The organism is Peribacillus simplex (assembly GCF_001578185.1).
In the GTDB taxonomy this organism is placed as follows: Bacteria; Bacillota; Bacilli; order Bacillales; family DSM-1321; genus Peribacillus; species Peribacillus simplex_A.
On the sequence record NZ_CP011008.1, the window covers coordinates 3,778,373 to 4,009,058 of the forward strand.

Here is a 230,686-nt window from a genome sequence, read left to right on the forward strand (position 1 = left end):
CCGATGCCGAAAACCTTGTTTCCGCCCTTTACGTACGAAGGTATTGAAAGGGTCAATATGGATGCCTTTAAACTAATCGGCATTGAACTTGGGTATCCACTTATCGTTAAGGAAGCATACGGTTCTTTTGGGGAACAAGTATATTTGATCCAAACAGAGGATGAGTTGTTTAAGGCGATCCGTAATCTTGGCCACAAGCCATTTATCATTCAGGAATTCGTCGAACATAGTAAAGGGCGGGATATTCGTGTGAATGTCGTCGGCAATCGAGTCATAGCAGCGATGCAACGCCATTCCGAGCACGACTTCCGAGCTAATATGACTGCTGGGGGCCAGGCTGCCCCCTATACACCCACCACGGAAGAAGCACAACTTGCCATCCGATGTGCGGAGATTCTAGGTGCCGACTTCGCCGGCGTCGATTTGCTGTTCGGTGAAGAGGGACCGCTTTTATGCGAAGTGAATTCTAACTCTCATTTACTGAATATTTATGAATGTACAGGCATCAACGTCGCTGATAGTATGTTCGATTATATCCTGAACAAATTAGGAAAAGGAAGTGCCTCTGATGAAAAAGCAAGCGGGTTGGTTGATTTATAACCGTGAGGATGCCATAAATAATAAGGGATACATAGATTGGATGCTTGGGGAAGCCAGTCAGCTTGACCTTGATTTACACTTTCTCCATCGGGAAGACCTTAGGATCGGCCACCGTTTCAACGAATTGTACGTGGAACATGAGATGAAGCCAATTTCATTGCCTGACTTTGCTATCGTCCGGACCATCGATCCTTTTTTTACTAGGCAACTGGAGCAACTGGGGATTGCCTGCTTTAACTCCTCAACCGTATCCGAAATCGCGAATGACAAAGCAAAGACGCATCAATATTTGTCCTCGATGGGGATACCAATGGCCGATACCGTTTACTGCAACGGAAGTCCGAATGCCGAGGATATGGAGCTCCCTTTCATCGCTAAAGAAACAGGTGGCCGCGGAGGGAAACAAGTTTATTTAATCGAGCATGCCGATGATTTGGCCGAACTGAATGACGGAAATTGGATTGTCCAAAAACCTGGTTTATTCGGCAGGGATATCCGTGTCTTTGTAGTTGGTAAAAAAGTGAAGGCAGCTGTCCTTAGGGAATCCGCTTCAAGTTTCAAGGCAAATTACACGCTAGGGGGATCGGCTTCGTTATATGAGCTGACCGCATCCGACTTAACCCTTGTAGAAAGAGTAATCGAGGCATTTGATTTTGGCCTGGTCGGAATCGATTTCATATTTGCCGAAGATGGCAGCCTCATGCTCAACGAAATCGAGGATGTCGTCGGCAGCCGGACATTAAGTGCACTAAGCGACATGAATATCGTACGGGATTACCTCATATTCATAAAAGAAAGAATATCCTCCCAACGGAACATTTGATTCTGGGAATGACATCAATTGCGTTAAATACAAAAGGATGAACCGGCATATAGCTGGTTCATCCTTTTGTTTTACAGTTGTTTCAGTTCGCTGATCCTGTGGATCACAGAGTCGCGTTTTTCGCTATAGTCTTTTTCTTTGGCACGTTCTTCTTCAATGACGCTTGCCGGCGCCTTTTTAACGAAGCCCTCGTTGCCTAATTTTTTCTGTACGCGTTCAACTTCTTTATTAAGTTTGTCGAGTTCTTTTTCAAGACGTTTCACTTCTTCGTCGATATTGATCAGTCCTGTAAGCGGAAGGATCAGTTCTACACCAGTAACGACAGCTGTCATTGCTTGAGCAGGTTCTTCGACCTCGATTCCGATCGTCAATTGTTCAGGATTACAGAAACGCTCGATATAGCTGCTGTTTTTCTGTAACGTTTCTAAGATGGACTCATCTTTAGCTTTTAAAATCAAATTGATTTTTTTGCTTAACGGTGTGTTCACCTCAGCACGGATGTTACGGACGGAGCGGATGATTTCAACAAGCAGCTTCATTTCCTCGGCTGCAGCTGTATCTGTCAATCCTTCATTCACTTCCGGCCATGCGGCAACAGTGATCGACTCACCTTGGTGAGGAAGGTTCTGCCAGATTTCTTCGGTAATGAATGGCATGAACGGGTGTAATAATCTCATCGTGTTATCCAGTACATAAGCCAAGATCGAGCGGGTCGTTATCTTCGCTGCTTCATTTTCGCCATATAACGGAAGCTTCGCCATTTCAATATACCAGTCACAGAAGTCATCCCAAATGAAGTTATAAAGCACACGGCCCACTTCACCGAACTCATAACGGTCCGCAAGTCTCGTCACGTTTGAAATCGTTTCATTCAAGCGCGTCAAAATCCATTTATCGGCTACAGACTTCTCACCGCTTAAATCGATTTCGTCATAAGTCATGCCATTCATGTTCATCAAAGCAAAACGGGATGCGTTCCAAATCTTATTCGAGAAGTTCCAAACCGCTTCCACTTTTTCCGTACTATAACGAAGGTCCTGCCCTGGTGAGCTGCCTGTAGATAAGAAGTAACGCAGGGAATCGGCACCGTATTGATCGATGACATCCATCGGATCTACACCATTGCCAAGCGATTTACTCATCTTGCGACCTTGCTCGTCACGAACCAGACCGTGGATCAGTACATTTTCAAATGGACGCTCACCTGTGAACTCAAGTGCTTGGAAAATCATCCGCGATACCCAGAAGAAAATGATATCATAGCCTGTTACAAGTGCTCCGTTTGGATAGTACCGTTTGAAATCGATACTGTCCTTATCAGGCCAGCCCATAGTCGAGAATGGCCATAATGCCGAGCTGAACCATGTATCCAGAACATCTGTATCCTGTTCCCAGTTTTCAGCATCCGCAGGTTCTTCGTGGCCAACATACACTTCACCTGTTTCTTTATGGTACCACGCTGGAATGCGGTGACCCCACCAAAGCTGACGGGAAATGCACCAGTCTCGGATATTTTCCATCCAGTGGAGGTACGTTTTTTCAAAACGATCTGGTACGAAATGAACCTTTTCCTCATCGGACCCTTTTTGAAGTTCAACGGATGCATCAGCCAGTGGCTGCATTTTTACGAACCATTGAGTCGAAAGATATGGTTCAACAACAGCACCGCTTCTCTCTGAATGGCCGACTGAGTGAAGGTGATCTTCGATTTTGAAGAGCACTCCTTCTTCCTGAAGGTCTTTGACGATTTGCTTACGGCATTCGAAGCGATCCATACCTTCGTACTTACCAGCCTTTTCATTCATCGAACCGTCTTCATGCATGACAAGGATGCGCTCCAAATTGTGACGGTTCCCAATTTCGAAGTCATTCGGGTCATGGGCCGGAGTAATTTTAACGGCGCCTGAACCGAATTCCATATCGACATAATCATCACCGACAATTGGGATTTCCCGGCCTGTAATTGGCAAGCGAACCAGTTTGCCGATCAGGTGTTTATAACGATCATCTTCAGGGTGTACAGCAACCGCAGTATCGCCTAGCATCGTTTCCGGACGTGTTGTGGCTATTTCAATTTCACCTGACCCGTCAACCAACGGATATTTCATATGGTAAAATGCACCCTGCACATCTTTATAAATAACCTCGATATCGGATAACGCCGTTTTCGTTGATGGATCCCAGTTGATGATGTATTCGCCCCGGTAAATCAAGTCCTTGTTATAAAGAGAGACGAAAACTTCGCGTACTGCTTTTGAAAGCCCCTCATCAAGAGTGAAGCGTTCACGGGTATAATCAAGCCCAAGACCCAACTTTGACCATTGTTCACGGATATGGCTCGCATATTCCTCTTTCCATTTCCATGTCTCTTCAACGAACTTTTCACGTCCAAGGTCATAACGGCTTACGCCTTCCGAGCGAAGCTTTTGTTCAACCTTTGCTTGAGTGGCGATACCGGCATGGTCCATGCCAGGCAACCATAATACATCATAGCCTTGCATCCTTTTCATGCGTGTCAATATATCTTGAAGTGCCGTGTCCCAAGCATGGCCAAGATGCAGCTTACCTGTTACATTAGGGGGCGGGATGACAATCGTATATGGTTCCTTTTTATCGTCACCCGTCGCTTCGAAAAACTTCCCATTAAGCCACCATTTATAGCGGCCTTTCTCTATCGTCTGCGGATCATATTTAGTTGGCATCGAAATTTGGTTCTCTTCCATATCATTTCCTCCTTTTTGGGCATAAAAAAAACTTCCATCATCACAAAAGGACGAAGGAAGTTGTTCGCGGTGCCACCTTTTTTCCGAAAAAATAAAAAAATCTCTTTCGGCTCTCAAATCGGATAACGGCTCTTCACCGGCCTTCGCTACTAATATCTTTCACGAAAACTGCTCGCGGACGACTTCGGATGCTGCTGCCTGGAAACCTCGCACCAATTGGTTTCCTCTCTGAAAAGTGCATTTCATCTTACTATTTCCGGTCTTTGCATTGAATTATATTCATATGTAAAATCATTGAATGCATATAGTATATAGTACAAAAAATATGGGGCTCCAGTCAATCATCTTTTCGCTTACTTTCCCAGGAAGCGTCTCATTTCACGCATTCACTCCCGCTGCCCGGCCATTTTCTTTATTTTATACTCCAGGAACAGTTAATGTGACGGCTTTTTCACCTTTCCCACTACCCACCCATATAATAAAAGAAGTCCTAAAAAGGAAGGTAATAATATGAAGCGAAGATATACTCCCTATACTTTACCGCCTTGGATGAAAAAATTCCGCGGTGTTTGCCAGCAGTTCATCATTCCCTTTATCGTATTCCAAGGATTACGTACGCTGATTTTCCCTACTTTCTTCGATATGCTCCTGTTAGTCGCCTTTATTTTCTTGGCCTTGTCTTTATATTTCGAATGGATTTAATTATTCCCTCACAGCAAAAAAATATACATGACTGGAGATGATCCAATCATGTATATTTAGCTTGGGGGTGATTGCTCTTCTTTGGCAGCCTCGGCAGCCGCCTTTTTCTTCTGTTCGATTTCTTCGATTTTCATCACCATATATTCTACATTCTTCAGGAGCCAAAATTGCCTCTGCAGTTGAGTAACATTATCAAGCTCTGAACGATGGCTCCTGCCATCGGAATAACCCTTCACTAATTCCAAAGCTGATCCAGGGAAAGCCATATAACTTTGCATGAGCAGCAATTCTTCTTCTTTCAACGGAAAATAACGAAAATAGTTATATAGCCAGTCGACGCAGTCATCGCATTGGACAGGATAGGTCCTGGCCGATTTAATGAGAAATGGCAGTAAATCGAAATGAGGCGGTGCCGTATTCGAATTTTCAAAATTGATGAAGTAGCCATACCCCCGTTCATCACTAACGAAATGCTTCAAGGAGACCTTTCCGTGCGTAATCACGGTTCGAACCTTTTCACTTTCCTTCGTTTTTTCATACCAGGTTTCAAACTTCTTGATCGAGTACTTCAGTGCCTGTGAAATATCAGTGAAGAATGAACAAACCGTCATTTCAAATGGAGACATATACCACTTCTTTTCGCAGCTGACAATATACTCATCCATAAAGTCCTTCTCGTTATTCCAGGCATCAAGCGTCCGCTCATAATGAGCTTCCCGTTCTTCTATATCAACCTGGATTTCCTTTACGGACAGCGTATGCATCCGAGCAAGCTCCCTGAACATTTGCTTATGCTTTTCATCACGCTCCCCGTCCCCTTCATTATTAAGCCAGGGCATCAGGTAATACAAACGTCCATTATGAAGAACGGCGTAACGCTGATCCATCGTTTGATAAATGGGAACGATCCGGTTATAGCCTCGATGGTACAGTTTTTGAACATTCCTGATAAAATCAATGCCTTTATGCGGTACAATGGATTTCAAGGCAAATGTACCTCGATCGCTGTATACTTTTTTCACCCGCCCGAAGTCCTCAATATATTGTACATACATGGCGTATTCCTTCAAGACGGTCTCCGTGTCACGATCCCGATTAATAGGCTGCTGATTCTCGTTTTCCCTCACGAGACTCACTCACTTTCTCTATAAACACTCAACAATCCGATTATTCGATTCCTCTAGCCACCAAAAGGTGTAATTAAATCCGGGCTGCTCTAAAAAACAGGAGCAGACCATATGCTCTGCTCTCTGTCCTGGTCAATTCTTATACGCAACCGCCTTCGGTATATAGATGACTTGCCCTTCATGGACGTTCTGGTTCGACTCCAACTCATTACTGAAAAGTATGGATTGAACCGTAACATCATAACGTTGAGCCAAGTCATCAAGCGTTTCCCCTTGCTGGACAATACAAACCTTCATCCTTACCAGCTCTTCTTCTTGTTTCCGACCGAATAAGTCCATGATGGAAAGCTGCTTTTCATCATGTTCAGCGGTTTCCTTATCATCACGTTCCACGGCTTGTTTCCTGCCTTTGAAATTTTTAACTTCCTTAGCTGGCGGCGCTGGTCTTTCCTTCTTTTTGAATAGATCGCTTATGGACGACGAATTTGCTTTCTCTTCATGTTCCATCTTCGCATGTTCATTAAGGATAGGACCCGCTGCAGCCTCAGCTTCTTCCTGCCGGATGACACCCTCGTTTTCGGAATTTGAAACAGGGCTATTCTCAACTGGGACACTTATATGATTGATTACATGATTTGGCTCTTCCACTGCTTCCTCTTCCATCAAAGTCTTTCTAGGAGTCTCGACTTTCTCCATGGTTTCCTGCCTGCTTACATTTCCCTCCTGCTTCTCCTCTTCCATGGATGACATAGGTACCTCTGCTGAATCAGGCTGATCACTTATAGAAAAATTCACTTCTTCCTGTCTGTGCACTTCCGTTTCCCACTCCCCCTCTTCAGGATATGGCGAAACGGGAATCTCAAAAACTGGGACACCATGCTGATCGCTTAAATAGATTGGTTCCTCTTCCTCTTCCTCGTTTGCTTCAGATACCCGTTTTGCCTCTGCAGAAAAAGGCGTGTATAACTCTTCCTCCTGCTCATCTCGGAAAACAGGCTGAAAATCTGGGATTGGCGGCACTGCAGCCGCATATGGAATATATGACTCGTTTTCACCGTCCGTTTCTTCTTGTTCCTCTGTTTCCCCAACTTCCTGCTCCGTATCGAACCGTTCTTCCACATATGAATCATTATAAATTCCGGTTATCAACAAATCCGCCTGCAATTTCAAACAGTTATGCTCAGGCATGGCATAATCAAAGCTTTGAATCGAGACATCGATCTCCTCTAATGAGGAAATTCGATTATTCGGAATTGTTATATCAACCGGAAAACGGTGTGTGAACTCAGTAAGTCCATCAGGATGCCTCTCGACCTTTTGAACGGCTTTTGGCAAAAAGGTCTGCGAAAACTCCTCTTCCTCACCATTTTGCGAGTCTTTGTATTCACCGCATAAATCTAACGAGCCTCGTATAAAAACATATTGATCACTTTCTTGAATCGTCACATTTGGATCCAGAGAAATGGAAAATAACTCAGCCACTTCCTGTCCCTTCTGGAACCAAACGGATTCCTCTAAAGAAAATCGTAAATACGATTCATTTTCTTGCGACAAGACAACTCCTCCTTTCAGCTTCAGGAAACGGTACCTATACCAATATCAATCTATGAAGAAAGGAAGCTGATTATTCCTTCATTTCATTTGCAGCCATCCAAACCTTATTTTTACTGAACCATGATAAGGAGTAGACTTTACTTTTTCAGGCTAAAATCCATTTCGATTGGATCAATCAGACTTAAACCATTTTAATTCGGCCCTCTTCCACTTACTCCTTGAATCAAAAAAACAGGCTACCTTTCTCCAAAATTTTTTGGAAAAATGGTAGCCTGTTAATAATTTTAATAGTGTCATGAAGCCTCATTTTTTTAATTTTGCAAAGGCCTGTTCTGCCGCTGTGATGGTCTTTTCGATATCTTCATCACTATGTGCAGTGGAAAGGAATAAACCTTCAAACTGGGACGGCGGCAAGTAGATGCCTTGATTCGCCATTTCCCTATAGTAAGAAGCAAAGAACTCTAAATCTGATGTTTTTGCTGTATCATAATTGGTTACTTCTTCATCCGTAAAGAATAGTCCAATCATGGAACCGGCACGGTTGAATGTATGGGGAACTCCGTACTTTTTCGCTGCTTCTCCAATGCCTTTTTCAAGCATATCACCTTTTCGGGTGAACTCTTCATAAGATTCTGGAGTCAATTGGCTCAGCGTTTCAAGACCAGCCGTCATGGCCAGAGGGTTACCTGACAATGTTCCTGCTTGATAGATTGTCCCGCTCGGAGCAATTCGTTCCATGAATTCGCGCTTCCCTCCGAAAGCTCCGACCGGTAAGCCACCGCCAATTACTTTCCCAAGGCAAGTCAGGTCCGGTACGATGCCAAAATAGCCTTGTGCACAGTTATAACCGACACGGAAACCTGTCATAACTTCGTCAAAGATCAATAGAGCCCCGTATTGGGTCGTCACTTCACGTAAGCCTTCGAGGAAACCTGGTTGCGGCGGAACTACGCCCATGTTCCCTGCAACAGGTTCTACGATGATACACGCGATGTCTTCGCCAAATTGTTCAAACGCATATTTGGTTGCTGCAAGATCATTATATGGTACGGTAATCGTATTTTTCGCAATGCCTTCCGGTACTCCCGGACTATCCGGCAAACCTAATGTGGCAACGCCGGAACCTGCTTTGATTAGCAATGAATCGCCATGTCCATGATATGAACCTTCGAATTTAAGGATTTTATCCCGACCTGTAAAGCCTCTCGCCAACCTTAGCGCACTCATCGTCGCCTCGGTTCCTGAAGACACCATCCGGATCATCTCAATCGAAGGCACCCGGTCAATGACCAACTTAGCCAGTTCATTCTCAATCAGCGTAGAGGTTCCAAAGCTTGTACCTGATTCCGCTACCTTTTTCAATGCTTCAACGACATGGTCATTCGTGTGACCCAGGATAAGCGGTCCCCATGAAAGAACATAGTCTATATATTCATTGCCATCGATATCATACATTTTTGAGCCTTTTCCACGCTCCATGAAAATGGGATCCATGTCCACGGATTTGAAGGCACGTACAGGGCTGTTCACGCCGCCTGGCATCAATTTTTTTGCTTCGGCAAACGCTTGTTTCGATTTTTCATATGACCGCATGATTCAATCCCCTTTTCCATTACAGGTTTTATTTGTTAATCATCTTTGATTATCTTCGTTTATCCAGCGTGCTACTTCTTTTGAGAAATACGTAATGATCAAGTCGGAACCTGCGCGTTTCAATCCTGTCAGCATTTCCATCACTATCGCTTTTTCATCAATCCAGCCATTTTGGGCAGCAGCTTTGACCATTGAATATTCACCGCTCACATTGTAGGAAACAACGGGAAGATTAAAGTTATTCTTAACGTCCCTGATAATGTCCATGTAGGAAAGGGCTGGTTTCACGATTAAGAAATCCGCACCTTCAGCAACATCGGATTCAGCTTCACGGAATGCTTCAAGGCGATTGGCAGGATCCATTTGGTAAGTTTTCCTGTCGCCAAATTGCGGCGCGCCATTCGCTGCATCACGGAATGGGCCGTAAAAAGCCGATGCATATTTCACTGCATAGGACATGATCGGAATATCTTCATAGCCAGCTTCATCCAGGCCTGCACGGATGGCCGCAACGAAACCGTCCATCATATTGGAAGGGGCAATGATATCGGCACCGGCCTCAGCCTGGCTGATCGCCGTTTTGGCAAGAAGGTCAAGAGAAGCGTCATTCAGGATCCTTTCCCCTTCAACGACCCCGCAATGGCCATGGCTTGTATACTCACAAAGACATGTATCAGCAATGACAATGACTTCAGGATATTGTTTTTTGATATAGCGGGTTGCCTCTTGCACAAGTCCGTTATGGTGAAATGCTCCTGTGCCTTGTTCGTCTTTATCATGAGCAAAAGGGACACCGAATAAAATGACTGACTTAATGCCCAGACTTACGACTTCATCCATTTCAGCCCCAAGGTTATCCATGGATAACTGATATATACCCGGCATCGAGTTGATTTCATTTTTTACATTTTCACCGTCAATGACGAAGATCGGATAGATCAAATCCTCTTTATGCAATTGTGTTTCACGGACTAAAGCCCTCATGCCAGCACTTGCACGCAAGCGACGGTGGCGATTGAATGGAATGTTTTTCATTTTGAAGTTCCTCCCTTATTATTTCTTTTTGCTTATGAAGCGTATTAAATCCGCAACCATGGCATCCGTCGTATAAACATCTGGACAAACATCGACGTTTAGCCCATTTTGTTCAGCCGTTTTAGCGGCAATCGGCCCGATGCATGCGATGATGATCCGGTCTATGTATGTATCCAAATCATGGCGTTCCATGATCTGTAAAAAATGATTGACCGTCGAAGAGCTCGTAAAGGTTATGATGTCGATTTCATGATTCGTTATAAGTTTCACGAGTCTTTTTTCACTGCTTCCGGGAAGCACGGTATGATAAATTATCACTTCATCACAGGATGCACCAGTTTCATTGATTGCCTCCGCAATAACCGCCCTCGCGAGATTCCCTTTTGCCAGCAATACACGCGACCCGGGGTCAAGCAGGGTAATGAACTCCGCAACAAACCCTTCGGCAACAAACTGAGCTGGAACGAAATCCGCCCTATATCCATGCCGTTTCAGGGCCGCTTCTGTTTTGGAGCCGATAACGGCTATTTTCGGAAGCATTAAAGGCTGTTCACCAATAAGTTTAAAGAAGAAATCCACTCCATTTTGACTGGTGAGAATTATCCAGTCATAGGTATGCAGCTCATCTAACCGCTCTTGAACAACTTCCATATGATCAGGAAGAGTGAACTCAAGCAATGGCACAAGAAGCGGCGTTCCGCCATTTTTATCGATCGAATCTTTTAAACCATCTGCCTGCCCTTTCCCTCTGGTGATTAATACCCGATAATCCTTAAGAGGTTGAAAGGGATTCATTACTGATCAAGCTCCTCTTTTACGCGATCAATCAATTCTTTACCGCCCATTTCACTTATCTGTTTGGCAGCATCATGCCCAACCGTCTCGGGATCAGCCCCCTCGACCATTTCTTTATAAATCACTTTTCCATCCGGAGAAGCGACCAAAGCCGTCAAGGAAACCAATCCATTATCTTTCTCTACCGCAAATCCGGCAATCGGCACCTGGCATCCGCCTTCCATTTTATCCAAAAAGGCACGTTCCGCTTCAACCGTTCTTTTCGTTTTTTCACAGGTTAATTTCTCAAGTTCAGCAAGCAGTTCTTTGTCGTCTTCGCGGCATTCAATGGAAAGTGCCCCTTGTCCAACTGCCGGAATGCAAATATCCTCATCTAAAAATTCCGATACGATGTCCTGCTCCCATCCCATTCTTGATAGTCCGGCGGCTGCTAAAATGATGGCATCATAATCTTCCGTGTTCAGCTTATTCAGACGGGTATCGATATTCCCGCGAATCCATTTAATTTCAAGATCCGGTCTTCTAGCCAAAATTTGCGCACCGCGGCGCAAACTGCTTGTACCTATAATGGAACCGGGCTTCAGTTCGGAAAGGGTTTCATGGTTCTTTGAAATCAAGGCATCCCGATGGTCCTCTCTTGGTGGTATGCAGCCGATCGTCAAGCCTGGAGGCAGCACTGCCGGCATATCTTTCATACTATGTACAGCCATATCTATTTCTTTATCCAGCATCGCTTGTTCGATTTCTTTAACGAATAAGCCTTTTCCGCCTACCTTGGAAAGCGTTACATCAAGGATTTGGTCACCCTTTGTGACAATTTCCTTCACCTCGAACTCGTATGGAACCCCAAGCTCTTTAAGTTGATCGATTACCCAGTTCGTTTGGGTGATCGCTAATTTACTACGTCTAGAACCAACAATTATTTTTCTCATAGTTTCCTCCTATGTATTCCAAAAGTGGAATGTTGAAAGGCTTCCGAAAAGGAAAAAGTTAATTAACACAATCATGAAAGATCCAATATTCAGAAAGGCTAGGGTCCTTCCATACATTTGTTTCCGAATTTTCAAGTATAAAAACACACTGTAAGCGATGAGCAAAATGAATGAACCGATGATCTTCATATCCAGCCAGGATACCCCAGGCACTTTTATATAAGCCCATTGAATCCCCAAGATAAGGGAGACAACTAATAATGGAACACCTATTACTGCGAGGACATAAGACATTTGTTCGAGCTTCGTTAAATCGCCGAGTCGAAGCAGCCGTTTCCCCCACTTCTTCCGTTTGAGTAAATCATATTGAATTAAGTAGAGAAGGGAAAAAACGAAAGAAAGCGTGAATGCCCCATAAGATAGGATGGCAAAAGTGATATGTATGAGCAATAGCTCTGAAACCAGACGCTGTGCAAGCACTTGAGATTCAATCTGAACAGGTGCAAAGGTATGGATGGCCATAACCATAAAACCTAATACGTTCGTAAAAAAGACCGTAAAATCGACTCTTAGCAATCGGTTAATGATTAAAGATAACGATATGAGGACCCATGCATAAAAATATAAGCCTTCAAAAATCGTCAATACCGGGAACCTTCCCGTTTTCAATACATACAGAAATAAAAAAATTGTTTGCAGTACCCAAACAATAGAAAGCAACCAGAAGGCGACCTTATTCGCCTTCTGGTTATTATTAAGGAAGTCAATAAAGTATAAAAGCATACTGATGGCATACAACAATACAGTGGCTTCATGCAATCTTGTCATTAGTAATTCCATATTTACCTCATTACTGGACAGGAACTGGATTCAATAGGGATGCCTTGGAGCTGTTCATTTCTTTTTCATCATCCGCTACCAGCTGGTCTTCAATCAAGTCCTCTAAATGAAAGATTTTCACGAAATTATTTAATTGCTCTTTTGCATTCGGCTCATCCGCAAGCTCTTTTGCATAAAGAATAGGATCTTTTAGCATTTGGTTGATGATGCTCTTCGTATGCTTGTTCAGAACCTTTTTGTCCCGTTCGCTTAAATGAGGAAGCTTTCTTTCGATGCTTTCCATCGTTTCCTGTTGTATGGATAGGGATTTTTCCCGTAAAGAAGAAATGACAGGAACCACACCAAGCAAATTAATCCATTGATTGAAGTCCACAATTTCAGATTCGATCATCAATTCTATTTTCTCGGCAGCTTTTTTGCGCTCTTCGATATTCGCTTGTACGATCCCTTCAAGATCGTCAATGTCATACAAGAAGATATTTTCAAGCTCCGCCAATGTTGGATCAAGGTCACGCGGCACTGCGATATCCACCATGAAAATAGGACGGCCTTTACGAAGCTTATTCACGTATGTCATCATTTCTTTTGTTACTAGAAGATCCTTTGAACCAGTGGAGGTAATCAGGATATCCGCTTCCACTAAAGCGCATTGCAGCTCTTGAAGCTGTTTCGCTGTACCATTGAATCTCTCCGCCAAGTCGACCGCTTTCTGAAAGGTGCGGTTAATGACTGTGATGCTGTCAGCGCCATTACTATGCAGATTCTGAATGGCTAACTCACCCATCTTACCGGCCCCAAGAATCAAGACGTTCTTGCCGTTCAGGCCTCCAAAGATTTTTTTTGCAAGCTCGACTGCCGCATAGCTGACAGAAACGGCATTCGTATTGATATCCGTTTCTGAATGAGCCTTTTTAGCTAATGTAATGGCTTGCTTGAAGAGATGGTTAAAAACGGTGCCGATCGTATCATCCTTCTGTCCTAACATATAGCTTGTACGCACTTGTCCCAAAATCTGGGTTTCCCCCAGTATCATGGAATTCAAGCCGCAGATAACTGAAAATAAATGCTCGACTGCCCCATCGCCTTCATAGATGAACAGGTATTTAGAAAATTCTTCTTTATCGATGTTAAACCACTCCGAAAGAAATTCCTTTATATAATACCGGCTCGTATGAAGCTGGTCACCGACCGCATATATTTCTGTTCTGTTGCATGTTGAAATAATAATGTTTTCCAAGATGCTTTTTTTATTTTTAAGAGCTTTCATTGCCTCGGCAAGTTCGGCTTCGTTAAACGATAGTTTTTCCCGAATTTCAACAGGGGCAGTTTTGTAATTAATACCAACCGCTAGAATATGCATCCTTTTGTTTTGCACCCCCAAAATTTTTCATGTAAATTTATTATACCATGTACTAAAATGGATACACGCAAATAATATGAACAGTTTATGAAAACGTATGCTACCATGAAAAGACGCAAAACGCCTGAATTGCTCCAAAAGGTGTCTAAGCGGGATTTGTAAGTTACATACATATTTCGACATTGTGTACAAAAGTACCATATCAAAAATGGCAAAGAACTTCAAGTAATCGAATTGACTAGGAGGATAAAATGAAAACGCAACGTATTTTCCCGGGAACCGTTTTAATCGGTTTCGGACTCTATTTTTTTCTTGAACATTCCCAAATGGAAATCTTTCCAGGCTTTTATAGCTGGCCCACTTTATTATGCATAGTCGGTGCCGCCTTCTTGGTTCAGGCCTATAGCGGTAATGAATATGAATCCATCCTGCCAGGAGTCATCCTACTGGGATTCGGGGCTCACTTCCATATTGTAGCAAACCTTGATATTTGGCCGGATAATATAGGTATCTTTATTTTAATCATCTCACTGGGATTTATTCTCCGGGCACGTAAAACAAATTCTGGAATGTTTCACGGGATGGTATTATTCATCATCTCGATCCTTTTCTTGTTCTATGATAAAATCACAACGTCTTTCGGGATTGTTGAAACAAATACGGCGGACATCGAAAGGTTTTGGCCATTTGCCTTGATGGCAATCGGCATCTACTTTTTGGTTCGAAAAAAGTAAAACTTCAGCCGAGTCGCATTTCATGCGAATTTCATAATGAAAAAGGGTATTCCAAATGCGGAATACCCTTTTCTTTTACATATATTTCTTAAGGACGCCCCAAGCTTGTTCCTTACCTTCGCCTGTTTCACCCGAGAAAAGAAGCAATTCATCTTCTCTTTCCATATTTAACGTTTGGCGTGTTATTTTCAAGTGCTTCTGCCATTTGCCTTTTGGAATTTTATCCGCTTTTGTTGCAATTACGATCCTGGGCAGGTCATAATGCTTCAGGAATTCATACATTGCGATATCATCCTTTGTAGGCGGATGACGCAAATCGACGATCAGAAGCGCAGCGCGGAGCTGATCACGGGAAGTGAAGTACGTTTCGATCATCCTTCCCCAAGCATCACGCTCCGTTTTTGAAACCTTTGCATAGCCATAACCCGGTACATCAACAAAATGGATTGCTTCATTTATGATGTAAAAATTCAAGGTCTGCGTTTTACCCGGTTTAGAGGATGTGCGCGCCAAGTTTTTTCGATTGATCATTTTGTTGATGAAACTGGATTTACCAACATTGGAACGGCCCGCCAAGGCAAATTCCGGTATTGGAGTATTGGGATATTGCTCAGGCTTTACAGCGCTGATGACAATATCTGAACTTGTCACTTTCATTCGTTCACACCTACCAATGCATGCTCAAGGACTTCATCGACGTGTGAAACTGGAACAAATGTTAATGCTTTACGGACACTTTCCGGGATATCATCAATATCCTTTTCGTTATTTTGCGGGATGATGATTTTCGTAAGTCCTGCGCGATGGGCCGCTAAAGATTTTTCTTTAAGCCCGCCGATCGGAAGAACCCGTCCGCGTAATGTAATTTCGCCTGTCATGCCTACCTCTTTTCTGATCGGCCTATTAGTAAGGGCCGATATTAACGCTGTTGCAATCGTGATGCCTGCAGAAGGACCATCTTTAGGGACGGCACCTTCGGGGACATGAATATGAATATCATATTTTTCATGGAAGTTCGTATCAATATGAAGTTTTTCAGTTTTCGAACGGACATAACTGAAAGCAGCCTGGGCTGACTCTTTCATTACATCGCCAAGCTTTCCTGTCAGGATAAGCTTGCCTTTACCCGGTGACAAGGAAACCTCGATTTGCAGCGTATCGCCACCAACCGATGTGTAAGCTAAACCATTAGCTACTCCTACTTGGTTTTCGACTTCCGCCTGTCCATAATGGAACATGGTTTTCCCTAAAAACTCCTCGACATTCTTTTCAGAAATGACGACCCGCTTTTTATCTCCGGACACGATGATTTTTGCAGTCTTACGACAAATGCTTGCAAGCTGTCGCTCCAGACTCCGAACACCGGCTTCCCGGGTATAATAACGGATGATTTTGGTAAGTGCTTCCTCACGGATTTGCAATTGTGTCTTCATTAAACCATGGTTTTCCAACTGTCTTGGCAGTAAGTGATCCTTGGCTATATGAAGTTTCTCTATCTCAGTATAACCTGCAATCGAAATGATTTCCATACGATCACGAAGCGGGCCTGGAATAGATCCCAAATTATTCGCAGTCGCTATGAACATGACTTTGGAAAGATTATACGTTTCTTCAATATAATGATCACTGAAATTATGATTTTGCTCCGGATCGAGCACCTCCAGCATCGCTGCAGATGGATCTCCCCTAAAGTCATTGGACATCTTATCCACTTCGTCCAGTAAAAAGACAGGATTGATCGTTCCAGCTTTTTTCATGCCTTGGATGATCCTTCCCGGCATCGCCCCTACATATGTGCGGCGATGTCCGCGGATTTCTGATTCATCACGCACCCCGCCTAAAGATATACGGACGAAATTCCTATTCAGGGATGAAGCAATCGATTTAGCCAGACTTGTTTTCCCGACGCCGGGTGGTCCAACTAAGCAAAGGATCGGTCCCTTCAATGAATTGGTCAATTGCTGGACGGCTAAATACTCAAGCACCCGTTCTTTCACCTTTTCCAATCCATGGTGGTCCCTGTTCAGGATCTTTTCAGCTTTGTGAATATTCAAGTCATCTTTAGTCGCTTTGGACCAAGGAAGCGAGATCAACCATTCGATATAATTACGGATGACAGAACTCTCGGCAGAGCTTGACGGAACTTTTTCATAACGGTCCAATTCCTTTAATGCCGTTTCTTTAATATGCTCAGGCATATCCGCTTCTTCTATCTTTTCGTTGAGGACCTCAATTTCCCCTGTTTTTCCTTCTTTATCGCCCAATTCCTTTTGGATCGCTTTCATTTGTTCACGTAGGTAATATTCTTTTTGGGTCCGTTCCATCGAACGCTTAACACGCTGGCCAATTTTTTTCTCGAGAAAAAGAACTTCTTTCTCGTTATTGATGATTTCGATCACCCGGCTTAAACGCTTTTTCATATCAATGGTCTCAAGCACTTCTTGCTTCTCCTTCAACTTCAAAGGCAAATGGGATGCGATTATATCCGCTAATCTCCCTGGCTCTTCAATATCGGAAGTGGACGAAAACGTTTCACCGGTTATTTTCTTGGACATTTTTATGTATTGTTCAAAATAATCCAGCAGGGTGCGCATTAATGCTTGATGTTCAGCATCCTTTTCATCACTGTCTTCATATATTTTAATCTTGGCACCATAATGTGTCTCATAATCGTAAAATTCAATGACCTCTGCCCGGTTCAATCCTTCCACTAACACCCGGATTGTACCATTCGGAAGCTTCAGCATCTGTTTTACCTTTGTTAAAGTTCCCATAGTAAATAAATCTTCTTCACCTGGTTCGTCCAACGAAACATCTTGTTGTGTCGTCAAAAATATAAGATGGTCTTCCACCATTGCTTTCTCAAGGGCTTGTACCGATTTATCTCGGCCTACATCTAAATGAAGTACCATTGTTGGATATACAAGCAGTCCTCTAAGCGGCAGGAGGGGGACGATGATTTCTTGATCAGTCATTTCCTGACACCTCCATCTAATTAGTATCGTCGTTGTAAACTATTTACCCATGTTCTCAACCTTTTAACAATTCTATCCTATTTATATAGAAGTGTCTATTCGTTTACCTTAACACGTTTCGACTGCTATTATTATCTCCAATATTAGATAAAAAAGCACGTCTTAACAGTGTTTATTTTTTTGAGGACCCCCATTATGGTCCTTAAAATGCCCCGGTTCTGTTTTAATCCGGGGCATTTCCTTTATACGCTTTCTTTTTTCGATAGGTCTAAGGATGTGAGAATTTGTTCCGACATCAGTTCCTTTTTCAGTGCCTGATCCAGCACTTCTTTCACATTCGAAACTGTAATGATTTCTATATCCTTGATCTCAGATAGCATCGGCTGCATGTTATCGGCAGGGATGATTACTTTCTTTGCCCCGGCAAGTTTTGCTGCCTTGATTTTCGGAATGACTCCGCCAATCGGTTTAACACCGCCATGAATGCTAATTTCTCCAGTCATCGCTAATGTGTGATCTACAGGGATTTTATAAATGGCCGAGTAAATGCCTGTTGCCATTGCAATTCCAGCAGAAGGACCATCTACAGGACTTCCGCCCGGAAAGTTGACATGGATATCGAATTGATCGGCAGGCACTCCCATCGATCGTAAAACCGTAATCACATTTTCAATCGAACCTTTTGCCATGCTTTTGCGGCGAATCGACTTGCCATTCCCACCGCCAATACTCTCTTCTTCGACAATGCCGGTAATATTAATCGAACCTTTTTCATCAGGGGCGGCCATGACCATGACCTCGATTTCCAGCAATGCCCCGCTGTTGGGACCGTAGACTGCAAGACCGTTGACAAGGCCTATTTTAGAATTTGATTCTATTTTCCTGTCCATTCTTTGGGTAAGTTGGCTGCTATGTGCCATCCAATCAATATCTTCTTCTCTGATAAAAGTCCTGTTTTCATTAATTGATATTCCTGCAAGAGTCTGAATCATGTTGACAGCTTCCCTGCCATTTCGGGCATAATCCGAAATCGACTGCAAGCCTTTTTCACTGATGGTAATTCCAACTTTATCGGAGGCATTCTTAGCCACAGTGATTATTTCTTCCCTGTCAAGTTCACGAAAAAACACTTCTATGCATCTCGAGCGTATCGCAGGTGCGATTTCATTTGGCGTTCTAGTTGTGGCCCCAATCAATCGAAAGTCAGCCGGAAGTCCATTTTTAAAAATATCATGGATGTGAGTGGGAATACTTTGATTTTCCTCTTGGTAATAGGCACTTTCCAGAAAGACCTTGCGATCCTCCAATACCTTCAACAGTTTATTCATCTGTATTGGATGAAGCTCCCCTATTTCATCAATGAACAGTACGCCTCCATGAGCATTGCTTACTGCACCTTGCTTTGGCTGCGGAATGCCAGCCTGTCCCATCGCCCCGGCCCCTTGATAGATTGGATCATGCACAGAACCGATCAGCGGATCGGCAATCCCCCGTTCATCGAACCTGGCGGTGGTGGCATCCAGTTCAACAAACACTGCCGAATTCTTAAAAGGGGACTTACCATTTTTCTTAGCCTCTTCCAAAACAAGTCTGGCCGCTGCTGTTTTCCCTACCCCTGGAGGACCATAAACTATCACATGCTGGGGATTTGGTCCACATAAAGCAGCCTTTAAAGATTTAATGCCATCTTCCTGACCGATGATTTCATTAAATGTGCTTGGTCTAACCTTCTCCGCCAATGGCTCTGTTAACGAAATCGATCTCATCTTCCGTAATTGGTCCATTTCCTTACGTGAATCACGGTCAATGGAAACTTTTTGTGTCCGCTGGCCTTTCAATAAGTTCAAAAAATACAATCCAATAATGATCCCAAAAAACAGCTGGATAAACAACGCCAATCCTGTCCAATTCATCGTATTCCCTCCTGCACTCTCCAAGTTTGTCATTTCTGTTAGTATCTCCTTTGGAAGGGCGAAATTATCCAAAAATTTCGTGTTGTAAATTTTGGGGTTTTCATCTCAAAGAACAGTATTTTCTCAATAAACATAAAAAAAGACAAAAGAAAAAAAGACTGCCAGGATGTACTGGCAGTCTTACTTTTCCTATAAATTAAGCAGATGTTTTCTTTCCTTGTCCTTTGATGGTTGTACCGTCTTTAAGGACGAGCTTTGGAGATTCATTTTTCGAAATCGTGCTGCCTGTGATTACACATTTTGCAACATCATCACGTGAAGGCAGATCGAACATCACTTCAAGAATGATGCCTTCAATGATCGAACGCAGACCACGTGCACCAGTTTTACGTTCAATTGCCTTTTTAGCAATTTCACTTAGCGCTTCCTGTTCGAATTCCAATTCAACATCGTCAAGCTCAAGCAATTTTTGATATTGCTTAACAAGGGCATTTTTCGGCTTTGTCAGGATTTCAATCAAAGCTGCTTCATCCAATTGCTCAAGAGTCGCAATTACCGGAAGACGCCCGATGAATTCCGGAATTAAACCGAAACGAAGCAAGTCTTCAGGAAGAACTTTTGAAAGCAACTCTTTTTCTGCAATATCATCCTTTTTCACGTCAGAGCCAAAACCAATGACTTTTTGACCAAGACGGCGTTTGATGATCGGTTCGATGCCATCAAATGCACCGCCACAGATGAACAAGATATTGGTCGTATCGATTTGGATGAATTCTTGATGTGGGTGTTTACGACCACCTTGAGGCGGTACGCTTGCAACCGTTCCTTCAAGAATTTTCAATAAAGCTTGTTGCACACCTTCACCGGACACGTCACGTGTAATGGAAGGATTCTCCGATTTACGGGCAACTTTATCGATTTCATCAATATAAATGATGCCTTTTTCCGCTTTTTCCACATCATAATCAGCTGCTTGGATCAATTTTAGAAGGATGTTTTCGACATCTTCCCCAACATATCCAGCTTCTGTCAATGAAGTCGCATCAGCAATTGCAAAAGGAACATTCAGTAATCGCGCCAATGTTTGCGCAAGAAGGGTTTTCCCGCTTCCAGTCGGTCCGATCAAGGCGATGTTACTTTTAGAAAGCTCAACATCGTCGACTTTGCTATTGGAATTGATACGTTTATAATGATTGTAAACAGCGACAGCCAAAGACTTCTTCGCCTGTTCTTGTCCAATCACATATTCGTCAAGAATTTCACGGATTTCCATAGGTTTAGGCACATCTCTGAATTCTACTTCTTCATCAGTCCCCAACTCTTCTTCGACGATCTCCGTACAAAGCTCGATACACTCGTCACAAATATATACACCTGGACCAGCAACCAGTTTACGGACTTGTTCTTGTGTTTTACCGCAAAAAGAACATTTTAACTGTCCTTTTTCATCATTAAATTTAAACATGTACGTTCACCCCTTCAAATACTCTTCCAACTCTATTACATAGCGGTACCCGATTGTAAAAAAAAACCGGGCACACACCTACTTAAGCATTCCAAAATCCCTAGCATGTTTTGCATTTTATCATGTTCTTGGAAGTTTAGTAACAAAAATGCTCACGCGTCCGAGTTGTAAATATGTACAATAATCAATCAATATGTATTTGCCCTTTACCAGTATGCCCAAAACTTTTGATTTTTAAAATCAGGATTTGCTGTATAAATATGTATATGCGGTATTAGAACTAATCTACACTGAAATTCAAAAAAAATCAATCAGGAACTTACCGATATTTGAAATTTCCACTAATTCTCAATATGTATAAAACAAGGCACGATTACTCGCGCCTTGTTTTTTAAGGAAATATTTAAATCTACTTATTTATAAAAATTATTTTGCGTCAACTGTTTTGCTGTTTTCTACCAAGAAGTCAATAGCTTTCTTAATTTTAAGATCGCCTTTGATTCCTTCTAAGTTTCCAAGAGCTTGTTTAATCGCATCAATTTCCATATTGTACATTGTAGCCATTTGTCCAAGCTCTGCTTCTACATCTTCGTCAGTCGCTTCAATTTTTTCAACTTCAGCGATTGCTTCAAGAGTCAGGCTCGTACGAACTTGTCCTTCAGCTTCTTCTTTCATTTGTGCTTTTAAAGCTTCTTCGTCTTGACCTGAGAATTGGTAGTAAAGTTCCAAATTAAGTCCTTGAGATTGAATGCGTTGAGAGAACTCATTCATCATGCGGTCCACTTCGTTTGAAATCATTGCTTCAGGAACGTCCATTTCTGCGCCTTCAACAGCTTTACCAATTACAGTGTTTTGTATGAAGTTTTCTTCTTCGTGTTTTTTGTCATGCTCTAATTTATGTTTTGTTTTTTCTTTAAGTTCAGCCAAAGTTTCAACTTCGTCGTCGACATCTTTCGCGAACTCATCATCCAACTCAGGAAGTTGTTTAGTTTTGATTTCGTGAATTTTCACTTTGAATACAGCTGGTTTACCTGCAAGTTCAGCAGCATGATATTCTTCAGGGAAAGTAACTTCGATGTCTTTTTCAGCGCCAGTTTCAAGACCAACAAGCTGCTCTTCAAATCCTGGAATGAAAGAGTTTGAACCGATTTCCAATGAATGGTTTTCTGAAGCTCCGCCTTCGAATGCTTCACCATCAACGAATCCTTCAAAGTCAAGAACGACTGTATCGCCGTCAGCAGCTTGTCCTTCTTCTTTAACAACAAGCTCAGCTTGCTTCTCTTGCAAAGTTTTCAATTCGTTTTCAACATCTTCGTCAGTTACTTCAGTATTGAATTTTTCAACTTCAACACCTTTGTAATCTCCCAATTTAACTTCAGGCTTAACTGTTACAGTTGCAGTGAAGATCAGGTTTTCGCCTTTTTCCATTTTCTCGATGTCGATTTCTGGACGATCTACAGGCTGGATTCCAGCTTCTTCGACAGCATTTGCATATGCATCTGGAAGAATGATATCAAGCGCATCTTGGTATAGTGATTCTACGCCGAATTTTTTTTCGAACATTTGACGTGGCATTTTACCTTTACGGAAGCCAGGTACATTTACTTGTTTCACTACTTTTTTGAAAGCTGCGTCTAAACCTTCGTTTACTTTTGCAGAGTCAACTTCAATTGTTAGTACGCCTTGATTACCTTCTTGTTTTTCCCATTTTACAGACATGTGTTTCCCTCCAAAAAATCTATATACTTCAATAATAAGCATTGGATGAATATGCTTTGCAAGTGTAACAAGTCATCCCTCAAATATCCCCAAAAAAAATATTGGGAAATCGTCAAAACCTGACGATTATACATTACAACCACTACATTATACCACAGGTTTAATCTGTTACAACAGCAATAGCTTAAATAATGGGATAAGAAATTTCCTCAATTTCTTTTAAATAGGATAGGATATCCGCAACGGTTTCTTCATCAGCCAGATAAAGGTCAGCCAAGTCACTCCCAAAAACTTCCCCAGTCATGTATTCTTCCGCTAAGGCATGATAGGCAGCTGCCCACGCCGCAAATCTTTCTGGTCCAGGTTCAAAGGGATACAATATAAAGGAATGACGGTCAATCAAACTATGGACCATTTCAAATAAGCTCGGATTTTCCTGACTGATTTCCTCTTCAGTCAGGCCGGTGACCTTCTTATAGAAGTCCGTCTCCTTCACACTTTTCAATTCCCTTGGTATGACCGACTTCGTTTGATTGAATTTCCTTAGTGTCACTTCCTCGTTGTATTCCTGGTCAATAAGAATGTTAAGGAGCATCGTTTTAAAGAAAGGGTGTCCCTCATCATTTTGTAGAAATTGTGCGATTTCCGGGATAAATGGTCGAATATTGATATTCGTTAGTTTTGAAATGACCATGAACATTTCATTATCCATTTTCCCTTCAAAAAGATCATTCTCCTGCAATTCCTCTGCAAGCTGCTGATTTTGCCTTTCCTTTTCTTCTTTTTTATCCTCAAGGGCCCTTTTACTGAACTGAAGCATCTTTTCGAAATGTTCCTCTTTATCAAAGGGAATTTGGCTCTCTTCAAATAGCAGCTCGATTGTCGTGACCATTTCCTGATGCTCGCCTAATTGCAGCAGTACCATCAAATAGATATTGATAAGTTGAAAATAGTCGCCTATGCCTTTATTCAGCATCTCTATACACAACTCTTTTGACTCCTCATAATACTCAAGTTCTACTAGTGAGACTACAAGCCCCATGCAAACTTCATCATTTTCGGGCTCATACTCCCTGGCTTGGCTGAAAAGCTGTGCAGCCGCTTTAAAGTTTCTGTTCCCAAGCTCGTCAAGCCCTTTTGCAATCAGCCTTTCACCGAGATTTGGAAAGGCGATAATCTTGGTTTCTCCGGCCTTCTTTTGGTTGTTCTCATTATCCATCCTATTTTCCGCCTCACCGTTCGCTTTTTGAAAAACAGTTTAGCATGTAATAGCAGGAAACACAAAATTATATGGACGGATGAACGCCATTCCGTCTTAACCAGGTTCCTCAAAAAAAAAACCGCATCCTTTCAAATGAAAGGATGACGGGAAAATGACATTCTTCAATTAAATGCTCGATACAGCCTTTTCTTGCGATTCATAGGCAGAAATCTTTTGATCATATTGCAGGGTTATCGAAATTTCATCCCAGCCCTTAATAAGCATTTCCTTCCAATATGGATGGATGTCAAAGCTTGTTTCAAACCCTTGGCCATCTTTCAATGTCTGATTGGGAAGGTCGATAGTCAACTCATAATCAGTTGCCGACACCCTCTCCATTAAATACTTTACTTCAGCCTGGGTTAAAGCGATGGGGACCATGCCATTTTTCATGCAATTACTTTTAAAGATATCAGCATAAGACGGTGCGATGATGATATCGAATCCATAGTCTTTCAATGACCACGGAGCATGCTCACGAGAAGAACCGCAGCCAAAATTTTCACCTGCTATTAAAATGGACGCGTTTTTATTATGGGGCTGATTCAATTCAAAATCAGGACTTTCTTTTCCATTCTCATCAAAACGCCAGTTATAGAATAAAAATTCTCCAAATCCGCTTCGCTCAATCCGTTTTAAAAATTGCTTTGGAATGATTTGGTCCGTATCCACGTTTTTACGGTCAAGTGCCGCCGCTCTTCCTTTGTAAATAGTAATGGGTTCCATTCTCTGCACCTCCGGTTAATTCTTATTCTTAATGGACCTGTTCAGTTCTTTCCGAATTCCTGATATCGACAAATTTCCCATGAATGGCCGCCGCGGCAGCCATTGCCGGACTAACTAGGTGTGTCCTTGCACCAGCTCCTTGCCTGCCTTCAAAGTTCCGATTACTGGTGGAGGCACAATGCTCTCCGGTTGGAACCACATCAGGGTTCATGCTCAAGCACATGCTGCAACCTGATTCACGCCATTCAAAGCCCGCAGATTTGAAGATCTCATCCAACCCTTCTTCTTCCGCTTGCCTTTTAACACTCTGTGAACCGGGAACGACCATCGCCCGAACTCCTTTTTGCACAGTCTGGCCATCGATCATTTCTGCGGCCTGCCGCAAGTCTTCAATGCGTGAGTTCGTACAAGATCCTATGAATACATGCTGAACGGGGATATCCGTGATTGGCATGCCTTCCTCAAGACCCATGTACTCAAGTGCCCGATTCAGCTCCTTAGAATCCATGATACCTTCCGCGAAGGTAGGTACTTTACCGTCCACTCCACTAGCCATTCCAGGATTTGTACCCCAGCTGACCATAGGTGAAATCAGGCTGCCATCAAGAATGATTTCTTGGTCATATACAGCATCCTCATCACTTGAAAGTGACTTCCACTCCTGAACACATTGCTCGTACTCTTCTCCTTTCGGCAAATATTTACGACCTTTCAAATATGAGAAAGTTGTTTCATCAGGAGCAACCAGCCCCGCCCTTGCCCCGCCTTCAATCGACATATTGCAAACCGTCATTCTCTCTTCCATCGACATATCCCGGAAAACTTCCCCACAATACTCAATGATGTGCCCAGTGCCGAAATCGACGCCAAATTTAGAAATCACAAATAAAATGACATCTTTCGCCATCACACCGTGTCCAAGTTTGCCATTAACCTCAAGCTTTAATGTTTTCGGTTTTGTTTGCCAAAGGGTTTGTGTGGCCAAAACATGCTCAACCTCACTCGTACCGATTCCAAACGCAATCGATCCAAACGCACCATGTGTGGAAGTATGACTGTCACCGCATACAATCGTCATCCCTGGCTGTGTAAGCCCTAATTCTGGCCCGATAACGTGAACGATCCCTTGTTCCGGGCTGTCCAAATCAGCCAAGCGGATACCGAACTCCTTACAGTTTTGGTCTAGTGCCTCTAATTGCTTTCTAGCAATATCATCCTCGATGAAATAGCGATTAACGGTTGGTACATTATGGTCCATTGTCGCAAAAGTACGGTCTGGTCTCCTGACTGTGCGTCCTTTTAATCTCAATCCTTCAAATGCTTGCGGAGATGTCACTTCATGAATATATTGAAGGTCTATATAAATCAAATCCGGTTTATTTTCCTCTTCATTTACAATATGACGATCCCATATTTTCTCTATTATCGACTTTCCCATCTTATCCCACCTCGATCAATCTTATATTTTTTTAAAAAACACGGCCTAATATTAGGCCGTGAAAGAAGTTTATGCGTAAGCTCCCATGATATTGGAAATGGCTTCCTGGTCTAAAAGATTGGCTTTTATTTCTGCAATCATCTCTGAAGTAGACGTAATAATTGGTTGGCCATTTGCGATATCGCCTGTTCTCAAACCATAATCAAGGACCGTTTCCACTGCCTGCTCAACGGCATGTGCCTCATCTTCCAAGCCAAAGGACAAACGCAGCATGGACGCCGCTGATAAAATGGTCCCAATTGGATTAGCTAAGTTTTTGCCCGCAATATCAGGAGCAGAGCCATGAATCGGTTCATATAAATTAGGCCCTTCCGTTGATATGGAGGCGGAAGGAAGCATTCCAAGCGAGCCAGTCAATACAGAGGCTTCATCACTTAAAATATCACCGAACATATTCTCCGTCACGATAATATCAAATTGTTTCGGGTTTTTAATCAGTTGCATGGCTGCATTATCCACAAGCATATGTTCAAGGATTACATCCGGATAGTCCTTGGCGATTTCTTCAGCCGTTTCACGCCACATCCTGCTGGATTCAAGAACATTCGCTTTATCCACGGATGTTACTTTTTTCTTGCGTTCCGATGCTAATTCAAAAGCAAGTTCAATGATGCGCTTCATTTCGCTTTTCTGATAGAAAAGGGTATCGACAACCGCTTCTTTCCCTTCTCTTTCAACGCGCTCACTTGGCTTACCGAAATACAGGCCGCCAGTTAGTTCCCTGACAATCACGAAATCAACATCTTCAATGAATTCCTTTTTAAGAGGAGAAGATTCCGACAAGCTGGAATAGTAGCTGATTGGACGGATGTTAGCATAAAGATTCAAATCTTTTCGGATTTTCAACAAACCACGTTCCGGTCTTAAGTGTGCAGGCTGGTCATCCCACTTAGGTCCTCCAACGGCACCCAATAATACCGCATCGCTGTTTTTACAAATCTCCACTGTTTCATCCGGCAAGGGGGAGCCTGTGTTATCGATGGCCCCGCCTCCAATCTCACCATATTGAAATTCAAAATCGTGTCCATATCTTTGGGCAACGGCTTCGAGGATTTCTACAGCGCCTCTTGTTACTTCTTTCCCGATGCCATCTCCTTGAAGCACCGCAATATTCCTTTTCATCGAAATCTCCCCTTCCTATTGTAATACTGCTTTTTCTTCCAGTTCCCTCATGATGATCACACGGTTCACAGCGTTCAAATACGCTTTGGCAGATGCCTCCAAGACGTCCTGATCAAGACCGCGGCCGCTCGTTTCCACACCGTTATAATCAATTTTCACAAAAACCTGAGCAAGGGCATCCATACCGCCACCCACCGATTGAATTCGATAGTCCAGCAAGTTGATTTCACTGCCCAAACATCTTTCAAGCGTGTTATAAAGGGCTTCAACACTCCCTGCCCCTGTAGCCGCTTCCTGAATCTCTTCATTATCGCCTTTTTTCAGTGTAACCGTCGCTGTGGCAACTTGATGTGTACCGTGGGAAATCTGGAAAGAAATCAGGTCATAGAAACTGATATCCGTCGCTTTCTCTTCAAGCACCAGTGCCACGATATCTTCATCAGTCATGGTCTTTTTATTATCGGCCAATTCCTTGAATTGAACGAATAATGAGTTCATTTCCTCATCCGTTACCGTAAAATTCAACTCTTGTAATCTTTCTTTAAAAGCATGCCGCCCTGAATGCTTCCCTAAAACAAGTGAATTGGACGAAACTCCGACGAGTTCAGGTGATATGATTTCGTATGTCGTTTTTTCTTTTAACATGCCATCCTGATGAATGCCAGATTCATGTGCATAAGCATTGGCGCCAATTATGGCTTTATTAGCAGGAACTTGCATTCCCGTAAGGCGGCTAACTAGGTCACTGGTCCTTTTAATTTCATTTAATACAAGGTCCGTTCCCGCTTGATAGAAATCTTTACGGATGTAGAGTGCCATAGCCACCTCTTCAAGTGCCACATTTCCAGCACGTTCACCAATGCCGTTGATTGTGCCTTCGACTTGTGTAGCCCCGCCTTCGATGGCAGCCAATGAATTGGCCGTTGCCATTCCAAGATCGTCATGGCAGTGTGCAGATAAGCTAACCTTATCAATAGAAGGAACATGTTCACGAAGGTATCTGAAAATGTTTCCGTATTCGATTGGAGCTGCATACCCTACAGTATCCGGGATATTAATGACCTTAGCACCAGCTTGAATGACCGCTTCAACGATTTCAGCCAAATAGTCAAGTTCCGTACGGCTTGCATCTTCTGCAGACCATTGCACGATCGGAAAACGCGCTGCTCCGTACTTAACCATTTCAACCGACTTTTCAATCACTTGCTGCTTCGACATTTTTAACTTATATTCACGATGAATGGGCGAAGTGGCGATGAACGTATGCAATCTCGGTTCCGCCCCGTCCCTTAATGAATCCCAGGCTGCATCAATATCTCCTTTTACAGCACGCGCCAGCCCCGTAACAGAGCTGTTTTTAATTTTGCGCGCGATTTCCTGTACGGAGTTGAAATCCCCTTTTGATGCTGCCGGAAAACCGGCTTCGATAATATCAACACCCAATCTTTCAAGCTGATAAGCAATTTCAAGCTTTTCGGTAAAATTCAAATTCACACCGGCTGATTGCTCCCCATCTCGAAGCGTAGTTTCAAATATATTAATTTTTCGCAACGGCTACCACTTCTTTCTCTTTTTGTTGAGGTTTTACGAATGGCATCATTTTTCTTAATTCACGGCCAACCACTTCGATTTGATGTTGGTTTTCACGATTATTAATAGCATTGAAGACTGGACGGTTCGCTTGGTTTTCCAAGATCCATCCTTTAGCGAACTCACCGTCTTGGATGTCTTTCAAGATCGCTTTCATGGCCTCTTTCGTAGTTTCCGTCACAACGCGTGGTCCAGAAACGAAATCTCCCCATTGAGCTGTGTCAGAAATGGAATAGCGCATGTTTTCCATTCCGCCCTCATACATAAGGTCGATGATTAATTTAAGTTCATGCAAACACTCGAAATATGCCACTTCCGGCTGGTATCCAGCTTCTGTCAAGGTTTCGAAACCAGCTTTCACAAGGGAAGTCAATCCGCCGCAAAGTACGGCCTGTTCTCCGAATAGATCCGTTTCCGTTTCTTCCTGGAAAGTAGTTTCCAAACCGCCAGCTCTTAAAGAACCGATTCCCCGAGCGTACGCAAGTGCCAATTCTCTTGCTTCACCCGTAACATTTTGATAGATGGCGAACAATGCCGGCACCCCTGCACCTTGTTCATATGTACGGCGAACAAGATGTCCCGGACCTTTTGGAGCGACTAATAATACATCCACATCTGCCGGAGGAACGATTTGATTGAAATGGACGTTGAATCCGTGTGCGAACATTAACGCTTGACCTGCGCGCAATACCGGTTTGATTTCTTCTTGGTATACTTTCGGCTGAGTTTCATCAGGTAAAAGGTTCATGATTACGTCTGCCTGTTCAGCGGCTTCTTTAACTGTGTAAACATTGAACCCGTCTTCCACCGCTTTATCGAAGGATTTACCTTTCCTGATTCCGATGATTACTTCTACACCACTGTCACGTAGGTTTTGTGCGTGTGCGTGTCCTTGTGAACCATATCCGATGACCGCTACCTTTTTATTGTTGAAAAAATTCTCGTTTGCTTCTGCGTTATAATATACTTTTGCCATAATAATTACATCTCCCTTTTCTTTTCATTATTGTTTTTGTTTTTTTATACAATTGTTGCGCTCTTGGCGTGTGCTATTTGCATTCCACGCGGGATGGCGGCTGTCCCTGTCCTTGCCAATTCCTTGATGCCATATGGCTTGATCAGTTCAATGAAAGCTTCGATTTTATCCGATTCCCCAGTGATTTGAACTGTCACGCTATCTTTACTGACATCAATTACTGATGCACGGAAGGGTTCGATGACTGAATAAATCTCAGCTCGGGTATGTGTTGTCACCAATATTTTGATGAGTGCAAGTTCCCTCGCCACAATGGATTGATTCGTAATATCATATACTTTCAATACTTCGATCTGCTTGTTCAATTGCTTGGTGATCTGTTCAACGACTGTTTCGTCATCAACATCGACCACGAAGGTCATCCTTGAAATGCCTTCCTGCTCGGATGGGCCGACAGCCATGCTTTCAATGTTATAATTTCTTTTCGTGAACAGATTCGTAATCCGATTCAGGACACCTGGCCGGTTGTTCACGGTGAGGCTTAGAATTCCTTTCATTGATTAAACTCCTTCCATTTCATCAAGCCCTTTTCCTTGTGCTACCATCGGAAAGACATTTTCTTTTTGCTTTACACGGAAATCGATTAATACCGGACCATCTGTCGCTAACGCTACATCCAGGCAGTTGCTGGCTTCTTCCTCCGTCGTCACCTTGTAACCCGGAATTCCATAAGCATCCGCTAATTTCACAAAGTCCGGATGCGATTGAAAAATACTGTGTGAGAAACGGTTATCATGAAAGAGTTCCTGCCACTGCCTTACCATCCCGAGTGCCCCGTTATTGACAATGATGATTTTGATCGGCAGATTCATTTCGGCAATGACCGATAGTTCTTGCAGGCACATCTGGAAACCGCCATCTCCCGATATGGAAAGCACCGTCGCTTTCGGATTCGCCAGTTGTGCTCCGAGTGCCGACGGTAAGCCAAAGCCCATCGTTCCGAGTCCACCGGAAGTGACCCATGAATTCGGTTTGTTAAACGGATAGTATTGCGCTGCCCACATTTGATGCTGTCCAACATCCGTCGTAACAATGGCCTCCCCTTTCGTTTTTTCATGAAGCATCTGGATGACCCGCTGTGGTTTCAGCACGCCTTCTTCATGTGTATAACGCAATGGGAACTCTTCATTCCATGCAGTCAGCTGTGTGGTCCATTTTTCAATTTCCGGCTTCTTGCCATTTTGTGCGATTAACTCCGTCAGTGCTTCCTTAGCACTTCCGACAACTGGAATTTTCGTCGGTACATTTTTACCGATTTCCGCTGGATCAATATCGATATGGGCCACCGTTGCATGCTGTGCGAACTTCGCTAGATTTCCAGTCAATCGATCATCGAACCTGGCACCGATATTGATTAATAGGTCACATTTCGATAACGCCATGTTTGCTGCAAAACAGCCATGCATACCACCCATTCCGATAAAGAGGGGGTGTTCCGCCGGAAAACCTCCAAGACCCAATAAAGTGTGGACGACAGGAATGCCTTGCTGCTCGACATAGTCCTTTAATAGGTGAGATGCCTTCGCATGCAGGACGCCTGCCCCTGCAAGAATGACCGGTCTTTTCGCTCCACTTACGGCTTCAACAAGCTTTCTGATCTGTAAGTAATTCGGCTTGGTCGTCGGCTGGTAACCAGGGAGATCCATTTCTGGCTCCTCAGCCGTATATGCACCTTCTAAAATGGCCATATCTTTAGGTATATCAATTAATACTGGGCCAGGCCTGCCGCTTGAAGCGATATAAAAAGCTTCTTTTATAATGCGCGGGAGGTCTTCCGGCTTTCTTACCTGGTAATTATGTTTTGTAATCGGTGTAGTGATCCCCAGTACATCCGCTTCCTGGAATGCATCTGAACCAATTACGCTGGTAGCGACCTGACCCGAAATAACCACAAGCGGCAATGAGTCGATCATTGCATCAGCCAAACCCGTGACAATGTTCGTCGCTCCTGGTCCGGATGTGACTATGACCACCCCCGGCTTGCCGGTTATCCTGGCGTATCCTTCCGCTGCATGGATCGCACCTTGTTCGTGTCTTGTCAAAATATGAAAAAGCTCTGAACTGTAAAGCTTGTCATAAATCGGCAATACGGAACCACCCGGATATCCAAAGATGACTTCAACATTTTCCTTTTTCAATGCATTCAGCAGAAATTCGGCACCACTATAATGTGTCTTTCCACTTTTCCGATCAGCAATCACTGATTTTTGTGTCATTTCGTTAATACCCCCTTCACTTTCCCATAAAATAATTTCCAAAGATTCAGAATTTTCAGCTTTTAAGGCATACAAAAAAGCCTTTTCACCCCAAATGTACTTGCACTCGGCAAGTTAAAGGGGTGAAAAGGCTTGATGAGCCACTCCACGGTACCACCCTTTTTCGCATGAAACTCCATGCGCACTTTGAATAGTCTACACTATTCTCTGTTTTGGTAACGGGTACTGGTACGCACCCGTTCAGCCCTACTAGTCTGACGTTCAAGCTGAAACTCCAAGGTGAGTTCATCTTTCGGGACAATACCGGCTCTCAGCTACCCGGCTCTCTGTGACTGCCTTTTAAAAAGACTACTTATCCTCTTCAATGCTTTTCGCATTATTCATATTTTTCGAAACGCTTATGTTTGATGTCTTGTATTTGTGATTATCTTACGTGTATTTCATGTAGTAGTCAACAGGTTTTTGAGAATTTTTTGATAATTCTAAATTGCGAGTTTTGCTGTATACGCTTACATACCTACCATTACCACATTCTATAAATAAGTTATTTCAATTATTAATTTTTAAAAATGTTAGATTTCCCAGTTAGAATTTTAAATTTATAAAAAACTTATTCATCAGAAACTCCAATTACGCATCCATGTATTTCCATTACCCATTCATATGCGGAATCAACCATTATTCCTTTCGGCTTCATTTCTAACTGTCAATCTCCTTTATGAAAAGGGGCGTTAACGCAACTCTTGATAAAAGACTTGGCCTAAACCTCTTTTGAAGATCTCTCGTAGATAAACCGCCCGACATCCCAAGATGCGGAAAATCCCGGAACGATTCAAAATCCCCCCAAACAAATACCAGGGATTTTGCTATGGCTGGTACTCTTGTCCACTTTTCTTCCTCTGTCCACAATGCCCGCTTGCCGTCATCACTAACAATGATAAAATCTACAGCAAGTCCATAGTTATGCAAGGATTGGCCCACTCTGGCATATGTCACGACCGGCTTTAATTTATTCGTTCTGCCTTATTCATAAAGAAACATCGGTAACCAGCCGTGATTTGAACAATTATCCCCGCTTCAAAAGCTAATTTCACCACTTCGAGTATCGTCTCGTTCACGACCGGGTTCATACCGCTTCCCATATTTTCCTTTGCGTGATTCAATAGGGTTTGTAATTTGATGGCCATCCTGGCACCTCCCCTATATTAAATGCGAACATAACTGCAGAAGGGAAGGCTTTACCATTATTTTATTGGGGGGTAAAGAGTATCAGAAAAATGAAAAAGGGCTGAACATAGGTGATATTAATCATCCCCTAAGTCAGCCCTCCGGGTCATTTAGCCAATACATCCTCGTATTCTGCATTTTTTTCAAACAGTTTTTGAACGAACGAACATACCGGAACAACTTTCAGATTTTCCTCCCTTGCGAATCCTATGATCTTTTCAACAAGGGCATTTCCTACCTTTTGCCCGCGAAGCTTGTCAGAAACAACGGTATGATCGACCGTGATCTCATCATCACCTGATTTAAAGAATGTAATTTCCGCTAGTTTCTCACCAGATTCTTCGACAAAAAAAGAACTTTCACCTTTTTTGATATCCACCATCTCGATGACCTCCTTTTAATTCCTTTTTATCATATCTCACAAAATGGAAATTAACCAAATATTTAAAGCTTACTCAAATTATTGCTATGTGAAGTTTACTTACAAATAAAAGAGGGATGATAAAAAATGATCCCAGGTAGATAAATGACATGACTTGGAAATCATGATTGATTTTCCAGCTAACTCCGAGACGATTTTCCGAAGATATATATTTCCCGTAAAGCCTAGAATTCACTGAAACTGAGGTGTTCGTACTGCATGAAATCTTTTAACAAGGTTTTTCTTACTCTTGCACAAACATAATGTAATTCAGAGTTTTTCAAGCTTCTGTTTTTTTATTGCAACTAATAAATGGAAGGAATCTTTCCATGATGGTGTTAGAATAAGTAAATAGCAGAAACTAAAAAACTCCCTATATAGGATAGGGCAGACAGACTGTAGACAAACTCTCGATGAAAATCGAGTTTGTCTACAGTTTTTTTTGAGGGTTTTAAAAATTCGAACGTTGATTAGAACGTAGGGCACTCGCTTTCCGCGGGCGGTCCGCCCTCGGCGCCTTTGCGCCTGTGGGGTCTCCCTTGGACGCGCTTTTCCCGCAGGAGTCTCGTACACCCGCTCCAATCAACTTTGTTTTAACAATTAGATATAACCGCTTTTGCCTACAGTCTTTTTTGTTTTAAAATTTTAAAGTACTCAACAACAAATAAAGAGGGATATCGTGAGTACAAATCTCCCAAACACATTTGTAAGACATGTTCATTTTTATCAATAGTGTACAGAAAGCAAAGACCATCAAAAAGTGGTGACGCGCCATATCTGGCAAGAAAATATGGAGGAAGCAGATCACCTGCGTCATCATCAAGATGTAAAACCTATCTATGCAAAACGCAAGGAAACGATTGAGCGTGTATTCGCAGATGCAAAAGAAAAGCATGGTATGCGTTGGACTGCTTTAAGGGGACTTAAAAAATTGTCGATGCAGGCGATGGGTTACTTTCGCTGCCATGAATGTAAAGAAGATGGCCAATTGGACATGGCAAGGTCCAAAAATGGTCTAACATAGCTCGTAGAGACCTAAGCTCTTAATCTTGAGCAGAATTCCAAGAAAATATCAAAAGGGATTCGGAATTAATACACTCCGAACCCCTTTTGTCGACCTAACTGACTGCCCTATTTAGGATAGGGCAGAGCGTTATACTTTTATGGACAGAAAATATAAAATAATGATCGATAACAATATGACCATAAAAACAGCGATGAGAATTACGTGCGCACTCGAGGGCCGAAACGTCCCTTCATTGATTTGCCGCTTCTTCTGCAGATAACCGAACGTCGCCAGCACCGTAATCACAAGGCCCAATGCACATGCGAACATCCCCAGTATGATACTGATCAAGTCTATTCGGGCATCCCGATGCACACCAATCGTAAAATGCAGGCTCGTCGTGAGAAAGCCAACCCCCACTATCGCAATCACCGTTCTTATCCACGCCAAAAAGGTGCGTTCATTAGCCAGATGCTGCTGAGCATATTTCAATTGGTTTTTCTCCATGTCATCACCTTAATTGAACATTTTTGAATCGATTCTTATGTAACTGATGTGAAAGACTCGTAACACATCTTAATCCGCCGCCTTCAGGACTCGGGCCTCTCATTATCAGTCATCTCTTAAGGAACGACATGGCCCTGAACATAGACCCGACAAACATTAGGCCAGCGCCGCCAAGCAATAAATATATACATTGTGTTTTATCAATAACATCCAAAGGATAAAGCAAGGCACCCAGTGCAATGATTGTCCCTATCCCCGTTATGGTCCATCCTATTTTTTTCATTCGCAACTCCTAAAAATGATGTATTTAGAGAAGGTCCTTCAAGGGTTCCCCCTAAGTTTTACAAACAGGACCCCTCACTAATAGCTTAAACCATTTAAAAACCAACAACAAGTGAGATATCATAATTATCTTCCCACGAAAAAAAGAGCCATAATGACTCCCTATTTTGAATATCCCATTTTCAGCTGTCCTTTTTATCCTTTTCCATGTATTCTTTTATCTTTCTATCTTCCCACTAAAGACGTAAAGCTCCCATGTGCAAAGATTGCTATGCCATGCACCAGAACTCCAATCCTCCACCCTCCAAATGGATAAAGGAACCCCCAATAACCAGGATCCGACAATAGGTGACACCGTTAAATGAATGAAAATGCCTTAAGGTTTTCCACCCTTTTTTTTGCTCTTAAATATCCATCTCCATTCTCCATCCCAGCACCACCTAATCGTAAACACTAAATATTACCATCAGCTATAATACGTAATTCATCTAATTTAAATTATGAGACGAGATGTGTTAACGCTAAATCGAGAACCAGGAATTCGGAGAGATAAGTCAGTTGGATTTCGCTTTATTGTATCCCCGTTCCTCATATGGCTGTATTTTTTCCATCCACACTTCTTCAAGTTTTTTCAATTCGCGTTTTGCATCGAAAAATCCTGTTTCTTTCGGCTTCAATACCTCCAGTATCTCAAAAGAAAAAGCTTCTTTCCCATATTGATTCCATTCACCTTGCAGCACTTTATTGGTGTTCGTTCCCATTTCCAATTCAAATTGTTTACCCTTCAACGTCTTTAAATTTCTGGTGCTGCCGATAAAGATTTTATTATTTACCGTATTTCTTATTTGGTATACACCCGCTTCAACCTTCGTTTCTTTATATAATTGCTTCAATTCTTTTTTACGATCCATCTTCCTTGCCTCCAGTCATCATTTTTTCAGCCAATACTGGCTTCCATCAGGCATCCTATCCAAGAATCCATATTCTATTAAATATCTTCTCAATAAAACATGATCATGATAAACGGCACCCAATATTTGATTGATTTCTTTTTCTTCGTATTTTCGCTCATTTTCAAAACGCTTCGTAATTTCCAGGAGAATGATTAGCCTTTGTTTTTCTTTTGGCGGGAAAGACTTTAATCCACCCTGACTGCCTTTAGGGAAATACTTTTTCAGCACAGTAATCTTTTCATCCTCGGTAACGTTATAACGATCATCGACCATCCTTGCTTTTTGATGAAGGGGGATGAACGCCGGCGCATATTCATCTTTATCTTTCAAAAGTTCCATCATGGCTAAAAACAACTTAGCCTGCCGCTCTTTCTCTTTCAACACAAAGCGATGGTTACGAATTGTGGAAGAACTTCCAATCCCCATTTCCTCCTGAACCTCAGCATCATTCTTCCCCTGGTAAAAAAGGCGAAGAAGGCGATTTTGGTGGTCCGTAAGACCTGTAAGTTTTTTATCCAGATCAATCAAGTATTCAAAAACGGAACGATGTGCACGCTCAATATGAATCCGCATATACCTCTCAGCTTCATAAAGAACCCCATCTTCCGGATATACTATTCCCTTTTCAATTGCAAGTCCGCACAGTAAACAAATATACTGGCTCCCTTCTTCGATATACCCTTGTTTAAGCTCATCTTGGGATGCGCTCCAAAACATTTCAGCGTCCTTCATAAAACCAAACACTTCCTCATAAAGTTTATAATATACTAAACATAATATTAATTTGTTTGAATTATGTCAATGTTTTTACGGTTTTTTTTATAATTGCACCAAAGGATATACGGATTATACCAGCATTCTTGAAAGTCGGAAGGGATTCATAAAACGAGGGTGGCAGGGTAGTGAACAAAATTTCAGGGAGCCGGGAGATGGACCTTTCACCATTCAATCAAGTTAATGATCCCCCTGGTACTATTCCGCTATAATGCAATTAATAATGGTGGAGCGTAAATGTCGAAATATAGCCTTCATCTATCTTATCTAAAGGCTGTTTTCACATACTTTGTTGCTATTTACCAGGTAGTGAGTTGTGGTTGATTCCCCCTCCAGATGCTCGCTTTCCTTGGTGCGGGCGGTGAGCCTCCTCGGCGTAAACGCCTGTGGGGTCTCAGGGGAGACCCCGCAGGCACAAAGGCGCCAAGGGCGGACCGCCCGCGGAAAGCGAGTGCCTTGAGGTAACGTTCAAATTGTACAAACCCAAAAAAACTGCAGACAAACTCAATTTTCATCGAGTTTGTCTGCAGTTTGAAGCATCCATGATTGGATCCTTTTTTCTATGGGGCATATGAAATTCGTAGTATAAGTCCTTTGTTAAAGCTTATTAAGTATTAGCTTGGCACAAACTTAAGTATTCCTTCCAGATAAACACCTTGTTCTTTTCGCGAGCATTCCCTCAACTTGATTCTTCCCTCTTTTTCTAGCTCCTTGGCTAATTGGACTACCTTAGTTCCATCTTCGGATATTTCGACTGAAAAGAAATTGCCCCGAGTGGAAGTTTGAATGAACTTGAATAATCTATCTTTATTCATTTAAACATCTCCTTATTCATAACAAGTTCGACATAAAAGATCATCCACCTGCGATAAATACGAAATAAAAAACTTCTTTTCTGCATACAACCAATATTAATTCAATGGATGCAAAAGGAAATGCATTCTTTCTACGTTCATTTCATATTCCCTCGTTAACTTAAAACAGCTCAGAAAAAGTAAAAAAGCCAAAACCTTTAGAAGGTTTTGGCTTTTTTCTGTTAGTGTCCCAGGAGAGATTCGAACTCCCGACCGACGCCTTAGAAGGGCGTTGCTCTATCCAGCTGAGCTACTGAGACGTATCGCTGTTTTTCTTCAGTTCAGTATAACGGTCACTTTTCGAACTTAGACCGTAATCGTGATTTTTATTATAACTTAGTATAATACTCATTGCAATACTAGTAATATTATATTTTGAGGTGGGTTAGAATTACGACTAACAAATACTCAAACCATTTGGCAAGCATTCCTACTTTAGAAACAACTTTCTCTATTGATACAATAAAAAAACATCCACTATTTAGATGGATGCCTTCTTACAATTATTTAGCTTGTTCTGTAGCAATTCTTTTAAAATATCAATAGCATTTTCTTCACTTGGGTCATTTGTTCCAAGTTCTCCTTGGAAAGCTTTAGACAAAATAGATTGTTCAAGAAGTTCTAACTTTGATGTTATCTTAACAAATCCACTGCACGGGACAAAAAAGGTGAAGAACGTGTCTCTCGTGATGACTTAACATTTGAGCCATCAAATAAACAGTTAAATTTCACCAACTACCATTTATTTCAAGAATGACGAACTTTGGCTTTTAAGAACTGTTGATACTTCACAAAAGTGTTTGTATACTGACTGACACATTCATCAAAGGACTGATGCTCAAAGAAGTTTAACTTAGCAACTAACTTATAAAGATCTGTGTTTCTTGAGCCTCTAATTAATTCCACTTCGCATCCTAATAACACTCTTAATTCTTCAAGGTGATTAGAAGCAATGGATCGAATTAAGTCTGTTCCCTCTTTTTTATAAGACTCAATAAATACGGAGGCTGTTCGGTCTTTCTTATAAACAAAAACAAACTTCCACGGAATGTTCAAAAACTGATGTCCGACAAAGTAATCTCTTTTGCCACCATAGCGAGCCGTATATTCCGTTTTCGTATTTACGAAGTTTGAAATTTCCTGCAAAAAGGTTGATACATCTTGATCTATGCTAATTTTTCGTTCTTTAGCTGCAGTCTTCTTATTAATATAATAGTCCTCAAGCTTATATGGTGGAATAATTTGATTTGTGTCTAAGATGATCTGATCCTCCAACTTATAAGGTTTAATCGTTACACATTTTATATCAATGCTATTCTCATACAACCATGTGCAAACGGAAAGAATTCTCTTATCAATATCTTTTCCAACTATGATAATCCGTTGGCTATTGTTAAGGATGCTGTTTAATTCCTCTTCGATCTCCACTTCTAAAAATTCCATCAGTTCATCCTTAGCATTAGTTACTGCAGAATTCACCTTTACATATTCTTCGTAAGTCTCCAGAATATCATTTGGACTTAGTCTTGCACAATATGAAGCATATTTCAGAGCTTGGAAGTCGACATTGCTACCCGTTGCGTCTCTTTTCACTTCAATGATCACTAAATTACCTTCTTTATCGATCGCTAGAAGGTCTAGCCGTTCATTCACTTCAAATTTATCGTATTCATGGGCAATTATCAGTAGGTCTTCACCTAATACATCTGGGCTTTTACGTATCCACTCTTCGATGTGTTGCCGCTCTTTCAAATCATTTTCGGTGAAAGTAGTTTCTTGGATTTCTTCTAATCTATTATTGACTGCATCTAATCTATACACTCCTGTTTTCCTCCTATTGCTTAGTTATCATTGATTGTATTATGTATCAATTAGATCACCAAATTCTCGATGTAGTAGAATTGCCTGAGACATACCCAATGATTCCATGACCTGCCCCGCTGTATCTCTTTTACTTTACTGCTTGTAATACTTCTCCCAGTCCTTCGCATGCTAAGGCTGGACGACTCTTTCTTCTTTGCTACTGCGCTGCCCTCGGCTTGTCTTTTCTTGATTTCATCTCTTTCCTTCACGACAAATGAAGTAAGCAATGATTACCGACAGTCAGTATTTCCTTAACCTTGGCTCTTTGCTTCTTGTTCATATTCTCTACGAATAAGTGTTCATTTCTTATTCCCGTCATCTCACGTTGCTTTGCAAGTACTTTACCTTCCTGTGTGCGCTCTATTATGAGATTCCTTTCCATCTTTGCAACAGCAAGCACAGTCTGCAGGAAGAACCGAGCAAGTTGGTCTAGCTTTGTCGCCACCATAGCCACATTAGGTGTAACTTTTGAAAAAATCCTTAATTGTTAAATGTTGTAAAATACGACCATGTGTTAACAATGAACTTTCATTAAAATTAAATATGCAGAAAAAAACAGTCATTAGTTAATGACTGTTTTTTCCTTTCTTCAACCCTGCATCAAATAATACTAATGCAATAGCATATTGTAATTCTGGTTTGATTGCTTACATTCATGCTATCTAACCATTTATAAATGGTATTGGCTGTAATATCGGCAACATATTGAACATTTGTTACGCTTTGAAAATGCTCTACATGAAGTACATAATCACTTATAGTACGGCTTCTATTACCACTCACCTTCATTTGCCTTGTAATAACGTCTAGAGCGTTTGAAATCAAGATGGAGTCACTTAGAATAGCAGGTTGTTCAGTCCTAGCTTTTGAAGCGGCAGAATTGGAAACGGGTAATTCCTCTAATAACCCTCTTACGTCTACTTTAACATCTAATAATCCTTTTCTTTTGGTCATACGAAAAAACCTCCTATATCGTTAGTAATGTAAGTCGATATACGGTGTAATTTCTTACATAACCGTTATACTGACCGTTTCACTAAACGATATAGAAGGTTGTCGTAGCGGGCTTTATAACCGCTTTGTTAGTGTCCCAGGAGAGATTCGAACTCCCGACCGACGCCTTAGAAGGGCGTTGCTCTATCCAGCTGAGCTACTGAGACGTTTATGATATAAGTTGCGGTAAAACTTATGTATTACCTTAACTGTTCCCTTAGGACACTTCTTATTATAGTAGGATATCAAAAGGAAGTCAACGGTTTTTCAAAAAAAAGTTTTTTTCTTTTTTTAAGAACCAGGAAGCGGGGAAAAACGCTTCCTGTTCATTATACATGAAGTCATTCCATTTGATAAGTATTTCTTAGATCCTCAACGATTTTTCCTTCAAGGTCATAATAGATGATTTCAAGTTGGTCATTTCCAATCTCCAAAATGGCATAGGTCTTCTCTTTTCGTCCCCGCGGCTGGCGTATGCTTCCCGGGTTGATGAAGAGCTTGCCGTCAATCAATTCGGTACCTGCAGCGTGGGAATGACCAAAACAAATAATATCCGCTTCAGCCTCTTCACTTTTATACGCTAAATTCATCAAGGTCATATTTATGTTATAGAGGTGTCCATGTGTTACGAAGAAACGCTTGCCTGAGATATTCTCCACAATATCATCCGGATATGCCGAATCATAGTCGCAATTCCCGCCAACGGCCAAAAACTCCGACATGTGAGGGTCATTTCTCTCCAACTCTGAATCACCGCAATGGATCATGGCGGCGACCTCTTGTTTATGACGGTCGGCAATCATGCTGATTTCATGAGTTAAGCCATGACTGTCACTCATTATTAGCACTTTCATCGTCACATTCCTTCTTCCCTTTTTAGAAATAGATCAAGTTTTTCATCTAGGGCCCTCAATGCGTTGGCACGGTGGCTGATTTGGTTTTTTTCCTCTTTTGTCAATTCAGCGTTTGTTTTGCCCTGTTCCTCTACAAAAAAGATGGGATCATAACCAAATCCATTCGTTCCTGAGGGCTGTTCCGTGATCAAGCCTTCCATCGTTCCCGATACCGTAATCGTTTCCTGGTTGGGCGACGCTAGTGCCAAGGCGCAATAGAACCTCGCCGTCCTAGCCTCTTTTGGCACGCCTTCCAGTTCGCGGAGGACTTTTTCCGTGTTTGCTTCATCACGCTTGGCCTCTCCAGCATAGCGCGCAGAATATACGCCTGGACGGCCCTCCAATGCATCTACAATCAATCCGGAATCATCAGCAATGACAAAGTGGCCTAGCTGATGGGCAATGGCCTCTGCCTTCAGGATCGCATTTTCTTCAAAGGTCGTGCCTGTTTCCTCCACATCCGGGGCATCCGGTACATCGAGAAGTGTTTTGACTTCATAACCTTTAGCGGAAAATAAGCTTTCGAACTCCTTGGCTTTCCCTTTATTTTTCGTTGCAATGATTACTGTCTTCATTTTTCATTTCACCCTTTTTCATTTTATCGGCACGGGAGCTCTTTTGGGGCTGAGAAAGAATTTGCTGTCATTCTTCATATGTAAAAGACGCTTCTTCTCCAGTGCCAACGGACGGATTCAGCGCTGCCTATCATGATCAACAACAGCCGCTGAATTTTCCAGATAAGTTAAGTCTAACACAACTCCCTCATCTGCAATAACCTGAAACTTATAAACTAACGTTTATAATTTTCACTATGTTCAAGATGGATATTAACTTTTATGTTATTTATTGAAGTCTTATCAAAGGAATTAATAATTTTATTATCCCACTTATTGACATGGTATCTGTATGCCTTTTCACTTATGTTAAAAAGGTCTGTATTGATTTTCCCCCCCGTCTCCAATGTCTTCAAAATATCTTGCTTGATTTTTATTTCTACCTTTTTTTCGATTTTTTCCATATCCAAGTTGTCCAGATTTTGTTTCAATATTCCATTTGCTTTAACTTCTAAATCATATAAGGGTTCCTTTTGTTGTTCCAATACTTTGATGTTTGTTTTGGGGTCCATGATTTCAACGCTTACCTTTTGTTTATTCAGGGAAAAAAACATGACTGTCGCCTTATTTTCAACCCATTTTAAACCGATCAAATCTTGTTTACTTACGAACCCTTTATATTGTTGTTTTGATAAAACATAGCCGCCATTCAACGTTGGTATCTTCTTTTCCTTCCCGCCCTCTGAGTAATGATGCTCATTTATTACTAAAGAGGGAATTAAAATGGAACCAACCGGTTGATAAAATTTCGAAACCAGTTCACTGAATTTTAACGGGGAAATGAAATAGTTTTCATTAATAACGGTCTCTGGCCTTTGAATGATCGTGAATAAGTTAGGAAGATTAAAGAAACTATCACTGTCAAACACCTTTTTAATATCCTCGTTTGTAACAAACAGCCATGAATTGTATCGCAATAAGGGCTCTTTCCCTACATATTCAATGAAATCCTTCATTTTCTTATTGATTACATCCTCACTTAAAATGAAGGAGTTAACATGCCCGATATAAAGTGGCAATGCTGCATTTTGTTCTAATTCAGTAAATGCTTCTTCGATACTTTCCCCTTTACCTTTCCCAATGACAACACCAGTTTTTTCTTGTAATGCTGTGGCCCCCTCTTGTTTTGCTATATCCGCAAAATTCAATGCTTGAAAGTATAAGATGAATTCACCCTCTTTATAATCGAACCCTAGAGCGGATCCATATGTTTGAGCTTGAATTTCCTTCATTCCCCAACAGCCTGTCGTCAATAAAAGTTGACAGCCAATTACCATGACTGCAATTAGCTTTCTCATTTGTCCGACTCCTTTTGCGGTTCATTATCACTGGATTGTAGAGCTTGATTCCGCTGCCTTAACATCCCATACGGAAGCTTGAATAAGACTTTTAACATGTCCGATTGATTTGGTTTGGAAAATGGATTCACAAAAGGCTGTCCGAAACTTTCCAAGGAAACCACAACAATCAAGATAAGAAATATTCCCATGAAGAATCCAAACAAGCCTAGGAATGCTGAACATGCAAATATGAATAACCTTATAAGAACGATATTCCCAGCGATATTCTGATTGATTATGGTATAGCTTGAGAGAACTGTAACAGCTATTACAACTAGCATGGAGGGTGAAGTGAGCCCTGCCCGAATCGCTGCATCCCCTATAATCAATCCACCCAATACAGAAACGGTCGGACCTACAGCTTTCGGCAGGCGCAGACCAGCTTCCTTAAATAGTTCGAACAATATGATCATCATGAATGCCTCCAAAGAAGCAGGTATGGGTAAGCCCTGTCTCGTGATTGAAATCGTCGCAAGAAGCGAAAAGGGAATTTGATCGAATTGATAGGAAACCAACGCTATAAAAAATCCCGGTAACGTAACCGTTACAAATAAGGCAACTACACGAATGATGCGAATAAAACTAATGTAAAAAAAGCTTGCATGTGCGTCATCAGCAGAATAAAGTAACTGATTAATACTGGTTGGTCCGATCAAGCCTGTGGGATTCCCGTCTACGAGGATGGCAAAGCGCCCTTGATTCAAGGATTCAACAACATAGTCCGGTCGACCGATATACTCCATTAAGGGGAAGATGGAAAATTGATTATCATATAAGAGTTCTTCAACTTGGTAACTGCTGACTATGATATCAGCCTTTAATGAATCCAATCGTTTTTTAATATCCAAAAGAATCGAGGGATTGATAATGTCATCAATATATAGCAGCAACATTTTAGTTTTACTTCTTTTCCCGATTGTATATTCTATACATTTAAGTGATGCCGTTTTTAACCTTTGGCGAATTAAAGACATGTTATCCGATATATTCTCAACAAATCCATCCCTAGGTCCCCGAATGGAAGATTCTATATTGGATTCTTCCGGACTGCGCTTAGGGGAATTGGCTAATGGGGTATGGTAAATTTCATTGGAATATTCATTAATAATGATCAGGTCTCCTGAAAAAAGAATGCTTTCTACACCCTCTTTTAAATCGGAGCCCTTTTTAAGCGTATTGATCTCCATGATATTGCTTAATTGATCAATTGTTAATTCGCCGTTTTCTTGAACCGCTTTAGATATTGTAGGCAGAATCACTTCATTGATGAATGGCATATCCACTAAGTTTGGCGCATATAAAAATCCCAACAAATAACGACCTTCATTATCAAAAGTTTTTGTTCTTAAAACAACATCAGAGGAATGTTCGAACCATTTTTGGATTTGGTCAATGTAAGAAGGAGTTCCATTCAATTTTCCCTTCTTCATAATGTTTCACCTTTTCCTTTCCCCTTTTTAAAAACAAGAAATAACAGTATAATTGCAGCACTTAAAAGAAATAGACTGCTTATTGGAAAGAAATATTTGTATATAAAATAAAAAAACGAAGTAGCATCCCAATGGATTAGCGTTCCAATAACAATTAATGAATATAGGGAAAGCAGTATCCACTTCTGATGTTTTGAATTTGAGATTAATTTATATCCTATAAATAAACATAAACTTATTCGAATCATGGCACCTGAAAGCCATTGGAAAATGGACAGGAAATCGAGTCGAGTAATATAATAGCCAAACCTTAATAACTTCCACTGTTCATAAGCTGGATTCCTCATTTTCACTGCTTCCACAGAACCAAATTCTGCAATCGCTCCCATGAGGGGTCCTAACGTAAGCATGATTAAAATTACACTAACTAATAAAAGCCACTTGCCTTTTAGCTTATCTTTCAGGTAAGGAGTCAAAAATAAAAAAACGATAATTTCTAAATATCCTGTACTCGTATACAAAATACCATTTAGAGTATTGCGATACCCGCTTTCAAATATCGGGAACAATAATTCGTAATTCTTATTACTCATATTCCCCATCCCCACAAATATCCCAAAAAAAGTGACGAACGGTAGAAACAGGAGAGCCAAAGTGCTTATGGTGCGTATTCCTTTATAAGTTGCAAAAATACAAATAAAAGTGAATAGGCTAACGACTACGATGTTTGGTATGTCATGAGTGTAATTAGCTTTTGCCCAAATCACTGTAAATTTGACGGTAATGAAGGCGTTAAATATAAAGTACAACCCCAATGCTATAGTGAAAATATAGGTAACAAAAGGGGTAGACCATTTTTTTAGAAAAGCGATTATATCTTCTTTATCTAGTTTTTTATAAATATAAAAAATAAATAGGGTCCAAACGATACAAGGAACAACACTTATTATGACACTTATCCATGCATCGCGTTGAGAGGCGGTCAAGATACTGGGAAGGAGCAGTACATGTACCATGAATCCTGTATTCATAATGATTAAAACATAGATGTGTACAGCCTGAATGACCTTTTGATCCATACTATCCTCCCATTGATTGCATCATTAAAAGTAATTTCCCCTTTTTAAAATTTATTTATGTAAAAACTTTCTCACGATACGAGAAATTGCCTGGCAGGGGTATTAGTTTTCACTCTCTAACAGCGTGGTCATTCAATGGCGGAGGCAAAAAAATAAGAGGCAGCTGCAAGCTGCCTCATTGTTTTATTTCTACATATATTTAAAAGCTACCTGTGTTGACTTTCTCTGGACGGACCACTGGTTCAGATAGTTTCTTACCTTCCTCATTAAGAATATCGGCGCTGCCCTGCACTTGTACTTCAACGCTTTCAATTCCTTTCTGTTCAGTTAAAGAAAGGACCAAGGCATCAAGGACTTCTTGTGACACCTTTTTCTCTTTAAAACTTCCAAGGATATTTTCATTGAAGTTGAGGCTGACCTTACCTTCTGCCACTTTAGGTTTGTCAAGTAAAGCTACATCACTCATGAACCCCGTTTGCAAGTTAGAACCCGAAGGACTCTTCGTTAACTCTTGGACGGCAGCTGTTACATTATCAGACACCGTTTCGCTGATCCGGCGTGTTACCGGAACATAATAGGAGTACTCCTCGTCACCGCCTACATAATAAACGGTCAGTGCTTTGGAATTCGAAATGTCGACCACGTCACTCGTATCGATATTGATTCCTGAAGATCTTGAGATATTCTCATCTATCGGTGTGCCATTGACCGGCATTTCGGAAATATCTTCCCCATTTATTCTCATTTGGATTTTATCGACCGAGTCGAATTGCGTCAGGGTCCATGTAATGGCTTGAAGGATTTTAAGTTCATCCTCTTTTTGATAGTTTTTGAACTCCGGCGAAAAGTCCGCTACAGCCACTCCATCTTTAATGTTTACGCTTATTTGGGTATCGGCAGGAATGACGGCCCTGAACCCATTCGGAAGTTTATCCGTGACTGGACCGTTATCGACAAGGTAATCAAGCGCCTGTTTGGCGACGGCTTCCGATTTAGGAAGTTCCAATGTCTGTGGAACCACATACCCACTTTTATCAATTAAATATAACTCTGTCTTCACTGTTTTCGATTCAACAGCACCAGCACCTTTTTCTCCATCTGTTGCAGGCTTTTCTTCATCATTCTTTTCTTTTAATGAAGATTCATCATCGACTAATGAAATATCCTTTGGTGGATCAATTTCCTTTTTCTCTTCACCGCCAAATAATCCGCATCCCGAAAGCCAAAAAGAAGATGCCAGAATGGTCACAGCCATTGTTACTTTTGATTTATTGGACATAAAATCACTCCTAGGACAGTTTGTACTCCTATTTATACGAGCCCTAAGGGAAAATAGACCAATTATTTTCCTCTCAGATAATCGAGTTGGGCAATTTCCCTGTACTGCTGCATGTTCGTAAGCCTTCAACGGGATTTCGGGCCTTCTGCCAGTGGATGAATCTGTTAATATGCCTTATTTCCCATAATCACCATATCCATTGTCCGCTTCCCCTTCTGTCTCTTCAATCCTACTTATGCTTCATTCCTTTCTGGCGTTATATCCATCAAGGTTTGTAGCTATATACAAAACGGTATGCTTTTTCATTTTTCCACTTCACGAAAAAAAGACTTCCAAATGGAAGCCTTATAGGTGATCAATTTTAATTGTTTCGATTGTATCGGTATGAATACCGAGCCAGCTCGATGCGATAGAACCAAACATATCTCTTGAACCGGTAGTATAAAAGCGATGAACCGGACGGAGCTTGCTTTTATTGATTAATTTATAATAATCCAAAATGACACTTGCCTCACGGGCCGTCTCTTCCCCAGAGGAAATGACTTGTACTTCATCCCCCATATAGGAAGAGATTACAGGCCCCAGCAGTGGATAATGGGTACAGCCAAGAATCAATGTGTCGATCTTCGTTTTCTTCAGCGGGTTCAAGGTTTGTGCCACGACCCTATTGACGATACCCCCTTGAAACTCCCCGCTTTCCACGATTGGGACAAATTTCGGGCATGCTAAACTATCTACTTTCACATCGGAATTGATGGAAGCAAGGGCGTCGTCATAAGCTTTGCTTTTTACCGTGCCTTCCGTACCAATAACGCCAATATGCAAGGAGTCAGAAACCTTCAATGCCGCCCTTGCCCCAGGGTGGATGACACCCAATACAGGAATCGGAAGTATTGCCCTGATTTCATCCAGTACAGCTGCAGTCGCCGTATTGCAAGCGATGATCAGCATTTTTATATCCTTCTTCATCAGGAACCTCGTCATTTGCCATGTGAAGGTTTGGACATCTTTTTTGGTCCTCGGCCCATAAGGGCATCTTGCTGTATCACCTAAGTAAATTATATTTTCATTTGGAAGCTGACGCATGACTTCTTTAGCTACTGTCAAGCCGCCTACCCCTGAATCAATGATGCCTATCGGTTGTTTCAAAAAACTCGCCTCATTTTTCTTTCATTTCTTGATGTAGTTTTGCAAGAATCCCTCGGAGGGACACGATGTCAGATTCGTTGAAATTGACTAACACGCCACTCAAGTACTTCTGCCGTTTATTAATCACTTCTTCGATAATCCGTTCCCCTTCGTCAAGAAGGTGAATACGAACCACACGCCGGTCCTTTTCATCTTTGACACGCTTAACAAGCTGATGTTTCTCCATGCGGTCAATCAGATCCGTCGTTGTGCTGAAGGCGAGAAACATCTTCGTGGACAATTCGCCAATCGTCATGTCGCCTGCTTCAAAAAGCCATTGCAAAGCCAGGAATTGAGGAATGGTAATTTTATAATCATTGAGAATTTCCCGTCCCCTTTGCTTAATCCATGACGATACATAGCGCAATTCCCTCTCAATATCGGCTACATAAGCAACCTGCTTCTCTTCATCCATACACACAGCTCCCCACTTCATGAAACTTATCATACTACCATTTTGGATGAAAGTGAAATGATTTTCAAGATTGATTGTCCGGAATCCATAATGAAACCCCCTTCATAAAAATAAGCAGCATCCAAAGAAGTCAAAACAACCAAATTGTTTTGGCCTTCCTTATATGCTGCCAACTAGACGGGAGAGAAAAATTTATAAGTCTTTATTAAGAGTCAACACATTAAAGCTTAAGTTCCCCCATACGAAGGAGTTCTATGACTGCCTGCGAACGTCCTTTGACTCCAAGCTTCTGCATCGCATTCGAAATATGGTTTCGAACTGTTTTTTCGCTAATAAACAATTCACCTGCGATTTCTTTTGTTGTTTTGTCTTGTACTAGTAACTCAAATACTTCTTTTTCTCTTTTGGTGAGTAGTGGCTTATGAGTGAATTCGTTCTCCTTCAAGTAATGTTACCCTCCTTGCCTTCACCAGCATAAAACCCGGAGTGGGTGTCTATTTAGTCAAGATATAGTATGTTGGCCGGGGCAAGGGAGTGACTCTTTTACTTGTCGAAATCGAAATATTTTTAGGTATGTTCAAGCTCTGTATGCAACAACGACCGCTTCATCTCTTCTGTCCAAGGTATCGGCTTTCCGGTGGCTTTGGAGACCTGGACAATCGTTCCCCTGCCCGTGAAACAAATTGAACCATCGTGTTTGCTTCCCATATAATGTATATCTACAGAAGATTTTCCGATATGGTCAGCTTTCACATGAATTGTCAATTGATCATTGAAAAACACCTGCTTCAGGTAATCACATTGTAGATCTGCAACAACCGGCATCTCATCACCATCAGCCGAGGTCCAATCCTTCATAAAGCCCATGCTCTGGAAATATTCAATCCGCGCTTCTTCAAAATAAGTAAAAGGAATCGTGTTATTCAAGTGCCTAAACATATCCGTTTCCGAAAAGCGAACCTTAATCTCATGTTTAAAGGAAAAATCATTGATCCACTCGGTTATATTATCGATATATGATATTCTGTTCAACTTGTGCACTCCCTTTCGAATATGAATGACTATTCACTCATTTTATAAGAAAACAACGATAATGAAAAGGGTTTTCTATTGAAAGCTGTTTATTTTGATTATTGCTCACGTCACTAATCATAACGAGTATCCTTTGCAGGAGGCCGATTTCAATGGGTGTGGCCGATTTCCTCCTCCAATTCCACAAATCCATTCACACTTTGATCTTAGCTTTTTTCAGAGCGCTTGCAAAGCTATCATCTTTTATAGATTTGGCTATCGGTCCCTATCGTTCAAGTATTGAATTCACCCAAATGTAAAAACAAAGAAAAAAAAGAACCCATATCAAAATAGATACAGGTTCTTTCATTTTCATTTTTAAACTTCGTCGCTTCCAAAGAAGTTACGGAATTGTTGAATGGCAGTATCACGGTTCAATGCTGCAATCGAAGTCGTTAATGGAATGCCTTTAGGGCAAGACTGCACACAGTTTTGTGAGTTACCGCAGTTTGCAAGTCCTCCATCGGACATGATTGTATTTAAACGTTCCGCTTTATTCATTGCACCAGTTGGATGTGCGTTGAATAAACGAACTTGTGATAATGGTTGTGGTCCCATGAAGTCTGAATTGCTGTTTACGTTCGGACAAGCTTCCAAACAAACACCGCAAGTCATGCATTTAGACAATTCATATGCCCATTGACGTTTCTTTTCTGGCATACGCGGTCCTGGTCCAAGATTGTACGTTCCATCGATTGGAATCCATGCTTTTACCTTTTTCAATGAGTCGAACATACGGCTGCGATCGACTTGAAGGTCACGAACAACAGGGAAGGTACGCATTGGAGCAAGACGAACCGGCTGTTCCAATTGATCGATAAGAGCTGTACATGATTGTCTTGGTTTACCATTGATAACCATTGAACAAGCACCACATACTTCTTCAAGACAGTTCATGTCCCATGCGATTGCTGTAGTGTGCTTGCCTTGTACAGTTACCGGATTACGACGAATTTCCATAAGAGCGGAAATTACATTCATATTCGGACGGTACGCTAATTCAAATTCCTCATCATAAGGAGCTGAATCCGGTGTATCTTGACGAGTGATTATAAAACGGACTGTTTTAGTCTCAGATTTAGTTTCAACCATTTTTTTGCTCCCCCTCTTTAATGTTTCGTAGTGTAATCACGTTTACGCGGTGCGATCAGTGATACATCAATATCTTCATAATGGAATTCAGGTGCTTGATCTAAGCCTTTGAATGTTGCCATTGTCGTTTTCATGAATTCATCATCATTACGTTCTGGGAAATCAGGTTTGTAATGTGCTCCGCGGCTTTCATCACGGTTTAACGCACCAATTGTGATTACACGAGCCAATTGCATCATGTTTTGCAGCTGTCTAGTGAATGCAGCTCCTTGGTTACTCCATTTTGCCGTGTCATTGATGTTAATTTTCTTGTAACGTTCCATCAACTCAAGAATCTTGTTATCCGTTTCTTTCAGCTTGTCATTGTAACGAACTACAGTAACATGCTGTGTCATCCACTCACCAAGTTCTTTGTGCAGGACGTAAGCATTTTCGTTACCATCAAGAGACATGACTTCATTCCATTTTTCCTGTTGTTGTTTTTCGTAGCCTTCAAACAATGAAGCAGGAATGGATTCTGAAGTTTTATCAAGGCCTTCAATATATTTAACGGCATTCGGTCCAGCGACTGAACCACCAAAAATTGCAGAAAGAAGTGAGTTCGCACCAAGACGGTTACCGCCATGTTGAGAGTAGTCACACTCACCTGCAGCGAATAAACCTTTAATGTTAGTCATTTGGTCATAATCCACCCAAAGTCCGCCCATAGAATAGTGAACGGCAGGGAAAATTTTCATTGGAACTTTACGAGGGTCTTCACCCATGAATTTCTCGTAGATTTCAATGATTCCGCCAAGTTTAATATCAAGTAATTTAGGATCTTTATGAGATAGATCCAAGTAAACCATGTTTTCTCCATTAATACCAAGCTTCATGTTCATACATACGTCGAAAATTTCACGAGTCGCGATATCACGAGGTACTAGATTACCGTAAGCAGGGTATTTTTCTTCAAGGAAATACCAAGGTTTTCCGTCTTTATATGTCCAGATACGTCCACCTTCACCACGAGCGGATTCACTCATTAGACGAAGTTTGTCATCTCCAGGGATTGCTGTTGGGTGAATTTGAATGAACTCACCATTTGCATAATTTACACCTTGTTGATAAACGATGGAGGCTGCTGAGCCTGTATTGATCATTGAGTTAGTCGATTTACCGAAAATGATTCCAGGGCCGCCGCTCGCCATGATGACTGCGTCGCCAGGGAATGATTTGATTTCCATTGAAGTCAGGTTTTGAGCTACGATACCTCGTGCCGTTTGATCATCATCGATAACGGCTCCAAGGAATTCCCAGCCTTCATATTTCGTTACAAGGCCTTCAACTTCATAACGGCGAACCTGCTCGTCCAATGCGTAAAGTAATTGTTGACCAGTCGTTGCACCAGCGAATGCTGTACGGCTATGTTGAGTACCACCGAAACGACGGAAATCAAGAAGACCTTCAGGAGTACGGTTGAACATAACGCCCATACGGTCAAACATATGGATGATTGACGGTGCTGCATCGCACATCGCTTTAACCGGCGGTTGGTTAGCCAAGAAGTCTCCGCCATAAACTGTATCGTCAAAGTGGATAAATGGAGAATCCCCTTCACCTTTTGTATTTACTGCCCCATTGATTCCGCCTTGGGCACAAACTGAGTGAGAGCGTTTAACAGGTACTAAAGAAAATAAATCAACCTGTTGTCCCAGCTCTGCTGCTTTGATCGTAGCCATTAACCCAGCTAGACCTCCACCTACGATAATAATTTTACCTTTACCCAATTCTGTCACTCCCTTATTTCCATTAGCAAAGCTATGTTTTTCCTAACACTTATAAATGAACTCCATCTTCTTATACGAAAGCGAAAATTGCACTTACTCCAACATAAGAAAGAAGAACGAAAATGATCAAAGTAACGTAAGTCATGATTTTTTGTGATTTAGGTGAAATTGTCAGACCCCAGCTCACTGCAAATGACCATAATCCATTTGAGAAGTGGAAAATTGTCGAAATGACCCCAACTAAATAAAATGCAACCATAAATGGATTAGAGAAAATCTCTGCCATCATGTCAAAGTCAACCTCTGTACCCATCGCTACTTGAATCCTAGTTGACCATACATGCCAAACAAGGAAAATCAACGTAATGATTCCGCTTAGACGTTGTAAAAAGAACATCCAATTTCGGAAAAACCCAAATCTACCTAAATTATTTTTAGCCGTGAACGCGATATAAATCCCGTAAACAGCATGATAAATCAAAGGTAAGAAAATGATGAAGATTTCCAGGAAATAACGAAACGGTATGCTTTCTAAGAAATGTGCTGCTGAATTAAATGATTCCGGTCCCTTTGTTGCCATATAGTTGGTAACTAAATGCTCCAACAAGAACAGCCCGATCGGAATAACTCCAAGTAGTGAATGAAGTCTACGATTCCCAAACTCACGATTTTTTGCCACTAAGTGCCCCCCCTTAATTTGTGAAAAATCATGCAAAGATAAACTGGTGGCTACCTTTTATCTCCGCGTGAAAATAAAGTATAGAGTCAGAAAACTCCCCTATACTTCCGTTTACAATTATGTGACATGTCCATTTTACTCCTGACTTCTATGTGCGTCAAGAAAACGGATACAAGAATTCTCTTTTTCAGAATAGATTTTATTGGATTAAATTGTCTATTTTTTATTCATCAAGAAGATATTTTGGAGAAATTACTAATTAAACTATTAATATCTCGGTATAATTTATCATTTTTTCCCAATTGTTATTTAAATAAATAAAAAACAGTATAATTTGCAAAAGAAAAACGTTTATAATAGATTAACAGAAAGAGGCGATAAACTATGAAAAAAAATATTGCTGCTGCGATAGAAGAAGAGATTCCAGCTGAGGAAATTCAAACTGAAGAATTCCAAGTTCCAGCTTTCGGATACGAATTAATCAGAGAAGTTCTATTGAACGATATTCTCGGAAAAGACTCTAATCAAATCCTCTATTGGGCAGGTAAACAGTTAGCACGCAAATTCCCATTAAATGGCGATCAAGAAGTTATTGAATTTTTCCAGAGCGCGGGATGGGGCACCCTGGAAATCATGAAGTATACGAAAAACCAGATGGAATTATCCCTGACGGGTGAAATAATCAGCCGCCGTATGGATTTACATCCTGACTGTCACTTCCAACTTGAAGCCGGTTTCCTTGCCGAGCAGTTTACACTGCAAAAAAAGTTCCTAAGCGAATCAACGGAAGAAATCAAACGCCGCGCAAAAAAAGTGATATTCACCATTCAATGGGATCCCAGAGATCAAATCTAATGAGCCCTTAAAACAGACTTACCCTTTTTACCGGAAGTCTGTTTTTTATTGGACTCCTTACTTTCAAGCTAGCACATTTGCATGCTGCCCAAGTTTAAATGCTTCATGAAGAGATTCGACCGCCTTCACCATTTCCTTTTCATTGACGACAGTCGAGACTTTAATTTCAGATGTGCTGACCATTTTCACTTGGATGCCTGTATTGGCCATCACTTCAAACATCTCGGCAGCCACTCCTGGATTGGAAACCATACCAGATCCGACGATGGACACCTTGGCCAATCCACCCTCCGTTTCGACTCGGTCGAATGACAATTGTTCCTTATTGTTTTCCAGTACGATCAAGGCCGCTTGCGTATCTTCACTTTTTGTGGAAAATGATAGATTGGTCGTATCCTCGGCTGTCATGCTTTGAATGATGATGTCCACATTAATCCGGTTTTTCGCAAGTGTCGTGAAAATTGTGGATAATGCACCAAGTGATTGGGGCAATCCATATATTGTGACCCTTGTAATACTGTCTTCAAAAGCAATGCCGCGTACAATTAAGTTTTCTTCCATAGTTGCTTCCTCCTCAATGATCGTTCCTGATTCTCTCTCCATGCTCGAACGGACTACAAGCGGAATTTGATAATTTTTTGCATATTCTACAGCCCTTGGATGAAGGACGCCCGCCCCTAGGTTGGCAAGTTCCAGCATCTCATCATAAGAAATGGATTGGAGCTTACGCGCGGCTTTTATGTAGCGTGGATCCGTAGTGAAAACACCCGTTACATCCGTATAAATATCGCATCTATCCGCATTCAGCGCTGCAGCGATGGCAACTGCCGTCGTATCGGAACCGCCTCGTCCTAAGGTCGTGATTTCCCCATTTGCATCGTTCCCCTGGAAACCGGCAACGACCACAATTTTCTTCTCCTGGAGCTGAGCTTGAATCCTCGTGGCATCGATGTTTAAAATCCGGGCATTCCCATGAACGGATTCCGTTTGCATGCCAGCCTGCCAGCCAGTGTACGAAATGGCTTCATGTCCCTCTTCAATCAATGCCATCGTTAACAGGGATATCGTGACCTGTTCCCCCGTAGTCAATAGCATATCCATTTCCCTCTTGCTCGGTGTTCCGGAAATATCCCGGGCCATGGAAACCAATTGATCCGTAGTTTTCCCCATAGCTGAAACAACGACGACTACCTCATTTCCATTCTTCACTTCCTCGATTACCCGATTGGCAACATTTTTTATTTTTTCTACGCTTCCGACGGATGTCCCGCCGAACTTTTGAACGATTAATGCCATCCTAATGCACCCTCTCTACCTTTTTAGGCAATAAAAAAAGCAATGAGAAATATCTCATTGCTGTGATCACATATCCAATACTGTAAACACAGTGAGATAGCTCTCCAGGGTATAAACCCTGACAATCCGCCATTTATTAAATGTCAGACCAGAAAAACAAGGTATGAGTCTTGTCTTCCTTCGGCGTCATCCCCTTTCAAAACCTTTCATGGAAGCTCATACTTCTCCAGGTTTTTACTCTTGAATTCCGCACCTCTATCAGCACTTTTAAGTTGTCTAGTTAAAAATTCCTTCTTATCATAGCATAGAGAATTGCCTGCAGCAAGATTATTCTTGTAATTTTCTAACGATTCCCTCTGCTACCCCTTTTGGCATGCCAGCTTCCATGATTTCCTCGGCCGTGGCCTCTTTGATTTTCTTCAATGACCCAAAATGCCTTAATAATTGCTTCCTCCGCTTTTCCCCGACTCCCGGAATATCATCAAGCTGGGAGTGAACCGCGTTTTTCCCGCGTAGCTGGCGATGAAACGTAATCGCGAACCGATGCACTTCATCCTGAATTCTTTGCAATAGATAAAATTCCTGGCTCCGTGAATCAAGAGGTACGAGTTCAAGCGGATTTCCAATCATTAATTGTGAAGTCCTATGCTTTTCATCCTTAATGAGACCTGAAAGTGGTATATCAAGGCCTAATTCATTCTCCAAAATATCCCTTACAGCTTCCACATGTCCCTTTCCTCCATCAATGATGATTAAGTCCGGAAGCGGCAGCCCTTCTTTCAATACTCGTGAATACCTTCTTCTGACCACTTCACGCATCGATTCATAATCATCAGGTCCATGGACCGTTTTGATCTTATATTTACGGTACTCCCTTTTTTCCGGTTTCCCATCAATGAACACGACTAATGCGGAAACAGGGTCACTTCCCTGGATATTCGAGTTGTCGAAAGCTTCAATTCGATGCGGGGTGTAGATCCCTAATTGGTTCCCGAGGTTTTCCACCGCATTGATCGTTCTTTCTTCATCCCGTTCAATCAATGAAAATTTTTCCTGAAGGGCGATGGAGGCATTTTCATTCGCCAATTTAAGCATGTCTTTTTTCGATCCCCGTTTCGGGTGAATCGTTTTGACACCTAGCAGACCTTCGGCCATTTCTGCATCCACTGACTCAGGCAGCAGGATTTCCTTTGGTTTAAAGTGGTTGGTAATCTCGTAAAACTGACCGAGGAATGTAAGAAGTTCCTGTTCCGGTTCATCATAGACAGGAAAAAGTGAAACATCCCTTTCGATCAATTTACCCTGTCGGACAAAAAATACCTGAACGCACATCCAGCCTTTATCATAGGCAAACCCAAATACATCCCTGTCGATGAAATCGGTCGTCATCATTTTCTGCTTCTCCATCGTAATATCGATGTGGGCAATTTTGTCACGATACTCCTTGGCCCTCTCGAAATCGAGCTCCTCTGATGCCTCTAGCATTTTTTCAGTCAGTTCTTTTTTTATCTCAGTATGTCCGCCATTTAAAAACCGGTTGATATCATCCACCATTTTTTTATATTCCTGTTCCTCAACATCATATACACATGGGGCCAGACACTGGCCAAGGTGATAATAAAGACACACGCGATCCGGTAAGGTATTGCATTTTCTAAGGGGATAGATGCGATCGAGCAATTTTTTCGTTTCGTTGGCTGCAAAAGCATTCGGATATGGACCGAAATATTTCCCTTTATCTTTTTTGACTTTACGCGTAATAATTAGCCGTGGATGCCGTTCCGCCGTCAGCTTGATGAAAGGATACGTCTTATCATCCTTAAGCATGACATTATATTTTGGATCATGTTTTTTGATTAAGTTCAACTCTAAAATGAGAGCCTCGATATTGGAAGAGGTTACGATGTATTCGAAATCCTCAATCTCACTCACCAGCCGCAATGTTTTTCCATCATGAGATCCCGTGAAATAAGAACGGACACGATTTTTCAACACTTTCGCTTTGCCTACATATATGATTGTTCCCTGACGATCTTTCATTAAATAACAACCAGGTTGATCGGGAAGAAGGGCAAGTTTATTCTTTATTTGTTGGTTCATGCATTCAGCCTCCTGTTCTCCCATTTTACAATTATTATATATCAAGATAGCGAAAAAAGCTTCAAGTCCGTAGACTTGAAGCTTTTTTTAGCTATCTTGCTATTACGCGTGTTTTGCAATAAGTTCAGCAAGTGCTTCTTTAGGTTGGAAACCAACCACTTTATCCACCACTTCACCGTCTTTAAGGACGATTAGTGTCGGGATGCTCATCACACCGAATTTCCCAGCTGTTTCTTGGTTTTCATCTACATCCACTTTTACGATTTTCGCTGTATCGCCAATTTCAGTATCAAGCTCTTGAAGAACAGGAGCGATCATTTTACAAGGTCCGCACCATGGAGCCCAAAAATCGACAAGAACTACACCTTCGTTAGTATCTGTAGTGAAAGTTTGGTCAGTTGCATTTACAATAGCCATATATATTTCCTCCTCAAATTTACTCAAATAACTAAAGACAGTATACCATCGTTGCTAGAATCGACGCCAATATTTTGCTTCAGTGGTAGGATGTCCAAAAAAAGAGTAAATATGCAGGCTCAAGCCTTGCCGAATAACACCAAAAAATGAAGGGGCCAGACATGTATCGGCTTTTGCCAAATGTCTTGCCCCTTCATTTTTTTCTATTAAGCGTTAACTTTTAGTTTTTTGAATTCTTCAGTCAGTAATGGAACGACTTCGAAAAGGTCCCCGACAATTCCATAATCAGCTATATTGAATATATTGGCTTCCGGGTCTTTGTTGATGGCAACGATAACCTTGGAGTTGGACATCCCAGCTAAATGCTGGATCGCTCCAGAAATCCCGCAGGCGATATAAAGATCAGGTGTAACGACCTTACCCGTTTGCCCGATTTGCAAAGAGTAATCGCAATAGTCCGCATCACATGCACCGCGGGAAGCACCTACCGCTCCGCCAAGAACTTGTGCCAGTTCTTTTAATGGTTCAAAACCATCTTCACTTTTCACGCCACGGCCGCCTGCGATGATTACTTTTGCTTCTGAAAGGTCGACCCCTTCACTAGCTTTTCTAACAACATCTTTTATGATTGTGCGTAAATCCTTAATATCCACACTTAATGTAGTTACCTCACCAGAGCGTGACTCATCTTTCGCTAATGGTTCAATATTGTTCGGACGGATTGTCGCGAATATCACGCCATCTGTAACAATTTTCCTTTCAAATGCTTTACCAGAATATATCGGGCGGGTGAAAACGATATTTCCGCCTTCTTCTTCAATGGATGTAACATCGGAGATCAATCCTGATTCAAGTTTTCCAGCCAATTTAGGTGCAAGGTCCTTTCCTAAGGCCGTATGCCCAAAGAAAATCCCTTCTGGCTTTTCCTGCTCGATGACTGCAAGCAAGCCTTGAGCATAACCATCTGAAGTATATTGTTTCAATTGATCATTTTCTACAGCAATAACCCGGTCTGCACCATACTGGATCAATTCATCACCGAAACTTTTAACACTGTCACCAACTAAAACACCTACGATTTCCCCGCCATCTGCAGCAAGTTTAGCCGCACCGATAGCTTCAAATGATACATTTCTTAGTGAACCGTCGCGAACTTCGCCCAATACAAGAAACTTTCTAGCCATTTATAAAAACCTCCTGTGCTCTATTTTATCTATTTGTCGTGTGTTGTTGTTTTGAAAAGGACCGTTTCGATTAAATCACTTTTGCTTCGCTGCGTAATAATTGAACAAGTTCCCTAACTTGTTCACCGATTTCGCCGTTCAATACTTTACCAGCTTCTTTTTTAGCAGGAAGATAGATTTCAATCGTTTTTGTTTTTGCTTCAACATCTTCTTCTTCCAAATCCAGGTCATCCAATTCCAATTCTTCAAGCGGCTTCTTCTTCGCTTTCATGATTCCTGGCAAAGAAGGATAACGTGGCTCATTTAGACCTTGCTGAGCTGTCACTAACAATGGAAGGGACGCTTCGATCGTTTCAGAGTCCCCTTCAACATCACGGATAACGCTTACATTTCCATTTGCGATATCAAGCTTAGTGATTGTTGTAATATAAGGAATTTCCAATATCTCTGCAACACGCGGCCCCACTTGACCGGAACCGCCATCGATTGCAACGTTCCCCGCAATGATTAAATCGGCATTTTTACCTTTTAAGTATTCGCCTATAATTTTGGCAGTCGTGAATTGGTCGCCATTTTCTATGTCGTCTTCTATATTTATCAATACGGCTTTGTCAGCCCCCATTGCAAGCGCTGTGCGTAATTGCTTTTCAGCCTCTTCGGTGCCAACAGAAATAACCGTTACTTCGCCGCCCTGTGCATCACGCACTTGAATTGCTTCTTCAACAGCATACTCATCGTATGGATTAATGATGAATTCTGCTCCATCCTCATTAATTTTCCCATTGGATAGTGTAATTTTTTCTTCTGTATCAAATGTTCTTTTCAGCAGCACATAAATGTTCAAGATAATACCTCCCGAATGATTTGAGTTTTGAAGATTATGAATTTTATTGACATATATTATTGTATTCTTCAGGTTTCACCAAAATCCTGCATAATATTTAAAAATAGTTATCTATCAGACGGGAAACATCATTTCCCTTTGAATGCCGCTTCCCTTTTTTCAATAAAAGCGCCAATTCCTTCTTGTGCATCAGCCGTATCGAAAGCTTGGCCAAAGAGGACTGCCTCCCTCTCCACACCTTTATAGTAGGAATCATGCTTGGAAAAATTTAATAATTCTATAGCCGCCTTTAAAGCGAGTGGGCTCTTCCTGGCAATTTTATTGGCTAGTTCCTTCGCTTTTGGAATCAGTTCTTCATCCGTGAAGGACTGATTTGCCAATCCGCATTGCACAGCTTGGATACCTGTAATCGGCTCACTTGTAAACAGCATTTCCGCGGCCTTTGCCATACCGACATATCGAGGAAGGCGTTGAGTGCCGGCAAACCCGGGGATTAAGCCCAACTGCAGCTCAGGCAAACCTAGTTTTGCCCTTTCGGTTACCAAACGGATGTGACAGGACATAGCAAGCTCCAATCCTCCGCCAAGCGCCGCTCCATGAATGGCTGCAATGACCGGTTTTGGAAAAGATTCAATTTTCTCAAATGCAGCTTGACCATTCTTCGTCAGTTCCTCGAAAGCTTTACCATTTTTCACTTCAGTAAACTCTTTAATGTCTGCTCCTGCAGAGAAAAACCTTCCTTCACCATGAAGAACGACAACCCGTACGGATTCGTCCTGCTCCATTTGATCGAAGGCCTGTGAAAGCTCCCCGATGATTGCCGATGAAAGAGCATTTGCGGGTGCATGATCAATCGTTATAAATGCCACATGATTTTCGACAGAAAGCTTAAGGTATTCCATATCTATCCCTCCAGGCATGTAGTCAAACTTTTTTGATAATTCAATATGTATCACTTCCCGATAAAGCTGGAAGCAGAATTAACCGATTCTTTCGAGGATGGCTAGCCACCCTCTATTTAAATCGTTAACTTTTCAAGCCACAGCCGCCAATTAGAAGGCGGTGAACGTCTGTTGCAAGGTCTGGGAGCGAATACTTTTGCTCATTCATGACCCAAGTCGTCACTGTTTCGTCGATCGTTCCAAAAATCATCTGCCTTGCAAGTAAATTATTTAAATCAGGCAGAAATTCGCCGTTCTCTTTTCCTTCTATAATGATCTGATCGATTAAATGTAAATACCCTCTTAACACATCATTAATTCTTAGGCGTAATTCTTTATTAGACTGTCTTAATTCCAACTGAGTGACAATTGCTAAATTCACGTCTTCTGAAAGGTTTTGAAAATGTTTTTGGATGAGCACTTGCAGTTTTTCCGAAGCTGTGGTCTTTCCTTTTAGTTCTTCTTCGATCTGTTCCACAAAATAGCCCATCTTTTCATGGAATAATGATATTAGGATATCTTCTTTATTTTTAAAATAAAGATAAATGGTGCCATCCGCTACGCCTGCCTGCTTGGCGATTTTGGATACTTGGGCTTGATAGTAACCGTTTTGGGCAATGACGATAACGGCCGCATCAATAATTTGATTATACTTTGGTCTGTTGCGTTTCACTGGATGTCCCCTTTCAGAAAATGAATGAATCATCATTCATATTTCTATCATAAAATGACGACCCTTTACTGTCAAGGAAAAACTTCTAAGAGTCCTGACATTCCACATGCTCATTGTACAGCCCCCACCCATAGGTTGTCCAGCCGTTCTGAAAACACGGAGCTTCATTCCGCTGCTCCGTCTAAAGGTGGATGCTTGTTTAAGCTTCTTTTCTATCCTCGGATATTTTTTTCTTCTCTTCTTCGATAAGGACTCTTCTCAAAATCTTTCCTATCGTCGTTTTAGGAAGTTCTTCCCTGAATTCATAGCTGCGCGGCACCTTATAGGAAGCCAGGTTCTTTCTTGCAAAATCATTCAGTTCTTCTTCAGTGGCCTTGGCATTTTTTTTCAGTACGACATAGGCTTTGACGGTCTCACCGCGATATGGGTCAGGAATACCTGCCACGACTACCTCCTGTATGGCCTCATGCTCGTATAAAACCTCTTCCACTTCACGTGGATATATATTGAAGCCGCCTGCAATGATTGTATCTTTTTTCCTCTCGACTACATAAAAGAACCCCTGCTCATCCATGTAACCCAGATCGCCCGTTAGCAGCCAGCCATTTTTAAAAGTGCTTTCCGTTTCATCCGGGCGGTTCCAGTAACCTTGCATTACCTGTGGTCCTTTTATGGCAATCTCACCAATTTCATTCGGAGGAAGCTCTTCACCGGTTTCCAGGGATAGAATCACCGAGTCGGTATCTGGCCATGGCAATCCAATGCTTCCTTTTACACGCGGCTGATCCCAGATGAAATTAGCATGGGTCACCGGGGAGGTTTCAGACAGTCCAAAACCTTCAACAAGCTTCCCGCCGGTAATTTTCTCAAACTGCTCTTGGACCTCTAATGGCAATGGTGCAGAACCGCTTATACAGGCATTGATAGAAGAAAGGTCATATTTAGCGATATCCGGATGGTTCAATAGGCCAATATACATCGTTGGCGCTCCTGGAAACATGGTCGGTTTCTGTTTTTGGATGGTTTTAAGCGTTGCTTCAACGTCAAACTTTGGCATGATGATCATGGTGTTCCCCTCCATGACTGAAAGAACCAAGACTGTCGTCATACCGTACACATGGAAGAATGGCAGAATCGCAAGGACCCTTTCCTCACCGCGCTTATTTTTATAAAGCCAGGCATTGCACATTTTCGTATTTGACAGCAAGTTCTTATGGGTAAGCATGACACCTTTAGGAAAGCCTGTTGTCCCCCCTGTATATTGCAAAAGGGCAAGGTCATTATTCACATCGATACGCTCGGTGACATCTTCGGGGATCTTTCGTTTCATGATTTCGGAAAATAAATGATGATTGCCCGAATGCTCCACATTGATGACGATTCCGTATTGCTTTTTTTGAATAAAAGGATAGATAAGATTTTTCGGGAAAGGCAAATATTCTTTGATAGCGGTTACAATTATATCTTCTATATCCGTTCTTGAAGCGACGGCAGCGACACGGGGAAATAAAATATCCATCGCTAAAATTATTTTCGCTCCGGAATCTTTCATTTGATACTCTAGTTCACGTTCGGTATAGGTTGGATTCGTTTGAACCACGACTCCGCCGGCCATCAATATTCCAAAAAAACTTATGACACCCTGAGGGCAATTAGGAAGCATGACGGCAACGCGATCTCCTTTTTGAAGACCGATACTTCTTAAATAGGCTGCGAACTTTAACGCAGATTCATACACTTCTTGGAAAGTTAATTCTTTTCCCTGGAAATGAATCGATACTTTATCAGGGAATTCTTCGGCTGATTCCTTCAAAAAAGAATAAAGAGGTTTATCTTCGTACGACAAAACAGCTGGTATCTGTTCCGGATAAATAGCTTGCCATGGCTTATTGCTCATTTGCCCCCTCCTTCTGAATATTCCCAATACTCTTTATCATTATAATACAACCGGGATTTTCTTACAATTGCTGAAATTCAGAAAAGTAAGCATAAAAGCTGTTTATGAGTGGTGGAGCAGTCATTATGACTTGTACCTGCCAAGAGGGAATATTTGATAAAACACTAAAGATGAGAAACAAAAAAAGGAGTGTTTTACTCCTTAGTTTTAATTCTATACCAATATTTATATTTTTCTTCAAATCCCAATTTTCCGTACAAGCAAGAAGCAGGCGCATTCGTTTCTATGACCTGAAGATAGGCATTTTTTGCCCCATTTTCTTTACCCCAATGCAATAGATTACGAATGATTTTTGCACCATAGCCTTGGTTTCGAAAGTTTTCATGGGTAATGATATTGTACAGGCCTATGTATTTGTCTTCCAAAACACCCATTCCACTTGCTGACACGGTTCCACTCTCATCAGTCAACAACATAAAGCATGTTTTTGGAATGATATTCCCTAACATCTTTTTTAGGATGGTTTGATCATGATCATTAACATTACTTAGCAGGCAGAAATGGTGAAACCAGTCATCGTGTAAATGCTCATACTTGATGACATTGGTTTCATTAGGTGATCCTGTTTCTACCAAATTTAATACCTGGACACTTGTTTTACCTTCAAGGACATACCCGGACTCTTCCAGTACACTATCCAAGATGATAGGCTTAGCCTGTGGAGTGATTTTGTACACGGCCATATCATTTCTTGCAAAATATAATTGTTCACAATTCAATATTTTCTTTTTCACATTTTCATTCGATAAATAGATGGGATTAATAGAATTCGCCCGTTTCGTATATCCATCCGCAAATCGGATAACCCAGCCATCATAGATTTGCGTTTGCAGGGCCGGTAAAGCGTTCATCGATAGTTCTTCAATCTTTTGCATCAATTTGGAGCGATTCATGTTCTTCCTCCTCTTCCGAAAAGTCTATTTGACCATTATCATTATACACGCCCCCCTTTTTTTAATAGAATTCAAATAAAAGAAGCGGCACAATGGCCGCTTCAATTGAAGAATATCATATAAATGATTCCTAACAGGAAAAAGATTCCGCAACAAACAATTAAGACTTTTGCAAGCTTCTCCACAGTTTTCTCCCTCTCATGAAGGGCATTAAGAAATTCCGGCGCCGATGACAAAAGATAATGCGATTGAAATGATCATCGATAGGAATCCAACTGCCCGATTATCTTTTTGTATCTCTTCATCTATTTTAAACCGAGGAGTCATAAATTCAAAAATGAAATAACCGATCAACAGAAGGACAAATCCGTATACGCCCCAGCCAATCATGGTAAGAAGCGAATTCTGATGGAGGATGGACTGTTGGAATACATAGGCGATCCCAAATATTTTACCGCCAGTTGCCATCGCGACAGAAAGGTTTCCCTGTTTGATTTCCTCCCAGTTCTTGTACTTTGTGACAAGTTCAAAAATGGCTAAAAAAACAATCATGCAAAGAATAACGACACTGTATCGAGCAGCTATATATACATATTCATTTTCCCACATGTTCTCCATGGTCCAACTCCCGAATGGTAACTAGCCACCCGGCTTTTGCAGTAGCCGGAATGGCCACTTTCCTTTATTTAAATTCCACCACCGTAACACCTGTTCCGCCTTCACCGGCTTCACCGAAGCGAATCCTTTTGACGGAGCGGTGATTTTTCAAGTATTCCTGAACACCGGACCGGAGAGCCCCCGTTCCTTTACCATGAATGATGGAGACACTCGAATAACCAGCCAAAAGAGCATCATCAACGTACTTTTCCACTCTTGATATTGCATTTTCAAAGCGTTCGCCACGCAGGTCGAGTTCCACGCTAACGTGATAATCCCGTCCCTTTATCGTGGTAAGCGGTTTTATTTCTTTTACTTTCGTTGCCTTGATGAATTCTAGGTCAGACTCCTTCACCTTCATCTTCATGATGCCGATCTGAACCTGCCATTCATTACTTGAGACCTTCTCGATTAAGTGACCTTTTTGACCAAAGCTTACGACCTTCACTTCATCTCCAGGCTTCAAGCTTTTATCCAGCGGCCTCGCCGCTTTATTTGATGTTTTTTTCAATTTTGGCGTCGCGTTTTCAAGCCGTTTTTTTGCATCGATCAGTTCATGCTCTTTAACATCGGCATGCTTTTCCAGACGGAGTTTACGCAAATCGGCAATAATCGCTTCCGCTTCTTTTTGGGCATTTTCAACGATTGCCGCTGCCTCTTTTGCAGCCTTTTCGACCATGGCATCCCGTTCTTCATGATATTCACCAATTTGCTTTTGAAGGTCTTTATGAAGAACTTCAGCCTGTTTCAGGTGATCCGCTGCTTCCCGTTCCTCTTCTTCAGCCTTCTTGCGGCTGTCTTCAAGGGAGGCTATCATATTCTCAACTTTATTCGTATCCTCACCAATATGGCTGCGGGCGCTGCTTATCACGCTTTCTTCCAAACCAAGGCGCTTGGAAATTTCAAATGCATTACTCCGTCCCGGTACACCGATCAAAAGTTTATAGGTAGGACTTAAGGTTTCCACATTAAATTCTACGCTTGCATTAATGACGCCTTCCCGATCATATCCGTACGCTTTTAATTCTGGGTAATGTGTCGTTGCAATCACACGTGCTCCGCGCTTATACACTTCATCCAAAATGGAAATGGCTAAAGCGGCACCTTCCTGAGGGTCGGTTCCCGCACCAAGCTCATCGAATAAAACAAGGCTGTCATAATCGACATTCTTTAGGATATCGACAATATTGACCATATGCGAAGAGAATGTACTTAAGCTTTGTTCAATCGACTGTTCGTCGCCAATATCGGCATAAACAGAGGAAAACACAGCCGTTTCGGAACCATCCAGCGCAGGGATTTGCAGACCGGACTGGGCCATTAAGGTACAGAGGCCAATTGTTTTCAGTGTAACCGTTTTACCTCCTGTATTGGGTCCAGTGATGACGATTGTCGTAAATTCATCACCAAGGAAAATGTCATTTGCCACGACAACATCACTCGGAATGAGCGGATGTTTCGCTTTGAATAATTTCACGCGTCCCTCATTATTCAGAATCGGTTTGGATCCTTTTATCGCTTTTGCATACTTTGCCTTGGCGACAAGGAAATCAATTTGTGCAAGCACTTTGACATTATGAAGCAATTCTGGGGTGAACGCACCGACTTTTTCCGATAATTCGACCAATATCCGTTCTATTTCCTGTGTTTCCTTCACTCGGGTTTCCTGCAGGACATTATTCAGTTGAACGATAGCTTGCGGTTCAATGAACAGCGTCTGCCCAGATGAGGATTGATCATGAATGATCCCTCCATACACACTGCGGTATTCCTGTTTTACCGGGATCACAAAACGGTCATTCCTGATGGTGATGATGGCATCCGATAACATTTTTGATGCGTTGGAAGAACGGATCATGCTTTCTAGTTTTTCCCTGACACGGCTTTCGTTCGTCCGAATCTGGTTCCTTAGGGTACGAAGCTTATCGCTGGCAGAATCCATCACTTCGCCATGTTCACTTACTGCATACGTAATTTCCTGTTGCAAATCAATCAATGGATGAAGGGAATCGATATATTCCGCTAAAAGCGGAACATCAATTTCCTGCTCTGCGAGTTCATCGAAGAAACGGCTGAGGATCCTGCCGGCACGAATCGTACTTGCAAGTTCCATCAATTCCATCGGCGAGAGCATCCCGCCAATCTGTGCCCTTTTTGCATGTGGACGGATATCAAAAATCCCGCCCAACGGCAAGTTACCTTTCAGCCGGACGATCTTGGCTGACTCATCTGTTTCTTCCTGCCATCTCGACACCTCTTCAAAATCAGTGGAAGGCATCAATTGCTGTGCCTTCTCTTTTCCTATGGAAGAGGATGCGTGTGAGATTAATTGTTCTTTTATTTTATGAAATTCCAATGTCTTTAAAGCTTTATTATGCATGGAGTTAAAGCTCCTCCTTATTTATGGGCAAATAGTTAATCATTTCTCTTTAAAAACGCTAATAATCCATCCTTATCCCTTGCATTAAGGACCGTTGATTCTTTAATCCAGCCCTTTTTCGCCGCCGAGACTCCAACAGGCATATGTTCAAGCATATCGATGCTGTGGGCATCGGTATTGATTACGATCGGAACGCCTGCTTCCTGTGCCTTGCGGAGATGGGGTGGCGCCAAATCCAATCGGTTCGGATTCGCATTCAATTCCAATGCGGTATTCGTCTCGCGTGCCAGTTCGATCAGCATCTCCATATCAACATCATATCCGGTGCGTCTGCCGATAATCCTTCCCGTTGGGTGGGCGATGATATCGACATGCGGATTATTCAGAGCCGTTTTTAAGCGCTCCATGATCGTTTCCCTAGGCTGTGAAAAGCTTGAGTGAATCGATGCGATCACCAAATCCAGCTCCGCAAGCAGTTCATCGTCATAATCAAGTGTCCCATCAGGGAGTATATCCATTTCAATCCCTGAAAGAACGGTAAAGTCATCATATTTTTCATTCAGTTCATGGATGATTCGTTTTTGTTCACGTAAACGCTCCACGGTCAAGCCATTCGCCACTTTCAAATATTGCGAATGATCGGTGATGGCCATATAGCGATAACCTTTTGCACGGCATGCTTCAATCATTTCTTCAATCGTATGAGCCCCATCACTCCATGTGGTATGCATGTGCAGGTCACCTTGTATGGCCTCTATAGATATGAGAGGTTCCTTAGCATCATATTGCTCCACTTCCGTTCCGTCTTCACGCAGCTCTGGGGGAATGAATGGAAGGCCAAAATGATTATAAAATTGTTCTTCCGTTTCAAACGTCAATACATCACCGGTTTCAACCACCTCCACACCATATTCGCTGATTTTCTCTCCGCGATCTTTAGCCAGCTGGCGCATCCGCACATTGTGATCTTTCGAACCGGTAAAATGATGGAGTGTCGTGATGAATTCCTTATCCTTCACAATTCGGAAATCGACAGAAATATCATATTCATAATCAAGCACGACCGATACTTTTGTATCACCGGCTGCAATCACTTGTTTTATGCCCGTTAAAGCAAGCAGTTGATTCTTGACTTCATCGGGATGATCTGTCGAGATGATGAAATCGAGGTCCTTGATCGTTTCCCTCATACGCCGGATGCTGCCGGCTCTGGATGATCGTATGATGCCTTCCATGTTCGCTAGGGCCGTTTCAATAACATCCGCAATCGGCCTCATGAAGGCAAGGGGCAGCCGTTCAGGCCTTGAACCTGCCTCGGCAATTGCAGACAGGATCTTCTCTTCCGTTTTTTTGCCGAAACCGGCAAGCGCCGCGACCCTGCCCTCTTCACAGGCGATTTTAAGGTCATTCACATCATTGACATGCAGCTCTTTATGAAGTTTGGCAATTTTCTTCCCACCCAAACCCTGAAGCTGCAAGAGCGGAATCAACCCTTTCGGCACCTGCTCCTGCAGCTCTTCAAGTACGGTCGATTTCCCCTCATTTATATACTCTTCGATGACAGATGCCGTTCCTTTCCCGATTCCATTTAAAGCGGTAAAGTCTTCGATAGCCGTAAGGCTCCGATCATCCGTTTCCAAGGCGCCTGCTGCCTTTCGGAAAGCTGAAACCTTGAACGGGTTCTCTCCTTTTAATTCCATATATATTGCGATTTTTTCTAATAATTTAATGATATCTTTTTTATTAATTGTCATTTAATTCACCGCCGAAAAAATTAGTAGGGTGTCCCATGTTTACTTTCTTAAAGATACCTTTCTTGGAGGTAAAGTACAAGCAGTCCGATTCTTAACTTTCGAACCAAATTGGAGGGAGATAACATTCAAATACATAAAAAGGGGCCTCCCCCGTTCAAAGTATAGGAATCTAGGACTTTGAGAAAGGGAGGCAGGCCCTCGTATATTGACATTAAGATTGTTTTAATTCATTAAACCAAAGGTCTTTCACTTGCTCGGACAGGAACGGCGTGTGTTTCACGATCGTTTCTGCCAGAAAAGATTCCGTTAATGGTTTCTGGATGGAATCCATTGGCAGCATGGCAGCTATATATAATATAATAAACATGATAAGATAGACTTCGAGAAAACCCAATATCCCTCCACCCCAGCGATTCAGCTGTTTTAAAATCGGAAGATGGGTAATGAAATTGAGCATAGATCCTATCATTTGCCAAAGAATCTTGGCAGCAAAGAAAATGATCGCAAAGGCAATCGCATTGTAATAAGCCGTTTCAAGCCCGACTGTATCGAAAAACATATTAAGGGTCGAGGAATCACTCATCGTTGGAAACGGGATCCACAATTTCAAATTGGGAGCAAGATCTCCGTAAAATACATATGCGACGATGAAGGCTACTATAAACCCTGTCATATGAACCATTTGTAAAATGAAGCCACGCTTTAAACCGATTAATAAACCGATTAAAAGAATGGCCAGAATTGCTAAATCAAGCATGTACTCAGTCCTTCTCTCTCTTTAATTCCAGTTGAAGCTGGTCTAGTTCATCTTTTAATTTAATATATTCGTGGATGGTATTCACGGCCGTTAGTACCGCTAGCTTGCTTGTATCCAAATATGGATTTTTCATCCTGATCTCTCTCATTTTTTCGTCAACCATCGAAGCGACCAGGCGCATATGACTTGCGCTTTCTGTACCGACGATTGTGTATGGTTGACCGTATATATCAACTGTTGTTTTATTTCGTTTATCGTCTGACAAAATGATGCCCCCAATCTAAACAATCCTAATTCTATCATATCATGAAGTTTTTCGTCACGAAAGATAGTACAGCGTCATTTCTCGCATAAAAACTGCAATAATTTGTCAGATGAAAACGACTCTAGGATGAAAATTACCTGAAAAATAAAATGATGTTAGGAGTTTACCCATTATGTCCCATGTTGTTTTACTTATCAGCCCTGAACAAATAAAGGTGATGAAGTCCCATTATTCTTCATCCTTAGCCGCCAAACTGCCGCCAGGGAGCATCTTTTCCGCCAAACCGCCGTTATGTACGGTGACCGCCTATAAATCCGGCAAAGTACTCTTTCAAGGTAAGAATGCCGAAATAGAAGCGGTAAAATGGCAACAAGGTACCACCGCTGCGGCTCCAAAGAAAAAAACGGCATCATCCTCATCAGTCAACGTCCATCGATATTCACCACCTGCAAATATCGGAACCATGTCAGTGATTGGTTCCGATGAAGTAGGAACAGGAGATTATTTCGGTCCCATCACCGTTGTAGCCGTATATGCAAAAAAGGAGCAACTCGCCCTATTGAAGGAACTTGGTGTCCAGGATTCCAAAAACCTGAAAGATCCACAGATTATCGAAATTGCCAAACAGATTAAGGATGTGGTGCCATTCAGTCTGCTCACATGCGACAACCCGAAATATAATACGCTGCAGGCAAAGGGAATGTCACAAGGAAAAATGAAGGCCCTCCTCCATAACCAAGCAATCAAGCATCTCATGCAAAAAATGCACCCGGAACAGGCGGAAGCGGTCCTTATTGATCAATTCGCTCAACCAGATGTATTTTTCAATTACCTAAAAGGCCAAGAACTATTTCAAGCTAATGCCACCTATTTATGCACAAAAGCGGAAGGCATACACCTAGGAGTGGCAGCCGCTTCCATCCTGGCCCGATATGCATTCGTCAAACGCTTTGATTTGCTGAGTGAAAAAGCCGGATTCAAAATCCCTAAAGGTGCCGGCTTTGCAGTCGATGAAGCAGCTGCAAGATTGATTCATGAAAAAGGAATCGATTCATTGAACGAATTCACGAAAATCCACTTCGCCAATACAGAAAAAGCGAAGCGATTATATCAACAAAAATATCATAAATAAGGGAACAGCCGCTTTTTTTATTGATGAAAAACACGTTTTACTCGTAAATTCACATGTCTTACTCGTGAATTTACACCATTTACTCGTGAGTTCACACGCTTTACTCGTGAATTTACACCATTTACTCGTGATTCACACGCTTTACTCGTGAGTTCACACGCTTTACTCGTGAATTCGCATGCTTTACTCGTGAATTTACACCATTTACTCGTGAGTTCACACGCTTTACTCGTGAATTCACACCATTTACTCGTGAATTCACACGCTTTACTCGTGAATTTACACCATTTACTCGTGAGTTCACACGCTTTACTCGTGAGTTCATAAAAAGACAGCTTCCCAAGATTCAGGGAGCTGTCTTTTTGGTTTTATCCTCTAAGTTCTGCGCCAGCTTTTTCTTTAACGGCTTCAAGCACTTTTTCATGTGCTTTTGTAATATCTTCGTCCGTTAGCGTCCGTTCCGGGTCGAAGTATTTCAGTGAGTAGGCAATGGATTTCTTGCCTTCCTCCATTCTTTCACCTTCGTATAAGTCGAAGATGCTTACTTCTTTCAGCAGTTTGCCACCGGCTTCTTCAATAATATTCTGAATGTCCCCGGCTTTCGTAGCTTGATCCACAACGAGCGCGATATCGCGTGTAGTTGATGGATAGCGCGGAATGGTTTGGTATGCAATCGGCGCGACTTCGGCTTCGGCCAATGCTTTTAAGGAAAGTTCGAAAATGTATGTTTCTTTAATATCCAAGTCTTTTTGGACAGTTGGGTGCACTTGGCCGATAAAGCCAATCACATCACCATTCAACAGTACTTCTGCTGTCCGTCCTGGATGCATGTCGTTAATTTCCGCTTGGCGATAACTGATTTGATCAGCTAATCCCAGTGTATCGAATAATGCTTCGATCACGCCTTTGGCTACAAAGAAATCCACTGGTTTTTTTTCACCTTGCCATAGATGCGATTCCCATAGGCCAGTGATGGCTCCTGCAATATGTTCTTTTTCTTCAGGCAGTTCTTGTTCGTCCTGCTTAAAGAATACCGAACCGATTTCATACAGTGCCAGTGAATCAATTTGGCGGGCATTGTTATATTTCACGACTTCCAGCAATTGAGGTACGATGCTCAAACGCAATTGGCTTCGTTCTTCACTCATCGGCATTGCTAAACGAATGGATTCTCTTGCTTCCAATGCGAATTGGGACGCTTTTTCCTGGCTTGTAAGTGAATAGGTCACCGCTTGATAAAGGCCTGCGCCTTCAAGGGTACGACGTGCTTTCCGCCGTTTAATTTGATAGTCAGTCAATTGGCCTGGAGTAGCAGAACCGATCGGCAGCGTAGCTGGAATGTTATCATATCCGTATAAACGTGCAGCCTCTTCAACTAAATCAGCTTCAATTGTAATATCGCCACGGCGCGTAGGGACAGTGATTGTGAACGTTTCATTGTCAAGTTCCACGCCGAATTGCAGGCGTTTGAAGATCGACTCCACTTCAGTTACGCTCATGCTTGTTCCAAGAAGTGTGTTGATTTTTTCCAGTGTGATGCTAATGACCGCTGGTTCCATTGTCAATTCGTCAACTTCAGCCGTTCCTTGTAAGACTGTTCCGCCAGCATATTGTGCAATCAACTGTGCGGCACGTTCTCCAGCTTCACGAACACGGGCCGGATCGACGCCTTTTTCAAAACGGGCACTTGCTTCACTGCGCAAGCCGTGGTCTTTTGAAGCTTTACGAACTACTGTACCTGCAAAATATGCACTTTCAATAATGATGTTCGTTGTATCATTTTTCACTTCGGAATCCGCTCCGCCCATCACACCAGCAATCGCAACAGGCTCGCTGCCATTTGTGATCACTAAATGGTCAGGCGTCAAAGTCCGTTCCGCTTCATCCAATGTTACGATTTTTTCAGCATCCTTCGCTCTGCGGATGACGATTTCCTTTGAACCAAAGCGGTCATAATCAAAGGCATGTAGCGGTTGACCATATTCAAGTAAAATGTAGTTCGTGATATCGACCACATTATTATGAGGTCGGATACCTGCAGACATTAACCGAGTCTGCATCCAAAGTGGTGAGGGTCCGACCTTAACATCTTTGATGATTTTAGCAATGTATATCGGGTTATCTTCTTTCGCTTCCACTTTGACACTGATATTATCAGATGCTTTTTCAGCTGCCTCTTCTTTCTCGACAACCGGCCATTTCACTTCCCGGCCTAGGATGGCACCCACTTCGTATGCAACACCAAGCATACTCAATGCGTCAGAACGATTTGGAGTCAGCCCAAGTTCCAGCACTTCATCACTTAAACCAAGTTCTTCCAATGCATCTTTCCCTACTTCCACATCATTAGGGAAGACGAAGATACCTGTTGCATAGTCCTTTGACACAAGCTTGGATTCGAAGCCCAATTCTTGAAGCGAGCAAATCATCCCGTGCGATTCTTCTCCGCGAAGTTTCGCTTTTTTGATTTTGAAATTACCTGGAAGGACTGCGCCAACGGTAGCGACTGCGACTTTTTGGCCTTTATCGACATTCGGTGCTCCACAGATGATCTGGACGGGGTTTTCGGCACCGATATCAACTTGGCATTTATTCAATTTATCCGCATTTGGATGCTGTTCACGTTCAATGACATGCCCGATGACGACTCCTTTAAGCCCTTCACTCTTTTTTTCTACCCCTTCAACCTCAATGCCGCTTTTCGTGATTTTGTCAGCTAGTTCCGTCGCATTGATGCCTGAAAGGTCAACATAATCTTGTAACCATTTATATGACACAAACATGGTAGGTCCTCCTTTTTAAAATAAAAATTTATGCTTCGTGATGGTTGAATTGTTTTAAGAATCGGACATCATTCGTATAGAAGTGACGAATATCATCCACACCGTATTTCAACATGGCAATCCGTTCCACGCCAATTCCAAATGCGAATCCCGAGTATTTCTTGGAATCGAAGCCAGCCATTTCAAGGACGTTCGGATGAACGATCCCGCCGCCAAGCACTTCGATCCAGCCTGTTTGTTTACAAACGCTGCAGCCTTTACCACCACAGATTTTACAAGAAATATCCACTTCGACAGAAGGCTCCGTAAATGGGAAGAAACTTGGACGAAGTCGGATTTCACGGTCTTGCCCAAATACTTTTTTCGCAAATACATCAAGCGTCCCTTTCAGGTCGCTCATGCTGATGTTCTCATCGATGACCAAGCCCTCAATTTGCTGGAATTGATGGGAGTGTGTCGCATCATCGTTATCACGGCGATATACTTTTCCTGGGCAGATGATTTTAACAGGACCTTGACCTTTATGTTTTTCCATCGTTCTAGCTTGAACAGGTGAAGTGTGCGTACGCATCAGGATTTCATCCGTGATATAGAATGAGTCCTGCATATCACGTGCCGGATGGCTTTTTGGCAAGTTAAGTGCCTCGAAGTTGTAGTAGTCGCTTTCAACTTCGGGACCTTCTGCAACGGTATAACCCATTCCGATGAATAAGTCTTCGATTTCTTCCACGACACGTGTTAATGGGTGAAGATTCCCCTTGTTAACCGGACGTCCTGGGAGTGTGACGTCAATCGTTTCAGTTGCCAGCTTTGCATTGATTGCCGCAGTTTCAAGTGCTTTTTGTTTCTCCTCGATCTTTGTTGCAATCGCTTCCCGAACATCATTGGCTAGTGCCCCAATCTTCGGACGTTCTTCGGCTGATAATTTACCCATGCCGCGCAATACCTCAGTGATTGGCCCTTTTTTCCCTAAATAAGCAACACGGACTTCATTCAGTTCTTTTAATTCGGAAGCGGCGGCAACTTTTTGCAACGCTTCTTCCTGCAGTTCTAGTAAACGTTCCTGCATCATGTCTTCCTCCTTTATTTTCCTGTTGTAAAAATGAACACAAAAAAAACCCAATCCCTAAAGGGACGAGGTCTATGTATCGCGGTACCACCCTTATTAGTGCACGAACAAATAAACTTCTGCACTCACTTCATTAAAAATAACGGCTCTTCACCGGAACATTTTTCGGACAATATGTCTTCCCAATGCCAACTCGAAAGGTGAATTCCCTTAAGGTGCCATAAAAATGCTTTCAGTCAAGGCATTTTTTCCCTGGATATGGATAACTTAAGCTACTACTCTTTGTCATCGTTGTTTCAATATAAAATTCTGTTTTATTATATTATAATTCCACGGCCGTTTCAAATCGATTTTCGTAAATGGTACATTAAAATCCCTGCAGCGATCCCCACATTCAGTGATTCGCTTTTTCCGTAGATGGGGATATAAAGGTTTTTAGTCGTTTTCTTTAGTAATTCCTTAGACACTCCTTGACCTTCATTGCCGACCAGCAGGGCAAAACGAGAAGACTTTTCCACTTCGTCAAATGGGGATGCGCCTTCCAATGCCGTGCCATAAACAGGTGTGCCGATTTGCTTCAGCTCATCGATGATCTCTGAAAGGTTCCCTTTAATGACAGGCATATGGAATAGGCTCCCTTGCGTCGAACGGACCACTTTGGGATTATACAAGTCGGCACATCCTTCGCCAAGAATGACCGCATCGATTCCTGCCGCATCCGCTGTCCTGATCATCGTTCCAATATTCCCCGGATCTTGTACGGCATCGATCAACAATAGTTTATCCGGATTAATGGACGTCATGTTCGTTAATTTCTGTTCACAAACCGCTGCAATTCCCTGTGGGGCTTCGGTATCGCAAATCGCTTTCATAATATCACTTTTCACATAAATGACTTCTGTTCCTTCCAGCTTAAAATGGCCAGGCATTTCAGTTTCTTCATTTACGATCACTTCCAGGACGATTTCTTCTTTTAAGGCTTCTTCAACTAGGTGAAAACCCTCGACTAAATATTTGCCTGTTTTATCGCGTTCTTTTTTCGTCAATAGCTTTTTCCATTGCTTCACTTGCGGGTTTTTTATGGATTCAATATATTTCAAGGGTAAACGCTCCTTTAACTTCACACTGATTTTCCTATTATAACGCAATTCACATACATATTGCATGCCAGTTTGTGAAATGCTATTAATGTCAGTCATTATGTGTTAGAGGAGGAATAATTGTGAATTTAAACCTACGTAATGCGATCATCCAAAATGTATCTGGAAATTCGCAAGATCAGCTAGAAGACACGATTGTCGATGCCATACAGAATGGCGAGGAAAAAATGCTTCCTGGATTGGGAGTACTATTCGAGGTCATCTGGCAAAATTCATCTGAACAGGAAAAACAGGAAATGATCACTGCCCTTGAAGCAGGATTAAAAAAATAACAGCCTTCAAAGGCTGTTATTTTTTGATTTCGCTTTGCCGGCTTTCAGTTCTTCGATGGAGACTTCCTCATCAAGCAGCAAGATGAACTTTTTTCCGTTCACTTCTTCAAGCATCGTTTTTGTCTCAGCAAAAGAGTAGCCGTATTTCGTGAAAAAGCTGCGTAAATCTCCAGATCCTTCATCTGTGAAGTAGTGGAAGATTCTCAAAAAAAAAGTGTCCTCCTTATCCTGATTGGCGATGATCAGTATATCCGTATGTTCATTTCCAAGCTGCACATCGTTTTTTATATCAGCTGCTACTGTCATTTGGTTGCCAGTCACGCCTTTAGCTTTTAAGTCCTGAATTGCAGCAAGTAATTCCGGATTAGAGTCAAAAACACCATATACGTTTTTTTCCATGTTTCTCCCCCTCCTTGTTACTCTACTTAAAATAAAATTCCTATGTCATTATACCTTGCGGCTTTATCAATAAACAAGCAAATAGTCCATTGGGGATTCCTAACTAATGAACGAGGAAACCCCTTGCCTAAAGGGTTTTTTCGCAATCCTAAAAAAATTAAGCCTTGTGCAGGCTGTAGACAATTTGAACGCTGCCTCCAGGCACTCGCTTTTCCCGCAGGAGTCTCACACACCCGTTCCAATCAACTTTGTTTTGAAATTTAGATAGATCCCCTTTTGTCTACAAACTGAAATAACAGCCTTGCGCAGGCTGTTATTTCGGGTCTTACAGATTATCTGTGTTAATTCGATTTTTGATGTATTCATCCATCAAGCCTTTCTCCTGCTGCCCGGTCCGATCCAGTGCTCCTTGAGCATCCAAAGCTTTTTTAGCGTCCCCATTGGGGTTGCTTGCTAATTTCCCTAAATGGTCCGCCTGCTTTTGCTCCTTATATTTTCCGATGGAGTTCCCACTGATTTCCCATTCTTGGGCTTGCTTCGTATCCAGCTCTTCCTTTTCAAAGATGTTAGTAGAATTTCCGTGGAGTTCCTCGTTTCTTCCTGGCTGTGCTTCTACTTCCCTTGTTTGATATGCATTCGCTGTTGTTTCAGGAAAAAGGTTCGGGTCCGGATTGTTCACCACCCCTGTTTTAAGCGGATTCACTTCAGATAATCCGTCGGCATCCTTCATGCCTTTGGAAGTTTCGCCATCTCGTTGTGATACGGTTTTCGATTCATCTAAAAGAATCAGGAATTTCCCGGCCTCCACTTCATTTATATAATCGGTGGCTTCACTATCGGAAAGCCCTAAGTCACCTAATCGGTTCCTTATATCTTCTGAACCCACGTTCAGGAAAAAGTGCTTCATCTTATCAATGAAGGAATCCTCATTAGAGTTCGTAACGACATCAACATCCGGACCCGGCTTTTCATTGAAAAAATCCAAATCTTCTTTCTTATCAGCCATTACAGTTATTTCACTTTCATGAACCCCTTTTTCCTGGAGGGATTGTATAGCCTGGATTACTTCTTTTTCCGTATTAAAAACACCATATAATGTTTTTTCCATGCATCTTCCTCCTCTGATCATTCCGATATTCCTTCTTATGTGTATTTATACCCTGATGGGCGTCATTTAAACAAAAAATGGCTCATTCAAAGGTTTGCCTCCCCTAAGTTCGAACCTTTAGCCAGGCTTTAAAATCAAAAAGAAACCTGCAGTTTAAAAACTGCAGGCCCTTTACTTAACTCTTAGAAGCGGTCGATTTTTCGTTCAGTTGCCTTTTTTTCATTTACGACCGATTCATCTGTACTATCAAGCTGGATATCTTCCTTTTTAAGGGTATCCTGAACTTGTTCCGTTTCTTGTACGGCATGTTTCTTGATGACGATTTCATCTGTGACAACCGGTTTTTTCGAAACTTCCAATTTTTCTTCAACAACGGGGATACGTAATGTTTCCCCATCTCCAATGCTTCCAGTTTCCTGATTCGCTTCACGTCCTGAAACTGATCTATGCTCGACTGTCAATTCTTCGTGTTCAACAGGGACATTAATCGTTTTATGCTGTTCATTGACTTCTTTATTAATGACCACTTCGCCTGTCTGAACTCTTTCTTTGTCAATGTTCAGCTGTTCTTCCCTGAGTCGAAGCGTCCTTTCATCTTCAGGCAATTCACGGCCTTGCCCGTTCACTCCATATACATCTTCTTTATTTAATGCATCGGCTTTTTCGGTACCGTTGTAAAGAGGGTTGGCAGAGTTTGTATCCAGCCTTGTACGGGCAGTGTCCGTTGTTCCAGTCGTGAATTTATCCCTTGCCGTTCCAAGGCGGCCTTCACTTTCATCGACAAGAACCAGGACTTTTCCGTTTTCTACATCAAAGACATGTTCAGCAGCTTCACTATTCGAAAGACCTGCGTTCGCCAATCTTGTTGAAAGGTCTGCCGTATCTTCCGGCATGAAGAAGCGTGCCACCTTGTCCATAAATGATTCGTCGTTAGGAACATTCGTCATTGTATGAACATCAGTTTCGCGTTGATGGTTCGTAAAATCCAATGTTTCTGCCTTGTCTGCGACGACCGTAATATCGTCACCTTCAAACCCCTTGGCCTTTAGTATATTGATTGCTTGGATCACTTCTGCATTTGATTCATATACTCCATATACTGTTTTATTCATTTAATATTCCTCCTTAGGTTTTGTTGACTGGTTTAGTGGATGCTATATATAAACTCTACCCCCCATATACCTAAGTAAACGAGAAATCAATATTTCATTTATGTTATATCATTTACATTTTGTTCTCAGCATAGAACATTTTTTCAAATAAAATCCAGGTTTTACAAAGGTTTCCCCATTTTTTAAAATGTAATGTTTAACCAAATTCTGCTATGTCACTATTTTCATATACCACTTTGAAAGCTTTATAGATCAGCTGCCTCCATAAGCAGGTCCACAATATGGACCGCTTTCGTACATGCCCCCAAATTTTCCCTCTCGATCCCCAATTGCATTTGTAACAGACAGCCAGGGTTTGCCGTGACAACAATATCGGCTTTTGTCGATTTAGCGTGCACCATTTTAGAGTCGAGAATATTCATGGACATCTCTGATTCAACAATATTATAAATCCCTGCCGAGCCGCAGCAGCGATCCGCATCCTTCATTTCCCTGAAATCGATTCCTTCTATCGATTGAAGGAGAATTCGCGGAGCCAAAGAGGTATTCATCACATTCCTTAAGTGACAGGAATCCTGAAAAGTTACTGATTGATCTGGCAGTTTCAGTCGAACTTTTTCCTGAAAACGCAAATCAACAAGGATCTCGCTGATATCTTTCAGCTTATTTTTAAATGCCATTGCCCGGTCATGCCATTCGGGTTCATCTTGGAGCAAGTGATCATAATCTATGAGAAAAGCTCCACAGCCGCCGGCATTCGTAATAATATAATCCACTTCGTCCGTTTCAAAAGCTTCAATATTACGCTTGGCCAGTTGCTTTGCCCCCTCTTTTTCACCACTGTGCCCATGAAGCGCCCCGCAACAGGCCTGTGATTTCGGAATCACGATTTCACATCCAGCCAGCTGAAGAAGCTTTAGTGTGGCCTTGTTCGTTTCCAAAAACATTGTATCCATCAAACAGCCGGAAAAGAAAGCCACCTTTTTGAGTGCAGTTCCGATTGCAGGCAGCTCAGTTGGCCTATTTTTCATCGCTGATTTTTTCGGGACTTTTGGCAGCACTTTTTCCATGGTAGCCAAATTATCTGGAAGCATGTTCAGGACCCCCATTTTACGAGCCAGGTATTGCAGGCCTGATCTCTGATAGAAGCCAAGCAATCCCGTCATGGCTTGCATTCGCTCCTGATGCGGGAATAATCCACTAAAAACGGCTTTACGAATCGTTTTTACAGGGAGACTGTGTTTTTTATTCTGATGGATGATATCCCTTGCTTCTTCAAGAAGATGTCCATATTTCACTCCAGATGGACAGACAGGCTCACAAGCCCTGCAGCCGAGGCAAAGACTCAAAGAACGCTCTACATCCCTATCCGGCCCAATCACACCATCCGCAACCGCTTTCATAATTGCAATCCTGCCCCTTGGTGAATGGGATTCCTTCAACCCCGATTCAATGTATGTCGGACAATGGGGTAAGCAAAAGCCGCAGCGCATGCAATTCAACAATTCATCTTCATCCATTTTTTCCGCGAATTGAATGGCAATGGTCTCCCTTTCCTGAGCCGTCGTCATGAAGATACCACCACCCTTTTCCTGCTTTCCTTGGCAAATACTTTACCGGGATTCATGATGTTATTGGGATCGAAAGCTTGTTTAATCGCTCTCATGGCGGCAATCCCTTCTTTCTTCAGCTTCCATTCAAGATAAGGTGCCTTCATCGCTCCCACACCATGTTCACCGGTGATCGTCCCGCCAAGGTCGATAGCCACGGCAAAAATGTCGGCAAAAGCTTGCTCCACTCTCTCCATTTCATCATGATCACGAGCGTCGGTAATGCACGTTGGATGCAGGTTCCCATCCCCAGCATGACCGAAAGTGCAAATGTTCACGTTATGCTTGCTGGCAATTTCATTAATCGCTCTAACCATTTTGGCAATTTCCGACCGGGGAACGGTAGCATCTTCCAATATGGTCGTCGGCTTGAGGCGTGCCAGTGCAGAAAGGGCTGTCCGTCTTGCGGTCTTCAAGGCAACAGCGTCAGATTCCGTTTCGGCAATTTCCACGGAAACCGCCTTTTCCTCTAGACAAATATCGGCCATCCTTTTCATATCACGTTCCACCACTTCAGGAGGACCATCCTGTTCAATCAGCAGGACGGCTTCCACATTGGTGGGCAAACCGATTTTCGCGAAGTCTTCAACCACGATCAAAGTCGGCCGATCAAGAAATTCCAATGTAACAGGAATGATTTTATTGGAAATGATCTTGGCCACTGACTGAGCTGCAGCATCCAGGTCTTGATATAAGGCAAGCATGGTCTTTGTCATTTCCGGGATTGGGATCAGCTTTAAGATCGCCTCCGTAACGATGCCCAAGGTCCCCTCTGAGCCGACAAAAAGCTTCGTTAAATCATATCCAGCTACATCTTTGGCAAGCTTGCCCCCTGTTCGAATGATGTCCCCATTCGGAAGGACCACTTCAAGCCCGATGACATAATCACGGGTGACTCCATACTTTAACCCTCGCAGTCCACCAGAGTTCTCATTAATATTGCCGCCAATCGTGGAGATTTTCATCGAGCTTGGATCGGGCGGATAAAACAAGCCCCTCTCTTCAACTGCAGAAATCAAGTCCAATGTGATGAGCCCAGGTTGTACGGTTGCCGTTAGGTTTTCTCCATCTATTTCAAGTAATGAATTCATCCGATTGAACAATAGGACAAGCCCCCCCTCTGTCGGGCAGGTGCCTCCGCTCAAATTCGTCCCAGATCCGCGTGGGATGATTGGAACACTGTATTCGTTGCAAACCTTGACGATGGCTGCGACTTCAGCTGTGCAGCCCGGTTTAATGACAGCATCCGGCATCGCTTGAAACCCTGGCGTTGCATCATATGAATAGACAAGGCATTCCACTTTCGAGTCATCGTAATTTTCCTGGCCAACGATGGCAAGAAGTAGATGCTTAACCTGCTTTGTTAACATGTATATCCCCCTCATAAATAAAATGGAATTCAATATTTTTATATGATTTAAGTATAAGAAAAAAAACATTCAACCTTCTATGTATGAACATATAGAGTTTACAGATTTACATAGAATTAATTTGGATGTTTATCCAATACTCTTAAGGATAGATACATAATGACTAAATCGGCTAGCTTCCTAGGATTGAGTTGGGTCAAATCCTTTATGCGTTTGAGCCTGTAATGGAGGGTATTGATATGGATATGTAGGGCTGCAGCGGTTTCTTTCAAAGATAGATCACATGCAAAATACATGGAAAGGGTTTTAAGCAGCTCCTCATTAGGAAGCAAATCCTGTATCGTCCGGGATAAATATTCCTGTCTTGTTTCAGTCGTAACTTCATCAAGCAGGATCTCAAGCTTCAAGTCCTCGTCAAATATAATTCCCGATGAAGGAAACGCAATTTTCAAGGAACGTTCCGCTTTAAAAAATGCTTGCCTGAATGCGGATCCCGGTGTACGCGAACTAACCCCTGCACACACTTTATAACCCGAACTCTCTTCCAGTTTTCTTTGCAGTTTACTTAATTTCTTTAATTGTTGGATTTTTGAACCGATAAAATCGGCTATTGAAAGAATGACGAATTGATTCCTCCCCCAACGGACAACGATGTCCTTGGGATGCTGCTGACCTATGTATATCTGTAGCGTTTTCCACACATGGGGTTCGATGATTTTTTCAGTCTTAAATTCACCTATGGTGATGATTCGGTCTGCATGAACATCGACCCCAAGCAACTTAGCCTTCTGAAGGAATGGCTCATTGAACAGCTGCAGCTGATGCCATTCAAATACAAAGAATTCCATCAGCCGTGATTGGGATTCTACTTGTTCGATGTGATAGCTTTCCTGAATGAACATCTCCGTCATCTTTTTTAAAAGTTCTGCATAGGGGGAAACATGTTTGGGGTCTCCCGTAATTCCAATTACACAAACGGCTTCCTGGTTGAAGAAAATGGGTAGATTTATTCCTGCTTTCACTCCTTTCCAACTTCGTTCATCCTGTTTATTGATGATCAATTTTTCACGATTGTTGAAAGCGTGGATGGCTCCTTCATGGTAAGATCCAATACGGCTGCTATCGGTGCTTGCGATAATCGTGCCAGCATGATCAATAATGATGATTTCCTCATCAATCAGCTTCCGGACCTCATGAACCAATTTTTCTGCCACAGCTGCCAATTGCATTAGATTTCCTCCTTTTTTTGAATGAGCTTGGAAAATATTTCGAGGCTCCCAAAAGGGAGCCTCATACTTATGGAATCATCCAGGAAAGGACGCCATTTTGCAAGAAGGTGATCACACAAATAAGCAGTAATAAGAATAAACTATGCTTGAGCGTGAATCTCAATAATTCAGATTCCCTGCCCGCCAATCCAACGGCAGCACAAGCAATCGCTATCGATTGGGGTGAAATCATCTTTCCGGTGACCCCTCCGGATGAGTTTGCCGCAAGCGCCAGGACCGGTTCCATCCCCACTTTAAGAGCGGTGACTTTCTGAAGACTGCCAAATAAGAGATTGGCTGATGTATCCGACCCGGTAATGAACACACCCAGCCAGCCTAGAACCGGGGCAAAGAACGGAAACAAATCCCCCGATTTTGCCAGGGTCATCCCTAGTGTAGTCGACATGCCTGAAGCATTCGTTACGTAGGCAAAAGCCACAACGGAAGAAATCATCAAAATCGGTTTCGCCAACTCATTCATCGCTTCGGCAAAGGTGCTCGAAAAATCTTTTGCTGACATTTGTGCTATGAACTTCGTAACGATGGCAGCCAGCAAAATGGCGGTCCCGGCTGCTCCAAGCAGTTCTATTTTATAAAAAGCGGCGATTGGCAGTCCATTGTTTCCTATTATTTCATTATGCAGACCTGGCACTTCGATTTGGAAGGTTAATAGTTTTCCGATTTCATTGATTCCGCCAAGCAACACATTGGTGCCTTCATAATGCCCTGAGAGCGCCGGCTTAATTGGGTTCATCCCCCAAATCGTGATGAAAGCCGTTAACAGAAGGAACGGTGACCAAGCATGGAATATCTGCCATTTCGTGTACTTTGTTTCCGCTTCGGCTGTGTCGTCCAATTGTTCGACAGCTGCTGCCGTTTCCTCGGATGCAAAGCGAAAGATCGTTTTAGGTTTCCAGAATTTAAGGAAGATCGCTAATGCAAATAGTGACACTAACGCAGAAAGGATGTCCGGTAATTCAGGCCCAAGGAAATTTGAACTTAAGTATTGGGTGATGGCAAAGGAAAATCCAGAAACCAAAATGGCTGGCAAGACTTCGAGCGACCTTTTCCACCCTGTCATTATCAAAATGAGATAAAGCGGGATGAAAGCCGAAAGGAATGGCAATTGACGGCCGACCATTTTTGAAATTTCCATGGCAGCTATGCCAGTTGGGCCTTCCATGGCGATGATCGGTATGCCAACCGCCCCGAACGCTACCGGAGCGGTGTTCGCAATTAAACAAAGCCCGGCTGCATATAGCGGGTTAAAACCGAGACCAACCAAAAGCGCGGCTGAAATGGCGACAGGTGCTCCAAATCCTGCGGCACCTTCCAAAAAGGCCCCGAAAGAAAATGCCACCAATAAAGCCTGAAGGCGGCGGTCTTCGGTAAGCGAAAGCACCGAAGAGCGAATAATATTGAATTGTCCGCTTCTAACAGTCATTTTGTACAAAAATACTGAAGTGATGATTATCCATCCGATTGGGAGCAGCCCATATACCGCTCCTTGTGAAGCAGACATCACTGCTTTTCCTGCAGGCATTCCATATATCAATACTGCCACTGCAAGAGCTAAAAGCAACGTCGTTATACCAGCAAAGTAGCCTTTCATCCGTTTGATGGTAAGTGCCCAGAAAAAGTAAAGAATTGGGATGAGTGCGGCAATAGATGATAAAACTAAATTATCGGTGATCGGCGTAAAGTTTTGTGTCCATGTCATTCATTTCGACTCCATTCTCTATAGATTTTTTAAAATTTTCAGAAATCAACCGCGAGTTGAAACCCCTTACATATGCGAATATTCAAAGTCATCTGATGACTTGATGAGTATTCATTAAAATTAAATGATTAAAAATATAAAATCAAGATTTTTTTTATTTTTTGCTAATTTTTAACCTTCTGGAAGTGTGCAAGATCATTTGTGTTATATAATATTAACCAGAGAAACTCATAGAAAATAGAGGTGCTACTACTTGGTGTATAAAAAAATAAAGCCGAAAAAAATTTATGAAGAAGTCAGCGATGAACTTTATGAAATGATTCGGTCTGGTAATCTGAAACCAGGTGAACAATTGGATTCCATTCAGCAGCTTGCGGAAAATTTCCAAGTCGGGCGTCCGGCCATCCGTGAAGCATTAAGTGCATTAAATTCAATGGGACTCATTGAAATAAAACAAGGTGAAGGGACATTCGTTAAAACCTTCGACCCTACCATCATGAACCATCCCTTGTCTGCTGCCCTTTTGATGGATCAAGATAATATCAAGCATTTGCTGGAAGTTAGAAAAATCCTTGAGTCTGGGACAGCAGAAGTGGCAGCGAAGAAAAGATCGGAAGAAGACCTTATCGAACTCAAGGAAAGGCTTTTTGATATGGAACAGGTATCCGACGATGAAGAACTTAGTGATAAAGCGGATATTGCCTTCCATGTTGCAGTGGCAAACGCTTCACAAAATGAGCTGCTGATTACATTGATGAACCACGTTTCAGAATTAATGACGGAAAAGATGCGTGATATCCGTCGGGTTGCGCTTTATTCCGAAGAGATGACACTTAAGCAGCTTTATCAGCAGCATGCGCGGGTCTATGATGCAATCGTGGCTCAAGATGAAGCTGGAGCCCGCAATGCCATGCTGTTTCACCTTCAAAGCGTCGAGGAATCACTGAACCGGGTCATCCAAAAAAAACAGCAAAAGAATAGTTAATCTTCTTAAAAATTTCAAAAATACTCTATACAAACAAAGATAAAATTGATATATTACTTTGAAAATGATTACTACATTTAAATATTGGAAATTGGTTTATTCTCTTAACCATTTCCTTTTTCTATTTTTCAGTCATCAGATGACCTGTCAACCTATTCGAAAAAGGAGGAGTTCAGATTGAAAGTTACTCTCTTTGCAACATGTTTAGTTGATTTGTTTCAATCCAATGTCGGTAAGGCAACAGTGGAGCTACTCGAGAGATTAGGCTGTGAGATCGATTTTCCGGAATCCCAGATATGCTGTGGACAGCCGGCATATAATAGCGGGTATACGAAGGATTCGAAGGAAGCTATGAAGAAGATGATTAAAACGTTTGCCGATGCTGAATATATCGTAACCCCTTCCGGTTCCTGTGCAGCGATGTTCAAAGAGTATCCAGTCCTTTTCAAAGGCGAGGCCGAATGGGAAAAGAAAGCAGCCTCATTAGCGGATAAAACATATGAATTGACCCAATTCATCGTGGATGTCTTAAAAGTGACCGATGTCGGGGCGACCCTTAAGGGAAAGGCCACTTATCATACTTCATGCCATATGACACGGCTGCTTAAGGTTAAGGAGGCACCTTTCATTTTGTTAAGCCATGTTAAGGGACTGGAAATGACACCTCTGCCAGATGCTCAAAATTGCTGCGGATTCGGGGGAACCTTTTCAGTTAAGATGGGTGACATTTCCGGGCAAATGGTGGAGGAAAAAGTCTGCAATATTGAAGATACCGGGGCAGATATTTTAATAGGCGGGGATGCAGGATGTTTGATGAATATCGGTGGACGGATCCAAAGGAAGGGGCAACCGGTGAAAGTGCTCCATATTGCGGAAGTCCTGAATAGTATTTAAAGAAAGCGAGGAGGGAAAGACGATGGCTTTGAAAACCAGCTCTGCCAAGTTTAAAGACCGGGTGGATGAAGGAATACATAATGATTTTATGCGTTTGGCCGTTTCGAGTGCCCAAGAACGATTACACGGACGGCGGCTGACGGCCGTTGATGAATTGGGAAGCTGGGAGGATTGGCGTTCCCTTGGGGAAGAAATCCGGCAGCATGTGCTCAGCAACCTTGATTTCTATTTGCACCAGCTTGCAGAAAACGTTTCGAAAAGGGGCGGTCATGTCTTCTTCGCTGAAACGGCTGAGGAAGCAAGCGGGTACATCAAAGATGTCATTGTAAAGAAGAATGCCAAAAAAGTCGTGAAATCCAAATCGATGGTCACGGAAGAGATCAATTTGAATGCAACTTTGGAAGCAGTTGGCCTCGATGTCGTTGAAACGGACCTTGGTGAATACATTTTACAAGTGGATGATCATGATCCCCCTTCCCATATCGTGGCACCTGCTCTCCATAAAAATAAAGAACAGATAAGAGATGTTTTCAAAGAGAAGCTTGCGTATACGCAAACTGAAAAACCGGAAGAGCTAACCGCCCATGTCCGGGGCATTCTCCGGAAAGATTTCTTAAACGCCGATGTGGGAATTACCGGCTGCAACTTTGCGATTGCGGAAACGGGCTCGATCGGTTTGGTGACGAATGAAGGAAACGCCGATTTGGTCACTGCCCTTCCAAAAACGCAAATCACCGTGATGGGAATGGAACGGCTTGTGCCTACATTCGATGAATTCGAAGTCCTTGTCAGTTTATTGACAAGAAGCGCTGTCGGTCAAAGATTGACCAGTTACATCACCGCACTTACCGGTCCGCGTGATGAAGGCGATGTAGACGGACCTGAGGAATTCCACCTTGTGATCGTAGATAATGGACGTTCCTCCATTTTAGGAACTGAATTTCAATCCGTTCTTCAATGCATTCGCTGTGCTGCCTGTATAAATGTATGCCCGGTCTATCGCCAGGTTGGCGGCCATTCATATGGTTCAATATATCCTGGACCAATCGGTGCTGTGCTTTCACCCTTACTCGGAGGGTATGATGATTTCAAGGAGCTGCCGTATGCCTCAACTCTTTGTGCTGCCTGTACTGATGCCTGCCCGGTAAAGATCCCTCTTCACGATTTACTGAGGAAGCATCGTGAAGTCATCGTTGAAAAGGAAAAAATGGCGCCATTTACAGAAAAGATGGCCATGAAGGCTTTCGGAATCGGTGCGGCCTCGCCTATGCTTTATAAGTTCGGTTCCAAAATGGCCCCATCAGCGATGTCTCCTTTTAAAACTGGGGATATCATCTCAAAAGGACCGGGACCACTCAAAACTTGGACAGAAAGCCGCGAGTTCCCTGCTCCAGGGAAAGAGAGCTTTCGGGACTGGTTCAAAAATCGGGAAACAGGAGGGAAACCATCATGAATGGAACCATCCACAATGAAGGGACATTTTTAAACAATATAGCCAAAAACCTGGGAAGGGTTCCTATTACGGAAGGCATTTCCGTTCCCGTATGGAAACATGCCCCCCAAAAAGAAGTTTTGAAACATGCGACACCAAATGATCTTGTCGCGGAATTGGAGGAGCAATGTAAACGGGTACATACTCAGTTTCACCTTACCGACTCCAAGCAAGTGCTGCACTGTTTAAAACAGGTGATCGAGGAACTTGGAAATGGCCCCTTGATCATCCCTAAGGACGATCGATTTTCTGCCTATAAGTTAGAGGGTATCTTAAAGGAAAAAGATGTCCATGTATGGGATCACCAAGCAGGGAAAGAAAATATCGAGAAAGCCGAGAGTGCTAACATTGGAATCACATTCAGTGAAATGACACTAGCTGAATCAGCGACCGTCGTCTTGTTCAGCGACAAGTACCACGGCCGTTCCATCAGCTTCCTTCCTTCCTGCCATGTTTCCATCATTCCAAAAAGCACTATCGTTCCGCGAATGACCCAGGCTGCGGCGGCCATTCGTTCGAAAGTAACCCGGGGCGAAATCGTTCCTTCCTGCATTAATTTCATAACAGGACCGAGCAATTCCGCCGATATCGAAATGGATCTTGTCGTCGGCGTCCATGGGCCAATCAAAGCGGTCTATATAATCGTCGAAGATAAATAGAAATGAGGAAAAAATGGAGAGGACCTAATTAGGCCCTCTCCATTTTCATATTTCACTATCTTACTCGTAAATGATCCGATCTACCGCTTCACGGTCCAGGCGTTTGATCACTTCGACAATGAGCTTAACGGCATTCTCATAATCATCCCTGTGAAGCATTGCTGCGTGTGAATGAATGTAGCGTGTGGCAATCGTGATCGCCAGAGCAGGTACTCCATTTGCCGTCAAATGGATGGAGCCGGCATCCGTCCCACCACCTGGAATCGATTCATATTGATAAGGAATATTCATTTCATCAGCCGTGTCGGTGACGAAATCGCGTAATCCCTTATGTGCCACCATCGATGAATCATAGATGACGATTTGCGGGCCTTCCCCCATCTTACTCATCGCTTCTTTTTCGGATACCCCCGGTGTATCACCAGCTATGCCGACATCGACGGCAAAACCGATATCCGGCTGAATTTTGAATGTGGATGTTTTAGAACCACGCAGGCCGACCTCTTCTTGCACCGCTCCAATTCCATAAACTACATTAGGATGGTCGCTATCTTTCAGCTGTTTAAGCACATCAATGGCAATTGCACAGCCAATTCGATTGTCCCAGGCTTTGGCAAGCAGCATCTTTTCATTATTCATGACCGTGAATTCAAAATATGGCACAACCATATCCCCTGGCTTCACACCCCATTCGCTAACTTCTTCTTTGCTTGCTGCACCAATATCAATAAACATATCCTTAATATCAATCGGCTTTTTCCTCGCCTCCGCTGACAGGATATGTGGCGGCTTGGAACCGATAATTCCAGTTACATCACCTTTACTTGTAACGATCGTCACGCGTTGGGCCAGCATGACCTGTGACCACCAGCCTCCTACCGGCTGAAAACGCAAAAATCCTTTATCATCAATTTGGGTAATCATGAAACCGACTTCGTCCATATGCCCCGTAACGACGATTTTCGGACCTTTTGCATCTCCCGTTTTCTTCGCAATCAAACTTCCCAGGCCATCTGTCGATATTTCATCAGCAAATGGTGTTATGTATTCGGTCATCACTTTTCTTACTTCACTTTCATTTCCTGCAATGCCCTTAGCATCCGTTAAATCCCGCAGCATTCTTAACGTTTCATCTAATTGAACCATGCTTTTACCTCCCTATTAATTACATTATAAGAATAATTATACAGAAAATCGATTGCATTAACAATCAGTAGCCTTGCTTTTGCCGTTCATAGTTCACTTCATTTTTACTTACATATGCTTTTTCCACATCCACTGCCGAAAATCCAAGCAACTCCCCTAAATGCAAATACTCAGCAAAAACCTTTTGGAAAGATGACTCTGTCAATTGCGTGCGAAATTCACTGATGTAGCCGTAAATGGCAGTAAATTGAGCTGTCAAATCCCTATGCTGCACCTTGAGGGAAGATGGGACTTCCGGCACGAATCCCCGTTCGATCCCGAGTGACAAAATGAAATGAATGCCATCCACATATTCAGCTAAAATCGTTTCTTTATCAGAGGGGCCTTTTAGACTCCAGAATTTAAAACATCTCGTTTCATTAGCCAGCTCGCCAAGCTCCACTAAAAGGGCAAGTATCTTACGTTCCACCAAGTCTTCAGCACCCAAATCATGCTTGGATTGTATATGCTCATCTAAAGCCGCCTGCATGTCCAATAATTTACCTATGTTCATTATCATCACTACTTTCTATCGTCTTCCTTTAAATTATATCAAATAAATGAAACTTATTAAAAACCCATACGTAAATGAAGGGAATCACTCTGTTTAGGGAGGTAGCTCCATGGTATTGATCATGCGGTTCATTATTTTGGCTCTCATCATCTTCTTAATATATACAGTCATCAAATACCTATTTAATCCGAAAAGAAAATTAGAGCTGGCACATGAACAGAAAAAATTCTTTTTGCTCGATGATACAGCCAATATACGAAAGAATTTTTTACTGACATACAACGGGGTGATGTTTGAAGGGGAAAAGTATTTAGGTACGACGGAACGCTCCTTTGAAGTCATCTCCATCTTCATATGGCCGAAAAAAGTGGCAGGCCTGAAAGGCTTGAAGCGAAATGACTTTTTAAAAATCGAGGCAGCCATAAAAAAACAATATCCGGATGCCGTCATTGATTGGAAAAGCCCGGTTAAGGAATTTTTGGAATAGTGAAAAATACCGCGCGTTATGAAGAGCCTTGAGAAACGAACTCAAGGCTCCATATTAATCATGTGAACGGAAAAATTCCTTCCATGGTACGACCGTCTGCTTCTCCCTCAATAAATATAGCAATAAGGTCAATGATAATAAAATAATGACGATCAGAGTCGGACTGAAATCTGCAATATAGTGGCCAAAAACCGTGTATACGAAGGCTACGGGGATATTAGTCATGAAGGATAGATAAAAATAGTTTTTCAATCCTTTATTGGATTCCAATAAGCAAAGCGACAAAAGATAAAAATGTATGAATGGTATTAGTCTCAGTACTGCAATTTGCCGGCTGTTTAGCTTTCGGTTTCCAAACAGCTTATTCTTAAGGCGCAGCAGCTTATCCTTTGTTTTCGGAAATTTGCCGATCACGAAATAAAAGGCCATACTGGACAACGTCAAACCGATTACGGAATATATGGTTCCTAAAGCTGCCCCGAATAAAACTCCGCCGGACATGCAAACTACAATGACGGGAATGAATAAAAATTGCCTTAATAGATGAAAAGTGATAAATATCAACGGTGCAAACACGCTGCCAGATTGAACGTAGCTCATCACAAGTGTCAGTTTATCATTCATGCTCTCCCTCCAGCTACTCTTTGCTGCTTCTACAAGCATATACATCATACGGGCTACATATTACCATTGTATGAATATCTTAATCAATAAGCCTATTTGAATAATCATCAATATCGGCAGGCCCCACTTGAAAGCGGCATGCTTCGTCTTATGGCGGAAATGCTTCATCCCCAGAAATGACCCTGTTCCTCCACCTATAACCGCCCAAAACCAAAGTGTCTTTTCGCTGATCCGGTATTCCCGATTACGCGCTTTCCTTTTGTCTACTCCCATTATGGCAAAACCGATGATGTTCGTGATGATCACATAAGCTACAATGAACCATGCTACTTGCATCCTCATCTCCTCCTTTAACTATGTAAAAAGCCACCCTCTTGAAAAGAGAGTGGCTGATATCAGTGAGACTTATTTGTCTAATTGTTGTTTAGCAGCAGTTGCTAATTGAGCAAAAGCTTGTTCGTCAGCAACAGCAAGATCTGCAAGCATTTTGCGGTTCACTTCGATACCAGCAAGCTTTAGACCATGCATTAAACGGCTGTAAGAAAGACCGTTGATGCGTGCTGCAGCGTTGATACGAGTGATCCAAAGTTTGCGGAAATCACGTTTTTTCTGACGACGGTCACGGAAAGCATAGTTTCCTGACTTCATTACTTGTTGGTTAGCTACTTTGAAAAGAATATGTTTCGCGCCATAGTAACCTTTAGCTAATTTTATTACCTTTTTACGACGTTTGCGAGTAACAGTACCGCCTTTTACACGTGGCATGTTATTTCCCTCCTATTTAACTCGATAAATCGAACTTATTTAATATTGTCTAGCATATGACGAATACGTTTGAAGTCACCTTTGCTTACAAGGCTAGCTTTGCGAAGCTTACGCTTTTGCTTAGTAGATTTGTTAGCAAATAAATGGCTTGTGTAAGCGTTAGAACGCTTAAGTTTGCCGGATCCAGTCTTTTTGAAACGTTTAGCAGATCCGCGGTGAGTTTTCATTTTAGGCATAAGGTATTCCTCCTCATTACAAATTACTTTACAATTACTTTTCAGCTTTTGGTGCTAAGATAATGAACATGCTGCGTCCGTCCATTTTTGGATGTTGCTCGATTGTAGCCACTTCTTTACATGCTTCAGAAAAACGAACGAGTACACGTTGACCAATTTCCTTATGTGTAATGGCACGTCCTTTGAATCGGATAGAAGCTTTTACCTTATCGCCTTTTTCAAGGAATTTAATACCGTTGCGAAGCTTCGTATTGAAATCATGTTCTTCAATCGTCGGGCTCAAACGAACCTCTTTAAGACTGATGACCTTTTGATTTTTACGTGCTTCCTTGTCTTTCTTTTGCTGCTCGAAGCGGTGTTTTCCGTAGTCCATGATCCGGGCTACCGGAGGCTTTGCATTTGCAGCAACTAAAACTAGATCAAGATTTACACGAGCGGCAATTTCCAATGCTTCGAATTTCGTTTTAATTCCAAGTTGTTCTCCGTTTTGGTCAATAAGACGAACTTCACGGGCTCGGATGCCCTCGTTTACCATCGCGTCTTTACTAATAGTTAGCCACCTCCAAAGATATTGGCGAATACGAATATTTGAATCAATTCGGTCACGCTCACAACTCGCTTACAGGATTTAATCATAATAAAAAAGTGTGGATGCATGCTGCACCCACACTGATAGACTCATTCAGAAAGATCCAAATAATCAAATCATGACCTGTTAACTGCATTGCTTGCGTCAACCAGGTGAGAAGCGGGTGCTTCTTCTTTTCCTCAAACACGTATTCAATTCACTTTAGAAATATATCATAAACACTGATGACTTGTCAAATGCTATTTTATACGTTTTTCACAACAAAATTAATATTATCAGACATTCTGTTATTTGACAATACGTTTTTTAAAGTAATTTAGACAAATAGTATTCGTCATGATAGCTTTCATCGAAAAATAATGAGTCCCGTTTCGTTCCTTCTAGTTCAAAACCCATCTTTTTATAAAGGGAAAGTGCCGGTTCATTGTTGGCAATAACGGTCAATTCAAGGCGCCGGATTTCATATTCAAGTGCTTGCTCCTCCATTTGTTGAAACAGCTTCGTACCGACTCCTTTTCCTCTCTCTTGTTCGGAGATGCCGATAACAATTATGGCAGAATGCTTTGTTCTGCTAAGATTATTGCCCAATAAGATGAGATACCCTATCAAGTCGTCGCCGCTTGCTGCAACGAGGAAAACGGAGCGGGGGTTATTTTCAATTTGCTCGATTTGCCTCTCCAATTTACTCTCCGTTGCTTTTCTTTCCCCCGGGTTGTACAACATGAACCCGGAATCTTCAACATGATTGATCAGAGCTGCCAATTTCCCTGCATCTTGCCCCGTAGCCTTTCGAATTTCCATCTCTTCCACTCCCTCTTTTTTTACTGGCCATACGGATAGAACCATCAAATGTTAAGAGTTTTCTTTCGCCTTTTTCCTTTTCTCAATGGTGTCCCAAGAATATAGAGCTATCCAAAAAATCAGGACCGGGACAATCGCATATTGCCGATAACCATCCAATAACAATAAGATGATGATGGCAAGGAATGTTGGCCCAAATAGATAAGAAAATTTCTTTTTCATGCTGACCCTCCTTCTGGACATTCACATGATGGTTTCATTTTATCATGCCTTAATTAAAAAGAGGGACACAACGATATGTGCCCCCCCTTTTGCTGTTAACGGCTTACTTCCGCTTTAATCGCTGCAACAAAATCTTCAAAAGCGATTGTTTCCGATTTTTGTTCACCGTATTTTCGTACATTCACACTGCCTTCTTTGGCTTCATTATCTCCAACAACCAGCATGTACGGGATTTTTTGCATTTGTGCTTCACGGATTTTATAACCGATTTTCTCGTCACGTGTATCCAGATCGACGCGAATGCCTTGCGCTTTAAGTTTTTCCTGCACTTCTTTCGCATAATCCAGGTGCACTTCAGGTGAGACCGGAATCACTTGTGCTTGGATAGGTGCCAGCCAAGTCGGGAATGCTCCCTTGTATTCTTCGATCAAGTAAGCGACGAAACGTTCCATTGTGGAAACGACCCCGCGGTGGATTACAACCGGACGGTGCTGCTTGCCGTCTTCACCGACATAATTAAGATCAAAACGTTCAGGGAGCAAGAAGTCAAGCTGAACAGTGGAAAGCGTTTCATCTTTCCCTAAGGCAGTCCGAACCTGGACATCAAGCTTAGGACCGTAGAATGCCGCTTCACCTTCCGCTTCGAAATAATCAAGACCAAGTTCATCCATAGCACCTTTTAACATGCTTTGTGCTTTTTCCCACATGGAATCGTCATCGAAATATTTTTCAGTATCCTGCGGATCGCGATATGACAGACGGAATGAATAATCCTTGATATCGAAATCTTTATATACTTCCTGAACCAGGTTCACAACACGCTTGAACTCTTCTTTGATTTGATCTGGACGGACGAATATGTGCGCATCATTCAATGTCATCCCACGTACACGCTGAAGGCCGGAAAGGGCACCTGACATTTCATAGCGGTGCATCAAGCCAAGCTCGGCAATCCGGATTGGCAGTTCGCGGTAGCTGTGGATACTGTTTTTATATACCATCATGTGGTGCGGACAGTTCATCGGACGCAGGACAAGCTGTTCGTTTTCCATTTCCATGACAGGGAACATGCCGTCCTGGTAATGATCCCAGTGTCCAGAAGTTTTATAAAGGTCCACGCTTCCCATTACAGGTGTGTAGACATGGTCGTAACCAAGGCGTTCTTCCTTATCAACGATATACCTTTCGATTGTCCGGCGGATGGTTGCGCCTTTTGGCAACCACATCGGCAATCCTTGCCCCACCTTTTGTGAGCTCATGAACAAGTTCAATTCTTTGCCGATTTTACGGTGGTCACGTTCCTTCGCTTCTTCGAGGAAACGCAGGTGTTCGGCTAAATCTTCTTTTTTATAGAAAGCCGTTCCGTAAATGCGCTGAAGCATTTTGTTTTTGCTATCGCCTCTCCAGTATGCACCAGCGATGCTCAATAGCTTGAATTCTTTGATTTTTCCAGTTGATGGAACGTGAATTCCACGGCAAAGGTCAAAGAATTCCCCTTGCTCATAGAGCGTTACTTGCTGATCGGCTGGAATCGCATCGATCAACTCCAGTTTATACTCGTCGCCTATTTCTTTAAAACGGGAAATGGCCTCATCACGACTCACTTCGATGCGGGAAATTTCCAAGTTTTCGTTGACGATTTTCTTCATTTCTTTTTCAATCAATGGCAGGTCTTCAGGAGTCAATGATTCCTCCAGATCCATATCGTAGTAAAAACCGCCCTCAATGACTGGCCCTACACCGAATTTGGCGTTTTTGTACAAACGTTTGATCGCTTGTGCCATCAAGTGTGCTGTACTGTGACGCAATATTTCAAGTGCATCCGCTGCGTCCTGTGTTACGATTTCGATTGTGCCGTCTTGTTCAATCGGGCGTTTCAAATCATATAATTCACCATTGAATTTTCCAGCAATGGATTTTTTCCTTAAACCAGGACTGATGGATGCAGCGATTTCTTCAGTTGTTGTGCCTTTAGCAAACTCCTTGACAGCTCCGTCAGGAAAAGATATTTTCAGTAATTCAGACATTCCGTTTCACTCCTTCTTATTGTTCAAACAAATTAAGGGTTTTTGATTCCATTACAACACAAAAAGCCCGCCCCTGTATAAAACAGGGACGAGCTTAGTAATAAATATCATTAACCCGCGGTTCCACCCTCGTTCCATCTTGCTTTTCACGGCAAAACGGCACTTGTAACTTGGTAACGGCAGCTTCCCGTCAGCTCATATTCGCAAAATGCCTGCTTTCCGAGCCGAAGTTTAAAGGTGGTAAGTGTTCCATGCGAATAGGAAGCTTACAGCCTGTTGGCTCCCCTCTCTGATAATCGGCGACTAGAATACCCTTGTCCTCATCATAACTTTTAGTTTTTTAATAGTATGTAGGAAATTATAATTTGTTATACAGTGAAAATCAAGGTTAATTTTCTTTTTACGAAGAAAGATTATTCAAATGCATTTGAAAAGGACGAAAGCGGCAGGACGGTCGCCCGTTCTTCGAAAATCCTTGAAATGGTCTGAATCAGCCCTTCTTCCTTGTCATCGGTATATATGCATAAGTTTTCGGGAGCAATCGATAAAAGCGGGGCAAGTATCACCGTATCAAGAAAAAGTGAACTTTTTGCAAGAAGCCTCCTGTCGATCATACTATTGATTTTTGGACGGTCGAGTTTGCTGAATTTCTGATCATAGAAATGAAAACCATCCCGGTTGACCAAGTGAAGCTTTCTTAATTTCGACTCCTGCCCATGAAGGCAATCACGGAGAGTGGCAATGAAATTTTGATAGTCCTGTTCCAGCTTGTATTCATCAATCGCCTTGACGACATACTTTTCCAAAGTTTGCTGAAATGATTTTAAACGGAAGGTCGTAAAAGAATCGAATGAAAAAGATACCTTTCCAGCCAAGATGCTTTGAAGTCCTTCCTCAATCAATCGTTTCTCCGTACTGAATGCCTCCTCTTGATTCCTGGCTCTTTCCACCTCGATGATTGATGATGCAATTTCAATGATGGCTTCAATTTCTTCCCGTTCCCTATAAAAAAATTTACCGACTATTATTTGCTCCAGAACAGGAAGCGTCTTTTCTTCCAATAAAAAAGAATGAAATGCATCGCGAAGCAGAATTAGCCATTTATCACCTGAAGACTCCGTCATATCCACATGCATGCCTTGTTGCGGAAGAAATCGAATGTATGCTTGAAATTCTGCCCCCAGTGGATGGACAGAAACGAAATCCAGTAATTTCAATGCCTCTGAATCGTTTTGAAACGAAATTTGCACTACGACATCCCCCCTTCCCCCTTGCTTCTTTTTTCATGTATATGGGGATGGGGACGTGTTTAGAAGTGGGATGGACCTTGTAAGAAGAAAAAAGTGACCTCCATTAAGAGACCACTTTTCTTCATCTTCTCCGATTCACGCCATCAAGCTTGACCGGCTCCGCTAAATATTGAATTCTTTCCAGTACCCTGGCCGCCTTCACTTCTTCCTTTTCACCACGCTGTGAAAAGGTCAGGTGATTCTCCAGGCCATTCATGTCAAAATTCGAAGTGAAAAACGTCGGAAGGTTTTCCAGCATTCTAAATTGCAAAATCGGGCCAAAAACCTCATCGCGTCCCCAGCTTGTCATGGACTCCGCTCCAATATCATCCAGCATGAGGATCGGTGCCGTTTTCACCATCTCAATTTTTTCATTGACCGTATTGTCACCTATCGAACCCTTAAGTTCCCTCAAGTAGTCAGGTACATAGACAATAAGGGAGGAAATTTGCCTTTCTGCAAGTTCATTGGCAATCGCACCTAATAAATACGTTTTCCCAACACCGAATTTACCATATATATATAAGCCTTTTTGCCTTTTGCCTGGTTCATACTCCATAATGAACGACATCGCTTTACTTAAAACACCTAAGCGTTTGTTTTGATCATCCGTTTGAGTGAAGTCGTCAATGGTCGCCTTTAAAATATCCTTCGGCACGTAAAGGCTGCGGATCAATTTTTCACGTTTCCGCTTTTCATCCTCTGCCAATTTCCGCGGGCAGATTTCATAATGCAGATTCAGGGCCTTCCCTTGAACGACCAATTTGGGATAATACCCCTGCATCATATTGATGCAGCCGTCCAAGCTTGGACATTTATCGCACTTATTGCTTTGTGAAGTGAACTCATAAAGCTTCCCCAAGTTTTTTTCGATCATGTCTTCCGTGACCGTCGAACTGTTGGCATTCAAAAATAACCGCACCTGTTCATCTTCAAAAATCTCTTGTTTCAGCTTTTCATAACGCTGTTGAAATTGGTTTGTATTGGCCAATTTATTCAGGGATCTATTAATCTTTTCCATCGTTCATTTCACCTCCTGCTTTCCACTGCTTCCATTTTTCCTGAAGCTCACGTTTCTGGGCATTCAATTCGGGCTGATCCGCATTCTGCTCTTGCTGTGCTTCTTCTTTTTTCTCAAGCCACTCCGGAACCACTTCTTCCCGTATCGTCTTTTTCCGGCCGCCCTTCGCAGCATTCCTGCTCCCTTGAGCCCAGTCCTGATATTTCCGGTGTTCATTTTTAGCTAGTTCCATCGCCTCGATGACGGTGGAGACCTTCAGCCGTGCCCAATGGCCTGCCAATTTTTCCACATAGCCCTTCGTGAACTTCATATCCGTTTTGAGCATGACATATTCAATCAAGACATTGACGACACCAGGATTCAGCTTTTGGTTGATCATCACGCCCTCCACCACTTTCAAATCACCGCTTGATGGCTCTGCGCCGCCGGACAATTGCATCAGCCGCTCCCGTGGGGATATCGTCTCCAAATGCCGGATTAGCTCTTGTTCCTGTGTTTTCGGTTCTTCTTTTTGTGTCCGTTCACGAATCGGCTGCACTCGATTGACCAGGGAAGGCATGTCTGCCTGCCGTTCAATCTGATACCAGTCCCTTGCCGCCTTCCTGAGCATTTCCTCATCGATCTCATCATCCAATGAAACGGCATCCATTACTAGTTTTTGCATTTCAAGCGGATCAATGCCATATAAAAAAGCAAGTTTGGCAATCGTACTTTTAATTTTCGGAGTAAAGGCCTTTTTCGGTACGATCGAAGATTTCATCCCGGCTAATAAAAGTTCAAAATCGAATAAGTTGTCAAACCCCGAAGGCTCGACGCCATCCGTCCGGTCGATATATTGCTGATCAGGAATGGGGTTCCATTCGTTTTTTGCTTCATCCGTTACATATAAAGAGTCCAAATGATCTGATGAGAATACCTCCGCAAAAGATTTAGTCACACCTTCATATTGATCCGTTAAGATATGATCATCACAAAAGAATCTCTTTAACCGGTTGAATTGTGCTTTACCGATCTTTTTGTATAAATAGATATTCAGCATTCCATCCGTGAAGAACTGTTGAGGGGAAAGCGGCGGATTTATCTCATAGATAAATTCCTTTGTCTCATTTTTCGATTTCTTATATACATTCAACAAACCGATTCCCTCAAGTAAAAGTCGGGCTTCGTAAATATCACCTAACTTAAGGCCGATTGTATTCATTAATTGATAATGTGAGGAGGTTTCCGACCATAGCCTGTTTTCCTCCAACTCACTCCATAACGTCATATATAGGCTAATACAGATAGGTCCAATAAGAGGTTGATAAAGTCGGGTAAGTATTTTCCGATCATAATCATGAAGCAGCCCCGCAGATGAGACCAAATATGAATCAGCTGGGAGCAATTCTTGCCAATGCATTGACATCTCCATTCAAACCTTTCAAAAGATGTAGTGAAAAAAGAGCCAAAGTAAATCTTCAGCTCTACTTTCTTTCTTTATTTATTAAATCTTTCAATTCATCGATAAAGACATTGATATCTTTAAATTGTCGATAGACGGATGCGAATCTAACATAGGCAACCTCATCGACTTCTGCCAGCTTGTCCATCACCATTTCGCCGACACTGTCGCTTTTCACTTCCGATATGCCCTGGTTGCGTAGTTCTTTTTCTACATAACTGGTAATTTGCTCTAGTTCTTTCAAGGGAACCGGACGTTTTTCGCAAGCCCTGATTAAGCCACGCAGGATTTTATCACGACTGAACTCTTCCCGTGTACCGCCTTTTTTCACTACAATGAGCGGTGTTTCCTCCACCTTTTCAAATGTCGTGAATCGAAAACCACATGCCTCACATTCACGGCGTCGTCGAATCGATTTACTTTCATCGACTGGCCTGGAATCGAGCACTCTTGTTCCGTTATATTGACATGATGGGCATTTCATCATTATCAGCTCCGTATTTTATGTAGGACTCCCCTATCTAAATGTTCCCCAAGGAATTACTTTTCTATCTTAATCTTATATTAAAAGGAACGGCCAGTACAAGTAAAAAGTGTAACTTCCAGCAGCAGGCACTTTTTATCACGCACTAGAAGCACCATTATCAAAGTCTTTGTGCTCTGGGATACTTACCCTTATAAATTGAAGCAAGATCGGATTCATTGCATTAAAAAAGAGATGCACCCATGGCATCTCTGTGTATACGTGTTTTTTATAGGGCACTTATATTGGCTTTTTTCATTTGTACAGGACCTAATCCACGTGGTAATTCTATGTTCTCGCGTGTTTGCGCATTCAAAGCTTCTGCAATGTAATCTGCCGCAATATTCGGATCCAAGTTACCGCATGTATAGACATCAATGCTGGCATAGCCGTGTTCAGGAAAACTGTGAATCGTTAAGTGTGATTCAGAAATGATGACAACCCCACTAACTCCTTGTGGAGCAAACTTGTGAAAGGCAACTTCTCGTACCTCTGCACCTGATTTTAAAGCAGCATCAACAAAAATCTTTTCAATCAAATCGATATTGTTCAGTTTCTCAAAGTCACAACCCCAAAGTTCAGAAATGACATGTCTACCCATAGTTTCCATAGTGTAAGCAGTTTCCATATTAAGCTTCCCCCTTACCATGATTAAAAAATAAGTCTGATAACTACCACGGGGGAAAGTTAGTCCAAAGAGGTCCTAACCCTTTAAGTAGCCATCATGCAAACCGCTTTTGAAGAAGTTCACGATTCATAGTATATATGGTTTAAATTTTTTTTGCAACTCCAAATTGAATTTTTGGATAGATAAACTTTTTATGTAATAAAGATATGGGGGAGGTCCCAATGTGGGGCAAATTCTGTTTTCGTGTGTTTATTCAGCGCCATAAGGCAGCCAGGAATTGATGATCAATGAATTAAAAATAGTCTGCTAAAAAAATTTAGCAGATAGACAAACTCGATAATAATTGAGTTTGTCTACTGTTTTTTATGTTTTTAATATTCGGCCGTTTATTGGAACGTGGGGCACTCGCTTTCCGCGGGCGGTCCGCCATTGCGCCTGTGGGGTCTCCCTTTGACGCGCTTTTCCCGAAAGGAGCCTCGAACACCCGCTCCAATCAACTTTGTTTTAAGATAGAATCCTTTTACCTATAGTCTATTTAGGCAGAGAACAAGGGGATTAAGGACAGTTCAACTAATCCTGAAGAGTAGCTACTATGTGAAAGATGAACGAACAAAACAAGTTTGCCTATTCGTTACATGCAGCATCAAACCTCAATGCATTTGTGTTGGGGACGATACGCATGATCGTCATATCTTAGAGCCTCTGGTTGAACCAATGATTCCAGAAAGTTGGAAAACAGGAGAGTTTCCGCAGATGCAAAGGAAAAGCATGGTATGCGCTGGGTCACTATTCTCTCTAACTGCTTCAAATCCAATAAAAAATCAAAAAGGTTTCGGAATGTGACCATTCCGAAACCTTTTTGTCTACAAACTGGGCCCGCTAAAAAATTTAGCAGGCACGATTTTTTCATTATTTTACTGATAATTCAACTTTGGAAGTTTTTTTCAACTCGGATGCAACTAATTTTACAAGGTCCACTACCCGGTTGGAGTAACCCCACTCATTATCATACCAAGCCAGGACTTTAACTTTCCTGTCACCAATCATCATCGTTGTCAAACCATCGATGATGGCAGAGTGAGGATTAGTTTTGAAATCACTGGAAACCAAAGGTTCCATCGTGAATTCCATGATTCCTTTAAGTTCATTTTCTGAAGCGTCGATGAACGCTTGATTCACTTCATCAATCGTGACATCACAGTTTAAATCCACAACAAGGTCGACTAGGGACACGTTAGGTGTAGGTACGCGTATCGCCATTCCGTGAAGCTTGCCTTTTAATTGAGGCAACACCAATGAGATCGCTTTTGCAGCTCCTGTCGTCGTAGGAATGATGCTTTCCGCAGCGGCACGAGCACGTCTTAAGTCTTTGTGCGGGTTATCGATATTATTTTGATCATTTGTATAAGAATGTATCGTTGTCATTAAACCATTATTAATGCCGAATTTTTCATCAAGCACTTTTGCAACCGGTCCAAGACAGTTAGTTGTACAAGATGCATTGGATATGACATAATGCTTGTCAATTTCCAGAACTTCCTGATTGACGCCCATGACAATGGTAACGTCTTCATTTTTACCTGGTGCTGATAAAATAACCCTTTTTGCCCCTGCTTCTAAATGAAGAGCCGCTTTAGAACGATCATTGAATTTTCCAGTAGCTTCAATTACAATATCTATGTTCATCTCTTTCCAAGGCAATAGCTTTGGATCGCGGTTATTTATCAATTGTACTCGGCGGCCATTCACTACAAGTGAATCATCTTCCGCTATAATGATACCGTCGAATTTACCATGTATCGTATCATACTTTAGTAAGTGTGCTAAAGTTTCAGCAGGATAGCTTGCATTAATGGCAACAATGTCCAAACTCTCATCTAATATGGCCTTTCGGAAAACCATTCTTCCAATTCTCCCAAATCCGTTAATTGCTATTCTTGAATTCATTGTTCGGACCCTCCTGAAAATATTAATGTTATACTTATTACCTCTCACATGTAATTAGTATAACATAATTCAATGGAATTGTGCTAATAAAAATGCGGATTGTTTTATTTTTTCAACACAAAAGGAAGAAACCCGAAGATTTCTTCCTTTTATCACAACTATATGACATGCCATTCGCTAAGCAGGGCCTTCACCTGTTTCTTCGTTTCCTTAATGTCCCCATTATTATCGATGACGGCATCCGCTAAAGCCTTTTTATCAGCCAAGGGCATCTGAGAATGGATCCTGGCAAGCGCATCCTTCTCCGATAGACCATTCCTGTTCATTAAACGTTCCAATTGAACTTGTTCATCGACATATATCAAAAGCGTCTTTTCCACCATGAATGTCAGCTTACTTTCAAATAAGAGCGGAATATCCATGAATACCGTTTCTTCCCCTGCAGCGAGTGCCTCTTCCGTTTTGAGGCGCATCCAATTCCTGACGGCAGGGTGAACGATGCCATTCAATAGCAATCTCTTTTCCTGATCATGGAATATTATCGACCCAAGCTTTACGCGATCTATATTCCCATCCGCCAATAAGATATCTTCTCCAAACGCCTCCACAACTTGATGATAGGCGTCTTCACCTGGCTCAACGACAGCACGGGAAGCCAGATCTGCATCTACAATCGTGAATCCGAGTTCCTGTAAATAGAGGCTGACACTGCTTTTCCCGCTGGCGATGCCTCCAGTGATTCCGATGATTTGTCCCATATGCTCCCCCTTTTAAACCATGTATCATAACTTGAATAAGCCGATTATAATTAATAGTACACCTGGAAGAAAGGTTAAATGCTGGACAACTTTATTATTCGAAAGCAATTTCCCGCTTTGCAGTCCGCTCCAAATGAAAATTGAACTCATAACAGCGATGCATACTGCGAGGATAATCGGTGAAATTCCGATCATGGCTGCTCCGACTCCAGCCCCGAACGCATCCAGTGAAAGTGCAAACCCCAAAACAAGTGCTTCAACACCCGTAATCGTACCTGATTTATCAAAATCGGCATTCAATGGTTTTTGTAAAATATTAATGGCTACCCCAAGTGATTTAATTTCAAAATTAAAGATGATCTTTTCATGATATCTATCATCTTTCAAATCTTTGTCAGGCCTAAAGTATTGATATACCATCCAGGCACCAAGAAAGATGAGGATGATGCCCCCGGTTTTTTCAGCCGCCCCGATAGATATGAGCTGACTGATGAATTGACCGATGACCATCGCTATGCCTAAACTCAAAGCAGAACAAAATGAAATGACCGCTATTGACTTTAAGGGGATTTTCATCTTCCGCATACCGAAAGTCAAACCTACGCCAAATCCGTCAATACTAACTGCAAAAGCAAGAAAAATAATTTGTAGCCACATCGGAATATTACTCCTTCCCTTCTCGTTGCTACCCTAGTATATGGTAGGAGCCCATCCGATGTGTTTTAAAAAACATTAGTTAAATAAGCGGCTGGCACAACGGGCAAATATGTGTGCCGCGTCCTGCAACAACCAGCTTTTCAAGTGGCGTGCCGCATGTTTTGCATTCCTCGCCCTTTCGTCCATAGACATTCAGTTCCAACTGAAACATGCCGATTTGCCCTTGAGAGTTGAGGTATGAACGAATCGTACTCCCACCCTTTTCCACCGCTTCACCCAATGTTGCAATGATTTCCGCATGCAACTTTTTGATTTCCTGCAAGGATAGTGAAGAAGCTATTCTCTCCGGATGGATACCGGAACGGAATAATGACTCGTCCACATATATATTCCCAATTCCAACGACAACCGTTTGATCAAGGAGAACCGGCTTGATTTTCCTGTTGGTTTTGGCCAATTTCGCCCTTAGCCCCTCGACAGTAAAATCTTCAGATAACGGTTCAGGCCCTAAATGCAGCAGCGGCAACCGCTCAAACTCTTCTCCTTTGGCAAATAGGTGCATCGTTCCGAATTTCCGGACATCCCTGTACCGAAGCTCACTGCCATCCGTGAAAGTGAAGATCACATGTGTATGCTTATCGTATGGCTCTTCTTTTGGATGCACCCCGTATTTCCCCTCCATCCTTAAATGTGAAACCATCGAATAATCATCCAAGGTGAAAATGAGGAACTTGCCCCGACGGCCTATACTCTGAATCGTTTGCCCTCTTAAAGCATCCTGAAACTGTTCGACAGGCTCAGGCGCTTTAATGATCTTTGGCCAGAAGACGGACACTTCCTTGATCTCTTTTCCAAGTACGAGCTGCTCTAACGTTCTTTTGACTGTTTCCACTTCTGGAAGTTCTGGCATTACAATCACCTATCTTTTATTATTTGGCATCAAACCATGTTGGCCCGAAAGCATAATCCACTTTAAGGGGCACGTTCAATTCAATGGCATTTTCCATTTCCTCCGGAACGATCACCTTAAGGATTTCGAGTTCCTCGGGAGGAGTTTCAAAAATCAATTCATCATGCACCTGAAGAAGCATTCTCGTTTTCAGCCCTTCACTTTTCAGGCGCTTATTCATATTTATCATCGCAAGCTTGATGATATCCGCGGCACTGCCTTGAATCGGTGTGTTCATCGCTGTCCGTTCGGCAAAGCTCCTGATGTTGAAATTCCTGCTTGTAATCTCAGGTATATAGCGCCTTCTTTGCAGCAAAGTCGTGCTATACCCTTTTTGACGTGCCTCATGTATACTTTCTTCCATATATTCCTGAACACCAGGAAAGCTCCTTAAATACTTCTCGATGAACTCTCCAGCTTCTTTTCTCGTGATGCCAAGACTTTGCGATAGCCCGTAGTCACTTATACCATAAACGATTCCGAAGTTGACGGCTTTTGCTTGGCGCCTCATGTTCGACGTGACTTCCTCCGCCTTTACATGGAACACATCCATCGCTGTCCTTGTATGGATGTCCATCCCGGCTTGGAATGCTTCCACCAATCCGCTGTCATTGGCGATATGCGCCAGCACGCGTAACTCGATTTGCGAATAATCCGCAGCAAAAATGATCCAATCCTTTTCGGAAGGAATGAAGGCCTGCCTGATTTTCCTGCCTTCTTCCAGTCTGATAGGGATGTTCTGCAGGTTGGGATCTGTAGAACTTAATCGGCCGGTTTGGGTCAATGCTTGGTTGAACCGGGTGTGCACCTTGTCCGTTTTAGCATTGACCACTTTGAGCAAACCTTCAATATATGTGGATTGCAACTTACCAAGCTGGCGATACAGTAATATTTCCTTAACGATATCATGCTGGCTCTCCAGTTTTTCCAGCACATCGGCTGAAGTGGAATAACCTGTTTTGGTTTTCTTCATGACCGGAAGCTCTAACTTTTCAAAAAGGATGGCCCCAAGCTGTTTAGGTGAATTGATATTGAAAGCCTCTCCAGCCAAATCAAAAATTCGTGCTTCAATGGTTCTTAAGCGAATGGCTAATTCCTGCCCCATGTTTTTCAGCCGGCCTATATCCACCTTGATGCCCTGCCATTCCATATTAGCCAGGATGATCGACAAAGGCAGCTCCAGTTCCGTTAACAGATGATATTGCTCGAACTCTTCCAGTTTATTGATCATCGGTTCTTTAAGAGAAAGGATTGCCTTCGATTTTCTGGCGATATGCTCGCTCAATTCAGCTTGCCCAGGAATCTTGCGTTTTGCACCTTTTCCATAAAAAACATCATCTGTCTCAAGACGGATTGTACCTTGTGTTTTCGTGATTTCGGCCACTTCATCCACTGACTCTGCCGGATCTAGGATATAGGATGCCAAAAACACATCAAAATCGATGCCTTTTATTTCGACGCCTCTATGACGGAGTGCAACAACCGTACGCTTCGCATCGAAAACCGTTTTCTTTTTTGTTTCATCCTCTGCCCAAGTTTTAAATGCCGCGGAACTCAGAGCATCATCTCCATGGAAGTAAAAATGACCTTGTTCATTACTGATGGCTATCCCTATAATATCTGCACGATGATAATTATCTTCTAAAGTTTCAACATATAAAGCACTTTCATCTGCAAACATTCCTTCTGTCATTTCACCCGTGTGAACCTCTATCTTTTCCTGTTCAAGCGGTACACTTTCCGTTACATCCAATTTATCGAGCAAAGTCGAGAAGCCTAGCTCTTTATAGAATGAGATGACTCGTTCCTGATCCATGCCGCTGTACTCAGTCTCGTTTACAGAAACTTCAAGCGGCGCTTCCCTCGTTATTGTAGCCAGCTCTTTACTTAATAGAGCCAGGTCTTTATGTTCCTCTATTTTCTCTTTCAATTTTTGTCCGCTTACCTCATCAATCGACTGCAGGAGGTTTTCCACCGTTTCAAATTGATGCAATAACTTAAGGGCGGTTTTTTCACCAACACCCGGTATGCCGGGAATATTGTCGGAGGCATCTCCCATCAGCCCTTTTAAATCAATGATCTGAAAGGGGGAAAGACCGTATTTTTCATGTATATGCTTTGGAGTGTATTCCTCAATTTCAGTAATCCCCTTTTTCGTAATGGAAACCGTCGTACTAGGGGAGGATAATTGTGTTAAATCCTTATCACCGGAAATGACCTTCACCTCAAAACCATCTTTTTCAGCTTGTAAAGACAGCGTCCCGATAATATCATCGGCTTCATAGTTCTCCAGTTCATACCTTTTTATTTGAAAACAATCAAGCAGCTCACGAATGAAAGGAAATTGCTCAGATAATTCAGGCGGCGTTTTTTGGCGTCCTCCTTTATATTCTTTGAATGACGCGTGTCTGAATGTCGTTTTACCCGCATCGAATGCAACAAGTATGTGCGTTGGTTTTTCTTCTTCAAGAATGCGGTTGAGCATCATGGTGAATCCGTAAACGGAATTCGTATGTACCCCTTTATCATTATTCAAGAGCGGAAGTGCAAAAAACGCACGGTATGCAATGCTATTTCCATCTATGAGTACTAACTTTTTATCCAATTCCGTCTTCCTCCAGTCATACAGGTTTATGCAGTTTTAGCTTCTATTTAAAAACGCAAAAAGCCGTTCATTTTCTTTCTCTATTCTACCATGAGTAGAAGCGGAAAGAAAAATGACGGCAACGGCGATTATTTAGTATTTCCCATTAACAAGCTGGCATATGGGGAATCCGACGGCAGAACGATGACCGTTTGATCTCCAATCGTTTTTTTGTAGGAGTCAAGAGTCCGGTATAGTTTATAGAATTCGGGATCTTTGGAAAACGACTTATTATAGATTATCGCTGCTTCCCCTTCTCCTTCAGCCCTGATAACTTCTGCATCAGCTTCTGCAGTCGAGAGCAATTCTTTCACTTTACGATCAGTATCCGCAATGATACGATTTTTCTTCGCATCACCTTTGGATAGGTACTCTTGCGCTTTCGATTCCCGCTCTGAAATCATCCTCTTGAAGACGGATGCTTCATTTTCGGCTGGCAGGTCAGTCCGCTTTATCCGGACATCCGTCAGGCTGATGCCATAACTGTCCTTTTGCAGCAGTTCGTTGACTTTTTCTGTTATGCGGTCGTTTAAACTTCCCCTGGATGACTTCTCATCATTGATGATTTCATCATAATTCAGCTGGCCAAGCTCTGAACGAACTGCCGAATAGATGAACTCTTCCATTTTCGTTTCGGCATTCTGTAGCGTCCTTGCATTTGTAATCAATTTCTTCGGATCTTCTATTCTCCATACTGCATAGTTGTCGATCAGCATCCGCTTTTTATCTTTCGTATTGATTTCCGCCTCGGATACATCAGAACTCATCTGATACTTCGGCAAGGTCATGACGCTCTGGATGAATGGCACTTTTACCTTCAAACCCGGGGTTTTATCAATTCTTACCACTTCACCGAATTGACGGACGACTTTATATTCGCCCTCTTTGACGATATATACATTGGTGAAGATGATTAGCAGCAACGCGAATAAAATAATGAGGAAAATGCCAATTTTCACGTAGCCTCTCCAATGAAAATCACCTTTTTTCAACTCAGAGAAATCTATTATTTTTCCACTCATTGTTTAGCGCCCCCTTCCCCCGCCGCTTTTTCTTCCGTTGCATTCCCTTTTTCCGTTTCTCCTTCTGGAGCAATGGATTCATCAGGTGCAGGCGTTTTTTTCGTTTCCTCTTTTTCAAGCGAGCGAAGCGGCAAGTACTTCATTGTGTTTCCATCATCATTCATGATATAAAGCTCCGCATTCGGCAATACTTCTTCAAGGGTCTCAATAACAAGACGGTCCTTCGTAATCCCCTTATTGCCCTTATACTCACTTAGTAATTTTTCAAAGACCGCTACATCCCCACGGGCAGCTTCCGTACGGGCAGCTTTATCCCCATTGGCCTGTGATATGATGGCGTCTTTTTCCCCTTCCGCTTCATTCATCCGTTTATTTTCATATTTATCCGCTTCGTTTATTTTCGTATTGGCCGTTTCCCTGGCATCCGTTACATTGGTAAATGCCTTCCGGACTTCTTCATTCGGTAACTCCACATCCTGGAGTTTAACCGCAGATATCGAAATTCCGACATCATATTTTTCCATTAGCTGTGACAGCAATCCCCATACATCTGCTTCAATTTGCGCTTTACCGGATGTAAGTGCATCATCTATTTTCGTGCTGCCGATAATGCTCCGTAAGGCAGCTGAAGTCGTATCATATAATATTTTCTCTGGATCATCTGCATTGTATAGATATTTTGGAGGGTCTGTGATTTTCCACTGAACCACTAGGTCGGCTAGCACAATATTTTCATCACCCGTAATCATCTTGGTCTCACTCGGGTAATCCTTCACCTCTCCATCCTCTTCCTTATATCCAAACTTAAGGCTGAATGTTTCTTTCGATAATTTTTCAACCGATTGAATCGGCCAAGGCAGCTTAAAGTGAAGTCCTGGTTCTGTTATCGTCTGCTCCACCTTACCAAACGTCATTATGACAGCTTGATCGGATTCATCAACCGTGTACCAGGTCGATATCGCAACTACACCCAAAATTAAAATTAGAAAGACAAGTCCTATGATCGTATATATCCTTTTTAAGCTAACGATATGTATCACCCCTTCTTTGCCGTTATATCTTATTTACGCAAGAAAGGGCCTAAAGTTTCATGAAAATCAAATATTTTCCTAAGAAAATAGGATAGAGGAATGGTTCCCGGGGAATAAGACAAAATTAAAAGACAGAGACTATGGGTCTCTGTCAATGTTTAACTCCTTGGATGAGGGGTTGTACAAACATTGTACCCCTGCATTATGAAGTCCGTTTTAAGAAATTGTAAAGGACATGTAAATTCACGAAACCCGCTACATCTTTCCTTTTAAGCTTTTATTTAAAGTGACTGTAAAAGTCGTCCCAGTTCCAGGTGTGCTTTCCACGTTGATTTTACCTTTATGGACTTCTATTATATGCTTGACGATTGCCAGTCCAATGCCAGTTCCTCCTGAATCGCGGCTCCTTGCCTTATCGATCCGGTAAAACCGTTCAAAGATCCTCGGCAGTTCTTTTTCTTCGATGCCGATCCCGCTATCTTGAACTGCAATATCAACCGTCTGTTCATTCTCCATGATATTCACGGTGACCCTCCCGCCATTTGGGGTATAGGTCAATGCGTTCGTTATCAAATTAATGAAAACCTGTTTGATCCTATCAGATTCCCCTTCAATGAAAACAGGTTCCTGTGATGCTTTAATTTCAAGCGATACTTCTTTTTCCTTCAGCTTCCCAATAAGCATCTCTTGTATTTCACCAAGGACTTTCGTAATATCCACGACACCTGCGTTCAAAACGAATTCCTGCTGCTCCATTTTTGATAAATTCAGAAGCTCCTGAATGAGCTCTTGCAGCCGATCACTTTCTTTCAAGATAATCGTTAAAAAGTGCTTTAAGGTCTTTTCATCTTTTAAAGCCCCATCTAACAATGTTTCTGAAAACCCTTTAATAGAAGTGATCGGGGTTCTCAATTCATGGGACACATTAGCCACGAAATCCTTCCGCATTTGCTCGAGCCTTTTCAATTCGGTGATATCATGGAAAATGAGGAGGATCCCCTTCCATTCATCATGATTCCCGATAATGGGAGCCCCGTAAATCTCAAAATGCTTACGTTCTATTGCAAGTGGTATCCTCACCTGGCGTTTTATCGTTTTTTCCGTCCGAAAGATCTCTTCGATTATGGCAATCACTTCCTGATCTTTAATGACCGAGTAATATTCCTGAAACAAAAAAGTAGCGGAGTTTACATGGAAGCTTTTCTTGAATTCCCGGTTGATTAAGGTGGTATACCCTTTACTGTCTATGAGCAAGACACCACTGCCGATATTTTCAACAAGTACTTCCAAACGATCCTGATTCATTTCCCTCGCTATTTCAGTTTCCTGAAGATTCCTCGCCAATATGTTCAAGGAAGTTGTCAGCATTCCGGTTTCATCAGTTTGCCTCCCGAATGTCCGAGTTCCATAATTCCCTTTTGCCAGTTCGATGGCTGCCATCGTGGCCTCCTCGATCGGACGGATATAATATGAAGTGATTTTACTCGCGAGCATGAGAATGATGATCAAGGCAACCCCTAAACAAATAATCAATATTTGCCACATTTGTTTATTCACTTGATCGATGGCCTCTATTTCATTGCTATGGACGACAAAACCTTCAATCTCGCCATCCTTTTCGACCGTCTTCCAATAAAAATGAAGGTCCGACTCCCCTTCCACCACCTCAAACCCTTCCCCATACTTAAGCCCTTTTTCCAAAGTTATTTTGCGAAGGACCTTGGCATGGCTTTTAAGTATTTCATTTGAAGATGTCGAATCGTATAATATTTCCCCACTTGTAGAGAGAATCGTTAAGTTCGAATCTAAAAGGGGTGTCAGTTTTGCCGTCTTCCCTTCTTCCAAAAAGGACGCGATCCCCCCATGCTCTTGAATATATGTAGAAATGAAGAATGTTTCGTTCTGTATGCGCTCATTGAACGTTGTAATATAATAACTTTTGAACAAATGCCCCAATAAAAAGCCCACGGCCATCAGGACGACCATCACCAGCGTGATGAGGGTATATAAGAGCTTTTTACGATAGGTCGTCATTCTTTTTTAGGCTCCTCAAGCTTATACCCCAAGCCCCTTATCGTTTTGATATATAGAGGTTTTTTTGTATCCTTCTCTATTTTTTCGCGAAGATGGCTAATATGCACATCGACGATTCGGGAATCTCCCGCGAAATCATAATTCCATACCGCACTGAGCAGTTGGTCCCTAGTCAATACTCGTCCTTTATTCTTCGCCAAGTATAAAAGTAATTCAAATTCTTTTGGAGTTAATTCTAATTGCTGTTCATCAAAGAATGCTTCGTATCGATCCGGGAATACTTTCAATTCCCCTAATTTCAAGAGACCATCTTCCTGATCATTACCTGACTCACTGCCGTTCGATTGAAACTGAGATCTCCTTAATATGGCTTTAATCCGTGCTACTACCTCCCGCGGACTAAATGGTTTGGTTAAATAATCATCCGCTCCAAGTTCAAGTCCCAGAACTTTGTCAAATTCATCGTCCTTAGCAGTCAGCATCAAGATCGGTATATTGATTTTTTGCTGGCGAAGCTGTTTACATACTTCAAGCCCATCCATTTTAGGCAGCATCAAATCCAATACCACTAAATCGGGGCGTATGTCCACAGCAGCCTGTAGCCCTTGTTCTCCATCCAAAGCCGTGATCACCGAATAGCCTGCTTGTTCTAAATTGTACTGAAGTAAGGTAACTATTGATTGTTCATCATCCACTACGAGAATTTTCTTTGACATTAGATCCCCCTGAATTATGTATTACCCCATAGACCAAATTCTCAGTCTACTCATCCAATTCCATTATAAAGAATATTATATGAAATTTACACATAAAAAAAACGTATTGAAAGTTATTCCTACCTTAAGCAGGGGCTTATCGTCCCCCGGATTTGTTCCAAAGCGGATAAAAAGACTGCCCGGAGATGGAAGATGGCCTCGGCCTTCCCTTCCAATATTCCGGGCAGTCTGATCAAGAGATTGTTTTCACCATCTCTTATTGAAGAACTTGCATTACCGCTTTAACTGATTCAACTGATTTTGAAAGTGCCGCTTTTTCGCCTTCAGTCAATTCAAGCTCGATGATTTGTTCAATGCCGTTTGCACCCAGTACAGTTGGCACACCAAGGTAGATTCCTTCGAATCCGTATTCGCCTTCAAGATAAGCGATGGATGGAAGAACGCGACGTTGGTCTTTAAGGATTGCTTCAGCCATTTCCACAAGGGATGCAGCCGGTGCATAATATGCGCTTCCGTTTCCAAGAAGGTTTACGATTTCTCCGCCGCCTGTACGAGTACGAGCCACGATTGCTTCTAAACGATCTTGGGGGATCAATGTCTCCAAAGGAATTCCGCCAGCATAAGAGTAACGGACTAGAGGGACCATATCGTCACCGTGTCCGCCAAGCACGAAACCAGTTACATCTTTAACGGATAAGTTTAATTCTTGGGCTACGAAAGTGCGGAAACGAGCTGTATCAAGAACACCCGATTGTCCGATAACGCGTTCTTTAGGGAAACCTGATTCTTTGTAAACAGTGTAAGTCATTGCATCTACAGGGTTAGTCAAAACGATGATTGTTGTATTAGGGGAATATTTAACCACTTCTTTAGTTACTGATTTCATAACTTTTTGGTTAGTTTGAACTAAGTCGTCACGGCTCATGCCGGGCTTACGGGCAATTCCAGCAGTGATGATCACTACGTCGGAATCAGCTGTTTCTGAATAGTTGGATGTACCGATGATGTTAGCGTCGAAACCAAGAACAGGTCCTGCTTCCGCCATATCAAGAGCTTTACCTTTTGTAGGGTTTTCAGCTTGCGGAATATCAACTAAAACGATATCACCAAGTTCTTTTTGAGCTGCTAGGAATGCTGCTGTAGCACCAGTGAAACCGGCACCTACCACTGTGATTTTTTTACGCTTAGACATGTTAATTCCTCCTTAAAATATGTGAATATTTTGGAATACTTTTAACATTTTCATGCACATATATATATAAAGCTCCCTGGAAAAGAAGCCCATTAAGGTACTTTTCCAGAAAGCATTTATAAATTATTTAAGGTTTTTGATAAGCTCGTCAGCGAACTCAGAACATTTAACTTCTGTTGCGCCTTCCATTAGGCGGGCAAAATCGTATGTAACGACTTTAGAAGCAATTGTTTGTTCCACTGATTTTGTGATGCTGTCTGCAGCTTCGTTCCATCCAAGGTGTTCAAGTAAAAGAACGCCTGAAAGAAGTACTGAAGATGGGTTAACTTTATCAAGACCAGCATATTTAGGAGCCGTTCCGTGAGTTGCTTCGAAAATGGCATGTCCAGTTTCGTAGTTGATGTTTGCTCCTGGAGCGATACCGATTCCGCCAACTTGTGCAGCTAATGCATCAGAAATGTAATCTCCGTTCAAGTTCATTGTTGCAACAACATCAAACTCTTTAGGACGAGTCAGGATTTGTTGTAAGAAGATATCAGCAATGGAATCTTTAACGATGATTTTGCCTTCAGCTTCAGCAGCAGATTGTGCTTTGTTAGCAGCTTCAGTGCCTTCAGCATCTTTAATTTTGTCATATTGGTTCCATGTGAACACTTTATCGGCGAATTCTTGTTCTGCAACTTCATAACCCCAAGTTTTAAATGCGCCTTCCGTGAATTTCATGATGTTACCTTTATGAACAAGCGTTAATGATTTACGGCCTTCTTTGATCGCATAGTTAAGTGCAGAGCGAACAAGACGTTTTGTTCCTTCTTCAGAAATCGGTTTAATTCCGATACCTGAAGTTTCAGGGAAACGAATGTTTTTAACACCGAATTCATTTTGTAGGAATTCGATTAATTTCTTAGCTTCGTCAGAACCTTTTGCATATTCGATACCAGCATAGATGTCTTCAGTGTTTTCACGGAAGATGACCATGTCAGTGTCTTCCGGACGTTTAACTGGTGAAGGCACACCATCAAAGTAACGTACTGGACGAAGACATACGAATAAGTCCAATACTTGACGCAATGCAACGTTCAATGAGCGGATACCGCCACCGATTGGAGTTGTAAGAGGTCCTTTAATAGCGATTAGATATTCGTTAATGACATCAAGAGTTTCTTGTGGAAGCCATTCGCCTGTTTGGTCAAATGCTTTTTGTCCAGCTAAAACTTCTTTCCATTCGATTTTCTTTTCGCCGTTGTAAGCTTTTTCAACTGCTGCGTCTAAAACGCGAGAAGCTGCTGCCCAGATATCAGGACCGATTCCGTCTCCCTCAATATAAGGAACGATTGGATTGTTTGGTACGTTAAGAGCACCGTTAGTAACTGTGATTTTTTGGCTTTGTGTCATGTCTCTTACCTCCGATTCAAATTCAAAGGTTAGATGGCCGGCCATTAAACGAGGCAGGACCACTAACCCTTTTTACTCACATCTATTAATTTACTACAAAATCGATGAAATAAAAAATAATTTTTGAAAAACTTTTAATTAGCGTTCTTCAATCGGTACATATTTTTGCATACCTGGTCCAACATACTCTGCACGCGGACGGATCAGGCGGTTGTTTGAATATTGCTCAAGGATATGAGCGATCCAGCCTGAAGCACGGCTTACTGCAAAGATTGGTGTAAATAGGTCATGCTCGATACCTAAACTATGGTATACGGAAGCAGAATAGAAATCTACGTTTGGCGGAAGATTTTTTTGACCAGTTACGATTTCATTAATTTTAATGGACATATCATAATATTGCGGTTGTCCAGTAAGTTCAGTAAGTTTTTGGGACATTTCTTTAAGGTGTTTAGCACGTGGATCACCTTTACGGTACACACGGTGGCCAAAGCCCATGATTTTTTCTTTATTGGCTAATTTTTCGTTGATATATGGCTCAACGTTATCAACTGAACCAATTTCAGTAAGCATTTTCATGACTTGTTCGTTAGCTCCGCCGTGTAGTGGGCCTTTTAAAGCGCCGATGGCAGAAGTTACGCCAGAATAGATATCGGATAATGTAGCCACACAAACGCGTGCAGTGAATGTAGAAGCGTTCAATTCATGGTCAGCATGAAGGACCAATGCTTTGTTGAATGCCTCTTCCTCGATTGCCGTTGGTTCATTACCGCTTAACATATATAAGAAGTTAGCAGCAAAGCTTAAATCTGTACGTGGTGCAACCGCTTCTTTTCCTTGACGGATACGAGCGAAAGTTGTTACCAATGTAGGGATTTTTGCTTGGATGCGGATTGCTTTACGATAGTTAGCGTCTTCATTCATTACATCCGCTTCTTCATCATAAAGACCAAGAAGAGATACAGCTGTGCGAAGAGCTCCCATTGGATGTACTTTATCAATTGGGTATGTTTTGAAATGATTAACCACTTCTGCCGGAATTGCAGCATTTTCAGCAAGTTGTTTAGTTAATTCCTTTAGTTGGCTTTTGTTTGGAAGAGCTCCGTGCCATAAAAGATAGATTACTTCCTCGAATGTTGCATTTACAGCCAAATCGTCGATGTCATAACCTGAATACGTTAATGTGTCATCGATAATGGAGCTTACTGATGAAGTTGTTGCTACCACACCTTCAAGACCTTTTGTTGCTGTCATACTAAATCTCTCCTTTTCCTATATATTCCCCTATACCCTTGCTCATTGCGTATAAATATAGCGCTTCCAAGGAAATTAGCTATTCTGAATACAACCATCTATTTTTTAGCAGAAGACATACATCTTGTATTGAAGCGTTCACGGAATATGCCCCCAACAATAATAAAATGTACGATAATCTTTTATTCGAAATTCTAAAAATAATGCTTGTAGCTATTCCTAGTGAGCGCTTGCTCAATAACTACATCTTTTTTTAAGGTTCCTCAAAAATATCAATGATATTCTGAATCCCATTTTTAATAAAACAGAGCAGTTACATGATTATTATAAACAATAAACACTTTTTTGGGAATGAAAAGCACTTAAAATGTGAAAAAATTATTATTTCATTAGAAAAATTAGCAACATATTCACCTGCTTTTTTTTATGCAATCCAACACGTTTTTTTGAAAATTTGTCACAAAGCAGAAGAAATGAAACATTAGATAGAAAATTCCCATTCCCAATGTTGACGAGCTCTTTTATCCTCCGCCACTCGCTTCATTTAAAAAAATTAAAGATCTGCATGCATAAATAAGCAATTCCTGCCCCGATTAACGGACCGACAGCTACACCTTTGAATAATGCGACAGCAAGAATCGTCCCAAAAACAAGAGCCGTAGTAATATGCGGATCATGTGACAGGAGTGTAATCCCATTTTTCGCTATGAGTGCAACCGCTATTCCGGATCCAAGCGCAATCCAGGCATAAGGGGATTTAATGGCGTCCCCAAGTTCCTTGAAACCAATCGCCCCATTCGCTATTGGGATGAGTACGGAAATCGTGATGATAGTAACGCCCAAGTTGATTCCTTTCGCTTCTAAATATGGAAACACTTTAGCGTCAAGGCCAATCAGTTTCATGCTTAAAAGAAAACCCGCAGCCATGATCAGTGACATATTTTTCCCAAACCAACCGATTGCTGCAAGTAAAATTAAAAATACGATAGGACCGTTGATCATTCTCCCTTCACCTTCTTTCTTCTTTTTTGTTATTTTAACATAACAAACTCTACTCTTTCTTTAGAGGAGACCAATTTATGGAGCTATGTATTTTAACGGGAAAAAGTTAAGCAGAATGACGAAAGAATCTTTCCTTTCTTTTCCATCATCGTTACAATTATAATACATACTTTATGATAGAAGGAGGATATGTCTTGAATCCAGTATATATATATCGTTTCATTCGTTCTTTACTGGTCGTCGGAGGAATAATTTTAGGTGGAATTGCCTTGTTTTATTTATCTAAGTATACATATCCATTCATTATTGCCATGATAATCGCTTTCTTGATGAACCCCCTGGTCACTTTTTTCGAAAAGAAAGGAAGACTGCCAAGGGGATTGGCTGTATTCATTTCCCTTTTGCTCATTTTCCTTTTATTTGCGGGTCTAATCACCTTACTGGTCACCGAGATCATTTCAGGGACAAATTACCTTGCCGGAGTCATACCACAACACATTGAAACGATCGTGGACTTTATAGAAACATACATCACTTCAACCGTCATCCCTTTATATAATCAAATAGCTGCCATGTTCAATAATTTGGATATCGAACAGCAAGACACAGTCCTCAAGAATATCCAAAATATCGGTGAATCCATCACTACCGGAGTAAGCGGCTTCATTCAAGCGTTCTTGAAGAACATTCCCACAATTATCGGATGGTTTCCAACTACGGCAACAGCACTCCTTTTTACCCTACTGGGCACTTTCTTCATCAGTAAAGATTGGGATACCTTTGGCCTTGTGACAGGAAAAGTGTTGCCTGATAAGATTTTTTCGGGTGCCAAGCGTTTATTCAGGGACTTAAAACGGGCTTTATTTGGTTTTATCCGTGCACAATTCACTCTTGTTTCATTGACGACTGTCACGATTTTAATCGGCTTTCTCATCTTAAGGGTGAATTATTCAATTACCATTGCCCTGATATGCGGACTGGTCGATATCATTCCCTATTTAGGGACAGGGACGATTTTCATTCCTTGGATCATCTTTGAATTCATTGCCGGAAATACAAGTCTTGCAATCGGTTTGTCCGTCCTGTACATAATCGTTGTTGTCCAGCGCCAGTTAATAGAGCCAAAAGTTCTTTCTTCCAGTATTGGTTTGGATCCGCTCGCCACTCTCATCGCCTTGTTCATCGGCTTCAAATTGATCGGTTTCCTTGGGCTGATTGCAGGACCTGTCGTACTTGTCATATTCAATACACTTCAGCGTGCCAATGTCTTTAAGGCCATATGGTCTTTCATCATCGGGCAAGATACAAAGAGAACCACATAAAGTAATCCAGCTTATCTTTATATCTTATAGCATTCTCCCATTCCATATAAAAGTCCGCCTCGGGTACGAGGCGGATTTTTGGTTTCAAGCCTTTATTTTGACGTCTCGAATTGTTCTGTTTCAGTAGAACCTGCAAGTGCTGTTGTGGATGATGTTCCACCAGAAACGACTTGTGCCACTTCATCAAAATAACCAGTTCCTACTTCACGTTGATGGCGTGTTGCTGTATAGCCGTCGGGTTCACTGGCGAACTCTGCTTGTTGAAGTTCTGAGTATGCAGCCATACCGCGGTCTTTATAACCAAGAGCAAGATTGAACATGCTATGATTCAATGAGTGGAAGCCAGCAAGGGTAACGAATTGGAACTTATAACCCAATTTACCCAATTCAACTTGGTAGCTGGCAATTTCTTCATCACTTAATTTAGCTTTCCAGTTAAATGATGGGGAGCAATTGTAAGCAAGGAGCTTACCCGGGAACTCTGCATGGATCGCTTCGGCAAAGCGGCGAGCATCCGCTAGATTAGGTTCAGAAGTCTCACACCAGATAAGGTCGGCATACGGTGCATAAGCAAGGCCGCGTGCAATTGCTTGATCAAGACCCGCGTTGGTCCGGTAGAACCCTTCCGGAGTCCTTTCGCCAGTGATGAAAGGTGCATCGACCGGATCGATATCATCGGTGATCAAGTCTGCAGCATCAGCATCCGTACGGGCAATTAAGATAGTCGGTGTCCCCATTACGTCGGCTGCCAATCGGGCGGAAACCAAATTACGTACTGCCGTTTGGGTTGGCAGAAGAACTTTACCGCCTAGGTGACCACATTTTTTCTCTGAAGAAAGCTGGTCTTCAAAGTGAACGCCTGCCGCTCCAGCTTCGATCATGCCTTTCATTAATTCGAAGACGTTAAGGGAACCGCCAAAGCCGGCTTCAGCATCCGCTACGATCGGAGCGAACCAATCGATATCCTCTTTTCCTTCAGCAAAGCTGATTTGGTCTGCACGCTGAAGTGTCTGATTAATGCGTTTAACCACTTGCGGCACGGAGTTGGCTGGATATAAACTTTGGTCAGGGTACATTTGCCCTGCGATGTTAGCATCTGCCGCAACTTGCCAGCCGCTTAGGTAGATTGCTTTTAAACCAGCTTTCACCTGTTGCATTGCTTGGTTACCAGTCAATGCTCCTAATGCATTGATGAAATCCTCTGTATTTAATAGATTCCATAGTTTCTCAGAACCACGGCGTGCCAGTGTTTGTTCAATATCGATGGAACCTCTTAATTTAATAACTTCGTCCGCCGTATAAGGACGTTTAATCCCAGTCCACCGTGAGTCATTTTCCCAGTTTTGTTGTAATTGTTGCGCTCTTTCATTCATCATTATAGTTTCCTCCTAATTTATATTTAATATTTTTAATATTAAGATAATTGTTCATATGCCGGATTGGTTAAGAAATCTGCAAAGTCATCCGCTTCAATCAATTCTTCGAATAGTTTAGTAGACTCTTCAAACTTTCCTGACTTGAAAGCTTCTTCCCCTACTTCCGATTTAATGACCTCCACTTCTTCCTCTTTAATCTGATGGAATAATTCTTCGGTTATTTTCCTGCCATCTTCGAGGATGCCTTTTCGATGCCGGATCCATTGCCAGACTTGTGCTCTTGAAATTTCAGCCGTTGCTGCATCTTCCATTAAGTTATTAATGGGCGCCGCCCCCCTGCCGCTTAACCAAGAGGCAATATATTGGATGCCGACGTTAATGTTCGTCCTTAATCCTGCCTCTGTGATCGTTCCTTCGGGCACAGCCAGCAACTCTTGCGCTGTTACAAGGACATCTTCTCGTTTTCGGAAAATTTGATTCGGCTTTGGAACAAGCAGGTCAAAAACCTCTTTTGCGATGCTTACCATACCTGGATGGGCAACCCATGTTCCATCATGGCCGTCTCTTGCTTCGCGTTCTTTATCTGCCCGGACTTTCGCAAAAGCCTCATCATTCTTAATCGGGTCATTTTTAACTGGAATTTGCGCTGCCATCCCGCCAATTGCCGGAGCATTACGAGTGTGGCATGTTTTGATTGCCAATAAGGAATACGCTCTCATGTTCGGAACGGTCATCGTCACCTGCAGCCGGTCAGGAAAAATAACATCATCCGAGTGACGGAATTTTTTCAGGAAACTGAAGATATAATCCCAGCGGCCGCAGTTCAGGCCTGCAGAATGTTCTTTAAGCTCGTACAGAATTTCATCCATTTCGAATGCGGCAAGTATCGTTTCAATCAAGACCGTTGCCTTAATGGTTCCTTGCGGTATTCTTAAATCGTTCTGTGCATATACGAATATTTCATTCCATAATCTTGCTTCTAGGTGGCTTTCCATTTTTGGTAAGTAGAAGTATGGACCGCTTTGTTTTTCGACCAATGCTTTTGCGTTGTGGTAAAAGTACAGTCCAAAGTCAAAAATGCTGGCTGATATTGGCTGTCCATCCAAAAGGACATGTTTTTCCTCCAAATGCCAGCCGCGTGGCCTTACCTTTAGGACAGCCCTTTTTTCATTCAATTCATACACTTTGCCATTTGGATTTTTAAATGAAATGGTTCCGCGGATTGCATCACGCAAATTCAATTGACCATCCACGCAATTCTCCCAAGTGGGTGAGTTGGCGTCTTCAAAATCAGCCATGAATACATTGGCACCTGAGTTCATTGCATTAATGATCATCTTACGATCAACTGGTCCAGTTATTTCAACCCTTCGGTCCTGCAAGTCATTCGGGAGTGGCGCAATCGTCCAATCACTTTCACGAATATGCTTCGTTTCTTCAAGGAAATCAGGCAACTTGCCTTGATTCAGCTCTTCCTGTACGCTTTTGCGCCGTTTCAGAAGTTCCTTCCTTCTTTCACTGAAATGCCGCTCAATTCTTTCGATGAATTGAAGAGCCTCCGTTGTAAGTATTTGTTCATATCCTGGCTTAATGTTGCCCGTAATTTGTAAGCCTTTTGCTTCCGTAATCATGTTGCCTCTCCACATCCTTTCCAACTCTTTTATGTTATAATACAGTTGTTTTATTTCCTGTTTGTATTATATAACACACTGTATAAATTTGTCACCAGTTTTTTCTAAAAAGTTTCCAAAAAAAGAATTTCCCACATAAAAAATCCTGATTTATCCATGTTTTCACGGGATAATAGTTAAAAAATTCTGTTATTATACACTGCTTCACTTTCTTCTGAATTCTTCATTTAATGGTGAAACAGGCAAAACGGATTACATTAAATCTCCCTATGTTTTGTCCAATTTTAGTGAAATGCCATAAAGGCTGCCAATGAAAAAAACCCTTGGTTACTTTTGAAGACTTCTTTTTTCCAGACCAAAAAGGCTGCCTAAAAGCTTGAGCTTTCAGGCAGCCTTATATTATTTTTATTTATGCCGAATGATGGTGACTTTCCCTTTATTCATCCTGTTCATGATAAACCGGATAACAATCGGTTTGAGGAGATTCCGGGTTGGCGGAAATACAAGGAGCAATCCCATGATATCCGAAATGAGCCCAGGGGACAGCAACAGTGCTGCTCCAATAAAGATACAGATTCCATCAATGATTTCATTTCCTGGCATCATTCCGTAACGAATCTGTTCCTGTGCCCTTTTCCATGTTTCCATCCCTTGCCGTTTAGCCAAATAGGCTCCGATCAAACCAGTGGCTACAATCAGAAACAGCGTTGGCCAAAAACCAATCAAATTGCCTGACAGCAATAGGACAATGATTTCAATGACCGGCATCGCAATGATAAACAATAAAAAATATTTCATCTACATTCCTCCTGCACAGCCCATTTCTGGTGCGGTACATCCATCTTACCTCATTGGCACGGAATCAGCCAAAATTTCGTTTTACAAAACGTTGGCATGTCCATCATAAATGACTCCACGACCTGCATCGACCGTTATTCTTTGCCCATCCGTGAAAACTTTGGTCGCGTTTTCCGCCCCAACGATGACCGGAATGCCCAATGTAACCCCTACAACAGCTGCATGGCTTGTCAAACCGCCTTCTTCCGTTATCAATGCTGCACACTTTTCAATCGCTGGCATCATATCGCGATCAGAACCAATTGTAACAAGTACAGAGCCTTCCGTCACTTTTTCCAAAGCTTCCTTGGCATTCTTAGCTACAACCACTTCACCTTTTGCTGATTTCCTGCCGATTCCTTGAGCCTTCAAAAGAACCTCCCCTAACACATGAATTTTCATCAAGTTAGTCGTACCTGTTTCACCAACTGGCACACCGGCTGTTATGACGACTAAATCCCCATGGGACACTAAGCCGGAATGCAAGCTTTCATCAATAGCAGTTTGGAGCATCTCATCAGTAGTCGTCGCTTCAGGACCGATCTGCGGGTAGACTCCCCAAGCCAGTGCAAGCCGTCTTGAAACATGATCATTGGAGGTAACGGCAATGATCGGTGCTTTAGGGCGGTATTTAGAAATCATCCTTGCCGTATGGCCACTTTCGGTAGGGGTGATGATTGCTCCGGCATTAAGATTAAGCGCCGTGTGGGCAACGGACTGACCAATTGCATCCGTGACATTATGACGGTTCACTTTGCTTCTGACGGATAATATATCCCGATAATCAAGGGCAGTTTCAGCACGTGAAGCAATGTTATGCATCGTTTGAACAGCCTCGACAGGGTAGGTTCCAGCAGCCGTTTCACCAGAAAGCATGATGGCATCCGTTCCATCAAATATGGCATTGGCTACGTCACTTGCTTCTGCACGGGTCGGCCTTGGGTTACGCTGCATCGAATCGAGCATTTGTGTAGCCGTTATGACCGGTTTCCCGGCATTGTTACATTTTTTGATCATTTGTTTTTGGACTAATGGCACTTCTTCTGCAGGAATTTCCACTCCCAGGTCGCCACGGGCTACCATCAAACCATCTGAAACTTCCAAGATTTCATCAAGCCGGTCTACACCCTCTTGATTTTCAATTTTAGGGATGATTTGAATATGCTCCGCTCCATTCTGCTGCAATAATTCACGCACTTCAAGTACATCAGAAGCCCTGCGTACAAATGAGGCAGCAACAAAGTCGATACCTTGTTCGATTCCAAAAAGGATATCCTGTTCATCTTTCTCCGTTATGCCAGGCAGGTTAACCGAAACACCTGGAACATTCACGCCTTTTTTGTTCTTAAGTGTACCGCTATTCAATATTTTGGTACTGATTTCTTTTCTTACCTCATCTATTTTCAACACTTCAAGACCGATCAATCCATCATCCAAAAGGATTTTAGATCCTGGGTGGACATCATGCAGAAGCCCTTCATAGGTAATGGAGAATTTTTCAGGTGTTCCCAGGACTTCATTCATGGAAATAATGACATCATTGCCGGCTACCAGCTCTATGGAGTCATTCTCCATATTATTTGTCCGTATTTCAGGTCCTTTTGTATCCAGCAGGATAGCAACCTGTTTACCCGCTTTTTCACCCGCTTCCCTGATATTGCGGATTCTAGCGGCATGTTCTTCATGATTTCCATGTGAAAAGTTAAGCCGAGCTACATTCATCCCCGCTTCTATTAATTGAACCAGCTTTTCTATACTTTCACTTGCGGGGCCAATCGTACAAACAATCTTGGTTTTTCGCATGTGTCATCCTCCTTTAAGGAAAAATCGCCGCCTGCCCACCTTTTAAATGACAGGGGGCGTAGTGTTATAAGTCTCTTCTTTCAAATACCTGCAATTATTATCATTGATCAATACTGATTTAAATGGATAACTCAGAGGATAAATCATACATTTTCTTGTCAATTGTATGCGGTTTAGCAAGGGCTTCGATGATATCATAATCAACTAGCCGATTTTGTTCTATTCCAACAGCCCTGCCCCCTTTGCCTTCAAGAAGCAATTCAACAGCTTTGGCTCCAAGCCGGCTTGCCAATACACGGTCATTTGCCGAAGGAGATCCTCCGCGCTGGACATGGCCGAGAACCGTTACACGGGTTTCAAATCCTGCTTTCGCCTCAATTTTCCTCGAAATATCAACGGCACTTCCAACACCTTCAGCTACAATGATGATACTATGCTTTTTCCCACGGTCATGTCCGCGGTTCAGCTTCCCAATCAGATCTTCCATATCATATTCGCATTCAGGACAAAGGATCGTTTCCGCTCCGCCAGCCAGGCCGGCCCAAAGCGCGATATCGCCGGCATTTCTTCCCATTACTTCGACCACATAGGTCCTTTCATGAGAAGTTGCCGTATCCCGAATCTTATCGATTGCGTCGATTACTGTATTCAGGGCTGTATCGAAACCAATCGTAAAGTCAGTACCCGGTATGTCATTATCAATCGTTCCAGGAACTCCGATACAAGGGAAGCCCCTTTCAGTCAAAGCTTTCGCTCCACGGTAAGAACCATCGCCACCTATTATGACAATGCCCTCGATGCCAAGTTTATTCAGTTGTTCAATCGCTTTCAGCTGGCCTTCCTCTGTCTTAAATTCCGGACAGCGAGCCGTATGTAACATTGTGCCGCCTCGATGAATGATATCCCCGACCGACCCAAGCTCAAGTTTCCTTATATTCCCATTTATAAGGCCCTGATATCCATAATAAATCCCGAAGACCTCCATTTCATGAAAAATTGCTTTACGGACAACCGCCCGGACTGCCGCATTCATGCCTGGAGAATCTCCTCCACTAGTCAATACACCAATTCTTTTCATAAATGTCACCTCTCTACAGCACTAATCAATTTTAAGCTCATTATATCATTGTACCCTTTTTCAAGCTTCAATAAGCAATATCTGTTACACTTATGCTCACCTGATGTAATAAGCCTAACCGATTCTCTACAGAAATTGAAGTAAAATGATGTAAAAGTTTACATACTATACACAAACCATATTCTTTACAGGTTTCGGTAATGAATACATATATACACCATTAAAGGCTGAAAAAACGTGTTGCCCTTGGCAGCACGTTTTTCCTTTTTGCAAAATGTATTATGAATGCTGTTCAACTTCCTTAGGTTTCCCCTCAGATTGTTTTTCAAATTCATATTCACCGATTTTCTTGAATTTCATGTAACGCTGGTTAATAAGGTCATCACTATTCAATGGCAGAAGTTCATTGAATGAACGCTTCAGGATTTCCTTGATGGCTTCTGCCTGTAAATTTGCATCCCGGTGGGCGCCGCCTCTCACTTCAGGAATGATCTCATCGATGACTCCTAAACGGTTTAAGTCGGGAGCAGTGATTTGCATCGATTCAGCAGCCCTCTTAGCCTGAGAAGCATCCTTCCACAGCAATGCCGCAGCCCCTTCAGGAGAAATTACCGAATATGTTGAATTCTCAAGCATGAAAATTCGGTCTCCAACACCAAGTGCCAATGCACCGCCGCTTCCACCTTCACCAATGACAATGCTGATGACCGGCACCTTAAGCCCTGCCATTTCAAAAAGGTTTTTCGCAATGGCTTCACTTTGTCCGCGCTCTTCAGCAGCTTTGCCCGGGAAAGCTCCCTTCGTATCAATGAAACAAATAATCGGACGATTGAATTTTTCCGCCTGTTTCATCAGACGCAAAGCTTTTCGATAGCCTTCCGGATGGGGCATGCCAAAGTTACGGCGGATGTTTTCCTTCGTATCCTTACCTCTTTGATGTCCAATGACAGTCACGGCAAGTCCATCAAACTCTGCGATTCCAGCCACAATCGCTTCATCATCCCCATAATAACGATCTCCATGAAACTCTATGAAGTCATTGAATAATCTCGGAATGTAATCAAGCGTCGTCGGACGGGCTGGATGACGGGCAATCTGAACGCGATCCCACGGTTTTAAATGGTTATAAATATCCACTTCCAGCTTCTCTAGACGCTTTTCCAACGTTTCGATTTCTACTGTAAGGTCTACGTCAGCATCCTTCGTAATCGCCTTTAGCTCTTTAATCTTATTTCTCAGGTCCGTAACGGGACGCTCGAACTCTAATTCGTAAATCATAACCATTCACCACCCGGGGCATGAATTTTAAGGATCGTCGTCAACGTTTCTTTCATTTCCGTACGTTTGACAACCGCATCCAATTGGCCGTGCTTCATTAAGAATTCAGATGTTTGGAAGTCTTCTGGAAGCTCTTCATGAATCGTCTGTTCAATGATTCTTCGTCCCGCAAAACCAATAAGTGCTCCAGGTTCGGCTAGATTAATATCACCAAGTGACGCGAAACTTGCCGAAACCCCACCTGTGGTAGGATGGGTCATCATTGATATGATCAGCCCGCCTTCATTGCTGAACATCTTGAGTGCAGCACTCGTCTTTGCCATCTGCATCAAGCTTAAAACACCCTCCTGCATCCGAGCGCCGCCTGATGCCGTAAAAATGATAAACGGAATCTTCAATTCACCTGCACGTTCAATGGCACGGGTGATTTTTTCACCAACAACGGAGCCCATGCTTCCCATCCGGAAATTGGAATCCATGATGGCTGTTGATACTTGGTACCCATTGATGCTCCCTACTCCTGTAACAACGGCCTCATTAATCTTGGCCTTCTTTTTGTCCTTTTCCAATTTATCCAAGTAATCCGGAAATCCAAGTGGGTTAACTGAAATCATTTCTTTATCAAATTCATTAAAACTGCCGGCGTCGAATAAACATTCGATACGCTCATGGGAAGACATCGAATGATGGAACCCGCAATGCAGACAGACTTTATTGTTTTTCACTAATTCTTTTGTATACATGATTTTTTTACAGCCGGGGCATTTTGTCATAATTCCTTCTGGTACATCTTGTTTCTCCCGATCTAAAGGAACCGTTGCATATTTCTTCTTAGACTTCGCAAATAGCTCTTTAAGCAAGCTTAATCCTCCCTTTACCACCAATTATCTATTATTTGATACTTGGTACAAACTATATCAGAAATTAAAGTAGTATCGTGTAAAAAGGTGTCACTCGTCCTTCGACATATTTCTAATTCTAATAAGATACGTTTCGATGGCTTTTTCTTCATCCCGTTCGAGTAAATATGTAAGAAGTGCCAGATAATCTTCTTTTTTCACATTACCCTGTACCATCTCTGATGTTCTAGCATAGCTGTTGACAATGCGCCAAATTCGTTCCATCAATCGATTGCGATTCAATATGGCAATTCTTAAGAAGAAATCATCATCATGAAACTCATCCGTCTTGACCCAGACCATTAATCGTTTGATATCCTCAGCTGTAGCGAAAAAGGCGACAATCCGTAAACAGTCAATTTCAATCAGCCTTTTCGTCTCAGCCAAATCTTCTTGTACTTTTTTATCTTGCAAAAAAAAGGTTCCCAGAAGCTCGACTAGCTTATGCTCCTGGAAATCCCTGATAAACGTTCCTTCACCACGCCTTGTTTCTATTAATCCTAATAGCTCTAAGGCACGCAATGCTTCCCGTACAGAGGAACGACCAACATTAAAACGATCCGATAACTCCCGTTCTGATGGGATTTTATCTCCCGGCAGGAGGCTTTCCGCTTCAATCATGCTACGTAGGCTCTCAACGACATCGAGATAAATTTTGGATGAAGAAGTCCGACCTGCCAAATTAATTATTCCTCACTTTTTCCAATGATCGCTAATTTCCTTGTTTTTTCTTTAATTTCCTCGGGATCCATATTAATTCTAGCCACTCCCGTTTCCATCGCTGCCTTGGCAACAGCAGCCGCAACGGCAGGAGCTACCCTCCCATCAAAAGGAGCAGGGATAACGTAGTCTTCGTTCAACTCATGTTCCTCAATTAAACCGGCAATGGCCTCTACAGCAGCAACCTTCATTTTTTCATTGATATGAGTCGCACGTACATCCAATGCCCCACGGAAAATTCCCGGGAATGCAAGGACATTATTGACCTGATTCGGGAAATCCGAACGGCCCGTTCCAACAACCTTGGCACCCGCTGCTTTCGCATCCTCCGGCATGATTTCCGGATTTGGATTAGCCATCGCGAAAATGATCGCATCCTTATTCATTAAAGAAACCATTTCTTTGGTTAACGCACCTGCGGCAGAAACGCCTACAAATACATCAGCGTCTTGAATGACCGCTTCCAAAGGTCCTGAAATCTTATTACGATTGGTCACTTTCGCCACTTGTTCTTTTATATCATTCATGCCTGACGAACGGCCCTCATAAATGGCACCCTTCGTGTCACACATAATAATGTCACGAACTCCGTAGCTATAAAGCAATTTAATGATAGCAATACCCGCAGCCCCGGCCCCATTCGCTACCACTTTAATTTCTGAGATTGATTTATTCACAAGTCGTAAGGCATTTACAAGACCTGCAACAGTTACAATGGCCGTACCGTGCTGATCATCATGAAAAACAGGGATATTCATTTCTTTCTTAAGTCGTTCTTCAATTTCAAAACAATTTGGTGCGGCAATGTCCTCTAAGTTAACTCCTCCGAATGTCGGTTCGAGTAATTTAACTGTCTCTACAATTTTATCCACATCCGTCGTTTTTAAACAGATTGGAAAAGAGTCCACTCCAGCGAAACTTTTAAATAAAACGGCCTTTCCTTCCATAACCGGCAAAGCAGCTTCAGGGCCGATGTTTCCAAGTCCCAACACAGCCGTTCCATCAGAAATAACAGCAACAGTGTTCCCTTTCATTGTATAATCATAAACGGTTTCTGGCTTATCGTATATTTCTTTACATGGTTCTGCGACACCAGGAGAATAAGCAAGACTTAAATCTTCTGCATTCCTAACCGGTACTTTTGAAACTGTTTCTAATTTCCCTTGATTCATGCGATGCATATGTAAAGCTTCTTCTCTCAATGACATATTTTCACTCCTAAAACATATTGGGTAACCCATATCTTATATGCTGAAATCTAGTGGTCAGACCACAGCGGCCTGTTTTCAATATAACATAACTGCTTAAGTTGTAAAACAGTTATTCTCGCTTATAAACCACATTACCTTTTCCGACTAAACCAAATAATGCCTGCATCAGACTATCTGTAGGATTGACCCAATCCCAATAAGATAGCTGTACATAGCGGTTTTCCCTCTCGTAAAAAAGCATGACCTTTGTTTCGCCGCTATGCTGCATTAAAATTTTTTTTATTTTTTGCAGTGTGTCCTTCGTTTGCTTGCCAGCCTCAATTTTCAGGAAAACCGTTCCGTTTTGTTCCTCTTTCATCCTTTTCACTTTTTCAAGCGGATATACGTTCCTGATCAGTAGCTGGGTTTTTCCATCCCGTTCTTCCAATGTCCCCTGCAGCATAACGAGTTGTCCATGATTCAAGTCGGCAGAGTGGTTTTTATATACATTGGGAAAAACGACCGCCTCAATGTCCCCCTCTTCATCACTGACGCTCAAAAAGGCCATAACATCGCCCTTTTTTGTCCTTATGGTTTTAACCGACGTAATATATGCGCCAAGTAAGACTTTTGATTCCTTTTTATTGGTAGCCTCGTCTATGGTCAAACAGCCGAAGTACTGAAATAGTTCCCTGTAGCTGGTCACGGGATGATTCGATAGATAAAGCCCCAATGCGCTTTTCTCCAATGAGAGTTTGTGCTCGATCGGAATGGGCTCGACCCGGTTGTATTTCGGTTTGAGTGAAAACTCGCCATCCGAAAACATATCGAATAGATCATCATCTGGATTTACCAATTCCGTATGGCTGATCGCTATGTCCAAACTCGCCAATAATGTTGCCCGGTCTTCACCGAATTCATCAAAAGCCCCTGAATGCACAAGCGCCTCCAACACTTTTCGATTTACGATTTTCCCCGAAACGCGCAAACAGAAATCGAATAAATCAGCGAACGTCTTTTGTCGTCTTGCAGCAAAGATTTCTTTTAAAACCGTACCGCCTATTCCTTTTATGGCTCCAAGACTATAGCGGATCCCTTCCTTTTCCGGTAAAAACGGGTATCCGCTCCGGTTAATCGAAGGAGGCAGAACCGTCATCCCTTTCTTTTTTGCCTCACGGATATATTGGGCAATCTTTTCATCATTCCCCACTACCGATGTCATGAGTGCTGCCATGAAATATTCCGGATGGTGGGTTTTCAAGTACCCCAGCTGATAAGCAATGACACTATAAGCAACCGCATGGCTACGGTTGAATCCGTAATTAGCGAAGCGGACGATCAAGGAATAAATCTCATCTGCCGTTTTTTCGGAATATCCTTGTTTCAAAGAGCCGCTCACAAAATGCTGCCGCTCCTGATCCAGCACATCCTTTTTCTTCTTCGAAACGGCACGACGGAGCAGGTCAGCTTCCCCAAGTGAAAATCCGGCGAGGCGAGAGGCAATTTGCATGATCTGTTCTTGATAAACAATGACTCCGTATGTAGGCTCAAGGATATCCTTCAAATCCTGGTGCAGGTACTCAATGGGAGCCAGTCCATGTTTTCGCTCGATGAACAGCGGTATGTTTTCCATGGGACCTGGACGATAGAGGGCATTGACCGCGACAATATCCTCGAATCGGTTCGGTTTCAGCTTGATCAAAACCTTTCGGATGCCATCCGATTCAAATTGAAACACTCCAGTTGTTTCACCTCTCCCTAAAAGGGCTAACGTCTCGGGGTCATCCATCGGGATATGCGACAGGTCCAGTTTTTTCCCCGTTCCCTTGTGGATGTTCTTTAAAATATTTTCGATGAGCGTTAAATTGCGAAGCCCAAGAAAATCCATTTTAAGAAGTCCCAGTTCTTCAAGAAGGTCCATTGGATATTGAGTAAGATGGATGCCGTCATGCCCTCCCTGAATCGGGATATGCTCGGTCAGTGCCTGGTCGCTGATGACGACGCCTGCCGCATGTGTCGAAGCATGGCGAGGCAGCCCTTCAAGCAATAACGCCGTTTGAAAAAGTTTTTGATTCATCTCACTCTCATTAACGAATTCCCTCAGCCTTTTCGATTCCTTGAAAGCTTCAGGAAGCGTGATGCCCAGACGGCCTGGAATCATTTTCGATACCGCTTCCTGTTCCTTTGAATTCAAGCCGAAAACACGTCCTGTGTCCCTTAAAGCAGCCTTGGCAGCTAATGTTCCGAATGTAATGATTTGTGCTACATGAAGTTCCCCATATTTCTTCGCGACATAGGCAATCACTTCTTCACGGCGGTTATCCGGAAAATCAATATCGATATCCGGCATCGAGACACGTTCAGGATTCAGGAAACGCTCGAACAGCAAGGAATGTTCGATTGGATCGACATCCGTTATCGACAGCACATAAGCGACCATCGATCCGGCGGCCGATCCCCTTCCAGGACCAGTCAGGATTTGGTGATCCTTAGCGAATTTCATGAAATCCCAAACGATTAAAAAGTAATCACTGAAATTCATATTGGTAATTATATCCAATTCATATCGAAGGCGTTCTTCATATTGAATGGATGGCTCAGGCAATCTTTTCCGCAACCCTTGGAAACAGACAACTTCGAGCATTTCCTCGGCTGTGACTCCATCTTCAGTGGGGTACTTAGGCAGCAGTGAACGATGAAACGGAATTTCAAGATTGCATTGCGCGGCAATATGTAGTGAATTTTCGAGTGCATCCGGCCTGTCATGGAATAGTTCTGCCATCTGAGCCCTGCTTTTCAAATAAAATTGATTGGATTCAAGAACCGTATGCGTCTCATCCGACAGCTTGTCACCATTTCCAATTGCCAGAAGGACTTCCTGAGCGAGTGCATCGCTTTCGTTCAAAAAATAAACCGGATTCGTCGCAACGATCTTTATCCCTAATTCTCTCGCCAACTGACTTAAGGCTTCGATACCTTTCTCTTCGTCCGCAATCGAAAGTCTCTGTATGGATACAAAAAAGTTATCATGACCAAAAATTTGCAGAAATCGACCTGCAGCCTGTTTGGCTCCTTCAGTATTTTCTTCTCTTAATAGCGTTTCTATGTGCCCCTCTGCACCCGGTGTTATTGCTATCAAGCCCCCGGAGTAGGCTTTAAGCCAGTTCATTGGAATGCCTGACGGGGATTTCGTTTTTATGGCACTGCTTATTTTAAGCAGGTTTTGATAGCCTTGCAGATTTTTTGCCAATAAAAGAAGGCCATGTGCCGATTCCTGTTCATCGAGGACATCTGCAAGTAGGCCGACAATCGGCTTTATTCCCTGTTTCTTACATTCTTTATAAAAATAGACCGAACCGTACATAACATTTCGATCGGTTAAGGCAAGACTTGTACAGCCATCCGCTTTCGCTTTGGCCACAAGATCAGTGATCTTCACCGTACTTGTCAGCAGGCTGTATCCGCTCTGAATATGGAGATGAGTATACACGTTTTTTCTCCCACCTTTGTAAGGCATGTTTCTTTTCATTATAGTGTTTATTTCAAAAAAAGAAAATATGTTCTCATTACCAATCCAATTTATCACCCTGATTTTCGCCGACTATCATAATACCTCAGCACTTCCCATATAAATAGAATAGAAGAATATCAAGCAAAAAAAGGATGATGATATATGAATGAAGCCTTTTTTCCGGCCTTTATCAACAGCTTTTTCATATCGCTTGGCGTATTGCTTGGAGGCTCGTTAATCGGGGGCCTCGCCGCTTTTTTTACTGGACAAGCTCCGATGACGACTGTGTTCCGGCTATCGGACAGCCTGCGTATATGGGCGATTGTCGCTGCCATCGGGGGTACTTTTGATATGGTCTATAATTTCGAACGCGGCATTTTCCACGGAGAAACGAAGGATATAGTCAAGCAGATCCTCTTGATTCTATCTGCACTTGGGGGAGCACAGACAGGAGCACTAATCATCAACTGGTTCACTCAGGAGCATATATCATCATGAGGATTCCTCCCTATCACCGGGCACCAACCTGGCAGCGTTTTTTTGCCGGGGCCGCACTTGGCGGATTGATCAGCTGGGTGATTTTCTTTTATATGTATGGGGTCCAGCAAGAAACACAGATACGGATCATTCATGACCAAAGAGAAAAAGTCAAGGATTTGAACGAAAAAATTGGGATCTGGGAGCAGGATTATAAAAAATTGAATCAGCAAAACGAAGAAATCTTAACGATTCAAGAGGTCGAAGTGACGATTACGAATGGAAAAACATACAGTCTTGATCAGCTGAGTGTCGCGGAGGCGGAGGATGTGATAGAGGACGACCTTTCCTCCCTTCTCGCCAAAGATGTCGTCAGTGTATATAATGGAAAGATGCTCTTGAAAAAATCAATCGAAAATAAAATCGTGACCATCAATAAAAAGCGTTATGACCTTGAAGTCGTGGAAATCATGTTTTATACGAAAATGAACATTGAAATCAAAGTAAAGAGGAGCTCTTGATAAAACCGCTTTCCGACAAAGTCCTTATTATATCCGCAAAGCTAAAAGACCAAATCACTTTGATTTGGTCTTCATGTCATTTCAATCCAAAAATCGTTTTCTAATTCGCTTTATTCAACTCTTCCAAATCGGCAAGGATATTATCCACTTCATCCCAAGAGTGGATCGAAGCCCCTGCTGCAAACGGATGGCCTCCGCCGTTATATTTACGGGCAATCGTATTGATGATTGGACCTTTGGAACGGAAACGGACTCGGATTTCTTTATCCTCTTCAATGAAAAAGACCCATGTCTTAACATTTTTAATCGAACCTAGCGAGGAAACGAGCTGAGAGGCCTCCGATGCCGAAGCATGGAATGTTTCAAGTATATCCTTTGTGATGATCATTTTCCCCGTGCCATATGGAAGGATCTCAAAATGCTGCAGAACATAGCCATTCAACCTGACAATGCTTTCATTGACATCATACATCTCCTGATATAATTGCGGACGGGAGAACGAATAGTGAATCAATTCACTGGCATAGGCAAATGTCTTTTCAGTCGTGCTTTGGAATAGGAAACGACCTGTATCGCCAACGATGCCTGCATATAGAAGGCGTGCCGCTTCATCACTCATCTTCAAGCCTTTTTCTTTACCGAATTGGTAGAATTCATAAATCATTTCACTTGCAGAACTTGCTGATGTATCGACCCAGCGCATATCCCCATATGGATCTTCATTAGGATGATGGTCAATCTTAATCAGTTTATCCCCCGTCATATACCTTGAATCACAAATCCGGTCGGTATTGGCGGTATCACAAACGATGACCAAAGCACCTTGATATGTTTCATCAGAAATAACATCGAGCCTTCTTAAATAATTCAGTGACGGTTCTTCTTTCCCAACCGTATAAATCCGCTTTTCAGGGAAAGATGCCTTCAGGATTTCCGCCAATCCCCCCTGTGAACCATAAGCATCCGGATCTGGACGGACATGGCGATGGAGAATGATAGTATCATAACGCTTTATATCTGCTAAAATTTCAGCCTTCATATTGATCTCCCCTCAAACTATGTATTATCGAACCTAATAAAGATTTTATATATTTCATTTAATCAAAAAATTGGGGAAATAGGAAGTGTCATCTTGGTTTACTGTGGCATTCTCTTTCATTTCCCGCTACAATAAAAAGGTACATATGTTAAATTGGGGGAATTTTAAACGATGCCTATTCTTGTAACCTTGATCGTTCTTTCACTAGGGGTCTATTTGTTTTATAAGATCAAATCGGTCCGAACCAAAATGCCGATGGAAAAAAAGTGGATTTCAGGGAAGTCTTCCATTGCCCTTGGTGCGTTTGTCGCACTATTCGGAATCAATCAGCTTTTTCTATTCCACTCAACCACCACTTATATCATTTCTGCCGTTTTCATTTCCGTTGGCCTATTCAGCGTTTGGGGAGGCTATAAAATGTATAGATTTTACCTGCCGCATGCAATTGAAGAAGCCGTAAATCAAAAAGGATAATCGAATATCGATTATCCTTTTTGATTTATTTATCATGATCGATCAAGCAATTGGCAGGTTAACATCGCCTTACCGACAAGTTTGCCTTGGTTAAACACCTCGACATCCACTTTTCCGAATTTACGTCCTACATCAAGGACACGCGGATGGATTTCAAGCGTGCTGTCGATCTGAACTGGCTTGATGAAATAAATCGTCATATTTTCCACGACCAAGTCACCGCGCTTATAGCTTCGAAGTGCCCGGTTTGCTGAATCCGTAACCAATGTCGTGAACACACCGCTTGAAATGGTCCCAAGATAATTGGTCATCTGCGGAGTGACGCCATAGTTATACACTTCCTCACCCTTGCCGCGATTCGAAGTCATCACAAGCTGACTTGTGATCGTATCGTCGATCGTTTCGCCCACCTGTGGCTGCCTTTGACTCATTTGCAGTGCCTTCAGTACATCCTGCCTGCTCACGATTCCCTTCAGGATATGACTGTCATTCACGACCGGGATCAACTCGATGCCTTCCCAAACCATCATATGTGCAGAAGATGCTACACTCATTTTATCGCCTACGGTCATCGGGTTTTTCGTCATCACCTTATCAATGAGCGTCAACTCTTCCTGACCCATGATATCTTTTGATGTGACCATTCCTTGAACCTTCATATTGTAATCGACAACAGGGAAACGGCTATGCCCTGATTCCTGATTCAGTTCATGCCAAGTCTGAACCCGGTCACCAACCGTTAAAAAGGTCGTTTCCTGTACGGGCGTCAAAATATCCTCCACCAGCAATATTTCCTTTTTGATCAATTGGTCATAGATTGCCCGATTGATCATCGTTGCAACGGTAAAGGTATCGTAACTTGTAGAAATGACTGGCATCTCCAATTCATCGGCCAACCTTTTAACGGGCTCTTCCGTATCGAATCCCCCGGTGATCAGCACCGCTGCACCCGCATTTAACGCGTGCTCATGGGCCTGGGTACGGTTCCCGACGATCAGCAGATTTCCTGCACCTGTATATCTCATCATGGCATCCAGCTTCATCGCCCCGATGACGAATTTATTTAATGTCTTATGAAGTCCCGTTTTTCCACCCAGAACTTGTCCGTCCACAATATTAACTACCTCGGCAAAAGTGAGCTTTTCAATATTCTCTTTTTTCTTTTTCTCGATACGGATCGTGCCTACCCGCTCAATCGAGCTCACGTAGCCCTGGTTCTCCGCCTCTTTAATTGCCCGATATGCGGTACCTTCACTAACATTCAATGCTTTCGCAATTTGACGGACGGAAATCTTTTCACCAACAGGGAGCCCATCGATATGTTTTAATATTTGTTCATGCTTTGTAGCCAAGCGCTTCACCCTTTTCACGGTATTCCTATTCTCCATTATAAGGTCAAAGAGCCTAGTTTATCAAACAACTACTAGTATTGGCGCAACCTTTTGTATTCCAGCTGGCGTTTTACCTTTTGTTTTTTAGGAGAATATAGTATTCCCGTCAAGTTCCCCGCTACCGCCAACAAGGCAAACAACAACCAGGATGCGGCAAACAGGCTCTCCAAACCGCCCCTTTCCAACGACAAGCGCGGCACGGCATAATACAGCATCACACCGCATAAAAGCAAACATAGAAATAACCTCTGTTTCATCCAATCCCCCCTTTTTACCATCTATTCATTTTATGCCTGTGAAAGGAAAAAAGACTTGGCTGAATTAACGAGATTTACTTTACGACACCTCTATAAAAATCCAGATTCGTAAAAGGCAATGCTACAAGGATTTCCTTTCATTTCAATCCTCCATCCGCTCCTGATACTTCCCGAACGACCCAAACAAAAACGGGAGGCCATGTGGCTCCCGCTCCTTTTATAATTCAATTTCATCCCCGGCTTCCATGATCAGTCCATTCCCCTCTTCAAGCAGGTCAATGAATTTGTTAGGATCCTGTTTGATGACAGGGAAAGTATTGTAATGAATCGGCACGACCTGTTTGGCTTGAAGGAATTTCGCTGCAAGTGCAGCATCTTCCGGCCCCATGGTGTAATTGTCGCCGATTGGCAAAAATGCCAAGTCAATCGGATGTCGTTCCCCGATCAGTTTCATATCGGAAAATACCGCTGTATCCCCTGCATGATAGATCGTTTTCCCTTCTATCGTAAGCAATACGCCAGCAGGCATTCCTAAATAAATGATTTGCCCATCTCCGTTATTGAATCCCGTTCCATGGAAAGCAGGCGTCAGTTTCACTTTTCCAAATTCGAATTCGAAAGCTCCGCCGATGCTCATCCCGTGAGTCCTAACCCCTTGAGCACCAAGATAGTCGGCAATTTCTGCAATGCCAATGACAAGTGCGTCATGCCTTTTGGCCAATTCGACCGTGTCACCAACGTGGTCATTATGACCATGTGTCAAGATGATCACATCCGGTTTCACATCTTCTACCTTCAAATCGGTCAATTCATTTCCATTGATGAACGGATCGAATAAAATCGTTTGACCATTCGTTTCTACTTTTACAACTGCATGTCCATGAAAAGATACTTTCATTTCTGATTCTCCCTTCCCATACCACTAATTTTTAAATAGCCTTATTAGGCCTTACCCATTTACTATACTTTTAAATATTGCTAAGGTAATTATATCTTATAAATGGAGGTATCGTCATGAATGAACGTTTGACAGAACTACAAAATTGGCTTCAGGCCAATGAGGTTGAAGCCGCATTACTTACATCCACAGAAAGCATCTTCTATTTAAGCGGGTTCTTTAGTGATCCTCATGAAAGACTGCTTGCACTTGCCATTTTTGCAAATGCCGACCCATTCCTGGTCTGCCCGCAGATGGAAGTTCCGGATGCTAAACATGCTGGATGGAATGGGGATATCATTGGTTATACCGACATTGAAAATCCATGGGAAAAAGTTAAGCAAGCAGTGGTGAATCGCGGGTTAACCATAAAGAAAATGGCCATTGAAAAAGAGCATATGAATGTAGAGCGTTATGAAAAGGTCCAACATCACTTCGGAGCACCAAAGCTCGTTTCAGCAGAAGAAAAACTCCAAAGGATGCGAATGATCAAGTCGGAAGAGGAAATGGTCAAAATCCGTGAAGCATGCCGCCTTGCCGACTTTGCGATCGAAGTGGGTGTCAGCGAAATTCGTGAAGGTAAAACGGAAATGGAAATCCTTGCAGCGATAGAATTCGAACTGAAAAAGGCCGGAGTAAGCCAAATGTCATTCTCCACAATGGTCCTGACTGGTAAAAATGGCGCTTCCCCACATGGCACACCTGGGAATACGAAGGTTCAGCGTGGCGATCTTGTCCTCTTTGACCTGGGGGTCGTTCATGAAGGGTACTGCTCTGACATCACTAGAACGGTTGCTTACGGAGATATCAATGATAAACAGGCAGAGATATATGAAGCGGTACTTAATGCACAAGAAGCTGCCGTTACAGCCAGTAAACCGGGTGTATCCTGTTCCGAGATTGACCTGATTGCCAGAAACATCATCAGGAATAAAGGATACGGTGAATTCTTCCCGCACAGGCTCGGCCACGGACTTGGGATCAGCGTCCATGAATACCCATCCTTGACCGAAACGAATACCCTTGAACTTCAATCCGGAATGGTTTATACCATCGAACCGGGTATATATGTTCCAAATGTTGCAGGCGTCAGGATTGAAGATGATCTATTAATCACCGATACCGGCTGTGAGGTTTTGACCAAATATCCGAAGAGCCTGCAAATCATAAAATGATATGCATTGACCGTTTAATGTAACGAAACCCGGATACCCCCGTCCTCATTTAAGGCGGGGGTAACTATTAATCGAATTTCATTTCAACTAATCGGTCCGCAGTTCAAACTTAACAGCTTGTTCATCGCCGTCAAACCAAATGACAAGCCGTTCACTATCTATACTTATTATTCCTCTCTCTCGGCACCAAGGTAATAAACAACACTATCTTCCTCTTTGAAATATTCCGTTTCTGTTGGAGAACCTAAAAGCGTAATCACTTCTTCTTTTGTCTTTCCTATCAATTCATGATCATTCAGTAAGTCATCAACCAGATATACTCTTCCTTCATCATCATTTAACCATCTTTCGGTGGTGAACCTTGATTCATATTCATTTACCCCTAAAATGACCACACAATAAAGCAGCAGAAGAAAGGCCAAGGCTTGAAATGAAATAGATCAACGCATACAAAAGTACGTATAAATATAATGCATAGTTTAATATTCTTGAAACACTCAAAGAAAAAACTCCCCTCTCACGCCCAGCCTTACCATAAATAAAATAATCAAGTAAATAAAAGACATAAGGGGTTTGGTTAAAGCAAAGCTTCTTATTCGGAATAACAGGTTCAACTTTTCTAGAACCCATATTGTTTCATGTTGCGATTTCTTGGGCACTGGCTAAAACATTCGCTAATTTGTTACAATTGAAATAAGACAATCAGGTAAATAATAGTATAATAGGGATGAAATAGAAGGAGGAGATTCACTTGAATAGTATAGATTATAAAAATATTCTAGTAGCAGTGGACGGTTCGGAAGAAGCAGAGTGGGCTTTAAAAAAGGCTATCTATTTAGCAAAACTCAGTGATGCGACCCTATGTCTTGCACATATTGTTGACACAAGGAATTTCCCTACTATCGAAGCATATGATATGACTATCCGTGAACACTCTGAAACCTTTGCCAATGAGCTATTGGAAAAGTATAAAATGGAAGCCATTGCATCCGGGATTGCAAAAGTCCAAACAGAAGTGGCATATGGTTCTCCTAAAGTTCAAATTCCAAGGGATATTGCCAAAAAACATTCAATCGATTTAATTGTGTGCGGTGCAACTGGCCTTAATGCCGTCGAACGTTTCCTGATCGGCAGCGTGTCGGAAGGTATCGTTCGCCATTCAAACTGTGATGTAATTGTCGTCCGTACGAATAGTGATAAAAGATGATCATAAAAAAGCTCGTTCGCCAAATTGGTGAACGAGCTTTTTCACTGTTATTCACTTACCAGTTTTTCGGCTTTTTCAATCGCCAGCAACACTTGGGCAAAACCTGTACCGCCCGCACTGTTACGGCGTTTAACGGCTTCGTAAGGATTTAATGCATCGTAAATATCATGTCCAAACAAATCGGAGGCTTCCTGGAATTGTTCAATGCTTAGGTCTACTAAATAGCAGCCATTCTGGACACAGAACAATACAAGTTTCCCGACCACCTCGTGTGCCTTACGGAAAGGCATTCCCTTTGAAGCTAGGTAATCAGCTAATTCCGTCGCATTCGAGAAGTCATTTCTTGTTGCTTTTTCCATGACGTCCGTTTTCACTTTCATTGTTGAAATCATGCCAGCAAATATTTTAAGTGAACCAACAATGGTCTTGACCGTATCGAAAACGCCTTCTTTATCTTCTTGCATATCTTTATTATAAGCAAGCGGCAATCCTTTCAATACAGTCAATAACCCCGTTAAATTCCCATAAACCCTTCCTGTTTTACCACGAATCAATTCTGCCATATCAGGGTTTTTCTTTTGCGGCATAATGCTGCTTCCCGTTGAAAACGCATCATCCAATTCAACGAATTGGAACTCCTGGCTTGACCATAGAATGATTTCTTCGCTGAAACGGGATAAATGCATCATCATCGTCGCACTGTTGCTCATGAATTCAATAGCAAAGTCACGATCACTTACCGCATCAAGGCTGTTTTCATAAATCCCCTCAAACCCCAATAGTTCGGCACTGAGGGCACGGTCAATCGGGAAAGTCGTCCCAGCTAGCGCCCCAGCACCCAATGGAGAAACATTAATTCTTTTGAAGCTCTCGGTGAAACGCTGCTTATCACGCTCAAGCATCCAAAAATAAGCCATTAAATGGTGGGCAAATGAAATGGGCTGTGCCCGCTGTAAATGTGTATAACCTGGAATTAGTGTTTCCACATTTTTTTTGGCCTGTCCCAAAATCGCTTTTTGCAGATCATTGATGAGTTCCAGGATCACTTTTGTTTGGTTCCGCATATACAGATGAAGATCTGTTGCAACTTGGTCATTACGGCTTCTGCCTGTATGAAGCTTTCCGCCCACTGGACCAATTTCGCTTATTAGCATACTTTCCAGGTTAAGATGGATATCCTCCATCTCAACCTTAAAAGTCAATTCACCCTTTTCAGCTTTTTCCTGTAAACTTTTCAGTCCTTCAATGATCTGGTCCGCATCTTCTTCAGGTAAAATGCTGCATTGCTTTAACATGGTTACATGGGCTAAGCTGCCTTGAATATCTTCAAGGACAAGTTCCTGGTCAAAGGAGATGGAAGCTCCAAACTCATCTACCCATTCTTCGGCAGACTTGGTGAATCTCCCTCCCCAAAGCTTGCTGCTCACACTGTCACCTTCTTGTTATTGACCATGCTGTTCACTTTCGTTGGAAGTCCCCATAACTTAATGAACCCAACTGCTGCATCATGATCGAATTCGTCCGCTTTTGTATAAGTAGCCAGTTTTTCGTCATATAGAGAGTACTCGGATTTTCTTCCTTCAACAATCGCATGTCCTTTGAAAAGCTTCACACGGACTGTACCCGTTACATTTACTTGTGTTTCTTTAAGGAAAGCGGCCAATGCTTTTTGAAGCGGAGAGAACCAAAGGCCTTCATAAATCAATTCAGTCATTTTCTTCTCGATTACTGGTTTGAAGTGAGCCAATTCTTTTACAAGCGTGATATCTTCAAGCTCTTTATGTGCAGCAATTAATGTCATAGCACCTGGAGCTTCATATACTTCACGGGATTTGATTCCTACTAATCTATTTTCTACGTGATCGATACGTCCAACCCCGTGTTTACCGGCAATCTGATTCAATTCAACAATCAAGTCAGCCAATTTATAGTTTTTGTCATTCAATGTAACCGGTACACCTTGTTCAAAACCAATTTCAATGATGTCAGCAGTATCTGGCGTATTTTCAAGGCTTGTTGTCAGATCATAAGCCTCTTCTGGTGGAGCTGCCCATGGGTCTTCCAGGATTCCGCATTCGTTACTTCTTCCCCAAAGGTTTTGGTCGATCGAGAATGGACTTGCCAAGCCGATTGGAACAGGAATGCCATTTTTAGCTGCATATTCAATCTCCTCTTCACGAGACCATTTCCAATCACGAACAGGTGCAAGAACTTCTAAATCAGGATTCAATGCCGAGATGGATACTTCGAAACGCACTTGGTCATTTCCTTTTCCCGTACAACCGTGCGCAACGGCTACAGCGTTTTCCGCTTCAGCCACTTCCACTAATTTCTTAGCGATCAGCGGGCGTGATAGAGCTGAAACCAATGGATATTTCCCTTCATATAAAGTATGTGCCTGAAGAGCCGTTAATGCGAATTCATCAGCGAATTCGTCTTTCGCATCAATCACATATGAACTGACCGCACCAACAGTGATTGCTTTTTCTTTAATGAAGTCCAAATCTTTCCCTTCACCGACATCCAAGCAGCATGCTACAACTTCGTACCCTTGATCTTGTAACCATTTAATTGCAACGGAAGTATCCAAACCTCCGGAATATGCTAAAACAACTTTTTGATTTTTTCCCATTTTAATCGTCCCTTTCGTGTGAATAAAAATTCACTCAATGTTATTTTTATTCAATCTATGATTAGTACTTTATCATCTTTATAAACGGAATACAAGGGGTATTTTAAAGATTTAGCTAAATAATCCGTTAATAATTTGAGGGAATTCATACATTGGATGCTTTCGAAAGAATATAGTAAACTAAGAGTATGAAAAATCGAAAAGTGGTGGGAATATGAGAGAACTATTTACCTATGATGAACGGCTTGGCATCCCCATTCCTGATTTGAATCTGGAGTGGGATGAATATACAAAAGGCGAGCAGCAGCAAATACTCGTACAATGGGAGAATATCCGAGGGAGCATACCGGACCGCATCAAGGAACTGGAATCCACCATTAACCGAAAGCAGTTTCAGCTCTCCGATGAAAGTAATTTCACCAAATCATGCCAGCTCAATTCCGAAATTGCGGAACTTGCTTCCATCATCAATGATTTATGGCTTTGGTATCGCACCAATCAAGGCGTGAGTGAAAAGATGCATAATTAAGGCCTATTCCATGCAAAAAAAGCCACAGTTTAAAACTGTGGCTTTTTTTGCATCCCTCTTATAAATCCTTCCGAAGCTCACCAACGACATGTCCCAATTCCGGGAGAATCAATTTATTCATCGCAAGCCGAACCGCCCCCGTTGAACCCGGGGTGGAAAAAACCGCTTTGTTGTTCACGACCCCAGCAATCGCCCTCGATAGTATGGCTGCAGAACCGATATCCTCTTGAAAGCTGAGCATTCGGAAAATCTCGCCAAAACCCGGAATTTCCCTTGTCATCAATTCTTGAACCGCCTCGATCGTTACATCCCTATTGGCGATGCCCGTGCCACCGTTTGTTAATATGACATCCACCTTGCTGCTTTGGCTGCCAACTGTGACCGCAGCTTGAATCGCTTCCCTTTCATCCTTTACAATTTCATATTCCGTCACTTCATGCCCATTCGATTTCAATAATTCCACCATCAGTGCCCCGCTTTTATCCGTTTCTTCATTACGCGTATCACTAACGGTTATCACCATGCAGCGAATTTCCTCCGTGAAGCCTTCTTTATGATCCCTGACACTCATTCTTCTTCAGCCTTCTTCTTCTGTAAATACCGATATTGATAGAACTTCTGCGCAAATTCACTGACATTCCGGGTCATTTGATAATTGGCCCCAGCCCCGATGGCCATGCTGATGAATGGAATGCCCCGAACCAATTTTTTTCGAAAGACAGTTATGGATATGGCTTTCAACAGCTGCTTCAACGGCTGTTCCATCCAGGTCGGATTTGTAAGTTCTTCGATTCCTAAATAAAAATAGTCATCATCCGCGTTCTGGACTTCCCGGATCAATTCTTCCCAGGCCATCCCTTGAAGTCTCTTTGGCATCGCTCCTGCATTGAATACCTTAAGGGCCATCATCATTTCAAAAGGCGTATTCACCTCAACACCATAAGACATCGCAATCAGCTGTACGATCCTGACATTGATGACCGTCATGGCCGGAATATCACTCCCTAACAGGAGCAGGCTACCAGATCCGCTTACACCGCCTTGTGCAAATGAATACAACCGATGCTTTGCGATATGCTGGTTGGCTATGTAATTCAACTGATCGATCGATAAGTGATTCAAGTCATCCAGCGTTTCGATATCTTCCTTAAACAAGCGCGCAGATGCTAAAATCCGCTCTCTTGCATCTATTTGGATTTGTGAGCTCTGAACCATGGCATGCAAATGAAAAAGCCAAGTATCAAGCTTTTCAAAAAACTGTTGTTGGACGTTATCTGGAAGCAGCTCAAAACCCTGCTCTAACCATTTATCATACAATGCTGACAAATCTTTTCGCTCATATTGATAAAGATTTTCCTGCCATTCACTAATTTCATTCCAAATTTTAATTTCCCGATTCGTGAATTCCATGCATCAAGCCTCCTATGTACAGAATTGGTGGATTCTCCCTTAAGTATACCATAGAGGATGGCTTTTCAAGAAAGATGATGAGGGGCAAGAAGGTGCGATTGAGGGTGAAACCATTTGAATCAATGCTTTCATGGAAAAGATCCCTTACCAATAGATAAGGGATCTTTATAAAAAATCATGAAGTCATGTTTTCGCTAAAAGCCAATCTCATGGTATCCCTGACAATCATGATTTCTTCATTAGTGGGAATGACCATCACTTTCACGGGGGAATAAGGTGTATTGATGAAGGCTTCCTTACCCGAGGTACGGTTGAGATCCTTATCCCAATATACCCCCATGAATTCAAGTCCCTCCAAGATTCGCCCCCTAATGGCTTGACTGTTTTCACCGATGCCCGCTGTAAAAATGATGCCGTCCACACCCCCCATTTTAGCCGAATAGGAACCTATGTACTTGTGAATCCGATCTGCAAAAACTTCAAGTGCGAGTACAGCACGATCATTGCCTTTATCCGCTTCCACTTGTATATCGCGCAGGTCGCTGGAAAACCCGGAAAGGGCTAGAATGCCGCTTTTCTTATTCAGGACATCCAGCACTTCATCAGCCGTTTTTCCCGTCTTCTCCATGATATATGGAATCAGCGCAGGGTCGATGTTGCCTGAACGCGTCCCCATTGTAACACCGGCCAATGGTGTAAATCCCATTGATGTATCAATCGATTTACCGCCCTTTATGGCCGTAATGCTTGCACCATTCCCTAAATGGCAGGATAACAAGCGAAGCTGTTCGATTGGGCGGCCAATCATTGCTGCAGCCCGCTGCGACACATATTTATGTGAAGTACCATGAAACCCATATTTCCTTATTCCATAGTTTTCATAATATTCAAAGGGTAAGCTGTACAAATATGAATCTGCAGCCATCGTTTGATGAAAGGCAGTATCGAATACGGCAACAGCAGGAACATCAAGTATTTGCCTGAAGGCTTTGATTCCCGTGATATTGGCGGGATTATGAAGGGGTGCCAACTCGGAAAGCTTTTCGATTTCCTCTATTACTTCCACCGTAATCAAGACGGAGTCACTGAACACCTCACCACCATGCACAACCCGATGCCCTACGCCATCTATCTCTTCAAAGGATTCAATGATGCGATGGTAAATCAGCTTTTTCAATAAAAGCCCTACTGCCACTTCATAGTTGGGTATATGCACCGTTTCAGATACCTTTTTGCCTTCGACGCTCAAAGTGAATGTGGAATTTTTCAAGCCAATCCTTTCTACAAGACCCTTTGTAATTACGTTTTCACTTGGCATCTCAAAAAGTTGAAACTTCAATGAAGAGCTGCCAGCATTAATAGCCATGATTTTTGACATCCATCCTGCTCCTTTACTCTAAGCTAGTTCTTCCAATGATCATCTCAACGAAACATGCAGTGTATTGTACAATTTTATCATGGCGAGCGGATACAACCAAATAAAAACCAAAAATTAGGAATAAAAAAAATGAAAGCCAATGCCTGTGGCATCAGCTTTCATTGACTACTTTTCCTCTTTAAACCAATCATCCATCTGCTGCATGACAGAGCTTGTCGCTTCGAAATCCGATAACTTCGGAAGTTGTACGAGCAGTGCCTTCTTCGGAGCTTCGATACCCTCTTTTTTCTTTTGAAGGATCAGGATGCTTTTCGCAGCCGCTTCACTCTTAAACATGGAAAGCGGCAGTTGCACCATCCCTTGGATATGTGTATGCTTCTTCAGGAAATCATTGAGTTTCGGCGCTTCCTCCGAGACGAACAGGTTATTAGGGACAATGAAGAAAAGGTGTCCGCCATCCTTCACATGTTTAACACTTTGCTCAATAAACAAATGGTGTGCATATGAATGTCCATTATCGGCCTTCAATTCATATTCAGCTGCACGCACATCATTCGGATAATAACCAATCGGCAAATCACTGACCACAACATCGGAAGGATCGATGAAAAGTGGCTCCAAGCTGTCCTGGTTGAAAAATTGCAGCGGATGTTCTTGCAGGTTGGCACCTGCATAAGCAAGCCTGATCAAGGTTTCATCAATCTCGACACCATATGATGCGATACTTTTATCAGTAAGTTGATTCAAGATCGCAAATAGTAAATTCCCCGTTCCGACAGCTGGATCCAGCATGACCAATTCTTTTTGATCCTTGGTGAATTTACCGACTAAATAGCTGACGAACATGCCGACTGCATCCGGGGTCATATGATGATTCGGTTGGACGCTCTCCTGCATGCCTTTTAAAATAGCAAGCTGGTACGCTTTACGAATTGCTTCCTTCTCATATTTCTCTGGTGAAAAATCTCCATAATGCTTAACTAACCTTTTCTTCGATACTTCACTGATTTCCTCCTGCAGGACTTTCCCCTGGAAGAAGTTCTCACCCGTTTCACCTAGGGCATCCAGATACGTACATGATAATTCACTTTGCAATATTTGGGCTGTTTCATCAAATTCATAAAATAATTGTTCAACTGGGGTAGACTTCACTTATTAATTCCTCCTGTTTGCTTCTGTCCTTATTTTATAGGTAAGAAGAAAGAGATACAAGTCGTACGTCCTGCTTAACATTCTTCGTTTGTTTAACGTACTGTTTTCCTATTTGAAAGTCCGTATATTTAGAATCGAGCCACTCTTTTTTAAAAGTTTTTAAAAATTGGTAAGTAAATGGTAAATATGTTCATTTCGAGTGTAGATGACTAGGGGGAAGTGTTATTTGGATGATGCTAAAAAAGATTCTAAATTGGGGATTTTTTGTTTTCATTTTCCTGTACGGGATATTAACTGTTCTTTGGATTATCTTTGTGATTTCACTTGGTTGGTTAGAATTTAATAACCAATGAACTATATTCTCCTTTTAAACATTAAAACAAAAAAACCGGACACATTGCGTCCGGTTTCTAAGAATTCGCATCTTATTTTGCTGCTTTAGCCGCTTCGATTGCACCCTCGTAATTTGGATGGTTGGTACCTTCACTAACATATTCTACATATGTGATTTCATCATTGCTGTTTACAACGAACACCGAGCGTGCCAATAGTCGAAGTTCTTGCATGACGACACCATAGGCTTCACCGAATGAAAGGTCACGGTGATCGGAAAGAACTTGAACATTGTCCAGGCCACTAGCAGCACACCAGCGTTTTTGCGCGAAAGGAAGATCGTTACTGATCGTCAGAACTTTTACATTATCCAATTTTGCCGCTTCTTCATTGAATTTACGTGTCTGTGCATCACATACACCTGTATCGACAGATGGAACTACACTGATGATGCGGACAGAACCTTTGGAGTCGCTCAATGTAACCGGTGATAAGTCATTAGCCAATACCGTAAAATCAGGTGCTTTGTCCCCAACTTTTAGTTCTGATCCCACTAAAGTGACCGGGTTGTTTTTAAATGTAACTGAAGCCATTAAAAATTCCTCCTCTTTCTGCTATATGTACAAGCATAATAATATTTGTTTTACCGGAATTTTGCAATTAATTGAATTAGGAAAAGTGAATTGGCGGTTCACATGTGTGGAAAATCAAGCATTAAAGTGGTGTAAGCATATTACAGCAAAAAGAAAACTCGGCGGATGCCGAGTCGCAGTTAGAAATCTAAATCCTGTTTAGGTTCTTGGTACCTCTTTACGTTTGTTTGACTGCTACTGCTGCCTTGCCTTTGATTACTACTTTCTTTTTTGGATAGCATGGACTGAATCTTATCGACGACTTGAGGAGCTAAATCCATCATTTTTTCGAGAAGATGCGTACCTTCATCAAGATGAATCATTTTCACCCCGTGGGAACCGACAATCAAAAAGGCAATTGGTGTTATGGAAACCCCACCGCCGCTACCGCCGCCAAAAGGCTGCTTGGAATCACCTTGATGTGCTTGATGGTTTCCATCCATTACAAATTCGCTGCCACCGGCTGCAAAACCAAAACCAACTTTGGATACGGTTAAAATGACACTTCCATCCGGAGTCTCCACCGGATCACCGATGATCGTGTTCACATCGACCATTTCTTTCAGATTTTCCATCGCTTCTTTCATTAAACCTTGAATCGGATGATCTGACATTTAAATTCCTCCACTCTAGAACGATTGTTTATTGGAATCACCTGATAGCTTCGCTAATTTCCTGGACCTGAAATGCGGTTTTCCGCCTTTCCAATAACGAAGCAGTTTTATTCCAGTCACCATAGCCTGCCCGATTCTAAATTGTAATATGCAGGAAATCGACGTATTGGCCTGCCATCTTTGAAAGTCAGGTGTAATGGAATATGCGGGCATGATCCGGAAGTTGAAATAGGTTGTCAGCAAACCGATGATTGAGCCTTTAAGCGCCCAGCATGCACCTGTTAAAACACCGGTATGTGCAGCGTTTTTAGTACCGACAATACTATGCCAGCTGAATTTTTTAACTTGGATTTTCCCTGTGAACTGACGGACGACCCTATGAAATCCGACCATATGCTGAAGCAACTCCTTCATGTCAGCGAATCCGTCACGCAAATCTTCGGGTGTGATTTTTTTCTTTTCTTCCTTTTCGGTTTTTCCGTTCATTTCTTGCTCTTCCTTTACTACTATAGCTGCCGAGTCATCATCCTTTTTAATGACCGGGACTTTGAATGTATAGTGAATAAGTCCATACCAAGCTGATAATTTAATATGTATTTTGTCATTCGTTTGGACACGTTTGTAGTCAATGTATACTCTTACTTTTGTGAAAATAATAATAAGCAGCACCAAAATGAGGATACCTATAATCAGCAAAACCCACATCATGCACCCACACCCCTTCAGCCTATCATTATCGGCAAATGCAAAAAAAAATAAACCTGCAAAAGCGAAAAACACGCTCTTACAGATTCATGAATGAAAAATATCATCTTCTGATCAAAACAACACCCGTGTCTGCAAAGACATCATGCAAAGCCTGTTTCTTCGGTAATAAGCCTGCCAGGAGATAGCCAATCCAAGTAACTTTTGAAATATATCGGCCAATCAGCTCCCTGAACAATATCGTACCCCAAGAAATGGTTTTTGTCTCTTCCCTCAATGTAACGACTTTCAGTCCAAAAATCATCTTACCAAGGGTTTGGTTCAAGAATTTGGTCATCAAAACAAAGTATAAGAAGAATACGATCCCTGTTAGTAAGCCTTCTGCGGAAAACCAAAGATCATCTGTCCCTTCATAAAACTTGAAGATGGGATGAATCAAAATCCGATTCAAACTTCCGATAACCAACAAATCAGCTAAATAGGCCCAAAATCTCATCCAAAATCCAGCAAAATGCACTCTCTTGACTCCGCCATCCTCCACGGCCTGCTTGGCTGGCGTAAATTCCTGCTGAACGGCAACCTCTTGATCTGCCAGTACATTGGATGCAGCGATTTGTTCATTGTTTTCATTTCGTTCCGTCATCCTTCAGCCCCCCTATTCCGCATACAAATACATTAAGCGTGGAGAATTTGAAGAGGAAAGGATTTTTGTCAAGACGGCCGTTTCCACATCATTCCCCAACATTTTTTGCGCTCCCATACTGAATAATGAACCGAAGCCTGCCTCATCGGTATAGCGGATAACTTGAGCATCTTTTTTACCGATATCAGTTTTCATCGCGGCAATTACATCATCCAAATGGCCGAAATCATCTATTAAATGGTTTTCTTTAGCCTGACGCCCATCATAAATGCGGCCATCAGCAATTTTGCGTACTTCATTCTCTGTCATACCTCGTCCATCGGCAATGACTTTTACAAATTGATCATAAGAATTATTAATCATATTTTGCAGTATTTCACGTTCTTCTCCAGTCATTTCCCGAGTTGGGCTCATAATATCTTTGTGTGGTCCGCTTTTGATGGTTTCGAACTCAACGCCATACTTCTTGGCCAGCTTCTCGTAATTATACCCATGCATGATGACACCTAGTGAACCCGTCATCGTTTCTGGGCTGGCGTAAATCTTATCGGCTGGCGCAGAAATATAATATCCGCCGGAAGCCGCCATTGATCCCATTGAAACATAGACAGGTTTTTTCACTTTTTTAATATCAAGGATCTTATCATAGATCTCAGCACTTTCTACGACACCGCCGCCAGGAGAATTCACCCTTAGTATGATTCCTTTAATATCATCATTTTCCTCTGCCATCTTCAGCTTATCCATGAAGGCACGGTGATTATATGTTGCTGAACTTAGTAATGAAGCGTCTCCTGTATCTTGAATCGTTCCCTCTACATCGAATACTGCAATAACATTAGAAAAATCATCGCCTTCTATGACTTCCTCGTTAAATGCACTTTCAGAAGCAAATAATTCATCAATGATATTTTCCGTATCCGCTGTAAATAGAGTTGTAGCCGTCCCTACAGCAATAGAGACAAAAAATAAAACGGCTGCAATTCCAAGTGCCGCCCAACGTTTTCCATTCATCTGTTTTCCCCCTTAAATATATGTATCCTTCTTATCATACGAACTTCATACATTAATGTTTCATTCCATGATAAACTAGACATATAAAATTGTAGCAAATAATCCTCTAATTGGAAATGCATCGGTGCATTTTGCACGATCTGCATTTACCTGAACAGGAAAAGGAAAGCCCTTTCATCACCAATCATACTAGGGGGGAACATGATGAACACTCGCAGGAATATTTATTTTTTCCATGCACCTAATGCAGAAATACTTAACAAGATCGAATACTTATCGGACTTAGCGAAACAGCATTCATATGAAGTCATCCAAGATTTCACAAAGGCCAACATCATCGTAAGCATAGGTGATGACGGCACATTCCTGCAGGCAGCCCGTAAAACCGGGTTCAGGGATGATTGTTTATATGCAGGCATTTCCACCACAGGTAACTTGAATATGTATTGCGATTTCCACTTGGAAGACACGGATAAAATGATCGATGCCATGACAAGAGAGCAAATCGAGGTGCGTAAATATCCAACAATCGATATCCAGTTGGACGATCAGCCCTCCTTTTATGCCCTCAATGAACTCAGTATCCGGACTTCCATAACCAAAACGTTCATCATGGATATTTTCATTGATCAACTCCATTTTGAAACTTTTCGCGGCGACGGAATCATCATTGCGACCCCGACCGGAAGCACCGCCTATAATAAATCGGTAAACGGGGCCGTTGTGGATCCGCTTCTCCCTTGTTTTCAAGTGAGCGAGCTCGCATCCATCAATAATAATTCCTATCGGACCCTAGGTTCTTCATTCATCCTAAGCGGCGATAGGACGTTGACCGTCCACCTTGAACAAAACGGGCCAAGCTACCCGATCATCGGAATGGACAATGAAGCATTAAGCATCAATCATGTTGAAAAGGTCAAGGTCCGGTTAAGCGGTAAAGTCATCAAGACCGTTAAGCTTAAGGATAATTCCTTTTGGGAAAAGGTGAAAAGGACCTTTCTTTGAACTAACTAATAAAGGTACCGGATATGTCCGGTACCTTTTATATATGGTAAAAATCTTTCGTATTTTGATGAAGGATTTCATAGACATCCTCAATTGGCAATCCTTTAATCGAAGCAATTTGACGAACACTTTCATGCATCATGCCCGGGTGCGTCCATTTCCCTTTGAAAACCCCTTCAAACGGCCATGGGCCATCCGTTTCAATCATCATCAGCTTAAGTGGGTATGCAAAAACCAATTCCTGTATTTCCCTCTCATAACAAACATCAGGTGTAATCGAAATTCGGTACCCCTTTTCGGCCATTCTTTCGACTGTCCTGATATCACCTTTAAACCAATGAAAGTGTGCCTTTGTGATTTGATGCTTATCCAAAAGGTCGCAAACGATGGGGGCATCGCCATAGACGGCATGAAGGATAACCGGCTTTTCAACCTCTTTAGCAAAAGCAAGCAACCTTTCCAGTATCTCTACATAACCTGACGTATCCATATTGGGATTTTCCTGCCTTAAGTAATACGGGAGTCCGATCTCACCTACAGCAACCATATTATGACGATGTTCCCGCATCCAATACAATAATTCGTTCACTTCCTCTTTACTCGGGAGGGGCTGCTCGGGATGAAAGCCGAAGGCAGGCTTAATTCGTGAATCTTTGAGTGAAAGCTGGTCATTGTTTATGGAAGAGGTTAAATTCATGGAAACTGTCACCAATGATTCCAAATGCACCTTTTCCATATCAGAGAGAATCTGCTTCTGTTCACTTTCATCATACCTATCCAAATGGATATGGCTGTCGATGATCTTCATTTTCAATTTCCTCCTGACTTAAGAAAGGGTTGGCTTTAGTGCGGCATATAATTCTCTCTTCAAATTTAAAAATTCATCACTTAGAAATTGTTCCTCACTTCTTGGCCTTGGAAATGGAACTTTCACTTCTTTGATGACAGCAGCCGGTTTTGCTGATAACACATAAATTCTATCTGAAAGGAAAACCGCTTCATCTATGCTGTGGGTAACAAAAAGCACAGATCTCCGATTTTGTTCCCAAACAGACAAAAGCCATTTTTGCATTTCCAATCTTGTTAGTTCATCCAGAGCAGAAAAGGGTTCGTCCAGGCACATCAAGTCCTGTTGACTTAAAATGCTTCGAATGAAAGCGGCCCTTTGCTTCATGCCCCCAGATAATTCATGCGGATATGCCTTCACATACTCTTCTAATCCAGCTTTCAACAAAAGGGCTTTTGCCATTTCTTTGTCTCTTATCCCAGCAAGCTCACTTCCAAGCAAAACATTATCCAACACCGTTCTCCAAGGTAAAAGGGATGGCTGCTGCGGCATATAGCTTATATGGCCCTTAAAGCCATTTATCTTTTTACCATCCAACGAAATGATGCCCTGATCCGGCTTCAAAATACCGCCTATCAAGTGGAACAACGTACTTTTACCGCTGCCAGATGGTCCTAGGATTGTGACAAATTCCCCATCATCTACATGGAAATTCATATTCTCTAAAATATTCTGTTTACCATCGAAAGAAAAGGAGACATCTTTAATTTCCAGCATCATCCCTTTCACCCTCCTTTCTCTTCCATGAAACTAAATATTTCTCCAGGAATGTGATGATTCCAAAAAAGAGAAGGCTCATTCCCATAATGATGAAAATGGCAACAAACACCCGATCTGTCCGAAACGCGGAGGAAGCGAGCGTCATATAAACACCAATCCCGGATTTAGCCCCAAGCCATTCCGAAATAACCGCACCCATTATACTATAGGTGGCCGAAATTTTTAGGCCTGAGAAAATGAACGGGATCGAGTGGGGAAGTTCCAGCTTCCAAAATAACTGGTTTTTCCCCGCTCCCATCATCTTGAAATAATGCTTAAGTTCGTAAGGTGTCTGGCGAAAACCGTCCAATGAAGCGACCGCAACCGGAAAAAAACATACCAGTGAAATCACAATTAACTTAGGAAGCATGCCAAAGCCAAACCAGATCACTAAAAGCGGTGCCAAAACTATGATTGGTATATTTTGCGAGAGTATGAGCAGAGGATAAACCGCGTCCTTCACACCTGGAAATAGGTGTAAGATTGCAGCAATTAATAACCCGATACAGCTTCCAATAAGAAAACCCGATAACGCAAGCTCAGTTGTTGATATAAGGTGTCCAAAAAGATTACGGGACGACTCAATTCCTTCAATGAAAATGGCTGATGGAGCGGGAAGCAGCCATTTTTCAACCTTTAATAAGACTGTCATTGACTCCCATACTATCAGCAAACATAATAAAAGAAAGAAGGGTGCCCCCTTCTTCCAAATTCCCCTTTTGATCATGCCCGATATTTCTCCGTTAACGTATCCATCGTAATCCCGCTTGGCTGATATAGTATCTTCACTTGGGAAATGACATTCGGCGAGCCTAATTCAATCATTCTTACATTCATTTTTTCTATCACGGCAAAAAGCTCGGATAGCTCACCCTCCATTGTTGTTTCTAGCGGGTGAACCTCATACTTGACACCTGATTCATCAATGATCTTGATTGCTTCATCGACCATGGGGATGACATTTTCCCCTTTAGGAATGATTTGTATACTAATTAATGAAGTGGCCATTGTATTTCCTCCTATTTTGGTAAAAATTCATTGGTAAATGCCTTTTCAGGATTGAAATCACCTTCAAGAAGCTTATTTTCCTTCATCCAATCACTATAATTCTTCCAGATTTCAAGCTTTTGTTCACCCCAACGCGGAGCATCATCCTGATACTTATCTGCAAGCCACTCCTGGCTTTTCTTCACTAGTTTTGGATCTAGATCAGGTGCAGACTTAATTAATATGTCCGCTGCTGCATCAGGATTCTTAATTGCAAACTGGTACCCTTTCGAAGCTGCATGAACGAATGCTTTAACAGTCTCAGGATCCTCTTTAATCATCTTTTCATTTGTTGTCAAAACAGGCGTATAGTAATCAAGCTTATCAGAGTATTCGGTTAAGTAAACCATATTAAGCTTTTCATTCCGCAACTCAGCCTCGATACCTGTCCACCCATAATAAATCCAGGCGAAATCTATATCCCTTTTAACCGAAGTGAAAAAATCTGTGTCCCCTGTATTCACTATATCCACTTTATTTACATCGGCATTTTCTTTTTTCATAAGTGAATCAATAATGGCCTTTTCAACTGGAGACCCCCAGCCACCATACGTTTTCCCTTCAAAATCCTTGGGAGTTTTAATGTTTTTTGCCGCAGGTGAAGCGAATCCAGAGGTATTATGCTGGATGACAGCAGCTAGCGAAACAATCGGAACGCCTTGCACGCGGGCCTGCGTAATGCCCTCCTGGTAGCTCACGCCAAATTCAGATTTCCCTGAAGCCACAAGTTTATCAGCTCCAGCTTCGCCTGGCATGATAATTTCCACATCCAGACCTTGTTCTTTGAAATACCCTTTTTCCTTAGCTACATACAATCCTGTATGGTTTGTATTCGGTGTCCAATCAAGCACGACCGATACCTTTTTTAATTCTTTATTGCCTTCTTTTTTAGATGATTCTTCTTTTTCATTAGTTCCGCCTGCCCCACATCCAGCCAAAAGGAACAACGAAGTTAACAGTGGTAAGAATTTATTCAAACTATTATCCTCCTACACATCATATAAGATCCATATGCCGAAACCATAATGAGGCGCCAGGGTCCATTCCAATACCGGTAAAAAAACAAAAAACGCCCGAAGATGAATTCGGACGTTTAACATACAAAACAGAAAGTCAGTAATAATATGTTCCCTCCGCTGGCATCATCCAGATCAGGTTCAAAGAGTCAGCATCTAAAGGACGCAATCTCAGCCAGCAGTACTGGCCCCCCTACATTTCTCGCACATATGAACTTTTCTCTCCCATTATATCAATTCATGGAGAAAAAGGAATACTAATTTGCTTCTTCTCATTAATTGGAAAGGTTTCCCTTGCGTAAAGGATATCTAGCAAAACATCATGCCATTCCAATCCTTCTCGCTTACGTGCCTGACACGTTCAAAGAGTCATTTCCTTGCAGGTATTCATATAATGAGCATAACCTGTGGACATTTTTTGTGTACTGGTTTTATAAGCCCTTAATTTCAAAAGCAAAAGGTGGATATGATCATGATAAAGATTAATCACAAATTATTAGATGTCAGTCACATCCAACCAGGTATAGCATCTGCTAAATCGCTTGTAATTCTCCAATTGCTAGCGGAAGATTCTAACATTTTTGAATATCGGAGCTTTGGATACCTTAATTTCGATATACAACTGAGGCACCGAGTCATCGAGGCAGCTTTTGCGTTGGATAAAAGTGATGCAGAATTTTCCACACTTGAGGAATCGGCATCCAATAAACAATATTGGCGCCTTTCAAAGGATGGCACCTTTACCCTTCAGCCAGGGATTGCCCCTCATGTTGCACTCCTGGACATTTTCTTGAATGGAACGCTTTACGCTTTCGAATGCGGTACAGCGATAGTCGTCACTTTTTTAAAGGCCATTTTGGATTTAATCGGCCCTAGGAATTTCGACTATCTTTTTTCAAGCTTATTTCTATATGACTGGCGCCCTCCGAAGAATATGGCTCTTCATGTTCATCAAGGAACGGATTATTTACCAGGGGATTGCCTTTACTTCAAAAACCCCGATCACGATGAGGAAACACCTGAATGGCAAGGTGAGAATGCAATATTATTAGGAGAAGACCTCTTTTATGGCCACGGGATCGGGATTACCAATGCAGAGGGTATCATCGATGAACTAAATAGCAATAGAAAGCCGAATGCCGCCATCTCAGCATTCCTAACAAAGCATATCATTAGCTTGGATAGTTCCTACTATAGACAATTCCAACCAACTATCTCCCGTGCAAAGCCCGTTCACGGTCTTGTTACCCTATCTGATTTGATTGTTTCTGAAATAGGTCCGAAGATTTACCTTTCATGACTCAAGCAATTCTCCTGCCGTAAAACCGGTTTCTTTAAATATCGGCAATTAAAAAATGCTTGGGGATGGAACCACCAAGCATTTTTTCTTATTCACGCACCGATGTTCCCTTTGCCTTTAAACCTCCGTGCACTTGCCTGACCCCATTTCGTAATGGATAGTGTATAAACAGCCAAGGCTGACCATATGAACAAAAAGGCTAAAAGATGCGCTTTTGTAAAACTTTCGTGATAGACGAATACCCCGATCAATAAGGATAAGGTCGGAGCGATATACTGAAAAATCCCAAGCATCGATAACGGGATCTTCTCCGCCCCCTTTGCAAAATATAAAAGAGGCAAGGCCGTGACAATCCCACCGCCCACCAACAGCAAGCTTGTGCTTCCTGCTGTAAAGAATTGCATTTCTGATTGGTTCATCAAGTATATCAGGTAACCCAGGGCAAGAGGCGTTACCATCATCGTTTCGAGCGTCAGCCCGATCGCCGATTCGGCTTTGATCATTTTTTTTGCCAGGCCGTATAATCCAAAGGTCATGGCCAAAACAAGAGAGACCCACGGGATCGTACCGAAATGAATGCCTAGGATCAAGACCCCGATTCCTGCAAGCAGGAACGACATGATCTGTGCCCCGCTCAATTTTTCTTTTAAAACTATCACTCCCAATAGTACACTGACTAGCGGATTGATATAATATCCAAGGCTCGTGTCAAGGATCCGTCCTGAGTTAACGGCCCAGATGAACACTCCCCAATTAGCTGTAACGAGCAGTGAGGCCGTTAGTAACGCCGCAAAGAGTTTGGGATTTCCCAATATGTTTTTGACATAATCAAGAAACGCTTGTCGTTTTTTCATGAACATCAATAAAACCAGCATGAAGACGAAAGACCATAATACCCTCTGAGCCAAGATTTCTGTAGCTCCGACTCCCTGAAGGAACTTCCAGTAAATTGGCACGACTCCCCACATCATATAAGAAAGGGCTGCATAGATCGCCCCTTCTTTTTGTTCATCCACTTTCATAACCTGCCTTCTTTCCATTAATTCCTTTATCGAATTCTAACTATTTTGCGTATCCATTTCTTTTTTTGCAACTGTTATTTTTTATCATACATGATTCTGTCATCGATGACCGTCATGACCGCCTCAACTTTCAGGAGATCATCCGGCGCAACAGCAAAGACATCCAGATTAAACACGGTAAAATCTGCATCGTACCCTTTGATGATCTGACCGCGGCGTTTTTCCTGGCCGATTGCTGCAGCACTCCCTTTTGTATAAAGTGCGAAGGCATCATGAACGGAGAGCCTTTCATCCAAGCCATATACGGTACTGTCCTCACTGTTGATTTTCGTCCTTGTGACAGCAGCATGGATGCCCAAAATTGGATTTAATGGCTCTATAGGCGCATCTGACCCTCCCGCACAAATGATGCCCATATTCAAATAGGTTTTCCAGGCATAGGAGGAATCCAATAGATTGGCTGGAACCTTTTCTTCCACCCACGGAAAATCAGACGTGACGAAACCTGGTTGGATATCAAATATGACCTCCAGTTTTGCCGCCCGCTCCAGCAGCTCCGGCCGGACGATCTGCGCATGGATGAGCCGGTCCCTCTGTCCCTCCTTTGGGGGGATGGCTTCAATTGCATTCACGACATATTCAAAAGCGAGATCGCCAATGGCATGGACAGCAATCGGCATTCCGGCATCCCTTGCTTTTTTCACCCATTCCTGAAGCTCATGCTCAGTAAATATCGCGACACCGTTCGTATCCCTTTGATCTGCATAGGGTTCGCTTAACAGGGCTGTGCGTCCGCCTAAGGAGCCGTCGGTAAATATCTTCATGCTATCGAACTTGATATATCGCGTACCTTCTTGATAGCTGCCGCCTGCTTTCAGCATTTCTTCTAACGCTTCGTGATGGACGAGTAAATTGGCGCGAAAGGCCATTTCCCTGTCCTCGATTACCGATTTAAACGCCTGATATGTCGGAAGGAAGCCATTATAGTAATGGAGGTCTTCAGTATGTCCGCCAGTCAAACCTAGCTTATATGCGTCTTCTATGGCCTCTATGAGTGCGTTTTCGATATACTCTTGGTCAATGCCAGGAAGGCTGTCTAAAATCAGGTTCTGCGCCTGGTTTTCTTTAAATAAACCATTTAACCGTCCTTCTGGATAGCGGCAGATCACCCCGCCTGACGGTTCTTTTATACCTTCTTTAATACCCGCTTCCAAAAGGGCGCAGGAATTGACCACCAAGGCATGGCGGCAGATCCTTTTCAATACGATGGGATGTTCTGTCGATATCGCGTCAAGCTCATCCCGTAAAATCAATTCAGGACTGGGCCATTCATTTTCATTCCACCCTTCGGCAACAATCCACTTTCCAGCAGGGGTCTTTGAGCACTTTTCCTTCAAGGCATCCATGATGGACTCCCTGCTATCCATCAAAGAGAGGTCTAGACGAAGCAGTCTTTCACCATGCCCGACCAAATGAAGGTGACTATCCACTAACCCTGGCAGCATCGTTTGTCCTTTTAAGTCGATTTCCCTGGAAATATTGCCGGCATATTTACGTTCTAAATAGTCAATGCTGCCGGTATCAACAATTACCCCCTTTTCAGTGAAGAGTGCCTCCACTTGATCTTTTTCTTTAATCATCGTATAAATCGCCCCATTGAACCATAACGTTCCCATCCCGCTCTACACTCCTTATTAAATGATTCTTTCCCTTCAGATATGCAGTAAGTGTACCATCTCAATTCACGGATTCCCATATTTATGATTATGCAAGCCTCTGTTAATAAAAAAAACGTCAGCCGGGGGCTGACGGAAATACTTTCGTTAATTATTAAGTAGTGCTTCTTCCCTTTTCCGTAAATCCACCCGTTTGATTTTACCCGATGTCGTTTTGGGAAGCTCATCTAAAAATTCGATTTTCCTTGGATATTTATATGGAGCAGTCAATTCTTTTACGTGCGATTGAAGCGTTTTGATCAAATCTTGGCTGTCCGGATCGATATCATCCATCAAGACGACATACGCCTTGACCACATTTCCCCTTATTTCATCAGGACTTGCTATAACGGCACACTCTTTCACATATGGATGCTTAACGAGTGCATCTTCCACTTCAAAAGGTCCAATGGTATATCCCGAACTGATGATGATATCATCAGTTCGACCCTCAAACCAGAAATAACCATCTTCATCCATTTTCGCCTGATCGCCGGTGATATAATAGTCCCCACGGAATTGCTTCGATGTCCGCTCGGGATCTTTAAAATATTCTTTAAAGAGAGCAGGTGTATCGATATGTACGGCAATATCCCCCACTATACCAGGAGAACAGGGTTTACCGGAATCATCAATGATTTCCACATGGTTGCCGGGAGTCGGTTTGCCCATGGAGCCCAATTTAATATCCATGCCTTTTGTTACACCTACCAAAAGGGTATTTTCGGTTTGTCCATATCCATCGCGCACTTCAATATGGAAATGGTTTTTAAAGACCTCGAACACTTTTTGATTTAAAGGCTCTCCCGCTGATACTGCACTATGAAGATGGGATAAATCATAGTCATCAAGGTTATCCACCTTTGCCATCAACCGATACTCGGTTGGTGTGCAGCATAACGCATTCACTTTGTATCCCTGAAGCAGCTGAAGATATTTTTTCGCCTCGAACTTCCCATGATAGGCAAGACCTGTTGCACCCGTTCCCAATACAGCCAGGAAAGGACTCCAGATCCACTTTTGCCACCCTGGGCCTGCCGTTGCCCAAACCACATCCCCTTCGCTGATGCCCAGCCAGTTTGCAGCAGACGTTTTTAAATGGGCATAAGCCCATCCATGTGTATGGACAACCCCTTTTGGATTACCTGTCGTTCCGGAAGTATACGATAAGAACGCCATATCCTCACTCTTCGTGTCGGCCATTGGCAGCTGATCGGATTCATCATCGGCAAGCTCATTCAAATCCAGCCAATTTTCCATTCGTTTTCCGATTGAAAACTTCAGAAGGCTTTCTGCTCCCTCTATTTCATTCAATTCATGAGTATATTCATGAAAACTGACGATTCCTTTAACATCACCGTGGTTGACTCGATACTGCAAGTCCTTGGCACGAAGCATTTCAGAACAAGGGATGACAATCATGCCAATTTTCAATGCGGCTAAATACACTTGATAGGCTTCTACCAAACGAGGGATTATAATAAGGACCGTATCACCTTTACCAAGCCCTTTTTTCTTGAAGGCATTTCCAATTTTATTTGCACTCTTTAATAAATTCTCATATGTAAGTTGTTTTTTGTCTCCGGTTTCGTTCTCCCAGAGGACGGCAACTTTTTCTGGATCTTTTGCAAAACGTTCCATTTCACTCACTAAGTTGTAATGTTCCGGAGCCAATAAGTCTTCACGCTTCATATTCTTCCCCTCCAATTATGAACTCTTAGTACCTACTCATTATACAAGATACTTCTCTAATATTTCTATTTATTTTTACAAATAATAAAGAGAGCGGGTGTTAGAACCCGCTCTCTGTAGCCATATTTATTAAATTATCTGTTGAATCCTCCGCCTAATTGTTGTTCAGCCATTTGAACAAGGCGTTTTGTGATTTCTCCACCAACTGAACCGTTAGCGCGAGATGTTGTGTCGGCACCAAGTTGTACGCCGAATTCTGTAGCGATTTCATATTTCATTTGTTGTAGAGCTTGTTCCACTCCAGGTACCAATAATTCGTTTGAGCTGTTGTTGTTTGCCATGAGTTTTTCACCTCCTTGTGATTATAGAGTGTGTTAAAACACATGGCTTCATTCGCACAATATCATTGGTAATTACAGGATATTAAAACAAGTCTTCCATCGCTTCTTCCCTATCGAATGTCTGACCCGGTTTAACCGTCAATATTTCTGTTTCGGAGACCGCTTTTTCAATCAATGATTCAAAGTCAACGAAGCTCTCATAGTAATTGACTTTTTCACGTTTCGGTTTCGTTTTTGGGCTTGCCGGCGTAAAGACCGTACAACAATCTTCGTACGGCAGATTGGATATTTCAAAAGTATCAAGCTCTCTTGCGATTTTGATGATTTCCGTTTTATCCATCGTAATCAGCGGACGCAGGATCGGTGTATTCGTCACCTCATTGATGGCAAACATGCTGCTCATCGTCTGGCTTGCAACCTGTCCAAGGCTTTCACCGGTGATCAGTGCCATGGCTTCTTCCTTTTCACGGATTTGATCGGCGACCCGCATCATTAAACGTCGAGTTGTTGTCATTGAGTAGTTTTCCGGGATCTGTTTTTGAATCAATAATTGAATTTCAGTAAATGGAACGATATGCACTTTCATGCTTCCACTTATTTCAGCAAGCTTGCCTGCCAGATCAATGACCTTTTGACGTGAACGCTCACTTGTGAAAGGCGGGCTGTAAAAATGAATCGCTTCTACGTCCAATCCGCGTTTCATCGAAAGGAATCCTGCAACAGGGCTATCAATCCCGCCTGAAAGCATCAGCATTGCCTTTCCGCTTGAACCGAATGGAAGACCGCCTGCCCCCTGGATGATTTCACCCGTCAAATAAACGGCTTCGCGTCTCACTTCTACCAGCAGGTTCAAATCAGGGTTCTTTACATCCACTTTTAAATTTTCTGTATTCCGAAGCAAATGCCCGCCGAGTGCCCTGTTAATTTCATCGGTATTATATGGGAAATCCTTATCTGCGCGTTTTGTCGTGATTTTGAATGTATTTACCTCCTCAAGAGTATGATTAAGGTAATACAACGCTGCCGTTTTCATCACTTCTAAGTCGCGTTCTATTTTTATCGCAGGGCTTAAAGACTGGATCCCAAAAATGCCTTTCAATCGGTCAATGACAGGCTTATGGTCCACACCGTTCAGGAGAACGTACATCCGCTCCCTGTTGGCTGTTAGCACTACTCCTTCAATATCCTTTAAACTCCAGCGGATATGCGCCTTCATTTTGTCTACAAAGCCTTTACGGTTTCTTTTTTTCGTGGAGATTTCTCCATAACGGATAATTATATGATCAAATTTCATTTTGCAACCCTCATTATTTTTTCTAAATTAGCGACTATTTTCTGTATCGCCGCCAGAACTTGCTTCGCTTCTTCCATCTCATTGCCATAGGTAGTACTGATTCGGATCACACTTTCGGAACGGGCTTGGTTATGGAACATCGCATCCACCGTTTTGCTTACCGTCCTTTTTTTCGAAGAACAGGCACTAGTCGTCGAAACATATATCCCTTCCGATTCAAGCGCATGCAGCAATACCTCTGATTTGAGTCCCGGTACGGAAAAATTCACAATATGGGGTGCACCTTTTTCAGGACTGTTAATCAACACCCCGTCCAGTTCCTTCAAACCTTTATATAAATAATTTTTGATTTGCTGCAGCTTATCATGACACAGCAATTGATTGCTCATACTAATACGAAAAGCCTTCGAAAGGGCGACGATTCCCGCAACATTTTCGGTGCCGCTCCTGATTTTCGTTTCTTGATTGCCACCGTGGAAAAGCGGATCGACCCGAACGCCTTCACGAACATAAAGGATGCCCGTCCCCTTCAAGCCGTGCACCTTGTGTCCGGAAATTGTACATAAATCCACATTTGCATCACGTATTGATAAAGAAACTTTGCCTGCCCCCTGCACATTATCGACATGAAAGAGCACGTGTGGGTATTGCTTTAACAATTTTCCCATTTCAGCAATCGGCTGGATAGAGCCAACTTCATTATTAACATGCATGACGGATACTAAAATGGTATCTTCCCTCAATGCATGCTTAAGATCGTTTAAATCAATTTGCCCAAATTCGTTAACGGGAAGATATGTGATCTCATAACCCATTTTCGTCAATGCTTGGCATGCGTCTTCTACAGAAGGATGTTCGATTGCCGTCGTGATTATGTGTTTTCCCCGATTTCTCTGAGAGAGGGCGGCTCCTTTAATGGCAAGATTATTCCCTTCCGTCCCCCCGGAAGTGAAATATATTTCCGAGCTCTTCACCTTTAATAAATCAGCGATTTGCTTTCTTGCAGCAGAAAGTAATTTTTCGGATTGCACCCCAAGTCCATGCAGCGAAGAGGGGTTTCCAAAATAGTCCGAAGAAACCTTCATGAATGATTCGATTACTTCAGGATATGGTTTTGTTGTTGCACTATTGTCAAAATAAATCATGGGTTCACCTTCCATGTTTTTGTATCTATGTTGGTCACTCTTCTAAATGCCGTTTCAAGTGTAGCTGTTGCGACTTCTAATATTAACATAATTGGATTTGAAAGAGAATGTAAAACACAGCCCTATCGATCCCATTTTTCAATTTCGGCAGAAAACTAATTCAGGATCCGATAAAAGAAAAAACCCGCCATGGCGGGTTTTCAGGAAAGAACTTCTTCTATGTTCGTTCCAATTTTTCGCAAACTGCCTGGGTCGACCTTTTCAATGGCCGTGGCTGCCGTTTCCAATGCAGCTTGATATTCATAGCTTCGGAATTTGGCTTCCGCTTCCCTGAGACTATCGGCAACTGTATCGTGACTGCTGCGATAACGGTTTCCGAATTGAATCACTTTTTCGGCCAAATACATATGTTCAATCAATTCATCAGCTTTTTCGTGGACCGCACTCACCTGTTGGACAGCTTTTTCCAAATAAATATAAACAGCGGCCATGTCAAGCGGCTTTTCTTCAAGTTTACCCTGAACGTCATCCATGCTTTCTTTGGCATCCTGAAGCACCGCTTTATACTCTTCAGGAAGACCTGGAATATTGCTTTTTGCAATTAAACGGCCAGTATCGACCATTTTGCGTTTTAATTCGGCCAGTGAATCCCTGGCATCCATTTCATCTTTTCGTAAAGCCTGTAATTTAATGGTGAATTCTTTTTGATTTTCCTGTAATTCTTTCAGCTGTACTGCCAGCCCCTGCATCTCTTCGCTGATAAGCGAGCTTGCCATCACATTATCCTCCATCTTCAAGACGAGCAATTGATGGCGTTTCGAAATCTGGGCAATCTGCTTTTCCATCTTCCGTTGTGCATCTAGCTCATTTTCCGTTAGATGATACGTGTGTTGAACATGTATGGTTTCAACTTTAAGTTTATCGTTCTCATATTCAAGGTCACTTATCGTTTTCCTGAGGACTTCATCATTTTTCAAGACATACTGTTTTGAAAGCACTTCTTTCTCCAAAAGGTCATAAAGCACCTCAATGCTTTCGCGCATATCTTTAATGCCTTTATCCACAGCTTCCGTTTCGGCATTTTCCAATTGTGCTTTATAAAGATTCAGTTCTTCCTCAAGCCTTGATATTTCCTGCTCGAATTGGATATGACTCAACAGATAACCCTGTCCCGACATCTCCTCATAGCCATCCTTCAATTCATGAAGCTGGGAGCGCAGCTCGGATTGACTATCAACCAATAATTTTGGGAGCAACTCCATTTTAACGGCCAAGATCGCCAATTTCTCCTTAATGGAAAGAACGAGCTCCCTCGCATTCAAATAATTCCCGTTCACAGTCTCTTCTTCATACCTCTGAAGGATCTGCAATACTTCATCCAAGGAATTTTCCAGCTTATCAGCCGCTTTCCCGTAATTATGCCTGTGTGCAAGCAAGGATTTCTTCAATTGACGGTAGGATTCTTTAATATCCTCAATTTCCAATCGGTTCTTTTCCTCACTGCCTACGAGTTCATTCAATTCGTATAGGATCTTTTTGATCATTTCCTCGATTTCATTCAGCTTGACTGTAATTTTGCGCTGTACCTCTTTTGACCGGCTGAAACGGTATTTATCGATGGACTCCTCTGCATCGAATAAAAGCTCTTCGACTTCGGGCATATGGTCCGTAATGATAGCGTCCCATTCAATGCGCCAGTTTTCGAACATTTCCTCTGTTTCACCTGTCATGTTCAATTGTTTGACTTTAGAAAGCTCTTCTAGCACGGGGCGGTGCATGATGCTCGTTTTCCAGGATTCCAGTCGATCGATCTCTTTAAAATATCTCTTTTTGAAAAAATAACCCCAAATGATGAAAATCAAAATTAATACAATTACCCCAAGTATGTACTCCATGGTAAGCCCCCTGTTCTAGTCCCTACAGTCTTGCTCGTTTATATATCAATTTTAAAAATGTTAAATTTAATGCTTTTATGATACCATGTTAGCAATAATTTTTGATGAGAAAAATGATTTTTTTGTAGAAAATTGCTACAAATACCTGTTTTTTGGGAGGGAAGGACTATGAAAGCTGACGGTCATGTACATACTCCGTTTTGCCCTCACGGCTCTACGGATAAATTCGATGAATATATTACGCGGGGAATCGAGCTAGGATTAAAGGAAATCACATTTACGGAACATGCTCCATTGCCACGAGATTTTCAAGATCCTACGCCTGAAAAAGACAGCGGCATGGACGCTGCCCTGCTCCTGGATTACTTTCAGGAGCTCCGCGTACTGAAAGAACGCTATAAAGACAAAATCCTGATCAAAAGAGGTCTAGAGGTTGACTTCATAGAGGGTTATGAAAAAGAAACAAAAGAATTCCTCGACGAAATCGGAGAATTCCTTGATGACAGTATACTTTCCGTCCACTTCATCAAGCATCAAAGCAATTGGCATTGCATCGATTTCAGTGAAAATGGGTTTGGTGAGATTGCCAATGAACTAGGTTCAGTCGAATCGGTGTATGCCAAATATTACGATACTCTGGAAAAATCGATAAAAGCTGATTTAGGCATTTATAAACCTAAGCGGATCGGGCATATTACGCTTGTCCATAAATTCCAGCATCGATATCCGCCAGCATTAAGTTTTGACGAGCGCGTTTACAAGGTGCTGGATTTGATCAAGGAACAAAAGTATGAACTTGATTATAATGGAGCCGGCCTTGTAAAGCCGCTATGCGGTGAGCCTTATCCTCCAGAAAGGTTTGCAAAGCGTGCTTTCGATCTCGGCATTCCGCTTATTTATGGTTCAGATGCCCATCAGGCTAAAGATTTGGGTCAGGGCCATCAGGCGCTGATTGCAGAGTTTAATGGGTAACTCATGTATACACTTCAGGCCGGCCCGCTAACAGTGGCTGTAGGTCTTCGGCAATGAAAAGGGTATCTTGCAGAAAACGTCCGACTTCATTGGCATAAATATTCGTGTAATAGGCTTCCTGCGGGAACACATGAAGCACATCCATCGCATAATGGGTATGAAGGACAGGAGCCGTTAGCAGGCCCTTCAACTGGAGCATATACATGGGAATGGAGACCTGCTGGAAACTCCTGCTCTTAATCCCTTGTTCCAAAACATATTGAAAATAAGACTTTTCCTTTGTAAAATAGGTCGAATGAATTTCCCGGTTTAAATTGGAATCTAGTGAAGATTCCCCATATATGAACCGTGCAGCCAGGAAGTTTTCCCTCTGGAAATCGAGAATATCCATCACTAGATTCATCAAGCAATGCTGGGGGCCTTTAAGGTCCAGCAGTGTCATGTTCGTATCAAGGACCAGGATATACTCTTCTAAATAGGAAGTGAAACAGAATTCCAGCAATCCCTGCTTATTCTTAAAATAGTAGGCAATATTTGCAGCGTTCACTTTCGCTTTGTTCGCAATATCCCGTATGGATGTGGCATGATAGCCTTTTAAATGAAATAAATGCAGTGCAGCTTCCACAATGGCTTGTTTCGTTGGCGTCTGGCGATTCATTTAGGCAATCCCTCGCTTTCTTTGAGACAAGTCTTATGGACTATTTCTGCACGGAAGAGCCTGAATCCTTTAGTAAGTTCTCGACAATTTCCCAACAATAAAGCAACATATTAGAAAGTGCTGTAATAATATGCGGAAGACAGGTGAACGCTTTTGTTTAATGTCGAAATGTATCAAGGAAAAAAAGAAAAAAACTATGAACTTGTCCAGAAACAACTTTTTGCCTTAATCGAGGATGAAACGAACTGGATAGCCAATTTAAGCAATGCGGCAGCTCTGCTTAATCAGTTTCTTGATGAGATTAACTGGGTCGGCTTTTATTTATTCGAAGAAGGCCAATTAATACTGGGACCCTTCCAGGGACTTCCAGCCTGTGTTCGCATCCCAATGGGTAAAGGCGTATGCGGGACATCAGCGGCAACTGAAAAAACCCTGCGCATCGAGGATGTCCATCAATTCCCTGGACATATCGCCTGCGACGCAGCATCGCGATCTGAAATTGTCATACCGCTCATGAAGGATGGCAAATTGTTCGGGGTCCTCGATATCGACAGCCCGGTCACGGACCGATTTGACGAAATCGATCAGCAGGGACTGGAGAAGTTCGCAGAAATCCTTTCCAAGCAATTATAAAGTTAAAGGGAGCGGCAATCCTGCCTGCTCCCCTCTCCATTACAGGATCCCATGTACTTGCATCCGGTCCTTCCCTTAATTCCTCCCAATATAAAACGCCTGGCCCTTAACCTCTATCACACTATTCGATTGACCTTCTGCCCAATGGGAAACACCGATAACTGCCTATTTTTTAGTTATTTATACGATTCGCAAAAAACGATGCAAAAGAACTAGGTGGGAACGATACCTATAAGGGCTCCCAAGGAATGCCGGGAAACCAACCATGAAACATACAAAAATAGTGTTATTTAAATGTATTGTCTCTTCCCGCTGCGATTCTCTTCCCTTATTTAATCGCAACTATCCTTGACTCATTGAGCAGAATATTATACAATACTCCTTGTGTAAAATATTGCAGCCTATGTGACAGCCTTTATGTTCTCATTTTGTTCCTCAATACAGAGGTGTATCTCGTAACTCTCTGCTGCTAGGGCGAAGGTACATGAAAACAAAATGGTCATGATCGTACATTCACACGGTTTTTATTTTACCAAAATAAAAACATTTAAAGGAGGAGTCATCCTATGGCTCGTTATACTGGCCCAAGCTGGAAACTATCCCGTCGTTTAGGAATTTCCCTAACAGGTACTGGTAAAGAATTAGAAAAACGCCCTTATGCTCCAGGACAACATGGTCCTAACCAACGCAGAAAAATTTCTGAATACGGAATGCAACTGCAAGAGAAACAAAAACTTCGTCACATGTACGGAATCACTGAACGTCAATTCCGTTCAATGTTCGACCGCGCTGGCAAACTTAAAGGTGTACATGGTGAAAACTTCATGGTTCTTCTTGAATCACGTCTTGACAACCTAGTTTACCGTCTTGGTTTAGCTCGTACACGTCGTCAAGCACGTCAACTTGTTAACCACGGTCACATCACTGTAGACGGAAGCCGCGTAGACATCCCATCTTACAAAGTGACTCTTGGACAAACAATCTCAGTTCGTGAAAAATCACGCAACTTCTCAATCATCAAAGAATCAGTTGAAGCAACTAACTTCGTACCTGATTTCCTTACTTTCGATGCTGAGAAATTAGAAGGTACTTTCACTCGTTTACCAGAACGTTCTGAATTGCCTGCTGAAATTAACGAAGCTCTTATCGTTGAGTTCTACTCTCGTTAATAACTTCAAAACCCCCATCCTTGGATGGGGGTTTTTTTGGCACTAAACACTTCAAAATAAAGCCCGGCTGTAATTCAGCCGGGCCTTGAACAATCATTTTACTAATGTATATTTCTTCTTACCGCGTCGAACGAGGATGAACTCCCCTTCAATCTTGGCAGCTTCCGTCACTACATATTGCAGATCAGTCACTTTCTCCCCATTTATGGAGATTGCCCCATTCTGAATATCTTCACGGGCTTGACGCTTTGAAGGCGAAATTTTCGCTTCAACGATTAAATCGACCAAGCCGATATCTTCCTTGCTTTCACGTTCGAAGCTAGGGACATCTTTAAAGCCCAATTTGATTTCCGCTGCACTTAAATTCTTCACCTCACCGCTGAATAGGGCGGCAGAGATTTTGATTGCTTGATCAAGAGCTTCCTGACCATGAATCAAACGGGTCATTTCTTCCCCTAAGGCTTTTTGCGCTTTACGCAAATGCGGTTCGGACTGTACGGACTGCTCTAACTCTTCAATTACTTCACGTGATAGGAATGTGAAGAATTTCAAGTATTTCACGACATCAGCATCCGCTGTATTGATCCAGAATTGGTAAAATTCATACGGAGTCGTCTTTTCCGGGTCAAGCCAAATCGCCCCGCCTTCCGTTTTACCGAATTTGGTTCCGTCCGCTTTCGTCACAAGCGGAATCGTCATGCCGAACGCTTTCGCTTCCTCGTCATGCGATTTACGAATCATTTCAAGACCGGTCGTAATATTGCCCCACTGATCACTTCCGCCAATTTGCAACTTACAGTCATGATTATCGTATAAATGGCTAAAGTCGATCCCTTGTAAAATTGTATACGCGAATTCCGTAAAAGAAATCCCTGTTTCCAAACGGGAAGCAACCGTGTCTTTTGCCAACATGTAGTTAATGCCGATGTATTTCCCGTAATCACGCAAGAACGTAACCATGTCGATTTTACCTATCCAGTCATAGTTATTGACCATGACAGCACCATTTTCACCGTCGAATTCAAAGATGTGGGATAGCTGTCCTTTAAGGCAGTCGGCATTATAGAGGACTTTTTCCAGCGTTTGCAGCTGGCGTTCCTCTTTTTTACCGCTTGGATCACCGATAAGTCCAGTCGCTCCTCCTACAAGCACAAGGGGACGATGACCGTGCTGCTGGAAACGGCGCATTGTCAAGAATGGCAGCAGATGTCCGATGTGCATACTATCCGCGGTTGGATCTACACCACAGTATAAAGAAATTTTCTCTTTTTCTAAAAGGTCCTTAAAACCCTCTTCATCCGTTTGTTGATAAATAATCCCTCTCCACTCGAGTTCCTTTAGCAATTCCATTTTACAATTCCTCCTTCAATCCGAAAAAATCCCGCAAAAAGCATACAAAAACGCCCCTTCATATAATATGAAGGGACGAATAAATTCGCGGTACCACCCAACTTGAGGACATAATGCGCCCTCCGCTCGAGACGAATAACGGTCGTCAACCGTTTCCTGCTACTAATCATTTCACAGTAAATGCTCCAGGAAGTAATTCATCTCACCATGTGTACCGATTTCCACTGACCACCGGCTCTCTAAAACAGGGATAGTTTGACTACTGGGTCCTATCATCGCGCTTTTTTAATAAATTTTATTATTAATAAATTTTTATCATACATAAGATTCATTGTCAACATCACCCTTACAGATTCTAGAAAAATATGAAAGTTCGCCTTTCCTTTCCGTGTTATATGCTATAATATATGTGATTTCAGGGGGTATGATACGATGAATAATAATCAAAAAGATAGATTTCAAACAGCATGGAAACAGATAACCCGTTTTTTAAAAAATGAAAAAACACAAAAAAATGCAAGGGTTACATACCAAGTCATTTGGAACCTAACGTTGATCCTCATTATTGTTGGGGTTCTAGGATTCTCATTCGCAGGCGGCGTTGGAGCTGGCTATTTCGCTGCCCTCGTCAAAGATGAGCCGGTACGCTCAAAGGAAGATTTAAAAAAAGACATCTACAATTACGAAGAGACCTCTGAGGTATACTTTGCTGATGACGTATACTTGGGCAAGCTTAAGAGTGACCTTGAGCGTGAAGAAGTGTCCATCGATAAAGTATCGGAGTATCTTAAAAATGCAGTCATCGCTACAGAAGATGAGTATTTTTATGAACATGACGGGGTTGTCCCGAAAGCTATCCTGCGTGCCATTTACCAGGAATTTACGAATGCATCCGTCCAATCGGGAGGAAGCACTTTAACACAGCAGCTCATTAAAAACCAAATCCTGACCAACGAAGTATCATTTGATCGGAAAGCAAAAGAAATCCTGCTTGCACTCCGGGTCGAAAAGTTCTTTGAAAAAGAAGAGATTTTGGAAACCTACTTAAATGTCTCCACTCTGGGGCGAAATTCTTCCGGTCGGAACATCGCTGGTGTAGAGTCCGCCGCTGAAGGTATTTTCGGCGTGGAGGCCAAAGATCTGACACTGCCCCAATCTGCCTTTATTGCTGGATTGCCGCAAAGTCCTTTCGGTTATACACCGTATACCCAGCAAGGAAAACTGAAAGAAAATCAAGAACCCGGCATCAACCGGATGAAAACCGTTTTAAAACGGATGTATAGTAATGGATACATAACAAAAGAAGAGTATGATAAAGCAAGCGCATACGACATAACCAAAGACTTTATCGGTAAAAAGGCGTTGCCATCGGAGAAATATCCTTGGCTCACCCAGGAAATTGAAAAACGCTCCATCGAAATCCTTTCTGTCAGTCTGGCAAAAGAAGATGGATATGAAGAGAAAGATTTAAAGGATAAAGATTTAAAAGAACAATATGTAGCACTTGCCGATCGCAAGCTGCGTCAAAACGGCTATCAGATCTATACGACGGTCAATAAAAAGATATATGATAAAATGCAGGAAGTTACGAAAAACTATCCGAATTTCGGATACGATAAAGCGGGCGAGCCCGTTGAAGCCGGGGCTATTCTAATCGAAAATAAAACAGGAAAAATCATCAGTTTCGTAGGTGGCCGTGATTTCAAGCGGAAACAGACGAACCATGCAACCGCATCACATCGATCAAACGGATCAACGATGAAGCCTTTGCTCATATATGGTCCAGGCATCGAGCTGGGCAAAATCTCACCTGGCAGCGTATCGGCCAACGTGCCCATTTCCATTCCGGCAGGCAGCCAAGCGTGGAGCCCAGGAAACTATGGCGGCGGCAGCTATACGGGAGTATCGACTGCCCGCGAGGCCTTAAAGAATTCCTATAATATTCCGGCAGCGCTCTTTTACAAGAAAATAATCAACCTGAGCCCCGCTTCCTATTTAGAGAAAATGGGATTCTCCACCGTGACGAAAGGGGATTACTCCCATCTGTCCATGTCATTAGGTGCCATGGACAAAGGTGTAACCGTTGAAGAAAACGTCAACGCGTTTGGCACATTTGCCAATTCAGGGGAATTCATCGATGCTTATATGATCGATAAAATCGTTTCGAAAGATGGCAAGGTCATCTATCAGCATAAAGTGAAACCAGTGGATGTTTTCTCACCACAAGCCGCTTACCTGACGCTTGATATGATGCGCGATGTCGTAAACAGCGGGACGGCCGCTTCGGTCAGGAACCGACTTGCTTTCTCAAGCGATTGGGCAGGTAAGACCGGAACTTCCCAAAACTACTGGGACGCATGGTTCGTCGCCACCAACCCTAATGTATCATTCGGTACATGGCTGGGTTATGATACACCGAAATCCTTGCAAGGGACCTACAATGGTCTTGAATATAATAAACGGAATATATATTATTGGGCAGATCTGATCAATGCCGCATATAAAGTCGACCCGAAACTCGTCGATCCCGATAAGCGGTTTGAAATGCCTGGCGGAATTGTCAGCCGTTCCTTCTGTGCCGTTTCAGGACTGCTCCCTTCAAGTGCATGCCAAAAGGCAGGGCTTGTAAAATCAGATTTATTCATCGCCAAATATGCTCCATCCAAGGCGGATGATAGTTTCATAGATGGACAATATGTATCAGTCGGCAGTAAACGCTACGCAGCCCTTCCGCAAACACCTGGCGAATTCACGAGCGGCGGGTTCATGCTCAATCCAGATTCGTTCGCAGATATCGGATTGCAATATGTGATTGACCCGGGATCCGTTATTCCCGGAGGCGAAAAATCAGGAAATGTCGTCGGGGCGAAAGCGAAATTGAATGATAATGGCAAAGTACCCGATCCCCTATCCATAACGATCAGTAACGATAAGATTACATGGGGCCTGCATCATGAAGGAGATGTCGTCGGTTATCGTGTCTATAAAGACGGCAAAAAAGTGGCGAGCATCAATGCTGGTGAGAGTCTTGTTTACAAAGTCGGCTCAGGCGGTTCCTATTATGTAACGGCCGTAGACATAGTCGGTAAAGAATCAGCCCCTTCTCAGCGTGTTGAAAGCGGCGCTAAAAAGACAGGTTCAAAAGAAGATTCGACTAAAAATAAAGATGATCGCGGAAATGATAAAATAACTCAAGAAGTTAAAAAACCAGACTCAAAAGAAGAGAACGGTAAACCAGATAAAGAAAAAGAAAAAGACACAAATAAAGATATAGATAAAGATATAGATAAAGAGCAAAATCAAGACAAAGATCAAGACAAAGGGAATATAGACAAAGAAGATACAGAGACCGACAAAGATAAAGATACAGTCAATGATAAAGATAAAGATACAGTCAATGATAAAGATAAAGACACAGATAAAGCTGAAGAAGAGGAAGAATGACACTCTTTTTGAAGTGAAACAGGCTGTCGGGGATTTCCCGACAGCCTGTTTCATTATAATCTCCCACACTGATTCGACTAATGTTCCCGAACTCAAAAAAAAGGCATCCATGCAATTGACCATGGATGCCTTTTAATTTTCATCTAAAATCAGGATGCCCAGCGTTTCAATCCTCCATCGATGATAAATCACCAGTTGGGAGATCCAGTTCCCAAGCTTTCAAGACACGGCGCATGATTTTCCCGCTTCTTGTTTTAGGAAGTTTATCCCTGAATTCAATTTCACGCGGCGCCGCATGTGCTGCGAGACCATTCTTTACGAATTGGCGAATTTCTTCAATCAGCTCATCGTTTGCATCGTATCCGTCACGGAGGGCTATAAATGCTTTGATAATTTCCCCCCGAACTGGATCGGGCTTACCGATGACCCCCGCTTCAGCTACGGCTGGGTGCTCGACCAACTTGCTTTCCACTTCGAAAGGTCCGACTCTTTCCCCTGCTGTCATGATGACATCATCAACCCGGCCTTGGAACCAGAAATAACCATCTTCATCCATATAAGCGGAATCACCGGAAACATACCAATCACCTGGCATAAAGTAAGATTCATATTTTGATTCATTATTCCAGACAGTCTTCATCATCGAAGGCCATCCTTTCTTGATGGCCAGGTTCCCCATTCTGTGCGGTGGAAGCTCGATGCCTTGATCATCCACTATTGCCGCTTTCACACCAGGAATCGGTTTACCCATCGAACCCGGTTTGATTTCCAGGCAAGGATAATTGCATATGACCTGAGCCCCGGTCTCCGTCATCCACCATGTATCATGGATACGGTGATTGAATACCTTCATTCCCCAGCGCACCACTTCCGGGTTCAACGGTTCACCGACACTTAAAACATGGCGGAGAGAACCCAAATCGAACCGTTTAACGATTTCATCACCTGCACCCATCAGCATCCTAAAGGCTGTCGGAGCACTATACCATACCGTGACACCAAAGTCTTCCAAGGTTTTATACCAGGATTCTGGCTTGAATCGCCCACCTACAATGACATTGGAGGTTCCTGTCAGCCACGGTCCAAAGATACCGTAAGACGTCCCTGTCACCCATCCAGGATCCGCTGTGCACCAATACACGTCCTCTTCCTGCAAATCAAGGACCCACCTTGCCGTTTGATAATGCTGGATCATCGCATTATGAACGTGAAGCACCCCTTTTGGCTTCCCTGTGGAACCTGAGGTATAGTGAAGAATCAGGCCGTCATTCCGATCTACCCATTCGATTTCGAATTTTTTGTCCGATTCTTTTAACTTTTTATTGAAGTGATGATACTTTCCTTCTTCTTTTATATTTTCCCCCACTAGGAAAATATGTTTTAAATGGGGTAATTCATCTACTGGGACGCGCGGCAAAAGCTCAGGGGTCGTCACTATCACACTTGCCTCACTATCTTCAAGGCGATCCCTTACCGCGCCTTCCATGAAGGCTTCGAACAACGGCCCTACGACCGCCCCCGTTTTAATCGCACCCAACAATGCAAAATAAAGCTCCGGGGAGCGTGGCATGAAGATGAAAACGCGATCGCCTTTTTCCACATTGGCAATGTTCCTGAACACATTGGCCGCTTGGTTCGTATAATCTTTCATTTCCTTGAAAGTATACTTTTCATTTCTTTTATCGTCTTTGTAATAAAGGGCTACTTTGTTCTTTTTATATGTTTCAACATGGCGGTCAATGGCTTCATATGCAAGATTCACTTTACCTGTTTCAGACCAGGAAAATTCCTTTTCCGTCTCGGACCAGTCAAATTTCTTGTATTTTTCATCGTAATTCTTTAAATTAAAATTACCTTCCACTACTGGCAACGCTTTCACATTCATATGGCAAACTCCCCCTCTATTCGGCTCTATATTTTCATTATAGTATAAAAACGCAATTATCTCAATTTTTAAAATATTCAACACTTCCATATTAGGGAAAATCTTTCTTGATGAATTTTGAAAATCTTATAGTTATTATGAGTTCATATCGATAGCGGATATATGGGAAGCACTGTAACAAAAGATTCATATAAACCTTGAACTTTCTGCATTATGCCACTTTTTTTATGTATAATTTATGTAAGCTTTCCATTCGGCCAGTTTTAAAAGCAATGCTCCTTATGCTTGAATGCGAGAGTTATAAGATTACTATTTTACAAGGGTGGTGAAAGAATGGAATATAATAAGACCTTTTATACTAAGGAACTGCAGACATTAAGCGGGACGCTCATCATCGAGGGGCCGTTAAACGGGGAAAAAATGTCCGCTTATGAGTTTCACGAAGACTTGGTCGCCTTCCGCCCGCCTGCTTTGCAGCATAAAGCTTTAATAGAGATTGCTGACTTGCCTGAAGGCAGGATCTTTATCGCCCGTGAAAAGGAAACCATCGTTGGTTATGTAACTTATTTATATCCCGATCCCTTGGAACGCTGGTCGGAAATCAAGATGGAGGACCTGATAGAGCTTGGTGCAATCGAGGTCATCCCTAAATACCGGGGTGCCTCCGTCGGGAAGAACTTAATCAGCCTTTCCATGGAAGACGATTCGGTCGAAGACTTCATCATCATCACCACTGAATACTATTGGCATTGGGACTTGAAAGGGACAGGGCTGAATATTTGGGACTATCGCAAGGTCATGGAAAAAATGATGAGTGCCGGCGACTTGGTCTACTTTGCTACGGATGATCCTGAAATCAGTTCCCACCCGGCCAACTGCCTGATGGCCCGCATTGGCAAAAGAGTGCCGCCGGAATCCATCCAGAAATTCGACCAATTGCGTTTTATGAATCGGTTCATGTATTAAAGAGGCGTATAAGAGGAGGAAGGAATATGATTGTTGAAAAAATAATGAATGAGGATATTATCACTCTTACTCCAACGGATACAATCCATAGCGCTGTCTTAATCATTAAGGAGAAACGAATTCGCCATATACCCATTGTCGATGACAGCTTTCAACTTGTCGGATTAGTCAGCGACCGTGATATACGGGATGCTGCCCCTTCTATATTCCGCACCGCAGAAAACGAAAATGATTTACAAAAAGCATTATCAACCATCATGAGAACGGATATAATCACAGGGCACCCGCTAGATTTCGTCGAAGAAATCGGGGCTGTTTTTTGCGATAACAATATCAGCTGCCTTCCAATCGTAAAAGAAAGGAAGTTAGTAGGCATCATAACCGGTTCTGATTTGCTTCATTCATACGTTGAGTTGACCGGAGTCAACCAGCCCGGTTCCCAAATCGAAATCAAAATCCCTGATAAGGCAGGTACCCTTCATGATATTGCCCGCATTTTCAAAAGGCGCAATTCCAATATCCTGAGCACTCTTGTTTATCCTGAAAAAGATGGGACCGATTATAAGATTCTTGTAATTCGAGTGCAGACGATGAATCCATTTATGGTGGTGGAGGATTTGAAGAAAGAGGGCTATACCGTTTTATGGCCTAGTCTACCGGGGATTTCCCATGAATGATACATCCCTTTTTGTCTATTCGGATGAACTCCTTACCTATAAATTCAACGATGAACATCCGTTCAATCAAAAACGGCTTAAACTCACGCTGGATTTGTTAAAAAAACACCATGCCATCAGTGATGATCAAATTATCAAGCCAAGAATGGCTACAGATGAAGAATTGGAATTGATCCATGATCAGCATTATGTAAACGCTGTCAGATTAGCAGGGCAGGGTAAGCTCCCCCCTGAAAAGGCCATGAATTACGGGCTTGGAACAGAAGATACCCCAATCTTCCCCAGGATGCATGAAGCAAGCGCCTTGCTTGTAGGCGGTACATTAACTGCGGTTGATGCCGTCATGACCGGCCAGTCCCTGCATGCACTTAATCTTGGAGGGGGCCTGCATCACGGTTTCCGAGGGAAAGCCTCGGGCTTCTGCATTTATAACGATAGTTCGGTCGCGATTAAATACCTGCAAAAAAAATATGGGGCACGTGTCTTATATGTCGATACTGATGCACATCATGGCGACGGAGTCCAATGGTCATTTTATGATGATCCGGATGTATGCACCCTATCCATTCATGAAACGGGACGCTACTTATTTCCCGGCACAGGCAATATTAACGAACGGGGTCAAGGAACAGGATACGGCTATTCATTCAACATCCCGGTTGATGCATTCACGGAAGATGGCTCCTGGCTCGAATGCTATACAGTTTCCTTTAAGGAGGTCATTGAATTCTTCAAACCGGATGTCATTTTAACGCAAAACGGAGCGGATTCCCATTATTACGATCCGCTCACCCATTTATCGGCCACCATGAAGATTTATAGAGAAATACCAAAGTTAGCCCACGAAATGGCTCATAAGTATTGCGAAGGACGGTGGATTGCAGTAGGGGGCGGGGGATATGATATATGGCGCGTCGTCCCGAGGGCTTGGTCGAGGGTCTGGCTTGAAATGACGGATAATGATATATCAGGTCCCTTATCAAAAGAATGGCTTGAATGCTGGCAGCCTGAGTCCCCAGTTTCGCTACCGAAAGAATGGGATGATATGGAGGATATATACGAACCCATTCCGAGGAAGCCTGAAATTACCGAGAAAAATGCCCTGACACTTGAAAAGGTTCTATATCCCATTCGGTCTTCCAAGCAAACATCGGCAAGCAAGGACCACAGTAAACCAAAAGATCGTTGAAAAACGATCTTTTTTTTAAGAAACAAAAGAGAGTGCCCCCAGGACACTCTCCAAACCAGCTTATTTCGTTGATTGACGATTTTCAATCCGATGTGGCAGGATCACTTTTTCATGACCTTCCTCCACTTCTTCTTTATTCATCAACTTTGTCAGAAGCCTCATCGCAACGGCACCAATATCATATAAAGGTTGAACGATCGTCGTGATTTGCGGTCGCACCATCAATGTCAATCTCGTATTGTCGAAGCTGATCACTTCAAAGTCTTCCGGTACATTATACCCTTTGTCCTGTGCCGCATGGACAATTCCAAGCGCCATTTCATCAGCACTGGCGATGAATGCCGTCGGTTTCTCTTCAGCTTCCAGTGACTTTTCAAAAGATTCGATTCCTGAATCATATGTATAATCGCCTTCAACAATATAGCTTTCATCGAAAGTAAGCCCAGCTTCTTTCAACCCTCGTTTATAACCAGTCAATTTCTTTTCATCAATCAGCGCGGAAGGATTTCCGCTTACAAAAGCGATATGCTTGTGGCCTTTTTTAGCAAAGAAGGTCACTGCGTCGAATGCCGCCGCCTCATAATCAATATTAACCGATGGAACTTGTCCGCTTTCATCCACCGAACCTGCCAGAACGATTGGAACGGGTGAATTCTTAAACTCTTTGACATGCTCATCAGAAATGTTACCGCCCATGAATACGATACCATCCACTTGTTTTCCAAGCATCGTATTCAACAAATGGAATTCCTTATCTATATTCTCATCGGAACTGCTTAGAATGATATTGTATTTATACATGGTGGCTATATCTTCTATGCCTCGTGCCAATTCGGCAAAAAAGATGCTCGAGATATCCGGAATTATGACCCCGACTGTTGTTGTTTTCTTGCTGGCAAGACCCCTTGCCACTGCATTGGGACGGTACCCCAACTTCTCGATCACATCCGAAACTTTCTTCCTTGTTGCAGGCTTTACATTCGGATTCCCGTTAACTACACGGGAAACGGTGGCCATGGAAACATTCGCCTCACGCGCCACATCATAAATGGTTATATTATTCATTCATCCATTCCTCCATTTCTTTCATTTTCCCCATAAAAGACCCGAATTATTTCGGGAAAAATTCTTTTATGCGTTTTCCTCTATAAGGAAGATTATTTTAGGAACGATCTGCCTAACAAAAAATGCAGTCCTACTCTCTTCTCAGTCAAAGATTCAATACCCTTTTCAAGTATAAAATTCACATAGATATCACTTTATGTATGACTCAATCTTCCGAACAGTTCTCATTCTTGTTATTTATCATACGATAGTCGAATCTTTCCTGCAATCCAATAGTGCCTATTTCGATGCTTTTTCTGCAAAAACAAGTATTTTACCATTAAAAATAGCCCTTGCCAAGGAGGTAAGGGCCGTAAGTAGATATTTTAAAGACTTTCCAGCTTATACAGTTACCCAATTCAAACGTTTAATTTCATCGTAGAATTCATCAAATTGTTTGAAGTCCATTTGCTGTGCAGAATCCGATAAAGCAACAGATGGGTCTGGATGCACTTCTGCCATTACACCGTCAGCACCGATTGCAAGCGCCGCTTTAGCCGTCGGAAGCAAGAGGTCGCGACGTCCAGTGGAATGCGTCACATCAACCATGACCGGTAAATGGGTTTCTTGTTTTAAGATCGGTACGGCAGAGATATCAAGTGTGTTTCTTGTTGCTTTTTCGTAAGTGCGGATACCGCGTTCACAAAGGATTATGTTGCCATTGCCCTGCGACATGATATATTCCGCTGCATGAATGAACTCTTCAATCGTTGCAGCCAGTCCGCGTTTTAAAAGAACTGGTTTATTTACGGCACCAGCCGCTTTTAGCAAGTCGAAGTTTTGCATGTTGCGTGCACCGATTTGGATGACATCAATATGATCGATCGCCGCTTCGATATCGTTAGCGCTCACGATTTCACTGATGACGGCCAAGCCGTATTCGTCAGCAACACGTTTAAGTATTTGTAAGCCCTCCAAACCAAGTCCTTGGAAGTCGTATGGGGATGTACGTGGCTTAAATGCACCTCCGCGCATCAATTTCAAACCTTTAGCTTTAATGACTTCCGCCACCGCAGCAGTTTGTTCATAAGATTCAACGGCACATGGTCCGAAAACGAAGCTCGGGATTCCATTACCGACCAATTCACCCTTAATGTCGATGATAGTGTCTTCAGCCTTTTGTTTTCTAGATACAAGAAGCGTTTTCTTCTGATCGTCTTTTTGAAGCTCCAAGCCCAATTTGAAGATTTCTTTGAAAATATGTTTAATCGAACCAAGATCAAGCGGTCCTTGATGATTAGCTTCGATAAGATCCAGCATTGTTCTTTCACGGACCGGATCGTAACGGTTTACACCTTGTTTTTCTTTAACGCGACCAATTTCCTGTACAAGTTCAGCACGTTGATTAATAAGATGTAATAACTGAAGGTTCACATCATCCAGTTGATTACGAAGTCCATCAAGCTCTTTGTTGCTCATTACAAATCCATCCCTTCGTTTTTTAAAATAGAAATCGGTTCAGCGGATTCAAACTAAAAAAATCCCATCCGGACCCTCGAACATCCACCCCGATTGTTTTATCAATGAAAATTTTAGAATATTTCATGTATGATAAAATCAATTATAAATGAAGTGTCCATAAATGTCACTAACTTTTTCTTTAATAATTAAACGCTTTTAAGCATTAAAGTTATAAATACTTAAAACTAGGTGCCGCTCATGCCAGAAAAACGATTACACAGAATATTGAAACACGATCCGTTGTAGGAATTATATTGGAAATAGAACAGGAAAGCTATCATTTAATTGATCATTTTTCACAAGAACATAGAAAAGTTTAAATCTTCTGCCACTTGTCCGAAGCCGGGAAATATTTATAGAGTCTTTACGGAAGGGCCTCCCTAGAAAAGGTTTCCCCAGGATTAACATCCTTAGGCCCGCCAATCAATGGAATAATAAAAGGCCGGATTCCCTACCTAAGGGATCCGGCCTTTATCAATCATTCATTAATGGCTTTGCTTAATGAATCATATGTAATCCGCCAATGAGATTCATTCCAGGCCGGTTTTCCACTTTTAAAAAGGATGGCCTGAGGTGATTGATGTTTGATATCAAATGTTTCTGCCACATAATTGGATAGTGGACGAGCTTCCTGAACGGCTAAATAGGCCGTTTTAAGTTGTTCGTTCTCTAAGATGTACTTTTCATATTGTTCATATGCTTCAGCACTGACCGGGCATGTTACGCTATGCTTGAAAAGTAGGAAAGTATCCTCTTTTAAAAGCTGATTGAATTGTTCTTCTGTTTCAATTTTGGTAATCTTCATAATGCATCTCCTTTCCTTGTACATATAAATTTTACCATCAAAAAGGCGGTGAAGCCACCGAAGCGCTTCACCGCCTTATTCTACGTAACTTTATGTCACTTCATCCCTTTTAAAAGAATGGAGGGTCAAGAATTTATTTCGTTAGTTTATTCTCTGTTTCATCAAATGCCTTTTTCGCTTCATCAAGTTTTAATTTTGCCGTATTCTTGTTTCCGCTTGTAGGATCGGCAGGATCAGTTTCCGGGTTGCTGCCGTTAGCAAAATTCGTTTCTACAGATACGATAGGGGAATCGGAAGTTCCCGTCACATCTATATCCTTATTGCTCGAATTTGTCGTATCATCAGCAGAGTCGCCGTTTTCTTTTCCCGTTTTTAGTCTTTTCACTTTATTAACGATATTTGAAGATTTATTTGAAACGATTTCCGTTACGGAGCTTGTTTTTTCTTTTGCAGTATCAGCAAGAACCGTACCTTTTTCCATCGCCGTTTGTCTTAATCTCTCCGTTTTCTCTGAAATGTTTTTAGCTTGTTCATTGAAATCGTTCCTTAGTTCCTTGCCTGTTTTGGGAGCCATGAACAAAGCAGTGGCCGCTCCGATCATCCCGCCGATCAAGGCGCCAATCATAAAGTCCTTAGAATTGATCGAGTCGCGTTCGTCCTCATATGATTTCTGATAGTCCTTTGTCTGAAATTCTTTTTGAGTCATAATACATTCCCCTTTCAATTTTCAGTTCATTTTTTATATAACTAGATTTATGATCTAGAACGTAAAAACCTTTTTTTAGGCAGGTTATCGGTTTCCAGTGCTTCCCTTTCTAATTCCGCACTTTCAGTTGGGGTTGGGGCAGCCTGTTTGCTTCTAGTCTTCCATTTATCCCTAATCTCTAAAGCTACATTACTCCATTGTACAATCTGTGAGATTCGTTCTTGATTATTATCAATCTCAGCCTGCACTTTATGGGAAACCTTTTGGATGGAAGAATTAAAGCTTGAGATGGATGTACCTACATCCTTCACAGCATCCACCACCGTGTTCAGGTTTTCTGACTTTTGCTGCAAATCTTCAGCCAACGTATTCGTTTTATGTAATAGCTGGGTAGTTTCGAGCGTTATGCCCTGCATTTGGCTCTCTAGTCCTGTCAGCGTCCGGGCCACACTGTCCAGGGTTGTTTGAAGCGATGTCAGTACCTTTGTCAGGAAAATAACAAGGACCAAAAAGGCTATCGCTGCAACAGCAGCACTTACGTATAAAATAATCTCCATTGGAACACCTCCGAAAAAATCGACTTATTTAGTAGCTGTTAGATATTAATTACCCCTTCCCTATTATTATAAACGTATTTATTTTTTCAATATACCCCATCAAACCCTAATCTGGAAATATTGTTGCCTGCATCCAGTTCCTCCATGAAATTCATGGGGTGACACTTATGGCTGGAAATCGGGTATGATAGAAAGATAAGTCGAATTTAAACAATGGAGGTATTTTTATGAAAGATCCCAGAATTGAAACATTGGCTAAAAATTTAATCAATTATTCCGTGAAGCTTCAAAAAGGTGAAAGAATCTTGATCGAAAACTTTGGATTGCAGCGTGAACTTGTTAACGCCCTTGTGAATGAAGCCTATGCAGCTGGTGGTTACCCATTCGTCCTTTTAAAGGATCACCAAGTCGATCGTGCCTTGTTGATGGGTGCCAAAGAAGAACAGTACAAGATGATGGGTGAGTTTGAAGCAAACGTAATGAACCAGATGGATGCCTATATCGGGCTTCGTGCCGGGGATAATATCAATGAACAATCCGATGTCCCTCCAGAGAAGATGGCGATTCATGGACAGACAGTCGGTAAAGTACATAGAAATATCCGCGTGCCAAAAACAAAATGGGTCGTACTTCGCTACCCGACAAATTCCATGGCCCAATTAGCCAAAATGAGCACTGAAGCATTTGAAGACTTTTATTTCGAAGTCTGCAACCTCGACTATGGCAAAATGAGCGCAGCAATGGACAGTCTTGTCGAATTGATGGATAAAACGGATAAGGTCCGCTTAACCGGGCCCGGAACGGATCTAACCTTCTCCATCAAAGACATTAAAGCCATCAAATGTGCAGGTGAGCTGAACATTCCTGACGGTGAAGTATATACGGCTCCTGTTAAAGATTCCATCAATGGAGTGATTTCGTATAATACTCCGTCCCCTTATCAGGGCTTTACTTTTGAAAACGTGAAGTTAACATTCAAGGATGGAAAAATCGTTGAAGCGGCTGCGAATGATACGGATCGCATCAACAAAATTTTTGATACTGATGAAGGCGCACGATATGTCGGTGAATTTGCAATTGGTGTAAATCCTTATATTCTACACCCGATGCAGGATATCCTCTTTGATGAAAAAATTGATGGAAGTTTTCATTTCACTCCCGGACAATGCTATGATGATGCCTTTAACGGAAACCATTCAGACATTCACTGGGACCTGGTCAACATTCAACGCCCAGAATACGGCGGAGGGGAAATCCATTTTGATGACGTCTTGATACGTAAGGACGGGCGCTTCGTTTTACCTGAACTGGAAAATTTAAATCCAGAAAATTTAAAATAACAAAAATTCCAATAAAAAAACGACCGACCCGTGCTAACGGATCGGTCGTTTTTTTATTTTACCTGCAGTGAATGCTCGTAGGCTGCTTGGAACTTCTGAATGTCCCCCGCACCCATGAATAACACGACACTGTTTTCATGATTTTGCAATATTGCAGTTGTGTTCTCCGTTATCAGCTCGGCACCTGGAATTTTATCTTGAAGGTCCTCAATCGACAACTTCCCTTGATGTTCACGGGCAGATCCAAAAATTTCACATAAGTATACTTTGTCGGCCAAATTCAAGCTGTCGGCGAATTCATCCAGGAATGCCTGCGTTCTCGAGAAAGTATGCGGTTGGAATACCGCAACAACCTCACGCTCTGGATATTTCTGACGCGCCGAGTCCACAGTTGCAGAGATCTCGGTCGGATGGTGTGCATAATCATCAATGATGATCTGGCTTCCGATTTCCTTTTCGGAGAACCTGCGTTTAACTCCGCCAAAAGTCCGCAATTGGGCTTTCACAGCTTCTTTATCCAAGTTTTCATATTTACAAAGTGCAATGACACCAAGTGCGTTCAACACATTATGCTTTCCAAAGGTAGGAATAGTGAATGTATCATAGTAATTGTTCCTTACGTGCACATCAAAAGTGGTGCCATCCGGAGTGACGGAAACATTTTTCGCTTGGAAATCATTTCCTTCTGCAAATCCGTAAAAAATAACTGGTACTTTAGCCTGAATATGTGGTAAATGCTCATCATCCCCGCACGCAAAAATGCCTTTGTTGACTTGAAGGGCCATCGTTTGGAAAGCCTCGAACACGTCTTCGACATTGGCGTAATAATCAGGATGGTCAAAATCGATATTCGTCATGATTGCATAATCCGGATAATATGAAAGGAAATGACGGCGATATTCACATGCTTCGAATACGAAGTAATCAGAATTCACGATTCCTTTACCCGTTCCATCCCCAATCAAAAAGGATGTCGGTTTAGGCCCGCCCATTACATGGGCCAGTAAGCCGGTCGTCGATGTTTTACCATGCGCTCCCGTAACCGCCACGCTGATAAAGTTTTTCATGAAATCACCTAGGAAACGGTGATAACGGATGATCGGCAAACCAAGTTCCTTTGCCTTCATGATTTCCGGATGACTATCCGGAAACGCATTTCCTGCAATGATGGTCATTCCAGGTTGAATATTTTCCTCGTTAAAAGGAAGGATTTTAATCCCGGCTTTTTCTAATGCCAATTGTGTAAAAAATTCTTTTTCGTAGTCGGAACCCTGCACTTCAATATTCATATCATGCAGTATTTGTGCAAGAGCACTCATACCCGACCCTTTAATTCCCACAAAATGGTAAGCAGTCATAAAGCGAACCTCCACCAATCGTCTACCTGTATGACAGTATATGACGTCATCTTTTATTTGTTTTTTCATTACGAGACTTGTTAGAAACGCAATTTCTTCATAGTTTTTCATGCTTATATTTTCAATCTTTCATCAACAAAAAACTATTATATCACTTTTTTATTCATTCATCCATGTCAGGGAGGTTCCAATTTATAAAATCATTGGCTTTTGCCTCAATTAACGTGATAATAACAAGGTTTTCACCCTTTTACATTATATACAATTTCCTTTTAATAGGTTCTCTTAATTAACATGTAAAAATTCCAGTTCTTCTTCCGTAATCAAAACATCCCTGGGCCTTGAGCCCCTGGATTCAGAAACGACTCCTTGCTGCTCCATCATTTCTATTAAACGCGCTGCACGGTTGTAACCGACACGGAAGCGCCTTTGGACACTCGATGCAGATGCAGCCTGTTGGCTCACGACAAATTCACATGCCTCGAAAAATAGTTCATCCGCTTCTTCCGTGACCTGGGCCCTGTTCAACAAGTCTTCCTGTTCAAACAGATATTTAGGCTGCTGCTCCAGTTTGACATGGTTGACAACTTGATCGATTTCTTCATCACTTACAAAAGTCCCTTGCAGGCGAACCGTTTTTGAAGAGCCGTTTTCAGCAAATAACATATCGCCTCTTCCCAACAGTTTTTCCGCACCTCCGCTATCGATGATCGTACGGGAGTCGACTTGTGAAGAAACCGAAAAAGCGATCCTTGTCGGGATATTTGCCTTGATCAATCCAGTTATGACATCGACAGACGGTCTCTGAGTGGCTACAATCAAATGAATGCCACAGGCCCGGGCCTTTTGAGCAATCCGGCAAATCGCTTCCTCTACATCAGCCGGGGACATCATCATTAGATCCGCAAGCTCATCGATGATCACTAGGATATAAGGCAGCTTGCTTGAAAATTGACCGGCTTTTTCCGCTTGGTCATTAAAGCGGGTGATATCACGTACACCTGCATGTACAAACAATTCATAACGCCGTTCCATTTCCTCTACCGCCCATTTAAGCGCGGCCGTAGCCGCTTTTACATCGGTTATGACTGGACTGACCAAATGCGGGATTCGATTATATGGGGCAAGTTCGACCATTTTGGGATCGATCAACAGCAATTTCAACTCCTGCGGCGTCGCTTTATACAGCAAGCTTACCAGCATGGTGTTGATACAGACACTTTTCCCCGATCCCGTTTGCCCGGCTATCAATCCATGCGGCATCTTCCTCAAATCCGTGATTATCGGCTGACCGGATATATCTAGTCCCAAAGCCACAGCAAGCGGTGATTCATGCTCTTGAAACTCATTACTTTCCAAAACCTCCCGCAAAAATACCGGCTTGCTTTTCCTGTTCGGAATCTCGATCCCAATTGTATGTTTACCCGGTATAGGCGCTTCCATCCGCATATCCTGAGCGGCAAGGCTTAATTTGATGTCATCCATCAGGTTCGTCACTTTATTCACCTTCACACCGGGTTCCGGATGCACCTCGAATCGGGTTACTGCCGGTCCTTGAGTGACATTGACGACCTTAGCACGGACATTGAAGTTTTTCAAGGTCTCATCAAGTAATAAAGTCTGTTCTTCGAGCCACTCATCATCATGCACAGCATAAGTGGGAGGTGTCAGCAACTCGATATTCGGAAACACATAATATGGATTATCATCGGCTTCAACGGAACCAAACACTTCCGGGGTATCGCTCTGCCAACCTTCTGCTGAAGCCCCTGTATTATCAGCTTCTTGATTCCCATTTTCAGAAATGTGATGTTCCTGTTCAAATGCAGGCTTAAAGACAGGAGTCGAACCGATATTGGATTCAGCTGTTTTGTCAGGCACTGCGACCGTTACGTTGCCATATTCAGTATCCACTAAGGTTGAGGGTCCTTGAATGACCGGAGTCTCCTCCTTCGACATAACTTTGCCATCCTCCGGTTCCCGTTCAGGAATGGAGGATGGTTTCGCTTGTCCTGCCTCCGTTTCATCAGCATTGATCAGAGATCGCTTATCAGGTGAAACGATTACCCTTTCGGCATTAGGGCTTTTTTTTTCCGGCAGCATTTTATTCATGAACTCATTTTTTTCCCGGTCTTGCTTAAGCATCATCACATTAAATGGGATATGTTTTTTCGGACGATTAGGCTGTTCCGGTTTTGCCTCTGATGGATCACTTTCTGGATGGATCCCTTGACTTACAGGTGGTTGAGTCGATTGTACCGGGACCGATATAGCTTCAGCCGGCTTGTCCATGATGGATACAGCGACTTCGCGTCCAAAATCAATTGGGTCCTGTTCATAAGACTCTTTTTCTTCCGCATGCTCATCTATAACAGGCTCACTTACTGCTTCTTCAGGTCGTGCCTCAATGGACTTCTTACGAAAGAAAGCGGGTATCTCCGCCCCTTCCCTTTTTTTTTCCGCTTGCTCTTGTACAAGAACAGATGGTTTTATCGTCAATTCCTCAAAGGCTTTTGGGGTTTCAGGGATGGATCTTGGAATCTCAATATCGGGTTCTTCTTTATTAAGGACGGGCAATTTGCTTTCTAATTCATATTCGACAATTCCTTCAGAAGGGATTATCTTTTTTTCCGGACGACGGAACCCATAAATGGGTGAAGGGATTTCCGTTGGGCGGAATGGAGTATTTGAAGGGACTATTTTCGAGTTTTCCTCCCGATCTAAGCTTCTCCGTTTTGTTTCGGGATCCCTAACAGGCCTTCTCGTTTCTTTGGTCACATTCCCCTGCTCTGGTTCGTGATTTTCCCTGTTTCTTTCCCTAGGCTTTCTTTTTTTCTGCTCCCGGTCAGGAATGAGCGGAAACTTGAACTGTCCTTTGGGATATTGAAACAGGATTTTCGTATCCGGATCTGGAGTCTGTGACATTTTTTCCACTGTTTGATTGTAAACTTTTATTTCTTCTTTCTTTGACTTCGGTAGCTTCGAAAAATCCATATTTCTTAATGTCTCTTCATCAAGCGGTTCATCTATAATAATTTCTTCGATTTCAATAATTTCCTCTGCTTGGAACCATTTTTTCATCTTATTTAGCCATTTCAAACGTATCACTCTTTCTACATCTGTAGTTATGTAACTAATTCTACCAGTTATTTTTAAAATATCGAGAAAATTTAAGCTAAATTGGGATTTGTATCTGCTTTTTTATCGTATTCTTTACAAAAACTCTACCTATTCCGCAGAACTCCTATCCTATTAAACCCCTTGTGGAATGAGTTTAAACCTATCCATTGTGAAATACCCTCAGCCTCTAGTCTACTATTAAAATAAAACACCGCTGTTAAATCACCTTTACAATGAGATTAAGTTTACATGCAAACCGGGTGGAGACTGGTCAAATCATTGCATCATCCTTCACGGAACCTCCGGTGGCATCCAAACTGCCGAAGCCTATAAAACACCGTTCGTTAATACTGAACCGTGTTTTGTGGGTTCCAACGTTTTTTTGCAAAAAAAGACCAATGGTACTATTCCCATTCATAAAAGCTGCTTACAACCTGCGCCACTGATTTGGAAGCGATCAAAGGGCATCTTCATCAATATCGAATTTAGGATGGTGATTGAATTATGCCTTCTCCATCCCTTTCAGTTTACAGCCGATGTAAAAGAAGCAGCCTGGAATCTTTTCTGCATAATACGAAAAATCTTCTGAACCTGAGAAAATCGGAAATTCCTAACCTTCTTAAGATCTTTGTCATTCATGCTTTCCAGGCTATTTTTCACGAAACCAGTCAGTTCAGGGTCCTTGTTGGAAAATGCTTCACTTTCTTTTAGTTCAACTCTATTAAACTTGTATATACTTCTCCATAAAAAACAGGACCGCTGCCAAGCTGGAGTTTTCCATGCTGACACGGTCCTTATGTTTTGCAAGATATTATAGTTCACGCTTTTTGTTTTTACCCAAAATGAAGATGGGCTCCAGCTCATTTTCTTCATAAAGGAAAGATAGAGCCGTTATCGGTACATGACCGCTGGCAAAGAAGCTCATGGCCATTTGCGCAAGAATATCATAACCCGTATCATTCTTCACATCGGCAATGATGATGACATCCTGATGCGGAATGGCCACGGCCATGGTTCCCTCGACCTTATCCTTCATTTCCCGGAGCCAGGATTCATTTAGGATTCTGCTGGCATCATATCCGTCATTCGTGTTCAAAAAATAAAATGCATTACCTGCAACGATATCCGACTTCATTTCAGTTGAGAGGGAACGGGCATTGAAAAGGGCAATTTCACGGATCCTGTCACCCTGCCAATTTTCCCGTTGAAGCATCTTTTCATCTATAAGGCGGTAGGTCTTCCCTAAATCAAGGGCATAGAAAATCCGGGTTTCAGCCGTATGATCATCGAATAAAAATGGATTTCCGTCTTCCGATTCCATAGGAAAGGAGGTTGAGCGGATGACTGGGAAAATGGATTTCTCCTTGCCTTCCATGCTGTGATCTTCCCCCATTACATTCAGGGCCTCTTCCACATAATAGGTAATTTCATCGATGGCTTTTTCCTGTACGTTTTCATAGTTAGCAAGTACAGGAGGCAACTCGATGGTGATCCCCTTCCCGGTCTTCACATTTTCCACACGTAACGTATCTTGCTTGCTATCGAATTTGAAAGTGCGATTAACATCTTTTAAACGTTCCTTCAAGATATTTTTCAGCTTCGTGCTGTCCATTTTCATGATTGACCCTCCTCTTCATTGAAAAATCCCCTGCGAGAAGGGGAAATTGATTATAGTGATTGAATGAATTCCTCAATTTGTTCTTGTGTTTTTCGGTCCCTGCTCACGAATCTACCTAGCTCTTTGCCATTATCATAAGCGATGAAACTTGGTATACCGAATACATCATTAGCTGCACACACATCGATGAATTCATCACGGTCCACATGAATGAACGTAAAATCAGGAAATTTCGTTTCAATCTCCGGGATTATCGGTTCGATTACACGGCAATCTCCACACCATGCTGCTGAAAAAAGAAAAATATGTTTGCCTTCATTTTTTAATGCATCAAATTGCTCAATAGTTTGTAAATTTTCCACTTGAATATTCCTCCTGCTCTAAATGACAGTTTATATAATCCCATCATACCAGACTCTCCCCGAATCAACCATTAATATGGATCGGTTGAATGGCCGGAAAGTTCGGGGTGCATTTTATTTTTGGGGCACAGATGAAACGACTTGCATCATTTGTTTCGCATCGGTTTTTAAGTCGTCTTTATCCGTTTCGGTTGTCAGCTTGACCGCACCGATCCCCACCGCAAGCTCATACTTTTCCTTCGATGCCTCTTTTATCGAGATAAAGCCGAATTTTTCATCATTTTGAAAAGAATGCAGCACTAAATATTGATCCCCCTGCAACTTTGTTGCCAAAAATAATACGGAGCTGTCTTCCTTTTCATTTGGATTGACAAATAATATATAGGCCTTATCACCTTTTTGTAAAATCAAATTATTTTCATGTTCTTCTACTACATTAAAATCCTTTGGCAGATAGACCTGAATAAGCCCTGCCTCGATATTGGGCTGTTTTTCATCATCACGAAAAGCCACTTCAGCAGCCTTCATCGCCTTTTCGGTTTGTCTCTCGATGCCTGAGCAACCAACAAGCAAACTGCCAATTAACACGAAAACAAGAAATTTTTCATTCGATAAAGCCATCGTCATTCCTCCAGCCTTCTCTTGTACTCACTTATGGATACTATTATCCTTATTTATGGAATTCATCCATTTTCTAAAAAACATGATACAATGAAAGCAATTTAAATACCGAGGAGGAAAACTATGAAATTAACCGTGTATCTTGCCGGGGAGATTCATTCGAATTGGAGAAGTGAGTTGAGAGATAAGGCCGCTGCCTTGAAGCTTCCCTTAGAATTTGTCGGTCCGATGGAAAACCATGAACGCTCCGATAATGTTGGTGAAGATATTCTCGGAGAACAGCCGAACCCTATTCTGAAGGATGCCGCCGCTTCCCAAATCAATAATTTGCGGACAGGTCTTATGATGAAAAAAGCTGATCTTGTCGTCGCTCTGTTTGGCGAGAAATATAAACAGTGGAATACTGCCATGGACGCTACCACCGCCGTTTCCCTGGGTAAACCGCTTATTTTGATTCGCTCAGAATCCCATCATCATGCCTTAAAGGAATTATCGGAAAAGGCGAGTGTCACGGTCGAATCCGTGAACCAAGCCCTGAAGGTGCTCTCTTATATTTTTGAAGATGGGCGGTAATTCTTCCTGGCCAAGAGCTTGACCGCCTTTGTGGATTGATTGATAACGAGAAAAGGTCTATACCCAAATAAAAAGCTTGTAGGGAAAGTGAGATGAACCTAATCTCCCTACAAGCGAAAAACAATATTTTATGATTTAAAACTTATCCCTTTCTAATGGGAATCCAAATTTCCGAATAATAATCAGGATTTGATGCGTCATCATTCGCATATACTTCCAATTCAGGAGTCCCGGCATGTTCATAACCGCTGGTAGGGAACCATTCGGAAAAAATTTGCTTCCAGGCTTTTTGAATGGCATCCGGCATTGGCCCGTGGACTTCAAATACAACCCATTTGGAAGCCGGTATCGTAAGTGTTGAAAACTCTTCAGGCACTTTCCCGGTATACTCTGCACCTATCCAGTAATCCATTGTTTCATTTTTTTCCACTGCCCGCTTATCGACACATACACCAATCAAGCCATCTATTTGGCCATTATTCAACTTCCCTAACCTATCGCTGGTTCCATCCGCATTCACTTTATCCCACAACATCGGAATCCCAACCAAATTTTCTTCATTAACCAAGGAAAACTCTTGCTGGATGCCAATCAATTGAAAGGAATCCCTTTCGAGGATACTGTATTTCATCGGTTTTGCCCCTTTCAAAATCACCTGTATCACCAGGCGTTCATAGAATTTCAGCTTCCCCATATACTTTCGGGCTTCACTTGGAGATACTCCATGCTGCCTTCGAAAAGCTTTTGAGAATGCCTCGGGAGTGTCATAGCCATACTTGTAGGCTAAATCAATGACCTTGCCATTTGTGGATGAAATCTCCTGGGCCGCTAATGTCAATCTTCGACGCCGGATATATTCACCAATCGAAATATCCGTTAAAATGGTGAATGTCCTTTGAAAATGAAAAGCTGATGCATTCGCTTGCCTGGAAATGCTCTCGATTGTCAGATCCTCCAATAAGTGCTCCTCGATATACTCGATCGCCTTCTGGATTGATTCAACCCACCCCATTCCGCTCACCCCTTGTCATTTATACTAGCAACCCCGCTCATTAAAATCCTGTCAGATCCTGCTCTGTTTTGGCAGTATTCTTTTTTCATGCTTCGAAACCCGAATTCGCCGATCCGAGGTATGCATTCTGTCATGACATGATTCAAAAATCCTCTTTTTTCATTTTCAGCTTATACTCGTGTTGACCGGCAAGCATCCTCATGATATGAAGGAACATTTCCCCCCTGGTGATTCGCTCATTTGTAAACACCCCGATCGCCCCTTCCTTTTTACTAATATTCTCTTGCTTTGTGAAGGCGTCCATCACCGGGCCCAACTCTTGACCGCCCAGCAGCTTCTCAGCAACAATTTTGGGTAGTGGGATTCTCGCTCCGCCAGCTACAAAGACCTTACCGTCTCTCGTGGCCATCGCACCCCAATTACACAGAAATAGGCCCTGTTCCATTTTCACGACACCGCCTTCAAGTCCGATACCGATTTCAGCATCACTGTGAATCAAGCAATTCCGGGCACGTGTCATTGCCCCATCCAACGTTTCCTCATCTGAAAATGGCTGGTCCGAGACCCCGCTTTCCACTTGAAGCGAAATGATTTCAGCTTCTACATATACATCAAGCACTGCCTTTACTTTCGCCGGATTTTTACTGCCTACTGCTATTTTCAATATACTTACCTTCCTTCTATGTAAAAAAAAGCTGCTGGAAAAGGATACATGACAGCATCCCTTTCCATTTCAGCTTCCTCCATCAACCGTTATTTATCAAAGTCTCAAATGTCGATTTATCGCAGGAACGAACCAATTTCCCAATCAGTTCACGTGCAGCGGCATAATCATCAATATGAATCATGGATGCATGTGTATGAATATAGCGGGAGCAAATACCAATCACCCCGCTTGGAATTCCTTCATTTGCAATATGGACCTGCCCTGCATCCGTGCCTCCTTGGGAAACGAAATATTGATACGGAATATCATTCGATTCTGCCGTATCAAGGATGAATTCCCTCATGCCGCGATGCGTAACCATCGAACGATCAAAAATGCGGAGTAGTGCCCCTTTCCCTAGCTGGCCAAATTCACTTTTACTGCCGGACATATCATTCGCCGGACTTGCATCTAAAGCGAAGAAAAGATCCGGTTTGATCATATGAGCTGCAGTCTGCGCACCCCGTAATCCCACTTCCTCCTGCACGGTTGCTCCGGAATATAAGATATTCGGTAATGTTTCATCTTTTAAATCTTTTAACAATTCGATTGCAAGTCCGCACCCGTATCGATTATCCCACGCTTTTGCAAGGATTTTTTTCTCATTGGCCATCGGCGTGAATGGACAAATCGGTACAATCTGCTGACCGGGCTTAATACCGATTCGCTTCACGTCTTCCTTATCATCCGCCCCGATATCAATCAGCATATTTTTGATATCCATCGGTTTTGAGCGTTGCGAATCATCAAGCAAATGAGGAGGAATCGAACCGATTACACCAATGACCGGGCCGTTATCGGTAATGATTTCGACTCTTTGGGCCAAAAGCACTTGACTCCACCAGCCTCCAAGGGTCTGAAAACGAATCATTCCATTTTCCGTTACGGAAGTGACCATGAAGCCCACCTCATCCATATGCCCGGCAACCAGGACAGTCGGCCCTTCTTCATTCCCTCTTTTTAAGCCAAATATTCCGCCAAGGCGGTCTTGGACGACTTCATCCGAATACTTTTCCAGCTCACTCCTCATGAAACTCCGAACTGCATGTTCATTTCCCGAGGCTCCTGGTAATTCCGTCAATGTTTTAAATAGTTCTAAAGTCTCATGATTCATTTTTTTACCCCTAACCTATGTATTGTATTGTTACTTACTATTTTACAGAACTTAGCTTCATGTTACACTAGAAAGTTCTAATTTATCAGTTAATGGTTAAAATTTCAAATTATTAGTCAAATAATGTGTTCTTCTGTATACTAGTGGGAGTGGTTTTAAAAAATGCAATGGAGGAGAAATAAATGAATTGGAAAACGTTTTTACTAGGTACTGCAGCCGGGTTTGCCGCTGGCTATGCAACAAAACAAATATTGGATCAATCAAGTAAACCTTCTCCGGATAAAGTCTTGGCCCAAGTGAAGGAAACAGTCAAAAAGGATGGAAATATATATGGCTCATGGATCTTGATGAAGCCGGAAAACTATACAAAAAATGATTTGGACTATGAAGTGTACAAAGGCGGGATCACTAGAAACACAGAGGGACAACGCGAGCAATTCGAATTTATTGCAGATGCCTCTACTGGAACGATATTGGAACTTAATGTACAAAATGATTGATACAAAAAGGAGGGCAGTCAAAATGACGTCCTCCTTTTGCTTTCCCGCTTACCGTTTCCGTTTCAATTCGGCTATTATATCCTTGCCCGTTACATCCCACTTGATGGCACAATAGTGGGCATCATGGTAAAAGCTGTACCAGGACCCATTTTCGAGTCCGGATTTCATCCATTTTTCCTTCGCCTCGATGGAAGTCATAGGATAGTCGTCATAAGCGAGGACCCAGAGGACATTCGCATGCGCGTGCGTCGGCATGATATCTGCCATGTGGATCAATCTATCTCCGCCATCTTCAATGATGATGATTGCATGTCCATCACTATGACCCCCAGTATGGACCATTTTAATGCCGTCCGTAATTTCTTGCTCCCCTTCAAAAGGACGAATAAGAGAAGCGACAGCCTCCCAGTTTTCTGCCCAATATGTACTTTTTGAACGAATATTCGGGTTTTGCATTTCTTTCCATTCAGTTTGGGTCGTAATAATTTCTGCACGCTCGAAAACAGGAACCCAATTTTCACCTTTACGTTTCGTTAAACCGCAGGCATGGTCGAAATGTAGATGCGTCATTAAAATGTAATCGATATCATTTGGCTGAATCCCAAGTCTGCCAAGATCTTCAACAAGATTGGATTCCTCCGTCACCCCAAAATTCCGTCTTTGCTTGTCATTCATCTTTCCATTACCAATACCGGAATCTATAAGCATGTTCAATCCATTTGCCTGCACTAAAATCGGATCGGTACGTAACTCGATTTGGTTATTTTCGTTAACAGGATACTTCTTGGCCCAAAGCGGTTTCGGTACAACACCGAACATCGCGCCACCATCCAAGTGAGTAACACCGCCATTCAACCATGTTAATTTAATTTCCCCTATTTGCATCGTTTCCATTTTACCCCTCCTCTTCCTTTAGTTTAACACCCGCTTCCAGATATTGAAATTGATAACAATCCATCTCGTTCTCGTAAATCCTGGAAATCCATAGTAGGACAATAATGGTGGATACATTTCAATATAATCTCTCTTGAGTTTCCTTGACATCCTTGATGATTAACAGCATTAATCCTGTCTTTTACATAAGGGAGATATGAACATTTTTTGATTTTAACAAACTAAAAACCAGATGCTGTGCACCTGGTTTCTGAACGATGATTATTGGAACATTGCTTCCAATCGGTATATCCGGTTGCCTTTACTCGAGAACTTTTCTTCATATTCAGTCATGATATTCCCTTCAAAACTGCTGTTATGCAGATCAAGACTTACATATTTCAAGAGCATGCCGTATTCGGAAATACTCTTCAAGGAAGATTCGAATAACCCTTGGTTATCCGTCTTGAAATGAATCTCGCCGTTGTCTGGCAGGATTCCTTCATATACTTCGAGGAATGTCTTATACGTTAACCGACGTTTTGCATGGCGTGATTTTGGCCATGGATCAGAGAAATTCAAGTAGACGCGATCCACGTCACCTTTTGCAAAATATTCGCCTAAGTTCGCTGCGTCAACATTCAACAGCTTTAAATTCGGAACTTCTGCTTCAATCAGCAAGTCCAGTGCAGCTACAATGACGCTTCTATATACTTCAATTCCAATGAAATTCACATCAGGATGGGCTTTTGCCATTTCTGTAATGAAACGGCCTTTCCCCGTACCCACTTCAATATATAACGGATTATCGTTACCAAAAACTTCATGCCATTTACCTTTATGGCTCACTGGCTGATGAATTACATATTGTGGAAAATCATTCAAACGGTCTTCAGCCCAAGGTTTATTTCTTAAACGCATGATGACACCCCTATTTATAATATAATCGTTCAAACCATAACACGAGTGGATGGATTCCTGCAAGTTGATTTTTTCAGGAAAAGCCTGCATGCACCCACTGAACAAATAAAAAAACTGCCGGCCATCCAGGCGACAGTCTCTGTAGTTTTCATGTATAAAACTTTCCGCAAAACACACCATAAATAAGTGAAGGGCAGGCGAGAACCACCTGGGAATCCCTAGAATCCATATTTAAGAAAGGAGAGGTATTAAATGCCGATTTCCCATGAACATCAAATGTCACTATTAAAAGATATATTAACCAATCATCAAAAAGACTGCTGCGGATCCGTTGCTGAATGTGAACAGGTTGAAAGGCTCGTAAAATCCTTAATGATCAACATGGATATTGACAGCAATGTGAAAACGATACTGACAGAGATTTACGAATACAGTCAGACAGGCATCGGTACCGCCGATTTGGATGCACATATATCCAACCACCAGAACGACTTGTCCCAGTGGGTGGATGATATAGATCAATTCTGATCAGTCAACCATCAATAATGCTTCAAGTTTTTGCAGTAGTTCATTTCTTTCCTCGTACCGCTTTCTACGATGATGCCATTGGATGGAAAGCACAAGTTGTGAAACCGTGTGCCATTTCATCCTCATCTCCAGGCCTGCGTCAAGCTTCTTGCCATAGCGGGCAAGCCATTGATTCCATTCTTCCCTTGGGACATATGAATACAGGAGTATGCCGAGGTCAATGGCCGGATCGCCAATGACCGCTCCGTCCCAATCAATCAGGAACAATCCGTCGGTTTCGGTCATGAGCCAATTATTATGGTTCACATCACAATGACAGACGACTTTTTCGTCGCATTCAATCAACAGGAGATTGTTCTGTAAAAAATGGATGGCATCCTTGATAATCGGAATATCCGTAACATCCGAAGTTAACCCGGTTTCTATGTCTGTAAGTATACTTTCAGGTCGTAAAGGGGATTTCCCAAGCCTTTTGAGCATGCTTAACAAAGGATTGGATTGATGAATTTTTTGAAGCAGCTTTGCGACTCTTATATTGTTCATTTCCTGCTGAGATAGCTCCCTGCCTTCCATCCAATGCTGGGCCGTAATTACATCCCCATTTTCCAGGCGTTTTGTCCACATTAACTTTGGAACAATGCCCTCAGCTGAAAGAACAGCTAAAAATGGCGATGAATTTCGTTTAAGGAAGAGCTTCTGCCCTTCTTTCTCGGCAATAAAGGCTTCTCCCGTAGCTCCTCCAGCAGGGGATATATCCCACTCCTGACCTAATAAATGTTCCAACTGGTTCACCTTCGATTTCCTCGCTTAATCATACAAATATGGGTACGTTCACCTAGTGTATGTAATACCACTACTTTGAGTCCATGTTTAATAAAAAATCCGCCTGCTGGCGAAGCTGCATATATACGTGCATCGGGATGATACCCGCAATTAAAAACATCCTCATTTAGAGAAATAAAAAAATAGCTATTGAGCAATTAAACAATAGCCATAAATTAAATTTTAGTTGAAAAACGGTTTCTTCGTCAAGTACTATAGAACGATTATACGCATAAAACAAAAACAAATAAATCATTTCATATTTTTGCATGGAATATCATCCTTGAACATGAAGCGGATTTTCTCTTTCAGAACCACTGCAGCTGCTTCATCCATTCCAACAATTTCCCCATCAGACTGGATTTTTACCGACACGTGATTCCTCATTGTTTTCATTTTACCAGAAAAAGAATCAACATTTTTAATATTTAGGTGAAATGAATTCGGTCAATAATTTCAATCATGTAATATCATGGACCGCAATCACATTCAACCTGACATCATCCAGCTTTGACATCGTTGAAATTTTCAATCTACCGCCAAAGTATGGCTGGCTCGCAATGACCATGAACCATACTGTTTCAAAAGCTGCCGATTTTCATCATACCGCTGGGCTGATAAGAAAATAACTTTTTTATAAAAATGAGCAGATAAATTAATTTACCCGCTCTGACGAAATTAAACCATTTTTTCAGAAGGGAACGGCCCCTTCAGCGGAAACTTCAGCATCAATTCCCATGCCAAGGCTATTCATAAAATAACCAACCTTATCATTCGACTCGAACTGTCTATTGGCCACTGCACTAAATCGTTATCCTAAAATAAAGGAAGGGTTCTTCCACACTCTCAGTTTTTTGAATGCCCCTTACATAATCATTGCCAGACCCAGCCGCAAGGGAGCCGATGATCTCATGAGAAAACCAATTGCGCCATTTATCATTTCATTAATGGTTGATCTCCCCAGCAGCGATCATCCGGGTTTCCTGATTTGTCCCTGATAGTATTTCCTTCGTCAATTTTAGCGTTGCCTCTTTTCCCTTGTAAAAAACACCTCATAGGGCACAGCTTTTGATTTCAGTATTTCCTCGGCTTTCTTCCCTGCCATTGGATTGACAATGAAATACAGCGTGTCATTAAGGGGCGGCATGTTCATTTCCCTCTGTTTGGTTATATTCGGCATCCCATTCAGGTCGCAGGCTGGATGTAGTTTGGCAATATTCCAGCAATGCCTGTGCGCCTTTTAACTGCTGTGCCTTAAGAGGAGATGATATATTCCGCAGCCTATCAAACCAATCCGGGAAGGTCCGTTTATCCAATATCGTAATATCATTAGGAGCTCTGGGATAATCCACATATCCATTCCGGGATAGAATCACCTTCTTAATCGGCACGTTCACTTCATAAAGCTCAAATAACTGGGAGACGATGTTCCCCATCCGATTTGCGCCCAGCAAAGGGCTGAGCACTTTTTTATCAGGATGCTTATGATGCCTGCGGACCCAGAACCGATCACCCCCACCGATGAAAGCAGCGTCTTCCTCAGCTTCCAGAAAAGTGATGCACCAAGCGTCAACTGGGGTCAATAAAATGACATCGACTTCAACAGGAGCATTTTTCAATAGAAAAATTGGTTTATATAATACAAGAAACGTATCCGGAAAACGCTGCAGAAAAAAGCGGAGCCTTTCATCCAAAAAGAATGATTGGTCCACAAATGACTTTTCTCGAAGCGTCGAACTTCCCCATTCCATTTGGAAGCGGAGCAATTGATTTAAAAAATTCTGCTTTAATTCATCCAGACTGGCCGGACGGAACGGAAACTTTAATGAAAATACATTCGTATTTTCAACTTGGTTCTGTATTACCAACTCTTCCGCCTCTGCCTCCTGTTCAGCCCTGTGGAATATGCCTTTCACCCTTTTAAACAGGCCCTTTGACCCTTCCTGTGAAGTATCAATCTTGACCTGTGTTCCACTTTCAGCATATTCGCTATACAACCGATCTAGCTCACCCGCATTATAAGCAGCCTTCAATGTATCCCATTGCTGTTTTTTCAACCGTGCAAATTGTGTTGGATATCGATAAATATCCTGCTCATACCGGGAAATATAATCCTGCATCTTTATGAGCTGTGCCATACAGCCACCACCCCTCTCACTCTATTTTTCAAGGGGTATCGTGAAAATCTTCTCGTATGACGGCGAGGCTCCAAGATGTGTTTGATATAACGCAACCTGGTCAGCTTCAAAATGCTTATCCTCCAAATTTGCCATCCGCCGGACGCTCTCCAACGAAAAGGGACTTTCCCCCTCAAATTTTCTTGCCAGCGTTATATGAGGCTTAAACGGCTTTTTATCAAGTTCAAAACCGGCCTCGATACATGAATTATAAATTTTTCTTTGAATGGTAAAAAGCCTTTCTTGCTGGTTGACATCTGCCCATAGAATCCTTGGACTCTCACTCTTGCCAAAACCGCCGATATCGCCGAGTTTCAAACCAAATGAGGCTTCATTAGCAAGCTTGCTCTCCACACGCTCCAAAGCTTCCTTTTTCAATGGATCGGGCGCATTGCCCAAAAATGCCATCGTAATATGATAATCGGCTGGATGCAGCCATTTCTTAAATGGAAAGTCTGACCTCAGCTGTTCCGTAACAGCATTTAAATAAGACTTAATATCATCAGGTAATACTAAAGCAAAGAAAAAATGAGTATTCATGGTCGCAAACATCCCTTCCTGTTTTCCCATTAATTTTACCATAATCCCCATTGCCTATACTTTCATGGACTTCCTTATAAATATTCCCTCCATCAAAAAAAGACTGGAATCCCTGCCTTCCATACTGTGAACGAAGCTATAGAGGAAGTAATCCTTCAGAGGGATTGTTCATAATAGTTTGGGGCGGATTATTGCAAGGAAGGACGGATTAACAAAAAAACTGCACCTCCAATTGTTAGATGTTGTCTAACAATTGGTGTGCAGTCAAAATGTTCCTTATCTGCCTCTTCTCCTTTTAGCTGAACAGCGTTTCGTAAAGAAGGAACAAATTCAGTCCGATGATGAGTACAGCTATGAGCCAGGCAGTGCTTGAGGTGATTTTGTGATTGACCAGGTTGCCCATGATTTTTTTATTGCTTGTGAACATGATCAATGGCACTAAGGCAAACGCGATGCCAAACGAGAGTATAACTTGACTCATCACAAGTGCTTTAGATGGATTCACTCCCCATAATATTATCAGCAGAGGCGGGACCGTCGATATGGCCCTTCTCAAATAGATCGGTATACGTCTTTTAATGAATCCCTGCATGACTACATCACCTGTCAATACACCAACGGATGAGCTGGATAAACCGGCAAATAATAAGCCTATTCCAAAGAGCATCGCGACAGAGGGTCCAAGCATGGCACCGAATTGTTGATAGGCAACATCCAAATCCTCTACAAGTATTCCATTCTTATGAAATAGGGCAGCTGAAACAATGACCATTGCGGCATTGATCCCACCTGCAATCACCATGGCGATGATAATATCAATTAGCTCAAAACGAAAAATTCTTTTTCTTTCGAAATCGTTTTTACCGACAATTCTCTTCTGAGTTAAAGAGGAATGAAGGTAAATCGCATGTGGCATAACGGTAGCTCCAAGCATACCTGCCGATAGTAAAATACTGTCCACTCCCTCGAATTTTGGAGTGAAGAGTCCTAAGACAACGGATGAAGTGTCAGGTTTCGCATAAAAAACTTGAGCACCAAAGGCAATCACCACAACAAATATCATGACCGTGATCAAGGCTTCGAATGTCCGATAACCTCTACGCTGGATTTCCAAAATGGCAAAAGAACCAATCGCTGCAATAATGGCCGATGTGATGAGCGGTAAGTCAAATAGCAAATAAATTCCCAGTGCCGCTCCTATGAATTCAGCTAAGTCCGTTGCCATTATGACTGCTTCGGCTTGAATCCATAATAAGAAAGATGTCTTTTTCGAAAATTTCTCCCTGCATAACTCAGGTAGGTTCTTTCCTGTCGCTATCCCCAATTTAGCGGATAGTGATTGAATCAGCACAGCCATTAAATTAGATGCGAAGATAACCCATAATAATGTATAGCCATATTTAGATCCGGCAGTAATATTGGTAGCATAATTCCCTGGATCAATATAGGCCACAGCTGCTATAAAGGCCGGCCCTAGATAAGGAAGCAGTTGTTTGATCCCTCTCGAGGAAGATTGATGCAATACATCGGACATTTCTATTTCAGCTCCTTTTTACACGCAACTTAAATTGTTGCAACGGGTAAACTTTTTAGGTTATTAGCAATTATATTCCTGGATCTTGAAAATGTCAAAAAAATTTTTTTACATGAATTTAACTGCATGAGGTGGATGTTTTTAATGTGAACGAAGGCGTGTAAAAAGAGGTTCGGACACTTCTGACTTGAAGTCAGGCCAATTGCACTATAAAAATCTTTCATGTTCGGCTTTAAAGTAGAAGCATTTAAAAAAAATCCCCTTGCCAGTTTCGGCAAAGGGGGGTTTGTATCTATTTAACCGAACCGCATTGCCTCTCGACTTCCTCGGAAAACAGTTTTTGAATTCTTTGGGTTATCGGACCGGGTTCCCCGGCTGCAATCGATTGGCCATCGATATTTATAATTGGTGTCACTTCGACGCTTGTGCTCGTATAAAGGACTTCATCGGCTGCCATCATGTCCTCGACAGTGAAGGTCTCTTCGACATAGGGAATTCCATGTTCAGCGCAAAGTTTCAGCATCACCTGACGGGTAATTCCATTCAGGATCAAGTTGGTGGCCGGATGCGTTTTAAGTAGTCCATCCACCACGATTGAAACATTTGACGAACTTCCCTCCGTAACCGTGCCATCTCGATGCTGGATCGCTTCATCACACCCAGCTTCAACCGCTTGCTGTTTAGCCATTATATTACCAAGTAGATTTAAACTCTTAATATTACAGCGCAGCCAGCGTATATCGTCGGTGGTAACAGCCTTGACCCCTGGCTTCATTTTTCCTGAATAAGGCGTTTCCTTCGTATAGGCTACAAAGACCGGTTCCACCTCAGCAGTTGGAAATGAGTGTGTTCGTGGAGATACGCCCCTTGTCAGCTGCATATAGACGATACCGTCCTTCAGTTGATCTTCAGCGATCAGTTCTTCCATGCGGGTTTTGATTTCCGCTACAGTAAAGGGAACTTTCATCTGAATCAGCTTCGCACTGTCCATCAGCCGGTTTAGATGCATGTCTCCCGCAAATAATTCGCCATTATAAACCCGGATGACTTCATAGACGCCATCACCGAATTGATATCCCCGATCTTCAATGTCAACCTGTACTTCGGACCTGCTTTTAAGATCGCCGTTAAAAATGATTTTTCCCATGTCTTTCTCCTTCTCAGCCTTTTATTTAGCCAATTCATGAATGGCACGTGCATAAATGGACGTGGCCTTTAGCATATCTTCAATATCAATATATTCATCTTTTTGATGCGCAATATCTTCGCTGCCAGGGAAAAGCGGGCCGAATGCAACACCTTCTTTCAATGAACGGGCGTAGGTGCCGCCGCCAATCGAAAGAAGCTCAGCTTTATCACCTGTCTCCGCTTCATAAACTTGCTGCAACGTCTTAATCAAGAAGCTTTCACTGCTCACATAATGTGGAATAGAATGCGAATTGGTCTTCACTTTCAAATTATATGCCGCAAGCCTCTCTTCCAATGCCGCCTTTTCCTGTTCCCACTCAAACGTCACTGGATAGCGCATACTGAAACCAATCGAGCTGTCCCTTTGTTTAGAATAATTGAAAACGCCGGCATTGACCGTCAATTCTCCTGTTTGCTCATCTGAATAAGCCACACCTAAATTATTTCCACGGGAATCTTCAAACAAACGATCCTTGATGAAAGTGAAGTAAGCTTTCGCCTGCGGATCAAGAGTGAGATCAGCTAAAAAGTCGGCTAAATGCAGACCTGCATTTATTCCATTTTTCGGTTCCATTGCATGTGCCGAGACACCATTCATTTCAAGGAGCACTTGATTTTTTTGCGGAACGGCCTGGCCTTTCAATGAGTATTTTTGCAAATAAGCCTTATAGTTTGCCACTACTTCAACTGGATTAGCCGCTTCCACAGTCGCCGTAGCAAAATCCGGTACCATATTCGTCCTTCGGCCTGAAGAAAATTCCATAACATTCACGTTTGAGCTCGTACCATTTTCTGCATCGGCAGGTTGGATAACCGAGAAATCCCAAATTCCCTTTTCCGCACTGATGATCGGGAAGTCAGCATCTGGTGCGAAGCCCATCGATGGCATTTCCTCCACTTCAAAGTACCGGTCAACGCAGCGCCAGTTCGATTCTTCATCCGTTCCAATGATCATCCTTACACGTTTGTTCAAAGGTTTTCCTAGCTCCCTGACTAGCTTCATTGCATGATAGGCAGCCATCGTCGGTCCTTTATCATCGATTGCCCCACGAGCATATATGCGGCCATTACGGATTTCAGCGCCAAACGGATCCGAACTCCATCCATCTCCTTCAGGTACCACGTCGACATGGCATAAAATACCGATTAACTCCTCGCCTTCACCCATTTCAATATGGCCAGCGACATTATCGACATTTTTCACAGTAAAACCGTCTTTTTCGCCTAATTTAAGCATGTAATCAAGCGCTTCCTTGACCCCTTTACCGAATGGGGCCTCCTCTGTCGGATGCTCTTCATCCAATACACTTTTTATTTTCAATAAGTTTTGTGTGTCCAGTAATAGGTCCATTTTCCGTTTTTCAACTTCTTCTCGCCAATTCAATTCACTCAAAATACGTCAACTCCTCTTTTATATATATTTTACATTTTATCACTTTTCCTATCTGATTCGCCAAGCGTAGCAATCTTTTCTTCGTATTCCCGTTTTATTGCGAATGTCAAACTACCGATAAATTCCCCTTATTATAAACCCTCTTTTTTAAAAAGAAGGTGATTTCACTTGACTCTCTTCATCCATTAACTCCGTTACTTTTCGGTTTAGTCTTGGGATATATAACGCTAAAAATAAGGAACGACCTAAACTGAATGCCAGAAATGCAAGCCATAATCCATGATTGCCATGCTGGGGGACTGCTGAGAATTGGACAACTAGAAAGGCCAATAGTGCAAGGAGCATCGAGTTTCTTATAGGAACCGCTTCAGTCGCACCGGTAAATACCCCATAGAAAATGAGTCCGATAAAGGCAGTGAAAGGGAATAGGACAATCCAAAGTCCGTATTCATGGGCCAGTTCGATGACACCTGGGATATTCGTGAAAAGGAGAATGACCTTATCGCTAAATAGATAGTATGATATAGCAAGTATGAGCGAGGCATACAAGCCCCACTGCGCAGAAAGTGAGAGAGTTTTTTTATAAAGGTGAATATCTCTCGAACCAATGGCCTTTCCAATTAGAAGACTGGACGCATTCGCGAAGCCATCAAAGCAATAGGCCATCAGGTAATGGATTTGTATGAGTACGGCGTTGGCCGCCAATGTCTCTGTCCCGAAAGTGGCTCCTTTAGCCGTAAAAAGATTGAAAACCGTAATCAGGCAAATGGTCCTGATGAATAAATCCCTGTTGACCACCATCATTTTCTTCAGGGAAGCATGATCGAACCCCTCCCGGAATGAAAAAGCATCCGGTATGATAACCGCTTTCCGAATCACCCACAAGCCCAGGAAAAAAGCGGCAATCTCTGATATCAATGAAGCGGCAGCAACCCCTGATACTGACCATGAAAAGCCATTTACGAAAACCAGGCATAAGATAATATTGATCACGTTCATGAAAACTTGTATGAACAAAGATGTTTTTATCCTGGATTTCCCGATTAACCAGCCTAGGATGACATAGTTCAATAATGCAAAAGGTGCACCCCATATCCGGATGCTGAAGTAATCTGCAGCAAAGGCGGAAACGTCCGATTCCGGACCGATTGCACCTAACGAAACATTCAAAATGGGTTTTTGGATCACGATAAAAAGAAGACCGATAATTGCTGCTATGAAAAAAGGCCGAATCAAAGCCATCAGGCTTTGATTTTCATCCCTTGCTCCCTCCGCTTGTGCTGCAAAGGCAGATGTACTGACACGAAGAAATCCAAAAAGCCAATACATCGTGTTAAAGATAATGGTTCCGACAGCTACCCCGCCTATATAAGCGGGATCACTCAATTTTCCAACAACAGCCGTATCAACCGCACCGAGCAAGGGCGTACTCATCGTCGAAATCGTAAGCGGAATGGCCAAGGAAAGATACATTTTGTTATTCATATTTGAATGACCTCCTTTTTACATAAAAGACTTTTTCAGGTCTGAAAAGTTAAAATTGGAATGACGTTATAAAAAATATATTAAAAGTACAAAAATTGAACATGTTGTGCCCCTACCAAGGTGGCCTGGAAATAGAGGACCCTAATGCATGGCTGCCTCTACAAGGTTACTTGTGAATAGTTTCGAATAGAATGGTTAAGCCATTTTGGATATTGACAATCTACGGAGTCAAACTTATCAATCTCAAAAGATTAAAAACGATTGCAACCTGTAGGGGTTATGGGAGGCCCATTAAAATATATCAACTTTCCGGCACTATTTAAAATATACAACTACTTTTTATCCAGTAAGAAGCTTGAACATATATTCATCGTCATAACAACTAATCCGGAGTGATCATGATGGGAAGATTGACTAATAAAATGGCCATTATCACTGATTGGATAGCTTCTATGGAACTGTACTTGATGGATCTTCAGACGAAAGCTGGAAAAGGATGTAGGGTGACGACACACCCATTACATAAAAATTAGTAGATTCAAAAGAGTTAGTGAATCAAATGATAAAGGCAACTCCATTACAGCGTTTGGGTCAGCCGGCTGATATTGCAAATGCCGTGCTTTATCTAGCATCCGATGACGCTTCCTACGTTACGGGTGCCGAGCTTGTCATCGACGGCGGATACTCTGCTCAATAATAAAAGGTGAAAATGGAAAATCCCGTTTCTGAAATCCAGAAACGGGATTTTCCGATTCAACATGGAAATTTGACCTATGAGTGTAATAAGTTAAGTTAACACACCAATGAAATAGCCAAAAGTCGTAAATACCAAACACCAGCTGAAAGCCCCTGTACCTGCAAATATAAAGTACTTTCTTTTCCCCATTCCATTCATTCCGGACATGTAACTGGCGAAGTGGCGAACTCCTGGGATGAAATAGGCTATGATAATGGTCCAAGGACCGTATTTATTGAACCAATTCTCTAGTTTTTCCAACCTCGCGGGAGTCATTTTGATCCATTTGCCATGCTTTCTCAAAAAAGGCTTACCCACCTTTTTCCCGATGAAATAACTGACAAGCATCCCGGATATCGATCCAAGGAAACTGACGAGGAATGCCCCCTGGACATTCAAAACGGAGATGGATGACAAATAGCCGACAAAAGTCATCATGAACTCATCAGGTACCGGCAAGCCAATAATCCCAATGGCCAACAGTCCATATATCGCAAAATAACCATAGTTTGATATTAAATCTTTTACTATATCCATCTATAGTACTCCATCTCAGCACCCTTTTATAAAGTAATCCAATTTCTGATGCGGGCCTGGGTAACGTGATTACTTCTTTTTAATAGGATAACCTAATTTAACCCATATGAGTTGATTTTCATAAAAAAAGAAAAAAAAAGAAGAATGGACACGTTTTTTGTTGAAGGACTTGTATGATAATGGCAGTCAATGTTTCCCCATTACGGAAATGAAAAACGGCAAAAAAAAGCGGACTCGATATCTGAGTCCGCTTCCTCTTATTTCACAATTTTCATTTCCTTGATCGGCCAATACACTAGATTCGCCTTGCCGACAATTTCATCGACGGAAATCGTGCCGATTTCACGGCTATCCAAACTATTTTGGCGATTGTCCCCCATAAGGAACAGCTGGTTATCCGGCACTGTCATGCTGCCTGTTTTATCTTCGAGCTTGAAGGATTCAGTCAGCGGCAAACCTGCCATCTGTTTCTTATATTTGTCCAAGTATGGTTCTTTATAAGCTTTCCCATTAATATAAAGCGTATCGTCTTTATATTCAATATGGTCACCTGGCAGACCGATAACCCTTTTTATATAATCTTTATCTACCGTTGCATGAAAAACGACAATATCAAACCGGTGGATACTATCGATATTCGTTCCAAACTTGTTAAGAACAATTCGTTCGTGGTCTTGCAGAGTCGGCATCATTGACTCACCGTCCACGACAATCGGTGCAAAAATATATGTTCGAATTAAAAAAGCTAGAATGACTGCAATCCCAATCGCTTTTATCCATGAAAAAACTTCTTTTCTTTTTTCCAATTGTAGTCCCTCTCTCTGTTTTTTATTGATGCAATTATATCATAATCCTTGTATGATCACTTCATACAAATACCTACATTTTACGCATTAACAGTAATTCCCAATTCTGTGTTGGGTTTCGATACTTTCTTACTCTATTTTCCTGCGCTGCATTTGCGCCGGACAAATGGCATTATATGTACGGACTTCCTCATTAATATCGTCAATTCGTTTCATTAATTCCGATTCAGGTTCATTGATTTTTTTCAATCGAACCAATTCGGGATAGCAGGTAACCGGCATCCTTGGCCTTCGTCAAGAAGTCTTTCATATATATCTCCCGATAGTGCCGACTCCGGAATCGTTTTTCCAAGGCCAGGATTATTTTTCAGCCCGCCGTCCCTTTCATAATCCTAAAAACCTGATCCATCAAGTTTACATGCCCATAAACAATCTCCCTTCAGATCGATTATAATTACATCTATTTACAATTATAGCATTTTCATCAATATCCACTCCGTTCTGGAAGATCAAATCACTGAAACACCTTCTCCTATTATTTATACCAGCTTTCAGCCAAAACCATTCCACTCATCAAAAAAAGGATTCCACTATTACCGGAATCCTTTTTTTCCATCTATTTAACTGTAATTTTCCTTTTTACCTCTGCCTTGTTCTTCGATTTATCCGTAACTGTGTAAGTCAATGTATAGGAACCCTTTCTCTTCGTATTCACTGTACCCGTCACTTTGATTTTACTTGTCAAGTTGCCATCCAGGTTATCTTTCGCAGATACACCTGATTTAGGATTGAATGTCGAGTTGTAGGAAATGGTTTTACTCTTGGCACCGGAAATGACCGGCTTGGTGCCATCTATCGTGACCTTTCTGGTGACTGTCACTGCATTTCCCGATTGATCGGTGACTGTATACTTCAATGTATAGGTCCCCTTTTTCTTCGTATTCACTGTACCCGTCACTTTGATTTTACTTGTCAGGTTGCCATCGGCATTGTCCTTGGCACTCACGTTTGTTTTTGGGTTAAATGAAGAATTAAGTTTGATGGTTTTATTCCCAGCACCAAAAATCACAGGCTTGACTTGATCATAAACGGTTATTTTCCTTGTGGCCTTTGCAACATTCCCAGCCTTGTCAGCTACCGTATAAGTCAAATTATTGGTGCCCACTTTCTTGGTATCCACCTTACCGTCCACACGGATGGCACTCGTTAAGTCACCATCTTTATCATCCTTTGCCTTTACGTCGGTTTTAGGATTAAAAGTTGAGTTGAAAGGAATGGATTTACTAGCAGCCCCTGATATCACAGGTTTATTCGTATCCTTGATAGGGACGACAATCGATAGCCTATTGGAGATGTAAGCTGATGAAACATACCCCTTAATCTTTTTGTCCTCCGTTTGTACAGGATACCAGACAAATTTATTTCCCTTAGATTCGTGATAGTCAAATTTCCCTGTGATGATTAAGCTTGTATTGAGCGGCACAGAAACTGCACCTGCCGTAGTGCTTATTTCTTTCCTGATATTCGCGCTGGATGTCGTCACCACTTTGTCTCCTGCCTTGAACCAATAAACAGAGTCATGCGTTTGATCTGTCAGTGTGTATTCCAGCTTTTTAAAGGTGATATTTTCAGTGCTCTCCCGGTCATATTGAAAGTCCGATGTTTTAAATGGATAGATTGCCAGTTTAGTGCCATTCAAAAAACTTTGGTTTTCCAATTCGGAAAATACTTCCTCTTGGTAGGCATTCGCATTTCTTTTCCCGTTTTCCTGGTAAAGAGGACTGTTCACCGGTTTTGTCCCATTGTAAGCCATTACTGGGAAATACCAATTTTCAATGACCTTGCGTCCTGCACCCTTGATCTTGGGCAAATCCCTTCTAGAATACATGCCACTCAGTACCTCGACGCCTGCCTCGATATTATAGACTATATCACTTTCCAACTTTTTCTGGTCATACCCACTTTTATTGGTAAGCTGCATTAGGCCGATACCGCCATCGCCGGACTTTATGGGTTGGCCCGCATCATTAAATTGCCTCCAATCCCCGTTTTCCTGCGTAGCCACCGCTTTTACTACTTCAGGGGGGATTTCAGCCACCATTGCCGCATTCGTCAGTAAACAATTAATCTGCTTATGGGAAGGATTTTTCTCCGGTTGGATTTCACCAAAAGCTGAACAGACTTTGGTTACTCCAGACTCCGCAAGAGCCTGTCCATTGAACAAACCGAATGTTAAACAGGTCATTATTCCAACTTTCATTAAAGGTATCTTCATTGATCGAACTCCAGTCTATTAATATTTAACTTTATAATAATAGTAACATGATAGACTGGTGATTGCAGGTACAAAAAGGTATATTCCCCTAAAATATCCACTATTTTTCCAGTTCAATCGAGTAGGAGGAGGCGCCTAGCCTCCGACCTCTCACACCACCGTACGTACCGTTCGGTATACGGCGGTTCAGTTTAAGTCTGACGTAGTTTTGTATATCGTTCATATAGATTTACTAACCCATGATGGAGCCAATAAACATTATTAAGGGTTTTGTCTAGAATAGGACTATGCGCTATGCGCCAATAACCCTTTCTGCTATTTCCCCATTCATATGCTTTTCCAAATGGGACGCCTAATCCTTTGAGTTTCCTCACCCTCGTTCTTGGTAATTTCCATTGCTTCCATAGGCACATTCTGAGTCTTCTTCGAATCCATGAATCTAAATTCTTCAATACGTTCGGAGTATCAATGAGGGCGAAATACCCCATCCAACCTCTAAGGTATTGCTTTAACTTATTTATTCGGAGTTCCATGGGTATCGGTAATTTTCTCGAGGTCATTTCCCTGATTCGTTTCTTTACCCTCTTCACCGTTTGTTTAGCCAGTAGAACCTTCGGGTTCTTCTTTGACTTCGTGAAACTAAAACCGAGAAACGTTCTGTTCCAAGGGCGATCATACTTCGACTTCTCGTAGTTGACCTTTAGCTTCAGTTTATTTTCAATGAAGCTTGAGATATTTCCCATTGCACGTTTGGCGGCTTTTCGTGTCTTCACAAAGATAGTACTGTCATCCGCATACCTTACGAATCGAAGATTGCGTTTCTCTAGTTCTTTATCTAAATCGTCTAACATGATATTAGATAATAAAGGACTTAACGGACCTCCTTGCGGAGTTCCCTCCTCACTTTTATGAAAAAGTCCGCCTATCATAATGCCTGCTTGAAGGAATTTACGAATCAGTTTAAGAACTCGTTTATCTTCAATTTTCCGCTCTAACATTCCCATGAGCTTGTCATGATTCACTTTATCGAAGAACTTCTCCAAATCCATATCCACTACCCATGTATAACCTTCGGTTATATAGGACTTTGCCTTTCGAACCGCCTGGTGCCCTTGTTTGTTAGGGCGAAATCCATAGCTATTCTCCGAAAAGGTTGAGTCATATATCTTGGTCAATATTTGGGCAATGGCTTGTTGAATGAAACGGTCTAGAACGGTTGGAATACCCAAAAGCCGAACTCCGCCGTTTGGTTTCGGGATTTCGATACGACGGACGGGCTTCGGTTGATAGGTACCCTGTAAAAGGGCAGTTTTCATGTTGTACCATTCGGTTACGAGGTGCGGTCTCAGGTTTTGGACCCGCATTCCATCTACACCATGGCTTCCCTTATTTCTTTCTACACGCTTCAATGCCTGTATTAAGTTTTCCCTCTCTAGTATCTGTTCCATTAACATCGTTGATATCCTTTCTACGTGGATAAATGGTCTATTTGTGCCTTTATCTGCTCCACCCTTTTGAAGTTCCCCGTGTATTCACCACTTCTTCCTTCAAATAAGTTCCGTTAGGAATTGTTTGCTTCTTCACAGATAACGAACGCCTAGTATTCATCCTTCTTAATCTGTTCGGTCCTTCCTTGTCTTCTCGAGTAGACAAGTACTATGACCTCTGCTGACTTCTGATGATTCAGCTGTCCATCACTGGAAAGGTTACCAAGTGTACTTGGCTGTCATCAGACCTCCCCGGGTAAGAGTGCAATCTTTCCCTCCATCTATCTGCTTCATTTACTCTGTACCACCTTCGGCAGTAAGGACTTTGTTTTGTTTCGCAAACTCATCCAATGATACCTAGCCTTATATGAAGTTCGTGTTCCTCAGACCGGAGGTTTGCCGCTTGCTTCCTTCAGATTCCACGTCACCGTGGACACCCTTGCATTAAGCTAACCACTACTACTGCCTTCATGATTCGGGACTTCCACCCTATAGATTGCACCCATGCCGGGCGCACGAATAAAAGGAGCTGACCCGCATCTTCGGGTCCAGCTCCTTTGTTTCAAATTACAAAACTATGTATAGTGTTGGATCATCCGATCACTTCCACCGTTTCCCTTGGTTTCCTTACAAGGCACATGATTCCCGGCACGATGAAGAAGATAAGCGGCCATACATGAAAGACTGTCAGAATACCCGTAATGACCATTAGGATTCCGGCTCCCTTCGCTTTGCCCCCTTTTAATAGAAAGATAGCGATCAAGCCGCCTGCCAATGCAATAAACAGCGATATGACCCCCGCCCATAATAAGCCCATGAACAACTTGATTGACATATCCACCTCAGATGTAGAAAACTCGGAATCTGTCATTAATGAGTAGTCCATCATTTCCGTCAAATCGATACTGTTGAGATAAACTGCCGCTATAATCGTCACGATTAAAGAAATCGCAGCGATACTCACACCTATGATACTTAATACGAATTCCCATGTGCGTTTCATTTGCTTCGCCTCCCTAGAAAAGTCACTTATATATGATACCCAATTTGGGAAGAAATAAAAGACTTTTATTCCTTCCTCCACGAAATCTCGTGAGCGTCCATTGGGTATCATCCTTTTCCTGATGCATAGTAAAAGTGCCAGTGCTTAGCTCTTTTGAAAAAAGAACAGGCAGTATGGCAAAATTAAAAATTAATATGATGATTGCAGCTAACCAACGCCCTATTTACGAAAAATACCCAAAAGAAAAGCATATCATTAACACCAATTTTTTGGGTAAAAAATCGAGTAGGGGGAAAATATGTTTATTTTCGCCCCTCTCACAACACCGTACGTACGGTTCGCGTATACGGCGTTTCAATTTATATCACAGTGTGTACTTTTAGATAATGTTCTAAAGCAGAGGGGACTCCCCTCTGCTTTAGACATTTGTTTGAGATTGCTCTTTGGACGACTTTGGATAATCCTATGAATCGGTAACCTTTTCGACAGTAGGTTAATCCTTTCGCTTCTTCCTCCGGAATTCCTAGTTGAATAAGCGATTTAATTTGTTTCTTTGCTACTTTCCATTGTTTCCATATGATGACCCTAATTCTAGAGCGAAGCTTTGTGTCTATTCGTTCCGTCATTTTTTTCATGTTTGCCACTCTGAAGTAGTTTACCCATCCAACTATTACTTGGTTCAATTTCAATATTCGGTAGTCTAGTGGAACATTCCAATTTCGCTTTGTCAGTTGTCGAAGTTTCCTTTGAAACTTCTGTACAGAACTTGGATGAGGTTTCACTTTGTAGTTGTTGTTATTAGTGCCATAATAATACCCAAATCCTAAGAATTTCAACTCTTTTGGACGTGAGATTCTACTCTTCTCTACGTTGACTATCAGGCCTAATTCCTCTTCTATAAATCTCACGATTGTGCTCATTACTCGGTTCGCTGCCTTTTCACTTTTCACAAAGATAAGGGCATCATCAGCGTACCTCACGAACCTTAGTCCTCTTTTCTCCAGTTCCTTATCAAGTTCGTTTAACATTATATTACTTAATAGTGGACTGAGGTTGCCTCCTTGCGGAGTACCGACAGGTGTGTCTTCATATTTTCCATTCACCATGACTCCACTGACTAAGTATTTTCTGATTAACGAGATGACATTTCCGTCTTTTATTGTGTTGGATATGATTCTCATGAGTTTATCGTGATGGACGGTATCGAAGAATCTTTCAAGATCAATGTCGACTACCCAATCATGTTCATCATTCAGAAACTCCAGGCTTTTAATTATCGCCATTTCACAACTTCTTTTTGGTCTGAAACCGTAACTGAATTCACTGAATTGCTTTTCAAATAGTGGACTGAGAACTTGATGAATGGCTTGTTGAACGACTCTATCCACTACTGTTGGTATTCCCAATTTGCGCATCTTTCCATTTTCTTTTGGGATCTCCACTCTTAAGGCAGCTTGTGGTTGGTATCTTCTTGTTCTGATGCGCTGACGCAGTTCATCTTTGTTCTCTTTCAGGTATTGCTTTAGTTCGTCGATTGTTACTCCGTCGACCCCACTTGCACCTTTATTTTTATAGACACGTATGTAGGCTTCGTTCATATTTTTATTACTTAGGATTTGTTCTAAAAGTTCCACACTCGTTTCTCCTTTCCTCTCACGTAGTAAGTGATATCTCCATTTTGGTTATTCTTTGAGGTACGCTCATACTTTTACCATTAACACATTCGGAGTTCGTCACTTACGCATTCGTGGCGTTGAAACACTATAAATTGTTCAGCCCTTCATGAAATTATTTCATTACTATGGCTTCTGCTGACTTCTTGCGACTAACCTTTTTCGACTGTACTTCTGTACATCCGCAAGACCTCCCAGGGTAAGACACCTATCTTTCCTCTTTTACTCGCCTGATTTACTCTATAAAGTTACGCACATCTTTTGGACTTTAACTTGTCTTGGAGTTTAATCCCTTTATAGAGCCTTAGTATCAGATTCCTGTTCGTCGAGCCAAGATTTTATTCCACGCTTCCTCCAGCCCTTACCTCACGATAAGTACCTTGCGCTTCCTTAGTGGTTGGTCGATGTGTACCCCCACAGTGGACTTTCACCACCTAGATAGTTGCCATACCTGGCACACAAGGAAAAAGACTCTTTTTTTTCAGAGTCTAATAAACATTCCTATTCACGATCAACGCCACCAATTCTTCGACAGACGGCTCTTTGGGCATCATATCTTGTGCAAATCCATAGTCTTCAAGTCTTTTGCCGGTGCTTTTCCCGATTACCCCGATGGAGGCTTGATTTAGCAGCGCTTCAATATCCACGTCTGCCTTGTTCCCGTATTCCATCAGCATATCCACTGAATGCTGATTCGAAAAAAGTACCGTATCGACTTCTTTTCCGTCCAGCATTCCCGGAAGGATTTCAAGGAATCTTTCATCAACAAATTTATCGATGGATTGAAAATAAGCTTCTGCCCCATATTCCGAATTTTGTTCCTGTTCCCTATCTCCAATTACCAACAGTGTTCCAGTTTCCTCCATCTCGGATTTGAGCTTGGCCATCAGTCCGCGTTGTTGTAAAACTTTCTTCGATTTCCTCGATAATACATAAAGTTCCGAAGAAATCCGGCGGTAATCAATGGCATATTCAGCTAGTAAATCTAAGAACCCATGGACACTTTCGGGTGAAGTGAAGAGAATTCGATCATACAAAAGAAACGAGAGCAGCTGACTTTCTTCAATTTTCACTTTTGTCGCATTCCATTTAGGAAACTCAATGATATCACCGCCAAGTTCATGCAGGGCTTCTGCCAATGAACTCTTTGCCGTCCCGGTCCGGGCCACTAAAAATCGTTGTCCATAAAGAGGCTTGTTTTCGAACCATTGCAGTTTGCCCCTTAGTGAAATGATATCTCCTATCAAGGTGACCGCCGGATTGCCAAGCGACCTTTCACATACCCTTTCGACGATATCGTCCAAGGTCCCCTCGACCGTTTCCTGTCTTCCATATGTGCCCCATTGAATGACGAGTGCCGGCGTATTCCCTGGCTTTCCATGATTGATCAAATTTTCGCGGATATAAGGAAGGTTGGCCACACCCATATAAAAGGCAACCGTATCCATACTATTCACAAGCCCATTCCAATCTATATCCTTCTTCGTTTGGTCATGGACCGTAACCATCGCAAAGGAACGTCCATAATCCCGATGCGTGACGGGAACTCCTGCGTACATGGATGCGGCAATGCCAGACGTAACCCCCGGAATGACTTCGAATGGGATCCCCTGTTCTTTCAACGATCCCGCTTCCTCCCCGACTCTTCCAAAGACGGCAGGATCACCGCCCTTCAAACGGACGACCCGATGCCCTGCCATTGCTTTGGACACAAGCAGCTCATTTATCTCCCCTTGGCTGATACCATTCGTATAAGGTTTCTTACCACAATATATCAACTCACAATCAAGAGTGGCAGCCTCCAATAGTTTGGGATTTAGCAATCTGTCATATAAAATGACATCCGCTTTTTCGATCGCCTTTTGTCCTTTTACGGTAATCAGGCCCACATCACCCGGACCTGCCCCAACAAAATAGACTTTGCCCTTGTTCATGCCGCACTCACCCTTATCTGCTTGCAATGCCCTGATAATATTTCACCAGCTCCACCATTGCACTGCCCATCCGTTGATCTTCTGGATATATGACCCGCTTGATTCCTTCATCTATTACCACTTGTGCCGTTACTTTTCCGACAGCAAGAGCAATCACATCGGATTTAAACCAGTCGATTATTTTATCTTCCACACCTTGTTCACGGGCAAATTTCATCAAATTACGAGGCTGAGGTGCGCTCGTGAACACGACAGAATCTACCTTCCCTCCAAGAATTTCTTCGATTAGCTGACGCATCGTTTCTTTTTCGGGCGGTATATGTTCGTATGGAAGGATTTCTTTATGTTCCACTTTTTGCTCATCCAGCCAATTCATCAAAAGAGGCGCTGGATCGCCGTGAAGCTGCAAAGCGACCATTACATCTCCGGACAGATGGCCTTCCAGATTTCGAACGAGCCCTGCCGTACTCCCATCATCATCACGGATTAATGGCTGCAAGCCGAGTTTTTTCAGCATATTCACTGTTTTATAGCCCCTAGCCGCAATTTTCATGGACTGCAAAGCCTCTATGAAACGATCTCCCGCTTCCATCTTCAATGCCGTTTTATATAATAGTTCCGTCCCCACTCCCGTCGTCAGGATGATCCAATCGAACTCTCCTGCCATCAAACGGGTGACATCCTCTTCCAAATGGGAATCATCAAGGAATACCGTCCCCTGTGCTGGACGAACGAGTGGGACTCCCCCAAGATTATCAACGATTTTACTAAGTTCTTCCGTCTTCCTCGCTCCCAATAAAGCAATGGTCCTGCCATTAAGCTTACTCATCCATGCCCCTCCTATATGTACATTCATTTTTGAAACCTCTAATCCATCTCAACCATTATACAAATTTTCAGTCTTTGAAACTATAAAAAACAAAAGTATCTGCGCCTTTTTCTTTCTTTTATCCTCTATTAAATTATAGTTTAGCAGCACTTTGCAGAAAGCAGCATTACCCTTGATCTTTCATTTCCTGAAGTATAAATGCATTAAATTGAATTCATTTTCACCATCACACGTAATGGTATGTATGGCATCCGACTTAATGAATGCTTCACCATCAAGCTCCCCCACTTCGTTCACCATTGAAATTACAAATATATCATCTTCCAGGTTTTTAATAAAACCCTGCACATCACCATATCCCGCATTAAAAAGTTCAACTGAAACCATGAAGTTATTTTCATGTGCAAAATCCAGAAAACTCAAAAGTAAATCTTCATTTCCATCAACGAATTCAATATGATTTTGTTTTTTTGCCATATATAATCTCTTGATTTTCTTAATGTATTTCGTATTGACATTGATTTGGTGAATGCTTTCAAGATAAAGTAAACTGTATCCATCATACAGCCCGGTTGAAGTAATATTAGCTGCCACTACAAACGCATCTGACACTTTTAGTATCTTAGCCACACGAAATTTCCTTAAATCATTTGTATCCGAGTATAATTCGACAAACTCTTCTCTTTCAGAAATTTTAAGCAATTGTTTTTTCATCTTTCAATTCCCTTTCTCCGAAATTATTTATAAGCCCAAATTCTTCATTAAATTTGGCTGTTTTCACATACTTTGTTGCTATTTACCAGGTAGTGAGTTGTGGTTGATTTCCCCTCCAGATGCTCGCTTTCCTTGGTGCGGGCGGTGAGCCTCCTCGGCGTAAACGCCTGTGGGGTCTCACCTGTCCCGCTGCTCCCGCAGGAGTCTCGCACTTCCGCTCCAATCAACCTTAAAAGTTTCGTTTTAAAAACAACGAAAAGAGCCTTAAATTTAAATTCTCTCCTTTTAACTTTCCTTCCAAGTAAAAAAAAGACTGCCACCAGGACAGCCAGTTTCCATTTATCAATTCTTGTGCACGGCCCTTTGGGCAATTTGCTCATGTTCTTTTTTCACAAAAACATCATATTGAGTAGTTTTATGGCGATTTTGAAAATCCTGGGAACCTAAATTCATAGGCGTTTTCGTTTTGAATTGGATACCCTCGTTTTCCAATTTCGCTATCACCTTAAAATAATTATCATTTCCAAATGCCGTATAGATACAAGTCCAGTATTTATAGGAAATTATTTTGACAGTTAATACACATGCAATCACGACGACTAGTATCCCAATTATGATATACACCTTTTTAGCTCCTTTTTATTTCGGAAATCCCTTCTTTACACTATATTCTTTGCTTCATGTATCATCTCCTTTTTAAACTGCCTTCACTTTGCTCAGATCCGATCCGACAACTACTGCAAACGGTGCTACTATCATGTAAAAAAAACCTAATTAATACTTTTGTTTGTTGCAATGTTATAGTGCTATGTAGTAAAATAACATTGTGAAATAATTCACAAAGTAATTGTTTATTACAGCTCTGCAAACATAAAAACATGCAGACTGAAAATTTTTTTACAGCCTCTTGTGAAATATTTCACATATTAAAGGGATGGAGATATCCTTTTAAGGAAGTTTTTTACTTTCGAAAAAATTGGAGGTATTCATTATGAATTCTACACAGGGAAATAAAGTCGTTTTAGTTGGTACTGGTGCAGTTGGATCTAGTTATGCCTATGCTTTGATGAATCAAGGAATATGTGATGAGTTGGTTCTTGTCGATTTGAATCAAGAAAAAGCGAAAGGCGATGTTATGGACCTAGATCATGGTCTTGTGTATGCGCCTAGTGCCATGAATATAAAATCCGGATCATACGAGGACTGTAGGGATGCTGCAATCGTAGTCATATGTGCTGGAGCCGCTCAAAAACCTGGAGAAACCAGGCTAGATCTTGTAAGGAAAAACATGAACATTTTTGAATCGATCGTAGGCAGCATCATGAAAGCTGGATTTAATGGCATTTTCTTGATCGCAACGAATCCAGTAGACATTTTGGCATATGCGACATGGAAATTTTCCGGTTTACCGAAAGAAAAAGTGATTGGTTCAGGGACTATATTGGATTCTGCAAGATTCCGCTCTTTATTAGGGCAAGAATTTAATACCGCACCTACAAGTATCCATGCCTATATCATTGGTGAACATGGTGATTCACAACTTCCGGTTTGGAGCTCTGCCAATTTTTCCGGATTGCAGATAGCTCCAAAATTAAATGAAGCAAGAAAAAAAGAGATTGTCATTCAAGTCCGTGATGCTGCATACCAGATCATTGAGTCGAAGGGTGCTACGTATTATGGAATCTCCATGGGATTGGCGAGAATCACAAAAGCGATCTTAAAGAACGAAAATGTCGTCTTACCAGTTGGCTCATTGTTGGAAGGCGAATATGGCCATAGTAATGTTTATATTGGTACCCCTACAGTCATTAATCGCACAGGCGCAAAAAACATTGTCGAGCTTACCCTAAACGAGAGCGAAAAAGAACAGTTTGCCCGCTCTGTTCATACGCTTCAAGATATTCAAGCCCAATTTTGGGAGTAGTTCATACACTAACCAGAATTTCTTATGCAGGGAGCTGTCATTATGATAGTACAAACATACAACCCATTTAATAATCTTGCCATTTCAGCATTAGTTGCAGCTATACCGATCCTTTTATTTCTATTATGCTTGACGATTTTTAAGATGAAAGGAATCCACGCAGCCCTTCTAAACTTATTTGTTACCTTTCTTATCGTCCTTTTCCTCTTTAATCTACCTTTGGGAGAAGCAATCGGAAGTGTGGTTCAAGGTACGTTCCAAGGGATATGGCCGATTGGCTATATCATCGTGATGGCGGTCTGGTTATATAAAATCTCTGTTAAATCCGGAAAGTTCGAGGTGTTACGCGGTAGCATAGCAGGGATTTCACAAGACCAACGCCTTCAGCTCTTACTTATTGGTTTTTGCTTTAACGCCTTTCTTGAAGGAGCAGCAGGTTTTGGTGTACCGATCGCAATCTGCGCCGTCCTATTGGTTTCATTGGGATTCAAGCCTTTACAGGCAGCGATGCTCTGTCTAATAGCAAATGGTGCTTCTGGAGCATTCGGGGCAATCGGTATACCGGTTGGTATCATTGGGACATTCGGCTTGGAAAATGTAACATCGATGAATGTGTCCATGATGACAGCCTTAACACTGCCGCTCATTAACTTTACTATTCCGTTTTTATTAATATGGCTGATGGATGGCTTTAAAGGGATCAGAGAAGTATTGCCGGCCATATTAGTGACATCGACTACTTATACAGTGTCCCAGGCGATCATGACCGTTTTTGTAGGCCCAGAGTTAGCTGACATTATTCCATCTCTCTTAACCATGGGGGTGCTGGCGTTATTTCTTAATAAGTGGCAGCCTAAACATTTATTTTTACTCAACGGCAAGGAATTTGAATTCGAAAAACATTCAATGGGTAATATCGTAAAGGCATGGTCTCCATTTTATCTATTGACGCTATTTGTTTTGATTTGGAGCTTTCCTGCCTTTAAAGGACTGTTCTCTCAAGGAGGTATCCTTGAATCGGCTGTCCTGAAATTAATATTTCCGGGATCTTCGATTACGATCGGCATTGATTTAATCGGTGCAACGGGAACAGCGATCTTATTGGCTGCGCTGACGACCATCGCTACGACGAAAGCCATTAATGTCAGTGAAGGTCTTTCCCTCCTGAAAAAAACGGTTTTAGAGTTTCGGATTCCAATCATCATGATCTGTGCGATCATCAGCATAGCCAAATTGATGTCATATGGTGGATTAACAAATGTTTTGGGGGAAGCGGTTGCGACAACAGGACAAATCTTCCCGCTATTATCACCGCTATTAGGGTGGATCGGCGTGTTCATGACTGGATCTGTAGTGAATAACAATACGTTATTTGCTCCAATACAGGCTACGGCAGGCAACATCATAGGGACAAACTCATCATTATTGGTTTCCGCAAACACTGCCGGGGGCGTCATGGCAAAGCTCGTTTCTCCACAATCGATTGTAATCGCGACGGCTGCAGTTGGCGAAACCGGAAAAGAATCGGCTTTAACGAAAATGACATTGAAATACAGCTTTGGGTTATTAGCCTTCGTGTGCATTTGGACATTTATTTTATCGCTATTCTTTAAGTGAATCCAAGTAAAACTCACGGCTTCGAAAAAGACTGCATCCAAGATGATCAGTTCATCTTGAATGCAGTCTTTTTTACATTTGGCTGTTTTCACATACTTTATTGCTATTTACCAGGTAGTGAGGTGTGGTTGATTTCCCCTCCAGATGCTCGCTTTCCTTGGTGCGGGCGGTGAGCCTCCTCGGCGTAAACGCCTGTGGGGTCTCACCTGTCCCGCTGCTCCCGCAGGAGTCTCGCACTTCCGCTCCAATCAACCTTAAATAGTTTCGTTTTAAAAACAACAATCTTTACGAAAAGAGCCTTACATTTAAAGCAAAAGCCCTTGTCCTTCCTAACCGGTTTATTTTTCCGGCACGTTACAAGAACCGTCCGTACAAGCATCGCCTGTTGCTGGATCATTCACCATTTGCAGCGGATTTTCCTCAGCCCATATTTTTTTCAGCGTATCCAGGAACGCCTCTGCTGACTGTGCGCCAGAGATGCCATACTTGCGGTTAATGACAAAGAATGGAACGCCTGTAATTCCAAGCTGGCTTCCTTCCTGCTCATCGCCCCTTACTTCCGCCGTGAATGTCGTTCCTCCCAGCATGGCTTCTGCCTCAAACTTATCAAGGCCAGCCTCTTCAGCTAAATTAACCAATATAGCATGATCGCCAATATGCTTGCCTTCGGTAAAGTATGCTTTGAACAGGAGCTCGTTCATTTCATTCTCTTTACCTTTTGATTCAGCGAAATGCATCAAGCGGTGAGCATCGAAAGAATTCGTTAAAACCACTTTGTCCAAATGATATTCGAGACCCAATTCTTTAGCCTGCTGAGTCAGGTTTTGATTGTTCGCTTCCACATCCGCTTGAGACATGCCGTATTTCTTGGCCAGCATTTCATTTTGGGACATATCGATTTCCCGCTCAGCCTCTGGGTTTAACTCAAAACTGCGAAATGAAACCTCTACCTGAGCTTTATTTTCAAATTGTTTCAAAGCCTCTTCGAATCGACGCTTCCCTATATAACAAAACGGACATTGATAATCCGACCAAATTTCCACCTTCATGTAAATACCTCCTCATTTTAAATGCAATCGCATTAAGCACATTATATAATCTTGGGTATCCTCTTGCAAGGATATTACCCTAGACACTCTTTTTCAAAATTGGTCAAGTCGACTTTTTTCATGAATTCTTCTAATGTATAGCCCTTTAATAGACGCAATGTTTCCTTTTCGGCCTCGTTCATGATTTCCTCCAAAGCCGTATCCAGCTGCTTCCCTACTTCACCGCATTCGCTCGTTTCCATACAAACTAGACATTCCGGCCGTACCGCTTGATACACATCGGCCAAAGTAAGCTGAGAGGCAGCCACCTTCAAGCTATATCCGCCTTCCCGTCCTTCCTTTGTTTCGACGATCCCCGCCGCTGCAAGCTGAGCCATCACCCTTCGTAAAAAAGTGGCATGTGATTTAACCTTTAAGGCGATTGCGGAACTTGTCAGGAGCTTTTCGCTTTGTGCGAGCCAAACCAGAGAGTGAATGGCAATAGCAAACCGCGGCGGTCCAATTTGATTATTTCGATTACCTGATGACATGCTTATCCCCCTTACACCCCTATCCATAGTATGCCCATTATACTATGTTACGTTCTCCCGAACAAATGGACTCTTGGACTTAATCAATTCAATCATAAAGTCTGAATGGTAAATCTGTATCACAGGAGATTTTCCACGAAGGAAAAATACCCCTATTTACTCGTCATACTTGGCGCAATGCTGTCATCTTTAGTTTTAGCGCCCTGCTATTGGCACCCGCTTTATTCATAATGGATATCAGCTGGATCGGCACAACGGGCGGGATGCCGTCAGCCTATGAAATATCGGATAAGATCACCTTAGATATTGCCTTAAATTCGCTACATAAATTAAAACCAATCATTCGCATTTTATGAAAGACGGATTTATTCATTCGTATACCAATCCCCAGTGTCAAAAGTTGGTGAAGAAAATGAAATTAGGACAATCCCTGTCACGCCTTGGAAACTGTTGGGGTAACGCCCCGCAAGAATCATTCTTTGGTCATTTTAAAGATGAAATGGATTTAATAAACTGTAAGACCTTAAAAGATGTGAAACGCAAGTAAGAAGTTATATGATCTATTACAACCATTATCGAGGACAATGGAATCTAAAAAAGATGCCGCCTGCAAAATAAAGACAGCATCTCCTTCAGGTTGCCTAACTTTTTTTAATGTCCTTTACAAAGGGGACAATTCAGACATACCTAGCCTTTTTATAAAGGATGTTTAATTAATTCCTTATCCGGAAATTTGGTTTGTAGGACTATACATATAGTTTCTTAGTAAAATAAATACCAACCCTAATATTAACGATAATAATCCCACTAATACGACGTATTGTGTACCTAATTCTGAAATAAATAATCCACCTGCAGCTGTACCAATTGTTGTTCCAAAGTTAACGGATGATAAAAATAATCCATTAGCGAAATCAGGAGCTTCTGGAGCTGAAGACGTAATCCAATATTGATTAATATTAGTTCCTATACCAGCCAATATTCCCCAAATTAAAGTAATGATAGCCATAGGAAAAGTAAACTGTCCAAATAAGAATAATATGATATAAACGGCTCCCAATGCAAAAGGAAAAGACACTACAGATTTGATGGCATCTTTAGTAAGTAACTTCCCTGCCACAATGTTTCCAATAATATTTGCCCCCCCGAATATGACTAACATTAAACTAATCGATTTCCCGGAGGTATTCGTAACGGTTTTAAGATACTCAGCAAAATAACTATACACCCCAAATACGGCTGAATTTAGTAAAATGACAGCAACAATGGAAAGCCAAGTAATTGGTTTTTTTAATACCGATAATTGAGCTCCGTAAGAAAGTCTTTCTTTAACAGGCATAGAAGGGAAAAATGCTAATGTAGCCATAAATACTATAACGTTCACAATGGCAAAAAATGCCATTGATATTTGAAATGAAACTGTGCTGGCCAGAAAACTTGCGATAGGTACACCAAGTACCATTCCCGCAGATACTCCAATAAAAACTTTTGAAACAGCTTTTGGAGCTTCTTCTTTACGAACTGAGTTAGCAGCCAATGTAAAAGCTGCTGAAAAATAGATTGGATGAAAAATGGCTGGTATCACACGCGCAATTATTGCAATGGCAAAGTTAGATGTAAATATAGAGACAATGTTACCTAGAATGAAAATTCCAAGTACAAGTAACATTGCCTTCTTGCGATTTATCCCCGAAAATAATAACGGCATAGTTGGACCAGACATTGAAACAGTAAGTGCGAAGAGACTCACCAGCCACCCGGCCTTAGATACACTGATATGAAAGTGATCAGCAATGTAGGGTAATATCCCTATAACCCCCATTTCAGTATTTATGATGCCGAAAGCCCCTATCATCAATATATATATAAGTAAATTATTTCGTTTAAGCAAAAAGCAACTCCTATCTTCAATTATTTACAATTAGGCAGAAACGTTTCTCCACCTTCTTATGCAGGTTCAGGCATTGTATCAAAACAAACTACTGAGATCTTAATTCATCATATCCCCCCTTCCGATCATCCTCTTTTTAATCAAGTTTTTCGATTGTAACTTTAAAATCGTCATTTATGCTTTTAAGTTTTTCTACTCCAGATTCGATCTTACCTAATTTGATCAATCCATTTGAAAGCCCATGATCCCCATAAAATAAAGTAATATTTCCCCAAGGGGAAAAATAAGCAAAGTCTCCAACTGAAGGGTCACTGCCAGATGGTGCGTCTTTAGTAGTTAATCTTTGGTCTAGGACACTAATTTTTTCGATATTCGCATAATCTTTAAAAGTAACTGTTAATGGCAGTTGGTCAAAAAAATCTCTACTTGTTGGATTATCGTACAATTTCACAATTACTTTTTCGTTATTACATGTCAATTTCACTCTAACGTCTTGCATATTATTAAGACCCTCATTATCTTCACTATTCTGATTGTCCGTTTTATCAGTTTTAACTACATTATTAGTACTTGAATTAGTATTTACATTGTCATTGCCCTTGATGTTTTTTTCATTATTACTACTGCCACAAGCTGTTAGAAACGTTGAAGTAGCCAATATAGATAAAAGAGTCCATTTATACCCTTTTCCCATCAATATGCCCTCCTGATTTTTATTCATAATTGCTTGGAAACTAACATAAATGAACAGGGATTATCCTAAAGACTGTTATTAGTAAAAAATTGCCCCCAACAAGCTAAGAGGCAGTTTTTTAATCATTTCGTTAATGGTAACTTCCATTAGATAACTTGTTTCGTTGGGCGAATCAAGATTTCGCTTACCGCAACCGTTTCAGGTGTGCTAATCGCATAAGCCACTGCATCTGCGATATCGCTTGATTTCAAAGAAAAACCTTCTCCTGAATCCATAAGATTCTTTACCCATTCTTGATCTTCAGGAGTATTAATTGTTGTATAAAGTTCAGTACTTACAGCACCTGGTGAAACAATAGTTGACCGAATATTATTTTCTCTTTCTTCCTGGCGCAGTCCCTCCATAATCGCTCTAACTGCAAACTTTGTACCGCAGTATACGGCAGATCCCGGGTAAACAACATGACCAGCTACGGAATCAGTTGAAATAATATGACCGGACTGTTGCTTTTTCATAATGGGTAATACAGCAGCCATTCCATTTAAAACACCCATAATGTTAATGTCTAACATTTGACGCCATTCATCAAAGCGTGTTTCCGAAAGTGGCGCAGTTGGCATGACTCCAGCATTGTTGTAGAGCACATCTACACGGCCATATTTTTCGACCGCCAAATCTATAACTGCTTGAACTTCCTCCTTTTTTGATACATCTGCAACAGCATAAGAAATTTCAGCATTTGGTAATGATTCAACAAGAGCTTTCAAGCGATCTTCACGACGAGCCGCAATCACTAATTTCGCTCCTTCTTGTGCAAGTTTCTTGGTCGTTGCTTCACCAATCCCACTGGATGCACCCATAATAATAACAACTTTATCTTGAATATTAGACATAATTAATAACTCCCTTCCTTATGTGTATTGAAAAACTATAATAGTGGATATTTACTTCGCTTAACAAAGAAAATCACCATTTGTTGATTAATCAACATCCGTTTATCATTATAAATAGAAACAGGATTCACTCACAATGGTTAAATGAACGCGATTTGTTGATTATTGAACAAACCAAATAAAAATGTTGATTATCTTTAGGGAAGTATTGTCTTGTAAATTCATCTTCTCTTCGTCATATCCGCCAAGTATAATAAACGACATATGGTAATCCTTAACAAAACCCTTCAAATCTACATGGCGTATGGAATTCTATTCAGACAAAAAAGTGTGAATCCCGACAAGAGATGCGGGATTCACTCAATGTACCATTGACACGCAAAGCTCTCTACGTCTTTCCACACAAGCCTTATTTTTTCTTCAGATTTTCTTTGAAGAACGACTCAAGCTTGTCAAAGGGGAT

At 42.2% G+C, this 230,686-nt stretch carries 215 protein-coding genes, 2 tRNA genes, 6 pseudogenes, 2 riboswitches and 5 other annotated features (2 of these 230 cut by a window edge); of the genes and pseudogenes, 40 read left to right on the forward strand and 183 right to left on the reverse strand.

The window, feature by feature from the left end:
• Together UP17_RS17615 and UP17_RS17620 are read left to right on the forward strand one after the other, a co-directional pair.
• Window positions 1-600, forward strand: the 3' portion of a protein-coding gene (locus tag UP17_RS17615) for an ATP-grasp domain-containing protein (RefSeq protein WP_061464261.1). It extends 342 nt beyond the left edge of the window; only the last 600 of its 942 coding nucleotides appear in the window; its start codon lies beyond the left edge, outside the window; it ends in the stop codon at window positions 598-600.
• Window positions 569-1,423, forward strand: a complete 855-nt coding sequence (locus tag UP17_RS17620) for an ATP-grasp domain-containing protein (protein WP_061464262.1) — start codon at window positions 569-571, stop codon at window positions 1,421-1,423. The genes UP17_RS17615 and UP17_RS17620 overlap by 32 nt, the downstream gene beginning before the upstream one ends.
• Window positions 1,424-1,494: 71 nt before the next feature.
• On the opposite strand, the gene UP17_RS17625 is transcribed toward UP17_RS17620, so the two are convergent.
• Entirely contained in the window at window positions 1,495-4,146 is a 2,652-nt protein-coding gene (locus tag UP17_RS17625; protein ID WP_061464263.1) for a valine--tRNA ligase, read from the reverse strand.
• 43 nt (window positions 4,147-4,189) lie between these two features.
• Window positions 4,190-4,419 (reverse strand) — a binding site (T-box leader).
• Window positions 4,420-4,656: 237 nt separating this feature from the next.
• Between UP17_RS17625 and UP17_RS17630 the strand changes: the two genes are divergently transcribed.
• Window positions 4,657-4,848: a hypothetical protein gene (locus UP17_RS17630; RefSeq protein WP_061464264.1), complete on the forward strand. Its 192-nt coding sequence runs from the start codon at window positions 4,657-4,659 to the stop codon at window positions 4,846-4,848.
• 56 nt (window positions 4,849-4,904) lie between these two features.
• On the opposite strand, the gene ysxE is transcribed toward UP17_RS17630, so the two are convergent.
• The 8 genes from ysxE to hemA all read right to left on the reverse strand — a co-directional run bounded on the left by ysxE (window position 4,905) and on the right by hemA (window position 14,084).
• A complete protein-coding gene (gene ysxE / locus UP17_RS17635; RefSeq protein ID WP_250211689.1) occupies window positions 4,905-5,975 on the reverse strand; it encodes a spore coat protein YsxE in 1,071 nt (356 codons plus the stop codon).
• Window positions 5,976-6,107: 132 nt separating this feature from the next.
• Window positions 6,108-7,529: a stage VI sporulation protein D gene (gene spoVID, locus UP17_RS17640; protein ID WP_061464265.1), complete on the reverse strand. Its 1,422-nt coding sequence runs from the start codon at window positions 7,527-7,529 to the stop codon at window positions 6,108-6,110.
• A gap of 303 nt (window positions 7,530-7,832) precedes the next feature.
• The gene (gene hemL / locus UP17_RS17645) at window positions 7,833-9,122 is read right to left on the reverse strand and encodes a glutamate-1-semialdehyde 2,1-aminomutase (protein ID WP_061464266.1); all 1,290 of its coding nucleotides are present in this window, start codon (window positions 9,120-9,122) and stop codon (window positions 7,833-7,835) included.
• Between the two features lie 39 nt (window positions 9,123-9,161).
• On the reverse strand, window positions 9,162-10,157 hold the full coding sequence (gene hemB, locus UP17_RS17650) for a porphobilinogen synthase (RefSeq protein WP_061464267.1): 996 nt from the start codon (window positions 10,155-10,157) through the stop codon (window positions 9,162-9,164).
• An 18-nt stretch (window positions 10,158-10,175) separates the two neighbouring features.
• Window positions 10,176-10,952: a uroporphyrinogen-III synthase gene (locus tag UP17_RS17655; RefSeq protein WP_061464268.1), complete on the reverse strand. Its 777-nt coding sequence runs from the start codon at window positions 10,950-10,952 to the stop codon at window positions 10,176-10,178.
• Complete coding sequence (gene hemC / locus UP17_RS17660; protein WP_061464269.1) at window positions 10,952-11,884, reverse strand: hydroxymethylbilane synthase; 933 nt, start codon at window positions 11,882-11,884, stop codon at window positions 10,952-10,954. Before hemC ends, UP17_RS17655 begins: the two co-directional genes overlap by 1 nt.
• Before the next feature lie 9 nt (window positions 11,885-11,893).
• Window positions 11,894-12,724, reverse strand: coding sequence for a cytochrome C assembly family protein (locus UP17_RS17665; RefSeq protein ID WP_061464270.1), 831 nt, complete (start codon window positions 12,722-12,724; stop codon window positions 11,894-11,896).
• Window positions 12,725-12,734: 10 nt separating this feature from the next.
• Window positions 12,735-14,084, reverse strand: a complete 1,350-nt coding sequence (gene hemA / locus UP17_RS17670) for a glutamyl-tRNA reductase (RefSeq protein WP_061464271.1) — start codon at window positions 14,082-14,084, stop codon at window positions 12,735-12,737.
• A 251-nt stretch (window positions 14,085-14,335) separates the two neighbouring features.
• Here hemA and UP17_RS17675 point away from each other — a divergent pair, with 251 nt between their 5' ends.
• Window positions 14,336-14,818, forward strand: a complete 483-nt coding sequence (locus tag UP17_RS17675; protein WP_061464272.1) for a LiaI-LiaF-like domain-containing protein — start codon at window positions 14,336-14,338, stop codon at window positions 14,816-14,818.
• A 75-nt stretch (window positions 14,819-14,893) separates the two neighbouring features.
• Here UP17_RS17675 and yihA read toward each other — a convergent pair whose 3' ends face one another.
• From yihA to UP17_RS17755, 16 genes are all read right to left on the reverse strand, one after another.
• Window positions 14,894-15,475 carry a ribosome biogenesis GTP-binding protein YihA/YsxC gene (gene yihA / locus UP17_RS17680; RefSeq protein WP_061464273.1) on the reverse strand — a complete coding sequence of 194 codons (582 nt, stop codon included), beginning with the start codon at window positions 15,473-15,475 and terminating at the stop codon, window positions 14,894-14,896.
• On the reverse strand, window positions 15,472-17,793 hold the full coding sequence (lon, locus tag UP17_RS17685) for an endopeptidase La (RefSeq protein ID WP_061464274.1): 2,322 nt from the start codon (window positions 17,791-17,793) through the stop codon (window positions 15,472-15,474). Before lon ends, yihA begins: the two co-directional genes overlap by 4 nt.
• Before the next feature lie 242 nt (window positions 17,794-18,035).
• Window positions 18,036-19,706, reverse strand: coding sequence for an ATP-dependent protease LonB (gene lonB, locus UP17_RS17690; protein ID WP_061464275.1), 1,671 nt, complete (start codon window positions 19,704-19,706; stop codon window positions 18,036-18,038).
• Between the two features lie 196 nt (window positions 19,707-19,902).
• On the reverse strand, window positions 19,903-21,171 hold the full coding sequence (clpX, locus tag UP17_RS17695) for an ATP-dependent protease ATP-binding subunit ClpX (RefSeq protein ID WP_061464276.1): 1,269 nt from the start codon (window positions 21,169-21,171) through the stop codon (window positions 19,903-19,905).
• Window positions 21,172-21,597: 426 nt separating this feature from the next.
• The gene (gene tig, locus UP17_RS17700; protein WP_061464277.1) at window positions 21,598-22,890 is read right to left on the reverse strand and encodes a trigger factor; all 1,293 of its coding nucleotides are present in this window, start codon (window positions 22,888-22,890) and stop codon (window positions 21,598-21,600) included.
• Window positions 22,891-23,074: 184 nt separating this feature from the next.
• Window positions 23,075-24,109, reverse strand: coding sequence for a tetratricopeptide repeat protein (locus UP17_RS17705; RefSeq protein WP_061464278.1), 1,035 nt, complete (start codon window positions 24,107-24,109; stop codon window positions 23,075-23,077).
• Between the two features lie 168 nt (window positions 24,110-24,277).
• Window positions 24,278-24,877 carry a 3-isopropylmalate dehydratase small subunit gene (leuD, locus tag UP17_RS17710; RefSeq protein ID WP_061464279.1) on the reverse strand — a complete coding sequence of 200 codons (600 nt, stop codon included), beginning with the start codon at window positions 24,875-24,877 and terminating at the stop codon, window positions 24,278-24,280.
• A 28-nt stretch (window positions 24,878-24,905) separates the two neighbouring features.
• Window positions 24,906-26,315, reverse strand: a complete 1,410-nt coding sequence (gene leuC, locus UP17_RS17715) for a 3-isopropylmalate dehydratase large subunit (RefSeq protein ID WP_061464280.1) — start codon at window positions 26,313-26,315, stop codon at window positions 24,906-24,908.
• A 69-nt stretch (window positions 26,316-26,384) separates the two neighbouring features.
• Window positions 26,385-27,497, reverse strand: coding sequence for a 3-isopropylmalate dehydrogenase (leuB, locus tag UP17_RS17720; RefSeq protein WP_061464281.1), 1,113 nt, complete (start codon window positions 27,495-27,497; stop codon window positions 26,385-26,387).
• 15 nt (window positions 27,498-27,512) lie between these two features.
• Window positions 27,513-29,048 carry a 2-isopropylmalate synthase gene (locus tag UP17_RS17725; RefSeq protein ID WP_061464282.1) on the reverse strand — a complete coding sequence of 512 codons (1,536 nt, stop codon included), beginning with the start codon at window positions 29,046-29,048 and terminating at the stop codon, window positions 27,513-27,515.
• Complete coding sequence (gene ilvC / locus UP17_RS17730; RefSeq protein WP_061464283.1) at window positions 29,035-30,063, reverse strand: ketol-acid reductoisomerase; 1,029 nt, start codon at window positions 30,061-30,063, stop codon at window positions 29,035-29,037. Before ilvC ends, UP17_RS17725 begins: the two co-directional genes overlap by 14 nt.
• A gap of 44 nt (window positions 30,064-30,107) precedes the next feature.
• A complete protein-coding gene (gene ilvN / locus UP17_RS17735; RefSeq protein WP_061464284.1) occupies window positions 30,108-30,620 on the reverse strand; it encodes an acetolactate synthase small subunit in 513 nt (170 codons plus the stop codon).
• A 3-nt stretch (window positions 30,621-30,623) separates the two neighbouring features.
• A complete protein-coding gene (ilvB, locus tag UP17_RS17740; RefSeq protein ID WP_061466156.1) occupies window positions 30,624-32,339 on the reverse strand; it encodes an acetolactate synthase large subunit in 1,716 nt (571 codons plus the stop codon).
• A gap of 115 nt (window positions 32,340-32,454) precedes the next feature.
• Window positions 32,455-32,713 (reverse strand) — a binding site (T-box leader).
• Between the two features lie 325 nt (window positions 32,714-33,038).
• A complete protein-coding gene (locus UP17_RS17745) occupies window positions 33,039-33,308 on the reverse strand; it encodes a M15 family metallopeptidase (RefSeq protein ID WP_061464285.1) in 270 nt (89 codons plus the stop codon).
• A 35-nt stretch (window positions 33,309-33,343) separates the two neighbouring features.
• A complete protein-coding gene (locus UP17_RS17750) occupies window positions 33,344-33,526 on the reverse strand; it encodes a hypothetical protein (RefSeq protein ID WP_061464286.1) in 183 nt (60 codons plus the stop codon).
• Between the two features lie 146 nt (window positions 33,527-33,672).
• Entirely contained in the window at window positions 33,673-33,948 is a 276-nt protein-coding gene (locus UP17_RS17755; protein WP_250211690.1) for a GNAT family N-acetyltransferase, read from the reverse strand.
• 678 nt (window positions 33,949-34,626) lie between these two features.
• Between UP17_RS17755 and UP17_RS17760 the strand changes: the two are divergent.
• Window positions 34,627-35,006, forward strand: a pseudogene (locus UP17_RS17760) (transposase); the annotation flags it as partial.
• A 134-nt stretch (window positions 35,007-35,140) separates the two neighbouring features.
• Here UP17_RS17760 and UP17_RS17765 read toward each other — a convergent pair.
• The 21 genes and pseudogenes from UP17_RS17765 to UP17_RS17855 form a co-directional block, all read right to left on the reverse strand.
• On the reverse strand, window positions 35,141-35,500 hold the full coding sequence (locus UP17_RS17765) for a YidH family protein (RefSeq protein ID WP_061464288.1): 360 nt from the start codon (window positions 35,498-35,500) through the stop codon (window positions 35,141-35,143).
• 109 nt (window positions 35,501-35,609) lie between these two features.
• Window positions 35,610-35,783, reverse strand: a complete 174-nt coding sequence (locus UP17_RS28345) for a hypothetical protein (RefSeq protein WP_167555994.1) — start codon at window positions 35,781-35,783, stop codon at window positions 35,610-35,612.
• A 181-nt stretch (window positions 35,784-35,964) separates the two neighbouring features.
• A pseudogene (locus UP17_RS28350) lies at window positions 35,965-36,211 on the reverse strand (2TM domain-containing protein).
• 125 nt (window positions 36,212-36,336) lie between these two features.
• Complete coding sequence (locus UP17_RS17770; protein WP_061464289.1) at window positions 36,337-36,693, reverse strand: GIY-YIG nuclease family protein; 357 nt, start codon at window positions 36,691-36,693, stop codon at window positions 36,337-36,339.
• Between the two features lie 18 nt (window positions 36,694-36,711).
• Window positions 36,712-37,467, reverse strand: coding sequence for a DUF2087 domain-containing protein (locus UP17_RS17775; protein ID WP_061464290.1), 756 nt, complete (start codon window positions 37,465-37,467; stop codon window positions 36,712-36,714).
• A 656-nt stretch (window positions 37,468-38,123) separates the two neighbouring features.
• A complete protein-coding gene (locus tag UP17_RS17780; RefSeq protein ID WP_061464291.1) occupies window positions 38,124-38,324 on the reverse strand; it encodes a hypothetical protein in 201 nt (66 codons plus the stop codon).
• A gap of 225 nt (window positions 38,325-38,549) precedes the next feature.
• Window positions 38,550-38,623, reverse strand: a tRNA-Arg gene (locus tag UP17_RS17785).
• A gap of 487 nt (window positions 38,624-39,110) precedes the next feature.
• Window positions 39,111-40,184: a PDDEXK family nuclease gene (locus UP17_RS17790; protein WP_061464292.1), complete on the reverse strand. Its 1,074-nt coding sequence runs from the start codon at window positions 40,182-40,184 to the stop codon at window positions 39,111-39,113.
• Window positions 40,185-40,551: 367 nt separating this feature from the next.
• A pseudogene (locus UP17_RS28955) lies at window positions 40,552-40,650 on the reverse strand (recombinase family protein); the annotation flags it as partial.
• Window positions 40,651-40,826: 176 nt separating this feature from the next.
• Window positions 40,827-41,180 (reverse strand): hypothetical protein, encoded by a 354-nt coding sequence (locus tag UP17_RS17800; protein ID WP_061464294.1) that lies wholly within the window; start codon window positions 41,178-41,180, stop codon window positions 40,827-40,829.
• A gap of 132 nt (window positions 41,181-41,312) precedes the next feature.
• Window positions 41,313-41,386 (reverse strand) — tRNA-Arg (locus UP17_RS17805).
• 174 nt (window positions 41,387-41,560) lie between these two features.
• The gene (locus tag UP17_RS17810; RefSeq protein ID WP_061464295.1) at window positions 41,561-42,073 is read right to left on the reverse strand and encodes a metallophosphoesterase; all 513 of its coding nucleotides are present in this window, start codon (window positions 42,071-42,073) and stop codon (window positions 41,561-41,563) included.
• Between the two features lie 2 nt (window positions 42,074-42,075).
• The gene (locus tag UP17_RS17815) at window positions 42,076-42,687 is read right to left on the reverse strand and encodes an XTP/dITP diphosphatase (protein WP_061464296.1); all 612 of its coding nucleotides are present in this window, start codon (window positions 42,685-42,687) and stop codon (window positions 42,076-42,078) included.
• A gap of 215 nt (window positions 42,688-42,902) precedes the next feature.
• Window positions 42,903-44,024 (reverse strand): Ger(x)C family spore germination protein, encoded by a 1,122-nt coding sequence (locus UP17_RS17820; RefSeq protein WP_061464297.1) that lies wholly within the window; start codon window positions 44,022-44,024, stop codon window positions 42,903-42,905.
• Window positions 44,021-45,496: a spore germination protein gene (locus tag UP17_RS17825; RefSeq protein WP_061464298.1), complete on the reverse strand. Its 1,476-nt coding sequence runs from the start codon at window positions 45,494-45,496 to the stop codon at window positions 44,021-44,023. The genes UP17_RS17820 and UP17_RS17825 overlap by 4 nt, the downstream gene beginning before the upstream one ends.
• Entirely contained in the window at window positions 45,493-46,575 is a 1,083-nt protein-coding gene (locus tag UP17_RS17830) for a GerAB/ArcD/ProY family transporter (protein WP_061464299.1), read from the reverse strand. Before UP17_RS17830 ends, UP17_RS17825 begins: the two co-directional genes overlap by 4 nt.
• 199 nt (window positions 46,576-46,774) lie before the next feature.
• Window positions 46,775-47,854, reverse strand: a complete 1,080-nt coding sequence (locus tag UP17_RS17835; protein WP_061464300.1) for a GerMN domain-containing protein — start codon at window positions 47,852-47,854, stop codon at window positions 46,775-46,777.
• 345 nt (window positions 47,855-48,199) lie between these two features.
• Window positions 48,200-49,003 (reverse strand): glutamate racemase, encoded by an 804-nt coding sequence (gene racE / locus UP17_RS17840; RefSeq protein WP_061464301.1) that lies wholly within the window; start codon window positions 49,001-49,003, stop codon window positions 48,200-48,202.
• A gap of 10 nt (window positions 49,004-49,013) precedes the next feature.
• Window positions 49,014-49,457 carry a MarR family winged helix-turn-helix transcriptional regulator gene (locus UP17_RS17845; protein ID WP_061464302.1) on the reverse strand — a complete coding sequence of 148 codons (444 nt, stop codon included), beginning with the start codon at window positions 49,455-49,457 and terminating at the stop codon, window positions 49,014-49,016.
• Between the two features lie 220 nt (window positions 49,458-49,677).
• Entirely contained in the window at window positions 49,678-49,902 is a 225-nt protein-coding gene (locus UP17_RS17850; RefSeq protein WP_028392149.1) for a helix-turn-helix domain-containing protein, read from the reverse strand.
• 122 nt (window positions 49,903-50,024) lie between these two features.
• A complete protein-coding gene (locus UP17_RS17855; protein WP_061464303.1) occupies window positions 50,025-50,489 on the reverse strand; it encodes an acyl-CoA thioesterase in 465 nt (154 codons plus the stop codon).
• Between the two features lie 152 nt (window positions 50,490-50,641).
• On the opposite strand from UP17_RS17855, the gene UP17_RS27805 reads away from it, so the two are divergent.
• A complete protein-coding gene (locus UP17_RS27805; RefSeq protein WP_155727362.1) occupies window positions 50,642-50,788 on the forward strand; it encodes a hypothetical protein in 147 nt (48 codons plus the stop codon).
• A 58-nt stretch (window positions 50,789-50,846) separates the two neighbouring features.
• On the opposite strand, the gene sdhB is transcribed toward UP17_RS27805, so the two are convergent.
• The 3 genes from sdhB to UP17_RS17870 all read right to left on the reverse strand — a co-directional run bounded on the left by sdhB (window position 50,847) and on the right by UP17_RS17870 (window position 54,068).
• Window positions 50,847-51,620 (reverse strand): succinate dehydrogenase iron-sulfur subunit, encoded by a 774-nt coding sequence (sdhB, locus tag UP17_RS17860; RefSeq protein ID WP_061464304.1) that lies wholly within the window; start codon window positions 51,618-51,620, stop codon window positions 50,847-50,849.
• 17 nt (window positions 51,621-51,637) lie between these two features.
• Window positions 51,638-53,389: a succinate dehydrogenase flavoprotein subunit gene (gene sdhA / locus UP17_RS17865; RefSeq protein ID WP_061464305.1), complete on the reverse strand. Its 1,752-nt coding sequence runs from the start codon at window positions 53,387-53,389 to the stop codon at window positions 51,638-51,640.
• Window positions 53,390-53,459: 70 nt separating this feature from the next.
• Complete coding sequence (locus UP17_RS17870; RefSeq protein ID WP_061464306.1) at window positions 53,460-54,068, reverse strand: succinate dehydrogenase cytochrome b558 subunit; 609 nt, start codon at window positions 54,066-54,068, stop codon at window positions 53,460-53,462.
• 384 nt (window positions 54,069-54,452) lie between these two features.
• Between UP17_RS17870 and UP17_RS17875 the strand changes: the two genes are divergently transcribed.
• Window positions 54,453-54,923 (forward strand): YslB family protein, encoded by a 471-nt coding sequence (locus UP17_RS17875; protein ID WP_061464307.1) that lies wholly within the window; start codon window positions 54,453-54,455, stop codon window positions 54,921-54,923.
• A gap of 63 nt (window positions 54,924-54,986) precedes the next feature.
• On the opposite strand, the gene UP17_RS17880 is transcribed toward UP17_RS17875, so the two are convergent.
• From UP17_RS17880 to zapA, 14 genes are all read right to left on the reverse strand, one after another.
• Window positions 54,987-56,219, reverse strand: coding sequence for an aspartate kinase (locus tag UP17_RS17880; protein ID WP_061464308.1), 1,233 nt, complete (start codon window positions 56,217-56,219; stop codon window positions 54,987-54,989).
• Window positions 56,220-56,308: 89 nt separating this feature from the next.
• Window positions 56,309-56,485, reverse strand: a riboswitch (Lysine riboswitch).
• Window positions 56,486-56,546: 61 nt separating this feature from the next.
• Window positions 56,547-58,319, reverse strand: a complete 1,773-nt coding sequence (gene uvrC, locus UP17_RS17885; RefSeq protein ID WP_061464309.1) for an excinuclease ABC subunit UvrC — start codon at window positions 58,317-58,319, stop codon at window positions 56,547-56,549.
• Between the two features lie 102 nt (window positions 58,320-58,421).
• Window positions 58,422-58,736 carry a thioredoxin gene (trxA, locus tag UP17_RS17890; RefSeq protein ID WP_061464310.1) on the reverse strand — a complete coding sequence of 105 codons (315 nt, stop codon included), beginning with the start codon at window positions 58,734-58,736 and terminating at the stop codon, window positions 58,422-58,424.
• A gap of 206 nt (window positions 58,737-58,942) precedes the next feature.
• Window positions 58,943-59,920: an electron transfer flavoprotein subunit alpha/FixB family protein gene (locus UP17_RS17895; protein ID WP_061464311.1), complete on the reverse strand. Its 978-nt coding sequence runs from the start codon at window positions 59,918-59,920 to the stop codon at window positions 58,943-58,945.
• Between the two features lie 70 nt (window positions 59,921-59,990).
• On the reverse strand, window positions 59,991-60,764 hold the full coding sequence (locus tag UP17_RS17900; RefSeq protein ID WP_061464312.1) for an electron transfer flavoprotein subunit beta/FixA family protein: 774 nt from the start codon (window positions 60,762-60,764) through the stop codon (window positions 59,991-59,993).
• Between the two features lie 128 nt (window positions 60,765-60,892).
• A complete protein-coding gene (locus UP17_RS17905) occupies window positions 60,893-61,666 on the reverse strand; it encodes an enoyl-CoA hydratase (RefSeq protein ID WP_061464313.1) in 774 nt (257 codons plus the stop codon).
• A 124-nt stretch (window positions 61,667-61,790) separates the two neighbouring features.
• Window positions 61,791-62,378 (reverse strand): fatty acid metabolism transcriptional regulator FadR, encoded by a 588-nt coding sequence (locus UP17_RS17910; RefSeq protein WP_061464314.1) that lies wholly within the window; start codon window positions 62,376-62,378, stop codon window positions 61,791-61,793.
• A gap of 199 nt (window positions 62,379-62,577) precedes the next feature.
• Window positions 62,578-64,275: a long-chain-fatty-acid--CoA ligase gene (locus tag UP17_RS17915; protein ID WP_061464315.1), complete on the reverse strand. Its 1,698-nt coding sequence runs from the start codon at window positions 64,273-64,275 to the stop codon at window positions 62,578-62,580.
• Between the two features lie 194 nt (window positions 64,276-64,469).
• Complete coding sequence (locus UP17_RS17920; RefSeq protein ID WP_061464316.1) at window positions 64,470-65,228, reverse strand: GNAT family N-acetyltransferase; 759 nt, start codon at window positions 65,226-65,228, stop codon at window positions 64,470-64,472.
• A gap of 210 nt (window positions 65,229-65,438) precedes the next feature.
• Complete coding sequence (locus UP17_RS17925; protein ID WP_061464317.1) at window positions 65,439-65,846, reverse strand: DUF350 domain-containing protein; 408 nt, start codon at window positions 65,844-65,846, stop codon at window positions 65,439-65,441.
• Window positions 65,847-65,910: 64 nt separating this feature from the next.
• Window positions 65,911-68,265 (reverse strand): endonuclease MutS2, encoded by a 2,355-nt coding sequence (locus UP17_RS17930; RefSeq protein WP_061464318.1) that lies wholly within the window; start codon window positions 68,263-68,265, stop codon window positions 65,911-65,913.
• Window positions 68,266-68,300: 35 nt separating this feature from the next.
• Window positions 68,301-70,019, reverse strand: coding sequence for a DNA polymerase/3'-5' exonuclease PolX (gene polX, locus UP17_RS17935; RefSeq protein WP_061464319.1), 1,719 nt, complete (start codon window positions 70,017-70,019; stop codon window positions 68,301-68,303).
• 211 nt (window positions 70,020-70,230) lie between these two features.
• Window positions 70,231-70,776, reverse strand: a complete 546-nt coding sequence (locus UP17_RS17940) for a CvpA family protein (RefSeq protein ID WP_061464320.1) — start codon at window positions 70,774-70,776, stop codon at window positions 70,231-70,233.
• 4 nt (window positions 70,777-70,780) lie between these two features.
• Window positions 70,781-71,041, reverse strand: a complete 261-nt coding sequence (gene zapA, locus UP17_RS17945) for a cell division protein ZapA (RefSeq protein ID WP_048678967.1) — start codon at window positions 71,039-71,041, stop codon at window positions 70,781-70,783.
• 172 nt (window positions 71,042-71,213) lie between these two features.
• On the opposite strand from zapA, the gene rnhC reads away from it, so the two are divergent.
• Window positions 71,214-72,173, forward strand: coding sequence for a ribonuclease HIII (gene rnhC / locus UP17_RS17950; RefSeq protein ID WP_061464321.1), 960 nt, complete (start codon window positions 71,214-71,216; stop codon window positions 72,171-72,173).
• A gap of 368 nt (window positions 72,174-72,541) precedes the next feature.
• Here the strand turns inward: rnhC and pheT are convergent, their stop codons facing one another.
• The 3 genes from pheT to UP17_RS17965 all read right to left on the reverse strand — a co-directional run bounded on the left by pheT (window position 72,542) and on the right by UP17_RS17965 (window position 77,125).
• The gene (gene pheT, locus UP17_RS17955) at window positions 72,542-74,956 is read right to left on the reverse strand and encodes a phenylalanine--tRNA ligase subunit beta (protein ID WP_061464322.1); all 2,415 of its coding nucleotides are present in this window, start codon (window positions 74,954-74,956) and stop codon (window positions 72,542-72,544) included.
• A 28-nt stretch (window positions 74,957-74,984) separates the two neighbouring features.
• Entirely contained in the window at window positions 74,985-76,025 is a 1,041-nt protein-coding gene (gene pheS, locus UP17_RS17960) for a phenylalanine--tRNA ligase subunit alpha (protein WP_061464323.1), read from the reverse strand.
• Between the two features lie 58 nt (window positions 76,026-76,083).
• Window positions 76,084-76,323, reverse strand: a binding site (T-box leader).
• A gap of 43 nt (window positions 76,324-76,366) precedes the next feature.
• Window positions 76,367-77,125 carry a TrmH family RNA methyltransferase gene (locus tag UP17_RS17965; RefSeq protein WP_061464324.1) on the reverse strand — a complete coding sequence of 253 codons (759 nt, stop codon included), beginning with the start codon at window positions 77,123-77,125 and terminating at the stop codon, window positions 76,367-76,369.
• A 122-nt stretch (window positions 77,126-77,247) separates the two neighbouring features.
• Here UP17_RS17965 and sspI point away from each other — a divergent pair, with 122 nt between their 5' ends.
• Entirely contained in the window at window positions 77,248-77,457 is a 210-nt protein-coding gene (gene sspI, locus UP17_RS17970; protein ID WP_061464325.1) for a small acid-soluble spore protein SspI, read from the forward strand.
• A 6-nt stretch (window positions 77,458-77,463) separates the two neighbouring features.
• On the opposite strand, the gene UP17_RS17975 is transcribed toward sspI, so the two are convergent.
• From UP17_RS17975 to UP17_RS18005, 7 genes are all read right to left on the reverse strand, one after another.
• Window positions 77,464-77,856: a general stress protein gene (locus tag UP17_RS17975; protein ID WP_061464326.1), complete on the reverse strand. Its 393-nt coding sequence runs from the start codon at window positions 77,854-77,856 to the stop codon at window positions 77,464-77,466.
• A 325-nt stretch (window positions 77,857-78,181) separates the two neighbouring features.
• Entirely contained in the window at window positions 78,182-78,964 is a 783-nt protein-coding gene (locus tag UP17_RS17980) for a YflT domain-containing protein (protein ID WP_061464327.1), read from the reverse strand.
• A 182-nt stretch (window positions 78,965-79,146) separates the two neighbouring features.
• Complete coding sequence (locus tag UP17_RS17985; protein ID WP_061464328.1) at window positions 79,147-80,076, reverse strand: YsnF/AvaK domain-containing protein; 930 nt, start codon at window positions 80,074-80,076, stop codon at window positions 79,147-79,149.
• A gap of 245 nt (window positions 80,077-80,321) precedes the next feature.
• Window positions 80,322-81,647, reverse strand: coding sequence for a (Fe-S)-binding protein (locus tag UP17_RS17990; RefSeq protein WP_061464329.1), 1,326 nt, complete (start codon window positions 81,645-81,647; stop codon window positions 80,322-80,324).
• Entirely contained in the window at window positions 81,644-83,056 is a 1,413-nt protein-coding gene (gene glcD / locus UP17_RS17995) for a glycolate oxidase subunit GlcD (protein WP_061464330.1), read from the reverse strand. The genes UP17_RS17990 and glcD overlap by 4 nt, the downstream gene beginning before the upstream one ends.
• Window positions 83,057-83,172: 116 nt before the next feature.
• Window positions 83,173-84,285, reverse strand: a complete 1,113-nt coding sequence (locus UP17_RS18000) for a PucR family transcriptional regulator (protein ID WP_061464331.1) — start codon at window positions 84,283-84,285, stop codon at window positions 83,173-83,175.
• 67 nt (window positions 84,286-84,352) lie between these two features.
• Window positions 84,353-86,044, reverse strand: coding sequence for an L-lactate permease (locus UP17_RS18005; RefSeq protein ID WP_061464332.1), 1,692 nt, complete (start codon window positions 86,042-86,044; stop codon window positions 84,353-84,355).
• A gap of 253 nt (window positions 86,045-86,297) precedes the next feature.
• On the opposite strand from UP17_RS18005, the gene UP17_RS18010 reads away from it, so the two are divergent.
• The 4 genes from UP17_RS18010 to UP17_RS18025 all read left to right on the forward strand — a co-directional run bounded on the left by UP17_RS18010 (window position 86,298) and on the right by UP17_RS18025 (window position 90,074).
• Window positions 86,298-87,029: a FadR/GntR family transcriptional regulator gene (locus UP17_RS18010; RefSeq protein WP_061464333.1), complete on the forward strand. Its 732-nt coding sequence runs from the start codon at window positions 86,298-86,300 to the stop codon at window positions 87,027-87,029.
• Between the two features lie 177 nt (window positions 87,030-87,206).
• The gene (locus UP17_RS18015; RefSeq protein WP_061464334.1) at window positions 87,207-87,923 is read left to right on the forward strand and encodes a (Fe-S)-binding protein; all 717 of its coding nucleotides are present in this window, start codon (window positions 87,207-87,209) and stop codon (window positions 87,921-87,923) included.
• Window positions 87,924-87,945: 22 nt separating this feature from the next.
• Window positions 87,946-89,376 carry a LutB/LldF family L-lactate oxidation iron-sulfur protein gene (locus tag UP17_RS18020; protein ID WP_061464335.1) on the forward strand — a complete coding sequence of 477 codons (1,431 nt, stop codon included), beginning with the start codon at window positions 87,946-87,948 and terminating at the stop codon, window positions 89,374-89,376.
• Window positions 89,370-90,074 carry a LutC/YkgG family protein gene (locus tag UP17_RS18025; RefSeq protein WP_208857074.1) on the forward strand — a complete coding sequence of 235 codons (705 nt, stop codon included), beginning with the start codon at window positions 89,370-89,372 and terminating at the stop codon, window positions 90,072-90,074. Before UP17_RS18020 ends, UP17_RS18025 begins: the two co-directional genes overlap by 7 nt.
• Before the next feature lie 60 nt (window positions 90,075-90,134).
• Here UP17_RS18025 and UP17_RS18030 read toward each other — a convergent pair whose 3' ends face one another.
• Both UP17_RS18030 and UP17_RS18035 read right to left on the reverse strand, forming a co-directional pair.
• The gene (locus UP17_RS18030) at window positions 90,135-91,220 is read right to left on the reverse strand and encodes a M42 family metallopeptidase (RefSeq protein ID WP_061464337.1); all 1,086 of its coding nucleotides are present in this window, start codon (window positions 91,218-91,220) and stop codon (window positions 90,135-90,137) included.
• Between the two features lie 64 nt (window positions 91,221-91,284).
• Window positions 91,285-91,773 carry a dUTP diphosphatase gene (locus UP17_RS18035; protein WP_061466158.1) on the reverse strand — a complete coding sequence of 163 codons (489 nt, stop codon included), beginning with the start codon at window positions 91,771-91,773 and terminating at the stop codon, window positions 91,285-91,287.
• A gap of 109 nt (window positions 91,774-91,882) precedes the next feature.
• On the opposite strand from UP17_RS18035, the gene UP17_RS18040 reads away from it, so the two are divergent.
• Window positions 91,883-92,260: a hypothetical protein gene (locus UP17_RS18040; RefSeq protein WP_061464338.1), complete on the forward strand. Its 378-nt coding sequence runs from the start codon at window positions 91,883-91,885 to the stop codon at window positions 92,258-92,260.
• A gap of 54 nt (window positions 92,261-92,314) precedes the next feature.
• Here UP17_RS18040 and UP17_RS18045 read toward each other — a convergent pair whose 3' ends face one another.
• The 13 genes from UP17_RS18045 to speD form a co-directional block, all read right to left on the reverse strand.
• Entirely contained in the window at window positions 92,315-92,884 is a 570-nt protein-coding gene (locus tag UP17_RS18045) for a TVP38/TMEM64 family protein (RefSeq protein ID WP_061464339.1), read from the reverse strand.
• A gap of 60 nt (window positions 92,885-92,944) precedes the next feature.
• Window positions 92,945-93,220: a DUF1294 domain-containing protein gene (locus UP17_RS18050; RefSeq protein ID WP_061464340.1), complete on the reverse strand. Its 276-nt coding sequence runs from the start codon at window positions 93,218-93,220 to the stop codon at window positions 92,945-92,947.
• A gap of 69 nt (window positions 93,221-93,289) precedes the next feature.
• Entirely contained in the window at window positions 93,290-93,649 is a 360-nt protein-coding gene (gene rplT, locus UP17_RS18055; RefSeq protein WP_034309067.1) for a 50S ribosomal protein L20, read from the reverse strand.
• A 35-nt stretch (window positions 93,650-93,684) separates the two neighbouring features.
• Window positions 93,685-93,885, reverse strand: a complete 201-nt coding sequence (rpmI, locus tag UP17_RS18060) for a 50S ribosomal protein L35 (protein ID WP_034309070.1) — start codon at window positions 93,883-93,885, stop codon at window positions 93,685-93,687.
• Window positions 93,886-93,919: 34 nt separating this feature from the next.
• The gene (gene infC, locus UP17_RS18065; RefSeq protein ID WP_057911473.1) at window positions 93,920-94,420 is read right to left on the reverse strand and encodes a translation initiation factor IF-3; all 501 of its coding nucleotides are present in this window, start codon (window positions 94,418-94,420) and stop codon (window positions 93,920-93,922) included.
• A gap of 98 nt (window positions 94,421-94,518) precedes the next feature.
• Window positions 94,519-94,655, reverse strand: a sequence feature (ribosomal protein L20 leader region).
• A 125-nt stretch (window positions 94,656-94,780) separates the two neighbouring features.
• Window positions 94,781-95,275, reverse strand: a complete 495-nt coding sequence (locus UP17_RS18070; RefSeq protein ID WP_061464341.1) for a GNAT family N-acetyltransferase — start codon at window positions 95,273-95,275, stop codon at window positions 94,781-94,783.
• Window positions 95,276-95,326: 51 nt separating this feature from the next.
• On the reverse strand, window positions 95,327-95,497 hold the full coding sequence (locus UP17_RS27810; RefSeq protein WP_155727366.1) for a hypothetical protein: 171 nt from the start codon (window positions 95,495-95,497) through the stop codon (window positions 95,327-95,329).
• 95 nt (window positions 95,498-95,592) lie between these two features.
• A complete protein-coding gene (thrS, locus tag UP17_RS18075; RefSeq protein WP_061464342.1) occupies window positions 95,593-97,524 on the reverse strand; it encodes a threonine--tRNA ligase in 1,932 nt (643 codons plus the stop codon).
• A gap of 413 nt (window positions 97,525-97,937) precedes the next feature.
• On the reverse strand, window positions 97,938-98,774 hold the full coding sequence (gene ytxC / locus UP17_RS18080; protein ID WP_061464343.1) for a sporulation protein YtxC: 837 nt from the start codon (window positions 98,772-98,774) through the stop codon (window positions 97,938-97,940).
• A 121-nt stretch (window positions 98,775-98,895) separates the two neighbouring features.
• Window positions 98,896-99,834, reverse strand: a complete 939-nt coding sequence (gene dnaI / locus UP17_RS18085; protein WP_061464344.1) for a primosomal protein DnaI — start codon at window positions 99,832-99,834, stop codon at window positions 98,896-98,898.
• On the reverse strand, window positions 99,821-101,233 hold the full coding sequence (locus UP17_RS18090) for a replication initiation and membrane attachment family protein (RefSeq protein WP_250211691.1): 1,413 nt from the start codon (window positions 101,231-101,233) through the stop codon (window positions 99,821-99,823). Before UP17_RS18090 ends, dnaI begins: the two co-directional genes overlap by 14 nt.
• A 64-nt stretch (window positions 101,234-101,297) precedes the next feature.
• Window positions 101,298-101,759 (reverse strand): transcriptional regulator NrdR, encoded by a 462-nt coding sequence (gene nrdR, locus UP17_RS18095; RefSeq protein WP_034309080.1) that lies wholly within the window; start codon window positions 101,757-101,759, stop codon window positions 101,298-101,300.
• Between the two features lie 268 nt (window positions 101,760-102,027).
• Window positions 102,028-102,408, reverse strand: a complete 381-nt coding sequence (gene speD / locus UP17_RS18100) for an adenosylmethionine decarboxylase (protein ID WP_034311443.1) — start codon at window positions 102,406-102,408, stop codon at window positions 102,028-102,030.
• A 560-nt stretch (window positions 102,409-102,968) separates the two neighbouring features.
• Between speD and UP17_RS29760 the strand changes: the two are divergent.
• A pseudogene (locus tag UP17_RS29760) lies at window positions 102,969-103,146 on the forward strand (IS5/IS1182 family transposase); the annotation flags it as partial.
• Between the two features lie 189 nt (window positions 103,147-103,335).
• Here the strand turns inward: UP17_RS29760 and UP17_RS18110 are convergent.
• The 13 genes from UP17_RS18110 to UP17_RS18170 all read right to left on the reverse strand — a co-directional run bounded on the left by UP17_RS18110 (window position 103,336) and on the right by UP17_RS18170 (window position 119,027).
• The gene (locus tag UP17_RS18110; RefSeq protein WP_061464347.1) at window positions 103,336-104,373 is read right to left on the reverse strand and encodes a glyceraldehyde-3-phosphate dehydrogenase; all 1,038 of its coding nucleotides are present in this window, start codon (window positions 104,371-104,373) and stop codon (window positions 103,336-103,338) included.
• A gap of 158 nt (window positions 104,374-104,531) precedes the next feature.
• Window positions 104,532-105,131: a dephospho-CoA kinase gene (coaE, locus tag UP17_RS18115; RefSeq protein WP_061464348.1), complete on the reverse strand. Its 600-nt coding sequence runs from the start codon at window positions 105,129-105,131 to the stop codon at window positions 104,532-104,534.
• 24 nt (window positions 105,132-105,155) lie between these two features.
• The gene (gene ytaF, locus UP17_RS18120; RefSeq protein ID WP_061464349.1) at window positions 105,156-105,788 is read right to left on the reverse strand and encodes a sporulation membrane protein YtaF; all 633 of its coding nucleotides are present in this window, start codon (window positions 105,786-105,788) and stop codon (window positions 105,156-105,158) included.
• A 79-nt stretch (window positions 105,789-105,867) separates the two neighbouring features.
• Entirely contained in the window at window positions 105,868-106,698 is an 831-nt protein-coding gene (gene mutM, locus UP17_RS18125; RefSeq protein WP_061464350.1) for a DNA-formamidopyrimidine glycosylase, read from the reverse strand.
• Between the two features lie 19 nt (window positions 106,699-106,717).
• A complete protein-coding gene (gene polA, locus UP17_RS18130) occupies window positions 106,718-109,342 on the reverse strand; it encodes a DNA polymerase I (protein ID WP_061464351.1) in 2,625 nt (874 codons plus the stop codon).
• 128 nt (window positions 109,343-109,470) lie between these two features.
• A complete protein-coding gene (gene hflC, locus UP17_RS18135; RefSeq protein WP_061464352.1) occupies window positions 109,471-110,403 on the reverse strand; it encodes a protease modulator HflC in 933 nt (310 codons plus the stop codon).
• On the reverse strand, window positions 110,400-111,434 hold the full coding sequence (gene hflK, locus UP17_RS18140; protein WP_081109026.1) for an FtsH protease activity modulator HflK: 1,035 nt from the start codon (window positions 111,432-111,434) through the stop codon (window positions 110,400-110,402). The genes hflC and hflK overlap by 4 nt, the downstream gene beginning before the upstream one ends.
• 255 nt (window positions 111,435-111,689) lie before the next feature.
• Window positions 111,690-113,468, reverse strand: a complete 1,779-nt coding sequence (gene pnpS, locus UP17_RS18145; RefSeq protein WP_061464353.1) for a two-component system histidine kinase PnpS — start codon at window positions 113,466-113,468, stop codon at window positions 111,690-111,692.
• Window positions 113,465-114,184, reverse strand: coding sequence for a response regulator transcription factor (locus UP17_RS18150; protein WP_061464354.1), 720 nt, complete (start codon window positions 114,182-114,184; stop codon window positions 113,465-113,467). The genes pnpS and UP17_RS18150 overlap by 4 nt, the downstream gene beginning before the upstream one ends.
• A gap of 256 nt (window positions 114,185-114,440) precedes the next feature.
• A complete protein-coding gene (gene mdh, locus UP17_RS18155) occupies window positions 114,441-115,376 on the reverse strand; it encodes a malate dehydrogenase (protein WP_061464355.1) in 936 nt (311 codons plus the stop codon).
• A gap of 123 nt (window positions 115,377-115,499) precedes the next feature.
• A complete protein-coding gene (icd, locus tag UP17_RS18160; RefSeq protein ID WP_284149589.1) occupies window positions 115,500-116,816 on the reverse strand; it encodes an NADP-dependent isocitrate dehydrogenase in 1,317 nt (438 codons plus the stop codon).
• Window positions 116,817-116,909: 93 nt separating this feature from the next.
• The gene (gene citZ, locus UP17_RS18165) at window positions 116,910-118,025 is read right to left on the reverse strand and encodes a citrate synthase (RefSeq protein WP_061464357.1); all 1,116 of its coding nucleotides are present in this window, start codon (window positions 118,023-118,025) and stop codon (window positions 116,910-116,912) included.
• 540 nt (window positions 118,026-118,565) lie between these two features.
• Window positions 118,566-119,027, reverse strand: coding sequence for a DUF441 domain-containing protein (locus UP17_RS18170; RefSeq protein WP_061464358.1), 462 nt, complete (start codon window positions 119,025-119,027; stop codon window positions 118,566-118,568).
• Window positions 119,028-119,221: 194 nt separating this feature from the next.
• On the opposite strand from UP17_RS18170, the gene ytvI reads away from it, so the two are divergent.
• Window positions 119,222-120,349 carry a sporulation integral membrane protein YtvI gene (ytvI, locus tag UP17_RS18175; protein ID WP_061464359.1) on the forward strand — a complete coding sequence of 376 codons (1,128 nt, stop codon included), beginning with the start codon at window positions 119,222-119,224 and terminating at the stop codon, window positions 120,347-120,349.
• Window positions 120,350-120,441: 92 nt separating this feature from the next.
• Here ytvI and aceA read toward each other — a convergent pair whose 3' ends face one another.
• The 10 genes from aceA to dnaE form a co-directional block, all read right to left on the reverse strand.
• On the reverse strand, window positions 120,442-121,725 hold the full coding sequence (gene aceA, locus UP17_RS18180) for an isocitrate lyase (RefSeq protein WP_061464360.1): 1,284 nt from the start codon (window positions 121,723-121,725) through the stop codon (window positions 120,442-120,444).
• Between the two features lie 38 nt (window positions 121,726-121,763).
• Entirely contained in the window at window positions 121,764-123,356 is a 1,593-nt protein-coding gene (aceB, locus tag UP17_RS18185) for a malate synthase A (RefSeq protein ID WP_061464361.1), read from the reverse strand.
• Between the two features lie 405 nt (window positions 123,357-123,761).
• On the reverse strand, window positions 123,762-124,154 hold the full coding sequence (locus UP17_RS18190) for an FxsA family protein (protein WP_061464362.1): 393 nt from the start codon (window positions 124,152-124,154) through the stop codon (window positions 123,762-123,764).
• 81 nt (window positions 124,155-124,235) lie between these two features.
• Entirely contained in the window at window positions 124,236-125,996 is a 1,761-nt protein-coding gene (gene pyk, locus UP17_RS18195) for a pyruvate kinase (protein WP_061464363.1), read from the reverse strand.
• A gap of 118 nt (window positions 125,997-126,114) precedes the next feature.
• Window positions 126,115-127,074: a 6-phosphofructokinase gene (gene pfkA, locus UP17_RS18200; RefSeq protein ID WP_061464364.1), complete on the reverse strand. Its 960-nt coding sequence runs from the start codon at window positions 127,072-127,074 to the stop codon at window positions 126,115-126,117.
• 279 nt (window positions 127,075-127,353) lie between these two features.
• Complete coding sequence (accA, locus tag UP17_RS18205) at window positions 127,354-128,352, reverse strand: acetyl-CoA carboxylase carboxyl transferase subunit alpha (RefSeq protein ID WP_061464365.1); 999 nt, start codon at window positions 128,350-128,352, stop codon at window positions 127,354-127,356.
• Entirely contained in the window at window positions 128,349-129,212 is an 864-nt protein-coding gene (accD, locus tag UP17_RS18210; protein ID WP_061464366.1) for an acetyl-CoA carboxylase, carboxyltransferase subunit beta, read from the reverse strand. The genes accA and accD overlap by 4 nt, the downstream gene beginning before the upstream one ends.
• A 90-nt stretch (window positions 129,213-129,302) precedes the next feature.
• Window positions 129,303-129,932, reverse strand: coding sequence for a FadR/GntR family transcriptional regulator (locus tag UP17_RS18215; protein WP_089361739.1), 630 nt, complete (start codon window positions 129,930-129,932; stop codon window positions 129,303-129,305).
• A gap of 5 nt (window positions 129,933-129,937) precedes the next feature.
• Complete coding sequence (locus tag UP17_RS18220) at window positions 129,938-131,179, reverse strand: NADP-dependent malic enzyme (protein ID WP_061464367.1); 1,242 nt, start codon at window positions 131,177-131,179, stop codon at window positions 129,938-129,940.
• A 112-nt stretch (window positions 131,180-131,291) separates the two neighbouring features.
• The gene (dnaE, locus tag UP17_RS18225; RefSeq protein WP_349817577.1) at window positions 131,292-134,651 is read right to left on the reverse strand and encodes a DNA polymerase III subunit alpha; all 3,360 of its coding nucleotides are present in this window, start codon (window positions 134,649-134,651) and stop codon (window positions 131,292-131,294) included.
• Window positions 134,652-134,834: 183 nt separating this feature from the next.
• On the opposite strand from dnaE, the gene UP17_RS18230 reads away from it, so the two are divergent.
• Together UP17_RS18230 and ytrI are read left to right on the forward strand one after the other, a co-directional pair.
• On the forward strand, window positions 134,835-135,170 hold the full coding sequence (locus UP17_RS18230; protein ID WP_061464368.1) for a sporulation membrane protein YtrH: 336 nt from the start codon (window positions 134,835-134,837) through the stop codon (window positions 135,168-135,170).
• Window positions 135,167-135,670, forward strand: coding sequence for a sporulation membrane protein YtrI (gene ytrI, locus UP17_RS18235; protein ID WP_061464369.1), 504 nt, complete (start codon window positions 135,167-135,169; stop codon window positions 135,668-135,670). The genes UP17_RS18230 and ytrI overlap by 4 nt, the downstream gene beginning before the upstream one ends.
• Before the next feature lie 100 nt (window positions 135,671-135,770).
• On the opposite strand, the gene UP17_RS18240 is transcribed toward ytrI, so the two are convergent.
• Window positions 135,771-136,709 (reverse strand): DHH family phosphoesterase, encoded by a 939-nt coding sequence (locus UP17_RS18240; RefSeq protein ID WP_061464370.1) that lies wholly within the window; start codon window positions 136,707-136,709, stop codon window positions 135,771-135,773.
• 171 nt (window positions 136,710-136,880) lie between these two features.
• On the opposite strand from UP17_RS18240, the gene UP17_RS18245 reads away from it, so the two are divergent.
• Window positions 136,881-137,183, forward strand: a complete 303-nt coding sequence (locus UP17_RS18245; RefSeq protein WP_061464371.1) for a YtpI family protein — start codon at window positions 136,881-136,883, stop codon at window positions 137,181-137,183.
• A gap of 32 nt (window positions 137,184-137,215) precedes the next feature.
• Here UP17_RS18245 and UP17_RS18250 read toward each other — a convergent pair whose 3' ends face one another.
• The 3 genes from UP17_RS18250 to UP17_RS18260 form a co-directional block, all read right to left on the reverse strand.
• Window positions 137,216-138,535 (reverse strand): DRTGG domain-containing protein, encoded by a 1,320-nt coding sequence (locus tag UP17_RS18250; protein WP_061466161.1) that lies wholly within the window; start codon window positions 138,533-138,535, stop codon window positions 137,216-137,218.
• A gap of 71 nt (window positions 138,536-138,606) precedes the next feature.
• The gene (locus UP17_RS18255) at window positions 138,607-138,831 is read right to left on the reverse strand and encodes a hypothetical protein (RefSeq protein WP_061464372.1); all 225 of its coding nucleotides are present in this window, start codon (window positions 138,829-138,831) and stop codon (window positions 138,607-138,609) included.
• Window positions 138,832-139,048: 217 nt separating this feature from the next.
• Window positions 139,049-139,729, reverse strand: coding sequence for a metal-dependent hydrolase (locus tag UP17_RS18260; RefSeq protein WP_061464373.1), 681 nt, complete (start codon window positions 139,727-139,729; stop codon window positions 139,049-139,051).
• A gap of 116 nt (window positions 139,730-139,845) precedes the next feature.
• Between UP17_RS18260 and UP17_RS18265 the strand changes: the two genes are divergently transcribed.
• Window positions 139,846-140,943, forward strand: a complete 1,098-nt coding sequence (locus tag UP17_RS18265; RefSeq protein WP_061464374.1) for a M24 family metallopeptidase — start codon at window positions 139,846-139,848, stop codon at window positions 140,941-140,943.
• Between the two features lie 167 nt (window positions 140,944-141,110).
• Here UP17_RS18265 and UP17_RS18270 read toward each other — a convergent pair whose 3' ends face one another.
• Entirely contained in the window at window positions 141,111-141,338 is a 228-nt protein-coding gene (locus UP17_RS18270; RefSeq protein WP_061464375.1) for a hypothetical protein, read from the reverse strand.
• A 365-nt stretch (window positions 141,339-141,703) separates the two neighbouring features.
• Between UP17_RS18270 and UP17_RS18275 the strand changes: the two genes are divergently transcribed.
• The gene (locus UP17_RS18275; protein ID WP_061466162.1) at window positions 141,704-142,150 is read left to right on the forward strand and encodes a universal stress protein; all 447 of its coding nucleotides are present in this window, start codon (window positions 141,704-141,706) and stop codon (window positions 142,148-142,150) included.
• A gap of 47 nt (window positions 142,151-142,197) precedes the next feature.
• Here the strand turns inward: UP17_RS18275 and argH are convergent, their stop codons facing one another.
• A complete protein-coding gene (argH, locus tag UP17_RS18280; protein ID WP_061464376.1) occupies window positions 142,198-143,577 on the reverse strand; it encodes an argininosuccinate lyase in 1,380 nt (459 codons plus the stop codon).
• Complete coding sequence (locus UP17_RS18285; RefSeq protein WP_061464377.1) at window positions 143,574-144,782, reverse strand: argininosuccinate synthase; 1,209 nt, start codon at window positions 144,780-144,782, stop codon at window positions 143,574-143,576. The genes argH and UP17_RS18285 overlap by 4 nt, the downstream gene beginning before the upstream one ends.
• Window positions 144,783-144,996: 214 nt before the next feature.
• Here UP17_RS18285 and UP17_RS18290 point away from each other — a divergent pair, with 214 nt between their 5' ends.
• Window positions 144,997-145,311, forward strand: coding sequence for a hypothetical protein (locus UP17_RS18290; protein WP_061464378.1), 315 nt, complete (start codon window positions 144,997-144,999; stop codon window positions 145,309-145,311).
• A 58-nt stretch (window positions 145,312-145,369) separates the two neighbouring features.
• On the opposite strand, the gene UP17_RS18295 is transcribed toward UP17_RS18290, so the two are convergent.
• The 9 genes from UP17_RS18295 to sppA all read right to left on the reverse strand — a co-directional run bounded on the left by UP17_RS18295 (window position 145,370) and on the right by sppA (window position 153,192).
• Window positions 145,370-145,882, reverse strand: a complete 513-nt coding sequence (locus UP17_RS18295; RefSeq protein ID WP_061464379.1) for a MogA/MoaB family molybdenum cofactor biosynthesis protein — start codon at window positions 145,880-145,882, stop codon at window positions 145,370-145,372.
• Window positions 145,879-146,721 carry an EcsC family protein gene (locus UP17_RS18300; RefSeq protein ID WP_061464380.1) on the reverse strand — a complete coding sequence of 281 codons (843 nt, stop codon included), beginning with the start codon at window positions 146,719-146,721 and terminating at the stop codon, window positions 145,879-145,881. The genes UP17_RS18295 and UP17_RS18300 overlap by 4 nt, the downstream gene beginning before the upstream one ends.
• Window positions 146,722-146,896: 175 nt before the next feature.
• Window positions 146,897-148,099 (reverse strand): acetate kinase, encoded by a 1,203-nt coding sequence (locus tag UP17_RS18305; protein WP_061464381.1) that lies wholly within the window; start codon window positions 148,097-148,099, stop codon window positions 146,897-146,899.
• A gap of 165 nt (window positions 148,100-148,264) precedes the next feature.
• Entirely contained in the window at window positions 148,265-149,251 is a 987-nt protein-coding gene (locus tag UP17_RS18310; protein ID WP_061464382.1) for a class I SAM-dependent methyltransferase, read from the reverse strand.
• A gap of 425 nt (window positions 149,252-149,676) precedes the next feature.
• Window positions 149,677-150,177: a thiol peroxidase gene (gene tpx / locus UP17_RS18315; RefSeq protein ID WP_061464383.1), complete on the reverse strand. Its 501-nt coding sequence runs from the start codon at window positions 150,175-150,177 to the stop codon at window positions 149,677-149,679.
• A 179-nt stretch (window positions 150,178-150,356) separates the two neighbouring features.
• Window positions 150,357-150,830: a GerW family sporulation protein gene (gene ytfJ, locus UP17_RS18320; protein WP_061464384.1), complete on the reverse strand. Its 474-nt coding sequence runs from the start codon at window positions 150,828-150,830 to the stop codon at window positions 150,357-150,359.
• A 15-nt stretch (window positions 150,831-150,845) separates the two neighbouring features.
• Window positions 150,846-151,538 carry a DUF2953 domain-containing protein gene (locus UP17_RS18325; RefSeq protein ID WP_061464385.1) on the reverse strand — a complete coding sequence of 231 codons (693 nt, stop codon included), beginning with the start codon at window positions 151,536-151,538 and terminating at the stop codon, window positions 150,846-150,848.
• 100 nt (window positions 151,539-151,638) lie between these two features.
• Window positions 151,639-152,178, reverse strand: coding sequence for an RDD family protein (locus tag UP17_RS18330; protein WP_081108881.1), 540 nt, complete (start codon window positions 152,176-152,178; stop codon window positions 151,639-151,641).
• A 12-nt stretch (window positions 152,179-152,190) separates the two neighbouring features.
• On the reverse strand, window positions 152,191-153,192 hold the full coding sequence (gene sppA, locus UP17_RS18335) for a signal peptide peptidase SppA (protein ID WP_061464386.1): 1,002 nt from the start codon (window positions 153,190-153,192) through the stop codon (window positions 152,191-152,193).
• A 204-nt stretch (window positions 153,193-153,396) separates the two neighbouring features.
• On the opposite strand from sppA, the gene UP17_RS18340 reads away from it, so the two are divergent.
• Window positions 153,397-154,197 carry an NAD kinase gene (locus UP17_RS18340; RefSeq protein WP_061464387.1) on the forward strand — a complete coding sequence of 267 codons (801 nt, stop codon included), beginning with the start codon at window positions 153,397-153,399 and terminating at the stop codon, window positions 154,195-154,197.
• A gap of 37 nt (window positions 154,198-154,234) precedes the next feature.
• Here UP17_RS18340 and UP17_RS18345 read toward each other — a convergent pair whose 3' ends face one another.
• From UP17_RS18345 to UP17_RS18365, 5 genes are read right to left on the reverse strand one after another with little or no spacing between them, the layout of a single operon-like run.
• Window positions 154,235-155,005, reverse strand: coding sequence for a TatD family hydrolase (locus tag UP17_RS18345; RefSeq protein ID WP_061464388.1), 771 nt, complete (start codon window positions 155,003-155,005; stop codon window positions 154,235-154,237).
• Window positions 155,006-155,023: 18 nt separating this feature from the next.
• Window positions 155,024-155,764, reverse strand: coding sequence for an ABC transporter ATP-binding protein (locus tag UP17_RS18350; RefSeq protein WP_061464389.1), 741 nt, complete (start codon window positions 155,762-155,764; stop codon window positions 155,024-155,026).
• Window positions 155,748-156,530, reverse strand: a complete 783-nt coding sequence (locus UP17_RS18355) for an ABC transporter permease (protein ID WP_061464390.1) — start codon at window positions 156,528-156,530, stop codon at window positions 155,748-155,750. The genes UP17_RS18350 and UP17_RS18355 overlap by 17 nt, the downstream gene beginning before the upstream one ends.
• Complete coding sequence (locus UP17_RS18360; protein ID WP_061464391.1) at window positions 156,527-156,811, reverse strand: thiamine-binding protein; 285 nt, start codon at window positions 156,809-156,811, stop codon at window positions 156,527-156,529. Before UP17_RS18360 ends, UP17_RS18355 begins: the two co-directional genes overlap by 4 nt.
• Before the next feature lie 11 nt (window positions 156,812-156,822).
• Window positions 156,823-157,827 carry an ABC transporter substrate-binding protein gene (locus UP17_RS18365; protein ID WP_061464392.1) on the reverse strand — a complete coding sequence of 335 codons (1,005 nt, stop codon included), beginning with the start codon at window positions 157,825-157,827 and terminating at the stop codon, window positions 156,823-156,825.
• A gap of 134 nt (window positions 157,828-157,961) precedes the next feature.
• Window positions 157,962-158,071: riboswitch (TPP riboswitch) on the reverse strand.
• Between the two features lie 267 nt (window positions 158,072-158,338).
• Between UP17_RS18365 and UP17_RS18375 the strand changes: the two genes are divergently transcribed.
• Window positions 158,339-159,166 carry a protein-glutamine gamma-glutamyltransferase gene (locus UP17_RS18375; RefSeq protein WP_250211692.1) on the forward strand — a complete coding sequence of 276 codons (828 nt, stop codon included), beginning with the start codon at window positions 158,339-158,341 and terminating at the stop codon, window positions 159,164-159,166.
• A 92-nt stretch (window positions 159,167-159,258) separates the two neighbouring features.
• Here UP17_RS18375 and rarD read toward each other — a convergent pair whose 3' ends face one another.
• The 7 genes from rarD to ezrA all read right to left on the reverse strand — a co-directional run bounded on the left by rarD (window position 159,259) and on the right by ezrA (window position 168,270).
• Complete coding sequence (rarD, locus tag UP17_RS18380) at window positions 159,259-160,188, reverse strand: EamA family transporter RarD (RefSeq protein ID WP_061464394.1); 930 nt, start codon at window positions 160,186-160,188, stop codon at window positions 159,259-159,261.
• A 74-nt stretch (window positions 160,189-160,262) separates the two neighbouring features.
• Entirely contained in the window at window positions 160,263-161,864 is a 1,602-nt protein-coding gene (locus UP17_RS18385) for an amidohydrolase (protein ID WP_061464395.1), read from the reverse strand.
• Window positions 161,865-162,011: 147 nt separating this feature from the next.
• Window positions 162,012-163,595, reverse strand: coding sequence for an acyl-CoA synthetase MbcS (mbcS, locus tag UP17_RS18390; RefSeq protein ID WP_061464396.1), 1,584 nt, complete (start codon window positions 163,593-163,595; stop codon window positions 162,012-162,014).
• Between the two features lie 134 nt (window positions 163,596-163,729).
• The gene (locus UP17_RS18395) at window positions 163,730-163,936 is read right to left on the reverse strand and encodes an alpha/beta-type small acid-soluble spore protein (protein WP_034309203.1); all 207 of its coding nucleotides are present in this window, start codon (window positions 163,934-163,936) and stop codon (window positions 163,730-163,732) included.
• 82 nt (window positions 163,937-164,018) lie between these two features.
• A complete protein-coding gene (thiI, locus tag UP17_RS18400) occupies window positions 164,019-165,230 on the reverse strand; it encodes a tRNA uracil 4-sulfurtransferase ThiI (protein ID WP_061464397.1) in 1,212 nt (403 codons plus the stop codon).
• Window positions 165,227-166,375 (reverse strand): cysteine desulfurase family protein, encoded by a 1,149-nt coding sequence (locus UP17_RS18405; RefSeq protein ID WP_061464398.1) that lies wholly within the window; start codon window positions 166,373-166,375, stop codon window positions 165,227-165,229. The genes thiI and UP17_RS18405 overlap by 4 nt, the downstream gene beginning before the upstream one ends.
• Window positions 166,376-166,575: 200 nt before the next feature.
• Window positions 166,576-168,270, reverse strand: a complete 1,695-nt coding sequence (gene ezrA, locus UP17_RS18410; RefSeq protein WP_061464399.1) for a septation ring formation regulator EzrA — start codon at window positions 168,268-168,270, stop codon at window positions 166,576-166,578.
• Between the two features lie 168 nt (window positions 168,271-168,438).
• Here ezrA and hisJ point away from each other — a divergent pair, with 168 nt between their 5' ends.
• Window positions 168,439-169,242, forward strand: coding sequence for a histidinol-phosphatase HisJ (gene hisJ, locus UP17_RS18415; protein WP_061464400.1), 804 nt, complete (start codon window positions 168,439-168,441; stop codon window positions 169,240-169,242).
• Between the two features lies 1 nt (window position 169,243).
• Here the strand turns inward: hisJ and refZ are convergent, their stop codons facing one another.
• Window positions 169,244-169,900 (reverse strand): forespore capture DNA-binding protein RefZ, encoded by a 657-nt coding sequence (gene refZ, locus UP17_RS18420; RefSeq protein ID WP_061464401.1) that lies wholly within the window; start codon window positions 169,898-169,900, stop codon window positions 169,244-169,246.
• A 153-nt stretch (window positions 169,901-170,053) separates the two neighbouring features.
• On the opposite strand from refZ, the gene UP17_RS18425 reads away from it, so the two are divergent.
• Both UP17_RS18425 and rpsD read left to right on the forward strand, forming a co-directional pair.
• Window positions 170,054-170,533 carry a GAF domain-containing protein gene (locus UP17_RS18425; RefSeq protein ID WP_061464402.1) on the forward strand — a complete coding sequence of 160 codons (480 nt, stop codon included), beginning with the start codon at window positions 170,054-170,056 and terminating at the stop codon, window positions 170,531-170,533.
• 566 nt (window positions 170,534-171,099) lie between these two features.
• Window positions 171,100-171,702: a 30S ribosomal protein S4 gene (gene rpsD / locus UP17_RS18430; protein WP_061464403.1), complete on the forward strand. Its 603-nt coding sequence runs from the start codon at window positions 171,100-171,102 to the stop codon at window positions 171,700-171,702.
• Between the two features lie 93 nt (window positions 171,703-171,795).
• Here the strand turns inward: rpsD and tyrS are convergent, their stop codons facing one another.
• A complete protein-coding gene (tyrS, locus tag UP17_RS18435; RefSeq protein ID WP_061464404.1) occupies window positions 171,796-173,052 on the reverse strand; it encodes a tyrosine--tRNA ligase in 1,257 nt (418 codons plus the stop codon).
• 68 nt (window positions 173,053-173,120) lie between these two features.
• Window positions 173,121-173,337: a binding site (T-box leader), on the reverse strand.
• Between the two features lie 147 nt (window positions 173,338-173,484).
• Here tyrS and UP17_RS18440 point away from each other — a divergent pair.
• The gene (locus UP17_RS18440) at window positions 173,485-176,496 is read left to right on the forward strand and encodes a transglycosylase domain-containing protein (RefSeq protein ID WP_081108882.1); all 3,012 of its coding nucleotides are present in this window, start codon (window positions 173,485-173,487) and stop codon (window positions 176,494-176,496) included.
• 166 nt (window positions 176,497-176,662) lie between these two features.
• On the opposite strand, the gene acsA is transcribed toward UP17_RS18440, so the two are convergent.
• Window positions 176,663-178,381, reverse strand: coding sequence for an acetate--CoA ligase (gene acsA, locus UP17_RS18445; RefSeq protein WP_061464405.1), 1,719 nt, complete (start codon window positions 178,379-178,381; stop codon window positions 176,663-176,665).
• 333 nt (window positions 178,382-178,714) lie between these two features.
• On the opposite strand from acsA, the gene UP17_RS18450 reads away from it, so the two are divergent.
• From UP17_RS18450 to UP17_RS18460, 3 genes are read left to right on the forward strand one after another with little or no spacing between them, the layout of a single operon-like run.
• Window positions 178,715-179,347, forward strand: coding sequence for a GNAT family N-acetyltransferase (locus tag UP17_RS18450; RefSeq protein ID WP_061464406.1), 633 nt, complete (start codon window positions 178,715-178,717; stop codon window positions 179,345-179,347).
• A gap of 26 nt (window positions 179,348-179,373) precedes the next feature.
• Window positions 179,374-180,024, forward strand: a complete 651-nt coding sequence (locus UP17_RS18455) for an acetoin utilization AcuB family protein (RefSeq protein WP_061464407.1) — start codon at window positions 179,374-179,376, stop codon at window positions 180,022-180,024.
• Window positions 180,017-181,213, forward strand: a complete 1,197-nt coding sequence (locus UP17_RS18460; RefSeq protein ID WP_061464408.1) for an acetoin utilization protein AcuC — start codon at window positions 180,017-180,019, stop codon at window positions 181,211-181,213. The genes UP17_RS18455 and UP17_RS18460 overlap by 8 nt, the downstream gene beginning before the upstream one ends.
• Window positions 181,214-181,273: 60 nt before the next feature.
• Here the strand turns inward: UP17_RS18460 and ccpA are convergent, their stop codons facing one another.
• From ccpA to UP17_RS18485, 5 genes are all read right to left on the reverse strand, one after another.
• The gene (gene ccpA, locus UP17_RS18465) at window positions 181,274-182,278 is read right to left on the reverse strand and encodes a catabolite control protein A (protein WP_061464409.1); all 1,005 of its coding nucleotides are present in this window, start codon (window positions 182,276-182,278) and stop codon (window positions 181,274-181,276) included.
• A gap of 381 nt (window positions 182,279-182,659) precedes the next feature.
• Window positions 182,660-183,736: a bifunctional 3-deoxy-7-phosphoheptulonate synthase/chorismate mutase gene (locus UP17_RS18470; RefSeq protein ID WP_061464410.1), complete on the reverse strand. Its 1,077-nt coding sequence runs from the start codon at window positions 183,734-183,736 to the stop codon at window positions 182,660-182,662.
• A 520-nt stretch (window positions 183,737-184,256) separates the two neighbouring features.
• The gene (gene ytxJ / locus UP17_RS18475) at window positions 184,257-184,583 is read right to left on the reverse strand and encodes a bacillithiol system redox-active protein YtxJ (RefSeq protein WP_061464411.1); all 327 of its coding nucleotides are present in this window, start codon (window positions 184,581-184,583) and stop codon (window positions 184,257-184,259) included.
• Between the two features lie 133 nt (window positions 184,584-184,716).
• Complete coding sequence (locus UP17_RS18480; protein ID WP_061464412.1) at window positions 184,717-185,289, reverse strand: YtxH domain-containing protein; 573 nt, start codon at window positions 185,287-185,289, stop codon at window positions 184,717-184,719.
• A gap of 47 nt (window positions 185,290-185,336) precedes the next feature.
• Window positions 185,337-185,846, reverse strand: coding sequence for a DUF948 domain-containing protein (locus UP17_RS18485; RefSeq protein ID WP_061464413.1), 510 nt, complete (start codon window positions 185,844-185,846; stop codon window positions 185,337-185,339).
• A gap of 227 nt (window positions 185,847-186,073) precedes the next feature.
• Here UP17_RS18485 and UP17_RS18490 point away from each other — a divergent pair, with 227 nt between their 5' ends.
• Complete coding sequence (locus tag UP17_RS18490; protein WP_061464414.1) at window positions 186,074-187,186, forward strand: aminopeptidase; 1,113 nt, start codon at window positions 186,074-186,076, stop codon at window positions 187,184-187,186.
• Window positions 187,187-187,239: 53 nt separating this feature from the next.
• On the opposite strand, the gene murC is transcribed toward UP17_RS18490, so the two are convergent.
• The 6 genes and pseudogenes from murC to UP17_RS18520 all read right to left on the reverse strand — a co-directional run bounded on the left by murC (window position 187,240) and on the right by UP17_RS18520 (window position 194,265).
• Window positions 187,240-188,544, reverse strand: a complete 1,305-nt coding sequence (murC, locus tag UP17_RS18495) for a UDP-N-acetylmuramate--L-alanine ligase (RefSeq protein WP_061464415.1) — start codon at window positions 188,542-188,544, stop codon at window positions 187,240-187,242.
• Window positions 188,545-188,829: 285 nt separating this feature from the next.
• On the reverse strand, window positions 188,830-191,643 hold the full coding sequence (locus UP17_RS18500; protein ID WP_061464416.1) for a DNA translocase FtsK: 2,814 nt from the start codon (window positions 191,641-191,643) through the stop codon (window positions 188,830-188,832).
• 425 nt (window positions 191,644-192,068) lie between these two features.
• Window positions 192,069-192,274, reverse strand: a pseudogene (locus UP17_RS29765) (amidohydrolase); the annotation flags it as partial.
• Between the two features lie 201 nt (window positions 192,275-192,475).
• Window positions 192,476-193,282, reverse strand: coding sequence for a DUF1444 domain-containing protein (locus tag UP17_RS18510; protein WP_061464418.1), 807 nt, complete (start codon window positions 193,280-193,282; stop codon window positions 192,476-192,478).
• Window positions 193,283-193,332: 50 nt separating this feature from the next.
• Window positions 193,333-193,644 carry a thioredoxin family protein gene (locus UP17_RS18515; protein WP_061464419.1) on the reverse strand — a complete coding sequence of 104 codons (312 nt, stop codon included), beginning with the start codon at window positions 193,642-193,644 and terminating at the stop codon, window positions 193,333-193,335.
• A gap of 114 nt (window positions 193,645-193,758) precedes the next feature.
• Window positions 193,759-194,265 carry a hypothetical protein gene (locus tag UP17_RS18520; protein WP_061464420.1) on the reverse strand — a complete coding sequence of 169 codons (507 nt, stop codon included), beginning with the start codon at window positions 194,263-194,265 and terminating at the stop codon, window positions 193,759-193,761.
• A 123-nt stretch (window positions 194,266-194,388) separates the two neighbouring features.
• On the opposite strand from UP17_RS18520, the gene UP17_RS18525 reads away from it, so the two are divergent.
• Window positions 194,389-194,838 carry a YtoQ family protein gene (locus tag UP17_RS18525; RefSeq protein WP_061464421.1) on the forward strand — a complete coding sequence of 150 codons (450 nt, stop codon included), beginning with the start codon at window positions 194,389-194,391 and terminating at the stop codon, window positions 194,836-194,838.
• A 142-nt stretch (window positions 194,839-194,980) separates the two neighbouring features.
• Here UP17_RS18525 and UP17_RS18530 read toward each other — a convergent pair whose 3' ends face one another.
• The 3 genes from UP17_RS18530 to UP17_RS18540 all read right to left on the reverse strand — a co-directional run bounded on the left by UP17_RS18530 (window position 194,981) and on the right by UP17_RS18540 (window position 197,670).
• Window positions 194,981-195,850 carry an AraC family transcriptional regulator gene (locus tag UP17_RS18530; RefSeq protein ID WP_061464422.1) on the reverse strand — a complete coding sequence of 290 codons (870 nt, stop codon included), beginning with the start codon at window positions 195,848-195,850 and terminating at the stop codon, window positions 194,981-194,983.
• Window positions 195,851-195,992: 142 nt separating this feature from the next.
• Window positions 195,993-196,514, reverse strand: coding sequence for a DUF84 family protein (locus UP17_RS18535; RefSeq protein ID WP_061464423.1), 522 nt, complete (start codon window positions 196,512-196,514; stop codon window positions 195,993-195,995).
• Between the two features lie 82 nt (window positions 196,515-196,596).
• Complete coding sequence (locus UP17_RS18540) at window positions 196,597-197,670, reverse strand: M42 family metallopeptidase (protein ID WP_061464424.1); 1,074 nt, start codon at window positions 197,668-197,670, stop codon at window positions 196,597-196,599.
• Window positions 197,671-197,852: 182 nt separating this feature from the next.
• Here UP17_RS18540 and UP17_RS18545 point away from each other — a divergent pair, with 182 nt between their 5' ends.
• Complete coding sequence (locus UP17_RS18545) at window positions 197,853-198,170, forward strand: PepSY domain-containing protein (RefSeq protein ID WP_061464425.1); 318 nt, start codon at window positions 197,853-197,855, stop codon at window positions 198,168-198,170.
• Between the two features lie 48 nt (window positions 198,171-198,218).
• Here the strand turns inward: UP17_RS18545 and UP17_RS18550 are convergent, their stop codons facing one another.
• Together UP17_RS18550 and trmB are read right to left on the reverse strand one after the other, a co-directional pair.
• On the reverse strand, window positions 198,219-199,064 hold the full coding sequence (locus tag UP17_RS18550) for a YtnP family quorum-quenching lactonase (protein ID WP_061464426.1): 846 nt from the start codon (window positions 199,062-199,064) through the stop codon (window positions 198,219-198,221).
• 261 nt (window positions 199,065-199,325) lie between these two features.
• Window positions 199,326-199,964 (reverse strand): tRNA (guanosine(46)-N7)-methyltransferase TrmB, encoded by a 639-nt coding sequence (trmB, locus tag UP17_RS18555; RefSeq protein ID WP_061464427.1) that lies wholly within the window; start codon window positions 199,962-199,964, stop codon window positions 199,326-199,328.
• A gap of 252 nt (window positions 199,965-200,216) precedes the next feature.
• Between trmB and UP17_RS18560 the strand changes: the two genes are divergently transcribed.
• Window positions 200,217-200,492: a YtzH-like family protein gene (locus tag UP17_RS18560; protein ID WP_061464428.1), complete on the forward strand. Its 276-nt coding sequence runs from the start codon at window positions 200,217-200,219 to the stop codon at window positions 200,490-200,492.
• On the opposite strand, the gene UP17_RS18565 is transcribed toward UP17_RS18560, so the two are convergent.
• Entirely contained in the window at window positions 200,493-201,275 is a 783-nt protein-coding gene (locus UP17_RS18565) for a phosphotransferase family protein (protein WP_061464429.1), read from the reverse strand.
• Window positions 201,276-201,566: 291 nt separating this feature from the next.
• On the reverse strand, window positions 201,567-201,689 hold the full coding sequence (locus UP17_RS29320; RefSeq protein WP_284149540.1) for a hypothetical protein: 123 nt from the start codon (window positions 201,687-201,689) through the stop codon (window positions 201,567-201,569).
• Between the two features lie 62 nt (window positions 201,690-201,751).
• Between UP17_RS29320 and UP17_RS18570 the strand changes: the two genes are divergently transcribed.
• A complete protein-coding gene (locus tag UP17_RS18570; protein ID WP_061464430.1) occupies window positions 201,752-201,943 on the forward strand; it encodes a hypothetical protein in 192 nt (63 codons plus the stop codon).
• Window positions 201,944-202,447: 504 nt separating this feature from the next.
• Here the strand turns inward: UP17_RS18570 and UP17_RS18575 are convergent.
• The 6 genes from UP17_RS18575 to UP17_RS18600 form a co-directional block, all read right to left on the reverse strand.
• A complete protein-coding gene (locus UP17_RS18575) occupies window positions 202,448-203,452 on the reverse strand; it encodes a hypothetical protein (protein ID WP_061464431.1) in 1,005 nt (334 codons plus the stop codon).
• A 21-nt stretch (window positions 203,453-203,473) separates the two neighbouring features.
• On the reverse strand, window positions 203,474-204,031 hold the full coding sequence (gene thpR, locus UP17_RS18580) for an RNA 2',3'-cyclic phosphodiesterase (protein ID WP_061466165.1): 558 nt from the start codon (window positions 204,029-204,031) through the stop codon (window positions 203,474-203,476).
• A gap of 295 nt (window positions 204,032-204,326) precedes the next feature.
• Complete coding sequence (locus UP17_RS18585; protein ID WP_061464432.1) at window positions 204,327-205,565, reverse strand: Nramp family divalent metal transporter; 1,239 nt, start codon at window positions 205,563-205,565, stop codon at window positions 204,327-204,329.
• A gap of 292 nt (window positions 205,566-205,857) precedes the next feature.
• Window positions 205,858-206,712, reverse strand: a complete 855-nt coding sequence (dat, locus tag UP17_RS18590) for a D-amino-acid transaminase (protein WP_061464433.1) — start codon at window positions 206,710-206,712, stop codon at window positions 205,858-205,860.
• Between the two features lie 21 nt (window positions 206,713-206,733).
• On the reverse strand, window positions 206,734-208,146 hold the full coding sequence (gene pepV / locus UP17_RS18595) for a dipeptidase PepV (RefSeq protein ID WP_061464434.1): 1,413 nt from the start codon (window positions 208,144-208,146) through the stop codon (window positions 206,734-206,736).
• Window positions 208,147-208,293: 147 nt separating this feature from the next.
• A complete protein-coding gene (locus UP17_RS18600; protein WP_061464435.1) occupies window positions 208,294-209,631 on the reverse strand; it encodes an MATE family efflux transporter in 1,338 nt (445 codons plus the stop codon).
• Window positions 209,632-210,032: 401 nt separating this feature from the next.
• On the opposite strand from UP17_RS18600, the gene UP17_RS29325 reads away from it, so the two are divergent.
• The gene (locus UP17_RS29325; protein ID WP_284149592.1) at window positions 210,033-210,164 is read left to right on the forward strand and encodes a hypothetical protein; all 132 of its coding nucleotides are present in this window, start codon (window positions 210,033-210,035) and stop codon (window positions 210,162-210,164) included.
• Window positions 210,161-210,328: pseudogene (locus tag UP17_RS26850) on the forward strand (SDR family oxidoreductase); the annotation flags it as partial. The gene UP17_RS29325 and the pseudogene UP17_RS26850, both read left to right, overlap by 4 nt.
• Before the next feature lie 90 nt (window positions 210,329-210,418).
• On the opposite strand, the gene UP17_RS18605 reads toward UP17_RS26850, so the two are convergent.
• From UP17_RS18605 to UP17_RS18650, 11 genes are all read right to left on the reverse strand, one after another.
• On the reverse strand, window positions 210,419-210,904 hold the full coding sequence (locus tag UP17_RS18605; RefSeq protein ID WP_061464436.1) for a DedA family protein: 486 nt from the start codon (window positions 210,902-210,904) through the stop codon (window positions 210,419-210,421).
• Window positions 210,905-211,161: 257 nt separating this feature from the next.
• Complete coding sequence (gene lepB, locus UP17_RS18610) at window positions 211,162-211,710, reverse strand: signal peptidase I (protein WP_061464437.1); 549 nt, start codon at window positions 211,708-211,710, stop codon at window positions 211,162-211,164.
• 129 nt (window positions 211,711-211,839) lie between these two features.
• Entirely contained in the window at window positions 211,840-211,992 is a 153-nt protein-coding gene (locus UP17_RS27815) for a hypothetical protein (protein WP_155727368.1), read from the reverse strand.
• Window positions 211,993-212,326: 334 nt separating this feature from the next.
• Window positions 212,327-213,985 carry an immunoglobulin-like domain-containing protein gene (locus UP17_RS26855; RefSeq protein WP_081108885.1) on the reverse strand — a complete coding sequence of 553 codons (1,659 nt, stop codon included), beginning with the start codon at window positions 213,983-213,985 and terminating at the stop codon, window positions 212,327-212,329.
• A 191-nt stretch (window positions 213,986-214,176) separates the two neighbouring features.
• Window positions 214,177-215,439: a group II intron reverse transcriptase/maturase gene (gene ltrA, locus UP17_RS18620; protein ID WP_061461592.1), complete on the reverse strand. Its 1,263-nt coding sequence runs from the start codon at window positions 215,437-215,439 to the stop codon at window positions 214,177-214,179.
• A gap of 625 nt (window positions 215,440-216,064) precedes the next feature.
• Entirely contained in the window at window positions 216,065-216,475 is a 411-nt protein-coding gene (locus UP17_RS18625; protein WP_061464438.1) for a DUF4064 domain-containing protein, read from the reverse strand.
• Window positions 216,476-216,834: 359 nt separating this feature from the next.
• Window positions 216,835-218,109, reverse strand: a complete 1,275-nt coding sequence (ltrA, locus tag UP17_RS18630) for a group II intron reverse transcriptase/maturase (protein WP_061464439.1) — start codon at window positions 218,107-218,109, stop codon at window positions 216,835-216,837.
• Window positions 218,110-218,636: 527 nt separating this feature from the next.
• On the reverse strand, window positions 218,637-220,082 hold the full coding sequence (cobA, locus tag UP17_RS18635; protein ID WP_061464440.1) for a uroporphyrinogen-III C-methyltransferase: 1,446 nt from the start codon (window positions 220,080-220,082) through the stop codon (window positions 218,637-218,639).
• A gap of 13 nt (window positions 220,083-220,095) precedes the next feature.
• Window positions 220,096-220,911 (reverse strand): uroporphyrinogen-III synthase, encoded by an 816-nt coding sequence (locus UP17_RS18640; protein ID WP_061464441.1) that lies wholly within the window; start codon window positions 220,909-220,911, stop codon window positions 220,096-220,098.
• A 180-nt stretch (window positions 220,912-221,091) separates the two neighbouring features.
• Complete coding sequence (locus UP17_RS18645) at window positions 221,092-221,625, reverse strand: hypothetical protein (protein ID WP_061464442.1); 534 nt, start codon at window positions 221,623-221,625, stop codon at window positions 221,092-221,094.
• Window positions 221,626-221,967: 342 nt separating this feature from the next.
• Complete coding sequence (locus UP17_RS18650) at window positions 221,968-222,249, reverse strand: hypothetical protein (RefSeq protein WP_061464443.1); 282 nt, start codon at window positions 222,247-222,249, stop codon at window positions 221,968-221,970.
• A 367-nt stretch (window positions 222,250-222,616) separates the two neighbouring features.
• Between UP17_RS18650 and UP17_RS18655 the strand changes: the two genes are divergently transcribed.
• Complete coding sequence (locus UP17_RS18655; protein WP_061464444.1) at window positions 222,617-223,549, forward strand: L-lactate dehydrogenase; 933 nt, start codon at window positions 222,617-222,619, stop codon at window positions 223,547-223,549.
• A 42-nt stretch (window positions 223,550-223,591) separates the two neighbouring features.
• Window positions 223,592-225,166 carry an L-lactate permease gene (locus tag UP17_RS18660; protein ID WP_061464445.1) on the forward strand — a complete coding sequence of 525 codons (1,575 nt, stop codon included), beginning with the start codon at window positions 223,592-223,594 and terminating at the stop codon, window positions 225,164-225,166.
• 338 nt (window positions 225,167-225,504) lie between these two features.
• On the opposite strand, the gene UP17_RS18665 is transcribed toward UP17_RS18660, so the two are convergent.
• The 6 genes from UP17_RS18665 to UP17_RS18690 form a co-directional block, all read right to left on the reverse strand.
• Window positions 225,505-226,215 carry a DsbA family oxidoreductase gene (locus tag UP17_RS18665; RefSeq protein ID WP_061464446.1) on the reverse strand — a complete coding sequence of 237 codons (711 nt, stop codon included), beginning with the start codon at window positions 226,213-226,215 and terminating at the stop codon, window positions 225,505-225,507.
• Between the two features lie 74 nt (window positions 226,216-226,289).
• The gene (locus UP17_RS18670) at window positions 226,290-226,745 is read right to left on the reverse strand and encodes an RrF2 family transcriptional regulator (protein ID WP_061464447.1); all 456 of its coding nucleotides are present in this window, start codon (window positions 226,743-226,745) and stop codon (window positions 226,290-226,292) included.
• Window positions 226,746-227,466: 721 nt separating this feature from the next.
• Window positions 227,467-228,636, reverse strand: a complete 1,170-nt coding sequence (locus UP17_RS18675; protein WP_061464448.1) for an MFS transporter — start codon at window positions 228,634-228,636, stop codon at window positions 227,467-227,469.
• A gap of 136 nt (window positions 228,637-228,772) precedes the next feature.
• On the reverse strand, window positions 228,773-229,330 hold the full coding sequence (locus UP17_RS18680) for a cyclophilin-like fold protein (protein WP_250211693.1): 558 nt from the start codon (window positions 229,328-229,330) through the stop codon (window positions 228,773-228,775).
• 146 nt (window positions 229,331-229,476) lie between these two features.
• Complete coding sequence (locus UP17_RS18685) at window positions 229,477-230,223, reverse strand: SDR family oxidoreductase (RefSeq protein WP_061464449.1); 747 nt, start codon at window positions 230,221-230,223, stop codon at window positions 229,477-229,479.
• Window positions 230,224-230,632: 409 nt separating this feature from the next.
• On the reverse strand, window positions 230,633-230,686 hold the 3' portion of the coding sequence (locus tag UP17_RS18690; RefSeq protein WP_061464450.1) for an alpha/beta hydrolase. The gene runs 1,050 nt beyond the window's last position; 54 of the gene's 1,104 nt are visible here — the last part of the coding sequence; its start codon lies beyond the right edge, outside the window — the gene reads right to left on this strand; it ends in the stop codon at window positions 230,633-230,635.

Coding starts and splice junctions, on each gene's coding strand:
- UP17_RS18005 (WP_061464332.1), bottom strand. CDS start 86,044: ATGACATGGACACAAAACTTTACGCCGATCACCGATAATTTAGTTTTA.
- UP17_RS17830 (WP_061464299.1), bottom strand. CDS start 46,575: ATGGATCAAAAGGTCATTCAGGCTGTACACATCTATGTTTTAATCATT.
- pheT (WP_061464322.1), bottom strand. CDS start 74,956: ATGTTTGTGTCATATAAATGGTTACAAGATTATGTTGACCTTTCAGGC.
- UP17_RS18150 (WP_061464354.1), bottom strand. CDS start 114,184: ATGTCAAAGAAAATTCTCGTAGTGGATGATGAACAATCAATAGTTACC.
- UP17_RS18485 (WP_061464413.1), bottom strand. CDS start 185,846: ATGGAGATTATTTTATACGTAAGTGCTGCTGTTGCAGCGATAGCCTTT.
- UP17_RS17940 (WP_061464320.1), bottom strand. CDS start 70,776: ATGCTTGATTTAGCAATTCTGGCCATTCTTTTAATCGGTTTATTAATC.
- tpx (WP_061464383.1), bottom strand. CDS start 150,177: ATGGCTTCAGTTACATTTAAAAACAACCCGGTCACTTTAGTGGGATCA.
- speD (WP_034311443.1), bottom strand. CDS start 102,408: ATGGAAACTATGGGTAGACATGTCATTTCTGAACTTTGGGGTTGTGAC.
- leuC (WP_061464280.1), bottom strand. CDS start 26,315: ATGGGAAAGTCGATAATAGAGAAAATATGGGATCGTCATATTGTAAAT.
- rplT (WP_034309067.1), bottom strand. CDS start 93,649: ATGCCACGTGTAAAAGGCGGTACTGTTACTCGCAAACGTCGTAAAAAG.
- ytaF (WP_061464349.1), bottom strand. CDS start 105,788: ATGTGGCTACAAATTATTTTTCTTGCTTTTGCAGTTAGTATTGACGGA.
- UP17_RS17920 (WP_061464316.1), bottom strand. CDS start 65,228: ATGAATCGCTCCAAATTGATGCAAAAGATTGAAGAACTATCGATGAAC.
- UP17_RS18670 (WP_061464447.1), bottom strand. CDS start 226,745: ATGTCATCAGGTAATCGAAATAATCAAATTGGACCGCCGCGGTTTGCT.
- UP17_RS18230 (WP_061464368.1), top strand. CDS start 134,835: ATGAATGAAGCCTTTTTTCCGGCCTTTATCAACAGCTTTTTCATATCG.
- lon (WP_061464274.1), bottom strand. CDS start 17,793: ATGACTGATCAAGAAATCATCGTCCCCCTCCTGCCGCTTAGAGGACTG.
- UP17_RS18190 (WP_061464362.1), bottom strand. CDS start 124,154: ATGAAATATTTTTTATTGTTTATCATTGCGATGCCGGTCATTGAAATC.
- UP17_RS17775 (WP_061464290.1), bottom strand. CDS start 37,467: ATGAAGGACGCTGAAATGTTTTGGAGCGCATCCCAAGATGAGCTTAAA.
- UP17_RS17630 (WP_061464264.1), top strand. CDS start 4,657: ATGAAGCGAAGATATACTCCCTATACTTTACCGCCTTGGATGAAAAAA.
- UP17_RS17620 (WP_061464262.1), top strand. CDS start 569: ATGAAAAAGCAAGCGGGTTGGTTGATTTATAACCGTGAGGATGCCATA.
- UP17_RS17980 (WP_061464327.1), bottom strand. CDS start 78,964: ATGGAAAAAACATTATATGGTGTTTTTAATACGGAAAAAGAAGTAATC.
- sppA (WP_061464386.1), bottom strand. CDS start 153,192: ATGAATGGAAAACGTTGGGCGGCACTTGGAATTGCAGCCGTTTTATTT.
- UP17_RS17845 (WP_061464302.1), bottom strand. CDS start 49,457: ATGGATGAAGAGAAGCAGGTTGCTTATGTAGCCGATATTGAGAGGGAA.
- hemC (WP_061464269.1), bottom strand. CDS start 11,884: ATGAGAAAAATAATTGTTGGTTCTAGACGTAGTAAATTAGCGATCACC.
- UP17_RS17895 (WP_061464311.1), bottom strand. CDS start 59,920: ATGGCTAGAAAGTTTCTTGTATTGGGCGAAGTTCGCGACGGTTCACTA.
- UP17_RS17810 (WP_061464295.1), bottom strand. CDS start 42,073: ATGAAAGTGCTAATAATGAGTGACAGTCATGGCTTAACTCATGAAATC.
- UP17_RS18685 (WP_061464449.1), bottom strand. CDS start 230,223: ATGTCTAATATTCAAGATAAAGTTGTTATTATTATGGGTGCATCCAGT.
- rpsD (WP_061464403.1), top strand. CDS start 171,100: ATGGCTCGTTATACTGGCCCAAGCTGGAAACTATCCCGTCGTTTAGGA.
- mbcS (WP_061464396.1), bottom strand. CDS start 163,595: ATGAAGCGTGAAGACTTATTGGCTCCGGAACATTACAACTTAGTGAGT.
- UP17_RS18285 (WP_061464377.1), bottom strand. CDS start 144,782: ATGGGAAAAAATCAAAAAGTTGTTTTAGCATATTCCGGAGGTTTGGAT.
- UP17_RS18045 (WP_061464339.1), bottom strand. CDS start 92,884: ATGAATGATAAACTGACACTTGTGATGAGCTACGTTCAATCTGGCAGC.
- trxA (WP_061464310.1), bottom strand. CDS start 58,736: ATGGCTATTGTAAATGCAACTGACCAAACTTTCACTACAGATACTAAC.
- UP17_RS18660 (WP_061464445.1), top strand. CDS start 223,592: ATGATAGTACAAACATACAACCCATTTAATAATCTTGCCATTTCAGCA.
- UP17_RS17820 (WP_061464297.1), bottom strand. CDS start 44,024: ATGAGAAAGCTAATTGCAGTCATGGTAATTGGCTGTCAACTTTTATTG.
- UP17_RS18240 (WP_061464370.1), bottom strand. CDS start 136,709: ATGAAGGCTGAAATTTTAGCAGATATAAAGCGTTATGATACTATCATT.
- ezrA (WP_061464399.1), bottom strand. CDS start 168,270: ATGGAGTACATACTTGGGGTAATTGTATTAATTTTGATTTTCATCATT.
- UP17_RS18540 (WP_061464424.1), bottom strand. CDS start 197,670: ATGAATCATGAGACTTTAGAACTATTTAAAACATTGACGGAATTACCA.
- UP17_RS18655 (WP_061464444.1), top strand. CDS start 222,617: ATGAATTCTACACAGGGAAATAAAGTCGTTTTAGTTGGTACTGGTGCA.
- UP17_RS18510 (WP_061464418.1), bottom strand. CDS start 193,282: ATGAAAATGGACAGCACGAAGCTGAAAAATATCTTGAAGGAACGTTTA.
- UP17_RS17905 (WP_061464313.1), bottom strand. CDS start 61,666: ATGGAATACCTTAAGCTTTCTGTCGAAAATCATGTGGCATTTATAACG.
- leuD (WP_061464279.1), bottom strand. CDS start 24,877: ATGGAACCCATTACTATTTACAAAGGAAGAGCGGCGGCACTTGACCGT.
- UP17_RS18450 (WP_061464406.1), top strand. CDS start 178,715: ATGGAATATAATAAGACCTTTTATACTAAGGAACTGCAGACATTAAGC.
- UP17_RS17880 (WP_061464308.1), bottom strand. CDS start 56,219: ATGGCATTAATCGTTCAAAAGTTCGGCGGGACATCCGTCGGAAGCGTA.
- UP17_RS18170 (WP_061464358.1), bottom strand. CDS start 119,027: ATGATCAACGGTCCTATCGTATTTTTAATTTTACTTGCAGCAATCGGT.
- icd (WP_284149589.1), bottom strand. CDS start 116,816: ATGGCCGGCCATCTAACCTTTGAATTTGAATCGGAGGTAAGAGACATG.
- thiI (WP_061464397.1), bottom strand. CDS start 165,230: ATGAAATTTGATCATATAATTATCCGTTATGGAGAAATCTCCACGAAA.
- UP17_RS17875 (WP_061464307.1), top strand. CDS start 54,453: ATGAAAAAAAATATTGCTGCTGCGATAGAAGAAGAGATTCCAGCTGAG.
- UP17_RS18570 (WP_061464430.1), top strand. CDS start 201,752: ATGAATTCGGTCAATAATTTCAATCATGTAATATCATGGACCGCAATC.
- ytfJ (WP_061464384.1), bottom strand. CDS start 150,830: ATGTCAGATCATCCGATTCAAGGTTTAATGAAAGAAGCGATGGAAAAT.
- UP17_RS29325 (WP_284149592.1), top strand. CDS start 210,033: ATGGGAAGATTGACTAATAAAATGGCCATTATCACTGATTGGATAGCT.
- tig (WP_061464277.1), bottom strand. CDS start 22,890: ATGTCTGTAAAATGGGAAAAACAAGAAGGTAATCAAGGCGTACTAACA.
- UP17_RS18405 (WP_061464398.1), bottom strand. CDS start 166,375: ATGATTTATTTTGACAATAGTGCAACAACAAAACCATATCCTGAAGTA.
- UP17_RS27805 (WP_155727362.1), top strand. CDS start 50,642: ATGGGTGTGGCCGATTTCCTCCTCCAATTCCACAAATCCATTCACACT.
- lonB (WP_061464275.1), bottom strand. CDS start 19,706: ATGAATTGGACAGGATTGGCGTTGTTTATCCAGCTGTTTTTTGGGATC.
- ilvB (WP_061466156.1), bottom strand. CDS start 32,339: ATGACACAAAAATCAGTGATTGCTGATCGGAAAAGTGGAAAGACACAT.
- UP17_RS27810 (WP_155727366.1), bottom strand. CDS start 95,497: ATGAAAAAGAAATTTTCTTATCTATTTGGGCCAACATTCCTTGCCATC.
- UP17_RS18110 (WP_061464347.1), bottom strand. CDS start 104,373: ATGAATTCAAGAATAGCAATTAACGGATTTGGGAGAATTGGAAGAATG.
- UP17_RS18035 (WP_061466158.1), bottom strand. CDS start 91,773: ATGAACATAGGTAAATTATTGGACATGCAGGCGGCTTTAGATGAGCAT.
- hisJ (WP_061464400.1), top strand. CDS start 168,439: ATGAAAGCTGACGGTCATGTACATACTCCGTTTTGCCCTCACGGCTCT.
- rarD (WP_061464394.1), bottom strand. CDS start 160,188: ATGAAAGTGGATGAACAAAAAGAAGGGGCGATCTATGCAGCCCTTTCT.
- UP17_RS18625 (WP_061464438.1), bottom strand. CDS start 216,475: ATGAAACGCACATGGGAATTCGTATTAAGTATCATAGGTGTGAGTATC.
- UP17_RS18530 (WP_061464422.1), bottom strand. CDS start 195,850: ATGGGGTGGGTTGAATCAATCCAGAAGGCGATCGAGTATATCGAGGAG.
- UP17_RS18525 (WP_061464421.1), top strand. CDS start 194,389: ATGAAATTAACCGTGTATCTTGCCGGGGAGATTCATTCGAATTGGAGA.
- UP17_RS18090 (WP_250211691.1), bottom strand. CDS start 101,233: ATGCATTGGCAAGAATTGCTCCCAGCTGATTCATATTTGGTCTCATCT.
- UP17_RS17675 (WP_061464272.1), top strand. CDS start 14,336: ATGAAAACGCAACGTATTTTCCCGGGAACCGTTTTAATCGGTTTCGGA.
- rpmI (WP_034309070.1), bottom strand. CDS start 93,885: ATGCCTAAAATGAAAACTCACCGCGGATCTGCTAAACGTTTCAAAAAG.
- UP17_RS17625 (WP_061464263.1), bottom strand. CDS start 4,146: ATGGAAGAGAACCAAATTTCGATGCCAACTAAATATGATCCGCAGACG.
- UP17_RS18575 (WP_061464431.1), bottom strand. CDS start 203,452: ATGGCACAGCTCATAAAGATGCAGGATTATATTTCCCGGTATGAGCAG.
- trmB (WP_061464427.1), bottom strand. CDS start 199,964: ATGCGTTTAAGAAATAAACCTTGGGCTGAAGACCGTTTGAATGATTTT.
- UP17_RS18520 (WP_061464420.1), bottom strand. CDS start 194,265: ATGGCTTTATCGAATGAAAAATTTCTTGTTTTCGTGTTAATTGGCAGT.
- UP17_RS17765 (WP_061464288.1), bottom strand. CDS start 35,500: ATGGAGAAAAACCAATTGAAATATGCTCAGCAGCATCTGGCTAATGAA.
- murC (WP_061464415.1), bottom strand. CDS start 188,544: ATGACTGCTTACCATTTTGTGGGAATTAAAGGGTCGGGTATGAGTGCT.
- UP17_RS18480 (WP_061464412.1), bottom strand. CDS start 185,289: ATGACTCAAAAAGAATTTCAGACAAAGGACTATCAGAAATCATATGAG.
- UP17_RS18545 (WP_061464425.1), top strand. CDS start 197,853: ATGAATTGGAAAACGTTTTTACTAGGTACTGCAGCCGGGTTTGCCGCT.
- hemB (WP_061464267.1), bottom strand. CDS start 10,157: ATGAAAAACATTCCATTCAATCGCCACCGTCGCTTGCGTGCAAGTGCT.
- UP17_RS18360 (WP_061464391.1), bottom strand. CDS start 156,811: ATGGCCACTTCATTAATTAGTATACAAATCATTCCTAAAGGGGAAAAT.
- pheS (WP_061464323.1), bottom strand. CDS start 76,025: ATGCAGGAACGTTTACTAGAACTGCAGGAAGAAGCGTTGCAAAAAGTT.
- UP17_RS18050 (WP_061464340.1), bottom strand. CDS start 93,220: ATGCAAGTAGCATGGTTCATTGTAGCTTATGTGATCATCACGAACATC.
- UP17_RS18645 (WP_061464442.1), bottom strand. CDS start 221,625: ATGAAAAAACAATTGCTTAAAATTTCTGAAAGAGAAGAGTTTGTCGAA.
- UP17_RS18585 (WP_061464432.1), bottom strand. CDS start 205,565: ATGTCCGATGTATTGCATCAATCTTCCTCGAGAGGGATCAAACAACTG.
- UP17_RS18295 (WP_061464379.1), bottom strand. CDS start 145,882: ATGAGTGTCAGGGATCATAAAGAAGGCTTCACGGAGGAAATTCGCTGC.
- UP17_RS18600 (WP_061464435.1), bottom strand. CDS start 209,631: ATGAATAACAAAATGTATCTTTCCTTGGCCATTCCGCTTACGATTTCG.
- UP17_RS18395 (WP_034309203.1), bottom strand. CDS start 163,936: ATGGCAAACAACAACAGCTCAAACGAATTATTGGTACCTGGAGTGGAA.
- UP17_RS18330 (WP_081108881.1), bottom strand. CDS start 152,178: ATGACGGAACGAAATGAAAACAATGAACAAATCGCTGCATCCAATGTA.
- infC (WP_057911473.1), bottom strand. CDS start 94,420: ATGGTAAACGAGGGCATCCGAGCCCGTGAAGTTCGTCTTATTGACCAA.
- UP17_RS18070 (WP_061464341.1), bottom strand. CDS start 95,275: ATGGAAATTCGAAAGGCTACGGGGCAAGATGCAGGGAAATTGGCAGCT.
- UP17_RS17755 (WP_250211690.1), bottom strand. CDS start 33,948: ATGGTGGATATCAAAAAAGGTGAAAGTTCTTTTTTTGTCGAAGAATCT.
- UP17_RS18470 (WP_061464410.1), bottom strand. CDS start 183,736: ATGAGCAACAAAGAGCTTGATGGACTTCGTAATCAACTGGATGATGTG.
- UP17_RS28345 (WP_167555994.1), bottom strand. CDS start 35,783: ATGAAAAAAATAGGATGGACCATAACGGGGATAGGGACAATCATTGCA.
- UP17_RS18000 (WP_061464331.1), bottom strand. CDS start 84,285: ATGCAATTGGCAGCTGTGGCAGAAAAATTGGTTCATGAGGTCCGGAAG.
- coaE (WP_061464348.1), bottom strand. CDS start 105,131: ATGGGACAAATCATCGGAATCACTGGAGGCATCGCCAGCGGGAAAAGC.
- acsA (WP_061464405.1), bottom strand. CDS start 178,381: ATGAATGTGAAAGCGTTGCCAGTAGTGGAAGGTAATTTTAATTTAAAG.
- aceB (WP_061464361.1), bottom strand. CDS start 123,356: ATGATTACGGAAGCAAAAGGCTTACAAATTACGGGCAACATTAAGCCA.
- UP17_RS18220 (WP_061464367.1), bottom strand. CDS start 131,179: ATGTCATTGAGAGAAGAAGCTTTACATATGCATCGCATGAATCAAGGG.
- UP17_RS18305 (WP_061464381.1), bottom strand. CDS start 148,099: ATGTCAAAAATCATGGCTATTAATGCTGGCAGCTCTTCATTGAAGTTT.
- mdh (WP_061464355.1), bottom strand. CDS start 115,376: ATGTCTAAGCGTAAAAAAATCACAGTGGTAGGTGCCGGTTTCACTGGT.
- UP17_RS18300 (WP_061464380.1), bottom strand. CDS start 146,721: ATGGAATTCACGAATCGGGAAATTAAAATTTGGAATGAAATTAGTGAA.
- ltrA (WP_061461592.1), bottom strand. CDS start 215,439: ATGTTAATGGAACAGATACTAGAGAGGGAAAACTTAATACAGGCATTG.
- UP17_RS17705 (WP_061464278.1), bottom strand. CDS start 24,109: ATGGATAATGAGAACAACCAAAAGAAGGCCGGAGAAACCAAGATTATC.
- sdhB (WP_061464304.1), bottom strand. CDS start 51,620: ATGGTTGAAACTAAATCTGAGACTAAAACAGTCCGTTTTATAATCACT.
- UP17_RS18385 (WP_061464395.1), bottom strand. CDS start 161,864: ATGGGAACGTTATGGTTCAATGGGGCGATTTATACGATGATTAAAGAA.
- UP17_RS18680 (WP_250211693.1), bottom strand. CDS start 229,330: ATGGGAAAAGGGTATAAATGGACTCTTTTATCTATATTGGCTACTTCA.
- hemL (WP_061464266.1), bottom strand. CDS start 9,122: ATGCGGTCATATGAAAAATCGAAACAAGCGTTTGCCGAAGCAAAAAAA.
- ilvC (WP_061464283.1), bottom strand. CDS start 30,063: ATGGCAAAAGTATATTATAACGCAGAAGCAAACGAGAATTTTTTCAAC.
- cobA (WP_061464440.1), bottom strand. CDS start 220,082: ATGAACAAGGGCAAAGTCTATTTTGTTGGGGCAGGTCCGGGTGATGTG.
- UP17_RS18040 (WP_061464338.1), top strand. CDS start 91,883: ATGGTATTGATCATGCGGTTCATTATTTTGGCTCTCATCATCTTCTTA.
- UP17_RS18375 (WP_250211692.1), top strand. CDS start 158,339: ATGATAAAGATTAATCACAAATTATTAGATGTCAGTCACATCCAACCA.
- UP17_RS17815 (WP_061464296.1), bottom strand. CDS start 42,687: ATGAAGACAGTAATCATTGCAACGAAAAATAAAGGGAAAGCCAAGGAG.
- ytxJ (WP_061464411.1), bottom strand. CDS start 184,583: ATGAAGATTACCAAAATTGAAACAGAAGAACAATTCAATCAGCTTTTA.
- tyrS (WP_061464404.1), bottom strand. CDS start 173,052: ATGGAATTGCTAAAGGAACTCGAGTGGAGAGGGATTATTTATCAACAA.
- UP17_RS18665 (WP_061464446.1), bottom strand. CDS start 226,215: ATGAAGGTGGAAATTTGGTCGGATTATCAATGTCCGTTTTGTTATATA.
- UP17_RS18350 (WP_061464389.1), bottom strand. CDS start 155,764: ATGATGCTGGAAATTAAAGATGTCTCCTTTTCTTTCGATGGTAAACAG.
- nrdR (WP_034309080.1), bottom strand. CDS start 101,759: ATGAAATGCCCATCATGTCAATATAACGGAACAAGAGTGCTCGATTCC.
- UP17_RS27815 (WP_155727368.1), bottom strand. CDS start 211,992: ATGCCGGTTACCTGCTATCCCGAATTGGTTCGATTGAAAAAAATCAAT.
- leuB (WP_061464281.1), bottom strand. CDS start 27,497: ATGAAAAGGAATATTGCGGTGCTTCAAGGAGATGGCATCGGGAAAGAA.
- UP17_RS18245 (WP_061464371.1), top strand. CDS start 136,881: ATGCCTATTCTTGTAACCTTGATCGTTCTTTCACTAGGGGTCTATTTG.
- clpX (WP_061464276.1), bottom strand. CDS start 21,171: ATGTTTAAATTTAATGATGAAAAAGGACAGTTAAAATGTTCTTTTTGC.
- dnaI (WP_061464344.1), bottom strand. CDS start 99,834: ATGGAAAAGATTAATAGATCCCTGAATAAATTGGCCAATACAAACCAA.
- UP17_RS17835 (WP_061464300.1), bottom strand. CDS start 47,854: ATGTCCAATAAATCAAAAGTAACAATGGCTGTGACCATTCTGGCATCT.
- UP17_RS18560 (WP_061464428.1), top strand. CDS start 200,217: ATGCCGATTTCCCATGAACATCAAATGTCACTATTAAAAGATATATTA.
- thrS (WP_061464342.1), bottom strand. CDS start 97,524: ATGTCTGAATTACTGAAAATATCTTTTCCTGACGGAGCTGTCAAGGAG.
- UP17_RS18440 (WP_081108882.1), top strand. CDS start 173,485: ATGAATAATAATCAAAAAGATAGATTTCAAACAGCATGGAAACAGATA.
- rnhC (WP_061464321.1), top strand. CDS start 71,214: ATGTCCCATGTTGTTTTACTTATCAGCCCTGAACAAATAAAGGTGATG.
- UP17_RS17915 (WP_061464315.1), bottom strand. CDS start 64,275: ATGAGCAATAAGCCATGGCAAGCTATTTATCCGGAACAGATACCAGCT.
- uvrC (WP_061464309.1), bottom strand. CDS start 58,319: ATGAACCAACAAATAAAGAATAAACTTGCCCTTCTTCCCGATCAACCT.
- UP17_RS18355 (WP_061464390.1), bottom strand. CDS start 156,530: ATGATCAAAAGGGGAATTTGGAAGAAGGGGGCACCCTTCTTTCTTTTA.
- UP17_RS18605 (WP_061464436.1), bottom strand. CDS start 210,904: ATGGATATAGTAAAAGATTTAATATCAAACTATGGTTATTTTGCGATA.
- ytrI (WP_061464369.1), top strand. CDS start 135,167: ATGAGGATTCCTCCCTATCACCGGGCACCAACCTGGCAGCGTTTTTTT.
- pyk (WP_061464363.1), bottom strand. CDS start 125,996: ATGCGAAAAACCAAGATTGTTTGTACGATTGGCCCCGCAAGTGAAAGT.
- UP17_RS26855 (WP_081108885.1), bottom strand. CDS start 213,985: ATGAAGATACCTTTAATGAAAGTTGGAATAATGACCTGTTTAACATTC.
- mutM (WP_061464350.1), bottom strand. CDS start 106,698: ATGCCAGAACTTCCAGAAGTGGAAACAGTCAAAAGAACGTTAGAGCAG.
- UP17_RS18550 (WP_061464426.1), bottom strand. CDS start 199,064: ATGGAAACGATGCAAATAGGGGAAATTAAATTAACATGGTTGAATGGC.
- hflC (WP_061464352.1), bottom strand. CDS start 110,403: ATGAGTGGAAAAATAATAGATTTCTCTGAGTTGAAAAAAGGTGATTTT.
- UP17_RS18455 (WP_061464407.1), top strand. CDS start 179,374: ATGATTGTTGAAAAAATAATGAATGAGGATATTATCACTCTTACTCCA.
- UP17_RS17780 (WP_061464291.1), bottom strand. CDS start 38,324: ATGAATAAAGATAGATTATTCAAGTTCATTCAAACTTCCACTCGGGGC.
- dat (WP_061464433.1), bottom strand. CDS start 206,712: ATGGGAAAAATCATTTTTAACGGCGATCTTAAAAGCAGGTCCGAAGTA.
- UP17_RS17655 (WP_061464268.1), bottom strand. CDS start 10,952: ATGAATCCCTTTCAACCTCTTAAGGATTATCGGGTATTAATCACCAGA.
- UP17_RS18490 (WP_061464414.1), top strand. CDS start 186,074: ATGAAAGATCCCAGAATTGAAACATTGGCTAAAAATTTAATCAATTAT.
- UP17_RS17925 (WP_061464317.1), bottom strand. CDS start 65,846: ATGGAGAACATGTGGGAAAATGAATATGTATATATAGCTGCTCGATAC.
- UP17_RS17800 (WP_061464294.1), bottom strand. CDS start 41,180: ATGACCAAAAGAAAAGGATTATTAGATGTTAAAGTAGACGTAAGAGGG.
- UP17_RS17825 (WP_061464298.1), bottom strand. CDS start 45,496: ATGAAGAAGGGAAAATTGAATGGAACTCCTTCTTACATTGACCAAATC.
- UP17_RS18030 (WP_061464337.1), bottom strand. CDS start 91,220: ATGGTTCAATTAGATGAAACGTTAAGAATGCTGCGGGATTTAACGGAT.
- refZ (WP_061464401.1), bottom strand. CDS start 169,900: ATGAATCGCCAGACGCCAACGAAACAAGCCATTGTGGAAGCTGCACTG.
- UP17_RS18340 (WP_061464387.1), top strand. CDS start 153,397: ATGAACACTCGCAGGAATATTTATTTTTTCCATGCACCTAATGCAGAA.
- UP17_RS18345 (WP_061464388.1), bottom strand. CDS start 155,005: ATGAAGATCATCGACAGCCATATCCATTTGGATAGGTATGATGAAAGT.
- polX (WP_061464319.1), bottom strand. CDS start 70,019: ATGACAATTAATAAAAAAGATATCATTAAATTATTAGAAAAAATCGCA.
- UP17_RS17665 (WP_061464270.1), bottom strand. CDS start 12,724: ATGGAATTACTAATGACAAGATTGCATGAAGCCACTGTATTGTTGTAT.
- UP17_RS18020 (WP_061464335.1), top strand. CDS start 87,946: ATGGCTTTGAAAACCAGCTCTGCCAAGTTTAAAGACCGGGTGGATGAA.
- ccpA (WP_061464409.1), bottom strand. CDS start 182,278: ATGAATAATATAACCATTTATGATGTGGCGCGTGAGGCGAATGTTTCC.
- UP17_RS18255 (WP_061464372.1), bottom strand. CDS start 138,831: ATGAAACAGAGGTTATTTCTATGTTTGCTTTTATGCGGTGTGATGCTG.
- glcD (WP_061464330.1), bottom strand. CDS start 83,056: ATGTTAACAAAGCAGGTTAAGCATCTACTTCTTGCCATCGTTGGCCAG.
- aceA (WP_061464360.1), bottom strand. CDS start 121,725: ATGATGAATGAAAGAGCGCAACAATTACAACAAAACTGGGAAAATGAC.
- UP17_RS18325 (WP_061464385.1), bottom strand. CDS start 151,538: ATGATGTGGGTTTTGCTGATTATAGGTATCCTCATTTTGGTGCTGCTT.
- UP17_RS17985 (WP_061464328.1), bottom strand. CDS start 80,076: ATGAATAAAACAGTATATGGAGTATATGAATCAAATGCAGAAGTGATC.
- citZ (WP_061464357.1), bottom strand. CDS start 118,025: ATGACAGCAACAAAAGGTCTTGAAGGTGTGGTAGCAACAACTTCATCA.
- UP17_RS17990 (WP_061464329.1), bottom strand. CDS start 81,647: ATGACGACGGCTCAGGAAAGGGAGACCATTGCCATTCAATTCGCGGAA.
- UP17_RS18460 (WP_061464408.1), top strand. CDS start 180,017: ATGAATGATACATCCCTTTTTGTCTATTCGGATGAACTCCTTACCTAT.
- UP17_RS17750 (WP_061464286.1), bottom strand. CDS start 33,526: ATGGCCATCAAATTACAAACCCTATTGAATCACGCAAAGGAAAATATG.
- pnpS (WP_061464353.1), bottom strand. CDS start 113,468: ATGACGACCTATCGTAAAAAGCTCTTATATACCCTCATCACGCTGGTG.
- pfkA (WP_061464364.1), bottom strand. CDS start 127,074: ATGAAAAGAATTGGTGTATTGACTAGTGGAGGAGATTCTCCAGGCATG.
- UP17_RS18290 (WP_061464378.1), top strand. CDS start 144,997: ATGAGAGAACTATTTACCTATGATGAACGGCTTGGCATCCCCATTCCT.
- UP17_RS18265 (WP_061464374.1), top strand. CDS start 139,846: ATGAATGAACGTTTGACAGAACTACAAAATTGGCTTCAGGCCAATGAG.
- UP17_RS17975 (WP_061464326.1), bottom strand. CDS start 77,856: ATGGAAAAAAACGTATATGGTGTTTTTGACTCTAATCCGGAATTACTT.
- accA (WP_061464365.1), bottom strand. CDS start 128,352: ATGATTTACGAATTAGAGTTCGAGCGTCCCGTTACGGACCTGAGAAAT.
- UP17_RS17770 (WP_061464289.1), bottom strand. CDS start 36,693: ATGGATCGTAAAAAAGAATTGAAGCAATTATATAAAGAAACGAAGGTT.
- yihA (WP_061464273.1), bottom strand. CDS start 15,475: ATGAAAGTGACAAGTTCAGATATTGTCATCAGCGCTGTAAAGCCTGAG.
- thpR (WP_061466165.1), bottom strand. CDS start 204,031: ATGAATACTCATTTTTTCTTTGCTTTAGTATTACCTGATGATATTAAG.
- UP17_RS18260 (WP_061464373.1), bottom strand. CDS start 139,729: ATGAAAGTATCTTTTCATGGACATGCAGTTGTAAAAGTAGAAACGAAT.
- ilvN (WP_061464284.1), bottom strand. CDS start 30,620: ATGAAAGGAATTCTAAGCCTCACCGTGAACAACCGGCCAGGTGTCCTG.
- hemA (WP_061464271.1), bottom strand. CDS start 14,084: ATGCATATTCTAGCGGTTGGTATTAATTACAAAACTGCCCCTGTTGAA.
- UP17_RS17930 (WP_061464318.1), bottom strand. CDS start 68,265: ATGCATAATAAAGCTTTAAAGACATTGGAATTTCATAAAATAAAAGAA.
- UP17_RS18640 (WP_061464441.1), bottom strand. CDS start 220,911: ATGAGTAAGCTTAATGGCAGGACCATTGCTTTATTGGGAGCGAGGAAG.